The sequence below is a fragment of the Cocleimonas sp. KMM 6892 genome (assembly GCF_035798195.1).
GTDB lineage: Bacteria > Pseudomonadota > Gammaproteobacteria > Thiotrichales > Thiotrichaceae > Cocleimonas > Cocleimonas flava.
On sequence record NZ_JAPFBV010000001.1, the window covers coordinates 173,015 to 403,700 of the forward strand.

Consider the following 230,686-nt stretch of genomic DNA (forward strand, 5'->3'; position numbering starts at 1 on the left):
TATAACAAGCCATATCAGGCTTGATATATTGACAAAAAAGCGAAAAGCGAGCAATATTGCTCGTTTTTCTGCAAAAGGGCAGCTTTAAGCTGCCCTTTTTCATTCCCGTTGTAGCGCGCTTTAATAGAAATATTGAGTGCGTTTTTGGGTAGTAATATAGGAATATTATTGTGTCAGATTCATTAATGTCTACTTACGCACGTCTTCCGGTTTCTTTTGAGAAAGGCGAAGGTGTGTATCTTTATGATACAGAAGGTAATAAATACCTAGACGCGCTTGCGGGTATCGCAGTGTGCAGTCTTGGGCATGCGCATCCACGCGTTGCGGAAGCTATTGCTGATCAGGCACGAACCCTTATTCATACATCCAATGTTTATAATATTCCTCATCAGACTGAGCTAGGGGATAAGCTTTGCGGCTTATCTGGCATGAGTCGCGTGTTCTTTGGCAACTCAGGCGCTGAAGCGAATGAAGCGGCGATTAAAATCGCACGTCTATTTGGTAAGAAGCAAGGCATCGACCGTCCTAAGATTATTGTCGCTAGCGGTAGTTTTCATGGTCGTACTTTAGCAACCCTTTCTGCAACGGGCAGTCGCAAGGTTCAAGCAGGCTTTTCACCATTGGTTGAAGGCTTTGTTCGCGTTGATTACAACGATATCGAAGCGATTCAAAAGATTGCTGAGAACAGTTCGGAAGTTGCTGCAATTTTAGTTGAGCCTGTTCAGGGTGAAGGCGGAATTATAGTTCCTGACGAAGGCTACCTAAGCAGTATTAGAAAAATCTGTGATGACAATAACTGGTTGATGATGCTCGATGAGATTCAAACAGGTATGGGCAGAACAGGAAAGATGTTCGCTTTCCAACACGAAGGTATAACCCCTGATGTGATGACGTTAGCCAAAGCACTTGGTAATGGCGTTCCTATTGGTGCGTGTTTAGCTGCGGGAAAAGCTGAAGAAATCTTCACACCCGGAACGCATGGTTCTACCTTTGGTGGTAATCCATTAGTAACGCGTACTGCCTTGGAAGTACTCAGCATTATGGAAGAGCAGGATATCCCTGCTAAAGCCGCAGAAATGGGTAGCTATATGCTGACTCAATTCAAACAAGCATTAGCCGATGTAGATGGCGTAATTGAAATACGTGGCCACGGCTTGATGATTGGAATCAACCTCAATACTGATTGTGGCGAGTTGGTTTCGCAAGCCCTTGAAAAGAAACTCTTGATCAATGTCACTGCGGGTAAAACGGTTCGATTATTACCACCGTTGATCATTACTAAAGAGCAAGCAGACGAAGTAATTTCAACACTCGTTGCTCTGATCAAAGATTTTCTTTAAACGCTTTCACATATAGCCCTACATAACGCCACAGCAAATGCTCTGGCGTTCCCAATTAAAAGGTATTTACTATGTCTAAACCGAGACATTTTCTTACATTAATGGATTTTAGCCAGGAAGAGCTTCAGCAGTTAATCGCTAGAGCCTTAGAGCTAAAAAACATGCAAAAGAATGGCGAAATCTACGAGCCATTAAAAAACATGACACTGGCGATGATTTTTGAAAAGTCATCGACACGTACACGTGTTTCATTTGAAACAGGCATGGTCCAGTTAGGCGGTCATGGCATGTTTTTATCATCACGCGATACGCAGTTAGGCCGTGGTGAGCCAATCGAAGATAGCGCACGCGTTATTTCGAGCATGGTAGATATCGTCATGATCCGTACCTTTGGACACGATATTGTTGAAAACTTTGCGAAGTATTCTAGCGTACCCGTCATCAATGCATTGACTGATGACTTCCACCCTTGTCAGTTATTGGCTGACATGATGACGTATGTTGAACATCGTGGTTCTATCAAAGGGAAAACAGCAACGTATGTGGGTGATGGCAACAATATGTGTCACTCATGGATGAATGCAGCGAAACAGTTCGGCTTTCATCTAAATATTGCCAGCCCTAAAGGCTATGAGCCAAATGCTGAGCTTTTGGCGAAACTTTCTGATCATGTTACTTTGTTTAATGATATTGATAAGGCTGTGGCGAATAGCGACCTGATCACTACGGACGTTTGGGCCAGCATGGGACAGGAAGAAGAGCAAAAAATTCGCGAGAAATCTTTCAAGTCTTTCATGGTGAATTCTGCCGTTATGGCGAAAGCCAACGACGATGCGATATTTATGCATTGTTTGCCTGCACATCGTGAAGAAGAAGTCAGCACAAACGTTATCGATGGCCCGCAAAGTGTGGTTTGGGATGAAGCAGAAAATCGTCTTCATGCGCAGAAAGCCTTACTTGAAGCGTTAGTTATTGGTTTACCAAACTCAAAAGACCCGTCTTAATGTCTAAACACACAGAAGAAGTTTCTTTACGCCGCACCTTTGCGATTATTTCGCATCCGGATGCGGGTAAAACAACCATCACCGAAAAACTGTTGTTATTCGGGGGTGCGATTCAGCTTGCGGGATCGGTAAAAGGCAGAAAAGCTGCACGCCATGCGACATCTGACTGGATGGCGATGGAAAAGGAACGTGGTATCTCGGTGACTTCATCAGTGATGCAGTTCCCGTACAAATTGAACAAGAAACACCCTTCTGATCCTGATCCGATTATCAATCTATTGGATACACCGGGTCATGAAGATTTCTCGGAAGATACATACCGAACGTTGACTGCTGTTGACTCTGCGTTAATGGTGATTGACGTCGCTAAAGGTGTTGAGGATAGAACCATTAAGTTGATGGAAGTGTGTCGTTTGCGGGATACACCGATAATGACCTTCATCAACAAGCTTGACCGTGAAGGTCGTGACCCGATTGATTTACTCGATGAAGTCGAAAGCGTTCTTAAAATTAAATGCGCGCCTGTTACCTGGCCGATTGGCATGGGTAAACGCTTAAAGGGTGTTTACCATATCCATAATGATGCGGTGCATTTATATGACCCGAATCATGACGGTAAAATCCTGGAAGGCGAAACCATTCAGGGGATTGATAATCCACGCCTCGATGAGCTATTAGGCACACAAGCCGAAGAGCTTCGTGATGAGATTGAATTGGTTCAAGGTGCAAGTAACGCGTTTGATAAAGAGGCTTACCTTGCAGGTAAACTCACTCCTGTATTCTTTGGCTCGGCAGTAAACAACTTTGGTGTGGCTGAACTTTTGGCTGACTTTGTTGAGTATGCTCCGGCGCCGCAACCGCGCGCGACCAATACCCGTGATGTATCGCCAAATGAAGAGAAATTCAGTGGCTTCATTTTTAAAATTCAGGCAAATATGGATCCACAGCATCGCGACCGTATTGCCTTTATGCGTATCTGTTCGGGTAGCTTCAAGAAAGGCATGAAACTCAATCATGTTCGTATCAAGAAAGATGTGAAAATACCTGATGCATTGACGTTTCTGGCGGCTGATCGCGGCCATGTTGATGCGGCATACCCTGGTGATATCATCGGTATTCACAATCACGGTACAATTCGCATTGGTGACACTTTCTCTGAAGGTGAAGAGTTGTTCTTCACAGGCATTCCAAGCTTTGCACCGGAACTTTTCCGTCGAGCTCAGCTGAAAGATCCTCTGAAGATGAAGCAGCTACAAAAAGGCCTGGATCAGTTATGTGAAGAAGGCGCGACACAGTTATTTCGCCCATTCAAAAACAATGATCTTATTCTTGGCGCGGTTGGTGTGCTGCAGTTTGATGTGGTTGCCCAACGACTCAAAGATGAATACAAGGTCGATTGTCAATTTGAAGGGGTTAGCGTTCAAACAGCACGCTGGATTCATTGTGAAGATGAGGTGATGTTGAACCAGTTTAAGATCAAAGCGGAATCTAATCTATCTTTGGATCATTCTGGTGAATTGGTTTATATCGCACCTACGCGAGTGAATTTACAAATGGCGATTGAGAAGTGGCCTGAAATTGAATTCTTATCTACCCGCGAACACGGTACGTATTAACTAAAACTGAGACTCATAAAAAAACTCGCTGTAAGTAGGGGGGTGGCTTTAAGTAAGCCTATACCCCCTACTAATAACGAGTTTTTATAATTTAAATCGACGTAATCTTACCAGCCCCAATAACGGAATCAGCAAGAAGCCAAAGCTACCACCACCGCTTGAACTTGACCCTGTCGCACTACTTGCATCTGTACTAGTCGCGTCATCATCATGAGCTTCTACCGCTTCTACAATAATGGTTCTACTTTCTACTACCGTATTACCTGCTGTATCTACTGCGGTATAAGTAATCACATATTCACCCGCTTTCGATGTATCAACAGCACCAATGCCAGTCACTGTTACTGTCACCGTTCCATCAAGATTATCTATTGCTGATGCACCTGCATCTTCATAGTTAGAGCCTTGCTCAAGGATTATGGTACTTGATCCATTAAGCGTAATAACTGGAGCAGTGATATCTGTGCTACCCACTACTGGATCAGGAGTCTCCTCTGTTGTATCTGGCGTCGTTGTATCTGGTGTCGTTGTGTCAGGAGTAGAGGTATCAGGAGGTGTTGTTTCGTCAGAACCAGCATCACCAGAAGAAGATACCGCCGTGACATTCACTACACGTGTTTTGGACGTTGAATTTCCAGAGCTATCTTCTGCGTTATAGGTAATTGTATAGCTTCCCACAACTGCTGTATTGACAGTGCCCGAAGTGGACACCGTCACAGCGCCATCGATATCATCGATAGCAGTTGCGCCTTCGTCAGTATAAACAGACCCCTGAGGAATACTGACGGGGCTAACACCATTCAAAGTAATTGCTGGCGGGGTCAAATCCCCTGCTCCACCAACACCTTTCTGAATTTCGATATTACCTTTTGATATATTAAAAAATGAATCATCACTACAAGATACCATTATTCTTGCACCTGACATCTCAGGTGTAGCTGCCGGAATGATTAACGCCTGATTGCCGTCGTTATCGGTATCAGACAATAATAAATTCTTCACACCATTGGAACGAATCAGTTGAATATCAACCGTTGCGCAATTGACTGGCGCGACATTAGTACTCGCTGTGTTCCATAATACTTCTATGCTCTCTCCCGTTGAAAAAGTTTCAGCAGATGACTGTGACACCACTGAGAAAGTACTGCGGGTATCCGTTACATTGATTTTCTTATCATCCGTACCAATTCCACCACTGCCGTCGCGAACTACGTAGGTGAAATTTAACTCACGCGTTGTTTGCGGTAATTTTTCACCTAGAGTACTTGTGCCCGCAAATAAGTCGCTCAGGCTTGGGATATAACGATCTTCTTCTGAGCTTGGAAGATAACTACGAATTATCGCATTATTACCCATATCAACATCGACTGCAGATGCGCTACCGGTATCTGTTTGATCCCATGTATAACTTGAACCGCCCGTTGACGAGCCATCCAGGAAGAATGGTGTGTTAGCCGGAATATTAAGATCATTTCCTGCATTGGCTGATGGATTTGTATTACCTGTAGATGTATTTGTGCCACAACTACTACCTAAATCACTTCGGGTGTAATCATTGATTTGAGTGATACTGGCAAAATGGAAATAAGCTTCTGAATTGTATTGCAGGTCATCAGATCCACATAAACCACTGTAAGACATTACGGTACTTCCACTTCCCGGCTCAACTGCTGTTTCCGCGGTTCTATTTCCACCACCACAGCCATTTTGTGTACTGTTAAATGTATGACTAGCACCTAATTGATGACCAACCTCATGCGCAACATATTCGACACTAAAGATTTCACCTTGTGGGTTAATGGTACCTGTCGCGCCTCCGGCTTTTATGCCAGAAGTTAATCCACTGGAGGTATTTGCCGTATCAATACAGGCTACTCCAATATAAGCAAGACCGCCTAATGACCCTTGTGCGAAAACATGTCCTAAATCAAAATTAGAAAGCCCCAGGGTCGAGGACATATTTGCCATATTCTCATCCACGAGTGAGGCTGCATTATCATTTGTATAAGGATCTGTAGCTGCATTGGTGTAGAGCATCTCCTCACCACTGACCAACTGTAAACGGATACCTAAATCACTCTGATAAATTTGATTTACGCGATTAACCGTTGTCACCATAGAGTCATACGCTAATGCCGTAGTTCCACCCTGACTTGCGGTGTATTCTGCTGTGCCTGCCACTGCAAAACGATAGGTTTTAAGGTCTAAAGCTGGCGAACTGGCTAATACTTTCTGCGACAGTTTTTGTGCAGATTCTGATATTTTTGCGAATGAATTTACAGGGTGATGGTCATGAATCTGGCAATTAAATTCTGTTTGAAAAAGACTCGCGTTTTCACGCTTGCTCAGCGTGTTATATACATTGCCAGAACTTTCTGTATCAGGATCGATGTAAACCGTGTCTCCATCTTCCATGACTAACATGCCATGAAAGCCTTTACTGGTGAAATCTATTCGACCTGTAATCGAAGGGTCATCGACACCTACGACTCGCCAGGTTTTAATGTCTGGGTACTTTTCAGAAAGCTCATCGGATAAAATCGAAGATTCAAAAGCATTTACCTTTACAAAACTTCCATCTGGCAATGGCAGGTCTATATCGACAGAGGTTTCGCTGGCACTACCTTCAACTGGTTTGAGCGATAAAGACGTTTGAGAATTTAGTTTATTTTGTAACTGAACTTCATCGAGTAACAACGATTGTTTTTTTACCCAATTGTTTGATGAAATCTTATTTGCGAGTTCTTTTGTACTGGTTACATTATTGCCACTATTAGAGGTAGATAAAGACTGGTTTTGAGATTCTGTAGCAGAATATGGTTGCCAAATTGAAGAGTCTTGAGATTGTGCAAAAGCACCTGCAGTCGTTAATACACCTAGGGCAAAAATGATTTTTTTCATGTGATTATTTTTATAGTTTATTTGCCCTCATTTTAAAAATCACATCCGTATTTTCTACGTTTTAATCAATCAAAAGATGCGCGTAACAACGAGAACTTAATTATCAAAGGGAGTTTGATTATCACACGAGAAAGCTGAACCGCAGCTAAACGAAGCACGCAGTTCATCTGAATTAGCGGTTTTAACTGAACGAAAAGTACACAAAATTGGAGACCATTTAACGATCCCCCTAAAGAAGAATTAACGACAATAAGTCATCATGCTTGCATTGAAAGAACTGGCATATTCTCGAAGAGCAATTCGGTATTTAAGATGATTCTCGCCGTAAATTACGTCACCCATTCCATCCAGCTGTAACACTCTGCAATTTACCGAGACTGGTTGGGGCTCAAGTAATCCGGGAATTTTTCGCTCCCCTCCTCTACCAGAGTTATAAGCAAGCAAATAAATACTGTTATTTTTAACCGCTTTCGCGACTTCTTCTGCAGGATTCATTTTCTTTAAATCAGCATATTTCTTAGCGTATTCTTCTTCTTTTTGTTTTTTGATATTTTCTATAGAAAAGCGTTTGCTAGGGTTTGAAGAAGCACTTTTTGAAGATGAGTCATTAGGAACAGCAACGCATGCCTGCATCAATAAACTGATTCCACTTATTAGTAACATCTTTTTCATTTGATCACCTCATTTCTGAATTTCAACGCTGGCGAGTGTCGCTAACAAACGTCATTAACAGCATACACAATAAACTTAACTGATAGATTGTCTACTTAAGAGTCTACGCGTCAATAATGGCAACAAAAGGAGAGCCATGTATCCGAAAGAACCTCCACCTCCGCTGCTACTTGAACTGCTCAACGTAGAAGTGTCATCTTCACCTGTACCTAGCGTATCAAGAATAGTTAGATTAGCTTGCGACACACTGAAGAACTGACTTGTTGCGCAAGAAACGATAAATCTCGCGTTAGTTAATGCGGGTGCATTTTCCGGTATCGTGATTGTTTCTGACCCATCATTAGCCGTTGTGGTGATATCTATCCCCGTTCCATCAAGGGTGATCAACCCGATATCAACAGACGTACAAGATATAGGTGATGAATTAGTACCCGCCACATCCCAGCTAACGGTTGTCTGGTCTGTCTGGGCATAAGTTCTGGAAGAGGTGTGCGAAGTTACTTCAAAGGTTGAGCCAGTATCATGCACAGTCATCGTTAATGCATCATATTGAACGCCACCGTTTCCATCTCTTACCGTTACTCTTAAATCCATATCTCTATTGGTTACGGGTAAATGCTCACCTACGGCAGCTTCGTTATTGAAGATATCGCTTAGCTGGGGAATAAAACGTAAATTAGAAGTCGTTAATGATCGGCTTCTAAACAAAGCATTGTCACCAGCGTCTACATCAACATCAGTAGCGGTACCAGAGTCTGCTTGCTCCCAAGAATAACTGAGCTGATCTCCATCCGAGTCAAAACCATCTGCGATGAGAACGATTGGGGTTCTTGCTGGTACGGTAAAATCCTCTCCCGCACTAACGATCGGATTTTCATTGGTTACTGCAGTACTACTGCCACAACTATTTCCATCACCATTTCGACTAAAATCTATGATTTCCTCAATGCTTACAACATGAAACTGTGCATCGACTTCATTTTGTATGTTATTGGTACCACACAATCCTGCATAAGACATGATTGTTGACCCACTACCCGGCTCTACCGCTGTGCCTACACCGCGCTCGCCACATTCGCTGTTGAAAGTATGCTGAGCACCCATTTGATGACCGATTTCATGAGCGACGTAATCCAGTGCAAAAGCATCACCAATCGGGTTCGTTGCACCCGTAGCGCCACCCGCTTTAAAAGTAGAGTTACAGGTACTACCAACAAACGCCAAACCACCGACATTGCCGGAACCAAATACATGCCCAATATCGTAATTTGCCGAACCTAGAACATTGGTATCATTCAAATTTGCGATATTTTGTTCAAGCAAGGCACTGATGTCCGTATTCGAATAGGGATCATTTGATGAGTCTGTGTACATCAAATCAAGTTGCTCTGGCACGAGTTGAAAAGTGATACTCGAATCTCGCTCGTAGATTTCATTGACTCTATTGATTGTTGTGATGACAGCACTTAACGCTGATGTTTTGGTGCCACCGTGATACTGCGTGTATTCACCGGTAGTAGCTACCGCTAAACGATAGGTAATTAAATTGAATGCAGGTCTGGCTAAGACCTCTTTTGCGCTCGACTGGAGCACATTGCCCTCTGAAAAGCTTTTCACAACACTATTATGATCAACACCGCATTTAAACTCGGTTTGAAAGTGGTCGTGGTTTTCTTGCTTGCTGAAACTTATGTATTTTGCCGAGCTGGAAGTGACTCTATCTGCATCTTTATTATCATCTGGTTCGATAAAAACCGAATCACCATTTGGCATCACCAACATCGCATGAAAACCCAAAGTAGTGCTGTCTATTCGACCCGATATCTTCTGATTAACACCAGAAACTTTCCATGTTTTCAGCTCAGGAAATTGCGCGGCAAGTTCTGGAGCAAGCACAGAAGTTTCTGTTGCAACGACCTCTACTTCAGTCCCGTCTGGTAAAGGCAAAACTAGCGAAAGTCCTGCTGCTGAGTTGTCTTGTTGATCATCAGCTGGCTTGGATGAGGTGTTTTTTTGTAACAGCGATTTCCAGGCAAACTCATCAAGTTCGAGGCTACGGTATTTAAGCGATTCTAGCGACTGCGATTCTTCGCCTTGTGGTTTTGCTGACTGACTAAGTTGTGCCTGTGTTACAGAATCTGAAATAAAATCTGAATCTTTCCAGGGGGATGAAAATACGGAAGTGCTTAACAGCAATGAAGATAAAACAGTGACGACCAAACCTGGTCTAGAAATACGTTGAGACTTTATCCTCATTATCATTACCCTTTATTATTTTATAAGCTAATTTCACATTTAAACGTTTTCGTAACTATCAAACGATAGCTCTAGCTAACAACAGCACTAGCTAAGAATTGCAATAGCTAAGAATTGCAATAGCTAAGAATTGCAATAGCTAAGAATAGTGTAAGCACTATGCATTCTATAACATTTATTTTTATAAACACATGAATACACTTTTAAATCAGCCAATTGTTTAAACCAACCCCTTAATACAATGCAACTAAGCCATTAAAAAAAAGCCCCTGTAAGTAGGGGGGTGTCATTTTTAATCTGCTTTAATCAGCTCAATTCTACAGAGCTTCTAAACTAATTCGACAGCATTATTGTAATAAGTTCAAACGCCTTTTCATTAACAATACGCAACTTAAGAGTAAAAACCAGTAATTTATTAGTCCACCACCAGATGAACCCTGGCTTGTGCTAGTGCTGTCATTTGAAGATACCGCACTTACTTCATTGTTAGTAACCACTGCATTTAAATCAGTATCTTTCAGATTTGCTTCTGATTGATCTTCGTCAGCGTGTTTAAAGGTAACCTGCGTTGTTTTATCAGTAAGCACAAAGTTTCGCTGGGACACAGCAAAAAAAACGTTATCACTACACTTTAATTTAAATCTGGATTGATTCGTTTTCTGCACGGTTGCTGGAATCACTATCCATGCATCACCCTTATTTGGTAGATTTTTTTCAATAACTGTCGGAAAGGTCTGACCACCATTAGTCGATAAATACAGATCTACATTTTGACAGCTAACGGGGGACTTATCGGTAGCCGCGACATTCCAGAAAATCTGGTAAGACTCGCCAAGCGTGTATTGAGACTTTGGCAGGTTTAAAGCAAATCGACTGCCTGTTCTGGCCACATTGATTTTCATTTCATCACTTTGTGCTACATTCATCCCATCCTGCGCAACAAAACTAAAATTCATCACTCGCTCATGCTCTGGAAGCTTTTCACCTCGGCTGGGGCTGTTGCTTAGAATATCCTGCAATTGAGGGAACACTCTGACGCTACTATTATTCGGAACATTAACTCGAAATAATGCATTGTCACCCTTATCGTCATACTCAAGTGATGTTTCACCGGAATCTATTTGCTCCCAGGCATAGATAAGAGGATCTCCATCAACATCCTGAGCAGTACCTTTCAATTCAAAAGGGGTGCGAGATGGAATGGTAAAATCATTACCCGCATCTGCTATTGGTGGCTTGTTATCAAACGAACGCTGAGTCCCGCACACATTACCTCGACCATTACTGGTGAAATCTGAAATCTGTTCGATGCTTCCGATGTGGTACATCGCATCAGCATTTGATTGTAAATTATCTAAACCACAATACCCTGCGTAGGACATTATTGAAGAGCCGCTACCTGGCTCAAATGCTGTTTGCGCTGATCGCGTATTTCCAGAGCATAAACCTTGCGAACTATTAAACGTATGCGTTGCGCCAAGCTGATGTCCAATTTCATGCGCCACGAAATCCAGATCAAAACTATCGTTTATAGGGTTGCTTGTGCCCGATACTCCCTGAGCTTTTCGATATTGATTACAAATACTGGCAACGGCAGCGATTCCACCACCACTACCCGCGAATAAATGCCCAATATCGTAATTATCTGTGCCAATCACGGAATCAATATATTCCTGATTCTGACTCAGCAGATCTGAGATATCATCTTTCGTAAAGGGGTCTGAATTTGCATCGGTATTAATAAGCAAATCATTATTCTCTACCAGATCAAGATGGATACCCAAATCACGTTCCAGTATTTGGTTGACTCTGCTTAGAGTTGTTGTAATCGCAGACATCACACCTGTCACGGTGCCACCATGCTTTGCTGCATATTCACCGGTAGTGGCAATAGCGATTCGATAATGCAATAAGCTTTCTGTAGTCCTTCCTGCTATTGCACGGGACGCGACACCATGGGAGATGTTTTCTATTCCCGAAAACTTTTGCATCAATCTATTTTGTTGCTCAGTCACGCCACAAGAAAAAGATCGATCAGACGTCTGCTTTTGTGCGCTTTTCTTATAACTAATGTATTTCTCTGCCGCAAAATCTACCGGATCAATAAATATAATTTCACCATCGAGCATTTGTAGCATTGCGTGAAAGCCAGACGAAGTAAGATCAACTTTTCCCGAGAAAACGTTATCGTTTGCGATGACCTTGAAAGTTTGAATTTCAGGATACTTTTCGGCGAGGCTAGTTGTTAATACTTGATCTTCGATTAAATCAAGGTCGATGATTGAACCATCAGGTAAAGGAATGGATATTTGGCTGATATTAGATTCAGTGTTCTCTGCTGAAGGTTTCGCAGATTTCGTGCTATCAAGAATCGATCGCATTTTTTCTGTGTTCAAAACCAGACTTAGACCGTCCTCATAGTGTTTTGAATCCGAATGAGTCGCTGTAATTTTTTCTTCTGATTCATTCTCTGCTGAGTCATTATCTAAAGAAACTACTTTATTCGAAGAGTTTGTAATTTGGTCAACTGACCACAAGCCTAAAACATCCATGCTTTCTGCAGTAGCCGAAGATTGCACCACTAAGAAAGACAGTAAAAAACTCAGTAAAAACCCAAAGTGCATCCTGCTCTTCATACTTCACTTCCATCATTCCTTGATCGATGGTGACAGTGTATCCAGAAGGTTCATTGATTGAATTCTGAATGGAGTCAGTAGTAGTAATTTTAAGACAACAATACTAGATCAGGCGTTAGTCCTGTAATCTCAACCTTTAGTCATTCGTTAAATGGGCTTTATTTGGTTTTAATGTGTGTTGCTTCGTTATAATTAAGGCTGAAAAATCAAAAATAGTAGGTTAAACGTGTGGCATTCACCTTATAAGTTATACCTTTATCCAGAAACCATAAAACAGAGCACAGATGAGAATGAAAAAGCTATCGGAGACTTTTCAAGCATTTCGAAAACACTAAAGGAACTGGATTTTATTGGGATAAAACAAGGAGAGAGAAGATATACAACCGGAAAAAACTTTGTTTCTCTGCTTACCTTTATGGGATGTTCTCCCAATATCGAGTTAGAACCACAAGAGAATAAACCATACTGCTACATCGAAATCATTATCGAAAAAGAAGCGAAATTCTTTTCAGGTATAAATATCAAAGCGGCTACCTGCCCAGAATGCAAGGCTAAAATCACCGATATTGCTAACCCTGCCGTTGAAATTTCGGCTTGTACTCATTGCAAAAAAACGTTTAAAACAAATAGATTAAACTGGCGAAAGACTGCTTTTATCGCGCAATATTGCATAGTCATTGGCAATATTTACGAATCAGAAGCGATTCCAAATGATCAACTCCTGGATGCTTTAAAAGCGACAAGCCAAACCGAGTGGAAATATGCCTACATTAGAGAAGATGTAAATTAATACGCTTGTAAAAAACAGGATTTAAACCTATCCCTTATTTGGTCTTATTTTTAGCCTGATATTGAGAGTTTTTTGGAATCACCCATCGTACTCCGCCTTTTGGATTCTCTACATCCCCGGTATAACGGGGGATAATATGAATATGCAGATGGAAAACACTCTGGCCCGCAGCAAGTTCGTTGTTGCAACCGATATTGTAACCATCGGGCGAACCCGAGTTATCAATGTTTTGTGCTTCGGCGTACTGCTTACCTTTAAGAATTAATTCTCGAAAATCTCTATTTTCTTCTTCAGTGCATTCAAAGTACGTTTTGATATGACGCTTGGGTATAACCAAACAATGACCCACACTTACAGGATAGGTATCTGTAATTAATAAGGCGTGTTCAGTTTCAGCAATAATTTCCTCAGCTTTGGGATGACAAAACAGGCAGGGATTATTGGGGTCAAACGCGTTTTCTTCAGTCATTAGCTTACTCGATCGATCTTATTTATCTTTATCCAACATAGAGACATCCACCACATTCATCAATCCGACATGGCGAATTTCATCGCCTGTCATTACTCTTTCTTGAATCACTCTCCAGACACCATCTTCCTCAAGCTCCAACAGAATTTCGACACCGTGTGTTTTTTTCGAACCATCATTAACGAATATTGTTTCAAGGGTTTTAAACATGATTTGAGTGTCGTTATGTGCCGACATTTTTAAGCCTTCATAACTCACACCTTGCAAGGTACCGTCTTTGAAATCTTTTTCCGCAGCTCGGGCCCAGTCATCATAGCTAATACTTTCAAATCCAGGAACACCGGTCACGCGGACCTTTTTAGAGATAAGATTAAAATGCGCTTCAAAATCATTATTGCTCGCGGTCAATGCAGAAGCATCCATCCATTTTTGCGCAATTTCTTGATGTTTTTTAATAGCTTCCGACATAATTTAACCCGACTAATTTGAAAAATGCATTTGTTTGAACAGAATAAGGGAGCTTATTTTAACGATATAGAATCAAATTCTACAATAGTGATTGGTGGGCATTTAAACAAAGACTTAGGCACCCCCCTACTTTGGGGCACTTTTTTGAAGAGATTATTATTGCACTTGCTCTAGTGTCAATTCTTCTTTGCCTAGCATCGTATCAAGCCTTCTTTGCTGGATCACAACATCAAGCAGGTATTCGCCTTTATCAGATATCGATTCACTCACAACCGCCTCATCCTCATACAACTGAGCACGTAAACGCGCCAGAGCAGGATGTAAACGTAGCTTGCCCCTGAAGGTATTCTTAGCGAATATGGCTGCTATTGTCTCACTTAGTGCTTCCAGTCCTTCGCCCGTCAGTGACGACAACCAGACCCTTGCAGGCAAGCCATTATGACCTTCTTCAACATGGGGTTCTTGTTCAGTCAGATCGATTTTATTCATAACCTCGACCTGTTGCACATCTTCAGCACCAAGTTCCTGAATCACGTTATTCACTTGCTCACGGAAGAAATCACGATTTTCGTCGCTGCTATCGATGACATGCAAAATCAAATCTGCTTCGATTGTTTCTTGAAGAGTCGCCCTGAAGGCTGCAACCAAATCATGCGGAAGATCACGAATAAAACCTACCGTGTCGGCTAAAACAATCGATTGCTGATCGGGTAAATTTACTCTGCGTAAGGTGGGGTCTAAAGTCGCAAACAGCTGATCTGCCGCATAAACTCCAGAACCAGTAATTTTATTGAATAAAGTTGATTTACCCGCATTGGTATAGCCGACTAATGAAACCGTTGGTATTTCGGTTTTCTGCCTGAGTTGTCGACCCTGTTCGCGCTGTTTATTCACTTTATCCAAACGCTTATTGATCTGTTTGATACGAATACTCAGCAAGCGACGGTCAGTTTCTAACTGGGTTTCACCCGGGCCACGCATACCGATACCACCTTTTTGTCTCTCAAGGTGAGTCCAGCCCCGAACTAGTCGCGTCGACATGTGTTTTAACTGCGCCAGTTCAACCTGCAATTTACCTTCGTGGGATTGAGCACGTTGCGCAAATATATCGAGTATCAATGCGGTACGATCAAGCACGCGACATTCGAACAGGCGTTCCAGGTTACGTTCTTGCGCGGGAGAAAGAGAGTGATCAAAAATAACGACATCCGCATCGTGCTGTTTAACGGCGGTTTTAATTTCGTCTGCTTTACCCGTACCCACAAAATAACGTGAATCAGGCGATGCGCGTGATCCAGTGATTAGTGTGGAAGTAATTGCTCCGGCAGAACGAACCAGTTCTTTAAACTCGTGTTCGTCTTGAGTTGAGCTTGCACCTGAAGAATGTTGGGAACGATTATTTGATCCAAAGTTAATCTGTACCAATATGGCACTCTCAATCAGAGCTTCACCCTGACTGAGCTTATCAAATAATTCCAACTTAATGCCCCCCTAAGATACTAGGGAAACAGAATTGTGTAATTTTATTCTTCGTCTTCAACCGTTAACTTAATAGGTCTAGAAGGCACGATTGTAGATACAGCGTGTTTGTACACAAGCTGGCTTACAGTACTGCCTAGTAATATAACAAATTGATCAAACGACTCTACGTGACCTTGTAATTTAATTCCATTTACAAGATAAATCGCAACGGGGATGCGCTCTTTTCTTAAAGCATTTAGGAAGGGTTCTTGTAGCATATGCCCTTTTGACATGGGTAACTCCTGATTTCTTATTAGGTTATGTTATTAATATTTTATTGTTTGCTGCTCAATATATAGCTTTTTATATTTAGCTTTAGAATACTCAAATTGTCGTTCTGTCTCTTTTTAAAGTACCTAAATCCGTTATTTTCAAAGTTTGGGGGTAACAGCACTCTGCATCCTTACAGATTCAAGCATAATAACAGGTTTAGATAAAAAGTAAAAAATCAATACCTATTTTTGATCATTTAACGACAGATGGCTCAAGTTGCTCGCTTGCAAGCCCGTGAAATTCGGAATAATATGAAATAAACCCGCTACCGGAGACACTTTATGAACTCCCTCAAAACGCTTATAGCCCTAGTGTTTATTACTATTTTGCAAATTTCTACGTTTGCTGATGACACTGCACATACCAATCAAACAGAAATAAGAGATTACAGTACTTTTTTTGATGAAAGTCTTGGCGATATGCAGGAAGAAAAAGAAATTGCTACCGAGGAAGGTAAAAAAGGGATTTTATTGATGTTCGAAATGGATGAATGTCCGTTTTGTGCGCGTATGAAAAAAACCGTTTTGAATCGCGGCAAAGTACAAGATTACTACCGTAAGCATTTCCGAATCATAACGGTTGATATCGAGGGAGATTTAGAGCTTACCGATTTTGCTGGCAAAGACACCACACAAAAGGTCTTTTCATTAGAACAGTTTAGGGTAAGAGCCACACCCGTCTTTCAATTTTTAGATTTAGAAGGTAAGCCAATCAAAAATGGCCGTCTAACGGGCGCATCAAAAGACGCTGATGAATTTATGATGCTAGGAAAATACATCGTTGAAGGTGCAAACGAAGAGATGCCTTTTATTCGTTACAAGCGCAAACAAAAGAAAGGATAACGTTGAACCTGAAATTTACCTATTACACGTGTGCTGCTTATATGAGTGTTACGCCATAACTATGTGGAGTCTATTGAATCGAAAAGTGATACAAGTAATCTTGCACTCAGTTTGCCTGATCAGTTTGGTTTTCACTCATTCAGTTCTTAATGCAGATACTAATAAACTTCCATCCATACTGGATTTGAAAACAGCCCTGAGTTTTGCCAGTGACCACCCACGCACACGTTTAACCCCAGAACAACAATCGATAACACCGCTCCAGCAACCGTTGTTTCTTGGTTGTCACAATCTCACATTTAATAACACAACGGTTAGTGATGCAAAACGCAATACCGCCTCAACCTTTCTGGTAGAACCAGTAATCCAGCAAGAATTACTAATTCTAAACGCTTTTTTGGATGTTCTACTATCTGATTCCAGCCTTATCGGGATTAATGAGGATATGGCAGGAACGTTTATTTCGTGGGATAGAGCGAAAATTCGTCAAGAATTAAAACAGAATTCAGAACTCGTAGTGGCCAAGTTAGAAGCGGAATATCAGGAAGTTAGACAAAAATACTTTTCTGCCCAAGCTACTCAACGCCTCACCCGATCAATACTGGCGCAAGCTATCAATCGCCCTGACGAATTATCCAGTGATCTCGCCCCGCCGATATTACTTACCTCACCTAAAAAGCTACCTGAATTTTCAGATTTATATACAGAGGCATTAAATAATAACAGCTGGATAAAAACGCTCGCAGAAAAATACAATGATGATCAAATGTCATTGATCAAGATGGATTTACGCCAGCAAATTCTTGAACTCATTCTGCGTATAACCGTTTTAAAATCAGCTGCTGATCGAGCAGAAACTGAACTCTATAGCCGTGATCTCGATTTAGAAATGAGTAGAACTCTCTATGAGATGGAAGTACGCGCAAGAATCGGTAAATCCATGACGTTACAAAGCATGGCGAGAATGGAAGAAGAGCGCGTTAAATACTGTACTACTCTGGCGTGGGCTCAACTCAATGCATTAACAGGCAAACCCATCATGACTCAAGCAATTGAAACCAAAGAAGCCGAGGAAACGGCACAATGAATATCACTCTGAAATGTATAAACAATAATTTACTCATCAAACTTGCCTTAACTTTTTTTATTGTCATCACGAGTTTAGGGGCAAGCGCACAACAGCTTAGTGGCAGACTTGAATGGGTCGATAAAATTGAAATGAGGGTGCTTGAAGACGGCTTCATAGAAAAGATGAATATAAAAATTGGTCAATATGTAAAGAAAGGTTCGACCTTGCTAGTCATGGATCAACGCAAAGCCAAAGCAGAGTTATTAAAGGCAAAAGCCATGATTGCCCGCTCCAAAGTAGAAATGGATGATGCCGACGATGAACTAAAACGCGCAGAAGAACTTTATGATCGTGGATTAATTGCAGATGAAGAACTCAAAGATGCAAAAATCAAAGTCGCCGCAGTACAAGCTGAAAGCGAGTCTGCCAATGCGGCGTTGGCACTCGCAGAAGTGACACTAGATAGAAATATTTTACGCGCACCTATTAACGGCATCATTATTACCAAAAACAACCACGAAGGTGGCGTCATATATAAAACTCAACAACGTGAACCGTTATTTACAATAGCACCGAGCGGCAAAATGCTCGCCAGAATACTTGTATCATCTCAGGTGTTAAAACGTTACAAGCCTGGACAAAAAGCACGCGTTACAGTGAATGGAAAACACTACAACGGTTTTGTTTATTCTCAAGGTGTCGAAGCCGTAAGAATCGAACCCAAAGGTGCAATTTATGAGCTGGATATTATTTTCAACCATAATCCTCAGGACTTATTAAGGCCTTCTGAGATTGCAAAAGTCACTATTCATTGAGCATTTTTCAACAACTCAAAAACCAATACATAGCATTGCTTTTCAATACAATTTAAAACATAGCAAGCATCTATTTTTCCAATGATTTCAATTGATTAAATAAAGAGATTTATTTGATTTTTCTTTGAACCAAAGCACTTATTAAACACTCTCACCCCAGTCAAAATATTTTAATAAATATTTTAGTCACAACTTTTTTACCTATCTATTAGATAGGTTGTTTTTTGGGGTAAATTTTAAAAATGAATAAATTAAATATACTAGGCAGTGCAATTGCACTTGGCCTAACAGGCTCATTCACAACTGCTCATGCAGAACCATTAATTACAGACTACAAAGAAGCAACATCAGCTTATGAAGATGCTTATGTATCTGGTAACTTTAACTCGAACGATGGTAACCAAGACCAGGCTAGCTATAACCTGGACCTAACACTGGACTACGAGAAAGTATTCAGTTCACCAAACCGTAACACTAAAATCGACTTTTTAGGCACAGGCTCTTCTGCTAAAGGTGGAAATGAAGGTGATAAGAGTTCAAGTACTTACCAGGCACTTGGTTCAGCAACAGTAGATAACTACTTCACACCGAACAGCAATGCAGCATTCTGGTACGGCAAAGGTGAAGTTGGTATTCAGAAAGATCAGGAAGACCCATTCACAAAAGCAACAGCAGGTATCGGTTATGGCCGTGTTGTTAACGTAACACCAATGGCTTATGCAATCAGAATCATGCAAAAGCTTCGTGAAGAAGGCTTTTTGAAAGCTGATCCTAGCAATGATATTTACCAGCAAGTAGCAGTAATTGTAGATAAAGAGTCTGAGTACAAGTCTAAGTACGGACTTGATGACTACAAGCAATACTGGTTACAGGATATTCAGAAAGTTATCGAGACTTCTGGCATGGTACAGGGTGACTTCAACGCTAGAGCGGTTGTTCAAACTTACGACGTATTAGAAAACGAGCGTGTTTCTACACGTAAAAACGGTTGGTTAGTGCGTGCAGGTGTTGGTGCAGTATTAAGCAACTACGACGGTTCAGACGGCAAGCCAGCACTAGAAGTTGGTGCTGAATACCACAGACCAATTAACAACAAGACTCAGTTCTCTAACGAAGCAATTGCAACTGCTACATTAGACGATGATGACAATGGTTATAACTTCAATAACGCGATGAGCTTAACTTACGAATTGTCTGACATGATTGACTGGGAAAACAAGTGGACTCTAGCTTATGCAACGTCTGACGATACAGATGATGTTACAACGAACACATTAAGTTCTGCGTTCTACTACAGCCTAACTAACCAGCTTGATTTTGGTGTTGAAGGCAAGTTAACTAAACTTGATGACAGCATTTCTAACAATGGTAATGACGAAGTTGATAAAAGCTTAACAATGGGCGTTAAATACCGTTTGAAGTAATCGAACCCCGAAAATAGAGCTTATTTTGTTAGATTCTGCTCTATATCTTAATACCAAATCTAACGACTAGAGGGGCTTTTAGCCCCTCTTTTTATTGGTATAAACCTTGTAGGATTTATTAATTAGAATATTTGTTACTGCATATCTTTGCAGATAAATTTCTATTTCTATTCTTCAGCTAAAAAGCTTTCAATATCCGCTTTAACCTTTTCCAGCTTGTAGCCTTTTGCACCATACTCGGTAATGTTTGGCTCAGAGCGTAAATAGGTCATTTGGCGTTTGGCTAATTGACGGGTTGCGATTACCGCACGCTCTTTCATTTCTTCGAAATCCAGCTCACCCTCCAAATATTGCCATGCTTGACGATAACCCACACAGCGCATTGACGGAAAATTCAAATCCAGATCACCACGCTCACGTAACGCTTTCACCTCATCGATAAAACCAGCTTCTAACATTTGATCAAAACGAATAGCCGCTAATTCACGAATCCATTCACGCTCTTCCGGGATTAATGCAATTTTCATTAAACGGTAAGGAACCGGTTCTACAACCTGATCTTGTTGATGTTTCGTCAGCGTCTTTCCTGTTAGTTCAAATACTTCAAGCGCACGCTGAATGCGCTGCTGATCATTAGGATGAATACGCTCACCAGCGACTGGATCAACTTCCAACAAACGTTGATGCAAGACATCCCAGCCAATTTGCTCTGCTTCTTTAGTCAGCTTTTCACGAACATCCTGGTCAGCTTGTGGCATTTCAGCGATACCGTTTTCTAGCGCACGGTAATACAGCATTGTTCCACCAACCAACACCGGAATTTTACCTTTAGCGGTAATTTCGGCCATTTCCCGTAAAGCGTCCGTTCTAAAATCAGCTGCAGAATAGGACTCAGACGGATCTAAAAAGTTAATTAACCGATGTGGAGCAGCTTCCAGTTCCTCTGCCGTTGGTTTTGCCGTACCAATATCCATATCTTTATAAACGAGTGCAGAATCCACACTGATTAACTCGATAGGAAAGTGTTCCATCAGCTTAATCGCAAGGCCTGTTTTACCTGAAGCGGTTGGACCGATGATAAAAATGGCAGGAGGTAAACTCATAGTTGGCTAAGGTGAGAATTGGGAAGTAAATGATACATCAAAGCAATGAATATCTCATTGACGTATTATTATAGAGTATTGAATAAAGGGTAAGGGCACCCCCCTACTTTGAATGATATTACGTTTTTGTTTTTTGAAAACGTAAATAGAATTTATGCAGTGCTGGCACTTTTTTCAAACAGATCTTTCAACAGATGTGGAAAAAGCTAAAGAAACTAATGTCGAGCTAATGATTTGGCTGATGGCTTCACCGGAGAATTGGTAGGCAACTTCCTTTTAACAGCTCCCGCTTTGAAGGACTTATTCTTACGGGGATTATCTTTTAATAAACTAGAATGTGTATTCTTGTATGGGCATATAAGATAGTTTGCTTTTTTTCGCAGTGGTTTTATATTTTGATAATTGCTTAATGCCTTAAACGAAACCTTCGTATCATCGCCTGTTTCAGCTATACGTACAGTATCTCTGCCAGCTGATTTTGATTCGTATAATGCAAGATCTGCTCGGCGAAACCAGCTCTCCGCATCGTCAAAGGGCATAATTTCAGAAACACCCACGGAAACAGTTACTTGATGTTTAGATAACTCCGCGCTTTCTTTTATAAATTTACGAATTGAATCTGCGAGATTCCCAGAATCTTCCAAGGAAGAGTTTTTAGCTAAAACAACAAATTCTTCACCACCAAAACGATAGATAAAATCCGTTGTGCGGATCTTCGATTTGACCAATTTTGCGAAATCAACCAAGACCTGATCGCCCGCATTATGACCCTTAGTGTCATTTATTTTTTTGAATTGATCCAAATCCAGCAACAACATCGACACAGGGGTTCGATAGCGCCTGTAATTTCTGATTATCTCATCGACTTTCTCATCAAAAGATCGTCTGTTTTTGATGCCCGTAAGCGTATCCTCAGAAACCAATTTCTGTAATTTATTATTATTGTACTCGGCACGCATACTTAGAATAAATCCAAATAATCCTACTAGAGCCAAGCTAGGATAAATACTCATAGCCTCGGCATTTGTCAGCTTGCCATGAAATAATAACGTAGTTAAACCAATAAAGATGATGTTGGCAATCAACGCAGGGACTGACTTTAATAGAAAGTAGGTTGCGCCCATTGCAGGGAATGCCCAAAAAACAGTTTCTGCCCCTTTCAGGTACATAACACTTAAAATGCCAAGCATAAACATCAGGACTGAAAATCTATTCAGGTATTTAATTTTCTTTGATTGCCAGGCTTGCGTAAAGATCAAAACCATCAACAACGCCATTACCATGTCTATTGCGGCTAGCGTCAAATCGCCAGTGAAGAACCGGTATATGGAAAAGGGAACGAGAAAAATAAAAGTTAAGCCAGCGCCGTAAAGCACAAACTGCTCTTCTAAACTTCTTGATCCGCACTTGAATGATTTAAACATCGCTTGTTTTTATTATAAATAGTGCTTTAACTTTAAAACATTGAGCCTTAACTTAGTCTTAACATAGTTGTTATCTAGTGCAATCTTAGATAAATATTATGGGAGTTGTTATTGACCACGCATGAATAGCTTATCGAGCTGATCTACCGACATTTGCGTCCACGTTGGACGTCCGTGATTACACTGACCACTGCGTTCGGTGCGCTCCATATCCCTTAACAACGCATTCATCTCTGGAATCGTTAGACGGTGGTTCGCACGAACAGAACCATGACAAGCCATGGTAGAGAGTATTTCATTCATTTCTTGCTGAATACGTTCACTGCTACCATGCTCCAGTAAATCAGACAGTACATCGCGCACTAACTGTTCCACATTCGAATCTTTTAGCAAGCTCGGTACCGCACGAATGGCTAATTTTTCTGGCGCGAGTCTGTTCAACTCAAAACCCAGTTGCTCAAACGTTTCAGCAAATTCTTCGGCGCAATCACCTTCTTTTTTACTCACGGATAATGAGCTAGGAACCAGCATCGGTTGAGAGCGTACATTGTCTTCCGCCATACTTTTCTTTAAGTATTCGTAGGTGATGCGCTCGTGTGCCGCATGCATATCAACCACAACTAAACCTTCGGCATTTTCTGCCAGAATATAAATACCATGCAATTGTGCCACGGCAAAACCTAACGGCGGCACTTCTCCTGTATTTTGATTTTCGCTAACAGGCATTGATGATGTGACATGCGTCGAAAGTTTTTCAGAAAACTTGTCTGAAAGTGGGGGGGTGTAATTAGATGAGCCACTGCGTTGATTTACCGATGGAATAAAGCCCGTATTCAAGCTGCTCGTGACGTTTCCAACATTATTTTCAGAGTTATCGCCGGCACTGTCATGCATGCGCTGATAAGCCGCCATTTGCTCTGCCACTTGCCCAGGCTGAATATTATTAACCGGGATATTCAAGCGCTGCTGTGACCTAATCGCTTCGCGGTTGTACTCCGCCATACTCATTTTTTCTGTCCCATTATTTGGGATAGCAGGGGCAGACTCAGCAGCCTCATTAGGTCGTACATCTGCTAACGCCTGATGCAGTGTTCGATACAGAAAATCATGCACCAAACGTGCATCACGAAAACGCACTTCGTGTTTGGTTGGATGTGCATTTACATCCACTTTTTCTGGTGCAAGCTCAAGAAATAAGGCATACGCAGGGTGTCGGCCGTGGAATAACACATCGCTGTACGCCTGACGTACCGCGTGAGTGACGACGCGGTCTTTAATGATTCTGCCATTTACATAAAAATATTGAAGATCAGCTTGTGATCGTGAAAACGTCGGCAACCCAACCCAGCCCCAAAGCTTTAAACCAGCTGCTTCATAATCCAGATACAGTGACTGCTCCATAAAAGCAGGGCCACAAATTTCTGACACACGTCGATCAGCGCCGACACGCTCTAACGCAGGTTGTAATGTCAGCAAATTACGTTGACCGTGGCGTAAGGTAATCCCGATTTGAAAATTGCTTAGGGATATCTTCTTTACCACTTCCTGCAGGTGTTTGAATTCTGTATTTTCTGTTTTTAAGAACTTGCGTCGCGCAGGTACGTTATAAAATAAATCACGCACTTCAATGGTCGTGCCTTTAGCGTGAGCGGTGGGCTCTGGATCATCAAACGCTTCTGCACCATCATCGCGATGTTGTGGTGAAACCGTCCAGCCCTGTTCGTTATCTTCCGTACGCGAGCTAATCGTCATCCGCGATACAGAAGCGATACTCGGCAACGCCTCACCACGAAAACCCAAGGAAGCGACATGTTCCAAGTCATCCAGTGAAGCAATCTTACTGGTCGCATGACGACTCAACGCCAGAGCCAATTCTTCTTTGGGAATGCCTTTTCCGTCATCACGGATGCGAATGCGCTTTAAACCACCCTGCTCGATATCAATCTCGATTTTCTTCGAACCTGCATCAATGGAGTTTTCTAGCAATTCTTTAACCACAGAGGCTGGGCGCTCAACAACCTCGCCTGCGGCAATCTGGTTAACTAAATGTGGGGGTAGTTGTTTGATGCTCATGGATTTATATTTTTACTTGATAAAGTATTTAGCAGGAAAAACAGAAGATCATATTGTAATGCATATAAGAATGAATCGTAGGGCTGTTTTTGATATTACCTATCAACCGAAGCCCCAATTCTCTATAACCGTTATTTATTAACGAGTACCCCAATAATCAGGTTTTCTATGCAAATGAGAAACTGCCACAACTAAAATTTCTTTCTTATCTTCGGTATATTGATAAATTAAAGAGTAAGGAAAACTTTGGATCAAACACCTTCGTGTGAATTGACCTATTCGGACATAGGATTTTGGAAATTTAATAATTCTAAGTTTTGAATGATTTAATTCATTCAGAAATCGAAAACCTAAGCCTTCTTGAATAGACTCGTAGTACTCAAATGCCTCATCAAGTTCAGCCTGAGCAACTTCAAGAAACCTTACTTTCATTTCTTTATATATTTTGAAAACACCTGCTCATCTGACACTGACTTTAATTCACCTTTCTTATGGGCTTCTACTCGGGAATCAGCTTCCTTTGCCCATAATTCATCTATTCTAGGGTCAGGACTATCGAGGCTAGAAAGTAATTTTTCAGCCACATCTGCACGCTCATTCGCACTCAGTTCGAGTGCTTTATCTAATATAGAACTTGCTGAATTTGACATACATCGCTCTCTTATTAATTTTGAACTATTCAATATTATATCCACATTTTAATGGAATACCGAATAACATCATTTTAGTTCTGAAACTGTCGTAAAAAAACCAGGATAAACCTGGTTCTTTTATTCACATATTAATAAACCTGAACTACTGGCTTAATCGTCTTCCTTCTTTTTAAGCTTTGTTTTCTTTTTCGATTTAACTTTCTGCTCAGCCTTCTTCACGACTTTCTTTTTGGATTTGGCTTTTGCCTTACTTGGAGCAGAGACAACACCCTTAGTTAAAGATAGGCTCGACTTAATCTTTTTATACAGCTTTTCACCAATGCCTTTAACTTCCTTGATTTCTTCTATCTTCTCAAACTTCTTATGTTGTTTTCGGTATTTTACAATATTTAGCGCTTTTTTCTCTCCGACACCCTTTAGATAATGCTGTAACGCACTTGCATCGGCTTTATTCAAGTTAACAATTTCCGCTGATGCAGAAAACGAAACAAAAGAAAGAAATACAGCAAAGAAAAGTGATTTTAATTTCATATTAATTACCTGTTTTTATTGAAGTTATGTAAATGCTTTTTTTCAAAAGCACAACGATATAAACACAAGCTATATCTTGCATGCAATTATTTATTGATAAGCGGCAGTAATAAGGCCTAACAAATTAAATGATGCCAATACCAAACATAAAAATCTATCAACCCCTTCTCATTCATACTTAGCATTAAGGTTGCGTTAAATTATTTGCTGATAAAATAATGTAATAAGAAATTTAAACTCAAATCATTTTTGTTGGTGAAATTTTGATCTGAATGGAGTCCAAAGAATTATCATGGAATGATGGGGCAAACAAAACCGCTATAACCGTCTATTCTTTTTTACTAAGACATACTAAAAAAAATAAACATTTATGACTGATTTTCTCAACAATGCATTCGCCTTCCCTACGCTTTTCTATACAGGCTTGCTGATTTTAACCGTACTTTACTGGCTTGCATCCAGCCTTGGTTTTGCAGACCTTGATCTTTCAGAAGGCGTAGAAATTGAAGTTCCAGATGTTGCCGATACTTCTGGCTGGTTAAGCAAATTCAAACTTGATGGGATTCCACTGACCATCAGTATTTCTTTAGTTATCTTTTTTTCATGGGTAATTTGTTTTATTGCCGTACATTACTATCAGGATCAAATATCAAATAATCTGGCCGAAATATTCGTAGGCATCTGGATCATTATTCTAGCCCCCTTTATCTCAGCACCCATTGTTGGAACATTACTTACACCACTAAAGCCATTCTTTCAAAAGCTAAAAGATAGTGCAGAAGGTCGACATGCAGATTCGCTGATTGGTCACCTCGCTATTGTAAGAACCAATAAAGTAACAATGAATTTCGGGGATGCAGAAATAAATGACGAAGGCGCAAACCTTATTTTAAAAATACGCGCTGAAGAACCAAATGATTTTAAACGCGGTGATAGCGTCATCATCACTGAATATATCGCAGACGAAAATACATACCGGGTTAGAGCAACGGCATAACCCATTAGTACAAAACAGCTTCAATAAAATTAATAAAAATAGATTTAAAAAACTTAAAAATAAACGCTAAAACAAAAAAGGGTACATAAAAATGGGTGGTTCACTGACTGTTTTCACAATGATCGCGATTGCAGTAATCGCACTACTGGTGCTGATTATATTAATCTCTTTCGCGCGCTTTTATATCAAAGTGCCTCAGGGTTGGGCATTAATTATTAATGATATGTCGAGTACACCTAAGGTTAAATTTACCGGTGGCATCGTCTGGCCTGTAATCAACAAAAAAGAATTGATGAAAATTTCATTAATTACCCTGGAAGTCGATAGAAAGAATAAAGACGGATTGATCTGTAAAGACAATATCCGTGCCGATATTGTCGTTGCGTTTTATATGCGCGTTAACGAAACCCAGCAAGACGTGCTAAAAGTTGCCAAATCAATCGGTGTAGAAAGAGCATCTGATAGAGACGCGGTACATGAGCTCTTCAATGCAAAATTCTCAGAAGCATTGAAAACGGTTGGTAAGAATATGGATTTCGTTACCCTATTCGAAAATCGTATTGCATTTCGTGACAGCATCATCGAGGTTATTGGTAACGATCTAAATGGTTATGTTCTTGAAGACGTCGCGATTGATTACCTCGAACAAACACCAATGACGCACCTTGATCCACAAAATATTCTGGATGCTGAAGGTATTCGTAAAATCACTCAATTAACCGCTATTCAAAGCGTCAGCACCAATGAACTATCACGTAACGAAGAACTAGCAATTACCAAAAAGAATGTAGAAACAAAAGAAGCAATGCTGGAGCTAGAACGTCAGGAAGCCGACGCAACTGCCAGACAAAAGCGTGAAGTAGAAACGATTCAGGCACGCGAAGAAGCAGAAACCATCAAAGTTCAGGAGGAGCAGCGCTTACTATCTGAACGCTCTCGTATAAAAACTGAAGAAGAACTTCAGGTGATGGAACAAAACAAAATGCGTGAAGTGGAAGTTTCTGAAAACAACCGTTTACGCGCTGTAGCGATTGAAGAAGAGAAAGTAGGACGCGCACGCGAACTAGAAATCGTCTCTAAAGAACGCGAAGTAGAACTAAAAGTCATCGAGAAAGAAAAAGCACTCGAAGTCGAAAGAAAAGAAATTGCCAATGTTATTCGTGAACGTGTAATCGTTGATAAAAGCGTTGCCGAACAAGAAGAAAAAATCAAAGAAGTCCGTGTAGTTGCCGAAGCAGACAGACTCAAGCAAGCAACAATTATCGCCGCAGAAGCACAAGCGGAAGAAGAGCTAGTGAAGCAAGTAAAACAAGCGCAGGCAGATGAAGTACAAGCGACGCACAAAGCCAAAGAAATCAACATTCTTGCTCAAGCAAATCTAGAAGCAGCGGCCAAAGAAGCGGACTCGAAGAAGCAATTGGCAGAAGGTACACAGGCAGAACAAGCTGCACCAGGTCTTGCTGATGCTCAAGTGAAAGAAGTGATGGCAGAAGCATTGCAAAAAGAAGGACTTGCTGAAGCGAAAGTCATGGAAGAGAAAATGGATGTCGAAGCAACAGGTAATGAGAAAATTGGTCTCGCTGCTGCGCTCGTTCAGAAAGAAAAATTCAAAGCAGAAGCAGAAGGCTTAATCGAGAAATTCAAGGCAATGAATGATATGAGCCCTGATTCGCGCCAGCATGAAGAATTCCGCATGCAACTCGAAAAAGACTTCGAACAAGCACTCGCTGAGATCGAAGCGAATAAAGAGATCTCAGACGATCAAGCCAAGGTACTCGCTACTGCATTAGAAAGTGCGAATATCGACATCGTTGGTGGCGGAGATTATCTGCAATCATTCACAAAAGGATTAGGTTTAGGCAAAACCGTAGAAGGAGTTCTTGAGAAAAGCCCTGCACTTGAATCAGTGCTTGGAACATTACTCGCCTCAAAAGCTACCTCTAAATAAAATCTGCTTTTAAATAATAGATAACCTTATCCTATGTCCGATAATATTAACAAAGGCAATAACAGCAATAACGGCGAAAAATCGGCTGTAGATACTACAGTTGATACAAATAGCGACGCTGTAGATCAAGCTGTATCTGAAAGTAGCGCTTACGAGATCATTCGTAAGCGTCTTGAACAGCAAGCCAATGATCTCGAAACGCACACTAAAACCTTAAACGAAGCGCGTTTAGAGGAATTTGGTAGCTCAGAAATGAGCGTGCTTGGGCGTTTGCGTGTTCGTACAGAAAACAACTGTATCGCCAGAGATATTGCCCAGGTTGGCGATACCTTAATTTTTGGCTACAACGTTTTTATCGGTCTCAAAAAAGAAACACATATTGAAGACGTTTTCATGCTCTACAAGCTTGTCGAAAAAGACGGGCAATATGAGTTTGAAACACTTCCCATAAAAGAAAGTTTTCTCGGTGAAGCATCGTTTGTCGCAGACTTTAACGAGCTTTATACCTATTACAAAAATGCGCGATTAATTCAGCTCCTTGTTAAAGATAATAAGCTCTTAGCCTCTTTCCAGATCGGCGCGCAAATCACCGATATCCGTGTTTTTCGCTGGAGCATAGATAATCAGAACAAACTCACCTACATTGATAATCGTGGTGAATACGATATTGCCCTGCCCTCACCTTATGATTTCGAATGGGTAAACACCACGCGTGAAGATTCAGTAAACGGCAGACATCCACACATCAACATACTTGATACGGTATTTGTCGAAACCATTGGTGGCGACCTCACCGTAAAAGTCGAAAACAATACAGAAACGGGCAAAGGCATTTACGCCGAACCGGTCGATGAAAAAAACCAGTCGATTGACGATGCAGCTATTGCTTATGCCGACTTAGGTAAATTTGTACTATTACAAATCACGCCTTACAAAGAACAAGTCACACGCTACTTGGTGTTTAACAAACAAAACAACCAGGTTAACCGTATTGATGAAATCGGGCAATCCTGCCAACAGCTTCCAGAAGATCACGGCATTATTTTCCCCGGTGGTATTTACCTGCAAAACGGTGAGATAAACACCTTCGCCGAAAAAACCAAAGGCATGCGCTTCAAACGCAGTATCCGCTCGCCGAATGGTGAAGATATTCTGTATGTATTTTATGAAGCAGAAGAAGGCAGAATCGCGCTGTTCTCATACAATATGATCGAGAAAGATCTCGCCAATCCCTTATTCGGACATGGTTACAGTATTTATGATGACGGCAAAATGGTGATCTTCAGCTCAGAAAGCGAAGAGCCAACGCGCATTCATCCGATGCAAGTGTGGCAAACCGCTTTCACCTCAGAAGAATTTGCCACTAACACCAACACTAATGCTTCTTTTTACACCAATATCGGTAATGCCGAATTGGTTCGTGGTATTTCAGAGCTATACAGCATCTCTCGTACCATTGATAAACAATCCGCTTCAGCCAGTGTGTATAACGAACTATCGCAAGCCTCAGAGCGTTTACAGAGCGCTTACTACTGGTTAGATAAACCCGAACTCGCTGATGTTAAAAGCACCTTACAAAAGATCAGTAAAACCTCAGAACTGGTTCTCGATGAATTCGAAAAAGTAGAAAGCATTCGCCAACGCGCTGATCAGGCAATGCAGGAAGCAGAGCAAACTCAGGCGGATATATTTTCAAAATTATTGTCTGATAGCTGGGATAAAGTCGAAGAATTTGTCGATGCTTTAGACAGCATCCGCAAACAACGCGGGCACTTACTCACGATCAAAGAATACCGCTATATCGACCAGGCCCGCATCAAAGATATGGATGTGGCATTGGTTGAAAAGCAAGAAGCGCTAGGTGAAGAGACGCTTAAGTTTTTATCGGAAGAGAAATCATTAATTCCCTATCAGCAAAAGCTCGATAAGCTGGATAAAGAGGCAGAACAAGCCAAAACCCGCGCAGAAATTAAAACCGTCATCGAAAACTATGAAAAGATGGCAGGTGACCTCGACCTAATCTCCGAATTAGTTTCTACCTTACATGTTGAAGATGCCACGATTCGCACACGCATTATCGAAAGCATCTCCAGCATTTATGCCAAATTAAATCAGAGCAAAGCACGCGCACGCCATAAATATAAGGACTTAGGTTCAGCCGAAGCGGTTGCCCAGTTTAGCGTTCAATTCAAGCTGTTTAGCCAAAGCATCGCCAACGCTGTCGGACTAGCAACATCGCCCGACAAAGCAGACGAACAACTCAACCGATTATTGGTACAGCTGGAAGAACTGGAAGGCCAGTTCAGCGAACACGATGAATTCCTCGCAGACATCATCAGCAAACGCGACGAAGTTTATGAAACCTTTGAAACGCACAAACAATCACTGATAGCAGAACGCCAACGTCGTGCACAAAACCTGCTCGACGCGGCAGAACGAATCCTCACCTCATTAAACAGACGCACGCAAAAGCTCAGCGATATTGATGCCTTAAACACCTTATTCGCCTCTGATCCGCTCGTTATTAAAATTCGCGATATTGCTGAAAAGCTACGTGAGATTGACGACAGCGTAAAAGCAGACGACATAGAAAGCCGACTCAAAAATAGCAAAGACCAAGCCTTACGCTCACAGCGTGACAAGTCAGAAATCTATGAAGAAGGCGGCAAGGTCATAAAATTAGGCCCACGCCATCGCTTTAGTGTAACAACGCAGGAACTCGATTTAAGCATTCTGTTTAAAGACGATCGCTTAAACCTGCACTTGAATGGCACCGACTATGTAGAGCCGATTGATAACGCAGAGCTGAATGCGCAAAAAGCCTTCTGGCATGTAGATATCGAATCCGAATCAGCAGTGCTTTATCGTGCAGAATATTTGGCGGGATTAATTTTAGAAAAAGCCACATTGAAACAAGACAATCTCGATTTAGCGATGCTCGAAATTGCGGCGAAGGACGAAGCAGAACTGGTAAAAATCGTTCACGACTTCGCCACGCCACGTTACAAAGAAGCGTATGAGAAAGGCATTCACGATCACGATGCAAGCAAAATTCTACAGCAATTATTGCCGATTCAAACAACCAGTGGTTTATTACGCTTTCCACCATTAGAAAGAGGCTTAGCTGCACTATTCTGGTCAGTCACACAAACGCAAGCACCGCAAAATAGCTGGCAAAAACGTGCCTTAAGCGCCAAGCAACTGGTCGATGTATTTAATCACCACGATGCAAGCACAAGATTACAGGAGGAAATCCAGCAGCAATTTAATCTCTTTCTTGAAAGCTATCCAATCACGATTGATGAAGCGACCGCACAACGCAGTTGCGAATATTTAAGTCAGGAACTGGCACAGGAAAAAATCAACTTTGTCTCCAGCCAATACGCGCAAAAATTACTGGATGAGTTACGTCGTAACCTGCAAGTCGCCAAAGCATGGAAGACCTTTGAAAGCAGTTTAGAACAGCTCAACAACCAACATCACGAACGCTGGGCACTCGCAAGCTCATGGCTAACTGCGATGTTAGCAGCGCAACAAAACAAAGATGAAAACAGCCAAGCAAATCAAACTCTGGCGCATTACGTGCCAGAAGCGGTCGCTTTACTGTTATGTGAATCGATTACGTGGAAAGAAAACAATACCGCTCTGGAAATCACCATCAGCGATTTAATGGGCGACCATCCACGTATTCACAAACAACAATTACACCTGAGTTTAGATGACTTCTTAAGTCGCTATCATCAACATAGAACGCATGTACTCCCCGGTTATCACGACTACTTAAGCATTCGTAGCCGTATCATGAAAGAATCGGCAGAATCTCTACGTCTGGATGAATTTAAACCAAGACCGTTATCCTCGTTTGTTAGAAACCGTCTTATCAATGAACTCTACCTGTCATTAATCGGCGACAACCTGGCAAAACAAATGGGAACCGTCGGCGAAGATAAACGCACCGATTTGATGGGCTTGTTGATGATGATTTCGCCGCCCGGTTACGGTAAAACCACCTTAATGGAATACGTTGCCAGCCGTTTGGGATTGATTTTCATGAAGATCAACTGTCCTTCACTAGGGCACGATGTATTATCGCTCGATCCAGAACAGGCACCGAATGCGACCGCCGCTCAAGAGTTAAACAAACTCAATCTCGCCTTAGAAATGAGCAACAACGTCATGCTATATCTGGATGATATTCAACACACCCATCCAGAATTCTTACAGAAATTCATCTCATTAAGTGACGGCACACGTCGCGTAGATGGCATCTGGAAAGGTAAAACCAAAACCTATGATATGCGCGGTAAACGCTTCTGCATCATCATGGCAGGTAACCCTTACACCGAATCTGGTGATGTATTCCAGATACCCGACATGCTCGCCAACCGTGCCGATATTTACAACCTCGGCGACATGCTCGGCGATCACGAAGAAGCCTTCTCACTCAGTTATATCGAAAACAGCTTAACCGCCAATCCCGTGCTTGCACCATTGGCAACGCGAGAAATGTCAGACACCTATTTACTGATTGATATGGCAAAAGGCAAGCAAGTCGCCTCCACCGATCTCAAACACAATTACAGCGGCGCAGAGCTAAACGAAATCGTCGAAGTGTTAAAGAAAATGTTCGTAATTCAGGAAGTCATCCTGAAAGTAAATCAGCAATACATCGCCTCAGCCGCGCAAAACGATACCTACCGAAAAGAGCCACCGTTCAAGCTGCAAGGCAGTTACCGTAATATGAATAAAATGGCAGAAAAGCTATCAGCGGTAATGAACGAAGAAGAAATGATGCAGATGATCGAAGATCATTACCTGGGTGAAGCGCAACTGCTCACCAACGGCGCAGAAGAAAATCTATTAAAGCTTGCGGAACTACGCGGCAATATGACCAAAGAACAGAAAGCGCGCTGGACAGCAATCAAAAAAGACTTCATGAAAAATAAAATGACCGGCAATGAAGAAGCCACCATCGGCTTAGACATTAGTGAAAAGCTAGGCTTCCTGGTCGACAATATCGAAGCGGTAAATCAATCACTGAAACAAAACGACAGCAGCGAAAAACTCGTCACGCAGTTATCTGATATTTCAACCACTCTGAAAAGCTCGTTACAAGCGATGCAGCAGGCATCAGAAAAAGCCGCTGAAAGCGATACGGCAGACACCGAATCAAAAGCCGACAAAGCCTCGATTCTACTCGCCACCTCACTCAGCAATATGTCTCACAGCATCGAGAATGTGCAGAAGTCGCTGGCAGAACCAAAAGCCACAGACACCTTATTAGCCGAATCACTAAAAGCGCTATCCGATAACATGAGCAATAAAAACAGCTCACAAAAAACCACCAGCGAAGAAATCGTAGTACAACTCTCTAAAATCGTAGAAGGCATGACAGCAATGAATCGCGAACTGGAAGAAGTCTCAGAAGCCTCGCAAGAAAAGGCGAAATGGTTTTCGCGTTTGACTCGAAAAGAGAAAGAGAAGGAAAAAGGGTTGTAAGTTTTTATTTTATATAGATTAAAATAAATTCAGTGGTTTATCGCACATTGTACGTCGACGATTCCTTATTGAATCTACGACGGACTTTCTTGGCTCTTGGTAAGCGTTTAACCGAAGACATTTGTGGCTGAACAGATTTAGTGGTTTATCGACCATTGTACGTCGACGATTCCTTACGGAATCTACGACGGACTTTCTTGGCTCTTGGTGAGCCTAAGAAAGCCACCCCCCTACTTTGGGGCACTTTTTTTAAAAAAAGCACTAGCTCACCTTTGAAGAGATACTAAAACTTAGCGTGTAACGGGCACTTTTTCTTAATTTAAAAATACACAAGAACCTGATAAGTTAACAATAATTGTTGTTAAAGGAAAAGTCTCATGAATGTATCACTGCCACTTGAAGAATACATAAATGAAAAAGAGAACAGAAGAAACGAAAAGCTAGATGCTTTGCTCATAGAAAGGCTTGAAAGCTTAAACAATGGTAAAAAAACCATACCAGCAGAAGAAGTTAATAACAGTATATTAAAGAGCCTCAAACAAAATAGTCAAAAATAATCATGGGCATCTCAATACTATTCACTGAGAGTACTCAAACCACTTGAAGCTCGAAATATAGAATTATAATTGATGCTGACGGCTGATCATTTAGGTTGTTTAAAGAGATTAAATAATAGAGTTTAGAGTCACCCCCCTACTTTGAGGTACTTTTTTTTAAAGGATTCAATTTATGAACTGTACGAATTGCAAAAACGGTTTTCTAAAGCCCAGTAGTATTGATGGACAGTTTCCCGCTCATACATGCACAGATTGTGGTGGAAACTGGATTCTCATAGAAGATTACGCGGCATGGTTAACGCTCAATCCAGACTATCAATTTTCTGAAAATATAAAAATCGAACCAGAAGCCGAAGATACCAAGAAGGCATTAATCTGCCCTGCATCGGGTGCCATCATGAGAAAATTCCGTATCTCAGCATCTAATCAACATCGAGTAGATTACAGCTCAGCTGTCGGTGGAATTTGGTTAGACCGTGGAGAGTGGGAATTACTCAAAGCAGAAGGCTTGGCAGGTTCGTTAAATGCAATCGTAACAAACCAATGGCAAAGCAAAATCAGAGAAAACAGCGCAGAACAAACCTTTAGCAATCTCTATAAAGACAAATTTGGAATTGATAGCTACGAAAAAGTAAAAGAGTTCAGGGCTTGGCTAAATGAACAGCCACAACAAGCAGAATTAAAAGCTTATTTACTTGCTGAAAATCCGTATTCGGCAGAGGTATGAATTAGGTCACCCCCCCTACTTTTGGGCGTTTTTAGTTTGGTATACAGTTGTGGGTAACCAAAATATTCCTGAATGTAGCCTAGATAAACTATAGCGTCATCTGGGTTTTAAGAGATTATTAACTACCAAATGTAGTGGGGATAATTATGTGCCCACAATCATGCGTCAGAAGGCGCAAGCTTATCTAACCTACGTATGCGGGTTACCGCGTTAAAATCGTAGAAGGCATGACAGCAATGAATCGCGAACTGGAAGAAGTCTCAGAAGCCTCGCAAGAAAAAGCGAAATGGTTTTCACGTTTGACTCGAAAAGAGAAAGAGAAGGAAAAGAATTTGTAGGTCACCCCACCACTTTGAATGACAACTCGTTTTTGTTTTATAAAAACGATATGGGAATTTATGCTTTGCGAGGCTGTTTTTCATTTTTTGGTAGGCAAAAAATGAAAGTAAAAATCGCGGGTACAAAAAAGCCCGATAGTATTCGGGCTTTTTATTGATCAAATTATGGGGGCCAAATTATTTTTTATGTAGGTTGGGGGGGGGTAAGGAACGAACCCCAACGAAATTGATTAGGTTTGAGATTTGTTGGGCTTCCTAACGTCAGCCCAACCTACCGTGCTTTTTATAAACGTACCATTTTAAAAACTAGTAAATTGTTTTAGCAAATAAACTAATGAGGGCAAATCTGCTTTAATTCTGCTTGATTCGGCAAATACGCTGTAGCAGGAAGATAATGATAAAAACAAGCTCCTTCCTCATATTGGAACGTAATATAATCCGTTTGTATCCATGTACTATTATCAGAATTGAAGTAAAACTCTTTTGCCGTTTTAACTAATTGACCTTCGTATTGATACTCCGTTTTAGTAAAATAATCTTCATTAATGCCATGCAACTCTCTGATCATTTGATGTGAAGAATTATATTCATAAGTCGTTGTAAAACCCGAACTTCCACCAGGAACTCCAAGAACTACTTTTATTAGTCTACCTAAATCATCAAACGTATTTGTAGAGTCAAGGTCACTAAAAGTAAAAGTATTACAATCAGTTTCAGTTTCACTAACTCCTGTTCCACTACTAGTACTTCCGGTTTGACGAATAGCTTCTCCAGCATCATTAAGCAAGTAGTTAAACTTTATATTAGATTCAATTCTTGCACATTCCTCAGAAACTGCATCAATACTCGTTAAAACAGGTCTCGTTAAAGGCTTAAAATTTATCGTCCCATAATCCAAAGAAAGACTAACAGATCCTGTATCTGGATCCGTAGAATCAGAAAAGATATTAGATAATCTAAATCCTGCATCAGAATATTGAAAAGTTGCTGTTGTTACATACCCATTTTCAACACTAGTCGTAGAACTTATTTTTCCATTTGGGACTGTATGATAATTAATTGTAGAAACTTCGCCTGTAGTTTGATTTATAGTACTTTTTAATCTTACTGCTCCAATTCCTGTACCAGCGTAAGCATTATAAGAACCTACGTCAGTTGTATCTGATGTATCTGATGTATCCGATGTATCCGATGTATCCGATGTATCCGATGTATCCGATGTATCCGATGTATCCGATGTATCCGATGTATCCGATGAGTCTGATGAGTCTGATGAGTCTGATGAATCCGCTGAATCTGTTGTTTCTACAGAATCACTTGTATTAGAGCTACCACCTCCGCCACAAGCTGTAAAAGCTAAACACGTTAAAATTATCCCACTAAATTCAATGACTTTCATAACAACCCTTTATATAAAAATAGATTTTATTATAACCAAAGATAAATTACATTCATAGCAAATCGAATGGAATAATGGCCAAGAGCAAAAGGTTGTTTGAGTATGGAACGAACGATCTCCCTTCAGCCCCATTATTTCTCCACTCAACTTAAAACTACGATGTTGCAAAATCAAACTGACTTTTTTGTACCTCCCTTAGTTATGAAAGATATTACGTTTTAGTCCTTTTAAAACGTAAATAGAATTTATGCTTCGCGAGGCTGTTTTTGGTCACCCCAGTACTTACCATGAGATTGCCATTTCGTTTCTCAGAAATGGACAACTCATGTATGCCAGAGCTTAAGACTAGCTGGCCGATAGGCGATACTAGACTTTAGCGTGTATATAGGCTGTTTTTAGTCACCCCCCTACTTATGAGCAGTTTTTTTGAGAATGGAGATATAGAATGAATTGCACGAGCTGCAACAACGGTTTTCTAATGCCCAGTAGTATTGAAGGACAGTTTCCCGCTCATACCTGCACAGACTGTGGTGGAAACTGGATTCTCATAGAAGATTACGCGGCATGGTTAGCGCGTAACCCAGACTATCAATTTTCTGAAGATATAAAAATCGAACCAGAAGCCGAAGATACCCAAAAGGCATTAATCTGCCCTGCATCGGGTGCCATCATGAGAAAATTCCGTATCTCAGCATCTAATCAACATCGTTTAGATTACAGCTCCGCTGTCGGTGGAATTTGGTTAGATGGAGGAGAGTGGGAAATACTTAAAGCAGAAGGCTTGGCAGGTTCGTTAAATGCAATCGTAACAAACCAATCGCAAAGCCAAATCAGAGAAAACAGCGCAGAACAAACCTTTAGCAATCTCTATAAAGACAAATTTGGAATTGATAGCTATGAAAAAGTAAAAGAGTTCAGGACTTGGTTAAATGAACAACCACAACAGGCAGACTTGAAGGCTTATTTACTTGCTGAAGATCCGTATTCGGCAGAGGTATAATTAAGGTCACCCCCCTGGTTTTGAATGACAACTCGTTTTTGTTTTTTAAAACGACCTTGGAATTTATGCAAAGCTTAGTACTAGCTCGCCTTTAAGGCGATACTAGAACTTAGCGTGTAGTGGCAGTTTTTAATTTGTTAAGGCCCCCCCCCCCACTTATAGGCTGTTTTTGGTCAACCCCGTACTTATAGGCTGTTTTTGGTCACCCCCGTACTTATAGGCTGTTTTTGGTCACCCCCGTACTTATAGGCTGTTTTTGGTCACCCCCGTACTTATAGGCTGTTTTTCATTTTTGGTTAGGCAAAAATGAATGTGGAAATATCAGGTACAAATAAGCCCGGAAATTATCGGGCTTATTTATAAATAAAATTGTGGGCAACCAAAATTTTCCTGGATGTAGCCTAGATAAGCGATAGCGTCATCTGGGTTTTGAGAGATTTATTACCAACAGTAGTGGGGCTAATTATGTGCCCACAATCATGCGTCAGATGGCGCAAGCTTATCTAACCTACGTATATGAGTTACCGCGTTTTTTTATTAAGTTAAGTCACCCCCCCTACTTTTGACTCATTTTATTCGCCCTTCGGGTCGCCGTCACTGTGTTCCGACGTTGTCTCCGCTACGCTACGGCTGGGCACTTTTTATCTAGAATTAAGCGATTGATAAATGAGCCGCTTCACGAACCAAATGTGCTGGCATTGGATAATCCAACTCCCAAATAAAACTAATAGGACGGCTACCTTCATGACTTACATATTTGGCTGATCCAAGAAAATAATACGGTTCTGCTAGCCCTCCCTTTCTTTTGCGTTCTTCACGAACAAATATAAGTGGTGTATATCCTTCAGATTGATGGTTTATGTAACGTTTACCTGTTGGTGATTCTGCTGATGTATTGGACTGGCTCTGCCAATGAAACAGTGACTCATTAATTGCATAGTCCTCATATAAAGTCGTAGGTGAATAATGCTTTTCAGACTTATTTAGTGTTACAAAGAAAACATCAGCTTTAAGATTAGCTAAATGCATCACCCCTTCACGCATAGCAGGTTGCACTTTTAATGTATGTCGTCCTAAACCTACTAAAATTTCTTTGAGTGTATATCGACCATGTAGTTTAAGCGGAGTATCAAACGGTAAAGTAACATCCATTGGCACACTCACAATTGAGTTTTTACACAGTCTCAATAAATCTTTTAGTTCACTTTTCAATGTGGGATTATCATCCAGCTTTCTAAAGCTTTCGCTGACGTTTGTCGCATTGAATGAATCACCCCAGAGCGTGAAATGTAACATTGTAAGTCGTTTAATATCATTATCAGATAAATGATTTTCATCGAAAGAATGATTTAACCAATCTACAACTTTGTTTATAAAACTATGATCATTGATGTGTATTAAACGACGAAAACCCTTTGTGAGTTGTTCTTCATCTGGCTCATTAAAATCAACCATTTCTCCTGCAAGCACACAAAGACGTGTCCATGAGGCTCGTTTATAAATTTCATCAGGATTCATTCGATAGTAACGAAGAAAGTTATCTAAAGTTAATGTAAGACCCGTATCTGCAGTAAAACTCTGAATGTGCTGAATAATTCTTGGTTTATTTCTAAAGAAAGATTCTTTTATATTTTTTAAAATTATCTCACGAGCTTGACGCTCAAGTTGGATGCTACAACCAGCTGGGAGATGGGGAAAATCATCGTTAAGCTCGTCATCTATTCGTCGTTTATTATTACTATTTAACGCATTAAAACGCAGGTCATAACGAAAGTTTTTATGTGATTGCCCTACAAAATCAAGAACCGTTAAACAATCTTTATCATCATTAAGCCTAAGACCACGACCGAGTTGTTGAAGAAATACTGTTAATGACTCAGTTGGACGGAGGAATAGCACTGTATCTATCTCAGGTATATCGACACCTTCGTTATAAAGATCGACCACGAAAATAAAATTTATTTCTTTGTTTACTAAACGTTGCTGTACTTTATTTCGATCTATTTTGTTTGTATCTGAAGTTAAAAAATCACTAGGGATATTTGCTTGGTTAAACTTTTTAGACATAAACTCAGCATGACTTTTAGATACGCAGAATCCTAATCCGCGAGTTTGCAATATATCCAATACTGTCTCTGTTGTTTTTTCTATAACCAACACTGCTCGATTGTCATCTCCAGTGAGTAAGTTACTAATTTCACTGGGAACATACCCACCTCTGCTCCATTTCAAATTTGAAAAATCAGCCGAATCTGAAATACCGTAATAATGGAAAGGACAAAGCAATTTCCTATTGATTGCATCGGGTAAACGAATCTCTGCAGTAATATGATCGTCAAAATATATAGTTATATCTTTTCCATCTCCACGTTCAGGAGTTGCAGTGAGTCCCAATAGGCAATCAGGGTTAACATGATTAAGAAGAGCTTGGTAACTCATTGCAGATGCGTGATGAAATTCATCGATCACTATGTAGTCATAATGTGTAGCATCCAAGAGTTCTGTAAAGTCTCTAGCATTGTAAGTTTGAATTGAAATGAATAACTGATCTGTTTGTTCAGGCTGGATACCGTCAACCATTAAATCACCGAAATTTTGATCGCGTAATACAGTACGAAAAGTTATCAGTGATTGCCTGAGTATCTCCATTCGATGAGCCACGAATAGAAGCTTTGGTTCTTGATTACCATTTTTGGCTTTGAAATCAATACGCCACTGCTTAAAATCAAAAGCAGCAATCATCGTTTTACCTGTGCCTGTTGCTGCGACAATTAGGTGTTTCTGTCTTTGCTGAAGCTGACGCTCTACTTGTATTTGATCTAGTATTTCTTTTTGAAAGCCATAAGGTTTTAAATCAAAATTCGGTAATACAAAAGTTTCATTATCCGTATAAGAGTTACGTTCTGAGCTTAAAGCTTGCTTCAAACGCACCTCATCATCAGCGCGAAATGTTTCAAATTCACTATCATTCCAATAGGTATCGAAAGTACCTATAATTTTTTGCCATTGATAAGGCTGTTCGTACTGACTTATTTTAACTGTCCATTCGAGTCCATCTGTAAATGCTGCTTGTGATAAATTTGCAGAACCTACATAAGCAGTACTAAAACCAGTTTCCCTGTGAAAAGAATATGCTTTGGCGTGTAACCGAGTACGATGTGTGTCATAACTTATTTTGACCTCTGTATTTGGTAATTTTTCTAACCATTGAATCGCCTTTAAATCAGTTGCCCCCATATAGCTAGTAGTGATAATTCGAAGTCTTTTATTTGGATTTTTAGTAAATTCTTTTAACTGCTCATTCATTAACATTACTCCACTCCATTTAATGAATGAAACAAGCATGTCGATTCTGTTTGCTGAAGCGATTTCTTTTTTTACTTGAGAAATAAGTGAAGGGTCACGTTGAGTTCCAGTTAATAAAGAACCTAAAGCTAGAGGTGTATCTGGTCGCGGGGGTGATTTTTTGTCAGTAGCTTTTTCCAAAACAGCCATCAAGCGTTGCGCTTGCTCTGATACTTTGAAATTTTCTATTTCTTCTATATTTCTGGCTTGAAACACTTGAATGATTTCATTACAAATTTCAATTTGTTGATTAAGTCGACTTTGCTGTCTATCTTTATCTTTATCAATCCCTTCCTTTGACTTTACTTGTGATAAGCCTTGCGCCAAAACCCGATACAAGTATTGAGCCAGAAAATTATGGCTATCAACAACCTCTAAAGGCTCAAATATTGGGGAATGATTACCTTCTTCTAATTTACGAGAAAGCACTAAGCTTACAATTTCTTCATACAGACCTATTTTCATCTAGATATTGTATGTAAGGGTATAACTCCATAGCAAATAGAATATATAGAAAAGATAAGAAAATTATATATCTAGACTCACCCCCCTACTTTCAGGCACTTTTTTTACAAAAGAATTATTTCCATCATATCCACAAGTTCAGAGCATGAATCAAACACTCGTTTATCTGAAATATTTTTTACCTTATTAAGAATAAAGTAGTATTGCCTTAATACAACTAATAACAAGAATGACAATGGCTAAGCTGATTCCATCCCTGAATAGCTGCCTTCGTAGAATGCAGGCGGGCGAAAAACGATTCGCAAGGCGTATCGAACAATTACTTGAAGATGACTATTTGTGCTGGTTTGAAATGCCGGTTGGCAAAAGACAGCGCTACACTGATTTTATAATTCTTCATCCATTGAGAGGTCTGCTTTTATTGGAAGTTAAAGATTGGAAAATTGACACCATCCAGTCAATCAATAAAAAAACATTCACAATCAATACTAACTCGGGACAAAAAACTGTCACAAATCCATTGGAGCAAGCTAGACAGTGCTCCTATCAACTCATAAATGAATTAGCCAAAGATCCTCAATTAATCAATAAAGATGGTGAAAATAAAGGTAAGTTAATTACACCTTATGGTTATGGCGTAGTTTTAAGTAATATTACTCGCAAACAATTTAATGACACTAATCTATGTGACGTACTTCCACCTCACCAAGTCATTTGTAAGGATGAAATGACAGAAAACAGTGATCCTGAAGATTTCCAAAAACTTCTTTGGAACATGTTTATCTATCAATTCAAAAAACCATTAACAGTTCCCCAAATAGATAGAATTCGTTGGCATATATTCCCTGAGATCAGAATCAATACTGGAATTCAAGACGACTTATTTGCAAATACAATTTCCAATAAATCTTCTAAAAAAGAAAAAATCATCCCTGAAATAATTAAAGTTATGGATATGCAGCAAGAACAGCTTGCTCGAAGTATTGGAAACGGTCATCGCGTTATCCATGGTGTGGCTGGTTCTGGCAAAACACTTATCCTTGGGTATCGTAGTTTATATTTAGCACAAACAATTGAGAAACCGATTTTAGTGCTGTGTTTTAACATCACTTTAGCTGCACAACTCAGGCAGATAATGGTTTCACATGATATTGCTGATAAAGTAAATGTTTATCATTTTCATGATTGGTGTGGTGAGCAATTAACCAGATATCATATTGATAAACCATCTGCAGGACCTAATTACGTAAATGGCTTAGTAGAAAACGTTATTCAAGCAACAGAAGTAGGTAGTATTCCAAAAGATCAGTATGGCGCGATAATGATTGATGAGGGTCACGACTTTCAGCCAGAGTGGCTAAAGCTGATATCAAGCATGGTAAATCCAGATACTGATTCATTACTACTTTTATATGATGATGCGCAATCAATTTATAAAAAGAAAAATCTAGATTTCAGCCTTTCTAGTGTTGATATTCAAGCCCGTGGTAGAACCACAATTCTTCGGGTTAATTATCGAAATACAGACGAGATCATCAAATTTGCATATCGATTTGCAAGCTACCATTTTAAGGCTGAAGAAAGTGATGAGGATCATGTTCCATTAATTGAGCCAACGTCTGCGGGACGTAAAGGCAAAGAACCTGCAGTCATGGTTCTTGAGGATCACGATCAAGAAATTAGATATATCATCCATGCTTTCAAAATACTTAATAGCAAATATTCAATTCCTTGGATGGATATGTGTGTAACTTGCCATAGTAAATGGATAGGGCAAAAATTGCAGTTAGCTTTTGTTAATGCTGGTATTCCTAGTAAATGGCTGGGAACTAAAAAGATGAAGAAAGCATATAATCCGAATGATGATAGCGTCACAATCATGACAATTTATAGTAGCAAAGGATTAGAATTCCCTGTTGTCGCCGTATCTGGTGTTGGGTTTATGCCAAGAAAGAATCACAATAAAATTTCTGAGGCAAAATTACTGTACGTGGCGCTAACACGCTCTACAGAAAAGCTATTGGTTACAAGTCATGTCGAAAATGAATTTACTAAAGAACTCGGCTATAAATCCAAAGAAGTTGAAAATACAGAAATATAATCAAACACACCCCCCTACTTTGAGGCACTTTTTTATTATTTCTAATAAAGCTTCCCCTGATTCAAAATCAACCCCTATCTCAAGAAACAATGGGCTAGGATGAAGGGTGTTTGAGCAAAGAATGAGCGAGTTTCCTTCAGCCCCATTGTTTCCCCTCTGAATTTAAAACTATGATGTCGTAAAATAAACGGCATTTATTATTCGACTGCGTCTCACCCTTGTATGTTCCAACTACAAGTTACACACTTGTTTTTAATTTAGGGTCGCTCTCTAAATTAAAAGGGTATGGCAGGCTGTCTCACCCTAGGTTCTAGAAACCGTCTTTAGTAAAGCCGCCATACCCATCCCTTAGATTATCTCGAACAGTTGCCAGGATCTGTGAATCCGTATCTACAAGGCAGAGAAACCAAGGAATTTCATTATGAATAAATCAAACCAAACCCGCAAGATCATCGGTGTGGATGTCGCCAAACTCAAACTGGATATCGTCTTTGATGACTTTCATTGGACCATTGAAAACAATGAAGCTGCATTCGAGCAGTTTTTTAGTGCCAATGATTACCTCAAGCACGAAGGCTTGTTTGTAATGGAAGCAACAGGCGGTTATGAAAAACCGTTTGAACAGTATTTACTCTCCCATGATATTCAAACTGCGGTTGTTAATCCCAAACGTATCCGTGATCATGCCCGTTCACTGGGGCAGCTCGCCAAAAATGATCGCATTGATGCCACCGTGATTCGTGACTTTTCCATGACCCACGAGGTCATCCTCTCACAACAGAAGCCCCCGCAAGAACAGCGACTTCAAGCGCTATTAAGACGCAGGCAGCAGTTACGTCGCTACCTCATCACAGAGAAGCAGCAGCTGGAAACCACGACCGACAAGCTAATACGTGCATCTATCAACAGTATGATTACAATACTCGAAAAGCGCCTAAAAACAGTTGATGCAACACTGCAGTCCCTGATTAATCAGGACAGTGACACTGCAGATAAAAAACGGCGCCTAATGGCAGTCACGGGTATCGCTGAACAAACAGCCAATACCCTGCTGTTACGTTTACCGGAGCTTGGGAAACTCACTCACAAAGAAATTGCGGCATTGGTTGGGGTGGCCCCTTTTTGTAACGACAGTGGGCAATATCGGGGCAGGCGCATGATTTGGGGTGGACGAAAGGAAGTGCGTACTGCGCTATATATGCCGATGTTAAGTATCATTCAATATAACCCTCCGATTCGAAGGTTCTACCAGCGTCTGGTAAATAAAGGTAAAGCGCGTAAAGTTGCTCTTGTTGCGTGCATGAGGAAGTTATTGACCATACTCAATGCTATGTTGAAAAATAATACAGACTGGTGCCCAGACTATGAAAAAAACCTTTGACTTTAAACACAGTTACTAAAGGGTCGTCGTCACTGCGTTCCAACGTTGTCTCGGCTATCGCCTCGGCTGGGTTACGTTTTTTTTGCTGTAGACAAAAAGGTAACTCGTAGCTTCGCTACGAAATAATAAAAGCCACCTCCCCACTTTGGGGCACTTTTTTTTAATCCCAATCCCCCCCAAATGCCGTATATCGGATCGATTACGCAAAATTATATTTATGGGTTAATCTGGCTGATAACAGCAAATATCAATTATAAAAATAATTTGCATAATAAATTTTGCCTTAAAGAGGCAAATTGAAAGGTAAATAAATGAATAAAAATAACCTTCTCACCATTTTTATGATGGTCATTATGAGCGTCGGCTTACTACCCACTCAGTCATTTGCTGAATCCAGTTACACCGTTGGCGTGGTTCCGCAGTTTGATGCGCGTCGCACTCAAGAGGTTTGGACACCCATCCTTAAACGCCTTGAAGCTGAAACAGGTAAAACATTTAAGCTGGTGGGTTCGCCGGATATTCCTGAATTTGAGAAGGCTTTTAATGCGGGCGAATACGATTTCGCTTATATGAATCCGTATCATTTGATTGTGGCTAACAAGAGTCAGGGTTATCAGCCAATTGTGCGCGATATTGGGCGTAAATTGTATGGCGTTATAGTGGTAAAGAAGGACAGCCCGATTACTGATGTGAAGCAGCTGGATGGCAAAGTAGTTGCGTTTCCTGCGCCGAATGCATTGGGTGCGGCGCTTATTCCGCGTACTGAATTTGCGACCAAGTTTATGATTAAGCCCGAATACAAATATGTGAAGAGTCATTCTTCTGTGTACCTTAATGTGTTGCTGGGTCAGGCTGAAGCTGGTGGCGGCGTGCAGAAAACGTTTTCTCAACAAAAGCCTGAGGTTAAGGATAATTTACGTATTTTGTATGAGACGACGAAGGTTGCTCCGCATCCTGTTGCGGTCCATCCACGGGTATCTGCTGAGGTGAGTCAACAGGTGCAGGATGCGTTTTTGAAAATGGCGTCATCTGAAAAAGACATGAAGCTTTTACAGAAAATTCCGATGAAGAAGCTTGGTGTTGCTGAACTCAAGGATTATGACGAGTTACTTGAGATGGGGTTGGAGTCCTTTTACGTTAAGTAATCTGCGGATTACTTTTATTTTATGAAATTCCTTAAATACTACTTCCCCTTTTTATTTGTGATGATCGGTTTGGCTGCCATCTTGCATTTTGTGTGGCTGCCTTATTACGTTGATACAGAAATAGAAAGCATTCTGACACATGAGAAAGAGAAGACTCGTCTGTTATCAGATACTGTCATCCCTGCGATGTTGTCGGGCGATTTGGCGGAAATTCATACCACGCTTGATAATGTGGTAGAAAAGAACCCAGCCTGGAGTGCTGTGGTTTTGCAAAAGCTGGATGGCACGCAGTTATATCCATTATCTAAAATAGAATTATCACAATCTGACGCCTCTAATATCGTCAAACATTCTCTGATCTATCAAGAACAGGAGTTGGGCAATATTCAAGTTCAGACGGACCTTGAGTCACTGATTGCCCCCAAAGTGGAGAAGCTGCAACATCTGGAACTGTTGGTGCTGGTTTCGAGTTTCTTAATCGTTATGGTCGGTGTGTTTCTACAAAACAGATTTATCCACCTGCCCTTGAAAAAATTGAGTATTGCTACCTCGCGCATTGCCGAAGGGGATTTTCTGACACCTCTGCCGCAATCATCGAATACGGTGCTTTCAAAGTTTGTTGAAAACTTTAATCACATGCGCAATGACCTGGAAAGCCGTGATGTTCAGCTGATGCGACAACAGACCATTCAAGACGCTGTGCATAATATGCAGTCAAAATTTCTGACGGTACAAGATACTGGCGCGGTTTACTGTGACATGCTAGATACACTGTTAGAGTTGAGCCAGAGTGAGTTTGGTCTTATCGGTGAAGTGAAATACGATGTTGATAATCAACTCTGTATGAAAGTGCTGGTAGTAACGAATATCGCCTGGGATTTACCGAGCCGCAATATGTTTGAAGCGGTGATTAAGGGCGACTTGACGTTTACTGATATTGATAATCTATTTTGTCGGGCGCTGATAACGGGCAAAGTTGAAATTAATAATAATCCTGAGTCTGAATTGTTAAAAATGGACCTGCCTGCAGGTCATCCTGCAATTAGAAATTACGTTGGAATCCCCCAGTACAATGGTAAACAACAACTAACGGGCATGGTGGCGCTGGCTAATTCTAAAAAAGCCTATACAGATACGTGTATTAGCGAGCTGAATATTATCTGGAATGCGATCGGCAATTTGATTGATGCGTTTCACCGCAAAGAATTGTTAAGCGAAAGCGAAGCGCATTTAAGAGCCATTGTGGATAACGCGGTTGATGGCATTATCGTGATAGACAGCAATGGCACGGTGCTGACTTTCAACCCCGCTGCCGAAGATATTTTCGGTTATAACGAAAACGAAGTCATCAATGAAAGCATCAAGATTTTGATGCCGCCAATGTACGCCGAACATTATGGAGAGAATCTTTCGAGTTATTTAAGTACGGTTAAATCTCAACTAATCGGCAGTAGCCGAGAGATGGTTGGACAACGCAAAAATGGCGAAGAGTTCTTTATGGAAGTGTCAGTGGCCGAGGTAAGAACCGGCACTATTCGTCATTTCACAGGAATTGTCAGAGACATTACAGAACGCAAAGAGCAAGAATCACAACTGATTGCAGTACAGCAAATACTGTCTGAGAATAATGAGCAGTTGCTTGGCTTATCGATTAAGGATGGTTTAACTGGAATCGCTAATCGCCGTTGTTTCGATGACACCTTGGATGCTGAGATTAAACGCGCTATTCGTCACCAGTCTTCTATTTCATTAATTCTTTTTGATATTGATCACTTTAAACTCTATAACGACCATTATGGCCACGTGGAAGGTGACGAATGCTTGACCAAACTGGCGAACCTTGTGTCTGAGATTTTTAATCGTGACGGTGATCTGGTTGCGCGATATGGTGGCGAAGAGTTTGCCGTTATTCTGCCATTAACCAATGAAAGCATCGCGATTAAGTTTGCTGAAGTCATCCGGGAAAAAATCGTGGAAGCGGCAATCCCCCACGAGAAATCACCAACAGCGTCTTATGTCTCTGTTAGTCTAGGTGTGGCGACTCTTGACGTCGGCGAGTTTTCAACCGGATCGGAGCTGGTTGATTTAGCGGATAAGGCCTTATACCGAGCGAAATCAGAAGGTCGCAATCAGGTTTATTCGAAAGAAATGTCACTGATGACGGCGAAACTTCATTAGTTAACACAACATCGTTAGCAAAACACATGTGTTACATTGGCATAACTTTGCATAAATCTTTAACGCGTCATATCTAGCTTTTCATCCAAAATAACGTTGATTCAAGCTTATAGTTAAACCTCTAAAATAAGTCGTGCTGGTTAACCGCTTTTATACGTCCCCTCTATCTTTTCAGTCTTTATCGATTACAGACAAATTTACCATTCATTCCAATAAATTAACAAAAAACAATGACCCGTAGTTTATGAACTATTAGACTAAGAACCAGTCCCAACTAGGGATACTGCGACACTTTAATAATCTTTCAAAGCGGAACTCTCTTTTATGTTTAAAAAACTCATTTTAGCCTTTTTTATTCTCATTGCCGTTGTGATTGGCGCGCTGGTTATATTTGTTGCCACGTTCGATGCCAATAACTACAAAGATCAAATTACTGGTTTGGTAAAGAAACAAACAGGACGAGATTTGCAGATAGATGGCGAGTTGAATCTTGCGGTTTATCCTGATCTGGCGATTGAAATGGGCAAGACTTCTCTGACGAATGCAGAAGGGTTTGCTGGCGAACAGTTTGCGACGATTGATTCGGGCAAAGTTTCTGTGAAGTTAATGCCGTTGATTAGCAAAAAAATTGAAGCAGATGCTGTGATGCTGGATGGACTGAAGTTAAATCTTCACCGTAAAGCAGATGGTTCGAGTAACTGGGATAGCCTTGTAAAATCAGACGCCAAAGATGAAAGTACCGAACAGGTAGAAAAAGAGCCGTCAAAAGCGGTTGAAGAGATGTTGCAGAACCTTTCGATTGCAGGCGTTAGCCTTAATGATGCGGTAATCCGCTGGCGTGATGATCTGGCGAAGCAGGATATAACGCTTTCTCCACTTAATCTGAAAACGGGTAAATTCAGTCCGGGCAAAGCCTTACCTGTGGAACTGTCTGTCGTGATGACGCAAAAGAACCCGTCAATGACAGTAACTGCTGATGGCAGTACTACGATTAACCTAACCAATAACAACAAAGACTTCAGCCTGAGCAAGCTTAAATTAAAAACCAAGGTAACGGGTGCGCAAATACCTAATGGCGCCTTAGAAGCGAATATCAGCGGCAGCATTCAGGGCAATCCACAAAAAATCAGCGTATCTGATTTGGTTCTGCAATCGACGTTAACGGGTGATTTGGTTCAGCAAGGTACGGCAAAAGCGGACGTATCTGGCAATGTGAATTTTGATGTTAACGCACAGCAGTTAACAATTGCCGGAATGAAGCTTAATGGTAATGTGAATGGCAAGCCTTTGGCTGGCGGAACTTTGCAGGCATTGATTACGGGCGATACAAAATTCAATCTAAAATCACAGCAGTTATCGATTCCTAATCTTGCGTTAGATGCAAAACTTGCTGACGGCTACGTTAAAGGCGGCGCGGCAAACGCCAAAATTAACGGTAATATGCAGCTTGACCTAGCGAAGCAACTACTCAACATCACTGGTATGAAAGCCGTGACTGATGCCAGTGGCGAAGTTTTGCAGGGCGGTAAAGCGAATGCCAACGTAAATGGCGATTTGCAACTTAACCTTGGTACGCAAAAGCTATCCATACCTAATCTTGCATTAACCACCCAGTTAACGGGCGGTTATGTCAAAGGTGGCGTGGCGAATGCACAGGTAAACGGCAATACACAGTTTGATCTGGCTAAGCAGTTACTATCAATGACTGGATTAAAACTGACTGCGGATGCGAATGGCGAGTTATTAAAAGGCGGCAAGGCAAATACTAACATTGCGGGAGATCTTCAACTTGATCTTAAGAACTCGCAAGTTACCTCACCCAAAATCACGCTTAACAGTCAGGTAGAAGGTGGTTTGGTACCTGGTGGCAAATTGACACAAACAGGTAGCGGCAACCTTGATCTTAACTGGGCAAACAATAAAGGCGCGGTGAATTTATCCAATCTACTGGTTAAACTGGCGGGTCTTGAGGTAAAAGGTTCTGGCGTACAATTACAGCCGCTGGCGGCGAAACCGGGCGTTTCTGGTCAATTCAGCACCAATACCTTTAACCTAAAAACGGTAATGAAAACCTTTGGTATCGAACCACCGGTGACGAAGAACCCGACTGCGCTTTCACAGGTACAGGCTCAGTTTGCACTTAAGGCAAATACCGATAGCGTAGATTTACAAAGCCTAAAGGCAACACTTGATAAGAGTCAGCTTTCGGGCAATCTGGCAATCTCGAATTTCGCATCGCCGAGTATACGTACCAAGTTAACCATTAACACGATCAACCTCGACGATTATTTAGCGCCTGAAGCAAAAGGTGCAACTGCTGCTGCGCCAGCGAGTGCTGGAGGCAATAAAGAATTATTACCGCTGGATACCTTGCGCAAATTAAATATTGATGGTGATTTTAATATCGGCAAGATGCTGGTGAATAAAATCAATATGAGTAACATCAGAGCGAAAGTAAATGCAAAACAGGGGCTAATTGTTATCGACCCAGCGAACGCGCAATTGTACTCGGGTAATTACAAAGGCCGCATCACGCTGGATGCGAAACAGGCAGTGCCAACCATGAAAATGCGCCACGAGCTAACAGGCGTTCGTTCGGAAGGTTTATTGTTTGATCTATTTCAGGATAAGTATGTATCTGGTGGCACCAAGTTGATTACTGACTTGAGTTCACGCGGTAATAGCATCGATGCTTTGTTGAAGAACCTTAATGGTACAACTACTCTGGGGCTTAGCGACGGTACGATTCGTGATTCGAACCTTGCAGAAAAAGTATCTTTAGCGGTTAAAGCGTTTGAGAAAAAAGAAGTAGAAGACGGTAAATCGGTAGTGAAATTCACAGGATTGAGTGGCGACTTCAAAGCTACAAATGGCGAATTCAAGACCGATAATTTGAGTCTGGAATCACCCTATTTCAATATCAAAGGTTCTGGTACGGCGAATGTCGCCAGTCAGGAATTGAATATGAGTTTGCGTATTGGTCCAAACAATCAAGACCCGAAACGACCTTTGTTTGCTCCGTTGAGAGTGACGGGTACTTTTTCTAATCCTAAATTTTCTCTGGATTTAGCAGACTTGCTCAAAGCTGTTGCCGCGCAAGATGTGGAAAAACTCAAACTTCAGGCAAAAGAAAAGCTCGAGGAAGAAAAGAAGGCACTTAAACTCAAATTCGAAAAAGAGAAGGCTGAGCAAGAACAAAAGATCAAACAGAAACTTGAAGATGCCAAAGCCGACGCTGTTCAAAAACTGAAGAAACAAACAGGCGATAAACTGGGTGATGCGATTATCAATCAGTTAGGCGGTAAAAAATCTGAGACTCCTGCTAGTCAAGATCCAAATGCACCCGAGGAGAAACCTAAGAGTGTTGAAGATCAGGTTAAAGATAAGTTAAAGGATAAACTGAAAGGACTGTTCTAAAGCTGTAATTAGAACTTCTGTTACTAGAGATTTAGAAATACTGTGTCTAGGTTGCTGTGACCCAGCTACTGTTGTCACAGTTATCTCTATCACAGATTTAGTCACCCCCCTACTTTGGAGCCATTTTTAAGTACTTAAATAAAGACGTCAAAAAAAGGCTTATAAGTAGGGGGGTGGCTAATCAATTATTCAAAGAGATTACTCAGCCGATAATTTCTTTTCTATTTGAGATAAGGTCACACAGGCCTGATTGACATTGGTTGTCGACTGCTGACCAAACCTTGTCATCAAGGACATATAAGCGCCATTTTCCTGTTTGGTTATTCTTCCCTGTTTAGACAGCGCACTTTGTTTTTTAATGGCTACACCGTAACGATCCCAGATATTTTTTGCGTTACATCCAGAAGCGTTCGATTTCTGACCTTTTGTTGTTAGCATTCCCGCCCGATTTATCGGTGCCTTCTTATAACCAGCTGGCGCATATTTTTTCATTATCCCATCGTATTTGGCACAAATAGCAGGGTTTACTTTCGTCCCGTATTGAATATTTGGATTCTTCTCGCTCTCTTTGCTTAGCAGGATGCCCGCGGCAGCTGATTCTGTTGCCAATCCTTGACGAACACGCTCATCTGCCGGATTTGGCTCTTGTCCTTTCTGGATGGATGCCGCAAATTTCCGGTTATGAATCTGCATCATATTGTTTACTTCCATCATCTTGGTTTGTGCTTGTTTATAATTACAAGCACTCGCTGGGACTGAAATAGCCGAAAGTGCTACTGCTGTGATTAAAAGGAGTTTTTTCATTTAAGATTCCATAGTGATTTTAAAAAGGTGTAATGCGTTGATGCTACTCCGATCTGACACAGCGGATGTGATAACCGTCAGAAGTATATAAAGCGACATCTAGGCTATTGCCGTGATAGAAGTCTACTGTCCAATGTGATTCGGGATCGTCTTCATATTCTGTGGTTGTGTGATAGGTATCTTCGGTGGCGACGACTTTAAATGCGCTTTGAATAGCAGGCTGATTTTTAGCGACTCGAGTTGTATCGACGATACTTAGTAGCTCTACTCTTGTGGGTAGACGCCAGTCTTGCTTGGCCGCTAACGCGAGGCTTGAACAGTATTTATTGGCTTGAATAAAACTACCGGATTTTACTTTACCGTTATTATTTTTATAGGAATCCTGCCATTGCAGTTTTGTCGTTGAGTCAATGATTGTTTCCTGATCATGACTGAATCTTGGGGCAGCGTTTACTGTTTGAATTGAGAAGATAAATAGACTGAGACTTAAACCCAGAGCTATATTTTTACAAGTTAACGCATTGATTTCCAAAATACTTTCCACACCCAATTAATTTAAGTGATAGAAAGTATAAAGCATTTACAGTGAGACAAACTATTTTTATAAAATATATTAATAGTCAGATTAGAATATAAAAAAAGCCCTGTAAGTTGGGGGGTGGCTTTTCTAGGCTTACCAAAAGCCAGAAAAGTCCGTCGTAGATTCCGCAAGGAATCGTCGACGTACAATGATCGATAAACCACTGAACCCATTAAGTCTCAAATTGTTTGAAATTAATCGCTTACCAAAAGCCGGAAAAGTCCGTCATAGATTCCGCAAGGAATCATTGACGTACAATGATCGACAAATCACTGAACCCATTAAGTCTCAAATTGTTTGAAACTAATCGCTTACCAAAAGCCGGAAATGGCAAGCCAAATAATTATTCGGCTGAAGCCTCGCCCTAAAGGGCCAGCTAAAGCTGTTGTCTCGCTTTGCTCGGCTGAATTAGCCGTTTCAACAAAACGAAACGGTAAGTTAGCTAAAGTCCGTCGTAGATTCCGCAAGGAATCGTCGACGTACAATGATCGACAAACCATTGAACCCATTAAGTCTCAAATTGTTTGAAACTAATCGCTTACCAAAAGCTATCTACGACAAGCAAAATAATTATTCAGCTAAGTTATTTTTTTAGAAACTCAATGTTAAAAAACATGAGAGTGTCATAACTTCTGACGGAAGCTACGACATTAAGAAAGGGATTTTAAGTTGTTTAGCTAGATCGTGATGATCTAGCTCAGACAAAAGCAAAGTAGCGTGTTAAGCACATTAAGTACTTAGCAGAGATACATTTCCAAAGCTTTAAGAACATCTGTACGGCCAATCATGCCAATCACGTTGCCATTCTCAACTACTGGGTAACGTCTGTAATGGTCTTTCAGAAACATTTCAGCAACATACAAACAACTGTAATCAGCTTCTACCGTTCTTACGTCAGGTGTCATGAAGTCTTGAACCTGACCTCTGAAAGAGGAGTCGAAATTAGATTTAAGCGCAGCTTTAATACAATCAGTACCAGATATCATACCGACCAGGTTGCCAAGATCATCAACTACAGGTGCGCCGAAAATACGGTGTTTATTGAAAAGCTTAATTGCTTCGCCTATTTCCTGATCAGGTTTGAACTTGATAAAATTAGGATTTAGGTGATAACGCACATGAAGTTCATCAGACTTTGACATATATAAAACTCCTATTTGTAACCTTAAGGTTAAGGTTTAATTAGCGGGGTAGTACTAGCGGGCAAGCCTAGCATACTATTACTTTATGCCTGTTCTCAACTGATCAATGTTAATCTGGGCGTAGTCTTTTGTTATATTTTGTTGTTCGTTGCTGTTTGTATCGCTGTTTTCCGCACTATCTTTTTCTTCTTGAGCCATACGTGCTTTACGTTTTTCACAAGGGTTAGAACAACTACAATCCCCTTTAACACCGGGAATATTTGATAAACCACCGCAGCTGCCTTTAAGCTCACGGTTGTTCAGCAACACACCTGCAGCCATTCCTAAGAATGCTAATAACAATACCATAAATGTGAATAAAAATATTTGCATAAAAATTTCCTGAAATACTAGTAAACGACTTTGTTTACTATGCGTTGCTTACTAGTATTTCTATATTATCAAGTGAGCTAAAAAGCTGCTTAGCCACCAAAGTCATCCAGCATAATGTTCTCTTCTTCAACGCCCATTTCTTCAAGCATATCGATAACAGCTGTATTCATCATTGGTGGACCACACATGTAAAACTCACAGTCTTCAGGAGCCGCATGCTCTTTCAGATAATTATTGTAAAGAATGTCATGGATGTAGCCTGTATAGCCTTCCCAGTTATCTTCTGGCTGTGGTTCTGATAAACCTAGGTGCCATTCAAAATTATCGTGCTCTTTGGCTAGCTTATCAAACTCTTCTACGTAAAAAGCTTCGCGCAGACTTCTTGCTCCATACCAGAAACTGATTTTACGTTTACTTGCTAATCGACCAAGCTGATCGAATATATGAGAGCGCATTGGAGCCATTCCAGCACCACCACCGACAAATACCATTTCAGCATCGGTATCTTTCGCGAAAAATTCTCCGAATGGTCCTGAGATAGTGACTTCATCACCGGGCTTAAGATCAAAAATATACGACGACATAACGCCTGCAGGAATATTATTCTCACCTGGAGGAGGTGTAGCAATACGAACATTCAGCATTATCAACCCTTTTTCTTCAGGGTAGTTTGCCATCGAGTATGCACGAAGCGCTGGTTCTGGCACGTGAGATTCGATATCCCATAGTTTGAAGTGATCCCAATCGGCGCGGTATTCTTCCTGAATATCAAATTCAGAATACTTCAGATCATACGGTGGACATTCGATTTGAATATAACCACCAGCACGGAAGTTAACATCTTCGCCTTCAGGTAATTCAAGCACTAGTTCTTTGATAAAAGTCGCTACGTTTTCATTAGATTTAACTTTACATTGCCACTTTTTAACACCAAATACCTCTTCAGGTACTTCGATTACCATGTCTTGCTTTACGTTTACCTGACAGGCTAAACGATCACCATGCCGAGCTTCGCGCTTATTGATGTGAGATTCTTCAGCAGGGAGTAAACTTCCGCCACCGTCAAAGATTCTTACTTTACATTGAGCGCAAGTTCCACCGCCACCACAAGCCGACGCGATAAATAAACCGCTGTCTGCCAGTGAGTTTAATAGTTTTCCGCCTACGGGTACTTCTATATCACGTTCTTTATTGATATGTAACGTTACATTACCGCTAGCCACTAATTTTGAGCGCGCAAAAAGAATTATGAACACAAGACTGATTACGATGCTTGTGAATAGGAGTATTCCTAATAGAATTTGAATAGTCATATTATTGTATCTTCACCTAAATACTTAAACTGAGAGTTCTAAAGTTGAATGCCAGAGAAGGCCATAAAGCCCATAGACATTAAACCTACGGTGATAAAGGTAATACCTAAACCCTGTAGTCCTTTTGGAACATCGCTATATTTCAACTTCTCACGTACTCCAGCCAAAGCAACTATCGCAAGCGCCCAGCCTAGTCCACTAGAAATACCGTATACCGCACTTTCGGCAAATGAATAATCACGCTCAACCATGAACAATGAACCACCCAGAATTGCGCAGTTAACCGTAATCAATGGCAAGAACACACCCAATGCGTTGTATAGGCTTGGTAAATACTTATCCAATACCATTTCTAGTATCTGTACCATCGCCGCGATAACACCGATATAACTGATTAAGCCTAAAAAGGTAAGATCAACACCTTGTAGTAAGGCGTTTTCTTTAAGCAGATAGTTAAGAATCAAGTTATTAACTGGAACTGTGATTGCCTGTACAACTGCTACTGCAATACCAAGACCTATGGCTGTTTCAATTTTTTTCGAAAGAGCAAGGAAGGTACACATTCCCAGGAAGAATGCGAGCGCCAAGTTTTCAACAAATATCGCCTTTATAGCAAGACTTAGTAGATCTTCCATTAGTGAACCTCCGCCGAGCCGTGCACATGTGACTCATGTATTTTAAAATCAGGCTCTTCATTCTGTTCCGGCTTCCATGTTCTAACTGCCCAGATTAGCAAGCCAATTATGAAGAAAGCACTAGGGGGAAGAAGCATCATGCCATTAGATTGATACCAGCCGCCATCAGTAGTTAATGGGAAAAGCTTGTAACCTAACAATGAACCAGCACCAAGAAGCTCTCTGAAGACTGCAACGATGATAAGAATCAAGCTGTAACCCATACCATTGCCTAAACCATCAATAAAGCTGTCTTTAACGCCGTTTTTCATGGCGTATGCTTCTGCACGTCCCATAACGATACAGTTGGTGATAATCAATCCAACAAATACCGATAGTTGCTTAGACGTATCATAAGCAAATGCTTTCAATAACTGATCTACCACAATTACCAAAGAAGCGATAATCGTCATTTGTACGATGATACGAATACTGCCCGGAATATGATGACGAACCGAACTGATTGAAGCACTTGAAAAAGCGGTTACAACCGTTAAAGCCACAGACATCAATAATGCAGTTTTAACCGAAGTTGTTACCGCAAGTGCCGAACAGATACCTAATATCTGTAACGTAATCGGGTTTTGGTCTACTAACGGTTCGACCAGTGTTTTTTTAGTTTCAGGGTTCATTATTTAGCTCCCTCTTTACGAATGTTTTCCAAGTATTTGTCATAGCCTTGTTTGCCCAGCCAGTAATGCAGCATGTTTTCTACACCACGAGAAGTTAGGGTTGCGCCCGATAAGCCATCAACCTTATATTCCGCATCTGGTGTTCCGCTGTTCACGCTTCCTTTAATGACCTGAATCATGACTTCTCCAGAATCGTTATAAACCTGTTTGCCAATCCACTTTTTACGCCACTCCGGATTATCAACTTCACCACCCAGACCTGGTGTTTCAGCGTGCTCGTAAAAGCCTAAACCAACGACGGTTTTCGCATCATTTTTCAAAGCCAAAAAGCCATATAAGGTAGACCACAAGCCGTAACCATGAACGGGTAAGATAATGGATTTTATGTTCTCTCCATCTTTAACCAGATACACAGACGTATATTTAGCGCGACGTTTGATTCCAGCAATATCGTTTTCTTTCTTTAATTGGATATTCTGCTTGGGATCGTTAGAAGCTTTACGCTGATCGTAAGTTACAGGATCAACATCTGTTACATATTCACCAGTTGTCATATCAATAACGCGAGGTTCGATTTGAGAGAACAACTCATCGATAGACTTGCCTTCTTCCATCAAACCAGCGATTTCAAGAATGTTCTTCTTCTTATCTAGCGCTTTGTTTTGATCTTGCATAGGTTTTAATACAACCGCTGCACCTGATACCAAAACCGAACACACTAAACAAAGTGCTACCGCAACTGCGAGCGTTTTTTTAACGCTATCGTTTGGTAAATCTAGAATTTTTTGAATTGGAGCAAACATGATTATTCTCCTCCTTTTTCATCAAACGAAGAAAAAGCAGCTTCGCGCTTGAGACGACGCTTTACGTTTGCCTGAACTACGAAATGATCTATTAATGGAGCGAAGATATTAGAGAACAGAATAGCTAACATGATGCCTTCCGGGAAAGCCGGGTTTACAACACGTATTAAGACCGTCATAAAACCAATCAACGCACCGTAATACCAACGACCAAGATTAGTCATCGATGCTGATACTGGATCTGTCGCCATGAAGATCATACCGAAAGCAAAACCACCCGTTACCATGTGCCAGTACCAAGGCATAGAGAACATCGGATTGCTGTCACTACCAATAAGGTTGAACAATATACTTGTAGCAACCATGCCGATCATTACACCAGCAACAATGCGCCACGATGCGATCTTGGTGAATAATAAAATTGCACCACCGATAAAGATTGCAAGTGTTGAGGTTTCACCCAGCGACCCAGGAACCATTCCGAGGAATGAGTCGAACCAGGTAATCTGACTTTTAACGATCAGATCAACACCACCTTCTGCTGCCATACCAAGTGCTGTTGCACCAGTATAACCATCAACCGCTGTCCAGACTGCATTACCTGACATCGCTGCCGGATAAGCAAAGTATAGGAACGCACGACCTACCAAAGCAGGATTCAAGAAGTTTTTACCCGTACCACCAAATACTTCCTTACCGACAATGATGCCGAAAAGTATACCTAAACCAACCATCCACAACGGTGTATCAGGCGGTAGTGTTAGTGTGTAAAGGATAGAAGTAACGAAGAAGCCTTCGTTGATTTCATGCCCACGTACGAGTGCAAACGCTGCCTCAGCAATACCACCCACGATAAACGTGGTCATATAGATAGGCAGGAAGTATGTCAGTCCATGTAAGAAATTGGCAAAGAAACTACCAGGATCATACCCAAAAGGATTCAGGAACCAGCCACGAAGACCATCGATAGTTTCCAGACCTAAGCTTGCCATAGCAACATTGGCTTGATAACCCGTGTTGAAACAAGCCATAAACATAACAGGGAAAGTAGCCATCCACACATAACCCATTACGCGTTTTAAATCTAACGCATCGCGGATATGAGGAGCACCAACCGTTGTGTTTGGTGGGCTATAAAACAGCGTATCCACCATTTCATAAAGCACATAAAGTCGTTCTAGTTTGCCACCACGGGTAAAATGCGGTTCAGCATCATCTAGTACTTTTCTTAGTAAACCAGTTTTTTTCTTTTCAGAAGTCATGACTAGCCCTCCCTTTCAATAATTTCAAGACAAGCGCGTAGTGCAGGACCGTATTCGTATTTGCTGTGACAAACAAACGTACACAAGGCGAGATCTTCTTCATCTAGCTCAAGACAACCTAGTTTTTGTGCAGTTTCAGTATCGCGTACCAATAACGCACGTAATAATTGTGTAGGCAAAATATCTAACGGCATTACTCTTTCATAACTTCCGAGAGGCACCATTGCTCTGGCACTACCATTTTGCGAACTACTAAATGAAAATTCCTGTTTATCCTTGTTCAATGCATTGGTAAATACATTCATCACAGAGAATTGTTTTAAGAAAGGATTCACCCAGTGTAGGAATTGTCGTTTTTGCCCTTCAGGCACAACACTTACTTGAAGATTAAAGCGACCCACATAAGATCGATTGCCTACTGCGTGTAAACCACTCAGTACAGAACCAGAAATTACACGCGCATTGCCTTCTTTTAATTGACCAGCAACCAATTCATTAGTTGATGCCCCCATGCGAGAAGAAATTAAACGCGGTTCTTTAACCATTGGGCCAGCAAGAGAGAAGATACGATCTACATTGCGCTTACCAGTGGTTAGCAATTTACCAATCGCAATCACATCCTGATAATGTAAATGCCAGACAGTACGTTTATCGCTCGCCGGTAAAATATTATGTATGTGTGTACCTACCAGACCAGCTGGGTGCTTACCTGAGAACTTTTTAGTAACTACGTTGCTTTCAGGAGACTCAGGCAGCGTTGCATTTTCATGCTGACAGACATAAACCTCGCCTTTTGTGAGTTTTGAAATTGCTTTCAAACCGTCTAGATAGGCTTCCGACTTATAATTAATGATGAGCTCAGGATTCGCGCTTAATGGATCAGTATCTATTGAACGCACAAAAATCCCCGCAGGTACGCTATCTACCTGAGGTGTTTTGCTGTAAGGACGGGTTCGAAACGCAGTCCAGGAACCACTGTCTTGTAGTATTTTGCGAATATCTTCAGCGGAGGCTGTATCTAGCTCTTCAGAAGAAAACTTAGGGAATTCAATGAATTCCTCTTCTTCATCGAGTTTAATGATTACCGATTGTAAAGCACGCTTCGCACCACGCGGAATCGCAGTAATCACACCCGCACCTGGCGATGTATAATTAAACCCTGGATTACGCTTATCGGTGAAGAGTGCTTGACCACCCTTTACGTGATCACCCACTGCGACCAACATAGATGGTCTTAGTAAATGGTAATCGGTACCGATAACTGCGACTGTTGTGATAGTCGGGGAGTTAGTCTCAATATCTTCGCTAATAGCTTGTACTGGCTCACCTGTTATGGAGATGTCCAGACCTTTCAAAATTTTCATTTAGGTTGCAGTTCCGACTCTTAATTAGCTAGAGCCTATCAATAGTTAAAATTAAGATAATATAGCGGTGCAAATTAACATCATCAGCATTAAAATTCATGTACTTAAATGTATAAACACTATTTAAATTTTTATACTTTACATAAAAAGGCTTAAATATCCTTATGGGGCATAGTTTTGATCAATCGAAATTATTTATACCTATATTATTATCTAATTGCGAAATATCAAAAGGCTTACATTTTGTATGAAAATATCCCCAGTTTTAGAGGATTTTTGTACCGATTCATTCCAGTAAACTACGCTATACCCTTTTCAAAAAGACCCGCCTTACTCTGCACACAATACAAAGTAATTCTTTTTGCCACGCTGCAATAACACGAACTTGTCATTAATCAGATCAGCATTGGTGATTTGATAGCCATCTTCCACCTTCTCTTTATTAACAGAGATAGAATTTTCTTTAAGTGCTCGACGCGCTTCACCATTAGATTTCAAAAATCCTGTATCAGTAGCTAATGCAGCGACAATATCCAAACCATCCGCGATCGCAGAAGCAGACACAGAGGCTTGAGGCACACCATCAAACACATCGAGGAAGGTTTGCTCATCAAGCTTTTTCAAATCTTCACTGGTCGACTTACCAAACAAGATACCACTCGCCTGAATTGCTTTTTCCAGCTCTTCTTCAGAATGCACCATTGCTGTTATTTCATTCGCCAGACGCTTTTGCAGCAAACGTAAATGCGGTGCTTCATTATGCTCTGCAATAAGGGCTTCAATCTCATCTTTACCTAAGAACGTAAAAATACGAATAAAGTTTTCGCTATCGACATCTGTTGAATTCAACCAGTACTGGTAAAACTTGTAGGGAGATGTGTATTTAGCTGATAACCAGACATTACCACCTTCACTCTTACCAAATTTGGAGCCATCGGCCTTAGTGATTAATGGCGTAGTAATAGCGTATGCTTTGCCTCGTCCCATTCTGCGAACAAGCTCAGTACCCGTAGTGATATTACCCCACTGGTCGCTGCCACCCATTTGCAAGGTACAGTTTTTTTCTTGAAATAGATGAAAGAAATCATAACCTTGCACAAGCTGGTAAGTGAATTCGGTAAAACTCATTCCTTCAGTACCACCGGCATCTTCGGTTTCTGGCTTGATACGGTTTTTTACTGAATCCTTAGCCATCATATAATTGACGGTTATGTGTTTTCCCACATCACGAATGAAGTCTAAAAACGAAAACTCTTTCATCCAGTCGTAGTTATTGACTAATTCTGCACCATTTTCGGTATCCGAATTAAAATCAAGGAAATGCGCAAGTTGCTTTTTAATTGATTCTTGATTATGACGCAGCGTTTTTTCATCCAGCAAATTGCGTTCTGCAGATTTTCCCGAAGGGTCACCTATCATACCTGTAGCGCCTCCCACCAATGCTATAGGCTTGTGCCCACAACGCTGGAAATGCGCAAGCAGCATGATCGGAACCAAATTTCCTATATGTAAAGAATCTGCTGTAGGATCAAAGCCAACGTAGGCACTGCGAACCGCTTCCATCAAATGTTCTTCAGCTCCAGGCATCACATCATGAATCATGTTGCGCCAGCGTAATTCTTCAATAAAATTTTTCATATTAGATTCTTAATTTTTAGTCTGATATCTCGAGGTGCGTATTATAGGCGAGATTCGAGATAAGAAAAGACACCCCCCTACTTTTATAGCTTTTTCCAGCATATTTAAATTTAAAAGCATCAGCTTCCGCAGATTGAAGTATTCATACATACTAATCATATATAGTAATTTATTGAATTTAATAGATATGACTTATTGATTAATTTAGAATCCTTGCTTCTATTTATTAAGGTTTGAAGATCAAAGAAGCATGATAAGAAAATATACAAAACTATTGAGTGTAATAGCAATCATCACTATCTTTCTGACTAACATATCAGGTTGCTCTTCTCCATTGAAAGAAAAAAGAAACTTCGGAGAAGGAGAAGTCTCTCTTATAGCTCCTGCTGAGTTAATGATAAGAATAATCGATAATAAAAAAATCAAAATGGCTGATTTCAGAGACGGGACTTACACGATCAGGCTCCCTAAAGGACAACATTCGATTGTTTTTGAATACATTGATAACTGGAATAGAAAAACAGATATGGCAAACATCATGCGATCCCCTCCAGTTGTGCTAACTTATAATTATATTTCCTCTCACTCTTATATACTTAATTATAAGAGACCCGAGAGCGCCGAAGAAGCAAGAAAATTAGCAAAACGCCCCAAGTTCTGGCTCGAACAAAAAGGAAAAATTCTCAAAGAAGGCGTTGTAAATAAATCAATCTTTCTGCGCAATCAATATTGAGAATATTTTTAACCGATATCAATAACAAACTACAGGAATTCAAATGGCTAAATTTATGTTGGTGTATTTAGGTGGCAACCAACCTTCTAATCCAGAAGAAGGAAAAAAACATTTCGAGGAATACCGCAACTGGTTAGTTGGCTTAGGCGATGCGATCGTTAGCGCTGCGAACCCTTTAAAAGACACGCACGTGATTCACCCTGACGGACAAACTGAAGCTGGAAGCACAACAGCAATGTCAGGTTTCACTGTGATTGAGGCAGAATCAATCGAAGAAGCTGTGAAAATTTCTCAGACTTGCCCGTTTCAGAAAATTGGCGGAACACTTGAGGTTTCTGAGTTAGTACAGATGAATGGCTAGAAACACGTCTAAAAGGTGGTGGATGTCATATTAAATGGCACCCCCCACCTTTTAGGCCTTTTTTCTATTTTTTTAGACATTAAAGAAGAACTTTTTCAATCCCGCCTTTAGTTACTCTCTCGACAAACTGGTTCTGCCACGTTTCACCGTGCATATGCTTCATCATTTCAACGACAATATAGTCCGTATCCATTCCCGTATCATCTGCATAGCGTGATAAACCTTGTTGACATGCTGGGCAGTTGGTAAGAATTTTCACATTGCCGTTTTTAGCCGTATCTTCACCCGTTTGTTTGACGATACCTTCACGCAGACTTTCTTCTTTTCTAAAGCGCAATTGACTCGCGATATCAGGACGACTTACCGCAAAGGTTCCTGCTTCACCACAACAACGATCAGACAATGCGACTTCTTGCCCCATAAGTTCAGAGGTTAGCTTGGTTGGATCGTAATTCTTAATCGGCGTATGACATGGGTCATGATAAACATACTTGATACCATCGACAGCTTCTAACTTGACGTCTTTTTCCAGCAGATACTCATGGATATCTAGCAAGCGGCAACCTGGGAAAATTCGCTCAAATTCATATTTGAGCAACTGATCCATGCAGGTACCACAAGAAACGATGACTGTATTGATTTCCAGATAAGTTAGCGCCTGCGCAATACGATGAAATAACACGCGATTCTCTGTAGATATCTGCGTACCTTTATCGATATCGCCACTTGAGGTTTGCGGATAACCACAACACAAATACCCTGGAGGTAGCACAGTGGTTGCACCCGTATCATAGAGCATCGCTATTGTAGCCATACCAATCTGTGAGAATAGACGCTCCGACCCACAACCTGGGAAATAGAACACAGAATCCCCACGTTCGGCTTTACTCAAAGCGGGGTTACGGATGATTGGTACCGTTTTATCATCCTCTAAGCCCAACACTGCTCGAGTGGTTCGCATTGGCACATGCGCTGGCATCGGTTTTTTAACGAACTGAATAACATGCTCTGTTAAACCTGCATTACCGGTTGTCCCAGAAGGTCTTTGATTAGACTTTAACAGACCCAAACGCTTGAAAAGCGTATGTCCGAAGCGTTGAGATTTATACCCAAGCTGAACTAAACCGGCACGCATTAACTTAATGGTCGTTGGATCTTTGACGTTAAGGAAAGCCATTGACGCCCAAGTCACAATATTGGTTTTCTTTTGCTTACGTTCGCGCAAGATATGGCGCATACGAACAGTAACATCACCGAAATCGATATTAACCGGGCACGGACTCAAACATTTGTGACAAATCGTACAATGATCAGCCACATCGTTCATTTCCTCAAAGTGGCGCATTGAAATACCACGGCGAGTTTGCTCTTCATACAAGAACGCTTCGAGCATTAAACCTGTAGCCAGAATTTTATTTCGCGGTGAATAAAGCAAATTCGCTCGTGGCACATGAGTCGTACACACTGGCTTACACTTACCGCAACGCAAACAATCCTTGATATCATCATTCAACGCGCCAAGTTCGTTATGCTCAAGCAATAACGCTTCTCTTTCTACCAAACGCAATGAAGGCGTATAAGCATCCTGCAAACCAGAACCCGGCATTAATTTGCCACGGTTAAAGTGACCATTAGGATCTACTTCATTTTTATAAGTAGCAAACTCATTGATGACCGCATCTGGCAGATAATGCATTTTTGTCAGACCGATACCGTGCTCACCAGAAATAACACCGTCCAGAGACAGCGCTAATTCCATTACCTGATCAACGATATGATCTGCTTCTTGCATCATTTCGTAATCATTTGAGTTTACTGGAATGTTACTGTGCACATTACCGTCACCCGCATGCATGTGAAGCGCAACGAATAATCGCTTGGAAAGCACTTGTTCGTGTACTTTATGCACCTCATCACGCAATGGCTTTAAATCCTGACCGACGAAAATATCTTCTAGTGGTCTTTTGATTTCTCGCTTATAAGAAATGCGCAGATCACGCCTTAAAAGCAGATTAATGATCTTATCATCGTCCTTACATTTCTCCTGCGCTTGAACAGAGAGCAACTCAGGGTGCGCCTTAGCACTTTCTTCCGACTTATCTAAAATTGCCTGCCAGCGCTTGCGGACACTCGACAAATGATTGATCGCCAGATCTTTCTTGGCCTGCAAGATAGCCAGATTATCTTCGCTATCGGTCGCCTGGCTTAATTTTTTATCCAGCTCTGGATTTTCGCCAGTAAAAACATCTAATGCAGTATCAATCAACTCAAGCTTATTTGAAATTGATTGATGCACATTGATGCGCTCGATACCTTCGCTGTATTTATCAAGATTATGGAGCGGTATTACCACGTCTTCGTTGATCTTAAAGGCATTCGTATGCGCAGCAATCGCTGCCGTTCGAGAACGATCTGCCCAGAACTTTTTACGTGCTTCAGGACTTATTGCAACAAAACCTTCAGCATTTCGCGCATTAGCTAGTTCTACAACTCGTGAAGCGGCTTTTGCCACTTGCTGTTCATCATCACCAACGATATCGGCAATCAAAACCATTTTAGGAAATGAACCACGCGCTGCTTTTGGCGTATATTTAACGGCTTTTACATAGCGTTCATCAAGATGCTCCAAACCAGCCAATAATACGTGCTCGTTGCCATCCAGATAATCTTTTACTTCTACAATGGCGGGAACGGCTTCTTGTAAATCAGTACCATAAAATTCCATACACACGGTTCGTGTGTGATCAGGCATACGATGCAAGATAAATTCAGCGGAAGTAATTAAACCATCACAGCCTTCTTTTTGTATTCCTGGTAATCCACCCAGAAATTTATTGGTAACATCCTTACCCAAACCCACTTTACGGAAGAACTGACCAGGCAAGGTAAGAATTTCAACATCGCCTTTTTGCGTTTTAGCATCTTGTTCGAATCGAGTAATTTGAAAACTAACTTCTTGCTGATCGTGAATTTTACCCAGATTATGATTAAGTCGAACGACTTCAAGCCATTCCGCATCCGGTGTTACCATTCTCCAGGATAATAAGTTATCCAGCGCAGTTCCCCACATGACAGCTTTTTTACCGCCCGCATTCATGGAAACATTGCCACCAATCGTAGATGCATCTTGCGACGTTGGATCTACCGCAAACACTAAACCAGTACTAGCCGCCAAGTCGGACACACGACGTGTAACAACACCCGCATCCGCTCTGACAACCGCTACTTCCTGATCAACACCCGGTAAATCCGTGCGTTTTCTCACTTCACTTAAGGTTTCAAGCTTTTCCGTGTTGATCACAGCACTCATTGCATCCAGAGGAATTGCACCGCCGGTATACCCTGTTCCACCACCTCTTGGGATTACGGTGAGACCAAGCTTGATGCTTGTTTGAACCAGTTGAGCAATTTCTTCTTCAGTATCTGGCGTCAAAACCACAAAGGGGTATTCAACACGCCAGTCAGTCGCATCAGTTACATGAGAGACACGCGCCAACCCATCAAACTGGATATTGTCTTTGCGGGTAATCGCACGGAATTTACGTTTTGCTCGCTTACGCAGCGCAAAATAATCAGCAAACCAGATTGCAAATTCATCCACTGCTTTATCAGCAATGTCAATTAGCTCTAAAGTCAGTTCATTACCTTCTGCTCTGTCTCTAATTCGCTTTAAACGTGAACGCTTGGTCTCAATTAAAGAAAAACGACGCTTCTCATTCTCTAGTAAATCATCCTGGATATAGGGATTACGCTTTACTATCCACATATCCCCCAGCACTTCCAGCAACATGTGCGCAGAAAGCCCTGTCGTTCTTCTTTCACGAAGTGTTTCCAGAATTTCCCAGGCGCGCTTACCGAGTAAGCGTAAAATAATCTCTTTATCTGAGAAAGACGTATAATTGTAGGGGATTTCCCTATATGGCTTTTTAGTATTCATGTGGGTGCGAATTCTAACGCGTATAACTATGAGTGTGAACAAACCCTAAAAAAATACCGTAAAAAATATCAATATTGACTATAACTAGAGCATTAACCTTAGGTCTCGAAGAAAACCATGAATCACATTTTAGATAAAAACAAGCTTATTGCGCATCGCGGCGATAATACTAACCACCCAGAAAACAGCTACGCAGCAATAGAATCAGCGTTATTAGCTGGCGCGCAATTCATAGAGTTCGATATACAAATGAACGCTGACAAGACCATCATTGTTTTTCATGATGAAGACTTCAAAAGAATGTCGGACAAAGATATATCCGTTTTTGATGTTACTAACGAGACATTGAAAAGTCTGAGCATCCACGAACCCAATCAATTCTCAGATAAACACTACCCGACCTACACATCGTCTCTGGATGAAATTTTAGCTTTGCTGAAAAGCTACCCCAGCGTGACTTATTTAATCGAAGTAAAAGTCAAAAGCCTTAAACACTGGGGCTTAGAAACCGTTATGGAAAAACTTTTAACTCAACTAAAACCTTATAGTCATAATATTACGGTGATTAGTTACAGCGTAGCCGCGCTTGAATACATCAGACAATTTAGCGATATAAAAATTGGCCTCGTTTTTAATAATTACATTGCCAAACACAAAGACATCGCAAATAAACTAAAGCCCGATTACATGCTTTGCCCTTATGAATCATTTCCTGAATCCGGATATTGGCAAGGAACATGGGAATGGATGGTGTATTCCATCAATGACATTGAAACTGCGAAGATATGGCTAGAAAAAGATGGCATAGACTACATCGAAACCGACGACATCACTCTTTTACTCAATAAATAATGACACTATAGATGGCAATCAAGAAGGCAATACATAGATATTACATAAGAGATTAAAGAATCCAGAAGCAGAATAAATATGAAAGTCACCCCCCTACTTTGGGGCGTTTTTTCTCAATTAAAACGACTTCTTTTGCGCATGATATAAACGCATATAGTAGTGATACAAAGGCCAGACCAATAGACTACTAAATACGGTATACCAATAACCCCAACCTTCTGGCGTATTTCCTGTAATCCCCAGAATCCAGAGATTGATCAGCAAATAAGTACCCAACACCAAAAACAATAGGAAGAGTTGCTGAAAAAAACTATCCATCAAAAGACGCGAACGCATTCTCAACGTTAAAAACAAGACAATGGTAAAGCCCAAAGCGTGCTGCCCCATAATAGTGCCGTACAGAGAATCAATCAGCAAACCAACAAACCAGGCAAATACCAGACTAGACTTATTTGGCGAAACCAAGCCCCAATGAATAAAGGTCAGTGCCAACCATTCTGGTCTAAACAAAATCCATTCGTCATTAACAGGCAGAATGGTCAAAGCAAATGCAACAACGACAGACAATAAAATCGCACCCGTAAATCTTGGACTTATCTCTTCCATTAATTTACTTACTTGCCCCGTTTGTTTGCTCTGGCATGTTATTACTAGACTCCAATTCAGAAGAATAGTCAGCACGCCAGATCATTAAAATCTCGCGGGTTTTACTGAAATCAGTGAATGGTGTGGCATGTACTTTCATGAACGAATCACCCGGGTTATAAGCAACACTATCAACTATAGCAACAGGAAAGTCTGGTGGAAACAACTGACCTAAACCAGAGCTAACAAATTTATCTCCTGTCTGGATATCCATACTCGTTTCAACATGCTTTAGTTCTAAACGATTTATCTTACCCGTACCAACAGCCAACGCTCCTTGACCCGTTCTTACATTGCGCACATGAATCGCATGTTTTGCATCAGTAAGCTGCATAATGACAGCCGAATTAGGCGTAACACTCTCGGTCTGACCATAAATATTATTACCTGCCAAGGCTACTTGTCCGACGAAAATCCCATCATCCGTACCTTTATTGATCACCACATTTTTACTAAATGGGTTTGAAGATACAGAGAGGATTTCGGTTAAGGTAAATTTTTCACGAACAGCAGGGGTTGCACTCAATTGACTTCTTAAACGCTGATTTTCTCGAGCGATTGAATGGTACTTTTGGTCTCTAGCGGCATAAACACCCACCAAAGCGCGCAACTCACGATTCGCTTTAGACAGTTCATCATGATCAGAGAAAAACTCTCGAGTAAAACTTGCTAAACGATAAGGCAAATCAACCGTATATTGAACGGGATAGATAAGAAACTTGGTTAATCCGGTACGAACAGGCAAAAGCCTATTTTTTCGGTAATCCAAAGTCATAAAGGCCATAGAGATCAAAGCCAAAATCACGAACTTAATCATGTAGCCTTGCTGCTTACTATCGTCTCTGTCTAGATTATAAATAACAGACTCCCTCGGAATCCCTGATTTTTATAGATATTTATTATTCAGAAGCCCAAAAATCAAAACCATCATCATCAAGCATATCCAGAATGCGCCCACCGCCTCTAGCTACACACGTTAATGGATCATCGGCAACAACGACTGGTATACCGGTTTCTTCCATAAGAAGACGATCTAAATCACGTAATAACGCCCCACCACCAGTTAATACGATACCTCTATCAGCAACATCAGCACCTAATTCTGGTGGTGTTTGTTCCAAAGCAGTCTTTACCGCACTCACGATACCGAATAAAGGCTCTTGCAAGGCTTCCAGAATTTCATTACTGGTTAATGTAAAGCTTCGTGGAACACCTTCAGAAAGGTTACGACCTTTTACTTCAAGCTCCATTAATTCTTTACCCGGGTAGGCAGAACCAATTTTGCATTTGATATTTTCTGCGGTTGCTTCACCAATAAGCATGCCGTAGTTTCTACGAACATAACTGATAATGGCATCATCAAGACGGTCACCACCAATACGCACAGAAGCTGAATACACAATGCCACGTAATGACATGATCGCAACTTCTGAAGTACCACCACCTATATCCAAAACCATTGAACCGACAGCTTCATCGATTGGGATACCTGCGCCAATTGCAGCAGCCATTGGCTCTTCAACCAAATAGACTTTACGAGCACCTGCGCCCATTGCAGAATCTTTGATTGCGCGTCGTTCAACCTGAGTTGCACCACAAGGCACACAGATAACCACACGAGGACGAGGGCCAAATATTCTTCTTGGTGCTACTTTCCCAATAAAATGTTGTAACATTTTCTCGGTATAAGTGAAATCTGCAATCACTCCATCCTTCATCGGACGGATAGCCTGAATATTTTCTGGGGTTCTACCCAGCATCTTTTTTGCTTCAACACCGACAGCTTCAATTTTTTTCGGGCCACCTGGGCCACGCTCTTGTCGAATAGCTACGACCGAAGGTTCATCAAGGACGATACCCTTACCACGCATATAAATCAGTGTATTCGCTGTTCCTAAATCGATAGATATATCGTTAGAGAACATGCTAAAGAATGCTTTAAACATAGAAAATTTTTCCAATTCTTGAGAGTATCAAGACCCCAATATGAAGGACGTGGATCGCCCGTATTTATTTGTGTATAAGCTTATACTATTTTACTTCTAAAAAAGAGCATAAAATACAAACCGCGTAATGTATCAATCACAGCTAAATAGAGCAAGAATTTGCTCAATTAAGTACACTGATTTAGAATGCGCCACCCTATTAGACTATACCTTATTATAATGAATGTACTGATTGTTTTCACCCATCCAAATCCAGCAAGCTTTAATCACGCGTTATTGGATAAAGTTTCTGCCGGCCTAAAAGAAGCCGGACACTCAATTAAAGTAAAGGATTTGTACCAGGAAAACTTCGATCCTATTCTTAGTGCTAGTGATCTTGATCAGCTACATAAAGGAGAAATACCATCCAAAATAGCGAAAGAACAAGAGCAGCTATTATGGGCAGATTCTTTAATATTCATATATCCCCTTTGGTGGTTTGGCCGTCCAGCCATGCTAAAAGGCTGGTTTGATCTGGTTTTAACCAATGGCTTAGCGTTTGAATACTCAAGCGATGGTGTGAAAGGTCTATTAAAGCATAAACGTGCTCTGGTACTGATTACCGCAGGTGGATCAAGAAAGTATTTTGAAGATACTGACGCATTGCAACTAATACACAGACCAACCACTGATGGAACGTTATCATTCTGTGGCATCAAGGATGTTTCACACGAGATCTACTACGATATCGCCAACATCAGTAATGAAGAGCGCCTTGAAATACTCGATAACGTCGAAGAAATGGGAAGAACGTTTTAACTTTTTAGTCAAAACAAATATTAAAAAAGATTATGCAAACTCCAGAAACCGAAATTCTCAATTATAAAATCTATCCAGGAGAAACTACTCAAGCGGAAAAGCAATTCCCTTTGATTATTCTTCATGGCTTATTCGGCTCTATGGACAACTGGCGCTCTCAGGCTCAACGCCTCTCGGCTAAAAGACCTGTGATTATTCTTGATTTGCGTAACCATGGTAATTCCCCTCATATAAAAGGAATGAGTTATCGTGAGATGTATGAAGATGTCATCAAACTCGCAAAACACCTTAATATTCCCAAGTTCGATCTACTCGGGCATTCAATGGGCGGCAAAGTTGCGATGCAAATGGCATTAGCTCAGGATGAATTGGGATTAGACCTGATTAATCGACTCATTGTGGTCGATATCGCACCACGTCCCTACCCCTTATGGCATCAAACAACCTTAAAAGCGGTTTTAGGTGCACCTGTAGAAACGTTTAATTCTCGTCAGGAAATCGACGATCATCTTAAATTATCCATTGATGATGCAGTTGAACGTGCCTTTATGATCAAAAATCTGAGGCGAGCAAAACAGGATATCGATGGATCAAATGACGGTTTCCGCTGGAAAAGTGATGTACAGGAAATCGCTAAAGGCTATCTGAAAATTGCAGGATTCACGACTTCTGGACAAACATTTTCTCATGAAACACTCTTTATAGATGGTGACGATTCACGTTATATGCGCGAACAAGACCACACAATTATCAAAGCATTATTCCCGAAATCTACTATTTCTACTGTAAAAAACAGCGATCATTTACCCCATATTCAGCAAGCTGACGAATTTTTCTCTCTCTGCGACACCTTCTTAACCCCTACACAATAGGCATTTAAACAAGGTTTGAAAATTACTTGTAAAAAAAGTTGCACGACTCTAAAGAAGTATATTAGTATATACTCATATTCGAACTTAGTTGAATACTTAATTACTCACACAAGGAGATCGTCATGAAATTACAAGCTATCACATTAACAACATTATTAGCATTAGCTGGAACTGCATCAGCTGACTGGTTTGATGGATTCAATAACGGCAACGGGGCTGGAAACGGATACGGTAACGCTGCGGGTAACGGCTCGACTGCGGGAAATGCTGCTGGTAACGGCGCTGCAAACGGAAATGGTTGGGGCACAGCTAAAGGCGACGCTGATGGCGAAGTAGATTTCTCTATCACTTTTAAAGGCAAAGGCCGTACAGATATGGACACAGCAGGTAACCTAAGTGGAAATGGCGAGGGTTCTGGAAACACAGCAGCAAACGGCAATGGTTACGGCAACATGGCAGGAAACGGTTACGGCAACGGCTACAACTCATCTAACACTAACGGCTATGGCAACGGTTTTAACAACTATGGTTACGCTCCTGCGGGATCATTCGCACCAGCGGGTTACAACCCTGCTATGACAACAGCACCTGCGCAAACTCAAGACTACACACAGCTTAAAGCAATGTGGGAAGCACAAGCTAAGCAAGCTGAAGAAATGCTTAAGCGCATTGAAGCTGCACAACAAAACGCTGCTAAATCATAATCAACTGATTTAAATAAAACGTTAGAAGGCTCGCATTTGCGAGCCTTTTTTTATGATTTTTTATACCTTAAATTTCTGTATATTTGAATGCGCAACAATCCAATATAAAGTAAAGTGCGTAACTCCTAGATTTAGCAGAAATAAAGATGATCACAAAAAACCCGTATCAAGACAATAGACATACATCGCTAAGAACCTTGGCAATGCCTGCGGACTCTAATCCAAGCGGTGATATTTTTGGTGGCTGGTTAATGTCACAAATGGATATTGCTGGAGGCTTTTACGCACGCCAACTTTCAAAATCCCGTGTTGTGACCGTAGCTGTAGAAGCCATGACTTTCCATTTACCCGTATTTGTCGGCGATGAAGTAAGCTGTTATTGCGAAACCGAAAGACTCGGCAGAACTTCAATTGCAGTGCATGTCGAAACATGGGTAAGACGCGATCAATTATCAGATGACAGCATTAAAGTCACTGAAGCGGTTTACACTTATGTTGCAATCGATGAAGACCGAAAGCCTATCCCTATCAAGAAACCAGAGTCTTAAACAGGGCAGATTCCAATAACTAAATCCATCACATTGGTACCACTTGCTCCCGTTGTTATGAGTCCTTCAGTTTGTTTGAAGTACGAGTGAGAATCTGCTCTGTCGAGATAATCTGCGACATCAAGATTCTTCGACAAGCCTAATTCTGTAGTGTGATTATCGACGATCGCTCCAGTGGCAGTGGTCAAACCGTCAGTTCCATCGGTACCTGCCGCGAGTAGGTAGCATTCATCGGGCCCCGCCATGTACTTTGCAGCTGTCAGTGCAAGGTGCTGATTTCTCCCGCCTAAACCTGGATTGCTGGGTAAATTGACCGTTGTCTCACCGCCCCAAATTAACAACTTACCCGCTTCATTTTTTAAAGCATCTACGCAGTTAATCGCAGCCACTGAAGCATCATCTTCAAGAAATTCAGGAATTACTTGGCACGAATAACCTAGTGACTTTGCTTTTACTGCCGCTGCTTCTTTGGCAATCTCTAAAGAAGCTATTATCTTCCAATTAAAGTCCCCCCCCCACATTGGGGCCTTTATTTTATTCAACTTATCTTTCCACCGCTCAGGAAGATCAGGCAATTCTTTCTCATCTACAAGAAATAGCAAACCAGAACCTATAACTTCAGGGTTATCTTCTGGCACATCAGAAATCATCAGGCAATTTACTGGCCTTCCGTTAAGGTAGCGCCAAAGTCCGCCGCCTTTAATTGCAGATAAACGACGTCGAATCGAATTGATTTGATCGATAGGATAGGCATTAGCCAGCAAGTAATCCGTCAGCTCCTGCAGTTGAGATAAATCCCACCCTTCGTTTAAAACCTCAACTAATGCAGATGCACCACCTGATATTAAAAATAAACAAGGTTCTCCTTCTGGTAATTCACGAAGATAATCCAATAAGACTTCCCCGGCTTTAATACTATTTTCTTTTGGAACGGGGTGATCTGATTCAACGCAAATTACTTTCTCATTCTGTTCGACTTCTGTGCTGATATGCCCATATTTAGAAATAACTAACGCAGATTTAACCCGATCATCAGGCACTCCCTGATACATTGAATCTGCGGCTTTCCCAATAGCGATTACATGAAACTCATCAGGGTATGGATAAGGGTCATTGTCAGCTTCCAGCTCTTTACTCACCACAGCCTTACCTTCAACAGAGGATAAAGCGGCGTGAAATACAGCTAATAGATTTTCTTTGTGGTTATTCATACCAAATGACTTCCTTAAAAAGTGCCTATAAGTAGGGGGGTGTCTTTACGAAGAAAACTAAATCAGACCTCTAGCCAAATCATTCTGTATATCCTGAATATCTTCAAGACCTACAGAGACTCTTATCAAACCATCTGATATTTGCGTTTCATCACGTAATTCTTGAGACAAACGTCCATGTGTCGTCGATGCAGGATGCGTAATAGTACTTTTAGTATCACCCAAATTAGCCGTTATCGACAATAGCTGAGTATTATTAATGACCTTCCACGCATTTTCTTTACCGCCTTTTACAACAAAAGAAACAATACCACCAAAACCAGATTGTTGTTTCTTTGCTAGCTCATGCTGAGGATGATCTTTCAGCCCCGGATAATAAACACGCTCTACGGCATCTTGCTCGTTTAACCACTCAGCCAGCTTCATCGCATTTTCACAATGTGCTTTCATTCGAAGGTTGAGCGTTTCCAAACCTTTGGTAAATACCCAGGCATTGAATGGACTCATCGCCACTCCGCCAGTGCGTAAAACACCCGCAATGTCTTCACCAACAATTTTACTATTTCCGACAACCGCACCACCTAAACATCGCCCTTGGCCATCAAGATATTTAGTCGCCGAATGAATAACAATATCAGCCCCCATCTTTAATGGTTTTTGAAGAGCAGGCGTGCAAAAACAGTTATCAATGACCAATAAACAATTATTACTGTGGGCGATATTCGCCAGCTCAGGAATATCAACTAACTCAGTAATTGGATTGGAAGGCGTTTCAGCAAAAAGAATACGTGTATTAGGCTTTATCGCCTGTTTCCATGCATTTAAATCAGACAGTTCGACAAAATCAAAACCGATACCAAATTTTTCCATGTATTTGGTGAATAAAACCGTGCTGGTACCAAATATAGAACGTGAGCTAACCACATGATCACCTGCTTTAAGCACACCAAGCATAGTCGCTAAAATTGCCGCCATACCCGAAGCGGTAGCTACACAAGCCTCGCCCTCTTCCAACGCTGCTAATCGATCCTGAAAACATTTGATGGTTGGGTTTGAAACGCGCGAATAGAAAAAGCCATCTTCATCACCACCAAAACGCGCTGCGGCTTCTTCTGCACTTTTAAATACAAAACTTGATGTGGTAAAAATCGCCTCAGCGTTTTCCTGATAATCGCTGCGGTGATGACCTGCTCTAATCGCTAAAGTATCAAATTCAAATTCATTATTTTGTTTATCTATTTTCTTGTCCATCTGCTCATCTAATCCATTTATTATTTATCAGCTTTAGCAAAATTCGAATTTACAACAGGCACAAAAAAACCTGCGTAGAAATCACTAAAGCAGGTTCTTAATATTCATTGACCGCGCTTTAGCAAAATTTATTATGCGCCTGCAAGCTGATAATCAAATCGGCGCTTTTAAATACTATAAACCTAATTATTATGAGCGTCAAACACCCTTTTTTTTAGAAATTCAACTGCAGAAGTTTGCGGTATTTTCTCAAACTCATCAGTTTTCAAATCTTTATATTCGTAAACTTTAGCAGAAATACTTCGACTGGAAATAACCACGCGATGGCGTATTTTCAAAAACGCTATTACTTCAAACTTATTCTGCGGTTTTTGCTTTCGATCATCGACAAGAACAGTGAGACCTTCATTGATCAAATCCTGATAAAACTGATCTGTCGCCAACTTTACATTCAGAAAAGTTTCCGATTGCATCGGCACAAGCGCTATTTGAAACCCGCCACCATGTTCTACTTTCTCTCGCAATTCATCGATATTGGATTGGCTAAAGTACACTTTAGAAAGTCTTGATTACTGGCTGCGCCACTTATCCATTTGACGGCGTTCTTTTTTATTCGGCTTCTTATCAGGCCTGGTCACACTGGCATTATTCAAACGACGTATTTCTCGTTCACTTTCTCTGGCTTTGATGCTTGCTTCACCTTCTTCATAAAGAAGTTGCGCTTCTTTCGCAGGACGGCGTTTATCATTGAGCCCTAAAACAGTCACATGATACTTTTCATTGTTGCGGGTAATCTCTAATTTATCGTTGATTTGAACATTTCGAGAGGGTTTAACGCGCGCGCCATTCAGGTGTACTTTTCCGCCACTAATGGCTTCAACTGCATCTTTGCGTGTTTTAAAAAAACGCGATGCCCACAGCCATTTATCTAGTCTTACAGAAGTTAATTCAGCGGCCATTCGACAATATGCCCCTCTAATTCATCCTCATCCACATCCTTTTCAAAAACAACTCGGCCAATGGCAGAGTTGCCCGTTTCATGAATGGTGTTTTTATCGCCAGAAATCAAATGGTGCCAATCTTCCAGACCACGACCTTCTAAAATTCGTCGATAGGCACAACTCGGGGGCAACCATTCAATATCATCAAGATTATCCTGAGTAAGCTTGATACAGGTCGGCACCAGTACTTCACGGTTCCAGTAATCTGTACAGTGACCATCGTTTTTATCGAACAGGTCACACACAACATCTGTGTAATAAACCGATTCCGCTTCATCGTTCTCGTCATCTTCATCTTGAAGTTTTAACAGACAGCACTTACCACAATGATCGCAGAGGCTTTCCCACTCATCGCGATTCATTTCTGTTAACGTCTTTTCTTCCCAGAATGGATTCTGTTGTTTAGTCATTTAGTGCTGCTCAGAGAATTTATTTCGATTAATGGTACTCGCAACTTAGTAACGCTGTACTTGCGCTTCCATAGGTAGTGATTTCTTTAATCTATCGAAGTCTTTATTGGCGACATAATAGAAGATTTCTTTACCATCAGTATCCCACAACAACACCATACCGCGATTTGGATATAACCAGTATTGTGCCGTCTCACTTACCTGAATCTTTTCATCCGGCTCACCAAAGAACTTCATTTGTGCTGGCTCGTAGTCGGTGATGGGTAAGTAGATTAATCGCCAAACACGCAGATCATTAGCCAGCCTGGTATTTTCTACGCTTAAACCATATTTCCAGTGATTACTTGGCGTAGAGTCTTTGCCTATTTGCTCTTTCAGCATTTTCTTCAACAAAGCTTCATCGGCGTCCAATTCAACCACTAAACGTGCTTCTAATACCCCAAATTTCTTCTTTCCAAAGTAAGCTTCGAGCGTTAAGTCGCCATCTGGGCCTTCAAACAGCGCTGGCTCTGCTAAAAGTTTAAGCTTAAACATTAATTCTTTGAATGTTGCATCGCCAATATCGACACCCAGAATGTGCGTTGTGCCATCTGCTTTGGTGCTTACTTGCCACGGCAATGCCGCCTTGTACTTGACTTCAACCCCGCTAAACATGAGTTTCAGAGCACCAAAACCCAAAAGCGCAAAAAACAAGCTTCCTATTATTAACCGTTTCATATCCACATCATTTAACATCCTAATCGTTAATGATAACGTATATATCTTATGATGAGACCACCTACATCAATATTTTCAGCTATAATTCATCCGAAAATTTGATCATTCTATTAACTCAATTAAGGCCAATTTGTAAACACATGGACAAAAAAGAAACAGTTACCGTTACAGATAATTCAACTGGCAAGACAATCGAATTACCGATTCTTAGACCTAGTAATGGCACCCCGACTATTGATGTTAGAGGCCTTTACAGTAATCTAGGCTATTTCACTTATGACCCTGGTTTCCTATCTACTGCCAGCTGTCGTAGCTCTATCACTTTCCTCGATGGAGAGAAAGGCATCCTGCAATACGGCGGATACCCTATTGAAGAGCTTGCTGATAAGAGTACGTTCTTGGAAACGTGTTATCTATTAATGCATGGTGAGCTTCCAAACACTGAAGAGTTAATGGAATTTACCCACGTAATTACTTACCACACGATGTTGAACGAGGCTGTAAAACGCTTCTACAGTGGTTTTAGACGCCGTTCTCATCCTATGGCGATCATGGTAGGCGTGGTTGGTGCTTTATCTTCTTTCTATCATGAAGGAATAGATATCCGTAATGCAAAAAGTCGTATGATTGCGGCACACCAGCTAATCGCTAAAATGCCAACAATTGCAGCCTGGAGTTATCGTTACGCGAGTGGTTTACCATTCACCTACCCTCAAAATCATTTAGGCTATGCAGAAAACTTCTTATACATGATGTTTAGTATGCCAACTGAGGAATATACCCCAGACCCATATTTCGCTAAAGCGCTTGATTTAATTATGATTCTGCATGCAGATCACGAGCAAAACGCATCGACATCTACCGTAAGACTTACAGGTAGTTCTGAAGCGAATCCATTCGCGGCAGTTTGTGCGGGTATTGCTTCACTTTGGGGGCCTGCTCATGGTGGTGCAAACGAAGCTGTAATTAAAATGCTACTTGATATTGTCGAGTCAGATAACGATGTTGCATATTATATTGACCGTGCGAAAGACAAGGATGATCAATTCCGTTTAATGGGATTTGGCCATCGTGTGTACAAAAACCATGATCCTCGTGCAACCATTATCCGTGAAACGTGCCATGAATTAATCGAGCACCTTGGCGAAGGCAATGAATACGAAGAGCTCTTCGAAACAGCCATGGAACTTGAGCGTATAGCTCTTGAGGATGACTACTTTGTATCTCGAAATCTATATCCCAATGTAGACTTCTATTCGGGTATTATATTGCTCGCAATGGGTATTCCTTTAAACATGTTCACTGTTATCTTTGCTATGTCGCGTACAGTTGGCTGGATATCACACTGGAATGAAATGATTCAAGACCCTGAGTCTAGAATTGGACGCCCAAGACAGCTTTATGATGGTGCATTACCGCGTGAATACATTGACGTGGAAAAACGTACTTAATATCGAACAAATTTAGATACTGATCTAATTGGTCCTGTATTTTTAGTAAATCATTTACACCGTATTTACACCATAAAAGCTGTTTAGACACATATATTTAGCGAGACCTTTAACGAAAAAGGTCTCGCTATTGATTTATCATCTAAATAGTTCTGGAGAGATACGATGACTATTAATAATGCAGTAACCGCTTTTGCTGGTGTTATGGTTTTAATCAGCGTTGCATTGACTTATTTTGTTCACCCTAACTTCATTTGGTTTACCGTATTTATTGGTGCCAATATGATCCAGTCAGCATTTACCGGATTTTGTCCTCCCGCAATCGTTTTCAAAAAGCTTGGCATGAAGCAATCTTAAATTCGATGTAATGCAGGGTATTGATACAGGGTTTCGTGGAACAATCTTTCTCTATTTTTTTACTGTATTCATGCGAAAATAGAAACAGGAAAAGTGACTTTTTAAGCCAAAGCCACCCCCCTACTTATAGCCCTTTTTTTAACGTTCTTTAGGTAATCACCTTATTCATGAATACCGATACACGCCTGCAACTACTCACTGACTGGATAAAGAAAGACTGGCCAAATGCCACGATTGAAGTTGCGTCTGCTGATGCCAGCTTCCGTAGATATTTTAGAGTCTCTAACATTGATGCAATGGAGAATGGAACAACCTACATTGCAATGGATGCGCCTCCTGAACAGGAAGATTGCACCCCGTTTATTGATGTTACAACGCGTCTTCGCAATGCCGCAGTTCACGCACCAGAAATTATCAAACAGGATCTAGAACAAGGCTTTTTATTACTCGAAGATTTTGGCAATACCCCTTATCTCGATAAGTTAAATGATGACACGGCCGATCAGCTTTATGGCGATGCGCTCAAGTGTCTGATCAAAATCCAGCAAGCGAATACAGATGGCTTACCCGAGTACGATGACGCGCTATTACTTCAAGAAATGCAGTTAATGCCAGAATGGTTTTTAAGCAGACATTTAGACATTGCGCCGACAGACGAACAACAAAAAATCATCGACAGAACACTCCACTCGATCACCGCTGTCGTGTTACAGCAACCGCAGGTATTCGTACACCGTGATTACCACTCGCGAAATCTGATGATTACCGAAAACGATAATCCTGGCGTTATTGATTATCAGGATGCAGTACTCGGCCCTATCACTTACGACCTCGTTTCACTTTTGCGTGATTGCTACATAAAATGGCCAATAGAGAAAGTCAGCAAATGGGCATTAGCATTCAAGAAAGATGCGATTAACACTGATTTGATCCACGATGTGAGTGATGAGACATTCAGCCAATGGTTCGATTACATGGGCATGCAACGTCATATAAAAGTGTTGGGTATTTTCGCCAGATTGAATCATCGTGATGGTAAAGCTAATTACCTCAATGATTTACCGCTGACGCTTGAGTACTTTATGAATGTCGCGAATAAATACCCTATGACGCGTCCACTCGCTAATCTATTTACGGAATGGCAGATTCCCGAAAAAATTGGGACCGCAAAAAAGTAATGAGAGCGATGATACTAGCGGCTGGCCATGGAACCCGCATGCGCCCTTTGACTGATCACACGCCAAAACCGTTGCTACACGTTGGTGGCAAACCTCTGATTGTTTGGCATATTGAAAATCTGCAACGTGCCGGATTTAAAGATATCGTCATCAATATCGCATGGCTTGGTGACTTAATTCCAAAAGCTCTTGGTGATGGTGCTGAATATGGTGTGTCTTTGCATTATTCAGACGAGCAACAAGAAGGCGCTCTGGAAACCGCTGGCGGTATTCTAAAAGCGTTACCTTTACTCGGTGATGAGGCTTTTCTGGTAGTGAATGGCGATGTCTGGTGTAACTTTCCTTATTCAACTGAAAATCCACTTAAAGATGACACACTTGCGCATCTTGTTTTAGTCAATAATCCTCCACAACATCCCGAAGGAGACTTCTCTCTTAGAGAAAATATCGTTGCGGATGGCGGTGACAATGCTTTTACCTTCAGCGGCATCGGCTATTATCACCCTGATTTATTTAAAGATTTAATGCCCGGCAAACATCCACTTGCGCCTTTGTTGCGCAACGCGATGACAACTCAGCAAGTGACAGGCGAACACTTTGATGGTGATTGGCAAGATATCGGAACGCCTGAAAGGCTCGACCGATTAAACCAACAATTAGTGAAATCAGCTCTTAGTTAACGGCGTTGCCTGATCTTAATTAATCAGTCAGTCATTAAAGCCAAACTAAAGCTTAGCTAGTGATTCACGTAATGTGTTACTCAACTCCGCATCAGCCAACTGCCCTGTCTCACTATCAAACACATCGTAGTAAGAAGCGACTGAAAAACTCGCTTTGATATCTGCGCCAAAAAACGGAGCAGACTCTTTCGCTGTTTTCAAAACACTAGCAGCGCCACCAGGCCCAGGAGATGCAGACATTATTACCATCGGCTTGCCCTGAAAGACTTTAGAATCTATACGCGAAGCCCAATCGAAAATATTTTTATAAGCGGCCGTGTAATTGCCGTTGTGCTCTGCGAATGAAATGATTAATGCATCAGCCTCACCAATTTTAGTAAAAAATTGTTTAGCTAGCTCTGGAATACCTCCCTCATTCTCGCGGTCGATACTGTAGATCGGCATTTCAAAATCATTCAGATCAAGCAATTCACTTTCGATGTTTTCCTTGATCTCCTTGTCTAAAACAGTAACAGCATGAGTCACTAATTGTTTATTGATTGATTGGCGACTGCTTGATGCAGCAAAAGCTAAAACTTTCATTGGACTTTCCTATTCGGTAATAAAATGTATTTTAATGAAAATAACTTTAATATGTTGCACAAATATGCTCAATGAGCAATATTTCTCTCAATCTGCGCATTTTTGCAACTTATTAAATTATCGAAGAGCTTTTACAATAGTGGTGAAATGAATAAATGGAATGAAATAAAAACAGCCTATCAAGTGGCGCGTTTAGGGACCATCAGTGCCGCGGCCGAAGCACTGGGTGTTCACAGAGCAACCGTGCTGCGACATATTGATGCACTTGAAGAAGAGTTAGGTGAAAAGCTTTTTCAAAGACACACACGTGGTTATATTCCAACAGAATCTGGTTTAGATTTAATGCGAGTGGCACAAGCAACTGATGACCAATTCAATCAATTTGTATGTCGGAGTAAAGGACGTTCAACAGAGCTCACCGGAGAATTAATCGTCACCTCGTTAAACATTGTCGCGCCGTTATTGATGCCAGCTATTGGCATTTTTCAGGCACAAAATCCTAAAACAACTGTGCGCTATTTAACCAGTGACAAACTATTCAAACTCGAATATGGCGAAGCCCACATTGCGGTTAGAACAGGCCCTGAGCCCAATCAGCCAGATAATGTTGTTCAACCCTTTGCCACACATCCTGTCGGCATGTATGCGCATGCAGATTATGTCTCGCGAAAAGGTAAACCTAACTCAATCGAGGATATTGCAGGGCACTCCTTTCTTGGTTTTGAAAATATAGACAGCAAAAAAGGTAAACCGCAATTTCAGGTATGGATAGAAAACAATGTTCCAAGTAAGAATATTGTGTTCCGCTGTACTGATACAAATCTACTCGAGCTTGCTCTAGCATCAGGGATTGGAATAGGCTTCATGACAGAACAAAGAGCGAAACTGAACCCAGATCTGGTAGAAATATTTCCTCCCAATGATGAATGGAGTGTCAGGCATTGGCTTGTTACACATGGTGATTTACACCGATCTGCAAAAGTGCAGGCATTTCTAAAGATATTGAAAAGCAAAGACTAATTACAAATACGATTAGTCACCCCCCTACTTATGAGCGTTTTTTTAAACTATAACGCCTGAGAACACAGGCTATACTCAAATTGTATCAACCTACACTACAATCAGGAAAAACCACTACTTATGCAAACTTATGACCTCACCGAAGGTAATGTACCCCGACTTTTATTAGGTCAGGCATTGCCCATGATTTGGGGCATTTTTGCTGTGATCAGCATGAATCTTGCAGATACCTATTTCGTCGGTCAGCTCGGCACCGACGAATTAGCGGCGATGGGTTTTACTTTTCCCATCGTGATGATTATGAGTAGTGTTGCCTTTGGCATCGGTATTGGCGCGTCATCATTGGTTTCACGAGCGATAGGTAGCAAAAAGCTCGACGAAGTTCGCGGATACACCACCTCATCCATTTTGATCGCACTGGGTATAGCGATTATTCTCGCTATCATTGGAATTTCGACGATCGACCCAGTGTTTCGTTTGCTTGGGGCACCTGATTCTGTTTTGCCATTAATTCATGATTATATGAATATCTGGTATCTGGGCAGCTTCCTGATAGTTGTTCCCATGGTAGGCAACTCAGCGATACGCGCAGCTGGTAACACCAAATTACCGAGTTACATTATGATTGGTATCGCAATCGTCAATGTGATCCTAGACCCCATCCTTATCTTTGGCTGGTTTGGATTTCCAGCAATGGCATTGAAAGGTGCAGCGCTAGCAACGATTATCTCGTTTTCCGTGGCGTTTATGGCCAGCATCTATGTATTACGCTTTAAACTGGACTTTCTTGCTTTGGAGCATTGCTACCATCGCATCTGGCCTCGGTGGAAAGCAATTCTGCGCTTAGCCATTCCTGCCGCCGCGAGTAATATTATTTCTCCACTATCGATTGCGGTTACCACCTGGCTGGTTGCAAGCTATAGCAGTGATGCGGTCGCAGGCTATGGTATTGCTGCACGTGTAGAAAGTTTTATGCTGATTATGCTTATGGCGTTATCTGCCGTACTCGCCCCTTTTTCAGGTCAAAACTGGGGCGCAAATAAACTTGATCGTTTACAGGAAGCTATCAAGTTTGGTTATCGTTTTTCCTGGATATGGGGAATTGGCGTGGCCGCTTTACTCTGGCTCACCTCTGATTATTTATTGAGTGCATTTACGGATAACGAAGCTGCGCTTAACTCCGCTAAAAGTTATTTAATGATCGTATCCCTAACCTTCTGCTTTCTGGGAATGGTGATGATGACAAACAGCGTCGCAAATGGCATTGGCAACCCAATTCCTGCCTTGGTATTTACCTTTTCAAGACTGCTGGTGCTTTATTTGCCGCTGGTCTATGTGTTGTCGAACGCCTTTGGTTTGCAGGGTATTTATGTGGCGACAGCTGCGTCTAATATGTTGGTTGGTATTGCCGCCTGGTACTGGTCATCCAAGAAATGTCGTGCAGAGATCATCACGGAAAATGTTTCATGATTCGTTTATAGATAACTTTATTGGTATCTTTATTGGTAGCTATATTGATAACTTAATTAATAGTTTTATGAACACAGCATTCAAACACTGCAATGCCACCCCCTACCTTTGGGGCATTTTTTAATTGGCATTTATACTTACAATGAATTTAACTTATTTACATGATATTACGATTTGATCAATTTAACGATTACAATTGTAAGTTATTATCCGACGCAACAAGCTTTACACCCCTATTAAACCATTGCAGACAATGAACAATGAAAAAAATACTAAAGAACTTCATCTTCCTCCCTCTTATCATTGCTGCTGCAGTTGCCTTTGTGGTAATGCAGGTTAAATCCAAGCAGGCAGTCGAACATCAGGAAGTGCAATTCCCGGTTAAAACCGTTGAAGTACTCACTGTTGAAAAGATCCCATTTAGGACTCGCGCTGTCGGCTACGGCAATGTAGAACCTGCAACCGTTCTACAGGCCAAGTCAGAAGTGAATGGTAAAATTAGTTATATACACCCCGATCTTAAACAAGGCGGTAGTTTGCCCAAAGGCACAACAGTCCTTCGCATAGAAACAACCACGTTTGAAATTTCGCTAGATTCCAGTAAAGCAGGTTTAGCCAGTAGCAAATCTTCTTTGAAACAGATCGAGGCAGAAGAGCAAAGTGCAAAACGCTCATTAGCCATTGCGCAAAAGAATTTGAATCTGGGATTAGCAGAACTCAAAAGAGTTCAGGTGTTGGTAAACAAACGCACACTTGCGCGTAATCAACTGGATATAGAAGAGCAAAAAGTGCTGCAACTTCGTTCTGCGGTGCAGGACTTACAAGGTAATCTGGATACTTATGCCAGCAGAAAAGCATCGATACGCGCTCAAATAAAGCAATCTGAAAGTCAGGTAGACCAAAGCCAAGACACTTTAGTCCGCACAGAAATAGTTTTACCATTTGACGCCAGAATTGGCGAAGTATCAGTCGATACGGGTGAATTCATCTCTGCCGGAGGGCAATTATTTGAAGCCCTCGGGGTAGAAGCGATAGAAATAAATGCGCAACTACCGGTTAATCATCTTCGACCTTTAGCCAGCACCATGAGCGCCGTACCGAACCCTGATAATTTAAAACAGTTAGGAAATCTACAAAAAATAATTACTGACTGGGACCTCGATGCAAAAGTGCGCATTGTCGGCAGCGAATCAAATTCAATATGGGAAGGGAAATTAATTCGCCTGAGTGAATCTGTCGACCCAACCAGAGATACTGTAGGCATGGTGGTATCTGTGGAAAAACCTTATGAAGGTGTAATCCCAGGGCAACGCCCACCGCTGCTTAAAGGCATGTATACCTCGGTGGAATTTCTTTCAAAACCCAAAAATATGCTGGTGATTCCACGCAAGGCATTACACCAAAACCGTGTGTATGTCGTCAGCGAAGAGAACACGCTGTCAATACGCCCGATTAAGATTGATTTTTCACAAGGTCAATTAGTCGTGATAAAAGATGGACTCAAAGAAGGCGATAAAATCATTACCAGTGATCTGGTGCCGGTTATCGAAGGCATTAAACTAGAGCTGATTGAATCTGAAGATATCCAGAACGAGATCAAAGCAATGGCTTTGGGTAACGAATCATGATTCGTTATTTCGCGACTCACCCGACCGCTGCCAATATTTTAATGTTGGCAATTATTGCGATTGGCCTGGTTGCTCTTCCCGGATTAAACAAAGAGACTTTTCCTAAAATAGAACTAAATCAGGTACAAGTGTCTGTGGCTTATCCTGGCGCTTCTCCTTCTGATGTTGAAGAAGGTATCTGTAATCCTCTGGAAGACGCTACAGATGGCATTAGTTTCACCAAAGAGCAACGTTGTGAAGCGCGTGACAATATCGGCATGCTCACTATGGAAATGCAGGAAAGTGGCGAAATCCGCCAGTTCATTGATGACATCAAATCTGCCGTCGATGGTATTACTGACTTCCCTGATAACACCGAAGACCCAGTCATTACCGAGCTTGGCCGTACCGAGCCTGTTGTAACCGTGGCGATTACTGCAGATAAACTGTCTTCACCCGAACTCAAAACATTGGCAGAATATTACCGCGATAAACTGTTATCAATCCCTCAGGTACCGATTGTTACTGTATCGGGGTTTTCTACCCATCAATTGAATGTACTGGTTAAACCAGAGGCGATGCTTAAATACGATCTAAGCATTCAAAACATTGCCGATTTAATTAAATCACAATCATTAGAGTTACCGGCAGGGGTTCTCGAAGCTAAACACACTTCTTATCAGATTCGTTTTGATAATGCGCGCAAGACAGCGGCTGAGCTGGCTTCTCTGGTCATCATAAATACCAGTAAAGGCGGAGAAATACGCTTAGGTGATATTGCCACCATCGAAGACCAATTTGAAAACCAGGAAGAGCGCGTAGAACTGGACGGTAAACAGGCAGCATTGCTCAAGATCAACAAAAACTCCAGCGATGACACCATCACCATTTACGACGCTATTAAAGGTTTTGTTGATGAAGAAAACCAGCGTCTCCCCGAAGGCACCAAACTTACCCTCACACAAGATGCCGCGAGCATTGTAAAAGACCGTTTACAGCTATTATTAAAAAATGGTTGGCAAGGACTGTTGCTGGCGACACTAGCTCTATTCCTATTCTTCAATTTTCGATATACCTTCTGGGTAGCGCTGGGGTTACCCATCTCGTTCCTCGGTGGTTTAGCGGTGATGAGCACCTTGGGCGTGAGCATCAATATGATTTCGATGGTTGCCTTATTAATGGCAATCGGTATTTTGATGGACGATGCCATCGTGCTCTCTGAGAGTATTTCTCACGAATACAATCACGGCAAAAGCCCCAAAGATGCCGCAATCATAGGCACGCAAAAGGTCGCTCGCGGGGTATTTTCATCCTTCATAACATCGGCATTACTATTTGGTAGTTTGTTGTTTATGAAAGGTGATATTGGTCAGGTGATGGGTGTTCTCCCTGTGGTGTTGCTCTCGGTGCTGACCTTTAGCTTGCTCGAAGCCTTTCTCGTGTTGCCGCATCACCTAAAACATTCCCTTGAGCACAGCCATAACAAAGAGAAACCGAAATGGCGTCAGGTTTTTGAGGCAAACTTCTTAAAACTACGTGACCTTTTCACCTCACTTGCGAAAACAGCAATTACTTATCGTTATATTACCGTTGGTATTGCTTTTGCAATGTTGATTTTATCGATTGGCATGCTCGTGACAGGCACCATTAAATTTAAATCTTTTCCGGATTTAGAAGGCAATAGATTAGAAGCCAGAATTTTATATCCGCAAGGAACACCTTTAGCTAAGACCGAAGCGCTGGTTGAAAAAATCATATCTGCTGCACGGAAAACACAGGATCAATTCCAGCAAAATGAGTCTGCGCCATTAATCAAAAACATTCAGGTCGCTTACAGCGAAAACAGCGACTCCAGTGAATCGGGCGCGCATTTAGCCACAGTCAATCTGGACATACTGGATACCGAATCACGCAATACCTCATTAAAAGATTTTGAGCCCGCGTGGCGTGAGAATACTGGTCATATCCCCGGAATCATTAGCCTGCAGTTTAAAGAACCTTCTCTAGGTCCTGCTGGTAGAGCGATTGAAATTCAGTTGAGTGGAAACGATCTTGATGAATTATCCAAAGCCTCTTACGAAATTCAAAACTGGTTAATTGGTTATGACGGCGTATCTAATATTCTTGATGATCTGCGCCCCGGTAAACCACAATACAAAGTAAAACTGTTACCCGGAGCCTTAGCCGCTGGAGTAGATGCACAAACCATTTCCTCGCAGTTACGTGCGGCTTATCAAGGCGCAAAAGTAAATGACATCTACAAGGGGCGAGAAGCCTATGAAATTAACGTCAAACTAGACAGCAGTCTGGATCAGGCATTATCCGATTTTGACGATTTATATATCTTCTCAAAAACGGGCGAAAGCATTCCGCTGGTGAGTGTTGCGACGATTGAAGAGTATCGTGATTATGCGCGTATCGGGCATGTTAATCACAAACGTGTGGTCAATATCTTCGGCACGATCGACTCGGCCAAAGCAAATACCTCTGAAGTGTTGAATGATACCAAAGCGCGTCTATTTCCCGATTTACGAAAACGCTACCCTGATTTAAACATTGCCCTTAAAGGGGAAGTTGAGAGTGGTGCGGAAACGAATAATTCGATCCTTTCCGGGTTCTTCCTTGCACTTACGGGCGTATTCTTACTCCTTAGTTTGCAATTCAAGAATTATCGCGAGCCATTGGTAGTTATGCTGAATATCCCTCTCGCCTTGATTGGTGCGATCTGGGGGCACTACATTATGGGGATCGATTTCACCATGCCGAGCATGATTGGTTTCGTCTCACTTGCCGGTGTCGTGGTGAATGATTCCATCCTACTGGTTGAGTTTGTAAAATATCGCGTCAAAGAGGGTATGGTCTTACACGATGCAGCGAGTCAAGCGGTACACGATCGCTTCAGAGCTATTTTCCTCACGTCGATAACCACCGTTGCTGGAATGGCACCACTGTTGTTAGAAACCAGTCTACAAGCGCAGATATTGATCCCTCTGGTCACCAGTATTGTGTTTGGTATGCTGACCTCGACTTTACTCGTTTTACTGGTATTACCAGCGGCTTACGGCATTATGGAAGACATTGGTTTTATCGAGTTAACCGACGAGGATGATGTTAACGAACGCGATGCTGTTGCACACTTAGGATAAGTAGACCTAAACGGCTATTAGAAATACCCCCTGTAAGTAGGGGGGTGGCTTTTAATATTTTCTGATCAGCTCAATACGCTCTGTAATACCGTTTTCAACCTATCCACAGAATACGGTTTCTCTAATACGCCTTTAAAACCATACTTCAGTGGGTCAGACATTACGGGATCATTAGAATAGCCACTTGATACAATCGCAACAACATCAGGGTCTATTTCTTTTATTTTTTGTACCGTTTCAATGCCATCCATACTGTCAGGAATAGTGAGATCGCTAATCACCACATCAAAAGGCCTGCCTTCTTTGGCACCTCTCAAATAGCTTTCCACGGCTTTATCACCATCGACTACGGTTTCCACTTCGAAATTAATCGTTCTTAACAGCAAGGTAATGGCACGTAGAATTTGTTCATTGTCATCTAAGACCAGTACACGTCCACCACTCACCTTAGGCTCAGGTGACGTTTTCGGTACATCTCTAACTGCCGAACACGAGCCAGGCAGACTAATATTGACGGTAGTGCCTTTGCCTAATTCAGAAACTACGCGCACACGACCTGAGTGCCTTTCAATAATGGAATGCACCAAGGCCAGACCTAAGCCACTTCCACGTTTTTTCGTTGAATAATAGGGGTCGAACAAATGTTCCAGCGTTTCTTCACTCATGCCGATCCCCGAATCGCTAATCTTTATTAGCACTTCACCTTCAGAGGATGACTCAGGTTTTACACGTTTATTCTTATTAAATAGAATCTCTACTTTTACTTCACCGTCTGTGGCCATTGCCTCAACAGCATTCAATACGACATTATGAACCGCTTGTGATATTTGCCCAGCATCAACCTCTATCTGAGGTATGTTTTCTGCCACCTCGAAAAAAGTAGAAACTTCCGTTCCAGAAACACCCAGAGCAACAGCATCTTTTACCGTTTCAATAATATTGGTGAGCTCACAGATAGGCGCTCCACCCTTAGCAAAGGTAAGCAGTTGTTGAGTTAGATCTTTTGCCCGTGCGCCTGCTTTCTGAGCATCCATAACGCAGCCATCCAACTCTCCATCGTTTTGTATGATTGGTTTACTGCCCATATAGGACAAATTGCTTAATACAACAGTGAGCAAATTATTAAAATCATGGGCAATACCAGCTGCCAATAAACCGACAGATTCCAGACGTTGTGTTCTTCTGATTTCATCATCCAGCAGTCGCTTAGTAGTGACATCAGTCAGTGTCCCTGTAATCCCCGTTACTTCGCCTTTTTCATCATAGGTACGACCGGCATACACTTCTATCCAGACAATTTCACCAGACTTTTTTGTATAACGAACTTCATGCGTACACGAATCTTTGTCTTGATTTATGAGAGGGATAAATTTGCTATGGTTATCAGCCCGGTCATTGATATGAACAAAATTCAAATATTTCTTACCCAGGCTTTCCGCAACTGAAAACCCGGTAATAGTCTCCCAGGCTGGGTTTAAAAATGTCCAACGACCCTCGATATCAGCCTGAAAAACAACTTCTTTTAAATTGTTTATTACGCCTTCGTACTGTCGGGCTAAAAGTTCCAACTCATTGCTAGTTTCACTTATAGTTTTGTTTTCTGAAAGATTCTGATCAAGACCACTGATCATGATTACTCCTAGTTAATTGAGTGAGATTTAACGCTTAATAGTAGACTAATTTTTGATTAAATACCGACATATTGCAAAGCATGCAAATATTGCTTGCATAAACTAAAAAACAGATCTTATTTAAGTACCTATTTTCACTCAAATTAACGGCAAGATACCAAACAATGACCATTGGAATATACAGTCAGAAAGTTTGCGCAATCGTACATTTGGGTAATTGTTCGCTTTAGATTATTCAGCTATACAGAACTATTGCGTGAGAGAAGTAACGCTTTCAGGAGAGTCGGAGATGCACGGAATAATAAAATTCCCGGGAAATCCATGGCCCGAAGGTCATCCGTTGAAAGACTTCCGACTGGGTGTTTTACTGCATGGATCTAGAGGCGACATCCCCGCCAAAGCTACCTTAGATTTAAGATTTCGCTCAGAAGATTATTGTCCACCCGATCATTTCGAAAAGATGCTAGCCGTATCAGAGGCACAGCGAGAAGAAACGTCTAATTGGGAATCCATTAGTTCATGGCTCAATTATGGTGCTGCCTACGCAACCTCAATTGCCAGCCACGAGGACATGGTTATCGCCGATGAAGAAACAGGATTTGATATCGAATGTTTAAGTGATTTTGCGCGGGTTATTGATCCAATACCTGAAACCATCTCAGACGACGATAATAACTATGAAATTCCGGCATTTCATTCGCACATCCTTTCTTGGGATGACATGGCAGATCACCACATGCATATTAAACGCAACCCGAAATCCGGATTGTATGATATTTACTGGAAAGGCAAATGTGGCAGAAGCGATATCGGCAATTACAGATATCAACACGAATTTGAGTTAGAAGTTTCAGATGTGCCTTTCGGAGGCTACTCCGGTCATAAACTGAGCTGGCAGAAACAAGCAAAAGTATCACTGGAAGAACGCGATTTAGAATTACGTTCACTGCTTAAATCACTGGTCAACAATCCCGGGAAAATGCAATTTAAGACAGGGCATTTTCCCGGGAGAGATCAATTATTACCAGATTAAAAAATCTGACACCCAGCAAACAAAACAAAGTCACCCCTACTTTAAGCGACTTTTTCATTTTGCTGTTTAAATGACTTAAGGAATTTATGCAAAGCTAAGCCTTTTTTTAAGCTAGTCTTCCTTTTTTTCAAAATCAGCAGGATTGGTTTTTAAATTACGATCCATCAGTAACTTAAAGAAAAAAGGCAAAAAGAATACCGCAAGGAAAGTCGCTGCCAGCATTCCGCCCATTACACCTGTACCTACTGATTGACGCGCTCCCGCACCCGCACCACTAGAGAATGCCAAAGGCACTACGCCTAAAATAAACGCCAACGATGTCATGATAATCGGACGGAACCGCAAACGTGCTGCTTCCATCGCACCAGCCGTGGCACTCATTCCATCTTCAACCTTGTATAAGGCATATTCAACGATCAAAATGGCGTTCTTGGCAGCTAGTCCTAACAATGTCACCAGTCCAATCTGGAAATAAACATCGTTGGTGAAATCACGCAGATAAACTGCCGCTAACGCGCCGAAAGTACCAAATGGTAATGCCAGCAATACAGACAACGGCAATGACCAACGCTCGTAAAGTGCGGCTAGAATCAAGAACACCATGATTACCGCTAAGCCTAATGCCATTGCAGAGCTACCACTGGATTGTTTTTCCTGAAAAGATGAGCCGGTCCAATCGTAGGTAAAATCAGACGATAATGACTTCTTGGCAATATCTTCAACCGCATCCAAGGCCTGCCCCGAACTGACACCCGGAGCACCTTCACCCATCAATTTAACCGCGGGTAAGTTGTTAAAACGATCGATCGTATCAGGGCCCGAACTATATTCCACTTTTGCGAAGGCCGATAAAGGCACCATTTCACCTTTATTGCTGCGAACATACATGCGACCAACATCATCTGGTGTCTTTCGATATTCTGCATCGGCCGACAGCAATACTTGCCATGCGCGCCCAAATTTATTGAAGTCATTCACATAGTAAGAACCTAAACCTGCCGCCAGTGTATTAAACGCACTATCCAGTGAGATACCTAAAGACTTGGCACGCTCACGATCTACATTGATAAAAAGCTGAGGCGTTGCAGGACGCCATAAACTATTTACCCTGCCTAGACGTGGATCTTGTTGTGCCGCGCCTTTGAATTTATCCATGGCAGCGGCAAGCGCTTTCGAACCGCCCTCGCCTTTATTCTGTAAATAAAACTCAAAGCCACCGGTGCTACCTAAACCAAAAATGGCAGGGGGATTAAATGCCAGAACCAAGGCCTCTTTAATATGAGCCGTTTTTGCAAAGAGCTCACCCACCAACGCTTTGGTCGGAACATCTCTATCGTCCCAATGTTTTTGTGTAACAAACATCGTTGCAGCACTGTTTTTATAACCACCACCGAGGAAATCAAAACCGGTAAATGCCACAACATTTTCGTTATTGGGATTGGATTTGATCGCTTTTAATACTTCAGAAACCACCTTGTCAGTACGATCCAGTGAAGCGCCATCAGGCAAGAAAACAGCAGCGATGTAGTACCCCTGATCTTCATCAGGCACTAAGGAATTCGGTGTGATTTTCCACAAACCAACTGTTGCGGCAACCATCACCATGAATAACAGAATAGTGATAAACGAATGACGAATCATAAACCCTACTGTGCCCACATAACGGCGAGTCACCCAGGTAAAAAAGGTGTTAAAACCACGGAAGAAAAAGTTCGTTCCTTTGTGTTCATGTTTAAGAATCAACACACATAAGGCGGGCGTCATCGTCAATGCGACCACTCCAGACAAGGTCACCGATATTGAAATGGTAATCGCAAACTGCCGATATAATTCACCAGAAAGCCCACCCAAAAAGGCAATTGGCACAAATACCGAAACCAGCACCAGCACAATTGCCACTATTGGCCCACTCACTTCCTTCATCGCTTTGAAAGCGGCTTCGCGTGCTTTGAGACCTTCTTCGTGCATGATCCGTTCGACATTTTCCAGCACCACGATGGCATCATCGACCACTATACCTATGGAAAGCACCATGCCAAATAGGGTTAGAGTATTGATTGAGTAGCCAAGCAATTGTAAACCAGCAAATGTACCCAGCAATGAAACAGGAACCGCCAGCGTCGGTATCAAGGTAGCGCGCCAGTTTTGTAGGAATAGATACACAACGAGAAACACCAGCAACATCGCTTCGCCAAGGGTTTTCAGTACCTCTCGAATAGAAACTTCAACAAAGCGCGTGGTGTCGTAGGGTGTTGAATAAACCAAACCATCCGGAAAACTTTCAGCCAGTGTTTTGACTGTGCCTTGTACTTCATCTGCGACACTCAATGCATTGGCACCGGGCTGTAAGAACACACCTATCAAAGTAGAAGGATTACCGTTAATTCGGCCTCTGAATTCATAGTCTTTAGATCCCAATTGGACTCTTGCGACATCTTTTAAGCGCAGCAAACTGCCGTCATCATTGGCTCGCAGAATAATATCTTCAAATTCTTCAACGGTTGAAAGTCGACCTTTGGTAGTAATACTGTAAACCATTTCCTGATTGGTTTTGGTTGGCGACTGACCAATTTTACCCGCAGCAAATTGCGCATTCTGTTCGGTTAGAGCAGCACCCACATCAGTAATGGTTAAACCTAGTTTTGTAAGTTGATCGGGCTTTACCCAGATTCTCATGGCGTAATCTTTCGCACCAAAAATCTGCACATTGGTGGTACCGGGAATACGCTTGAGCTTATCCAGCACATTCAAGGTTATATAGTTGGATATATACAAATCATCATAGCGTTCTTCGGGAGAATAAAACGCCAGTACCTGCAGGAATGCCGATGAGCCTTTGGAAACGGTAACACCATTACGCCTCACTTCCAGCGGTAAGCGTGCATCTACCTGTTTTACGCGGTTATTTACATTAAGTGCGGCCTTATCTACATCAGCACCGATTTGAAAGGTAATAGTGATCGTACTCACACCATTCGATGTTGAGGTTGAAGACATATACAGCATATCTTCAACACCATTGATGGCATTTTCTAACGGTGTGGCAACGGTTTGCGCCGCAATTTCAGCAGAGGCTCCGGGGTATACAGCAACCACCTGAACAGTCGGCGGTGCGATTTCCGGATATTGCGCCACAGGCAAGGTTCGCATCGCGGCAAGACCCGCAATCATGATGAAGATCGAAATTACGAAGGCAAATATCGGTCGATTTATAAAGTATTGAGAAAACATCGATTATTGCTCTGAAGATTTTTTATTATTGTTCATTTGGGCAGTCTCATTACTGATAGATTTCTTGGTGTCGTTATCTACCGAGTTCTGCATTTCATTTTCTAATTCACTCTTTAATTCGGAGCTCATGAGATTTGAAGAATCTGTGGTTTTTTCCTGCTTTTGCACATCAGCTTGTTGCTGATTCGCTTCAGAATTATTCTTAGTCACCCCCCCACTTTGGGGCGTTTTTTCTGTAGCATCTTCGGTTTTTACTGGCGCAGATGGTTTAGATGCCGGCTTCTCCGCTGCCGCAGCAGTCATAATCGGCATACCCGGGAAGAAGATACGCGCACTTCCTTCCGTAACAACTTCATCACCCGCATTAAGCCCTGATTTAATAATCCAGCCGTTTTCCAAATCACCGTCGAGTTGCACCCATTCACCGACTTCAACCGGTCGCTGTTGAGCAACCGTCATTTCGTTACCGTCTTTGCCTTTCATCTTGCCAACGACATACACATACTTGCCTTGTGGGTTATCCAGCACGGCACGTTGTGGCACTACAATCGCTTGTGGGCGAATAGCACCGAGCAGGTTAACTCGAACAAATTGTCCTGGCGATAAAAGTCTTTGTGGATTATCAACCGTTGCTCGCACAGCAAAGTTACCGGTATTTGGGTCGGTTTTATAATCTTCAAAGCTCACCATGCCTGTTTGCGGAAGCTGTTGCCCGTTACTGGAAGTTAACGCCACCTTGAAACCCGACGCAGGGATTTTCAGCAAACCCGAGCTAATCTCTTGTTGCTGACTGATCTGTTTTGGTTCAGGAATACCAAAGTTCACATAAGCGGGATTGGTTTGAGAAATCGTCGTTAATAAACTGTCGCTTCCCGCTTGAACCAAACTGCCTTGTAATTTCATCGCGCGTCCAGCAATACCAGAAATCGATGCTTTTACATTGGTGTAATCAAGACTGATTTGAACGGTCTTTATCGCTGTCTCCGCCTGCAAAATGGTTGCTTCGGTTTGTAAGATTGCAGCCTTTGCAATTTCCAGCGCTGATTCCGCATCGTCTTTATCACTTTGGCTTAATAATTTTTTATTTGCCAAAGGAATCACGCGCGCATAATCACGTTGTGCTTTCTTTAACTGTGCCTGAGCACTACTTTTAGCCGCTTTAGCACTTACTAACGCTGCTTTGGCTTCCGCCATGGCTGCATTCAACGGGGCACGATCAATCGTAAATAACAGATCGCCTTCTTTGACAAAACGACCTTCTTCATACAATCTTTTTTCGATGATTCCAGATGTTCTGGCGCGCACCTCTACCTCATGCGAAGCAGCTACCTGCCCCGTATAAGAAAAGCTCACAGGCACATCCATTGGCTTAACCACGGTGCTAATCACCTGGGCTGGAGGCATTCCACCGGGGGCAGCATTAGCCTCTGGTTTTTCACAAGCAGCTAGCGTAACTGCCAAACATATAATTAATAGTCTATTTAGTGTTTTCATGATTTTTAAGTATTTTGTACCGATCGGTATGATCGCGCATTCTTTAACGTTTGATATAGATAGTCAAGACTTATCTGGAAATAAGCGATGAAGAGGGGACTTTATCGAGCTTAAACAGCCTTTTCTAACAAGACCATGAGTATAGTAATAAACTAATATTAATTTATGATGAAATTAGCAGAAACACAGCGCTATAAATAACGACATTGAATAATGGCTTCATTTTTTCCTTAAGCGGATGAAATTCATTCGGGATTCAAGAATGAATTTCATCCGTTTTCAGCGGTATTGTCTCTATTGAAACGAGCTTAATAAGCGCCTTCGCTGTAAACCAGTTCGTAGCTATGGCTGTAAATTTCCAGAATGTTTCCAAACGGGTCTTCCATGTAAATCATGCGATAAGGCTTTTTACCCGGGTAGTAATAACGAGGCTTTTCCATCCGTTTTTTACCGCCAGCGGCAACAATGCGTTCTGCCAATTCTTCGACATTCGGATCCTGTACGCAGAAATGAAACATGCCTGTTTTCCAGTATTCAAAGTTATCTTCGGGATTTTTCTGGTTTTCAAATTGAAACAACTCAACTCCGATACGATCACCCGTTGAAAGATGGGCTATTCTAAAACTCCCCCAATCTGCACCAAATACATCCGTGCACATTTCACCAATGGGACTATCGTCCTCGACAATATCGGTTGGCTTCATGATTAAATACCAGCCCATCACTTCCGTATAAAATTTAACGGCTTCTTCCAAATTTGGTACTGAAATACCAATGTGAGAAAAGTTTCTCGGATATACGTTTTCCATCTTTTTTTCCTTTGTTTATGTTTAAGATGGCGTGATAGTACAAAGCACAAATGATTATGTATAATTATCATTAATTATAATTTTAAGTATATATCGTAATGATAAATCCAATTTACCTACGTAGTTTTTGTACCCTTGTGGAAGTAGAGCATTTCACGCGTACCGCCGAACGTCTGCACATGACACAGTCGGGCGTCAGCCAGCATATACATAAACTTGAAGAGCAATTAGGTCGAGCACTTCTGATTCGACAAGGTAAACGGTTCACCCTCACCGATGCCGGCGAACTTTTGTATAAAGAGGCTAGGGAAATTATTTTATCGCTCTCCAACCTTGAGCAACGAGTCAAAGAAGACCACGCCTTTGAAGGAGTTGTCAGGATAATGTCGCCGGGAAGCGTGGGGCTCAAGCTGTACCCTCACCTGCTCGATTTACAACAGCAGCACCCTAAACTGGTGATTGATTATCGCTTTGCTCCCAATTCCGATATTGAAAAAGCCATATCCAATAATGACATTGATATCGGTTTTCTGACGAGCCCTTCAAACCTTGCTGACGTCAATATCAATGCGGTTGCTGAAGAAGAATTGTTACTGGTAACACCGGGGAATTTTTTAACGCCAGACTGGGAACAGTTACTCGAACTAGGCTTTATTGATCACCCTGATGGCGCATATCATGCTGGCTTGCTGTTGGGTGCAAACTATCCGGAATTTCAACACAGCAACCAGTTTAAAAAGAAAGGGTTTTCTAATCAGATCAGCCTGATTCTGGAGCCCGTGAGCAGAGGGTTTGGCTTTACCGTATTACCGGCATTTGCGGTAGAAAATTTTCAAAACACATTACAAAATTCATTAAAAAATACGATACAGAAATCACAACTGATTAAAACCCACCGCCTTTCCAATCCAATCAGTGAGACCTTATATCTCGGTACCAAACGCAGTAAGTCCTTGCCTAACAGAGTGAATACGGTTATTGAAGAAGCAAAAAAGTGGCTGTAAGTACGGGGGTGTCAATTTAATGCAGACATTACGTTATAAAAGAGCCATAAAAAAGCCCGAAGACGATGCTTCGGGCTTCGGGCTTTGTACTATCCTAAACGGATAGTGATAAAAATAGCGATAAAATAGTCTACTACCGAACAGTTAAAGCGCTTCTGGCCCAACCTGCATTACTAACTTGCCGAAGTTTTTGCCTTCTAACAAACCAATAAATGACTCTACGGTATTTTCTAAGCCGTCAATTAGATGCTCGCGGTAGTTAATTTTACCTTCTTGCAACCATTTAGACATGGCTTGGCTAAATTCATCATAACGGTCGCCATAATCATCAAATACGATGAAGCCTTGCATCTTGATTCGTTTGGTTAACAAGGTACCCATAAGCATTGATAAACGATCAGGACCTTCTGGCAAGCTAGTCGCATTGTATTGTGAAATCAAACCACATAATGGCACACGTGCTTTAGGGTTTAATAACGGTAGAACTGCATCAAATACTTTGCCACCGACATTTTCATAGTACACATCGATACCAGCATCACAGGCTTTGGCTAATTGCTCAGCAAAATCTGGGGCTTTGTGATCGATACACGCATCAAAACCGAGATCTTCAACCGCAGAGCGACATTTCTTTTCGCCACCAGCAATACCAATGACATTACAGCCTTGTATTTTGGCAATTTGACCAACCATGCTACCAACGGCTCCAGTTGCAGCGGCGACCACCACGGTTTCACCCGCTTTAGGTTGTCCGATATCCAGCAAGCCCATATAAGCAGTCATGCCCGGCATACCCATTACGCCTAAAGCGTAAGAAGGTTTTGTAGGCTCTTTGCCTAATTTCAATAAGCCAGCGCCATTCGAAATCGAATAATCCTGCCAGCCAGAATACGAAAGTATCCATTCACCGACTTCATAATCCGGGTGATTAGATTCTGCTACGCGACATACTGTTCCGCCTACCATCACTTCATCAATTGCTACTGGTTCTGCGTATGATTTCGCATCATTCATACGGCCACGCATATAAGGGTCTAGGGATAAGTACACCGTACGCAGTAGCACTTCGCCTTCTTTTGGCGTTGGTATATCTGTTTCTACAAAATTAAAATCGCTTAATTTTGGCGCCCCTTGTGGGCGAGCTGCCAATAGCCATTGACGGTTATTTTCAGCGTTTTGTTTATTTGAAATTGTCATCATTTTTTCCTCTTTTAAAGACTGCTGTTTACAGTGCAGTCACTAAGATTTTACGGCTAACTTCAGGCGTAATATCGCCGTGTTCACCTAATTTCACCATGCCGTGCTGTGTTAGTTTTTCAATCAAGCCATCAATGTCGGCTTCGCCTAAATCAACATCAGACAAACGCGTTGGCACTTGCATGGTTTTAAAGAATTCTTCAGTCAATTCAATCGCACGACTCACGCGTGAATCTTCATCACCTTCAGTAAGGTTCCAGACACGATCGGCATACTGTAATAGTTTCTCTCGCTTAGCTTCGGTACATACTTTCATTACCGCAGGTAATACGATCGATAAAGTACGCGCGTGGTCAATGCCATAAGCACCGGTTAATTCATGCCCGATCATGTGAGTCGACCAATCTTGTGGAACGCCTGCACCAATGAGGCCATTCAATGCCATGGTTGCCGCCCACATAATGTTGCCGCGAACTTCCAAATCATTCTTAGTTTCAGCGACTAATGCTTTTGGTCCTTCTTCGATAAGTGTTTGCAACAAACCTTCAGCAAAACGATCTTGTACTTTGCCGTTAACGCTGTAAGTCAGGTATTGCTCCATGGTATGTACGAACGCATCGACGACGCCATTGCTGATTTGTCGATCAGATAACGACAGTGTTACTGAAGGATCAAGTACCGCAAATTGAGGCTGCACAAAAGGACTCATGAATGGCAGTTTGTTGCCATCACGAGTAACTACCGAACCACTATTTGACTCAGAACCCGTTGCTGGCAGTGTTAATACACATGCAAGTGGCAACGCTTTGGTTACCACTGCGCCTTTAGCGACGAAGTCCCACGGATCATCTCCTTCAAATAGCGCTGCAGCTGCGATGAACTTCGTGCCATCGATAACTGAACCACCACCAACTGCTAATAAAAAGTCGATATCATGTTCTTTGATTAAATCCTGCGCTTTCATCAAAGTGTCGTATTTCGGGTTTGGCTCGATGCCAGAAAACTCGAACCAGGTATGCTCACTTAATGCAGCTGCAACCTGATCGTAAACACCGTTCCCTTTGATAGAACCGCCACCATAAGTGACTAATACTTTTGATGTCTTTGGAATTGCTTCGCTCAGGACTTTAATCTGGCCTTCGCCAAAATGAATTTGAGTGGTATTTTGAAAACTAAAATTTAACATTATTTTCTCCGTATCTTTTTGTGGTTACACTTAAGAAAGTGCAGCTAATAATTTTTCTGCTGCTAGCTCTGAGCTTGCAGGGTTTTGGCCACTAATCAGTAAACCGTCCTGAATTGCAAAAGCATTCCAGTCAGACACTTTTTGATAATCGCCACCACGTTTCACAAGTTCATCTTCTAATAAGAAAGGCACAACATCAGTCAATTCCACGGCTTCTTCTTCGGTATTTGTGAAACCAGTAACTGCTTTGCCTTTAACAAAAAATTCGCCATCAGCATCTTTAATATTCAGGAAGGCAGCTGGCGCATGACATACCGCAGCGATCGGCTTATTGTCGGCGAGGAAACTTTCGATGAGTGCAATAGAATCCGCATTTTCCGTTAAATCCCATAATGGACCGTGACCGCCCGGGTAGAATACAGCGTCAAAATCTGAAGATTTCATTTCTGCTAGTTTGTGCGTATTTGCCACTAATGCTTGTGCTTCTTTATCTTCATCAAAGCGTTTAGTCGAAGCTGTTTGAAAATCTTCCATTTCACTTTTTGGATCGATTGGAGGTTGTCCACCTGCTGGTGACGCTAGGGTTATCTGAACACCAGCATCTACAAATGTGTAATAAGGTGCAGCAAATTCCTCAACCCAAAAACCTGTCTTTTCTCCGGTGTCTCCTAGCTCTGCATGAGAGGTAAGTACCATTAATATTTTTTTACTTTTTAAATCAGTCATTGTTTTATCTCTTCTTTTATTTGTTAAAACTACTTTCAAAGTTAATAAGGTTCGTCTGTTATTTCGACGTTGAGTGCATTCTATTCCTCACTGATGTATTGAACAATACGGAGAAATTCAACAACACTGTTAGAATTATTGATACAATCCATGCATGGATGTGCAATTTGAACAACTTAAAAGCATGGTGGTGTTTGCTCAGGTGGTGGAGCAAGGCAACCTGACCGCTGCTGCCAAACATATTGGCTTATCCCGAGCCGTTGTGAGTTACCACATAAAAAAGCTGGAATCACAGCTTGGCGTAAAACTGCTGAATCGTTCCACACGATCGATCGCATTAACCGAAGCGGGAATGGAGTATTACCAATCCTGCCGGATCATTTCTGAACAAGCTGCTACAGCGAATCAGCAAATGGAAAACCTTAAAAACGAACCCGTCGGCTTATTAAAAATCACTTGCCCGGTTAACGTCGGTTTACAGATTCTAGTGCCAGCACTCAACGACTTTCGTCGCCTCTATCCAAAAATAGAATTAGACGTGATGCTCACAGACGAAGTGGTGAATATCATGCAGGAAGGTATTGATCTGGCTATTCGTGGGGCGCCGTTAATTGATTCAGGCTTACAGGCGAGCAAGCTATCTACCTTACCTACCTGCTTATGTGGTTCACCGGCCTATTTAAAAAAGCACGGTCGCCCATCGACACCTTCAGAATTATCTCAACATGCATGGGTAATTTATAAGCTCACCTCGGGGGCGATTACCTTAAGCAAAGGCGGACGCTCATACAGTGTTGCCGTCAAAGGTAGCATTAGCACCAATAATGCGGCGGCTCGTACCGCCTTTGTTGAAGGCGGTCATGGTTTAGGGCGAATACCTCTTTACGATGCCTGGCCCAAAATTAAAGCCGGTTTATTAGAAAGGGTATTAGAAGATTATCATCTCGATAATATCGATGTTTACGGTGTGTTTCCGCCGGGCAGTGCCGGATCAAAAAAGCTACGCCTGCTGATCGATTATCTTAAAGATTACTTTATCAAAGCCGACAAGCAATCCTCGCAAAATACACTGTTATCGAGTAACGGATAGGTCTATCTCATAGATAAAAAGACGTTGTTAAAAAAACGCCTATAAGTGGGGGGGTGACTTTTTTATCCCGCTGATTAATTTACCGGGACTTGTTTTAGCCCTGAGTAAACCCACACCTATCATTACCATCAATAAACCGATTGCATGGGTCCAGCCGAACGCTTCGTCCAGCAACCATACCGCCAACAGAATAGTTACCACCGGCCCGATACTGCCAGTAATACTCATGCGGGTGGCACCAATACGGCTGATCGCCTCGCTAGTAAAAAAGCTGGGAATCAGGGTACAAAAAATAGCTAATAAAAAACCTAATAGCCAAAGTTTTGGGGATACATTTAAATCACTCAAGTCGCGGGTGCTGAAGAATTGAATCACAATCCAGATGGTTGCAGTAGACATCGCGATGCTGGTAAAAATAAGACTACCTAGGCGCGTAATAAAGGATTTGCTGAATATCACGTATAGGGAAAAGCTCAACGCAGCGCCACCGACTAAAAGCGTTCCAAGTCCGGTATTGCTGTTCTCCCCTGATGATTCGTTCATAAACAGAAAAGTAACGCCGAGATAACTAATAATCAGCGATGCAAACACCCGACCGGTGATTTTCTCGCCAAAAAATATCCAGCTTAGCAAAGCCACCATCACCGGATAGGTGAACAAGGTTAAACGTTCCAGTTGAGCGGTTATGTATTCAAGCCCGAGAAAATCCAGATAAGATGCGAGGTAATACCCCATAAAACCCAAACCGACGATTAGAAAGAAATCGCTGGTTCTTAATTCGACGGCTTTTTGAGGACGGGTTTTGATCGCATAAGCGAGAACCATCAAATAAAACGGCATAGCGATCATCATTCGGATCATTAAAAGCGTGGTGGCATCGATACCTTCGTTAAAGGCCATTTTTATCAATACCGACTTTAATGAAAATAAGGTGGTGCCCGCGATAGCAAAAGCAAAACCGGTTGCTATATTCCTTTTTTCAATTTGATCTAGAGTATTTTCCTGAACCTGTTCCATGTGACACCTTGTTGCTTTGCATTGATTGCAATGTACTTTCTGGATAGCTGAAATAAGCCTGAGCAAATGGAACTTGTAGGGAGAACCCGAGCATTTACACTCTGATAATTGCTGTTTTATGAAGTCTAGCAGTCACCCCCCTACTTATGAGGGGTTTTTCTAATCCTTATTTTTATATGGCATATAACTAGAAATTAAGTAAAAAAATAATAATCAAATTTAAAAAAAAGTAACTTTGAGTAACTCCAAAAACTTTTACATTGCTTACAAAGCATATATAATTTTTTCACTAATAATAAAAAATACATTACATTTATATTTTTATAAGGGCCCAATATGAAAACAATAAAACTATTACTTCCATCTTCTCTTATCGCAATATTACTTACAGGGTGTGCAACAAGTATTCCTATTTCATCACCTAACGGGAAGATTGGACATGCAATCAATTGCTCAGCAGTTACCATGGCACAATGCTACCAAAAAGCTGGGGAAATGTGCGGAGGCAGGGGCTACAATATTTTAAATCAAAAAAACCAATCTCAAGGCTTTTTTACTCCCGCTGATAAATCATTAGTTGTTGAATGTAATTAGCTTTTATCTTCATCTAACCATCAAAATTTACTCAGACAGCCCACAAAAATGTGGGCTATCTGATATATGCTCAAGATTCGTTTTCATGAGTTGCCATTTTCTGAGTAATCGCTAAAAACTTATCAACATCTTCGATTGAATGACAATGCAAAGGCGAAACTCTGATTGCGCCTTCGAGATCAAATGATTCGAGCATACGTTTTGAATACAGGCTGGTGTTCACTCTTTCAAACACGGTCACGCCTTGTTTATCGTATTGTTTAACGGCTGAAGCTGGGTCTATCTTTTTAAAGTTGATCGCTAGAATCAGATCTCGTTTTGTCAGATCATCATGGTCTAAATAGACGTCGAGATTCTCCATCACGCGCAATCCTGTAACGCCTTCTGCACCGTTCAACATTCTTGATAATAAGGCTCGCTCGTGCAGTGCAATCATCTGCATGCCTGCAGTAAATTGATTACGTCTTGTTGCTTCTTTAAGGTCTTGATCTTCTCTGGTTGCAAGACTGCAAACATAATCAATGACTTCAGTGAACATGCCGTACTGCGCTGGATCAGAACTGCCTAAGTCCCAAATATGGCTTTTCTTGCCGCTGAGTTTGTCATGTGGCAATTCTGCCGCTCGCTCAGATAGCCATGCTAATCCCATGCCGCGACAGCCAAAGAATTTATACGGTGCGATATTGATGCCATCGATTGGAATATTTTTCAAGTCGATGATTTCGTGAGGCGCATGCTGGACAGCATCAACAATGATATATAAATCAGGTTTGATTGCTCTGGCAGCAGCAACAATCGACTCAACATCGAGTTTTGCACCTGAAATATTCGAGGCGTAAATCACACTTAAAAGTGCAGTATTTTCATCGACTAAACTTATAACCTCATCAACATCAACACCACCAGTGACTGGGTTGCTTTTCGCGACACGTAGCTCTCGATTGGTGCGGCTGGCGTTTAACTCCATCGCATCATAAGACGAAGGGTGTTCCAGAATAGTGGTCACGATATTTGTACCAGCAACATTTTCTGTAATGACTCGCACCATATCAAACATCGCTTTGGATGCGGTGAGTGCTGTATAAACCGTGCCGCCTTCGACATTTAGCAACATCCGGAAGTCTTTCTGACCTTTATTCTGTATCCCCTGAAGGTGGACTGCCGTGTCATGCATTCGATCGAGACAATCTGGGCTAGCCGAAATTTCTGCGTATCGTTCTACCGCTTTTTTCAAACGGAAAGAGCCGCCAGCATTATCAAAAAACAAACGGCTACGACCGTTTAAATCGACATCAACATGATAAAAAGAATCTTTTACATATTGCATCGTCTCATCTGAAAACAACTCACCTGAATTTTTATTTGAATTTCCCACCAAAACACCCTCTAAACCGTTACTTTAATCATGAATACATTATTTAACACACCCCCCTACTTTTAGCCGTTTTTTTGAAAAAGGCAAATAATTAAATATTGTGTATAGATGAAGTAATCATTGTTTTGATGGTTGTCTGGATATTTATATTCATTTCGAACAATAAAACAGAGAAATAGACAGGGAATATTTCAGAATAGAATGAGCTATTTCAGCAAGCGTTTAACCAAGGATAATTTCTAGATAGAGCAGACTTCACCTTCGTAGATATCCATCACCGACTTGAGTTCATCGTAGATGTACTGGCGTTCCTGATCATTTAATTCAGCCAGAAACTCTGGGGGTGTTTCTGATGAAAGTTGCATTAGAATCTGATTTATTTCGAGGCAACCACGAAGTGCAATCTCTTCGATTAATTTATCCATTTCAGCTTTGTTAACTTCACTGCCAGACTCGCTGTCTGCATTTTTTTCGTCAGCGATTTCTTTCGTCTTTGCTTCAATATGCGCATCGATACCAAATATCTCATCTGTCGAGCCGAACCAGAATTCCAGTCCTTTCTCTAAAAAGTCATCGAAGGTTAGATAATGCGTGCCATCACAAGAGAAATTCAGTCCGACAAAACCATTAACCAGATTCAAAGAACCAGAGCGCAAATACACCGTATCATCTGCAAATCTCAAGGCGAAAAACTGCTTAAAGGTATTACATACATCGGGCTTGGGAACGATATTGCGTTCAAAATAAGGGCGTTTAGGATAGGCCAGACACACTTCAGAATCGGATAGCTCATCCATGGTCAAAATACGGTAGGTATAGGGGTCATCAACGTGCCAGATTGTTACTCGACTGCTGGAGTAATGAATCTGACAATGGTAAACCCCGTGCTCGGTCATTAACTCTTCGAGTATTGTCATGACTTCCTCGAGGCGTTTATCCATCTGGCTTTCGACACGGGATTGCATGAACAAACCACCGCGAATGGCAGGATCACCCTTGATTTGACGCCATTTACGTGGCTCTTCGTAAATCTTGTCGTTACGCGGCAATTCGCGCAGGTCGTAATCTACGCCAAGAAAACCAAGCCGTTCGCCTTCCTCATTACGAATGATTTGTACCGCGGTCAATGAGGGGCGTTTCTGGTTTTTACTGATATAGGCACTGGAGAGTTCAAAATCGTCGCCGTCTCTGACAGAGAACAGGTTTACCAGATAAGGTCGTTGCGATCTATCGCGCCCTAGGTGCTCTGTAATTTCACCTTCGTGTTTAACAGTGTTACTTATCTGAATCCCATCTTTATCGAGGACATAGATGTATTTGCAATAAGGCAGACTTTTCTTTGCCAAGGTCAAAAAGTCATTCAATCGCTCTGGCTTACCCATGTAAGGCACAAGATCACTCGCAAGATCAGATAGCAATCCCCCGATTAATTTACTCAGGTGTTTACGCTGTTCTTTTACTGATTTCTGAACGATAGAATCCATCTAGTTGAGTCCTATTTTGCTTATTCTTGTTAGTGAGAATAGCACTTCATAGTCACTCCTCATAATTTCCTGTTAAAGATTCCTGCTAAAGATTCCTGTTACAAACTCCCATTAAAAAATTCTGATAAAAATCAGGGAACAATTTGTGAATTCAATGTGTCTTAATTCCACATTATTAATCTATTTGGGAGAAAGTCATGAATCAATCCATGAGTAAAAATATTTCACTCATATTATTAAGTAGCATCAGTATTCTTGCTGGCACGTCATTAACCGCCAAAGGCAATGAAACTGCTCAGGGCAATCAACTTTCATACAATCAGCCAAACACGGTAACGAATCCCGCTCAGATAAAATGGCTGGGCGTTTCATTAGGGCAGTTATCCCCTGCGATGCAAAGCCAGTTAGCAGCACAACTTAAAAATGGCGCGGGTGTCATGATAACCGATGTACAAGCACACTCTCCCGCTGAGAAAGCAGGACTTAGAGCTTTTGATGTTCTGACGCGTTTTAATAAAACACCTGTGGCAAATAGTCAGCAAGTTTATAGTCTGGTACAGCAGAGCAATACTGGAGACGCTATCAACATTGAATATATCCGTACGGGAAAAAAACACACTACCAGTGCAAAAATAGGATCGCGCGAGATTAGTCCACAACAAAACTGGAGCCAACCATTTATGGGCTGGCCGAATGGCAATCAATTTGGTGCCTGGCCTAACTTTGGCAATGATCCATTCTGGAATTCACCACCCCGTTGGAATCATCCATTTTTTCAAAACTTTGACAGAAGCTTTAACAGAGGCTTTGACAGAGATTTCAACTCTGGTTTTGACAGGAATTTTACGGCTCCGTTTTATAACTTCCCTGCTATGCCGAGCTTCCCTGATTTCCCTAAAGATTTCGGGAAACAGTTTACTGACAAAAATGGCAACAACGTCCAGAGCTTTTCTCAGTCAGAATCGTTGAGCATGGAAACACTCAAAGATGGAAAAATTCATATCGAATTAAAGTCTAAAGATACGAATAACGATGAGAAAAAATTCGTGTTTGAGGGCAAACGCGATCAAATCATCAAAGATATTCAACAACAGAAGGACCTGCCTGAAGTGCAAAAACAGAAGTTGATAGGTGCCATTCAGGGAAGTTTCTCAACGTTCTTTAATAGTTCTGATTTTACCTCTAGCCTTGATCCCGACCTGCAAAATAGTACGCAGAACAAGGAAAAGAAAAGGTTGAGCTACTGAAATATGAGCATTTAAGCTACTATATTAACGCAAGTTTATTCGAGTTAGATTTAAGAGAATAAAATCGAAAGAAAATAACCGCCGGAGGAAATAGCTGTTTTATTTCCCCGACGGTTATTCAGTTGAAATGTAAAAGCACGAGTATTTAACGAAAAGGAAATCATGAAAATAAAACAGTTAATCAAAACACTTATCTTGCCCGTATTATTAATTTCAACTGCAGTAGCGCATGCCAATGAAGTCGAGATTGTCGATGTAAAAGTCCATCAGGCAGCAAATAAAACATGGACCTTTGCGGTAACGCTTAAACATGAAGATGCAGGTTGGGATCATTACGCCAACGAATGGCAAGTGATTGCACCTGACGACAAAATTTTAGCAACGCGCACGCTCTATCACCCACATGTGAATGAACAGCCTTTTACACGTAATACTTCTGGCGTAGAAATTCCCGCAGATATAACAACGGTGCGTGTCATTGCCCGCGATACTGTCCATGGGCATTCTAAAACTGCGATGCAGGTGAACCTGAAAACCAAAGAAGTTAAACCAGTGATGCTGGCGCTTAAAAAGACCAAAAAGAAGAGCTGATTACAGCTTTTCTGAAGACGTTTTAATCACAGCTTCTGGCAGCATGACATCTACAAATTTATTTGTTTGATAATCAACATAGACCTTCCTCACCAGCAAATAGAATTGAAACGCAACGACCGCAAGGCTTATCGCAATATAAAAGCTATGTAACAGCCATGGCGAATTCCAGTTTGTTCCAAATGACAAAATGAGTACTGCAACAAACGTATAAGACACGGCACCGTGCAGAAACAACAATAAGCTTGTTAGATTGATGCGATTTATCAAAATCATTATTCCTCCTAGCAAGCCTGATGCACCGCCAGAAAACAGTAGAAACTGAACCACCACCTGACTGAATGTTGTATGTTGAAAACCACTCGTGACCAACGAGCCAAATCCATAAAACAATAAGACCGTTGCGAACAGGCCCAGCGGTAAAATAGGGTAAATAAACACAATAATCATTAGAGTCTTAAAAGACTTAATGTTGATGTTTTTTATCATAATTTTTTCGGGTATCTTTAATTTTTCAGACATTTCTAATTCCTCATTTCTGATCAAAATTTTGTGATTCGGTGACTGCATCATAAAGAACTCAAATGCAGTCAAACTGATACTTATGTGGTGATACTGTGCAGTTGACTTACTTTGTAAACTAAATGTTCAAGCTAAGTGCGTAAGCTGATTACTCATAAAAAAATGCTAACTCGATGCCTGTTGAAAATGACTGAGTAATGGACATTTCTGTGGAAGTTTCATGGCTCCTCTTACCTGGCTTCTATGCTCAATAGGCATTAATTCTTCTCTATAATCTAAATCAGCAGGAAGCTTCACATTCCACACTAATCCTAAATTCATGAGCCTATTCAACACCCACCAACCTGGGTCAGATTGGTTTTGATAAAGACCCAGCATCGCTGACCCGGGAAACGCATGATGATTGTTGTGCCATGACTCACCCATCGTAAGTAAACCAGCGAAGCGAACATTGTGACCTTGAACAGCGGCACCATTGACATGCCAATCTCGTTCGCCTTCGTTGTGCGCGAAATAGCCGACTAGCCAGTGACCTGTTATGGAAACGACAATGCGTGCTGAAATCCCCCACACGACCCAAGACACGCCACCAAAGTAGAATAAGACGATTGCCCAGGGGAGTTGTTGGAGCATCCAGTTGTTTTCCATGAAGCGATAGATACGATCTTGCTTTAAATCATCTTCTGGCAAAAATTCAGGAGCATGGTCCAGTTTCAAATCGCAATGCAATTGCCACCACGCATCTTTGATGATGCCGCTGCCATGACGTAAATAAGCATGACAACGCGGTTTACGTTGCGCCCAATCTCTGAGGTCATGCTGATGAGTCATTCCCAACGGGCCTGCCATACCCACCAATACACCAAGGTGAACAAAGAAATACTCGAGCCATTTCGGGCATTCGTAGCTGCTGTGAATGAGGCGACGATGCATGCCTAATGAATGACCTAGGCAAACTGTGGTAGCCGTGAATACTATAAAAACAGCCAAAGCGGAGAGGGAGAAAAAGTATGCGCCACCCACAACCGCTATGAATAAATGAGAGGTATACCAGAGTGATTTTGCAGGGACCCAAAGTACTTGCCCAAACTCTCCATTCGTCAATGTGTTTTCAGCCATGCGTGGGCTTTCTTTGTGCGTTTTCATTTTTAGTTTTGTTTGATCTTTCATTGGTTTTCCTCGGTTAAATGACAGTTTTGTAATTGATTAAACCCGCGCTATCTAAACGCTCGGAAAGCTGGGGTAAATGACAGGTAGGTATCGCGGGGTAGTTGTGATGCTCAAGATGAAACAACATGTTGTAGGCAAGTGGGCTCAACCAACATGATCGAAGTGTTCTTGAGTCGTAATCAGAAGCGTTATCTTCGCAATCATGGTGCACACTCCATACGGTAAACATCGGTGATATCGCATGCGATAACAGCATCAACACGGTATGAATTTTTAGCGCATCAATGTCCCACCAAAACCACACGGCACTCATCCAGAAAACGTTTAATGCAATTTCAAATTTTATCCAGAAGTTCTGCTTAAGGCTTTTTATAGCGCTTCGGCTTAATGCTTCTTTATGCAATTTAAGGGTAAATAAAGGCGCTTGTAGCAACATGCTCCAAAAGCCTAATTTAGCGATATAGCCTTCTACATCATTTTCTTCCAAACAATGGCGATGGTGTTGCATGTGTGTGACTTGCGTGGCGCGCATTGATGTCATCATGAAAACACTCAGTATTAACATCACGACATCTGTCGCGGTTCTGGAAAGCCCCAGACAATAATGAAACGCATTATGCGAAACGCGTAAACAGGTCAGAAAAAAATAGGCGGCAGCAAATAACATCAACATTGTGTGCTGGTTAGCCGCTGCCCACATTTCTAAAATAAACCAGGGCAATGGCAATGAAATTTCTTTGGCAACTTCCCAAGGCTTGTATTTGACGAGATCTTGCCACTCATTCGTTTTTAATATTCTGTTAGTGCTCATTTGCGCCTCCCAGAAAAAGTCATGCGATGCTTGGCGAGAAATTCATAGAATTTTGCTAACAGTGGGTGCGTCTTGGGCAGCTTACGAATCAATCCAGAAACTGCTCGGTAATACGGTATTTTGTCCCACAGGGTGAGCATCGCTTCCAACCCGACTTGATGCACACCGCTGCCGTCTTTAATGTGGATGAGCCGCATCGCATCGTCATAATTGATGCATTCTTCCTTAAGTGCATCCGCATCATTACTGATATCAACCCAGTCGATCTCTTCGTTTTGCGGAGACATCAGCATTTGATAGCGCTGTACTTCGCGCTGGCATAATGGACATGCGCCATCGTAAAAAACACGAATGGTTGAACTGCTTATTGTCATCTCTATCACCTGTTTTATTTCGCTTAATCGTTGAATGACTCAAACAATAATCAAAAGGTTAAGGCGATACTTCTGTTCGGATAATTCAGGAACACAAAATTATATTTACATTTAAAAATCAGCCAGTTAGAAAATTCCAGAATGATAATATGGGATAAGTAAAACGAGGAGATAAGAGAAAAAAGAAAGGAAAAGACGACGAAGATAACAACAAAATAAGCTATGCAAGGTTCTTAATATTTTATCAGTGCATACAGCCTCTAGTTTTAACCGTCAGCTCAGAAATTTTGGCGAACAACCCAATGGAAAGGTAAACTACTGAAAAATGAAAGCTCTGATCAAAGCATTCGACATTTATAAGGAAAGAAAATGGATAAAAACGAAGAACGCGCCAATCATGCACTCAAGGAATTTATTCGCTATTCATCTAGCCCCTGGCGCATTGTCTGGACCAATTTTGTCGCGGGTGTTTTTAGAGGCTTAGGCGCAATCATTGGCGCGTCGGTATTTATCGCATTTTTAATTTGGTTGCTGACGTTATTTGTCGACGCGCCATTGATTGGTGAATACGCACAGAACGTAAAAGATGCCGTGATGGGTTATGTAAACGATACTAATTACAATGACGAGTTTAGTCGTCTTGGAGATACCCTAGATAGAATAGAGGGCGAACTTAAAGATAAATAAAGGCACCCCCCCTACTTATAGCGAGTTTTTTATAACTTTATTACTGCACTCGTTTAATGGGAAATGACTATGCGTTTCTACGTTATTCTGCTCCAGGTTTTTCTCTAGGCTATTCTGCTGTTTGTTGTGCATATCATGACCTTTCCAGAAAGGTTTATTAGCTTCTTCCTCTGCCTGCTGTTTGCTGATGCCGATATCTCTCAAGCGGTTTTCATCAAGTCTAAGCAATGCTTTCCTACTGCTGTAGCGATGTTTATATAGAGCTAGTTGCTTTAAGTACTGATCCAAACATTCCTTTAAGTACCGCAGGCTTAAACGGTTAAGTAAGCCTAATTGTGACTTCATGCTGTGCTCCTTTACTAATTACGTTATTACTGTCTTCATTTAGACAGTTGCTGCTATCTGTGTATTGCTGCTGTTTAGATACAATAAGCGTAAGTCGAAGAGCATTACAGATTCAAAAATCACAAAATTAATAGAAGACAGATGAAAAAAACCTGATCTGTCATGTTGTTTAAAAAAAAATCTGTACTGCTTAAAATCTTATAATTGTAAATCTGTCATGCTTATGTAATATTTTAGAATCAGCAAAACCAGACCATTTTCCATGAAGCTATACGAACAGTTTTCAACAGAAATTAAAGATCAAATTGAGCATGGCTATTATCAGCCAGGACAAAAGCTGCCATCGATCCGGGACATGAGCACAACCCGTGGCGTGAGCATTTCAACTGTTCAAGAGGCTTATCACTTGCTTGAAGATACGGGTATGGTGATTAGCAAACCGAAATCTGGCTATTATGTTCAGCAGCAACAGAATACCGATTTACTCCCAGATATTAGTCGCCCTGAACAAAAGCCTGTTGATGTTGCCCATTGGGATGAGGTACTCACCCTGACGACCACCGAAAGTCATCATAACTTTGTTGCATTTGGGGGTGGCGCACCTGATATCACCTTAAAAACACTCAAACCCTTGCAACGTATTCATGCTGATCTTTCGCGACAGCACCCCCGTTGTTTATTTGAGAATGCCAAAGGCAATGGGCTCGAAGAATTGAGAGAACAGATAGTTCGGTTGATGCAAAATTCAGGCTGCTTTCTTCACCCTGATGACATTGTTATTACCACTGGTTGCCAGGAAGCGTTGTCGCTGAGTTTAAAAGCGATTAGCAAACCCGGTGACATTATTGCGATTGATTCACCGAGTTTTTATGGCTCGATGCAAGCAATTCAGTCCAACGGTTTAAAAGTCATAGAAATACCGACGCATCCTGAAACAGGTATTAGTATGACGGCCTTAGAGTTGGCGTTAGAGCAATGGCCAATTAAAGCCATTCAACTGATACCCACGTCTAATAACCCGCTGGGTTACATCATGCCGGAAAAGAACAAACGAAAATTATTAGCGTTAGCAGAACGTTATGATTTTGCCATTATCGAAGATGATATTTTTGGCGACCTTGTTTATCAAACGCCGCGACCTAAATCGATAAAGTCTTTCGACACCGAAGGTCGTGTATTGATGTGCTCCTCTTTTTCGAAAACCGTTGCGCCAGGTTTGCGCATTGGCTGGGTGGCTGCTGGGCGTTATGGCGAATTGCTTACCCATTTGAAATTTATAACCTCGCTGGGTTCTACCGCTTTACCTCAGCTTGCACTCGCGAAGTTTATTCAACAAGGTTATTTCGAAAAGCATTTGAGAACAGCCAGAACTCAATACCAGCGTGGTCGAGATTGCATGATCCACTGGGTCCAGCAGTATTTCCCTGAAGGCACTAAAATGACTTACCCTCAAGGCGGTGTGGGCTTATGGGTAGAATTGCCGGGTGATATTGATACCTTGGAACTGAATAAGGAATTATTAAAATATGATACCGCTATCGCTCCCGGCACCTTATTTTCAGCATCGGATAAATACCGAAACTGCTTGCGATTGAATTATGCGAACGTACCTAACGATAGAATAAAAGCGGCAGTTAAAACGATTGGAGAGCAAACAAGCTTAATGCTAAAAAAGTAGAGTCCGTTTTTCCCACGCATAAGCGCATAAGTCGCCTGATTACTAATAAGCTAAGGCACCCCCCTACTTTGGGGGCTTTTTTTTTTGCATTTACCTTAGTGCAATTTATCCAAACTTTATCCAAAATTTAATCGAACGAAAAAAAATATTAAAAAATGTTTTCGATTTATTGAAACTATTTTAAGCTCGCATTGTTATATAAAGGTCAATACATATAATCATTTCAAAGGATTGAATGAATGAATCAAGCTAAAAACCCACTGTTACTTTCACTTCTATTTATAGCGGCATTGCTGATCAGCGCTTGTTCGGATAACGATAAGAAGTCAGATGAAAGCGCGTCGCTAAAAGAAAGCGCAATGCCAAAAGAAGACGCGACGCAAAATGAGAGTGCGACACAAAAAGAAAGCGTAGCCAAAGTAGAAAACGCCACCATTAGCGGCAGTGTCAATTACAGTGAAAGTGCGACACCACCGGCAGAATCTAAACTGTATGTGCGGTTAAATAATGTCTCACTTGCCGATGCTTCTTCAGTCAATATGGAAGAGCTTGTTTTCGATCTTTCGGATCTTAGCATTCCCGTTAACTATGAATTTAGTTTGCCAAAAGACCAATTGAAGGCGAATGAGCAATATGCCGTTCGTGCTGAAATTCGTGGAAAAGATGATGGCTTGCTGTGGACAACCGATACCAATAACCCAGTTGATGCAGCAAAGACCTCACAAACCCTTGATGAAATCATGATGATAGAAGTAAAACCAGTCACTGCAGGAGATAGCATTCTGGACCTCATCAGTGTCGTCTGGGAAGTCAACAACATCAACGGCACAGGCGTCATTGCCAACTCGGAAACTAATCTAACATTTGCTGCGGACGGCAAAATAAGTGGGCTTTCTGGCTGTAATAACTACTCGGGAGATTACAAAATACACAATGGAAAGTTAAGCATAGGCAAGTTAGCGGTAACCAAAAAAGCCTGTCAGCCAGAAGTAAACGGTCAGGAAATACAGTTCTTGAATGCGATCGCTTCAGTGGATGATTTTTCTTTCAACTCAGAAGGCTTTTTAGTCTTGAAAGGCAGCAACGGTAAAACGATAACGGCACAACGCCCTTGATATCGGGTTTATTAATTTGGTATAGCTTAATTGATGTGACTGAATTGATGTAACTGAATTTGATAGAACAAAAAACGAATCGATAGATCAATAAAGAAAAAAGTGCCTCAAAGGTGGGGGGTGTAAATAATTTGACACCCCCCGGCTTTGGGGCACTTTTTTATCCCAATGAAATGCACTGGTCTTTGAGGTTATCTCACCGCGATTAAACTACTGCTACTTCGCGGCTATACCAGAACTATTCGTTAACCACCCGTTGAAACCCACCAAAGATAAGGCGGCTACCATCAAACGGTATTGAGCCTTCCTGCATATCCATACGTGGGTCTTTCATGACTTTTTCCATACCTGCATCCCTGACGTCTTTGGATGGCCAGACAATCCAGGAAAATACCACAGTCTCGTCTTCTTTACATTGAACCGCCATGGGAAACGAGGTGAGTTCACCAGAAGGAACGTCATCACCCCAGCATTCCACGACGTTTAACGCGCCATATTCTCTAAATAGAGCCGCTGCTTCGGTGGCGTGTTGTATATAGGCGTCTTTATTTTTATTCGGGACTGCCACGACAAATCCATCTATATAGTCCATATCACTATCCTCAATACAATATCCTCAAATCAATCAAAGAATTAACTCATCGAATGCAAACCTATGATATTACCTTCGGTATCCACAATCAGTGAAATAAACCCAAATTCTCCAATAGACATTTTCGGCTGTTGGATTTTTCCACCAGCACCAACCACGCGTGACTCTTCGACGTTGCAATCATCACAGGCAAAATACACGATAGTGCTATTGCCACCAGCAGGGAAGCCATCCATTTTCACCAACGCACCCGACGCGCCATAACTTTCCATATCTGCCGGAAAGGCCATCATTTGCATATCGTCTTCAGAATTTGTTGGGTCTTCCAGATTCTCGAGCTTTACCGCGAAGACTGTCTGATAAAACTGTGTTGCTCTGGCGATATCATCGACATAAATCTCAAACCAGCTAATTGGATTCATCGGCATAGTTATTTTCTCCTTCATATAGAATGCATTACGGTGTGTTTTTTAAAAGCCACCCCCCTACTTATAGCAGGTTTTTTAACACTACTTAGGATTGAACAAAGATCAATGATGCTTTTTTTGCGTCTTGCGATAGTTACCAGGCGCCATTCCTGTGATCTCTTTGAAGGCGGTATAGAAGTTTGATTGTGAAGTGAACCCTGTGGATAAGCCGATGGATAACACCGACGCGTTAGGCTCATCAAGGAGTAATCGCTTTGCTTCAGTAATTCGGTATTCCCTCAGCAATTGAGAAAAACTCTTTTTGAATCGTGTGTTAATTAATTCGGACAATTGATGGTTGCTGATACCCATTTTTTCAGCAAGCGAAGCTAGACTCAAACCATCTTCTACGTAGAGCTTTTCCACTTCTAGTAGTTGACGTAATTTAAGCACCAGCGCTTCGCTATCCAGATTATTCAGCGTACTGGTAGCGTATGCCGCTTCCGCTGCTTCGGCGACTTCCTGAGTAATGTCGGGAAAACGTAATAAGGTGAAAATAATCACCACAAAACTCAGGCCAAGCAAACAGGCATAACTCGTGTAGAAAACGTAATCGCTGATAACGGGCATTAACACACCAATGATTAATACCAGAATAGCGAGCAAGCCAATCGCGAATAGCGCCAGTAATTCTAATTTAAAGCGTGAGCGTTGTGCTCTTAAAGAATAAATACTGTAAGCCAGCCACATCACATAACCTGTACCAAATACAAAGGCGAATAGTTGGGCAGTACTTGAAGGTATCAATAGCGAAATGAGCGCGGGCAACAGATGCAATAACTGTATCGGTTGGTAGCTATTTTCTACCCGTAAAACATCACGGATAAAAAAGTAAAAAGCGGGCGAAACGATAAACAGTAAAAAGACATAAAACCGGGAATTCACCATATTTCCCTGATTCGCCAGAAAGTCATAATGAATCAATTGCATCGACGCTAAACCCAATAGCAACACAACGCCTGCAGCTTTGGATAACCACTTACCTTGATAGTGATTGGTGTTGGTATCCAAATGCGTGAATATCAACACCAGCGCGCTGATTACTGAGAAACCGCAAAGTAGAAAGGTCATTGTATTGATCATGGTAAACATGAGGATAGTTTACAATAAAAGCTTCTGCAATCTCAGTGAGTTAGCCTAACGGTTATTAATCGTTTCGCGCCTTAACTCTTCTCATAAACGTATGGATAAAAAAAAGGGGCGTGATTAATAAAAATCACACCCCCCTACTTTTAAGCACTTTTTTTATCTTTATTTAGATCATCAAATAAAGATATCAACTTACTTGGTAATGATCTCAGGCCCCATAAACATCGTTGGCAACCATGTTGAAACAGATGGAACATAAGTTACGATGATCAGGAAGATGAACATAATCAACAACCAAGGTGCTGCCGCTTTAACCACGTTGAGCATCGACATGCCTGCAACTCCGGCGGTTACGAATAGATTAAGCCCCACTGGCGGCGTGATCATACCTATTTCCATATTCACCACCATGATAATTCCGAGGTGAATCGGGTCTATACCCAACTCTATCGCAATCGGGAAAACCAACGGAGCAACAATGATAAGAAGTCCTGATGGCTCCATGAACTGACCACCGATAAGCAATAATATATTTACAATAACCAAAAACATAATCGGACCGAAACCGGCAGATAACATGGCTTCGGTAATCATTTGTGGAACACGTTCTTCGGTAAGTACGTGCTTTAATATCAATGCATTCGCAATGATAAACAGCAACATGATCGTCAATTTGCCCGCTTCTAACAGACTGGTCTTGGTATCTTTATGCCAGAAAACCGAAAGACCACGCCATAACAACATGACTCCGCCTTTACCTTTAGATTTAAAAGGTCCCATGTCTTTATAGACAAAGTTAGCAATCAAGAATGCATAGATCGCCGCAACTGCTGCAGCTTCTGTCGGCGTAAAGATGCCTCCGTAGATACCACCAAGGATTATAACGATCAGCATTAACCCCCAGATTGCATCTTTCGCGGCAGAAACTATTTCACCCCAACCTGCCCATGGCTGTGAAGGTAGGTTTTTCCAGCGAGCGACAATGTAAATACCAATCATCAACATTCCGCCAGCCATCAAGCCGGGAATAACACCAGCGAGGAACATTCTTCCCACCGATACGTCAGTCGCAGCAGCGTATACCACCATCACGATTGAAGGCGGAATAAGAATACCCAAAGTACCCGCATTACAGATAACGCCCGCCGCGAATTCTTTGGTGTAACCCACCTGAACCATACCTGCGATTACAATAGAACCTATTGCCACAACCGTAGCTGGCGATGACCCTGAGAGTGCGGCAAACATCATACAGGCAAAAACAGATGCCATTGCCAAACCACCGCGGAAGTGCCCCACCACAGCAATAGCAAAACGAATAATTCTATGCGCCACACCACCGGTGGACATAAACACCGAGGCTAAGATAAAGAAGGGTATCGCGAGCAACGTATAGTGCCCTTCGAAAGCCGAAAATAAGGTCTGCGCAACCGATCCTAAAGATGCATCGGAATGAATGAGTAAAAATATGATACTGGAGAGACCCAGTGAAATAGCAATCGGTACACCGATTAGCATGAAGCCGATTACCATCAGGAAAAGTATTAAAATATCCATTAGTCTTTTCCTCCAGCTGCTTCGTTCTCAAGTTCTTTTATATCGTCTTCAACTTCGTGAGCGGCTATCAATTTATTGACATCTCCCTGATAAATTTTCCAACCCACCTGCAAATAGCGGAAGGTAATTAAAGCCATGCCCAAAGGCAGAGCCATATAAGGAATAAAGCGAGGTATCTTCTCGTACTTCTCTCCTTCATTAAGCCAATCAGCCAAAAACATAAACATTTCCGGCATCGGAATGTCCTGAGTTTCTAACCAGGCTCGTTCAGTAATAAATGGATACCAATAATCCCAGGAGCCAATTAATAACAAAATGGAAAATGCCATACAAGAAGCCCAAGCCAGTAATGCCAGTACTTTACGAGCACCCGGTGAAACCGCATTGATGACGACATCTACGCCTATATGTATATGTTTTTTAACGGCGTATGAAGCGCCCATAAGGACCAACCAGGCAAATAAGAATACGGTTATTTCCAAGGCCCATAAAATATTGCCATTAAAAATATACCGCGCGATAACATTCGCAAAAGTGATTAGTGTCATCAAACCCAAACATATTGCTATGCTGGTTTCTTCGATACTATCCACTATTTGTCCGATCTTTGAAGTCGGCTCAGGAGTCATAATTGGACCTATGATTTTGAGAGTGAGAGAAACTAACTTTTTATAAATAGTTTTATAAAAAGGTTGATTAAAATTTGATAAAACAACGGCCAGATATACTGACCGTTGAGTAACTACATTTATCTACAAAACAAACCTTACTTTTGGTTTGCTTTTAAAGCAGCGTTCATTAGGTCTTCACCAATGTCGCCTTCAAACTTCTTCCATACTGGCTTCATTGCATCAACCCAAGCCTGACGTTGCTCAGGGGTTAAAGTACGAACTTCACCACCAGCTTTGATCACGTTAGCTTTATTTTCGTTATTCACTTTCGTTGATTCAGCGTTACGTGCTTCTGTTACTTCTTTTATGATAGTTGCCAGTTGAGTACGTACATCATCAGGAAGTCCATCCCACCATTTGCTTGAAGTTACTAATAAATAATCAAGAATACCGTGATTGGTTTCGGTTGTACCATCTTGTACTTCGAAGAATTTCTTACCGTAAATATTCGACCAGGTATTTGATTGTCCATCGATTACTTTGGTTTGTAGTCCACCGTACACTTCTTTAAAAGACATTTTTTGTGGTGATGCGCCTAGCTGCTCAATCTGTGCAACTAATACATCAGAAGCCTGCACACGGAACTTAAGACCTTTCGCATCTTCCGGCTTAATTAAAGGCTTATTAGCAGAAAACTGCTTCATACCGTTATGCCAAAAAGCCAAACCTTTAAGACCACGACGAGTCATTGAATTCTTTAGCTTCTCACCATCTTCAGAGTTTTGAAAACGATCAACTGCATCAACATCTTCAAATACAAACGGTAAATCAAAAATACGGAATTTCTTCGTGAATTTTTCAAATTTTGATAATGACGGCGCTGCTAATTGAACATCACCATTGAGCATCGCTTCTAATACTTTATTATCATCATAAAGCGTTGAGTTTGGGAAAACCTCCATACATGCTTTGCCATTCATTTCTTCATTGACGCGTTTTTCAAGAAGGGTTGCTGCTATGCCTTTAGGGTGCTTATCAGTATTGGTAACGTGACTGAATTTGATTACCATCTCGCCTGGATCACATTTTGCCTGTGCTACTGAAGTTGTAAGCACCATCGCTGATGCAACGGCTAAACCTAATAATGCTTTTTGCATGTTTTTCTCCTATTGAATAAAATTATTTTTCTCTGAACAAAAAAATGAGTTCAGGTTTTATATAGCACAGAGTGTGCCAACTTTCGCTACTGGAAAGTGCTACTTGTGTTTGATAGATAACTGCCTGATTCGTAAGAATTTAGTTTTTACGAAATCTCAATTTATCCCTATGTGGTATAAATTATAGTAGTAAAACTGGCGAATGTTCGCCATCCACAGAAAAAAATAGGCGGAAAACCGCCTATTTCAGTCTGTATATCAGAATGATTATTTTGTGATAGCGCTTTTAGTTAATTTAAATAACTTTTTCGCTCTAAATCGAACTTTACTAATTTATCGGACAAGGTTCTTCTGGGTAGCTGCAGCGCTTCCATGACTTTACCAAGGTTACCTTTATGCTCTATGAGCGTTTGCTCAATCACACTTTTCTCAAACCCGGCAACCTGTTCTGCGAGGCTTAAACCTTCCTCTGAAGCATTCGATTGCATGATCTCCTGAAGCTCAAATCCAACACTCTCACCCAGTAGCACATAGCGCTCGGCAATATTTCTTAATTCTCTGATATTACCCGGCCAGTCATGCTCTAACAGTACTTTCACCGCTTTAGAGTCGAGTATAGGCATTTCCCTTTTGGTTCTCGCCGTTGCCACTAATACAAAGTGTTGAAATAGCATCGGTATATCTTCCCGTCTTTCGCGCAATGGTGGCAGCTCTAGTGTGACGACATTCAAACGGTAATAGAGATCTTGTCGAAATTCATTTTTTTCAGCAGCAGTTTTCAAATCAACTTTTGTGGCTGCTAACACACGAATATCCAGAGGTAAGGATTTGTTTGACCCTAAGCGCTCGATACTTCTTTCTTGCAATACTCTGAGTAAGGGCACCTGAGTTGTAAGCGCCATGCTTTCAATTTCATCCAGAAATAAGGTTCCGCCATTTGAATGCTCAAATTTACCAATGCGTTTCTGTTTTGCGTCGGTAAACGCCCCTGCTTCGTGGCCAAATAATTCACTGTTGAGCAATTGCTCCTGAATCGCACCACAATTGATGGCGACAAAGTGATTATCACGACGCTTACTTTGTTCGTGCAATGAACGGGCCACTAATTCTTTGCCGGTTCCGGTTTCACCCATGATCAATACATCGGTATCTGCATCGGCAATTCTTGTAATCATTTTGCGCAGTTTTAGTATCTTGGGTGCTTTGCCAATAATTCTAGGTCCAAGATGGTTCTGACTGGCTAACTCTTCTTTTAACAAGCGGTTTTCTAAGCTTAATTCGCGTTGATTAAGCGCTCGATTGATCTTATCCACCAATAAAATATTAGAGAAAGGCTTCTCAATTAAATCATAAGCACCTTTACGAATAGCATTTACCGCAGTAGAAACATCGGCATGACCGCTAATGAGGATAACGGGAAGTTTGGGGTCTATCGCCAAACTATGGTCTAAAAACTCCAAACCATCCATTTCGGGCATACGGATATCACTTAAGACCACCCCGTTAAAACTCGTCGAGAGCAACGGCAATACCTCTTTAGCAGAACTAAAGGCTTCCACTTTTATATCAGCAAGCTGTAATGTCTGCGAGATTGACTGCCTGACAGTCTCTTCGTCATCGATAAGTAATACGGTAGGTGAATTCATAGTTAAAAATCGCTTTCAGTCTGCGTATCAACCGCAGGTAAACAAAGTGTAAATAATGCACCACCACCTTTACGATTACGAGCATCAAGTGAACCATTCATATCTTTTACCAGATTAAATGATATAGACAAACCAAGACCCAGCCCCTTGGAGGTGTGCTTTGTGGTGAAAAAGGGTTCGAATATACGAGATAAATTACTTTCCTCAATGCCAGTGCCGTTATCACTAATTTCGATACAATATTCGTGATTACATGCCTCATCGTTGTCTTTCAAAACCTTATCCGCTGAGCCCTTTTCTGTCACATCAATCCATACATTTCTCTCGGATTTCTCGCTGGTGGCAGAAATAGCATTACTGATGAGATTAACCAATATCTGGCTCAACCAAACCTCATCCGCCAATACCATTTTCTTGGGGTCATGAGTGTTAATTTTGTAATTTATATTGGTGCCACTACTGACAATTTTAGAGTTTACGATAGCGATCGCTCTGTCGATTGAGGCATCTATATTCACGGGTTTTAATTGGCCTTTGCTTTTACGCGCAAACGATTTTAGCTGACCTGTAATCGCCGCCATATTCTCAGTAAGTTTGGTGATTTCAGTGAGATTTTGACCCACCATATCCAGTCGATCTTTTTGCAGAAACTGACTGGCATTATCAGCATAAGCCCTGATCGCAGAGAGCGGATTATTGATCTCATGCGTAATGCCTGTAGAAAGCTCTCCTAGTGCAGCCATTTTTGCGGCCTGGATTAAATCTTCCTGAGACTTTTTTAACGCCTGCGTTCTCTCTGCCACTTTGTTTTCTAATTCTTCAGTCGCCCGCTGTTGAAAATCTTTTCGCTGATTTTGTATTTTCATTAGCAGACCGGCAAGTGCTGTTACCAATAAAATCAAAATGGCACTGATCAGCATTTTTCTGGAAATTGCTTTTTCCGCTATCGAATAATCTGACAACACCCTGACATCCCAGCCAGCCATATCCATGTTTTTAGTTAACATTTGGTATTTTTTATCGAGCAGTTTTACGATTTGAAAGCCTTCGTCTTTCAAATCAAAACTCTCTTTATTCAGCGTTTTGATATCTTTTTTATACTGGTAGCGTTTATTTCTTTTAACGACACTCAAGTCAACATCGGATATCGCATTTAAATCCCATTCACTTTTGCTGCTTAAAAATATGATGCCGTTATTGTCTGTCACGACAAAGTCGACATTAGCCGCGGTCCAGTTAAAAGCAAGGTCACTCAGCGGCACTTGCACAACCACAATTCCAATTACTTTTTTATTCACTTGAATAGACCGGGCGAAGAAATAATAACGTTCGTTATTTTCAGTCTGCGAGGTAAAGTAACGCCCTAGAATATTGTGCTTTGCCTGAGCAAAATAAGGCCAATCCGAATAATCTTTATCGATGAGTGAATTTTTATCCGCCCAATTACTTGACGACACCACCTTACCCACAGAATTCATCAAAAATATCGTCGTTGTCCCTGATATATTATTAATATGTTCCAATGAGAGGTTAATGCTTTCCTGACCACGTTTAAATGCTTCAGTCGACTCAGTGGTTTTTAAAAAATCTATTATTTCATTATTATTGGAAAGCAAAGAAGGTAGATAGAGATGCCTTCCAAGCGTAATTTGAAGTTTATTAACGATCAGCAGAAGTTGTCTTTGAAGCGTTGTTTGCAGTTCCGTCTCAGCGCTTTTTTTGGCGTAACTATAGGCTGTCATCAACGCCAAAGAGGCGAGGATAATTCCAAATAATATAAGCAATCGGGGAGATTTAACGGACGATGATTTAATGTTTGATTAATCCTAAAATACTATTAGTCGATATCTGCAATAAAAATCAAGCATACAATAGCATATAAAATGATGCTTATTTAACCGAGTAACAAACCCCAATAATAAAAAAACGCCTCAAAGTGGGGGGGTGTATTTTAGCCTTTAAAAATAGTGTTTATAGATGCTGAAGATTACACGCCTGCTTAAGCAACTTTTCCTAATTAGGCTTTATAGGAATTCAAGCTAACTATTTTTTCATCCTTATTTTCAAGTGACGATTCAAGATTGAAATACTTTGCGTATTCCTGATAGCTATCCGTATGGCTAGTCTCATCGTGTAACGCTAGATATACTTTATTTCTTCCGCGTTTTTTCGACAGATACAGCGCTTCGTCTGCTCTGTCTAACCAGCTCGTTGCGTTTTCATCTTTTGCGGGAATTTCAGTCACACCGATGGATACTGTCAAATCGTATTTTGCCAGAGATGGAAAAGCAGCTACCTTCTCTCGAATAGACTCAGCCAGTTTTGCAGCACTGTCTAAATTTGAGTTATACGCAAGAACAACAAACTCTTCGCCACCATAACGGTAAACAGAATCAGAGCTTCGGATACTCGCTTTAATCAGCTTGGCAAAGACGGCTAATACTTCGTCACCTTCTGCATGGCCAAAGGTATCGTTGATTTTTTTGAAGTGATCAATATCCAGAATCATAATAGAAACCGTTTGATTACTTCTGCTGAGACTGGCACTTAAATCATCTAATTTTTCATTAAATGCCAAGCGGTTTTTAACCCGCGTTAAGCTATCAATAGTTGCCAATTCAAACAATAGACTCTGCTGGTTTTCTGATTTAGACGCACCAAGATATAGCAAGATATTCAACAAGATAAGCGCCGGGTAATAACTAACAAGAAACTCGGTCGTTATCTGGTCTATGACAATCAGCGTAGAAGCTAAAGACAATAAGATACTAGAGGCTAATGCGACGGTTTTATTTATGGTGTAGTAACCTATTCCCACAAACGCAAAAATCCACATAAAACTATTGATGCCTTTTACCGAAACGATAATCAACATAAAAATGGAGCTAATACCAAACACGACATAGTTTACATACTGAACTTTTTTACGGCGCCAAATGCTAATACTTAAAGAAAGCAGTAATAAAGATATAGCGAGGTCAAACATACCTATGACGAAATCATTTGTATAAAACCGATACATCGACATTGGGAATATGATGAAAAAAGCAACCGAAATACCATAGAAATAGTATCGCGAGTCTAGATTTTGTATCTGGTTTTGACCCAGAAACATCTCTAGATTTGTTTTTTTTGTTTCTAATGGCATAGCGTTCAATTATTTTTAAAATAGTTATCTATTAAATACAAAGCAATTTTTGTGCCATGCAATATATTGGCGATAAAAGCACATCTAGCTATGCATTTGAGACACACGTGACAACTTTATGTGGACATTTTTTGACATTGTAGAAAATAAGCAATTTATGTACACATCGTTATATTGGCCAATCTAATGGTACAAATAACTCAAAATCTAAATTAAACGCAATTGTTCTGGCATATCAGGGGGATTAAATTGCAAACCCAACCCGATCAAACGAACGGGTCGTTGACCTCTTAGCCACGCATCTGCACACAACCTCATATAAGCGTGTTTATCGGGCTTATTTCCAACCATCTGAATCGTAGTTGTTTCAAAATCATCAAATCGCAATTTAACAAAAAGTGCTTTGGGGATAAGTCGCTGTTTCTTTTGAGCCCTTTCTAGCCGAACCAACAATTCAGCATAGATTTTAGTAAGCTCTAGCAAACAACTTTCCAGATCAGGTAAATCCTGGGCAAAGGTATCTTCAACACTGAGTGATTTACGTACCCAGTGGGTTTGCACAGGACGAGTATCGATACCCTGACTGTATTTATAAAGTTGTTCGCCAAAACTTCCAAAGTATTGATTAAGCTTATCCAGCCCCATCTTGTTTAAATCTTCGCAGGTTTCGATATTCAATTCCGACATCCGTTTTGCGGTGACTTTACCGACGCCGGAAATGGCTTTTACATGTAGCGCTTTAACAAACTCTTGAACATCATCTGGTGTTATGACTTTTTGACCGTTGGGCTTATTCCAGTCACTCGCAACTTTTGCCAAAAATTTATTAGGAGCAACTCCGGCTGATGCGGTTAAGCGTTGAGTATCGAAAATACGCTCGCGAATCTGTTGCGCAATCAAGGTAGCGCTACCGCCACAATGGCTTGATTCACTGACATCAAGATAAGCTTCATCTAACGATAATGGTTCGATCTGATCAGTGTAATCTTGAAATATCTGATGTATTTCGCCGGAGATCTGTTTATAAAGATCCATGTGCACAGGGGTGGTAATCAAACTCGGGCATTGTTGAAATGCCCGCGACATCGGCATCGCTGAATGTACCCCGAACTTCCGTGCCTCGTAATTACAAGCTGCAACCACCCCCCTACTTTGAGGGCTTCCCCCAACAGCGACCGGTTTTCCCTGTAACTGAGGATTTTCACGGACCTCTACCGCTGCGTAAAAACAATCCATATCAACATGAATGATTTTACGCATCATAGAACGATTTAAACCGTCTTCAGTGGACACTTCCTGTTCCAGAAATATCGGTGACGTCAGCATCCACAAATAAACGCTTAACATCGATGCTATCGAGTGTGTATTGCGTATTACAGAATTCGCAATCAATCGTTATTTGCCCTTGCTCCTCAATGATTGAGTTTGCTTCCTGCTCGCCTATAGAGCGAATTGTATTATCAATTTTTTCATTAGAGCAGGTGCATTCGAAGCGTAAAATCTTATCTTCGTAAATCCGTAGATCTTCCTCGTGATAAAGCCTATGCAGCAAGGTTTGTGAGCTTAAATTTAGCAACTCTTCCTTGGTAATCGTATCTGCTAAAATAGTGGCGTGATTCCAGCCTTCGTCTTGAATTTCTGATGACTCTGAAGGCAAACATTGCAACATTAAACCCGCTGCACGGGTGTCATCGACAGCTAGCCACAAACGGGTTTTAAGCTGTTCCGATTGAGCAAAATACTCACTAAAAGACTCGGCAAGAGATTCACCTTCCAACGCGACCAGACTTTGATAGCGCTCGCCTTGTGACGCATTAGGCTCAACACTAATAACCATCGTCGCCAAGCCCTGATCTTCTGCTACAAATAAATCCTGAAATTTAGCATCATCGGCAATCTCACCATGCCAGTTTGCCATGCCACGGATTGCACCATCGGATGTGGCTTGTACGACAAGCGTGGAAACAGGCATTGCTCCCCGAATTTGTAATATCAGTGAGCCATCAAATTTCAACGACTCTGCCAATAAGCTGATAGCGACAAGTGCCTCGCCTAATACCTGCTTTACAGGTTCGGGGTATTCAGCATTATTTAAGATTTCTCGCCAGGAAGAATCAAGTGATACCCACTCGCCGCGAACGTGTAAATTTTCTAATTGAAAACGATGAAGTGAATCCGACATGAATCCATACCTTTTTTGCAAAGGACAATTCTAACGCAGATAGAAGAAATGGAGAACAATAATGATACAAAAAATAATAAAAACGAAATATAGGTTTCGAAACTCAACGCCCAAAAATCTTAAATAGATTTGATTAAATTAAACTTTTTTACCCGGGAAAACCGCTACTTTATTATCTTTTTGTTGATAACTTGATCCGACAGAAATTGGAGGTCTGCCTTTCTTCGCGGCATACATTCTCTTATCAGCAATATCCAGCAGCACACTGATTTGATTGCCATGAATAGGATATGCCGATAGACCGATACTAGAACCCACTCGCACGCGGATGCCTTCAATATTCATCGGTTGAGCAATAATGGCTGCAAATTTTTCAGTCATATTTTCCGCTTCACCAAGGTGATCTTTATCCATCATCAAACCGATTAGGTATTCATCACCACCTAAACGGGCAATATGATCTCCTCTTCGGATAGCCAACTCTAAGCGCTTTGCTACAACCTTTAAAACCTTATCTCCAGCGGCATGACCATAAATATCATTCACTTGTTTAAAGCCATTAAGGTCCAGGAACATAATCACTAGAACTTTGTCTTTCTCCTCGGCCTCTTTCATTGATGCTTCAAGCAACTCAGTCATATAGCGACGATTGGGTAGGCCCGTCAAAGGGTCATGATTTGCTAGATATTCATTGTCTTTTGCTTCTTCGGCTTTTGCTTTGTAGGCTTCTTTTAAAGATTGTTGTAAGAGATAGTTTTCTCTAATATAACGATCTCTCATTACCTGTGCAATGAACCCAATTATTGCAGCACTTCCAAGTAGAAAAATATTGGTAACTAACGCAGCTTCTCTTGAATTTAATTCCATACCTCTGTCTATCACTTCTATATAGGCATAGCCAAGAATCGATATTAAAGCAAGTGGAACAGATATTCTAAGTTTCAGGTAAGTCCATGAAAATAAAGTTATTAAAATAAGTATGACACCTACAAAATAGGTTTCATATGCCTGATCAATTGGTGAAGATATATATATCATAGCTTCAACACCACCCGCACCTATTACATAGGTAGAGGCTACTATAATGCTATAATGCTTCTCAAAAAAACCTGCAAATGTTGAAATATAAGTTAAGCAAAGACATCCAATTACAAAAGCCCTAATAAGGGTTGCATCTGTGAATGCTGATTTTAAAGCCCAAAAATCGACAGCAACAAATGAGGCATATAGAATCGAGCTCAAAATACACATAAAACGTGTGAGCTTAATCTTCTCATCCTTCAGAAAAGATTGAAATTCAACCTCTTCAGGTTGAGAAAGTTTATTTCTAATTATTTGCATTAATTTGTTTTTATTATTTATATATTATTTTTCAGCCACATTAATTCATGGCATTTACCCAAGAATAGAATAAATTACCGCTTATTGTAATTTTATTATGATGAAAGGTTATATTTGATTAAATATACCTAAATCAAACACTTACTTTTTTAAGTGTAAAAATAGATTTACACCAGTTTCTTCAGACATTACCGAAATCTTCTTCTTATCTACACCAGCAGCCAAAGCAAGCTCAACTAAATCATCCTCACTCCTGTGATGTAAGTACCATTGAAGAATCACTTCCATGAGACCTCTGCTAGGATTATCAACAGAAAAATTCCCAATAACTAGCTCACCACCAACTTCAAGTAGTTGATACATTCTATTGGTAAGCCGTATAAAAAGTTTATCTGAAAAGTAGTCAAATAGTCCTGCTGACCAAATTAAGTCATACCTTGAATCAGTTTTATACCTAAATGCATTTTTATGGATAAAGTTGATTCTGTCAAAATAGTTATCACAAACAACGGAAGCATATTCAATTGCGTTTATATCCATATCGATACAATCAAACTTAACATTTGTATTCGGAGCCTGAATTAAATACTGATACAAATCGCTACACGGACCGCTTCCCAAATCCAATACTAGAGGACTTTTTTTCCCTTGCTCTATTTTAGAAATCAAATTAATAAAATATTCTTTACGGTTTCTAACTGCAATCGTGGCTTCCATATCATGATAAAGCTCATCCCACTTGTGATGTTTTTTATCGCTAGACTTCCACTTGGTGTAGATTCTATCTATTAACTCATGGTCTCCAGCATAACCATGAGGTTTTAAAAATGAAAAACCCACCATGGAATTAAGATCATAAGCGGGAGATAAAGCCTCATACAATTGCATATCAGTTTGCAATGTCTTTGTAGGCATACGGTTTAATTTATTAGTGATTTTTTTTAAGACATCATATTCCGAAGCGGTAGGGCCGCCTCTCTCGTTGACTTCTTTGATTAGATCTACGTACTTCGCAACTTCCATGTTCCAACCTTCTATTTATAAATTTATTATGGTCTGAATGTATCCAAGTCAGACGCTGATTAAATTTACACAACGATAAAGGGTATGCCTGAATCGATGATTAGCAATTAAGCTAGTTAGAAACACCTTGATTTTTTGTGCCATAAAATCCTTTTACGAACAAGGCATTTGCTATCTATATAGTGGCAACAATGCACGAGTTTGTTCAAACCTTTAAAATCATTATTTTTATAGGTCTGATCAAGGATTTTAACCGTTGCTAAGCACTCAACTTATCTTTCAACATTTGATTCACTTGTGCAGGATTTGCTTTGCCTTGTGAAGCCTTCATTACCTGCCCTACAAAGAAGCCAAAGACTTTATCTTTACCGCTCTGGAATTGCTCAACCTGAGCAGGATTATTGGCGATAATCTCATCAATGATAGATTCGATCGCTCCCGAGTCAGTGATCTGCTTAAGACCTTTTGCGTCGATGACTTTATCAGCGGCAGATTCGTCTTTACCGCCTTCATCATTCCACATCGCTTCGAAAACTTGTTTGGCTATTTTCCCAGAGATTGTTTTGTCTTCGATGCGTTTAATTAATCCCGTTAACATTGCTGCGTTCACCGGAGAATCATTAATACTAAGGTCTTCTTTATTTAAATGGCTAGATAGCTCTCCAGTAATCCAGTTAGCCGCGAGTTTGGCATCCGCACTTTTTGCGACAGATTCAAAATAGTCTGCCGTTGCGATATTGGCTGTTAGAACACCCGCGTCATATTCACTGAGGTCGTATTCTTCTACGAAACGCTTGAATTTAACATCGGGTAATTCTGGTAGTGTTTTTCTCACTTCCTCTAAAAACTCATCCGTGATTTCTATTGGCAATAAATCAGGATCAGGGAAGTAGCGATAATCGTTCGCTTCTTCTTTAGAACGCATTGAGCGTGTTTCGTTTTTATCAGGATCGTATAAACGTGTTTCCTGTACGACTTCACCACCCTCTTCGATTAGATCGATTTGGCGCTCTACTTCGATATTAATCGCACGCTCAACAAACTTGAACGAGTTGATATTTTTAAGCTCGGCACGTGTTCCAAATTCTTCCTGACCTTTTGGGCGTACTGATACATTAGCATCGCAACGGAAAGAACCTTCCTGCAAGTTACCGTCGTTAATACCCAGATATTGCACAAGCTCATGAATCTTCTTCATATAGGCTACGGCTTCTTTGGCAGAGCGCATATCCGGCTCGGATACGATTTCCAGCAATGGTGTACCTGAACGGTTTAAATCGATGCCTGTCATGCCTGCAAAATCTTCGTGCAACGATTTACCCGCGTCTTGCTCTAAATGTGCACGTGTTACGCCCACACGCTTGGTTTCACCATTTTCTAAGGTGATATCGATATGGCCGAGTTCAACGATTGGCTTGTCGAACTGGCTGATTTGATAGCCTTGAGGCAAGTCCGGGTAGAAATAGTTTTTACGCGCAAAGACATTGCCTCTACCGATTGGTGCACCAATTGCCAGACCAAACATTGCAGCCATACGCACTGCTTCTGCATTCAACACTGGCAACACACCGGGCATGGCGAGATCGACGACATTCGCCTGTGTGTTTGGCTCTTGTCCGTATTCTATGGATGAACCAGAGAATAATTTGGATTTAGTCGAAAGTTGGGCGTGTATTTCCAGCCCGATTACTGTTTCCCATTCCATGTTATTTCTCCCCTTCACTAACAGCGTATTTTGAAGGCGTTTGCTTGTGCCAATCTGTTGCTTGTTGGTATTGATGTGCGACGTTTAACATTTTTCCTTCAGTGAAAGCATTACCGATAATTTGTAAACCTACCGGCATATTATTAGCAAAACCAGCCGGTACTGACATACCCGGCAAGCCTGCTAGATTAAGCGCAATGGTGTAAATATCAGATAAGTACATGCTAATTGGATCATCCGACTTTTCACCAATTTTAAATGCTGTTTCTGGAGCCACTGGCCCCATAATCACATCAACTTGTTCAAAGACTTTTTGGAAATCTTCGCTGATTAAACGACGGATTTTCTGTGCTTTTAAGTAGTAAGCATCGTAATAACCGGCTGAAAGTGCATAGGTGCCTGTCATAATTCTACGTTTCACTTCGCGGCCAAATGCATCACCACGCGAACGCATATACATATCCGTAAGATCGACTGGATCTTCACAGCGATAGCCATATCGCACGCCATCAAAACGTGAAAGGTTTGATGATGCTTCTGCTGGTGCAATCACGTAGTAAGCAGGAATAGCTAAATGCGTATTCGGCAAGCTAACTTCGACGATTTCAGCGCCAAGTTTCTTGTATTCTTCGATAGCCGCCTCGATCACTTTTGCGACTTCGCTGTTTAAGCCTTCTTCGAAGTATTCTTTAGGTAAACCAATCTTTAAACCCTGCAATGAATCATTCAGCGTCGTTGAGAAATCTGGCACGGGAATATCAACCGAGGTTGAATCTTTCGCATCGAAACCTGACATGGCTTCTAATAGCAAAGCACTATCCGCAGCCGATGAGGCAAATACCCCACCTTGATCAAGACTTGATGCATACGCGATCATGCCGTATCGAGATACACGGCCGTAGGTCGGCTTAATGCCTGTAATACCCGTTAGTGATGCGGGCTGGCGAATAGAGCCGCCTGTGTCTGTACCTGTCGCGATAGGTGCAAGTTTTGCGGCAACCGCAGCGGCACTTCCACCGGATGAGCCACCAGGAACACGATCTAAATCCCACGGATTTTTGACTGCACCGTAATAGGAGTTTTCATTAGATGACCCCATCGCGAATTCATCCATATTGGTTTTACCCAACATTGGCATGCTGATTGATTTAAGCTTTTCAACCACTGTCGCGTTATAAGGTGCGATGAAGTTATCCAGCATTTTAGAACCTGCAGAGGTTTTGACACCATCGGTACAGAAAATATCTTTATGCGCTAGCGGTATACCTGTTAAACCAGACGCAGAGCCGCTGGCAATTTTTTCATCTGCGGTTTTTGCTGTCGCTAGTGCTTGTTCTGCAGTCACTGTGATAAATGCATTAAGTTCGCTATCGTGGCTCGCAATACGATCAAGATAGAATTGCGTTAATTCAACACTTGAGAATTTACCGCTTTGTAAACCGACACTGAGTTCAGCTAGAGATTTATTAATCATTTGATTATCCATACTAATGTGTCCCTCAATCCAGTACTTTCGGTACTAAAAACAAACCGTTTTCAGTCGCTGGTGCATTTTCCATGAGCTTTTCACGTTGATTGATTTCAGTCACTTCATCTTTACGCAAACGCTGCATCGCATCCTGAGGATGAGCCATTGGCTCGATATCTTCGACATTGGCCGCGTCCATCTGATCCACTAGATGGAGGATTCCGGATAGATCTTCAGAGTATTGTTCGATGCTTTCTTCTTTGATGGCGAGTCGCGCCAGAAAGGCTATTTTTTTGACTTCTTCAGGTGTCAGAGACATGTTATTACCGTGTAAATGTTGTAAGGATTCTGCTGGATTGCAGAAGCACTATTTAGTGTGGAGAAATTTAACATATAGATACGCGAATAGAAACGCGCTAAGAAAGGTTTTCTAACTAGTTAACTGTTTAAATCAATTATGTTGATTTCCATACGACTGAAATACAAACCCTTTCCTAAGCTGAAGTTCATAGGCTGTTAATACCTATTAAAAAAACGGCCTGTAAGTAGGGGGGTGCCTTTTTGAATATCAGCAATTAGCTATTTAATTCTTTGGGTCTTAGCATCGCTGTCAGATCGGCATGGTGCATCATCAGATTCTTCCAGCTTACATCGGCATTTATTTTTACCACATTTGCGGTAGTAAATAACTTACCGTTACTTTGTTTGTATTGATGTGTTTCTGCAAAGCCACAAAGGTGTATTAATAAATCCTCCATAGCGGGGTTATGCCCCAGCAACAGCACGCTGTCTATTGTCTCGTCTATATTCGTCAGAACATGCAATAGGGTTACGGTGTAGGCAGAGTAGATTTCAGAATTCCATTGTATCGATTCAATCGGGTAATTCAGCTCACTACAGAGTATTTTACTGGTCTGCTTTGCTCTGATTGCTGGCGATGAAATGACCTTTTGTGGCAACCAATCGCGGTTAAGCATTTCTTCACCGACACGCTTCACATCGGCTTCACCTCGTGAACTCAATGGACGATCGAAGTCCGTTTCGGCATTACTATTCCAGGATGATTTTGCGTGCCTTGCGAGGTAGATTGTTTTCATAGTTAAATTATAGGTGGTTTACTTCTAATCTAAAAAAAAGCCCTATAAGTAGGGGGGTGTGTTTTTGACAAAAAAAATCCAGACACAGAGTCTGGATTTTTCTTTATTTGATTAAGATAGTCAAAAGCTATCGCATAGTCGTTAAGAATATCTTTAGCCAATATTATGAATGCGCTTGTTCTTTATTCGCAGCAGGGCTGTGAGTAATAAGCAAGTGAACTAATGCGACAAAACCAAGGTAGATTGAAGTAGTTTTCAAATAACCCGGTAAGTATTGCGCCACACTTGAAGCATATTGTGCAACACTCATCTCTTCGAACTTACCTGCGAACAGGTAAAAACCAGCATTAGAGATTAAGAAACATACCGCAACGCCTGCTACAGCTGAGGCTACAAAAGTCGCTAGGCCACGTGCATTTTCCTGGTATTTATTCGCAAACCAACGACCTGCGAACCACATTGCTGCATAAGCAGGAATCAAGAATGGATATGCAGGAGTGAAGCAATAATGTACGCCACCTTGCGCATCAATCACGATTAAATCGATCACAAACGCTGCCAGAAAGAATAAAGGAAACGCTAATTTTTTGAGTGAATCACCACGTAGATAAAAACCTACCATGAAGAAAATCGCCCAAGATGCATCAGCCATGTGACTGAATAAATTTCCGCGAGTTGCAATCATCAGCGCGAGTAAAGCACCACCGATGATTAATTGTGTTTTGGTCGTAATGTTATTTTTTACTGTATTCATATTTATTCTCAAATAAACGGACATATTTTTTCGTTTCTATCATTGTAGTATAACTGATTAGCTTCAAACAATGCTAGATACGACCAAAATAGTGTTTTAAAGATCAATCCCGGACTGAGCTTTAAAACCAGCACGATACGCATGTTTTACATCTGCGATTTCCGAAACAGTATCGGCCAAATCAACCAGATATTCGTCTGCGCCTCTACCAGTGACCACAACATGCTGATCAAAGGGTCTATTCTGGATATCATCTAACACGCTATCTTGATCTAAATAGTTATAGTTTAAAAGATAAGTCAGCTCATCCAGCACTACCAAATCATAGCTTGGATCTTGCAACATACTTTGTGCGACCTTCCAGCCATTTTCCGAGGTTTCTATATCCTGTGTTCTGTCTTGCGTATTCCAGGTAAACCCATCTCCCAAAACATGCCAGTCCATTTTTTCATGCGATGAGAAGAACGCCTCTTCGCCGGTATCGGTTCGACTCTTAATAAACTGACACACGCCTACCTTCATACCATGACCCAATGAACGCGCCACCATTCCAAATGCCGAGCTGGATTTTCCTTTGCCATTACCAGTTAAAACAAGCATAAGGCCTTTTGATTTATCAGACTTCTCAATTGCGCTATCGATGATTTTTTTCTTACGCTCCATACGAACTTTATGGCGTTTATTCCTCTCTGCTTCTTTTTGTACAGATTCTTTTGTTACCTTATCTTGTGCCATGCTTGTTCCTTAGATTTTAAATTTTGGGGCAGATTACGGGAGTATAATTCATCTTTGTGTATAACAAAGATAGAAACGAGACATATTCTTTAGCCTTCCTGCCTACAGATCACTTTTACAAATGACTTTTACCGCTATACTACTGACGACTTACTTTTTCTTGCGATAATGTTGTGACTCATAAAATACCCTCCACCCCATCTAGCAGCTTAATACTTGGCGGCGCACGCTCTGGCAAAAGCAGTTTCGCGGAGAATCTTGCCAAAGAATCTGGGCTGGACGTTATTTATCTGGCGACAGCAAATGCGTGGGATGAAGAGACCAAACAACGTGTTGAAAAACACAAATCTGATCGACCAAGTTCATGGAAAACCATTGAAGAGCCGATTCAGTTAGCATCGTGCTTATTGCAAAATTCCAGACCTGAGAAAATCATCATCGTTGACTGCCTGACGATGTGGCTTAACAATTTATTGATGTTAGAAAATCCTGCCCAGTTAAGACAAGAGCTTGATGATTTCCTCGACTGTGTTTCTAAACTTCAAGGTAGGGTCATCCTTGTTAGCAACGAAGTTGGCATGGGCATAATCCCGTTAGGCGAACTGACCAGAAATTTTGTTGATGAGTCTGGTCGCTTACATCAACAACTGGGCAAATTGGTCGACAATGTCACTCTGATTGTGGCGGGCATACCTTTAGTTGTTAAACCTCAACGTCATTAAACCACAACAATAATTAACGATAATTACTAAGATATTCAAATAGAGACACTTATGAACTGGATAACCACTCCCTGCCTTAATCGTGATTCACAATACAAAGAATATGCGATCGAAAGACAGTCGCAACTCACCAAGCCACCAGGATCATTAGGGGAGTTAGAAAGCATTGCAATTCGCTTAGCTGATTTACAGCAAACCAAAACCCCTTCAGCCAGCAATATTAGTATTGCGGTATTTGCCGCGGACCATGGTATAGCCAAGGAGGGAGTTTCTGCTTTCCCACAGGAAGTGACTGCACAAATGGTGATGAACTTCCTCAGTGGCGGCGCTGCAATCAGTGTTTTGGCCAAACAATTAAATGCTAATCTGGAAATTGTTGATGTGGGTATTTTGACGCCACTCCCAGAACAACCAGGTTTGATTATCGAACGCGCTGGTGCTGGCACAGAAAACGCTATCAATGGACCCGCGATGACAGAAGATCAGCTGGAAATAGCACTAACAGCCGGACATCATGTTATCGAAAGAGCCACCGAACGCGGTGCGAAAATATTTATTGGTGGCGAAATGGGTATCGCCAATACCACCAGTGCTTCTGCATTGTATTGTGCGTTATTAGGATTAACGCCCGAGGAAACAACAGGTGCAGGCACAGGGCTGGATGACGCGGGCATCAAACACAAAACCAAAGTCGTGGAGCAAATAATAAAAACCCATCATAAGTGGGGGGGTGACACTAAAGCCTTATTGCAACACATGGGTGGATTTGAGATAGCTGCTCTCACAGGTGCTTATATTTATGCCGCTCAAAATGGTTTAGTAATCATCGTAGATGGATTTATCAGTTCAGTTGCTGCTTTATGCGCAGTGAAAATCAATCCTTCTGTGAATGATTACTTATTCTTCTCGCACCTTTCGGCGGAGCACGGCCATCAAATAGTTTTAGAATCTTTAAAGCAGAAACCTTTACTGGATTTGGGCATGCGTCTTGGTGAAGGCAGTGGCGCTGCGGTTGCTGCTAATTTGCTGATATCAGCCTGCACATTACACAACCAAATGGCGACGTTTGCTGAAGCTGCGGTTGCAACCCAAATATAATGGCTCATTCATCAACGATTACATCAACGACTAAATCAACCGTGACATCGAACATCACAACACTGGATTTGTTACGCCACGGCAAGTTAGAAACGCCCGGCATATTTTGTGCAGAGGCTTCTACGCCTGTAAGCGCTGAAGGCATGCAGGATTTAACCAACACGACCAAGGATGGCAGCTGGGATATCATTATTAGCTCACCCCAGCAACGCTGTGTCGTGTTTGCACAGAAACTTTCAAAAGACAAAAACTGTCCATTAGTGATTGATGATCGCTTCAAAGAGATGAACTTCGGTGACTGGGTGGGTAAAAAGTCGGATGAGTTATGGCAGCAATATCCAGAACAATACCAGCAACTATGGCAAACCCCAGACGACTTTGTCGCGATCAACGGGGAATCAATGCAGCAGTTTGCTGAGCGTATTCACTCCGGTTTACAAGACATTTTAAGCAGCTATCAAAACCAATCGATTCTGGTGATCACTCATGGCGGTGTGATTCGTCAGGTGCTATCTAAAGCCTTAGACCTTGATACCCTGGCGATGTTGAAGTTTTCAATTCATTACGCGCAACTCAATCGCCTTTTTTGTTATGAAGATGGCAATTTCTCTTTAGAGTTTTTAGGCAGAAAAAACTAATGAAACTACAGGATTACAAAACACCCTTTTTGTTGGCTTTATCGTTATTAACACGAATCCCTGCAGGGTTATTTACCGAAATTACGGATAACGACTCTGGAAAATCAGCCCTTTTTTACCCCTTGGTTGGTTTGATTATAGGGGCAATCATCTATTTACCTGTTTTGTTATTCCCCAATGTTCCTGCCTTGGTGCTCGCGGCAATCATTGTCACTATATGGGCGATAATCACAGGCGGTCTTCACTTAGATGGTTTGGCAGACAGCGCTGATGGTTGGCTAGGCGGTTTAGGCGACCAGGAAAGAACCTTAAGAATCATGAAAGATCCTGTGGTAGGTGCGGCAGGTGCTATCGCCCTAGTCTGTTTTCTCCTACTAAAATTTGTATCCGTTACAGCGCTGATTGAAAGTGATTTAGCCTGGTTGATCATGGTTGCCCCTTTACTAGGCAGAACAATGATCTTGCTGACGTTTAAAACGACGCCTTACGCAAACAAGCAAGGCATGGCAAATACTGTTGTGGAAAACCTGCCTAAAAACACAAGCTGGGCGGTTCTGATCGCAGGCGCTGTGATCGGACTTTTCGTTTCATTCTGGGGTGTTTTACTGGTTCTTATTGGCTTCTATTTTCTACGTCGATTAATGCTCAAACGCTTAGGCGGTTGCACGGGAGATACGGTAGGAGCAACCGTTGAAATCAGTGAAATGCTATTTATGCTGGGCGCTGTTTTAATCGTATGATGTATTGCCTTTTTGTTGCTCCTTTAGCGTTATTATTAGATTTTCTATTAGGCGAGCCCTCAAGATTTCACCCATTGGTAGGATTCGGTCACCTTGCCAATTGGCTCGAACAAAAACTGAATCGAAAAAACGCGGGGTCCCAATTGCTCTGGGGAACACTTGCCTGGGGCCTAGCTGTGATACCGCTCGTGCTAATTACAGCGTTTATAAGCAATTCATTAGACTTGATTTTTCAAATACTGTTTGCAGCAATTTGCGGCTGGCTAGCAATAGGCTGGAAAAGTTTGCTGCAACATGGTCAGGCCGTTTTTGATGCCTTATCGCAAAATGATTTAGCGCAGGCACGTATCAAAACCTCTTATATTGTAAGCCGGGATACCAGTGAATCTGACGAAACAGCCTTGAGCAAAGCAAGCATCGAATCACTTCTGGAAAATGGCTCTGATGCGATTTTTGCGCCACTCTTTTGGCTGGTCATTTTAGGCGCACCGGGCGTTATTCTTTATCGATTAAGCAATACGCTAGATGCCATGTGGGGTTACCATAACGAGCGATTTGAATATTTTGGCAAATTCACAGCACGCGTTGATGATGTAATGAATTATATTCCTGCCCGTCTCTGCGCCCTACTCTATAGCGTTTGTGGTGATACGAAACAGGCTCTACATGCGTGGAAAACACAAGCCAGTTCCTGGTATAGCCCAAATGCCGGCGTAGTGATGGCAACAGGTGCGGGAGCATTGAATATCAGCTTGGGAGGTTCGGCAATTTATCACGGACATTACAAAGAACGCCCTACTCTAGGCACGGCTACAGAACCATCATTTACAGATATTCAACGTGCAATGTCACTGATCGATAACGGCGTTTATTTGATCGCTACTGTTTTGGTTTTTATGGGAGTTCTTTACTATGCCTTCTAAAAAAGAGCCTTCTAAAAAAATGCCTTCTGACAACTTTTCTAAAAACTCTACTAGTAACAGACCTGTTAACACTCCCATTTACCAAGCAGCAAAAAACAACCACGGCGGCCAGTTAAAGCAAGCCAGCGAGCAATACAAGATACCCGAAGATCAATGGCTAGACCTATCTACTGGCATTAGCCCCTTTGTATACCCACTGCCCGAAGTGCCGAATGAATGCTGGCAACGCTTACCAGAAATCAACGATGGTTTAGAAGAGGCTGCAAGCAATTATTATGGCAGCCCTTTTTTACTGCCAGTTGCAGGTTCGCAAGAAGCGATCCAAGGTTTACCCAAACTATTTAAACATAAGTTGAGCGTAGGCATTATCAAACCTGCTTACCACAGTCACCAAAAAGCATGGGAAGATGCCGGGCATGAGATTGTGCTAATTGATCACGAGATGATTACATCAAGTCCAGATTCGGCTTCAAACAAAGACGTAATAGCATCAATCGATATATTGATTATCGTTAATCCAACGAATCCAGCAACACACCTCTACACCAAAGAAACACTTTCGAGCTTGCATCAACAGTTAAGCAAAAAAGGGGGCTACCTAATTGTTGATGAAGCCTTCATCGATGCCACACCGGAGTACAGTTTAATAGAACAAACCCCGTGCCAAGGACTGATCGTGTTGCGTTCAATCGGAAAATTCTTTGGCCTTGCAGGAATTAGATTGGGATTTGTCTGGGCTGAGGAGAATATTTTACAAGCGCTTGCAACACAGCAAGACGATTGGTCTGTTAGTCACCCTGCGCGCTGGGCAGGCAAAGTGGCGCTTGCAGATAAAACTTGGCAACAACTACAAAGAGAGCGATTGATACCTGCCGCATTACGTTTAAAGGAATTGCTGTCTAAATCATTTAGCAAAAAAGTCCCTGTAAGTAGGGGGGTGGCTTTAAATACAGCGTTATTTGCTTATTTAGAAATAGAAACCGCCGCAGAGATTTATCAACTCCTTGCAGCACAAGGCGTGCTGGTAAGGTTGTTTACCGAATCAAATTATCAAAACAATGCGCTTCGTTTTGGGTTACCAGCCACTGAATCCGAGTGGACACGTTTGGAACGAGCCCTAGCAACGTTAAACAGCTAATAACTCATAGATTTAAGCACTGAATAAACCAGCGAATATCACTGTTTTTGCGTGATACTGATGATATCGTCCATAGCTAAGCTGTCTTCAATCGCATCTGCCAAACGCTCTAATTGAGATTCTCGCTGAGTATTGATGTCGAACTGTTCGATGGTTGTAGCCCCCGCCCAATCCAGTATTGCTTGCAGACTATCCGGCGTATCGAAAAATCCATGCAAATAGGTACAAAGGATTTGATCATCTGCAGATATCGCGCCGTCAGGCTTAGCATCCTCATGATTGCTATCCAGTAAAACTGCTGGATTTTCCAATGCATTGCCGTGCGTAATACCTGCGTGGATTTCATAGCCTGTAATTGCCGCATCAGTAAAAGCGAGTTTTCCACCGACGTTTGTCAGTTGTTTTTCTGCCTGAAGCGTTGTATGGAAATCCATCAAGGCCAGACCTATGTGGTCAGTGATCTCACCCTCAATACCCAGTGGGTCCGATATTGTTTTGCCTAGCATCTGGAGTCCACCACAAATACCAATAAGCTTGCCGCCATATCGTAGGTGTTTATTAATCGCGTCTTCCCAGCCTTGAGATTTTAGCCATTGCAGGTCAAAACCAACATTCTTACTACCGGGTAAAATAATTAAGTCGGCGGGTGGTATCGCTTCTAGATGAGAAATATATTCAACGTCTAATTCGGGATGTAATCGTAACGGCTCAAAATCGGTGTGGTTGCTAATATGCGGCAATCGCGGAATGATGATTTTAAATTGCTTATTATCGTCAGCTTTTACATTCTCGGGGACGGCATCTTCCGCATCCAAATGTAAACCATGCAAATAAGGCAATACGCCTAAAACAGGTTTACCGGTCTTTTCTTCTAGCCAATCCAGACCGCCTTGTAGCAAAGAAATATCACCACGAAAACGATTGATGACAAAGCCTTTGACCAAGGCTTGCTCTTCTTCACTCAGTAACTCTAATGTGCCTACCAAATGTGCAAACACACCACCTTTATCAATATCCGCAATAATAATGACAGGACAATTAGCTTTCAGAGCAAACCCCATATTAGCAATATCACCTTTACGCAGATTAATTTCTGCTGGGCTTCCTGCGCCTTCTACAAGGATATGTTGGTATTGCTCACTGAGCTTATTGAACGAGTCAAACACAGCTTCCGCTGCTTTAGGCTTATATTCGTGGTAATCCAGCGCTTCCAGATTACCAATCGAGTGACCTTGCAGGATAACCTGCGCCCCCGTATCGGTATTCGGCTTTAATAACACAGGATTCATATGCACGCTAAGCGGCACATTAGCGGCTTGCGCCTGTAATGCTTGGGCACGCCCTATTTCGCCACCATCGGGAGTAACCGCGCTATTTAGTGCCATGTTTTGGGGTTTAAACGGCGCGACAGACATGCCACGCCGATAAAAGACTCGACACAAGCCAGCAACCAGAATGCTCTTTCCAGCATCGGAGGTTGTGCCTTGCACCATTAGTGCACCAGTGAGTTCTTGTTTAGCCATTTTCGGGATAGCTTCTAAAACTCTAATATTGGAATAAGAATATTAAGTACAAAAATGGCTTATGAAGTACGAGCTTCTTGACTAAATTTGCTAGCTTGAACAAATGCCCAGTGAACGACTGCAGCCATTGCCAAGTACATCACGGTTGTCTTCATAAACATCGGTAAGAATCTGGCAATACGACCGGCAAACTCAGCCATGCTTGTTTCTGCAAAGCGACCCGAGAAGAAGTAGAAGCCGCCGCTCGAAATAATATTACAGACCGTTATTCCAACAACTGCAGCACCGATAAAGTAAAGCAATCCACGTAGATTTTCGCTGTAATGATTAGAGAACCATCGCCCAGCCAACCATAAAGAGCCATAAGCTGGCGCTAAGAATGGATATGATATGGTAAAGCAGAAACTTTCTCCGCCCTTTGATTCAATCACAATCAGATCGACAATAAACGCAGCGAGTAAAAAAATCGGTAAACCTATCGCAGCGCGCAGATAAAAACCAAGAATAAAGAAAATTGCCCAGGAAGCATCTTGAATATGGTGAAAGAAATGACTGCGGGTAGTAATCAAAATCAGCATTAACAAACCACCAATCAAGAACGTTTGGTTTTTAGTTAAGGAACTCGCTTTAAATTCAGACATGTTGGACTCCACTTTAGTAGGGTTGTACATACAACACCTCTCTGCTTTCTTTGATGCTTATAAAAGCCCTGATTAAATCAGGCAGAGAGGTTATCAACTAACAAATTTGAGACGCTTATTTAGGTGCGTATTTAACAGTGACCAATCCGTTGATGCCGTCCTGGTTATAACCAGAAGCCAGGGAGTAGTCTTTGTCTAGTGCATTAGCAATCTTTGCACCTACGCTCCAGTCTTTAGAAACTGCGTAGCTAGTACGAAGGTCTAACGTTGTAAAGCCGCCTAGTTTTACTGAATTATCCACATTTGCGTATCGTTCAGACTCGGCATGCACAGTTGCACCAATAGTGAATTTACCAAACTTACGATCCACATCGATATTTAAGATTTGCTCAGAACGATTTCTTAGTATTTTGCCTTTATTGTCCCCAGTGCGATTTTCTGGCTTTTGCAAAGTCACATTAGCAGCCACATCAAAACCCGCAAGTTTTGTTGCAAAAACGGCTTCTATTCCACGAATACGCGCTTCATCAATATTACTAACAGGGAAACCAGCGATTAAATTATCGATATCATTCTGGAACACGTTAACTTCCCAGGAACCGTTGCTGAACTTACCATCAAGACCCAATTCATAGTTTTCACTTTTTTCAGGCAACAAATCAGTGCTTCCAAAACCAGGATAATAAAGCTGATTAAATGTAGGTGCTTTAAAGGCCGTTCCGTAAGATGCTTTTAAGCGCATTGAATCGGTTAGTTCCTGACCAAATGCGATGCCACCTGTGGTTTCTGAACCAAACTGTTCGTTATCGTCGTAACGTAAAGACGTATCGATATGTGTCTTATTCAGTTGTGTTGCATAACTAGCGAATACGCCGGTGTTATCGCGTGAAGTAACATCATATTCCGTATTGCTATCTACCTCTGCATCAACCCAGTCAGTACCCAACAATAGGTTGTTATTATTGTTGATTGCATAATTTGCGATTAATGAAGCTGTATTTTGCTTGGTAGCGAAGTCACCGGTGAATGTGCCGTCTTTAAAGTTATCGTTTTCATCTTTAGATTGGCCGACGGTAAAACGTAAGTTCAGCTTATCTGTTACGTCACCACTGAGGTTTGCACTAATAACTTCTTGTACAAAGTCAGACTCATTCTGAAAACCACCATCAAAATCAGTACTACCTTCCGCTCTTAAAATACTTACTCCACCTTTTACAGCGTCTGAGAATTTATGCCCCACATTCAGAGAAACACTCTCTCTTTCGTAGCCATCTCTATCCGGCTCATCGGCGAAACAGCCTGATGATGTTGAGTTACATGCATCAATACCATCTGTTTCTTCTTTAGAAACATTCAATTGGTATGTGGTTTTGTTGTTACCACCGGAAAGATTTACATTGCCTTTGTAGGTACTGTTGCTGCCTGCTGACAATGAAATCGATGGGCTAAAACCCTTCTGACCTTTTTTAGTGAATATCTGAATAACACCACCAATCGCTTCTGATCCGTAAAGACTAGAACGTGGGCCTCTAACAACTTCTATGCGATCGATTTGATCTACCGGAATATGTTGAAATGATGTTGAACCTAATGTTGCAGAACCTAGTCGAACGCCATCAACCAAAACCAATACATGACCTGAGTTTGTGCCACGTAAGAAAACAGAGGTGTTCTTACCCAAGCCACCCGTGTTTGAAATATTCAAACCTGGTACACGTGTAAGCGCCTGCTCAACGCTTAGATCCTGGTGGCGACTGATATCTTCTTGAGTGATAACAGTAACTGGAGCCAAGGTTTTATTTGCAGTTACAGGACGACGATTTGCCGTAACGGTTAATTCGAGACTGCCATCATCACTAAGTGAAATGTTATCAGACTCATCTGCAAAAACTGGAGATTGAAACGACGCAAGCATAATCGCAAGCACAGAAAAAGGAGCTACTTTTGTAGCTACAGGGGAATATTTCATTGTATGACCTATTGTTTCAGCACCCGCCGTGCTGTTTAAAAAGTGAGCAACGAATCAGCATAACGCTTTCCCGTTGTCGTTTTCGCGAAGGCCGGTCTCCGGGCTTATGAATAGTGGCGAATGCCGATCAGTTCGATTCTCCTTCCCATGCTATAAAAATTGCACAGTGGATATGAAACGACTAATTAGAATCAAAAAACAATCCCTACAAAAAAAGCCTTGTAAGTAGGGGGGTGCCTTTAAGATTCTGTATTCAATTACCGTTGCGGGGGCAGCTCTGGAATTATGTTTAAGTAGCAAAATCACTACCTAAATCATTCACCAGCTTCCCGTTTAATCCATTTGCTAATGCATCTGGACACCTAAAGCAGAGCGAAAGAATAGTGTGTTTAGTGCAGGGTGTCTAGTGAAAGACCTTGAAACAGAAAGATTTAGCTTAAAATTAGAGCTTATATGAATCTTCTACCATCGATTTTGTGATTATTCCGTAGACTCGAGAATTTTTATCCGCCTCTTCCTCATTAAACACGACATACAGCGCTTCAGCGCCCTGCACAAACTTCTCATGCGCCTGCTGCAAGTTAGCCTGCAAGGATATTGGGCTGAGTTGAAGACGGTTTGCGGGGATTTCAAACAGATTGATTTCTAATTCTTCAAGGTTTTCAATATCCGTCGTTTCGAGCGCTTCGTCTCCTACTTTTTCCGATTGCTGGGTTTGAATGTATTTGGCTAATTCAGTGATCGGCAACAAGGTTTTCAATTCGCCATCGCCATTATTAAGGAGTATCCAGTTCACATTGGCATCGGTGGTGATGAGTTTTTTAGCGGTTGCTGCATCAGTCAACGCAGACCTTCTGGAAAATTTATTATCCAGCACACTAGCAACACCGATTCCCCTTAACACTTGCAAAACGGGGTTGATATCGTAATCCAGACCATTGTTTCTCATCATGCTGATAAACAGTGATTGTTTATTAAACACTTCGCTCGCAGTGAGCTGGGCAATAACGATGGTAAGCATGCCCGGCATAATAATTCCGGGGTTATAAGTAAGCTCCATAATCGCGGTGAGTGCAGCCAAAGGCGCTTGCAAGCTAGCGCCAACCATTGCTCCCATTCCTAAAATGGCATAAAAGCCGATATCAGATGCATCATAGCCAAAGAAGTAAGAGGCTAAATATCCCACCATCCCACCGAGTGCTGCCCCAATAAAAAAGGCAGGGCCAATCATGCCGCCAGGCACACCTAAGCCAACACAAAGGCTAGTCGCCAATAACTTGGCAAAGAACAAGCCAAACAATACAGTGACAGTGTAACCACCTAATAATGCGGTGTTGACCGTGTCATAACCAATACCAAACACTTCCGGATACACTAAACCAATCAGCGCAACAAATACTCCTGCGGCAATCACCTTCCACCAGATTTCAATGTGCTTGGTTTTGACGGAGATAACTTCAATCAAATGATTATAAAACGTCGCCCCAGCGCCAACCAGCAGTCCCAATAAAATAATTAATGGTAATTCAGCGAAAGACGAGAAATTAAAATCAGGGATGCTAAATGCGGGTTCGCTACCCAGAATAAAGTTAGAAAGCCCGGTAGCAGTCACCGCTGCAAGCATAATCGGAATAAAACTCACCAAGGTGTATTCCATCATGATCACTTCAAGGGCAAAAATCACCCCTGCCAATGGCGTATTAAACGAAGCCGCTATTGCCGCCGCCGAACCGCTGGCTACCAATGTTCGAATACTATTATTCGGTAGATTTAAACTTTGCCCAAATAAACTACCCGACGCAGCCCCCAGATAAATATGCGGACCTTCACGACCTACCGAATGACCACCGATGATAGCTATAGCTGCACCCACAAATTGCAGGATAAAACCCCTAACGGTCAAATACCCTTGATGATATGCCATGCGTTCCATGACGCGCGCCACACCTAATACCCGAAGGCCATTTGAAGCCTTGTAAAACAACAACGCTAATAACAAACCACTCACTATGGGAAATAACAAGCGCAAGCCAACGCTTAATGCTTCGTAATTTTCTGGTCCATCACCCGGCAATAAATAATCCTGAGTCTCTTCTACCAGCAAGCGAAAAACCACGATCACGGCACCGGTAATTAATCCGGAAATGAGACCAAGTAATGCAAGTTGCAGCAAAGCATCGGGACGCGCCAGCCTAAAATGAAAGGACTCCATCCACTGAGATTTTTTCTTTTTTATAATTTGTAGAAGTGGCGGCATATAAAAACTAGAATAATTATAAAGGCTTAATCTCTAAAGATTTTAACATTAATATCTGTCAAGATATCGCTCATGGAACAGTCAAATCAAACATCGGTAAATATCTCCCAGATTGCCTGTCACGACTGTGATTTATTGCAGAAAGTACCACAATTACGCGTTGGGCAAACGGCTAATTGCCTTCGATGCAATGCATTCTTATTCAAAAACCAGAAAAACTCAGTCGATAGAAGTCTGGCTTTTGCGATCACTGGATTAATTCTCTACATAATATCGAATATGTTTCCGTTATTGTCATTGCGAGCACTCGGCACTACTCAGGATGAAACCTTGATATCGACTTCAATATCGCTGTTTAAAGCTGATATGCCCTTACTCAGTATTGTCGTTCTGTTTACTACCGTCATCTTTCCCGCAACCACCTTACTCGGCACCATTTTTATACTAATACAGGTAAAAAGGGATACGTTTAACGATTATACCGCACCGTTATTTCGTTTTTTAAGAAGTACTGACACCTGGGGCATGCTGGAAATTTTCATGCTGGCATTGCTAGTTGCCATGGTAAAACTCGGTGACGTTGCTGAAGTGATATTTGGCACTTCCCTATATGCGTTTTGTTTGTTGATATTGTCATTAACCATGTTGAGTCATTCGCTTAACCCGCATGATGTCTGGAGTAAATTAAGAAAGGACATAACGCAATGACATCCGCCAAAACCGCGAAAGCTATCACCGCACGCGATGCCGGGTTTATATCCTGTCACTTTTGCAGTACATTGAGCAAAGTGCCTAAAGGCACAAACCTGAAAAAATCAGAACTGGTTTGCCCCTGTTGTAAATCAACCATTCACTCGCGCAAACCCAATAGCATTAATCGAACATGGGCATTATTGATCGCTGCGATCATTTTATACATCCCTGCCAATACACTTCCTATAATGACTTTTACACTGTGGGGTGACGGCCAACCAGACACCATTATCAGTGGCGTTATTCATTTAATGGATGGAGGCATGTGGCCCTTGGCATTATTGATATTTGTTGCAAGTATCTTTATACCCGTTCTAAAGTTAATTATACTCATGTTGCTAATGATCAGCGTCCAGACCAAAGCCCGCTGGAAGCCACAGGACAGAACTGCTTTGTACCGCGTTACCGAGTTTGTCGGCAGGTGGTCGATGGTTGATGTCTTCGTGATTGGGATTTTGGTCTCACTGGTTCAATTTGGAAACAGTGCGAATGTAACGCCGGGCTTGGGCTCGCTCTCATTTGCAGCAGTGGTCATTTTAACCATGTTTGCAGCACGCGCATTTGACCCTCGTTTGATATGGGATGTTTTAGAAACCGAAACAAACGTGGATAATACAGCGAATACTAAAACAACATTAAGCAATGAAGATGATAAGCAGATGGTAAAACCATAACAATGGCTCACACCGAACCGAACCTTGACAACGGAATCAATCCAGACGAACTTCCTTTCGCCCAAGTAAATCCCAAAGCACGTTTTTCTTTAATATGGATCATTCCATTAACTGCAGCCTTAATTGGGGGCTGGTTAATTTACAAATATTACAGCGAACGTGGCACCATAATTAACATCACCTTTGATGAGGCTGCTGGCATTGAAGAGAAAAAGACACCGATACGCTATAAAGATGTAGTTGTTGGCAAAGTGAGAAGACTCCGCTTAACAGAAGACCTTAACAAGGTAAGAGTGACAGCCGAAATTTACCCTGAAATGGCTGAAAATCTTGGCACCAACACACGATTCTGGGTTAAAAAACCCCGCATTACACTTCAGGGTGTAAGCGGCCTCGATACTCTATTATCGGGTGTTTATATCGGGCTTGATCCCGGCGCCAAAAGTGAGCCATTAGATAATTACCTAGGACTTTCAACCGCTCCCTTTATCACGAATGATGCAAGCGGCACACGCATTGCAATGCGTACTGAAAATCTCGGCTCGCTGGATATTGGCTCTCCTGTTTATTACAACAAAATTAATGTCGGTGAAGTCACCAGCTATCGGTTAAATTCAGACACCGAAAGTATTGATGTATTCATCTACGTGCATGAGCCTTATGACAAATTAATCAAGAGTAATACACGCTTCTGGAATGCCAGCGGCATAGAAGTGGATATTACAGCGACTGGCATATCTACCAGAATGGAATCGATGACTTCCCTTCTTATTGGGGGCATCGCTTTCGAAACACCTAAAGACGGTGTCAGCAAAGAGATTAGTGGCGAGAACGCTTTCACGCTGTATGATTCCTATAAAGTCGCTCAGGAAAATACCGAGCTCTATAACAAGCTGTTTTACACGATGTATTTTGATGATTCATTACATGGCCTCACAGAAGATTCAAGCATTGAATACAGCGGCGTCAAAGTCGGCAGAGTCGAAAAAATATCACTCCAGCACGATGCCGCAAATGACAACATCAAGGCGGCAGTAAAAGTCTCTTTACGTATTGATAAATTTTCGAACAAAGCAGACGCAAAAGAAGCTGAAGAAAAACTCCAAAGCCTCGTCGAAGAAGGCCTTCAAGCACAATTAGTAGTCGACAGCTTACTGACAGGCTCACAATATATTTCACTTCATGTTCCACCCAGCAGATTGATAACCGGTGAAAAAGGGAGAAATGAATTTGCCCTGATGCCTACCAGCATTAAAAAAGCGTCAAGATTCCCCACTACCGCAGCACAGTCAACGTTGATGAATTTTGATGCCACGGAAATATCAGAGGCTTTAACCGATACACTATCTAGCGTGAAAGCCTTGATCAATTCGGATGACATCAAAAAGACGCTCAATGGACTTGCCAATACCACTGCGAACCTAGACCGAATTACGAGTCAGTTAGACAAAGAAGGCTTCTCTAAAGAACTGGTGAATACTTTGGCGAGTGCTAAAAAGACCACTGAATCTATCAACCGATTAATGCTCGATGCACAGAAGGCTGTCGTTACGATTACATCGGCAACCGACAAGCTGCAAAAAGACGCAGGGCATACCTTACAAACCTTCAGCAATGTCGGAAATAAGCTTGAGCAAAACGCTGCTAAAACCATGCAAAGCATCAATAGAACCAGCAACACGCTGGATGCCGGCTTAAAATCAACCTTGAGTGAAGATTCAGCATTGCAACATCGCTTACAGGTTTTGATTAATGAATTAACTGAAGCATCCAGGTCTTTTTCTGTTCTGGCTGATACGCTTCAACGCAAACCTGATTCGCTTATCTTTGGTAAATAAGCCAATAACGGCGAGTCGCTTATACTAGTAAAAAAGCAGTAAATATCTTACAAAAAAAGTAAAACAACATGATTAAAATTAAAGCCTTACCTGTTTTTATTCTTATTTTGAGCGCTGTTGCTGGCTGTAGCAGTGGCCCTTCATCATCAAACCTGGGCGGCACTCACTTTTATTCGCTGTCATCCATGAAACCCATTTCAGCAGTAACGGCTAACAAAATCAGCATTGGCATTGGGCCTGTTGAGATACCGCGATTACTTAATCGACCACAAATAGTAAGCCGCAAGAACAAGTCTGAAATCATCATGTCGGAAAAGCATCAATGGGGCGGTTCTTACAAAGAAGAACTTAACAAAGCCATCACCGATAACCTTTCGATATTACTCAAAACTGAGCGCATAGAACAATATCCGTGGAAATCTACCTTTAAACCAGATTATCAGGTGCGTATCAATATCGAGAGCTTTGACGGTGATATAAATAGCCCAACGCAAAGAGATGTTACGCTTAACGCCCGTTGGCGATTAATCAAAAATGATAAAGAATTACTGGTAAAACGTGCGTTAATAACAGTCCCACTTAAGAATTCAGGGTATGCTGCTTATGTAAACGCCCAGAGCGAAGCCATCAATCGCTTTAGTCACGACATTGTGGCGCAGATTCGCAAACAACCCTAGTTCATTGATTATTAATAAATTAGTTTTAAAAAAATGACACAAGGGAGAAGAGCCACCTAAAAGGAATGTATACATCATACAGGGAAAGATTTTAATCAGTGCATGCCTCATCGGTAATCCGGTTCGGTATAATGGCTCAGATTTGCTGTTGGACCACCCTCTAATGACTAAATGGAGAGATGAGGAACGTTTAGTCCCAATTTGTCCAGAAGTTGCTGGCGGATTACCTGTTCCGCGCCTGCCCGCTGAGATTCAATTTGGCGATGCTGAAAAAGTCCTTGATGGGAAAGCACAAGTACTACAAATAGATCAGGCAGATGTTACAAAAGCGTTTATCGATGGCGCCAACAAAGCATTAGAACTTGCTTTAGCGACTCACTGCAAAGTTGCAATACTCACAGAAAGAAGCCCCTCTTGTGGTAGCAGCATGATTTTTGATGGCACCTTCACCAATGAGAAAATTCTCGGCATCGGCGTGACTACCGCCTTATTAGAAAGAAACAATATCCGGGTCTTTAATCAAAACCAGTTAGATGAACTCGACTACTATTTACAAAATAATTAGAATAGTCGAATGGTTTCAAGTTATTACTTATAGTCACCCCCCTACTTACAGGCAGTTTTTTAGAAAATAATTCACGATTAAATCAATAAAGATAATTACCATCAGGACCAGAATATGTACGGAGAAATAAACACCAGCAAAAGCCTTCTGGCTTCATTTAAAATGTCAGAAGTCGCTATGCGATATAACCAGTTTGTTTCCCGAGCTTATAACTTATCCAAATCTCTAGGTTTTACACCTGGCAAAATCATGCCGTCACGCGCTTTTTGTTCGGATGAAAGTCAGGGGTATCCAATTATTCTGATAGCGAAAAATTTTGGTGTTTTTCCGTTTGATCATGGTCAGGTTGGCGCTGTTATTTCTACTGACCGACATGGTCCACACGCCCACCATGGTAAAGATTTAGTCATTATCCATGCTAGCCATGTTGGCTATGATCCAGAATCAGGGACCTTTGGGGTCTATCGTCGCCTTCAAACCGACAACCATGAAGAATCTACGAGCTGCGGAAAAGTATGCGCATCATTAGACTGGTATTCTAAAGAGTTTGAATTTGCCAGCACCAACATCTTATTGTCAAAAGAAGGGGATGAAAACCTCATCACTATCGACAACCGACTTTTGAACAGTGAACGCGAACAAGGCTTGATGTTAAAACTGGATACACTTATCGAAAAATCTGAGTCTGGGCAAATTAATGCCATAAAAAGCCTAAGCACGTCCAAAGTCTTTCCCGCATCTGCACAGCTAATAGAATCTATTGGCAATGACTTTTGCCCAAATAATAAACCGATGGAAATTGGTAAGTTTTTAAGCCCTGACTCATTTAGTTTCAGAAGACAATCGAATGACCATTTGGAAAATAACCTGATTAATGCGATGCCTTATATCGTTACGTCTAAATGGCCTGCATTGAAAGCCGCCCAGGTAAATACCCAAGTCGAATTCGATAATGCCTTTCGTAGCGTAGTGCAGGAGCCAGAGTATCAGGGCAAACGCTTGTTATTTATTTCTGGTTTGAATGTGGATATTTCTCCACAAAAGGGACAGCTGTTTCCGTTAACTAAATTCATACCTTGGGCTGCCTACCATCAAACTACTGATGGCAAACATGAGACATGGGAACAGGCTGAACTGTATGATCGTTTGAAGTCACAATCGACCGAAAACCCCGATGAGGTTGACCTTGAAGAGGCAATCAAGATCATGGGATCTGTTGAAGAAATAAAACTGCCATTTTAAAAAGGTTTTACACCCCCCTACTTTAGGGCAGTTTTTTAACACAGTGCTTTATTAATTGCTCTTTTCTTATTGCTCTTCACTTATTGCTCATTAGTTACTGTTCAATATTTACTGATCACTAGTTACTGTTCTTCTACAGTAAATAACCCTTGGATATTATTACTGGGGTCAGCATCTTCTGATAAGCCAAAAGCACCGAGAATAGCTTCGGCATTGTCACCAATAAAGTCACCAGCAATAAAGCCACTCGCATCTCGCGGAGGGCTCACTGTGTTAGGATCCGAATCTATGACACTGGCGCCATTCATTTGAAGATCCAGATCACCCGAAGTAATCTGTCCTTCGAATACAGCGACCCACGTCTCATTCGGCGTATTGGCAGATAATGCGCCATTGCTTACCGCACCCGACTCGAAATTCACATCCATTTGCACTTGCAGATTATTAGCGGCTCCCGCTGTGGCACTTAATAAACTATTCGAGACATTATCATAGCGATTAAAGGTGCCTGTTCTGGCGCTGACAACATCGGGATCAGTCGCTTCATAGGTCGCCCAAAGGAGGCCTCTATTGCTTGAATCATCGACATTTCTACTTGCCAACGTAGAATTAAACTCCCCCCAATATCCCCAGCTCACCGCATAACCACCGACGGATTGTTCGTAATTTTGTACGGCACTTCCTGCTGCATTATCGAGCACATTCAAACCCACATTAAAAGTTGGTGTTGCCGTGTTTAATTCTGATGCCGAAACATCCAGCTCTGTTGAAGGTCGCGTTTGGTCAATCGCAAAAGCACTTACCTCGTAAGTCACTTCAGGTGGCGGAACAACTGGTGGCGTGGTTGGCGGCGTTACCGGAGGCTCAACGGGTGGTGTTACAGGTGGAGTAACCGGAGGTGTAACAGGCGGTTGACTATTGCTTATCACTTCAATGCCAGGATCCAATAGAACAGGTCTAGCCAACAGCTCCTTACCCGTCACGTAATTCGCATCTAATACATTACTAGCCGCAGGTATTTTAATGTTTGAGCTGTGTCCATCTCTAAATACATCGGGAACTTCATCTAAGCCGGTACATTTACCCAAGCGATCAATAAAGATAAACATGAAAGGCTTGGAACGCCCCAATAATATATTACAACCACTTCGCAAACGAGCACGCAAATGGATTACGCCTTCCCAAACGGCGACATACATACCATTAGAGACAATTTCTACCTCGTAATCCGTGCCGCGAATACCAATGGTCGCCAGAGGCGTTCTGAGTTCATAGGCTTTTTTATTACCTTTACCAATGGCGCCAGTGATGGTTCTTAAACCACCCGACAACAGTTCCAGTAACGCAGAGTTGCTAGTCTCACCTTCAACAAACTGGTATTTTTTAATTTGTAATACTGAGTTTTCCTGGAGAGAAATTAACGCCTGATCAATCATTCTAAATTGGGCGCGACCATCTTTACCCACTCGAATTTCATCTTTCTCATAAATATTTGAACGACGTTTTAACGTAATGTTTTTCCCATCGCGTTGCCCGATGACCTCTCCACGGGTCAAGAGCGTTTTACCCGCTTCTTTTTCTGCCGCCAAGACCTTGGTATTTGCGAATGCCGATAAAACAATCAGGCAGACAGAAAATACAATTGTTTTATTAATCCCAGTCATAGCGAATACCTACTTTTACTTCGTTTCTTTTTGCATCGTATAGATCCAGATTACTTTGATTATTGATGTGTCTTGCCTGCGCAACAAACGCGAGCTCATCATTAAAGCGATGCTCATGACCCACTTTAAAGATGAATCGATCATCGCTGCGTTTATTATCGTAAATCGCATAAGCTTGCTGATGTTTGTAGTGGCGATAATCGAGCCCCAGGTAGGTTCTATCTTTCTTATTCCACTCTTTGACCGCCCAATACCCTATTCCACTAATATTCCGGCTGTATTGTTTACCTTCAGACTTGTCTGGCCACTCCTTACCCAAATAAAGATTCAACTGATGTTGCGTGTCACCAACTTGTTTATCAATCCGGCCGGAAACTATTGCTCTGCTTCTATCGCTGAGCGTAACCTTTTTGTTGTCATACTTTTCGATACTCAGTTTAAGGCTCCCTACCTGAGAGGAGCCTATGGATTTTCGAGCAATAGCATCAACACCAATAGTATTTGAATACAACTCCCCACCTAGCATCACAGGGCGCGTTCTGCCCACTAATTGATATTGTTTTTTCGCATGGTTGAAGGTGATGCCCGTGCGCAAATCCAAATCAGTTACATTGAAATCAGAATTTTTAAAGTATTCTCGGTGTGTTGCATTCGCCGTAAAAAACGTACTTTTCACTTTATTCTTCAAGGTGCGATGTTTGAATTGGAACTTTCCCTCCGCAAAACCACTGCCCTGCTTCACCGAAGAATCATTCAACGTCACCGCCCCAAAATCAGGAAGATCAATCTCAGCATTATCATAGCCAAAATTGATATTATCATCGTAACCAAATGACAATGACGCGAGGCTCTTAGTGACAGAACGCTGTGTGATTCTATCTCCTTTTTTCTCTAATTCTGCCAGATAAGCCTGTACTTTTTTTCTCACAACAGGCGGGGGATTTAAATTCAAAACATCATTGAATTCTTTTTTTGCGGCGAATGAGTTATTAAGGCTTAAGTATGCGCGAGCAAGCTCTAAGCGAGGACGAATAACATTTGGACTATTGACTGTTACACGATCCAAAGCAAAAACAGCTTCGTTATAATTCCCTGATTGCAAGGCGGAGAACCCGTAAAGATAATCAAAACGTGGGTCGCCTTCGTTTTGTGAACGGATTTTTGAAGCATACTGAAACGCAAGTGAATACTTTTTCTCCTTAACGAGTTTTTCTAGTTTTGGATAATCATTAGCACTTGCAAATGTAATTGATGCCATCAGCAAACTTACATAAAGAAGAAGAGTCCATTGTGAAACTAATTTGATCATCAATACTTCCTAATTAATTATCAGTAACGGTAAAGGTCGCAATCTCAGATTCATTCCCATGTTCATCTACAACTATATATCTTAAGGTTCCCGAAGATGTTGCAGATCCACTGGGATTGCTAATATAAATTGACCAACCGGACGAAGTACTTCTTGCAAAACTAAATGTTAATCCACTCAAGGTTTCATCGACTTTCCGTAGCTCATAATAATCATCTTCTGGGTCTGTAATAGTAAAACCATTATCTTCTAAATTGAACGCTTCAAAGGTCCTCAGAGAATTCCAGGAAATTTCGCTATTTTTAATACTAAAAGTCAAAGGATCAATTGAGGGCTTTTCATTTCCGCTTGGTATTGGGGCAGGTTTAAGTACGACTTCAACTGGATCAGATTCTGCACCGTAGTGATCAATAGCGATAAATTTAAATGAATACGTTTCATTTGAAACAGGATATTTAGGGGTATACACCACGTATCCTGATCCTGGCATATAGCTTTCAACATCACTTAAAACCCCTACATCCACATCAACTGGTTTCTCAACAATCCTGTATGTTAACGCTTTAATATCTCCATCAGGATCTTCAGCATAAAAATCTATGGTTTCACTGTATCCTAAACGACTGACTTCAATTTCAAGGTTATTCGTTTTTGCGATTGGTTTTTGATTAGGGATTGTTGTTCCGATGGGCACTATATCAATCTTAACTATGTCAGATTCATTTGCAGTATTGTCATAACCAGAGTCCGTCACCTGAAGTTTAAAGTATAAAGACAACACCCCACTACTAACCTGTGGCGCCACAAAAGAAGGTTGATCAGTGGTTGGGTTGATTAGATTTACTTTATCAGGATTACTTGTACTTACTGGATTCCCTGAAGAGTCCACTTGCTCCCAACTGTATTCTGTATATGGGAAGAACTCTTGGCAATTACCGCCTGGGTCTTCAGAACCATATAATTTTACAGAATCCGTACCTGAGAGTTCTTGCCTATCAACACCAGCATTTGCAATCAAATAACAAGCATGAACAACTGTAAATACCACAGTATCTTCGAGCGAATCATAACCATCGTTGTCTTGAACGATCAATCCAAATTTGAGCTCTTTCTTTTCATCTTTGGCAACTGTTGGAGCATCAAAATTTATACTTCTACCATTTGTGGAAGTAACATTAATTAGTACCGGCTCTCCCTCTAACTGTCTCCAAACATACTTTACAACATCTCCATCAATATCATACCCACTGCCAGATGTGTAGTGGGTTTCCCCACCATTTATCATCGTATCACCTCGAGCATCTGCAACAGGAACCTTTGGATCTGGAAGATTTAATGTCACCGTTGCAATTTCAGAAACAGCCCCATGAATATCTGTAACTCGATATTCAAATTGGTCGATAGCACCTATATCACTCGGTATTGACCAACCATTGGCATAATAATCAGCAAATTTCTCATCAGATTGTGCCCCATACAAGTCTAATTCACCCTTACTTGGCGCTGATACAATCTCATAAATGAGCGAGTCAGTCTCTCCGGTATCTGCATCAAAACCTCTAAGCTCTATATCATTATAATTACTAGGTATTATAATTATTTCGAAAGACTCCGCTGTCGGTTTGGTATTAATAGAGGCTGGCTCAACAGTTACAACCACTGAAGAAACTTTAGAAGCAAATGATTTTTTATCTCTAACGATTAAGTTAAAAGTGAATGTTTCGGTTGTAGAAATTCCTGTTGGAGCGTCAAAAGTGGGATCTTCTGAGCTAGCATCATCCAATACAATGCCCACAGGACTAGTCCAGCTATAAGTCACATCAGCGCCATCTTCAGTATCAGACCCGGTTCCGTTTAATCGTACCTGTGAGCCGGCATTGACTGTTTGAGCGCTTCCTGCATCAGCTACAGGACGATCATTCACGTTAATTGTTACTGTCGCTGGTAGTGAGTTATCTTTGCCATCAAATACTTTATACGTAAAAGTATCCACGCCAAAAAAGTCATCGTCAGATGTATATTCATAAGTAGCGGTACTTCCTACACCTGTAACATCAATAACTCCACCAGCTGGGTTTGTTCGTTCAACAATTGTCAAAGTATCACCCACATCATCATCCGTACCGCCCATTCCATCAAGAAGTATTGTTTCTCCCTGATTGATATCAACGCCAAATGAATTGGCAACGGGTATTTTATTGAGCGCACCAACGTTAATTGAGACAAGTGCTGGATCTGAATATAATAAACCATCATTGACTGTAAAGTTAAATTCATCATATCCTGTAAATGATGAATTTGGTGTATAAATTATATCGGGAGGCGTACCTGATAAAGAGCCATTTTCAGGATCTATTGAGTCATAACTATAGTTTAAAGAAGTATCATCATTATCAACATCACTGCCGGTTAACGTAATATTGATCGGCTCTCCTTCCTGAGTCGAGATTGATTGTGGATCAGCAATCGGAGCATCATTGATTGCTGTTACTTCGATATCTATTGTTGCAACATTAGAGCTTTCAAACCCATCATTAACCAAAAATGTAAAACTATCAGAACCAAAATAATCTTTGGTTGGTGTATACACCACATTAGGCAAGTCAGAACCCAAATCTGGGTCTAGTTCTATTATTCCGTTAGCGGTAGAAAGTGGTGTATTTAAATTAAATACGATTGGATCACCATCCTCATCACTTCCCGTTAATGTGATTTTTAGTGGTGTATCTTCATCTGTTGTTAATTGCTGAGGCTCTGCAAGTGGGGGGATGTTATCTATCGGTGGTTTTTTAACAATAACTTTCACGACGCCTGTATGCGTCAGTTTTGCCTCATCAGTCACGACTAAAGCATAAAGCAATGCGATCTCTTGATTTGGCGCGGCTAAAACTTCTGCCTCGCTTGGTACTGTAATGGTTGGACTTGAGTCAAATCTATCACTGACAGGAACAGGGTATTGCGTTTGCTGATCGACTCGAAACCAGGTGAAATTGATTATGTTACCGCTATCGTGACTACCGCTACCATCAAGAACAATTGTCTCGCCGGGTGATGCAAATAATTCGGCAGGCACATTTGCTACAGGACGCGAAGCCAATGGAAAATCGCGAGGCAAGCTACTAACAGATACAACATCGATTGCCTGCTTTTCCTGTAAACGCTTTGCGTATTTTTTTGCATGGGCGATGGGGTTATCTCTAATTACCGCTTGCATGCGCAAGAACCACTGATCACTTTCAGCAGACAAGTTTCCGTCATCGGAAAAATCATCGCCTATCTCATCAATCATCGATTGTGGATCAACGTCATGTGTACGGGCAACTTCCATTAGTGCACCTGACAATAAAAGCAACATGGCACTATTGCTTTCGTCATCAGAACTAGAAAAATCCAAAGAATGAATTTGCTCTATTCCAAATACCTTCACAAGCTCGTCATTCGCCTGCTTGTGTGATTGGTTAAAACTTTTACCTTCTGCCATTAACTTCTGAGTTCTCTGGGCTTGCCAGTGTGTAAGCATATTGACTGAATTTAAGTTTGATTCATTATCGGTACTTTGAGTGATTGCTGTTAATGAAATCGGAGTTTCTGACTCTGTCCCTGAAGATTCATCAAAGACTTTTCCTTTGGCCTGCAAATAAAGGTTCACAGGCGCAATTGTGCCCCACTCAGCCGGAAGTTCGAAGGTAAACTCACCATTATTAGCGCTTACCTTTGCAGAGATCGTATCACCTGTCGGCTGACCGAAAGAATCCAGTCTGGATATTTCAACTGGCGTATTGATCGAGAATGGACCTTTTTGGGCGACCCCCGTTGCTATCTTTGTCGCCTGTTGAATAGTGTTTGAAGAGGAAGAGGAAGACGTTGAAGAGCCGCCTCCGCAAGATGACAATAGCGATACAACAAACGATAGCATTAGCAGCTTAATCATTTTTGAGCAGCTAATACAGATTCCTTTCACAACTCCCTCTCAATACGTTTGTTATATTCCATCACAATAAACTATAGTCCAAATTATAATTGTTGGTAATTTCAGTGTTTTCCATCACACTGGCAGCATAAAAACGCAACTGCTTTCCACACTGACTTACTGATGCTAACCTGTTGATAATAGAAAAAAGGGTAATTTTTCACATTTTAGGGTTAATTCACTATTATTTAGTTAACTACTTCTTTGTCATATAATTTTCGAGGGTAATAAGCTGTTTAGTAAACATAAACAATCTCTACTACCCATCATTACAGGTATCGTTTTAACCATACTTGCTGCTCTTTTTTATTTGAGCGACGATCCAACAAGTATAGATATACAACAAAGACTCGAAGCGATTCCCTACGACATCCGCCTAAAGCTCAGCACTCCTATTGAAATAACAGAACTTCCGCCGATAATCATTATCGACATTGACGAAGCGAGCATAAAAAAAGACGGGCGTTGGCCCTGGGAAAGAAAAAAAATAGGCACACTGGTCAATAAACTGCATGAGAACAATGTTGCAGTTATCGCAATGGATGTCGTGCAATCAGAGAAAGAACAAAACCCTCTAGAAAAAGTAAAGATTGCATTAAATCAAACAGGTGAAGAACTACCTGACTGGTATTTAAAGATAGAAAACAACCTCAATGGGGATAGCTTTTTTGCCGACAGCATTAAAGATAAGGAAGTCGTTTTAGGCTATCCATTTCACAGAAAACTGGTGACTCAATCGGGAAAATTGGCTAGTTCTGCCATAGTAAGCGACATTGAAAATACGGAAAAACTCACGGCGATTCACATGCTCGGGTATACCGCAAACCTGAATGAGTTTACTAACAATTCTGCCGGAAGTGGTTTTTTCAGCATTGCCCCTGATAGAGATGGAACCATTCGAAGAGCCCCGGTAGTGGCTGTCTACAACAACCAGATTTACCCTTCTTTAGCCTTGGAAACTGCACGCATTTATTTGCTGGAAGATGAAATAAAACTTCATACTGATTTTGTAGGAAGCGCCCAAACGATCACCCATTTAAGCATGGGAAAAATGGTTATCAAAACGGATGCTCAAGGGCAGATTCTCATCCCTTATCTAGGCAAACAAAAACATTTCCCGTATATCCCTGCAAGCGAGATCTTGCATAGCAAGAAACCATTTCCCGAGTTAGAAAATGCAATCGCTTTGGTAGGTACATCTGCTGTTGGTTTGTCAGATCTGCGCCCTACCCCAGTTCAAGCTAGCTTTCCGGGGGTGGAGATTCAAGCAAATATTCTTCATGGTTTATTACATCCGGAAAACATTACTTATGTGCCAGATTGGGCAGCTGGGGCAACGGTCATGACACTTGCTGTATTGAGTTTATTCATGGCGCTGTTTTATCCATTGCTACAACCCATGGGCTTAGTTATTTCAGGCACAGCACTCGTCTTCGTCATGTTTGGGTTTAATTACTGGATGTGGTCTTCTCATCACATCAATTTACCGTTGATTATTCCCCTACTCACCGTAATGGCGGTTTCATCGATTCATGTTATCTACGATTTGATCAAAGAAAACAAAGGTCGGCGACGCATTCACGATATGTTTGGCCAATATGTACCGTTAGAACACATCAATAAGTTGATCGAGTTCCCGCATGCGGTAAATACCGATGGCGAAAAAAGAGAAATGACCGTGCTTTTTTCTGATATCAGAGACTTCACTGCACTGTCAGAACCGTTAACAACACGACAATTGAAAACTTTTCTCAATCAATACCTAACCCCTATTACTGAAATCATCTTTAATAACCAGGGCACAATTGATAAATACGTGGGTGACATGGTGATGGCATTTTGGGGAGCGCCTATTTACCACCCTCAGCATGCTACCAAAGCGGTTATTGCGGCTATGGAAATGCAGCAGAAAATCAAAAAAATGCAGAAAACATTTAAGGACATGGGAATCAATAATATCGCCGCAGGCATTGGTATTCACACGGGCGAGATGAATGTGGGAGACATGGGGTCGGACTATCGAAGAGCTTATACCGTGTTAGGAGATGCGGTTAATTTAGGATCACGCCTCGAAGGATTAACCAAATACTATGGCGTTGGGATTTTAGTCAGCGAAGAGACAAAACTACAATGCCCTGATATTGTTTTCCGCTACATAGATAACGTTAGGGTAAAAGGCAAACAGGATTCTATTAAAATCTACGAACCTCTGAAAACGCTAAACCAGTTAACTGAGTTACAGAAAACCCAACTAGAAACTCATGAGCAAACCTTTGCTGAGTTTTTATCAGGAAAGTGGGAAGCAGCCCATGCAGGCTTTCGCCAATTATATGAAACCTCAAACGATCCGCTGTATCGGGTTTATCTGGAAAGAACCGAAGCCATCCTGAAAGAACAACCTACTGACTGGGACCCTATTCATAATCATACTGAAAAGTAATATAAAAAAAGTGCCTATAAGTAGGGGGGTGCCTAAGATGATTTAGTTAGATTAGTAAGCTTAAGCATTTCAATCAAACACCCTGTACTCTCCACATAGCATTCAATTTATTGAGCGTATGAAACGCGATAAATAGCACCAGCCCTATCATCTGATATCAATAACGAACCATCTTTTAGCACAAGCACATAAGCTGGTCTGCCCCAGGCTTTTTGACCCTGCAGCCAGCCTGTTACAAATGGCTCATATTTGGTGATTATTTCATCTTCATCACTGCCTGTAAGGGTTGCCATCATGACCTTGTAGCCCGATTTTTTACTGCGATTCCATGAACCGTGTTCCGCGACAAACAACCTGTTTTTATAAGCTTTAGGAAATTGCTTGCCAGTATAAAAAGCAATACCCAATGGCGCTACATGTGCACCCAATGCCTGAATAGGTGACGTAAACGCTCGACACGATAAATCATTGAATTCAGGATCTGCAATCGTTCCACCGTGACAATAAGGGAAACCAAAGTGCTCCTGAAATTCATCAACACGGTTGATCTCATCAGGGGGAATATCATCGCCCATCAAGTCTCTGCCGTTATCACTCAACCATAATTTTTTTGATACGGGGTGCCAGGTAAAACCTACGGTATTACGAATACCTCTCGCCTCTACGCGTTCATCCGTACCATCGGCTTTCATACTGCGAATCACGGCGTAATCTTTCTTCAAGCACACATTACACGGCGCACCAATGGCCATATATAAGCGGCCATCCGGACCGAAATCCATATATCGCCAACCGTGGTGAGTTTCAGAGGGTAAATCATCACGGATTAAAGTAGGAATAGGCGGGTTATCTAATCGAGCCTCAATATCATCCATTCGAAATAGTTTATCTACAGCACCTATGTAGAGAGCTTTGTCTCGAAACGCTAAACCGTTCGGCATGTTTAGATCTTCAGCAATAATATAGCGTTTATTATTCTTAATCGCGTACACGACACCTTCGCTTCTTGTGCCCACAAACAAGGTGCCATTAGCACCCAAAACCATGGTTCTCGCATTCGGCACATCACTTTCAAATAACTCTATCTTGAAACCAGCGGGGACTTTTAACAAATCAAGATTGGATTTAGCCGCAGCAAATTGATGGATCAAAAGAGCCATTGCAAACAACACAGATTTAACGATTAAACTATTCATAGTTTTACACCCCCCCACTTATAGGGCTTTTTTTAATTGTTTGATTCGAAAACATCGTTATTAATATTCAAACTGCATAGAACAAAAGCAAAAACAATACAAACACTTAAACACGCCATGGATAATTGCATTATTCAAAAATATCCCCAGTATCTATTTAGCGCCAATTTTAACGTGAAAGTTCAGTTTTATGCGAACAAACCGCTTTAAACGAGCAAGTAGAACAATGAGTATTTAAACTATTTTATAGGGCACCCCCCTACTTTGGGGCCTATTTCTTTCTATTTCTACAGGTTACATCGCGTCACAATATGGTATTATCCGCCACCTAAACAACCGAAAATGATAAACATGACCGAACGTACAGCCACTATCACACGTGATACTTTTGAAACACAGATTACCGTCAATATAAATTTAGACGGCACGGGAAAAGCGCGCTTCAAAACCGAAGTCCCCTTCCTTGAACACATGATGCACCAGATAGCGCTGCACGGCATGATCGATATTGAAATCGAAGCTAATGGTGATCTGCACATAGATGCGCATCACACGGTTGAAGATATCGGCATTTCACTGGGTCAGGCTTTTGCAAAAGCGATTGGTGATAAAAAAGGCATTCGTCGTTACGGTCACGCCTATGTGCCACTCGATGAGTCATTATCTCGCGTAGTGATTGATTTTTCTGGTCGCCCTCATTTGGAAGATACCGTCGATTACAAACGCCCGATGCTAGGAAATTTCGATACCGATCTATTCCACGAGTTTTTCCAGGGCTTTGTGAACCACGCTTTAGTCAGCTTACACCTGGATAATATCCGCGGCCGTAACGCACACCATATTGCTGAAACTATATTCAAAGCATTTGGACGCGCATTACGTATGGCTGTTGAAAGAGATGAGCGTTCTGCGAACGCAATACCATCAACGAAAGGTTCTCTGTAACCTAATAAATTACTTTTGATGCTTTCCAAAAATAAAAATCAGCTGCCCGAATTGTTTTTTAGATTTATTCAAGGACAAGGCGGAGACGCGCAGTTTACAAATGTAAACGAGCATCGACAACGCAGTTATTGGATGAATATAAAAGACAAGGCGGGTAGTTGAGAGATGATTGCAGTAATAGATTACAGCATGGGCAATTTACACTCCGTGCACAAAGCCCTTCAACACGTTACCAATGAAACGGTTGAGATAACATCTTCTCCTGATGTTATCAACAAAGCGGATCACATCGTATTCCCTGGTCAGGGTGCTGCTCGCGATTGCATGAGTGAATTACACAAGCGTGAACTCGTCGATGTGGTTAAACAAGTCGCTATTAGCAAACCTTTTCTAGGTGTTTGCATGGGCATGCAAGTGCTGATGGAGCATAGTTCAGAAGGCGGTGGGGTCGATTGCATTGGTCTTTATGAAGGCAAAGTTTTGTACTTTAAAGACCACATTGGCGCGACTGACGAGAATGGTGAGCGACTAAAAATTCCACAAATGGGCTGGAATAAAGTCTCGCATACTCAACAACATCCACTGTGGAATGGCATCAAAGAAAACTCTCGTTTTTACTTTGTGCATAGCTACTTTATTGCGCCAGAAGATAAATCCATTATCGCTGGTGAGACCGATTACGGTATTACCTATCCATCTGCTATTGCAAAAGACAATGTCTTTGCAATTCAGGCACATCCTGAAAAAAGTGCAGATGATGGCTTACAACTTTTGAAAAACTTTACCCAATGGGATGGAAACGTTTAGATGTTATTACTACCTGCGATTGATCTTAAAGACGGGCAATGCGTACGCCTAAAACAAGGCCGCATGGAAGATACCACCGTATTCTCTGACAGCCCTGTTGATACAGCTACACGCTGGGTTGAAGCTGGCGCAAAACGTTTACACCTGGTTGATCTGAATGGTGCTTTTGATGGCGTACCGGTAAACAATTCTGCTGTCGAAGCAATTGCGAAGAAATTCCCTGATTTGCCGATTCAAATCGGAGGCGGCATTCGTGATGCTAAAACGGTTCAGGCCTATCTTGATGCCGGAGTTACTTACTGCATTATTGGTACTAAAGCGGTTGAAGACCCTGAATTTGTAAAAGACCTTTGCAAGCAATTCCCTGGGCATATTATTGTCGGTATCGATGCTAAAAATGGCATGGTAGCAACAGATGGTTGGGATAAAGTTTCTACTGTTTCAGCGATTGATCTTGCCAAACAGTTCGAAGAAGCCGGAGTAGTGGCAATCGTTTACACTGACATCTCACGCGATGGCATGATGACTGGCGTCAACGTCGAAGCCACGAAAGAACTCGCTGAAAGCATCAATATTCCTGTTATCGCTTCTGGTGGCGTTACCAATATGGACGATATTATCGCACTGTGTAATGTCGAAGCTTCAGGAATCACAGGTACAATTCTTGGTCGTTCGATCTACGAAGGTACGATCGACCTTGCCAAAGCGCATGAGTTTGTCGACACATTTGCTGAGAGAATGGCATAAGATGGGATTAGCAAAACGCATTATCCCTTGTCTCGACGTTGATAATGGACGCGTCGTGAAAGGTGTTAACTTCGTCGATATCCGCGATGCGGGTGATCCGGTTGAAGTTGCCGCACGCTATAATCGCGAAGGCGCAGATGAAATCACTTTTCTGGATATAACTGCAAGCTCTGATGATCGTGAAACCACGGTCCACATGGTTGAAGCGATCGCATCCGAAGTGTTTATACCTCTGACTGTTGGTGGTGGTATTCGCAAACTGGAAGATGTTCGCACAATGCTCAACGCCGGCGCGGATAAAGTAGCAATCAACACCGCTGCCATTCACAACCCAGAATTAGTAAAACAAGCCGCTGAATACTATGGCTCTCAATGCATTGTTGTTGCCATTGATGCCAAAAAAGTCAGCAAAGAAGGCGAACCAGATAAGTGGGATATATTCACCCACGGTGGCCGCAACGACACAGGTATCGATGCCGTTGAATGGGCAAAAAAAATGGCAGACTATGGTGCTGGCGAACTGCTTGTCACCAGCATGGATAAAGATGGCACAAAATCAGGTTTTAACCTACCTTTAACAAAAGCGATCGTAGATGCTGTTAATATCCCTGTTATCGCTTCTGGCGGTGTAGGTAATCTTCAGCATTTAGCCGATGGCGTGACCATCGCTGGCGCTGATGCAGTTTTAGCGGCAAGTATTTTTCACTTTAATGAATACACCGTTGGTGAAGCCAAACAATTTATGCAGGATCAAGGCATTGAAATGCGCATTTAAGGACATATTATGGATAAGAGTATGAGTAATAATACGCTTAGAGACGTTGCAGATGTTCTTGAGGCTCGCAAATCGGCTGAACCTGACAGTTCATACGTAGCAAAATTGTATGACAAAGGATTGGATGCGATTCTTAAAAAGGTAGGCGAAGAAGCGACGGAAGTCGTGATGGCTGCCAAAGATACTGAAAACGGCAAAAGCCCAGATAAAATAGTCTACGAAGTTGCTGACTTATGGTTTCATACCCTAGTATTATTAGCACAACAAAATTTACACCCAGATGACGTGTTAAAAGAATTAGAACGTCGATTTGGAACATCTGGTCTAGTCGAAAAAGCAAGTCGACAGTAAACGCACCAGATAAAAGCATTAAATTAAAAGTCTCTAACTTAGAGATGTTAGCGGTACATTAAAGAATCACAGAAGAGAGGAATAGTATGTTATACGGATTTGGATTAGGCGGAATTAGCCCATGGTCACTATTAATTATCTTAGTAATCGTAGTGGTTATCTTCGGCACAAAGCGCCTACGCAATGCGGGTGGTGATTTAGGCGGAGCGGTTAAAAACTTCAAAGACTCTATGAAAAGTGGCGCAGATAGCGTGAATGCCAAGAAAGAATCGATTGAAGATGCTGCTGACGATGTTATCGACGCGACTTCAAAAGTTAAAGACACCACTAAGTCATAAGTTTTTCACAATTTTAGACTAACCCCTTTCGAGTAGTTTTTAATGTTTGATTCTGGCTTTCTGGAAATGCTTGTCATTGGCGTGATTGCACTGCTAGTGGTAGGCCCTGAACGATTACCCGGCCTTGCTTCAAAGGTAGGTAAATTTGTTGGTAAAATGAAGGCATTTATTGCGAATACACGCGAAGATATCGAAAAAGAAATTCGCGCAGATGAAATGCAATCCATGCTTGCCCAACAGAAAGAAGAAATCAGTGAATTACGAGACATGATGAAAAACACCAGCAACGAAGTTTCTAGTGAAGTTAATGAGGCTGCGGAAATGCTCGGTGATAGCATCAATGAAGCCGAAAAAGCTTCCTCAACAAGTAGTAAATAGACAGTATGAGCGATAGTAAAACTTCGGCCAGTGAACTGCCAGCAACCGCTACGGGTGGTTTTCTTTCTCATCTTATCGAAATGCGAGACCGCCTACTAAGAGCGGTTATCGTTATCTTTGTTGCCTTTGTTTGTCTATTTCCCTTCGCTAAAAATATCTATAACTGGCTAGCAGCTCCACTGGTTGATCAAGGCCAGGAAATGTTAATCATTGGCCCTGTCGCGCCATTTCTTATTCCCATGAAGCTAACCTTAATGGTGGCTTTTTTAATTGCCCTGCCTTACCTGTTTTACCAGCTATGGTCGTTTGTTGCGCCAGGCTTGTATAAGCACGAGAAACGCTTAATTTATCCACTGATTGCTTCGAGTATTTTCCTCTTCTATCTCGGCATAGCTTTTGTATATTACATTCTGCTACCGATGATGTTTAAGATCATTCCGCAATTTGCACCTGAAGTAGCCGTCTTTAGCCCGGATATCGCGCAGTATCTCGATTTTACCATCATGATGTTTATGGCATTTGGCTTTGGTTTTGAAATGCCAATCGCCACGATATTACTGATTAGCACGGGTATGACGACCGCTGAAGATTTAAAGAAAAAGCGCCCGTATGTCATCGTTGGTGCTTTTGTTGTTGGCATGTTGTTAACGCCTCCTGATGTAATCTCGCAAATTATGTTAGCCATTCCAATGTGGTTATTGTTTGAATTGGGCATCATTTTTAGCGGCTTCTTTAAAACACGAATCGAAGAAGCGAGCGAAGCCAAAGATAACATCAATGCTGAAAAAGAGGCTGCCGAGAAAACTGCCGCTTCTGCAGCAGCAGGCACCGCCGCTATTAGTGCGGATAAACTCTGGGAAGATGATGATAATTATTATGAAGAGTTTGATGAAGACGATTCTGACAACACTATTCATAATGATGAAAATAATGAGACAGGGCTTAACGAATACACCGATGATGATGCTTTCGATATGTCCAGCCCATCTGATGCTGTAGACGAGTCTAAAGAGACTGATAATAAAGATAACGAAGATTCTCTGTCTGAAGGTAGTGGCGAAATAAGTGAGTCAGAAGAAGCTGAAAAATTCTATGGCACTGACGTGGTTGAAGATTTTGAAGAGCTTACCGACGACGAAATGGAAGCTGAACTGGATCGTATTGAAGCAGACGAAGATAACATTACTGATCAAAGCAGTGATGAAACTAATGATGACAAGACTGAAGATAATTCAGATACTGACATCGACGATACTGCTAAAGATGATACAAAAGAAAACGCTCCTACTAAAAAGGATGAAGACTCAAAAGATTAAGAATAATCTTTTGAGTGCTAAATAAATCTAATAAAAACAAAGCTTTGATAAATATCAAACCTCATCTTTAGACTGAATTACAATGAACTATTCAGTTTTTTCATGCTACTATTATTATACCTATGAATATTTAATGATAGTTTCATGAGTCGTGGAATAGCGGCCACAGCTTTCATCTATCCTTCTAAATATTTATAGTTTATTGTTTTTAAAGAATCACGAAGGGGAGCATCCTATGGCGTGTTTAATTAAAAACTTATTAGGGCTAACATCATTAAAAAACGATGATAATTGCGAAGTTCTACCGCCAATTGTTAGATCATTAGTTGGCAGTACGCTTTTTATCATTTTAATGGCAATAGCAAGTCACCTAATAAGAGTGTAATTGATAGACCACTAAAAAAGCCTGCAAATACTATGTTGTTTGTGGGCTTTTTTTCTTCCTGAGATAAGACTTTTCTAGGCCCCTCATCACTCTCATTTTTAGATAAGTCACCCCCCTACTTTGAGCGATATTTTTAAGGTGCTTTTTCCTGAAGAGCATCTTTTAAAATAACATTGTTACCCCACTGCACTCGTAAGTTAAACTACAAAGCTGTTTTACATACCTTGCTTAGCTCATCGAAAGATCTGCTCCCAGCCCACAAACACGATTTCAAATATGAGTATATTTTTTACAGGCTTGATCTTAGGTGCCAGCCTGATCATAGCTATAGGCGCCCAAAATGCTTACGTCCTTAAACAAGGGCTGATTAAGCGACACGTATTTATCATCTGCCTAATTTGCGCTTTATCGGATGCCATTTTAATAGTGATCGGTACAAGTGGATTAGGAAAGTTTGTGCATAACCACCCAGACTGGCTGAAGATCATTACCTGGTTGGGCGCGACCTATCTTATTATTTTTGGATTAATGAGCCTTCGCTCTGCGTTTAAAAGTGAAACACTAGAAATTGCGGCAGCAGATGGTAACTCACAAAACTTACGTAAAGTTGTGACTACCGTTTTAGCACTGACATTTTTAAACCCGCACGTCTATCTTGATACTGTGTTGCTCATTGGCAGCATTGCCTCACCTTATTCAAGCGAACAACGACTGTATTTTACCATTGGCGCAGTGTGCGCATCATTCATTTGGTTCTTTTCGTTAGGGTATGGAGCACGCTTACTAGCGCCCGTATTTGCTAAACCGAATGCATGGAAGTTTCTTAATATTCTTATCGGGTTAGTGATGTTCAGTATTGCCTACCAGTTAATCACCACCGACTTCGCCGTTATTTAAAAAAACGGCCCCTAAGTAGGGTGGTGGGTTTTGATATTTACTGTTTTACAAACAAAAAAAGAGCCCGCTAAGCGGGCTCTTTGATGTAACAAATACTACATTTTTGCATTTTAAAAGCTTACATTGATAATGCTTTTAAAGAAGTTGCAGCTGAAGAAAAAGATTTGCGCTCATCATCAGGCATTGGAATCATACCCTTTTCAGCCAAGTAGCCATCTTCACCCCAAGTGTTATCTGAAACGAATTCAGCAACAAACTCTTTGATACCCGGTACTTTACCCACATGGTCATTTTTGATGTACATGTAAAGTGGACGAGATACTGGGTATTCACCCGAAGCAATCGTGTCAAAGTTTAGTTCTTTACCGTCGATGCTTGAGCCTTGTACCTTGTCAGAGTTTTGATCAAGGAAGCTAAATCCAAATACACCCAACATATCAGGGCTAGCAACAAGCTTCTGTACGATTAAGTTATCGTTTTCGCCAGCTTCAACATACACACCATCTTCACGCACTGTGTGACAAATGTTCTTGTATTGTTTTTTGTCTGTCTTCTTAAGCGCTTTGATCCATGGAACAGTCTTACAACCACCTTCCATTGCAAGCTCAGCAAATGCATCGCGAGTTCCTGATGTTGGTGGTGGACCCATTACTTTAATGTCAGTTGCTGGTAATGATGGGAAAATCTGATTCCATTTAGTGTAAGTATTAGGGATCAATTTACCTGTGTAACCACCTTTTCCGTCAGTTTCAGGTACCTGCTTTGCTACTGCGAAGAAGATAGCCTGACGCGTTAACGCATACTTTGGAGAAGCTTTCGAATTAGCGATAGCAATACCATCGTACCCTACTTTAACTTCTGTTAGTTTAATGCCGTTATCTGCACATTTTTTGAATTCTGATTCTTTAATTCTTCTTGAAGCATTAGTGATATCTGGTGTATCGATACCGTTACCCTCACAGAAAAGCTTCATTCCGCCACCTGATCCTGTAGATTCGATTTTAGGTGTCTTGAATTTAGTCTTCTTACCAAACGTCTCTGCAACTACTGTAGAGAAAGGATAAACCGTAGAAGAACCTACGATTTCGATATGGTCGCGAGCCATTGCATTCGAGAATGAAAGGGTTGCTATTGCCGTTGCAACAACCAAGCTTACTTTTTTCATTTATTTTTGCTCCAAAGTTTTTATATAAAATCATTAATACAAGATTGGTAACAACGTGATTCATTGCTCACCAAAGCTGCGCAAATAATAGTTTTGGAATGTGACCGCTTTATTACAGAATTGTTAAGGTTTTATGACAATGCATCCAGCGCTTGTTAATTCTGGCTCATCTCTGGCTTAACTCTGACTAAGTTCTGATTCAGCGCTTATCACAGTGAAAACGATAACCAATGCCACGAACGGTTTGTATGGCGTTGTCATAACCTTCTATCGCCAGGGCTCGGCGTAATCTTAAAATATGGACATCCACAGTGCGCTCTTCAACATAAGGACTGCGACTCCAAACCTGATTCAATAGATTTTCCCGACTAAAAACACGATCTGGGTGTTCGATTAAAAATAACAACAGCCTGTATTCAGTTGGGCCTAAATCTAATGCCTCTCCCACTAACGAGACACGGTGTGACAATCTATCAATTTCTAGCTGGCCGACACGAATCACATCCTGCTCTTCAGCCTCTTGATTACTGCGTCTTAAAACGGCTTGAATTCTTGCTATCAGCTCTTTGGGAGAAAAAGGCTTGGTCACATAGTCATCAGCGCCCGCATTCAAGCCCGAAACTTTGTTCGCTTCCTCTGATTTTGCGGTAAGCATGATAATAGGAATTTGACAGGTTGAAACCTGACCTTTTAACGATCTGACTATATCGACACCTGATGCATCAGGCAGCATCCAGTCCATCAAGATCAGATCTGGATCATTGTTCTTTAACAGTAACCGTGTCTGAGAAGCGTCTTCTGCTTCTAATGTTTGAAAGCCTGCTTTTTTTAAAGCGAAGTCAAGCATCGATCGGATTGGCTTCTCATCTTCGACTAATAGTATTGTATTCATAGCCCTGCTGTTTTTATTCATTGACCTTGCTATTCAAGCACATCAATATTTCAGAACGATGACAAAAAACCTCTTGTGTAGAAATATCTGCAAATAAATGGATAAAAAAAGCCCCATTAATACGATCATTAATGAGGCTTAAATTCGCTGTTATTACAGCTTCAACATTTAGTGCTTGCCACTAATCTATACACCAATCTCGCCATTATCATCTTTCATAATAACGACAGTTGAGGCACGAGGGCGAACGCTAGTTCCTGCAGGCGTTTCCTCTGCCGCGTTTGTGCTATAAGGCCAATTACCCGGATGCTGAATATTCACAAAGAAATTCTTTTGATCAGGCGTCAAAGAAAGCCCTGTGACTTCACAATTATTCGGCCCAACAAAGAAACGTCTCAGCTCTGCTTGATTGCTTGCAGATAATACTTCCTGATTACCGTCCGCATCGACCAGTTTAGAGGGAACAACCGCTAGCATTTGATCGTTGGTATAACTAGTCACTTCGTCAGCACCGTTATCGGTTTGTACCCACATAATTCCGCGTGCATCAAAAGCCATACCATCTGGGCTCGCAAACTGATTGAATTCATCCAGCCCCGAAAGATTTGTTTCAGCATCTGCGTCTTCAGGTGATCCAAAGACAAAGATATCCCAATCAAACTCATTGCTACCCTCGACTTCATCCCAACGAATAATATGTCCGAACGCATTATTCAAACGTGGGTTTGCCGGGTTAGTCGTATCGGTTCGCTGCGTATTGTTGGTGAGTGTCAGGTAAACCGTGCCCGTTACTGGGTCTACTGCTGTCCACTCAGGACGATCCATTGGGGTTGCCCCAACTATATCTGCCGCACCAGCTGTATTAAGAATGATATCAGCCTGGCTGCTAAAGCTATTTGCCAATGTTTCGCTACCGTCGGCAGATGGAGTAGTTAATACCAAAGGTAACCACATTCCTTTTCCATCATCATCAAAACGCGCTACGTATAAAGTGCCAGAATCCATGTACTTAGCACCAACGTCCAAACGATCTGTTCTGTCAGCATCTGCAGGATCCCACATTGCAGTTGATTCAAATTTATACAGATACTCAAAACGTGAATCATGCCCGGAATAAAACACAATCGGCTTGCCAGCTTCTAACTTACCGTAAGCACAGCCTTCATGACGAAAACGTCCTAACGCGGTTCTTTTAACCGCTGTAGAATCTGGGTTATAAGGATCAATTTCTACGATATACCCGTAGCCATTTGCCTCATTTCTATAGTCTTCCAAGGCATTTGCGCCAGTTGGTGTTAGGTTAAATCGACTAAATTCACCTTGAACTTCATCTGCACTACCCGCTTGATCATGCCAGTTGTATCTGCCACTGGTTAAACTTGAAATACCAATTCGCTTCTGGTCTTCAGTCATGGTTGCTTCATCGGCAACAAAATAACCTGGCCAGTTTTCTTCACATGTTAAGTAAGTTCCCCAAGGTGTAGAACCGTTTCCACAGTTATTCAAAGTACCGCGTGTTTTGTTACCCGCCGTTGAAAAAGGTGTGATTAATGCCGCTGTCATCGCTAATGGACCAGAAATATCCATCTCAGTTGCTGCAGTAAAACGACGATTATGAGCGTCATCTTTAACCACTTGCCAGCCGTTATCCGTTAATTGAACACGCACTACCGTAACGCCATGTGCATTTATTTCTTTACGTACAAATTCCGAATCTCTAACCGCCCCGTCGTAGTGCAGCGCATTGCTATCAATATATTCATGATTGATACATAAAAGACCGTCTGTTGAACTGCCATCCAGAGGAAAGAATTGCATACCATCATGATGCATACCGAGTGAATTCGCCTGGTCTAAGGCGGTGTTAGTACCGTCACTCTTCCACTCAGAAGCGATGCTGTTTAGCGGCGTTCCCCATGGTGCTAACACCTGAGCGCTATAACCTAATGGCACCACAACAGCGTCTGTTTTAGATCCTGCGATAGATTTAAAACCTAATGAAAGAGATTCTGATGCTTCATCATCACTACTACTGCTGCTGTTACAACCCGCTAATCCAAAACTACTGAACAGACCTAAAGCAGCAAATGCAGCACCACCTTTAAGTACGTCACGTCTTGATAGCTTTTTTTCTAGCACGGATGAAAATGGCTCATTAGCGCTATGGTTATAACGCGTTGGGTCAAATGTTTCTTTACTCACAATTATTCCTTTTTGGTTTGATTTATAAAATGCCGTAGCAAGCCAGGGAATAGTAAGAAGATAATATGAAGGTTAAATTACAAAATGGTTAAGGTTTTATGAAATGCAGATTTTAATCGGATCTATATAAAACTAGAGAGAGAAATAAACAAGAAAGTCTGATGAATTAAATGAAAGGCAACGCTTATACATTTGCACCTCCCTAAATAGATATTAAAAAAAACGCCTATAAGTAGGGGGGTGCCTAATCAAAAAATTAACAAGGAATTAGTCGTCTACAACTCGACTGGCAGGGAAACACACAGAAAACGTTGAGCCTCTGCCCACTTCACTTTTGATATCCAGCTTGGCGCCATGTCGTTGGGCAATATGTTGAACAATTGCCAGACCTAAACCCGTGCCGCCTTTATCGCGAGAACGCCCTTTATCGACACGATAAAAACGCTCCGTTAAATGCATTAAATGCTCAGCCGGAATGCCTTGACCATCATCGACAACAGAGAGGCAGCCTTCGCCTTTTGCAGATTTCTTCCAAATCACTTTTACTTTGGTGCCATCCTGAGTGTGGCGGACTGAATTGTGGACGAGATTGCTGCATACACTGATAATTTCCGCATCAGAGCCTTTTATCTTCAAGCTCTCATCAATGTCTTTTTCTATAATATGCGTATCACCGGTAATCAATGTCGCTTCATCATGGCAGATTCTATTCAGAACTGAAGGTACGTCGATGATGCTGCTCGAGTTATCGCTCAGCTCGGAATTTTCCAGACGTGACAAAGTGAGTAGATCTTCGATAATGCGCTGCATTCTAATAGATTGATCAGAGGCTGCTAACACTGCAGGTTGCAAGCTATCAGGTAGATTATCATCTTCCTGCATAATCTCGAGATAACCTGCTATTACCGTCAACGGCGTACGTAGTTCGTGTGATGCATTGGCGATGAAGTTTTTACGCATTCTATAGATGGTAGCGCGTTCACTCACATCTCTTGCGACTAATAACTTCAAATCCCCCTGAACCGGGATAATCTGAATCGCCACTTGTCTTTCAAGGCCGTAATCGCCTGTAGGTAGACTTACTTCTATTTCTTTGGTGGATTTTGTTTCCAGCAGTTTATTCACTTGCGGTAAGCGAATAATGTTATCGATACGTTGCCCTCTGTCTTTTTTGATATCGACATTTAAATAGACCTGCGAAATACCGTTTGCCCAATCGATTTCATTATTGCCGTTAAGCACGACTGTTGCATAAGGTAGCGCGGTGATAATACCTTGCAAACGCTTGAGTAAATTCACCATGCGATCTTTGCGTCGATCACTCTTTTTATGCGTATTCTGGATTTGCTGGGTAATGCGTTCCCAAATGCCATTACTGTCAGGTAATAACGAGGGGCTTGCCCCCTTAATTAACCAGATATGTAGTTGTTTGAGTTTGTACAGCAACCAAGCGATATAAGTGACGAGCGAAAGAATCAGGGACAAGGACCAATAGCCCGTGAGCATGCCTCCCACAAAGGCGACAAACAGGACTAACGCGATGCGCCAGCGTTCAGTACTCCAGTCATTACTATCCATCTAATTTTTCAGTAAAGCGATAACCTGCGCCCCTCACCGTCTTTAACATGTCATCAAGCTCATAAGGTTTGAGCACTTTGCGCAAACGCAGAATATGGACATCGACTGTACGCTCATCAATAAACGTGCTTTGTCCCCAGACTTGATCTAACAGTTGCGCTCTGCTGTGTATTCTTTCTGGCTTTCGCATAAAATAATGCAATAAACGAAACTCTGTTTGACCAATATCCACAGTGGCATCATTGATCAAAAGCGAATTATTTTCCAGATTAATCACCAACGAACCTTTATCTGACTTACGCGTAATTGTTTTATCCACACTTAAACCTTGCGATCGTCTGATTAATGCTTTGATTCTGGCGTCTAGCTCTTTTAATGACACGGGTTTCGTCATGTAGTCATCCGCACCAACTTCAAGGCCTTTTACCTTGTCCATTTCTTCGGCGCGCGCAGTAAGCATTAAGATAGGTATATCTCGTTGAATTTTATTTTTTCGTATTTGCTTAATAATCTCGGGACCACTGATATCCGGCAACATCCAATCCAGCAAAATAAGGTCTGGGTTCTTCTCGGCAAGCATATCAAATGCCACCCCCCCACTTTCAGCGGCTTTTACCTTATAGCTCTTGCCCAGCAGAAACCCTTGTAACATTTCTCTTATGGCATGATCGTCTTCAACTAATAAAATTTCAAACATCTAATTTCATCGACCTTATTCTTCGCCGTCTTCAATGTCATACGGAAAGTATTTCGAACGGATATGCTCCAAAGACGTATGTCGTACATCTTTACCCTTCACCAGGTAAATAACATATTCACAGATATTCTGCGCATGATCAGCGATTCGTTCTAATGAACGCGCACACCAGCTTACTCTCAAAGCACTCTTTATATGACGCGGGTCTTCCATCATGAAGGTAATCAATAATCTCGACAAATTATCCAGCTCAACATTCACTTGCTGGTCTTTACCGAGAATTCTTACTGCGCCATCAGCATCAAGTCGTGCAAATGCATCTAATGAGTCATGCAGCATGGTCAAGACTAATTGACTCATGTGTGAAAGCTCGGAGTGCATTCTTGTGATATTTTGTTTTTTCGCAAGCTTTTTAGAATAGCGAGCAATTTTTTCTGCTTCATCGCCTATTCTTTCGAGGTCTGTAATGACTTTTACAACGGCTACAACTAAACGTAAATCAGAAGCGGTAGGTTGTCTTCTCGCGATCACACGAGTGCATTCCTCATCGATATCCACTTCCATCTGGTTAACTGCTTCATCGCCATTCGCAACGGCTTTCGCCAGCTCAAAATCAGACTCTAATAATGCTTTTACCGCTTGCTCTGCCTGGGATTCTACTAAACCACCCATTTTCAGCACTTGGTTTCGAATATCTTCCAGCTCTTCATTATAGCGCTGTGAAATATGCTGCCCTATTTCCATTTTTTTACCTTTTAACGTTACTTTAAGCGTGTACTTTTAACGATGCACATTTCGCTTAGGTTTATTCACCAATGTATTAACCAAAGCGCCCAGTAATATAATTTTCTGTTAATTGATGCTCAGGGTTAGTAAATACCTTATCGGTATCATTCACTTCAACCAGCTTACCCATGTGGAAGTAAGCAGTGCGTTGCGAAACGCGCGCAGCTTGCTGCATTGAGTGAGTCACAATAGCAATGGTATAGTTTGATTTCAGTTCATCCATTAACTCTTCAATGGTTGCTGTAGCGATAGGATCAAGTGCCGAGGTTGGCTCATCCATTAAAATTACTTCAGGGTCTACCGCAATCGCACGAGCAATACATAAACGCTGTTGCTGTCCACCTGATAAACCTGTACCTGGTTTCTGCAAATCATCTTTAACTTCTTTGAATAAGCCTGCTTTAATCAAACTCGCTTCTACCAAGTCATCAAGCTCAGAACGATTAGATGCCAAACCATGCAAACGCGCACCATAAGCCACATTATCGTAAATGGACTTAGGGAAAGGGTTTGGCTTCTGAAACACCATGCCGACTCTGGCACGCAGTAAAACCGGGTCTGTTTTCTTGCCGTAAATATCTTCACCATCCAGAGTGTGCTCACCGGTAACACGACAAATTGAAATAGTGTCATTCATGCGGTTTAACACGCGCAAAAAGGTCGATTTACCACAACCAGAAGGACCGATCATGGCAATAATTTCATTGTTGCCGATATCTAAGTCGACACCAAATATTGCCTGCTTATCGCCATAAAACACATCACAGTTTCGTGAACTCATTTTAGCGTTGTCGACTAATGGCTTACCCACCGTGCCATTGATTTCTACATCAAATTCACTACGGTGCTTTTCACCGGTAATTGCATCAACAGCAGGTTTTGGCGTTTCTGATTCTAACGGAGCCGCTCTTGGCATTCCTGGCATTGTATTGATAACGTCAGTCATAGTTTTTACTCAATTAATAAATTTGGTCAATCTCGTTGCTAGTACTTTATACCTGTTGATCTTATCTCAGGGAATAAAGCTTACCAGCGTCTCTCGAATTTCTTTCTAAGCATTATGGCGATTAGGTTCATCGCTACCAAGAACCCTAATAACACCATAATAGCGGCAGAGGTTCTTTCAGTAAACGCTCTCTCTGGGCTGTCAGACCACAGGTAAATCTGCACTGGCATAACCGTTGAGGGATCTAATACTCCGGTTGGCACTTCCGCCACGAACGCTATCATTCCAATCATTAACAGCGGTGCTGTTTCGCCCAGTGCTTGCGCCATACCGATAATCGTACCAGTTAAAATACCCGGCATTGCTAAAGGCAGTGTGTGCTGAAATAAGGTTTGGACGCGTGATGCTCCCAAACCAATGGCCGCCTCTTTAATAGAAGGTGGCACTGATTTAATTGCCGCACGACTCGCAATAATTATGGTAGGCAATGTCATCAATGTTAATACCAAACCACCTATCAACGGTGTGGAGCGCGGAACACCAAAATAATTGATATAGACCGCCAGCCCCAATAGACCAAATACGATCGAAGGCACAGCCGCCAGGTTGTTGATATTAATTTCGATGATATCAACCCACTTATTATTCTGTGGTGCAAACTCTTCGAGGTAAGCTGCTGCCGCAACCGCTATCGGGAAAGATAACATCAAGGTTACCAGCATGGTGAATAAAGAACCCATAATGGCTCCTTTCATACCAGCCTGCTCTGGCTCTCGCGAATCACCGTTTGAAAACAGTACTGTGTTGAAACGTTTTTCCAGCCTGTCTTCTTCTATCAGCTTATCGATCCACTCAAATTGATAATCTTTAAGACGGCGTTCATCTTCAGGAAGGTTTCGATCTATCTTACCCTTCATAAAAACATCAATATCATCTTTCGCTAAAAACCAGTAAGTCTGCTTGGTGCCGAGTAATTTCGGATCAGCCAACACATCATCACGGATGGTATATGCTGCCGAGTTACTTACTATATTTCTCAAGTCGCGTTTTTTCTTGCGCCCTGAAACACCCGGAAACATTTTGTTCAGACTCGCTCTAACTACTTTTTGGTAGTTTGCCGAATACAAGGCATCTTCATCGGAGTTACTGTTTACTTTTAACACAGACTCATCCAACTCGATATCAAGTTTCACATAGGTTTGCTGAAAAGCAGGCCAGCCCTTACTTACGATGGTGAAAAGCAATACCAATAAAAAGGCAAAACTAATCATCAATGAAGCAATACCAAACAGACGGAAGCGCTTTTCTCTAGCGTAACGCTTCTTTAAACCCGCTCTTATAATTTCAGTGGAATTTGAATTACTCATACTGCTCTCTATACTTTCGAATAATTTGCAACGCAACAAAGTTGAGCAACAAGGTGATAACGAATAAACCAAGACCCAGCGCAAACGCAGCTAAAGTTTTAGGACTATCAAACTCTTGATCGCCTGTTAACAAAGTGACTATTTGCACCGTAACCGTGGTCACTGCTTCTAATGGATTGACGGTTAAATTCGCGGATAAACCAGCCGCCATCACCACAATCATGGTTTCACCAATTGCACGAGATGCCGCAAGTAACACACCACCAACTATACCCGGGAGTGCCGCAGGAATAACAACCTGACGAATAGTTTCTGACTTGGTTGCGCCCATGCCGTACGAACCATCACGCATCGCTTGTGGCACAGCGGAAATAACGTCATCTGACAAGGAAGACACGAATGGGATAATCATAATTCCCATTACCACACCTGCGGCTAACGCACTTTCTGATGCCACAGACAAACCAATGGTTTCGCCTAAGTCTCTAAGAAAAGGAGCCACCGTAAGTGCCGCGAAAAAACCATACACAACCGTTGGAATACCCGCCAGAATTTCTAGCGTTGGCTTGGCAAATGAACGCACTCTTCTGCTTGAGTATTCAGAAAGATAAATCGCTGACATCAACCCTAACGGTACAGCAATTACCAATGCGATCACGGAGATCAATAAAGTACCAACAAATAATGGAATAGCACCGAACGAACCTGAGCTCCCCACCTGATCAGTTCTAATCGAGGTTTGTGGACTCCACTTTGTACCAAAGAGGAAATCACTCGCTGGCACAGATTCAAAGAATCGTATCGATTCGAAAAGCACCGAAAACACGATACCTACCGTTGTTAAAATCGCGATAGAGGCGCAGATGATCATTCCCCAGCGCACTACAGTTTCTACTTTGTTTCTTGCTCTGAGTTCTGGGTTAATTAATCGCCAGGCAAACAACATACCGAGTAAAGCCGCGACAAAAACCACAACCGTTTTCGCCAAAGTACTGATGCTTTGGAGACGTTGGTAATGATAGGCAGCATCGCGTTTTACAGCATCTGTTTCCTCGGCAATCTGACCAGAAACAGCGAGATTTTTTACTTCGTTAATGATTAGACCAAGCGTGTCTTTGGATTCAGCTTGAAGCGTATCTGGCAAACCAGAAACTGTTAATGAAGTAATAATGCTTGAGTTGAAAGCAGACCAAAGCATCAATATCAGTAACGCGGGGATACCTGCCCAAATTGCTACCATATAACCGTAATAGTGCGGTCTTGAATGTAAATTACGTCTACCCTTATCTAAACTAGATACTGCGATAGATCTTTTATGCCCAATAAAATAGCTAAAAATAAGCAATGCTATCAGGGTAATAAGAATGGTCTGTGTAGGCATGTTTATCTCAAAAAAAATTTAATTACAATCTTAAAAGTACAATAAAAAAGAACTTATTCTTTCTGGTCTGAATCGTCGAAGTTAATACGGGTTCGCAGTGTAAGATAAAATCTTTTGCGCTGTATTAACTATGCAGTCATCTATGCATCTAGCATGTATCAACGACTCAGGCCGGAAAAAACAAAATGTTGCCAAACCCCATAACTAGGAGAAGAAGAGGGTTCGGCAACTACTTAATTATTTTTATATTACCTATATTTAACCCGCATCCAGACTGAGTACTTTTAACTCTCTTGCAGCACTACCCACTTCTTCACGCTTTTCTTCGCTGAGTGGAATTAAACCTTTTTCAGTTAAATAACCATCATCACCCCAAGCATCTTCAGATGTAAATTCCGTAAGGAATTCAGCAATCCCTGGTACTTTACCGACGTGATCACCTTTCACATAAAAATATAAAGGACGAGAAACCGCATATTTACCGTCAGCAATATTTTCGAAAGAAATCTCTACACCATCGACAATCGCGCCCTTCACCTTGTCTGAGTTTTGATCCAGAAAGCTGTAACCGAATACACCCAAAGCATCTTTATTACTCACTAATTTTTGAACGATTAAGTTATCGTTCTCGCCAGCTTCGATGAAAGCACCGTCTTCTCGAACGGTATGACAAACTTCTTTGTACTTATTCTTGTCGGTCTTTTTCATTGCCTTGATCCAATCGATCTTCTTACAACCGCCTTCAAGGGCTAGTTCTGCAAATGCGTCACGAGTACCCGACGTTGGTGGAGGACCTAATACTTCAATCTTTGTATCTGGCAAACTTGGGTTAACATCTTTCCATGTTTTGTATGGGTTTGCGATGAGCTCACCTTCTTTCTCGCCTGGTACTTCTTTCGCTAACGCCAAAAACACGTCTTTAAGGCTAAGATCAAACGTTGGACCTTTCTTTGAATTCGCGATCGCGATGCCATCAAAACCAACCTGAACTTCAGTTATATTGCTTACGCCATTTTTCTCACAAAGATCAACCTCGCTCTGTTTGATACGACGCGATGAATTTGTAATATCTGGAGTATCAATGCCATTACCCGAACAAAATAGCTTTAAGCCACCACCTGAACCAGTAGATTCAATTTTTGGCGTTTTGAATTTTGTTTTCTTACCGAAGGTCTCAGCCACAACAGTAGCAAAAGGATATACCGTAGAAGAACCAACAATCTCTATGTAATCTCTACCCGCCGCAAAATTGCTCGTAGATAGAAGTGACAATGTTGCACCCAATAGGATAGGTAGTTTTTTCATGAAGATGACTCCAAATAAATATTGTTTAATATGGTGCGCATCATAATTAGCCAATATGACAGGTTTATGACAATGACAATTTAATTCCATTTAGTTTGTCATAATTAAAGTCACCCCCCCTACTTTGGGACACTTTTTTAGCTTGAATTTGGTATAAACAGCGCTACAGACTTGTAATAGTGAATATTTAACACAATACAGTTATTATAGCCCGCTTATATAAAGCACAACCTTAGGGAAATAAAGTGACTACAAAATCAGCCCCACGTCGTAAAACAATGCTTGTTATCATGGATGGCTTTGGCGTAAACCCAAGTAAGAAAAACAATGCGGTTTATGAAGCGAATACCCCAAATTTAGACGAATATTTTGGTAAATACCCCCACACTACGTTAGAAGCATCCGGAAATGCAGTGGGTTTACCCGATGGACAAATGGGTAACTCTGAAGTTGGGCATTTAACGATTGGCTGTGGAATCATCATCAAACAGAATCTGGTTCGTGTGGATGATGCTATCGAAGATGGCAGCCTTGCGCAGAATCCGACATTACTCGAAACCATTGCTTCTGCCAAAGCCAGAAACAGACCTTTGCACCTTATCGGTTTAGTCTCTGATGGTGGTGTGCACAGTCATGTGAGTCACCTTTGTGCCTTAATCAAAATCTGTAATGACAATCAGGTTAAACCTGTAATACACGCCATTACAGATGGACGCGATACATCTCCCAAATCGGCAAAGAAATACTTACAGCAAATGGTAGATACTCTGGAAGAATTCGGTGGAAGTGTTGCAACCGTTTCCGGACGTTATTACGCGATGGATAGAGACAACCGCTGGGATCGCACGCAAATTGCCTGGGAAGCCATGGTTAATGGTAAAGGCGAAAGTGCCAGCGACGTGTTACAAGCAATCGACGATGCCTACGCCAACGGCGAAAATGATGAATTCGTTATTCCACGCGTTATGCCGAATGCTGAAAAGATTGAAGCAGATGATGCGGTGCTATTTTTCAACTTTCGTAATGATCGCCCGAGACAAATGACCGCAGCTTTAAGTATGACTGATTTTGACGGGTTTGATCGTGGTGATTATTCACCTGTTGTCGTAACAACCATGACGGAGTATGAAAAGAAATTTAATGCGCCGGTAATTTTTCCACCAGAAAGACCTGCAACCAATTTAGCCGACACCATTAGTCAGGCTGGTCTGAAACAACTGCATTGTTCAGAAACAGAGAAATATGCTCACGTCACCTTCTTTTTAAACGGCGGCAAAGAACAACCTTATGAAGGCGAAGATCGTATTTTAATAGAATCTCCAAAAGTGAACACCTACGACGAATGCCCAGAGATGAGCGCTAAAGAAGTGGCTGATGAAATTATTAAAGCAGCCAATGCTGGTGAGCATGATTTCATCGTGGTTAACTTCGCCAATGGCGATATGGTTGGTCACACTGCAATTCCTGAGCCCATTATTCGAGCTGTAGAAGCCTTGGACCGTGAAGTCGGACGCGTACTGGATGCAGCCGTTGCCAATGACTATTCAGTAATAGTGACTGCTGATCATGGCAACTGTGATGAGTATATCGACCCATACTCGGGAGAACCAAATACTCAACATACGGTATACCCAGTACCTTGCTTGGTGATCGACAAGTCTTTCTGGAAATTAAGCACGGGCGCAGGCTTAAGTAATATTGCACCTACGGTGATGCAGTTAATGGGAATCGAACAGCCAAAAGAGATTATGAGTAAATCTATTTTGCTAGAAGAAATGACGGAAGACTCAAAACCAGCAGCGTACTAATTTAATTCGTTTACTCCAGAAATTCTTCCGTTTATTCCTAATACCGTTAATCTGTCGGAGGGTAAAAACCACCAATACCGACGAATGGTGACATCCTGAATAGATACAGTAGGCTTGGCGATATCAAAAATTACCAAGCCTATTTTGTATGAAAATAACACTTCCTTTGTTTGTATTAGCAACCCTAATGTTGCTGAATACTTCCAGCTTTGCATCGGAGCCAGCACAATTTTCAGGAATTCTCTCCTCGCACAACCAGGTGCGCGCGCAATATAACCAACAGCCGCTCAGTTGGTCCAACGAGCTATCAAAATATGCCCAACAATGGGTCGACCATTTAGCACAAACACAGAACTGCGAAATGATTCATCGCCCCAATCAAAATGGCGGACAATTCCAGCAAATACATGGAGAAAACCTGTTTTGGGCAAGCCCTGAAGAATTTAGTGGCGGTGTGAAAAAAATACAGAGATTTCACCCCACAGAGATTGTAAAAGCATGGGCTGAGGAAGCTAACTTTTATGACTATCAGAACAATAGATGTCAACCAGGTCAGGACTGCGGTCACTTCACTCAAATGGTCTGGCACGAATCACAACAAGTAGGGTGTGCCAAAGCGATTTGCCCTGACAAATCTCAGATTTGGGCCTGCAATTATCACCCGCGTGGCAACTACATTGGGGAATGGCCATACTAAATCCAGACAAAACCAGCCCCATACAACTAAAAGTACCGCCAATTCATTCGCTATTAATACTGTTAATGGTAAAGTCCTAGCTGCTCATTAATCAAGCAATGAGTAAATCAAATAGGAAACCACTTACTTTTATTCGGGGAATGATATGAGCAGCAACGTAAATGATGCTTTTGCTACGCCTAAATCAGACGTAGCAGGCACAACAATAGGAAATAACAACAGCGGCAATGCCATTACAACGGGCATTGTTGATCAACTAAAGCGCACTAGACCGTGGGTGTTATTAATATCCATCGTGGGTTTTATCTTTACCGCATTGATGGCTATTGGCACCGTTGGAATATTTTTCGGTGGCGGTGCTGCAATGATGGGTGGGCCTGGTATGCCATCTGGAATAGGCGGTGGTGGCCTGATTATAGGCATGGGCGTCATGTACTTGATCATGACCATTTTGTATTTTGTGATATCGCTTTTCCTACTGAAATACGCAGGGGCAATTAAACGCTTTGTGGCATCTGGCACAGCGCAAGATATGGAAGCGGCTCTAAAGCATCAGGCAAGCTTCTGGAAGCTCATAGGTATCCTGACACTGCTTACCATCGTTATTATGATCGTTATGATGGTTGTTGGAATTGGTGGCGCACTGATGGGTGGAGCGTTCTAAAGTCAGTTATCTTTACCAGCTTTATGTCTCTTAAATTTAAAGCTTGATAACAATAAATACACCTAAGAGCTCGCTTGATATTATTCAGCGAGCTTTTTTATTGCTCTTCGATACCAGTTTCTATCAAACCATTTAGTCAGCTCTGAATAAGTTAAAGCGATTACCTTCTTTTAACCAGTTTGCCTATTGTCATGCCCTGCACCAAAATTGAGAATACGACGATTACATAGGTAACCATTAACAAAGCTTCTCTATATTCACCCGCTGGAAGTGTTAATACTAAAGCAATTGATATACCACCACGCAAACCGCCCCACGTCAGGATTCTGATTATTTTAGGTGTAAAGGTCTGACGCGCCTTCATGATTGATACAGGTACTCCGACAGAGAAAAAGCGAATCGCCAGCACTACAGGTATCATGATTAAACCAGCAATTACAGCGGTAGTATCAAAGGTTAATACCAATACCTCTAAACCAATCAACACAAACAGAACGGCATTGAGTATTTCATCGATCAATTCCCAGAAATTATCCAGATGCTCACGAGTCTTGTCAGACATCGCAAATTTTCGCCCACTATTACCGATCAACAATCCTGCAATAACGATCGCTATTGGGCCGGATAAATGCAATGCGCTCGCTAACGCGTGACCACCGAAAACTAAACCGAGTGTGATTAGAATTTCAACCTGATAATTATCGATTGAAGACAGCATTCTATAAGCAATATAACCAATCACAAAACCAAAGATGGCACCACCAACTGCTTCCTGAGCAAACAAGGCAGCAATACTGGCAGCGTTTATTTCTTCATGATCTCCATGGCCACCAACGCCGGCTATGCCTAACAATACCAGGAACACAACCACAGCTACGCCATCGTTAAACAATGATTCACCCGCAATTTTAGTCTCTAAAGACTTGGGTGCACCGACTGTTTTTAAGATTCCCAGTACTGCAATAGGGTCTGTGGGAGATATTAAAGAACCGAACAATAGACAGTAGATAAAGGGAATATCTAAACCCAGCCAGCCAAAGATATAGTAAGAGGCAAAACCAACCAGAAAGGTAGAAGTCATAACGCCGACACTAGCTAGAATAGCGACTATCCAGCGCTGTTTAATCAACTCTTCAAGATGCACATGTAATGCCCCTGCAAATAACAAGGCACTAAGCATTCCCTGCATAAGCGTCTCATTAAAGTCGATGCCTTTTAGGAGTGCTATTGCCTGATCTTCAATCGGTAGCCCCATTTTCCCGAGTAGTACGATGCCTAATGACATGATCAACGCGATTGCTAATAAGCCGATGGTGGTTGGGATTTTAAGGTATTTATGATTGAGGTAACTGAAGATAGCAGCGAGGCTAATGAGTATCGCTATGGTGTTTATTATGCTCATTGAATACCTATTTATTGTTTAAATTATATATTTAACTTAATTACTTCAAATATCAGCCCCCCCCCTACTTAGATGCACTTTTTTAAAAAAGTGCATCTAAGTAGGGGGGGGGGGGGGGTGGCTTTCTAAATTAATCTATTCTGTTTATCACTACCAAAACGCAACTTTAACAGATACTTACAAACCAAGCGCTTTTCTAATCACTTCATTCTTTACAAGTGGCAATTGGTTAAACATATTCATACCAAAGTTTCGAATCGACTTTACTGAATTTGCAGAGTGTCCAAAGAGCAAACGAAAACCTTCCATGGCTCGCATTGTTATGACGTTATCACCGCGTCTGGCGCGCTCGTAACGTCTTAATGCTTTTATTTTGCCAACATCGGCAACACCATCGAGTTGTTTTGCTAACTCAACCACATCTTTAATACCGAGATTTACACCCTGCCCCGCTAATGGATGAATCGTGTGAGCCGCATCGCCAACCAGAGCAATTCGCTCCATCACATAAGGCTTCGCTTGTGAACCCCGAAGTGGAAATGCTGCACGTTTTCCAACCTTGGTGATATTACCCAACTTATAATCAAACGCTTCTGCCAATGCTTTTTTAAAATCATTCTTGCTCAGCGATAAAAAGTAATCCGCTCTATCGGACGGCAGTGTCCAGACTATCGAACAACTCCCATCGGATAATGGCAAAAAGGCTAACGGACCTGTCTTCTGAAAACGTTGCCATGCCGTATATTGGTGATGAAGTTCAGTATTCACCACAGCGACTAAACCGCTCTGTGCATAGTCATCAAACTCAATATCTATACAGGCAAGTTCACGGACACTAGAATTTGCGCCATCAGCACCCACTAACAGATTGGCTGTTATCACCCCCCCACTTTGGAGGATTATCTCAACAGAACCGTCATTCACAGTAAAACAATCCAACGAATCTGGCTGAAACAAGGTGACCTTATCCAGCTTCTTCAATGCATCAGACACAGCTTTCTGAATTACTTGATTTTCAATGATATGGCCAATATCTGGCTCGCCCAATTCAGCAGCATCAAAGCGCACGCTGCCGTTACCCTCGGCATCCCAGACTTCCATGCTTTCATAAGGAGAAGCGCGCATTTCATGCATCGCATGCCACGCGCCAATTTCTGTAAATGCCTTTTGTGAGGCACGACTGATTGCTGATACACGAAGGTCATAAGGTGAATCAGCTAAAAATTCGACGGCTTTAGCAAATTCAATTACCGCTACTGTGCGCCCTGATTCAGCCAATAAACACGCCAGAGTAGCACCAACCATACCGCCACCATTGATGACAACGTCAAAATGCTTTCTTTCCGTGCTTAATTTATCAGTCATGATGCGACTCTCAGTGCCAAGCCTCTAGCGAGACGCGATTGACGATAGTTGATACCCATGCTTTTTCGCGTTAACCAATTTCTTAGTGGCGGTAATCGATCAAATGCCAATAGCCCACCAGCACGCGCATGACCTAATAAAGCCTGATCGTTCGAGAATAAACGCACCAGGGAATCGGTGTATTGAATTGTGCCTTTCAAATCGCCCTTACGCGCCTCTTCGTAAGCGCTTAACAGTGATGCTATGTTAGTGATTGTAGATTCAGTTTGATTGCTACCCATCAAATCTGCCACCAAGTCCGTTAGCACAGCAACATCACGAAGGGCTAAATTCAACCCCTGACCCGCAACGGGATGCAAGGTGTGTGAAGCATTGCCAATGATTACGGTTCTATTTGCCGTATTCTTATCCGCCGTGACTAGCGATAAAGGAAAAGTAGAACGCTTGCCTACTCTGGTAAAACGCCCCAAGCGATAACCAAATTCTTTGCCGAGTTCGTTTAAAAAGTCCTCGTCACTCATCGCCATCACTGCATCAAGGCTTTCTGTTCCGCCTTTTATTCCGCCTTCTGTGTTATGCGTCCAAACCAGCGAACAACGGTTATCTGACATTGGTAATAACGCAATGGGACCATTGTCAGTGAAACGCTCAAAGGCTTCACCGTTATGAGGTTTTTCAGTAGAGACATTACTGACAATCGCAGATTGCTTGTAATCTGAGCGGGTGATATTAATCCCTGATAATTCTCTTATTTTAGATGTAGTGCCATCTGCCGCTACCAGTAAACGAGCACTTATCTGACTTAACTCATTATTATTATCTAGTTCTAAGGTAACCGCATTATCGCTTTCAGAAAGATTCTTAACACTAGCAGGTTGAATTAAATCAACATCAGTATTTTTCAACACTTCATACAACTGCTGCCCAAGAACCTTACTTTCAACCAGGTATCCCAACGACGGAACCTTTTCTTTTTCTGCCGATAAACGCGCTGCACCAAAATGCCCTCGATCAGACACGTGAATACTTTTTATTCCCGTGGTTTTAGCTTTCAGCTCATCCCACAAGCCCATGCCTTTAAAAATCAAACTAGAACCATAGGACAATGCAATCGCCCTATCATCGTAAGAAGGCTGCGAAGGAGCACCAAATTCAAACTCATCAACCAATGCTACTTTCAGTTTAAGCGGCAGTAATGCCACAGCCAGACTCGCGCCCACCATTCCACCGCCAACTATGATGATGTCGTAAACATCTTTGCTACTTAGCTGCTTATTTATGGATTGCTTAGTGATAGATTGCTCATTCATAGTTTGATTGCTGATCTATTTAGTTAAGACGCCATCAAACTTTCAATGTCATCTATTTCTTTAATCAAAGCACCTGTCAGCACTTCGTTGCCGGTTTCTGTTATTAGCACATCGTCTTCAATACGAATGCCGATATTCCACCATTTCTTATCAATGTCATCGCTAGGTGAAACATAAATACCCGGCTCTACCGTCAGCGTCATTCCCGGCTCTAATTCACGCCATTCTTCGCTGATTTTGTAATCACCCACATCATGAACATCCAAACCTAACCAGTGACCGGTTTTATGCATGTAAAACGGGAAGTATTTGTTTTCTGCAATTAGCTCTTCAAGGTCACCTTTGAGCAAGCCATTTTCTAATAAACCGGCAGTGATCACTCTAACAGCTGCATCATGTGGATCAATCCAACGATTACCGGGCTTTGCCATTTCAATGGCAGCATATTGTGAATCAAGTACGATTTGATAGAGAATACGTTGCTCTTCACTAAACTTACCGCCAACAGGAAAAGTACGCGTAATATCACTGGCGTAGCCCTGGTTTTCGGCACCGGCATCAATCAATAGCAAATCGCCATCATTTAGTTTTTGATTATTATCGATATAGTGGAGAATACAGGCGTTTTCACCACCGCCAACAATGCTGGTGTAGGCTGGTACCATGCCTGACTTTCTAAACTCATGCATATATTCAGCATCGATTTCGTATTCCATCATGCCAGGCTTACAGGTTTTCATCGCTCGTTGGTGAGCATTTACCGAAACCTTGGCAGCATCTCTCATTAATTCTTGTTCTTGAGGCGATTTGAATAAACGCATCTCGTGAAGCAGCACATCCAAGGAAATAAACTCATGTGGAGCTTGCACGCCATTTCTAACCTTGGCACGCAGAGAATTTACCCAGCTAATAACCTGACTATCAAAGTCTTGGTTATGACCAACACTGTAGAAAACCTTATTTCTGTTTTCCATCAAACCCGGAAGGATTTCGTCAATATCTTCAATAGGAAATGCATCATTAGCGCCGTAGTTTTCTACTGCGCCAACCAAACCTGACATACGACCGGTCCACTGCTCTGTCTTTGGATCTTTCTCACGACAAAACAAGATGTACTCGCTTTCTTCCCTACCAGGGACTAAAACGGCAACCGCTTCTGGCTCATTAAAACCAGTCAAATAGAGGAAATCACTATCTTGGCGAAAAACAAACTCAGCATCACGATTACGAATTTGCAACTCTGCAGAAGGGATAATTGCAATTGCATCTTCCCCTATCTGATCCATTAAATCGCTTCGACGTTGAGAGAATTCTTTGATACTAATCTGTTTCATGGCTCGCTCTGTTTTAAAGTTCTATTGCGTTATTTGGCTGTGTTTATAGATGGTTTATTAGTGCTTTTAGTGGATTAAAGAGGATTGTTTTAATGGCTGAAGTTCTTCGTTGATCAACAGAACGCCCATACGAACATATTCACTAATTTCTGCATAAGCTTCTTCAGATTGCTCTTGATCTTCAAGATCAAACTCACCCTCAGTGCCGATTTCGGTGATATCCGCCATTAACTCACGAGAGTCCTGAGGCAGAGACTTATGGTCTTTTACACCCGCCATACCAATACCCAGGATAAATCCCGAACACCATTGCTGTAGCGCTGTCACTCGAGCATAAAGTGATTCATCTTCTTCAGGTAACAGCAGATCAAAACCCATATTAGAATCTTGTAATTGTTGCTTCGTCTCTTCGAATAACTCGCCCGCTAACTTAATCGCTTTATGTTGTTTCGCATTATCAACGTCGACGTCACCAAAGATAAGTTTCACCCAGGCAATCTTGTCAGAACTAATATTCACCACCAACAATCCACAAGCAATAGCCTGTGCTTCAGCAGCATTGTAATCCGCCTCAGCATCTTGCAGAGAGAGATCTAAATCAAAATTTTCCATTTTTGTACTTTCAATAATAATAGAACGTAATTTTAACGCTTATTAATCAATAAAAATACACCCCCCCACTTATAGAGGGTTTTTTAAGAAAATAATTACTTTACCAGAAATACACCGGTTAAATAATTCATCACTTTTCGAGAGAATCGCTTTAAAAATGAAATCTGATTAGATTGTTTGCCCCCCTGTTTTTCTATTTGTTCTTTAAGTTGTTGGACAACAACTTCAGGCGTTGTTAATTGATTGGTTTCCCAATTCATATAACGAGGATAATCGATCAATGTTGCTGCGATGAGTTCGTTTAAAACCAGATTTCGAGAGCGCCGAGACAAATCATGCATATCAGTAGTTAAGCCCCAATTTGAATAAAAGGGTAAGCCATAACAAACTACCTTTAAATCACGAAGCAACGCCTCGAAACCCACTAGAGAGGTCATTGTATGAACCTCATCCACTACTGCCAAACAATCTGTGATACTGGCATCATACAAAACCAAGTCTGTATGTGCATCTAAAACCTGCTTATCAACTTTTCCCTTACGATTACCGCTAACAACATCAGGATGTGGTTTATAAATAAGAAAAGCGTTGTTATTGTTATCTCGCACAGATTCAATCAAGGCAGCGTTAGTGTCGATATCAACACAGCCCTTTTTAATTGAAGCATCATCTTCCACCTGGCCGGGTATCAATATAATTCTTTGATTGGGCTTTAAAGACAAAGACTCTTTAGTAAATGAAACACCTAAATTATATTTACTTAGCTCATTTTCAATTAACGTGTTTTTTAAAGCTTCCGCCCTATCAAGCTCTTCCCGAGTAAAGTTTTTAAATTGAAGAATAGTTTCCAAATCATTTGGTGTACTGGGGTCGTAATAAATACCGGTTTTATCTAACACCAAAGATGCAGGAGCGGTTAAGTCAGTACCTAAACCTGCCGAACGAATAAAGCCATCTTCTATGTACCATGGCGCTATTCCAAATTCCGAAATCAGCTTATCTACTTCGCTATGATCTTTACTTGCCCAAGAGATTAATTGCGAATTTCCATTAAACCCTTTTTCAACAGCATTGGAAGCAGAAGAAACGAAAATAGATTCGCCATCATCTGCCAAAAAAGAGCTAATATAATTGAGCTTCCAGCGAGTAAAGTTAATGCAATAAAGCATTTAAGTCACTCTCCAATAAATACTGACAATGAGGAAGGTAGCAAAAATGATCAACCTATTTTTTTTATAAAACCTAAGTACATAACCACCCTTGTTATAGATGTGTTGTTTACAAGTATACAAATAGAACAATCGAATATGCCGTCCAAATATTGATTTTTTACCCGTAATTTTAGCAAGCTGAAGATGCCCAAGAATTTTCTTTCTTGGATTATGCGAAATGCGATCATCGCCTGTTTTATTGAAAATAAATTTTATGTCAGGCCGACTCACCAATACCTTTGCATGTTTTATTACATCGATATACATTTGCCAGTCTTGGCAAGAGGCGAACGATTTAAACTCGGTTTTATCTAAAACTCGTCGAGAGAATGTCACGCCTCCTAATGGACCCATGCAGTTTCGATAAATTAATCTTGATTTGATTTTATTAGGATGAGATGACTTCAGATTGAAGTATTTTTGTACTTTTATTGTGTCTTCAGCCATTTCATGATCAACGCGAGCCGTCATTAAAATATCTAAATTTGAATCTTGTTTAAGTTGCTGTATTACTTTACCGAGCCATCCCTCAGAGATAGTGTCATCCGAGTCATGAAAATGAATAAATTGACCCCGGGATGATTCAAATCCTATCTTTCGAGAAGCTGGCGCACCTAAATTTTTATCATTACGAATCAAAGTCACATTCAAAATTAAACCAGGAATAGTAATATAAGCTGATGAACAATCATCAACCACAATAATTTCCACTTCAGACTGCAAATTACTCTCTTCGATCGCATTATATAAATCAGCAAGTAACTTATTAAACCCAAACTGCCGATTGAAAGCAGGAATTACAATACTCAGTAGTTTCATCAAAATCTTTAGAAATAACGATCTATTTCTACTTTCCCAGCCAATTGATCCAACAAATAATCTCTTGTATCTTTACTTTTCATCCAAAAAAACACAAAGTCCTCAACAGCAGTAACCTCATCGCGAGCCCTGCAATTAATCATATGAACTCCAGGTAAGACCTTGGAAAAATATTCTATTAAATCTATTCCATAGTGACGATAATGCCCATGAAAATCCTCTTTAGGGTAACCCCAATCATCAGTTACTTTTTTTTGAATGGGAAGAGGCACAGTCATCTGTAAGAAACCATCATCTTTCATTACGCGCAAAATTTCACTGAACGCCAATTTATCATCGGCTACATGTTCAAGTATTTGATTACAAATAACAACATCATAGGTTTTATCCGCACGCTCTATATTTTGCAAGTCTAAAGTATTGGAGTGCCCATAAATAGAAGTTTCATGACCCTCAAACCATTTGGAGTCAACGCTAGGATCTAAACTGAATTGAAGAGCTTTTTTTCGATTAAGAAACTGGAGTGGAAGTTTCTCCCAAACAGTTCTAATTAATCGATGTCTTTCTAATGAACCACATTCGACACAATGGGGCTTTTCACCTAGCTTCGTTAAACGGCCTAAAGGACCTTCCTTAAATTCATTACAGCCACAAATATTACACTCAGTTGTTCTCTCTATAATTTGATTCTTTTTTAGAATAAAATTATCAATAGCCACAGAAAACTGTTTAGCACGGTCCTTAAAAGTATGGTTACTTAATACATACTCCCGACCTTTTGTAACTTTCGATAGCCGCTCTTCAGGGTATTTCAGATAATGAGATATTTTTTCGGTTAACTCTTCTTTGGTTTCATAAGTTTCTACAAAATCACTTAACCTACCCATTTCTTTCACTTTATCAGAAACGATAAAAGCTCCACTGGCTAGACCATCAAATAGTCTATTTGAAACAAATCCTTTGTTTCTCATATCATCCCAATGATCATTCAAAAGAATATCAGCAGAACCATAATATTTATGTAACTCAGTATTGCGAATATATTTACCCTTTAAATATTTTTTTGAGATTAACTTACTCCAGTTTTTACCATAAATACTCAAATCAAAATCTATAGGCATCAAATCTGCAATGACTTTTCTTAGGTGTCCACGGGAATTTCCCACAAATAATATTTGTTGGTGATGTTCCTTTTTCTGCTCTTCAGTCGGTTCTTTGAAACGACTGGCATCTGTACATTGAAGCATTGTTTCAACATCAGTAGATACTGAATTTGAAACTTGTTCTGTCCAATATGACGAGGCTATAAATACTTTATCATAACTCTCATACTCATCGTTACTCACCAGATCAGGATGAGATATATTCCACATAATATTTATTTGGTGTGATTGTGGTTCGTATCTGGATAATCCTCTAAAAACAATCGCAATATCACAAGTGTTTCCTTCATCGTTATACCATTCGGGTAAAATCTGAATTAATACATTATAACCCTCAACTTCAAGTTCCTTTTTGAGTAATACAGCCATATGATAATCACCCCAGTTTTTAGCCCTCCTCCATTTGGTAACTGGGGTTTTAATAACTATAGAAGGAGTTGTTTCAGACAAGACAAATCCACTCCTCCTTTTAAACATACCTTTGATTAATTTTAAGAGAAGCACAATTAATTTTCCCTCTTTGATTTAAAAGGTTTTTTTAGTAACAAAAGTCAACAGCCTTTTAATTTCTGAATGACTATGATTCAGCGCATCAAGTTCTACATTAAAACCAATTTCTTTAAGATGCTGTTCGATATCAGCACCAAAATCTGTATAAACTAGAGATTTTCCGCCAACGCCATTGCCATGATAATGTGGCTCCTCAATATTAATATCTTCAGCGCCTGAAGTATCTACTCTATAGCTTGTCTTATTTCTCATGGGTAAATGAACTGGAATAGAAAAAACATGATAACCACCTGGCTTCAAAACCCGGTAAATATCTTCAAAAGCAATCCAAGGAAGTCTTACATGCTCCATAATATCGGAAGATATAATTAGATCTATTTCATTATCTTCAAAAGTCAAATTTTCTAAAGATTGACACTGAATACCATCTTTATATTCACCAAACTCAACATCATCCCAGTAAAATGAGTTTTTATACCCTTTATAATCAGAGAATAATTTTCTAAAAGGGCCTGTAACGCCTGGCTCATAAATAGTTAACTGAGAAAACACATCATCTTTACTTAAATCTGTGATCGTCTCCTGATCAGGCTTACCATATATTTTTAAAATTGATGCCGCCTGCCCCCTGTATCGAAGTGAGGAATTGCATTCTGGGCACTGATACCCTTCTCTAAAAGAACGATTATTCTTATGAAATTCACCATAGAAACCACAAACAGAACATCTATCCGTATAAGTATCTTTAGCTGAGCGAAGTTTAGATTCCTCACTGGTTTTTTGTTTAGGTTTCTCTTCAGAGTGTTCAATCGCCTCCTTATTGTTATTGAATAGTTTAGATAAAAATTCAAACATAGGAAAAACGGCCTGTAAGTGGGGGGGTGCCTAATATCATTAATAAATCCCTAAGAAATAAGCTGGTCTATTAATTTGATATACTTATCACCGACATCATCATTTGGATTATCATCATGACGATCAGTCTTGTAACTATGGGTTGCCAGCATCGAATCCAATTTACTAATAAAATCATTACTAGATTCAGCGACTATAATCATCGGATCATCCTCCGGCAGACTGGGCAATTTAGTTGTTAAACTTGTTATCCCCAGTTTTTTATACATTTTTAATTTGATTGGGTCCATAAACTTGGAAATACGATCTTCTTTATGGGGCACCACAGCGAAGTTCACGTGCTGTAACAATCTAAGTAAGTTCTTTTCTCCAATCACCCCATGATAGATGCAGTTTTCATTGCGTAGTAACTTCTTCATTTTGTCGGATTGTCTGACTGCCGAACCCGCAATATGTAAATAGCCAGATACGCCAGATAAGGCTTTACAAATTTTAGCCATTAAATCCCAGTCGATTCTGTCATTAAGATTACCAGAATAAATCAGATTGATTTCTCCACTATTCACCGATCGCTGGTATTCAAAATTACTTGGCAAAGAATACCAATTAGCAATAAAGTGCGGTTTCTTACCTTCAAAAAAGTGTAAATCATCAAAGTATTCAAGGTTAGTCGGCGAATTTGCAACAACTTCATCCGCTAATGTAATCAACTCATGGTATTGTTTTAAACCCTGCAATCTAACTTCAGGTTTTTTCATCCATTGAACTTGGTTATCTACAATATCCACAATCACTTTATAAGCGACTAATGACTCAAGTAAAAGACTAAACTGTTGAATTAGAGGAAACAGAACCATAACGGAATTATCCGGATAGATATGCTCTGTCGTTAAAAAGTCATTAAACTTTTTCTCTAATGAGTTTAATCCATCATGATCTTTATACGTCAACAAATGATAATTAATACCATCTACATCATAACGGTAAATCTTTTTAGAAAGCACGTCATTAACAATAACAGTAGAATTATCAAAAACAGCACTAGTGTTTTCAAAATCACTCAAATTCGCCTCATCAAGGATTTCAATAACAGTAACATGAGAATCGGGATGCTTCTGTTTATAGTAACGCGCTAAATGATCAACTCTGCGACCATAAATACCAGAATCATGCTGCTTCCAGACTAATACAATATTCGATTTGTCCGTCTTACTTTTATTATTTTTTGAGTAGAAGGGCTCAAGCTCAAAAATATCCCCCGCTTTCGAATCTGTTTTTGCTAATTTCTCAAGAGCCTCGAAAGTTTCAAATGATTTTTCGATTGTAAACGCGTCAGGCAAGTTTATTTCACCATCATGGTTTATAGCTGCCTTAAGTTGGTCATTGAATGTACTTCTATCAAAGACATACAAACCAGAAACATCATGCAAATCCTCCACTGATGGGGAACTGGGAGTAAGCACAGGCCTGCCAATGGTCAGCCCATCTCCAATTTTAGATGTGATTTGCAATTTGTTGATTTCAGAATTTTCTGATCTTTTATCTGGATATCCCGTGATAACCACATCATACGCTGCCAGGGTTTCAAACAAATCCTCATTAGCTACTTCATCTAAAATGATGGTATCTGGCGTATCTAGCGTTTGCCTTAAAGTTGGCGGATTAAAATCACCACCAATAGCCAGCTTTATCTTTTCATCAGTGTTCTGGTTATAACTATGTATAGCATCGACTAACTGTGTAACATTTTTATGCGCACGAATCGTTCCAATAAACACAGCCGTTTTTGTCGTGTTTTTAGGTTTATCATTACTGGAATTAGAATACTTCTCTCTCGCATGTCTAACAATCTCTCCACCATATTCCTGCTGAATAGATATACTCGCGACCGATCTGCTTTTAACTCTGCCTAAATAGAAATTGGATTTATTTTTACTAAATATTCCATAAGGTTTCTGCTCTGATCCTTTCGAGCTCACAAAGACATCTTCATTATCATCCATATCAAGAATACAGGCAGAATCTTCTTTTGTAATAAAACTCGCCAATTCAAAACTATGCAGCCTATGTTTACAAATCCAAACCGTATCAAAACTAATATTTCGATGTTGAATATAAGCCTGATAATTTTCACGTTCAGCATAGGGAATAAGTACAATATGCATGCCCAAACTTCTCATCGGCATCCAAAGATCTGCACCAAACTCACCAAAAATATATGCGAATAAAACAACCGGACGTTTTGATTTAACAATATCGTAAAGTACTTTTGCTCTCCCGATAGGGTTATGTGCGCCCTCCCACACCGTTATCGCGACCGCTCCTTTCTGTTTTGATATTTCGTATGCTTTATCTAAATCTTGAAATTTATTAGGCTTCAAAAAACTATTTTTGATAGTTTTTTTCTGCACCTGAGTGACCCCATCTTCATTCAGAATAGATAACTCAATTTCTGCTTTTTCTTCTACTGATGAAATAACTCTGCATTTAAAACCACCACCGTGTTGGCTAATACCATTTTCATCAAGCACACCTTGATCTAAAGCTTCGGTTAAAGTTGGAATACCATTAACTTTAATAATTGGAGTGCAACTTTTAGTTTGCGCCAACAGCCATCCAGAAACTACACCATCGCAGAATCCATCGATACTACCTTTTGTAGGGCCATGATATTTTGCATGATTAGATTCAGCAGCAAGCCCTCCAACAACTGGAGAAGCCTGTTGATTCTGGTCGCGGGGAAGCATCGGAAAGCGTCCTTCCTTCCTACCATAACGGATATAGTGAAGTAATGGGTTAACACCCATTTGCGCCACATCTTCATACATTGAGAGATATTCTCTAGTATTAAAATGTGGCCCTGGGTTATGCCCCGCTTTCCAACCATGTTTATTATAAAAATTTAACGGATCAACATTATTTTTCCAAGCCTGCGGATGGTTAGTTAAATAATAAAAACTAGAAAATAAACCAGACTCAATAATTTCAATTTTATCTTGCAGAAAAGTCTTATTCTTATTATTTGCAAAAGGCATCACCGCCTTTTTTATTTTAAAGTACTTACTCTCTTTAAGAATTCTTTTGAACTTATTCTTCCACGCTTTATCGTGATAAATTGATAAAAATAGCTCATTGCCTACGCTAAGCTGCTCTCTTCTTGTTTTATCTAACAACTCTCTTTTTTGTTTTTCACTTTTGAGTGTATTTTTGATCTCTTCTAACGACTCTTCAAGCTTGCGGCAGTTAGAATAACTTTTTTCAATTTCTTGTTCTTTACGCCTTAACTCATCAAGGCTTTGAGACTCAGACCTCTGTTTTTCTTTTTCTGCCCTCTCAAGATCTTTGAGTATTAATTTAATCTCACCCTCTTTTGCAGAGAGATCCGATTCCAATAAACCTATCCTTTGATTTAAATTAACGTCATTATACAAAAACAAACTTTGTGAGTTATAAAACTCAGACTCAATAGCATCTAGCTTATTGAAAAGGTTAATATCTCCCTTAGAGAGTATTTTAATTAATTTAATTAAGTAAGAAGGTACCGCATCACTCAAATTATCTTCTAGTGATTTATGATGCGTTAATTTAGTCGTATACAGTTGTTTCGATCGTTCTAAAACCTCATCTGTAACCTCTACCTGCAAAAACTCACTCAGCCTATTTACAAAAGCCTCCAAATCCTGAAAATCTGCACTGTAGTGCACCAATAAACGTTCGTAAGGACGACTGCTTATTTCTGCCTGAAAAAAGTAATGAGACCACATGAGAAGACTTTTTTCCAAAGCCATTTCATTTCTTACTTTGAGAGAATGCCCCACTTCCATCGGACTGCGGTAAGCGAGAATAACCTTTATTGTGTAACCTGAATCAAGCAACGCCTTTTCCCACAAAGGGAACAGTAAACACATCCTAGGATCTTTAATAAAAATCCTTTTTGCAGGACCAAACTCTTCTTTTAAAATAGTTTTGGCGGAAGCAAGATACTCATGGAAGTCATTAGGCTTGATTTTATCTACCGTAAAAAAATAATCATCCCACGAAGTTTTATAGTCCTCTAAGATAGATTGGTTTAAACGATAGACTTTCATATTCTCGAAGAATCCCTTTGGATTATCTTCTCGAACAGGCATCTCATCGGCACCTAAATAAAACCCCTGAGCTGACACCAGACCAGATAAAACGGAAGTACCTGAACGGTGCATTCCTAAAACAACAATACATTCTTTCATTTAGTAATATTAGCCCTTCTGCCATAAGTTAATGGCCTATTTACCTTTATATAGTGTTAAGACTATATATTCCCTTTACAAGTACTCAGCCTTAACGAATAATTTAATGAGTATATCGCAAAACCTCAGTAGCTGAGAAAGATAATGGATACAATAAAAAACCTGAAAAGCCAGATATCTCCTGTTGCCATTGGTGGTGTGGGTGGCAGTGGCACCCGACTAATTGCCAACTGTTTAGAAGAGTTAAATTATTACATTGGCTCTGACCTAAACAAGGCAAAAGACAATTTGTGGTTCACACTACTCTTTAAACATATAGAAATTCTTGATTACGACGATGACAATTTCAACTATTTGTTAAATATTTTCTTACAGGGAATGCTCACAAAAGAACAACTAACCGAACAACAAAAACACACTGTCGATCAATTGATCCATGAACAGCGACATTTACCAATAGCGTTTTTTAAAGACCGTGCAGAAAGCCTATTATCCAGCCATAAAAATACGCTCGATACACATAAATGGGGCTGGAAAGAACCTAATACACATATCATCCTGGACCGGTTAACCAAATACCTGCCAAAAATGAAATACATTCATGTAATGCGAAATGGTTTAGATATGGCACACAGCAATAACCAGAACCAGCAATTACTCTGGGGTAAAAAATTCATTGGTGATGACTTTAAACAAACCCCTTATTATTCATTAAAATATTGGTGCACAGTTCATAAACGCTTATTAGATATTGCTGAAAACATGGAAAATAACTTTCTATTAATTAATTATGATAATTTCTGCACTAATCCAGAAATAGAAGTACCTAAATTTCTGAATTTTCTCAATGTACCAATAGATGACAGCACACTCACAACAATTCAATCACTTATTAGGGCCCCAGCTTCAATCGGTAGGTACAAAGAATATGGAACAAGCCTATTTGACCAGGCTGATTTAGAGTTTGTTAAGAAACTCGGATTTAACACGTAACGACTCAATGCTGATTTCAATACACTTACCAAAAACTGCTGGCTCTAGCTTTGCGAGTTCATTAAATGAACATTTTGGAAAAGCTCTATTAAAAGACTATAAAGATTTACCATTGCACCATTCTTCTCTGAATCGTAATAAGCATGCAATTATTCAGTCATCATTTAATTATTTTAGAGATTTTGACAACATACAATGCATTCATGGTCACTTTCTCCCCCTAAAATATCGATTTCATAAGGTCGAAAAAGACTTCAAATATGTAACCTGGTTACGAGAACCAGCAGAAAGATTAGCTTCACAGTATTTTTATATGAAACGTCATTACTCTCATGAAAAAGCAATAACCCAACCGTTACTGAAGCGAATCGTTGAGGAGAAATGGAGCTTAGAAAGGTTTTGTCTTGGACCAGAGCTAAGGAATACCTATTCCAAGTTTTTATGGGGATTCCCAACCAAAAAAATTGACTTTATTGGCATCGTCGAAAACTATGACAATGAACTAAATTTTTTCTCAGAGACATTTCTGAAAAATAACGCCCTGTCTCCTTACAAACAAAACATAAATCCAACGACAAATAACCAATCCTATTTTAGCGACAATCCCAAACTAAAAAGCAGAATAACGCAGTATCACGCCAAGGACTACAAACTTTATAAAGCTGCAATTGAGTTAGCCTACAAGCAAGGGCGTTTAACCAATACACCCCCCTACTTATAGGCACTTTTTTATTGTTCTTTTATATCAAGCAAAAAGCTACTTTAAACCACTTATAACTCAAATAGATATTATAACTTTTGAAGCCGATAAAACTTCCATTTACTTAGGCCTTTCAAATTGTTTGATCGTTACCTTAGGGCGAGCTTTAGGTTTTTCCTCTTTCTTTTTATTTTGATAACCCGAAAGTAATTCAGTAATAGCAGCATCATCAACTATTGAATTTTCACTTAGTATTAAATCATTTGTGAAGACCACCTCTGATAAATGCCTATATTCTTTTTCTAGTTGCTCTACTATACCGGGTAACACATATTCTTCAGGCTTATAACTCACAGGTTTAATTTTATCTAACCGTATAATATGGAAACCAAATTGTGTTTCTACTAAATCAGAATAGCCACCTACTTCTTTAATAGAAAAAACACCACCGACAAAATGTGGATCCATTCTTTTCCCTGCTAATCTTATCCAACTATTTAGCTTACCCTTTCTTAATTTTGAACCAGGATCTTCTGAATATTTAGCTACGAGTTCTTCAAAGCTTTCGCCCGACTCAAGCTTATCTAAAATCTGCTGTGCTTCTGGTCTTTTCTCATCTCTATCACACAAACCTGGCTTGCACATTACGAGGATATGAGACGCCATTCTTTCTTCTGGGTTTTTGGTATATTTATCTTTATTAACCAACAACCTCTCCTTTGCAAGCTCGGTCATATCTGGAACGACTAAGTTATCTTTGTAATTTTTTAAGTATAAATTTGCTTGTAAATTTCTTACTGCAAATTTTTGCTGCCAATAAAATACCGGATCTGACTCTTTAGTCATTTTTTCTAATTTATCAGAGACCTTCCGGTTTTGAATAAATCGGCTAAGCAACTGAAACCTCATACCATTATCTGTGAAAGCAGCCAACCGGTCTTTTTCTGGCCAGTATTTCATTGCCTCTTCTAACTCTTCTTTACTGATATGAAGACCATTATCAATAATAATTGACTCTGTCGCGATCTTTTTATCCGCTAAAGCCACATGATTAAAACTTAAAAAAGCAACAAACAAAAAGATAAAATAAATTAAACTATTTTTCATATAACACCAAAACAATAAAACAATAAAACAATAAAACAATAAAACAATAGCTAATATTATTATAGCTGATCATCATTTAACATTTCTTTTACATAAAATTCAAACAAAAAAAAACCGATGCTATGCACCGGTTTTTTTAAATTTATAATTAAATAAATTTATCTAAACACATATTTACTATGGAGTAGGGTTCACACGACTGTGCGCAACAATACGACCGTAGTTTTTAGATGCATCTGTAAAAGTACGCTGCCATGCAGTGAAACCAATTACTGGAACACCTTGGTTAGCCCAACCAGCCTGAGGCTCATTAGCAGCACCAGTTCTATCAGTTTGGTCGTAAATTACACGAGTATCGACTGCAGGAGCTATTGTCTTGGTAGATGCAATTGTTAAGTTAGCCCAACCTGTTGTATTAACCAAACCAGTAGAAACTGCAGTAGGAGCAACTGTATTGAATACTGTCTTTCCACCCCACTCAATTACATTAGTTTCTCTTGTGAAATCAGTAGTTGGGTTTTCAACAAATGGTGATGGAGAGATTACCAAACCACCGTCTTCAGCAACTGCTGTTGCTTCTTCACGATCAAATACTTCAAATGTTGCGCGAACAGGAAGATCACGATGATCTACTAAATCTGCACTACCATCGATAATTACAGAACCATTATCAGCTGGATTGTCCATTGTGTACTGACCAGGAATTGTCACAACCCAATCTGTAGAAACACCATTAGCACTGTTAAATGACCAGTCATTAAGGATCGCATCAGAACCTAGTGACTCACGTATAGAAGCATCGTAACGACCCTTTGCTGGACCAACTATACCAACTCCATTAAGAAGACTACCACCGTTTAGGTCAGGGAAATCAAATCCAGTAACATCACCACTATTGATACCAAATTCTTGGTTAGTCATCATGGCACCAGCAGCAGTAGCATCATCAACGAAGTCTACGATATGAGTGGCATTATCACCCATCTCCATCCCTGTCTGAGAATCACGGATAAAGTACGAAACCTTAAGAACATTATCTGTTCCAGTAAAATCACTATCACCTTGTGCTGCAGCGAGTGTACCAGCATTAGAGCGAGTTAAAGAGTTAGAAAGCACTCCACGTGTAGCAGTAGAAGCAACACCTACAGCACCAGTACCATTAGCAAATCTAAAGTTTGCACGCACCGCATCACAATCAGCAGGCATACCGTTAGCACCATGTAAAGCACCAACAGAGATAGGCTGAGTCTCATCTGCCTGAGCCATGCCGATTACTTCCAAGTAACCTTCATCAGCCGCATTGTTTGCAGCAAAGATAGCAGGAGCTACAAACTTTGGACGACCAAGAGAATCAGTACCGTTAGCAACAGGTGCTGTACAAGTGTTATCTGTTGAAGTGATACCTAGAGCATCATCATCATCATTGATTGTGCCAACCCAAACATCGTATGGTGACATGATTATGTTAAAATCCAATGCATCAGCTGAATCCGAACCACGACGTAAACGCATCTTCACAACTTGCGTCTGGTCAGATGTATTAATGATATGAACACCAGTCACGAAGTTATCGCGAACTGTGTAGTAAGGAACTAGCGCTAAATCGCCTAGTGCGTTTGCATCAACTGCAGCAGTTGCATTTGTATATGCAGACATTCCACCTATTGCCATGGTAGCCGCTACCGCCAACCCCAAAGGCTTCTTTAAAAATTGTTTCATTATTGAACTCTCCATTTTTTTATAAAAAAATTACTATATTTAACGGCATTACTACCTAGATAATAGAAATAACAACAGACTGTATCTGGTATCACCCCTTATTCGCTGGAACTATGCCACCATTGGCCCTTAATGTGAAGCCATTTCTCACGAATCTCAACACTGGCAACACTTGCCTCGGCGCTAAGCCCCTTCGAATTCTTAGGCTTAGTCTCTACCAAAACTATAACCGTGGCCACACTAGTAGCCGGATCATATTTTATGTCCGCTATTTTTGTCAAGTTCCAATCAATACCATGACTGAACTGACTAACATAGAGATCTTTAGTAAAAACCGCCCTATAAGTAGGCGTTGCATACTTGTAAGCATCGCCAAACTTATGATTAACAAATGCCCCCCAACGCTCACTTACGCGAGTTTCCAATTCACTCCTGTCTACCACCGCAGATTCTGCTGCAACAGCTAGTTGAAATTGAAAAAAAACAAAAAACAAACTTAAAATGTACTTCACTAATCTAAACCGACTTAATTCAAAAGCATCCTATTCAATATACGCTTAATGCTTGCTTAATAATTAAGACAAATCCTGTATAAAAGGAATAGCCTTAAATCAAACAGTACCAACAAAGCTTCAATTGGCCAATGTTGCTATTACGCAACATTGCGGTATATTTGAACACATTGTTGTGATTATACAACACTAAGATTAAAAAAAAACCTTTTTTTTTCTTAGTCGGATGAAAGATGCCTTTCATTTCAAGAAACTATCGCTTTATCGTGATTTAAAGCATCCAATAAGGCATCTCTACTGGTAAAACTTGCCACACCCTGGACAGCATTAATATTTTATATTTTTAATACGAATCCATTAAAGACTCTTTTTATGTAAGCTTATACCAAATTAACAACAACAAATGAAACCGACAATCACAACCAAACTTAAAGCCTTTATACTTTTAAAAACAAAGCCCATCTAATCTCTGTAACTGGTTGCATACTTTAAGTGCTAACTATTTACCCTCACTTTAAAAGAAACAACCGATATGCCTTCACAACACCAGGTTTTTTTCAAACAACGAAACGCATTACGGTTTAATCATTAATTAATGTAACATTACTACCTTTAACATATTAACTTTGTTCATCATCAAACTTTCTTTAGATGAGGCACAATCATAACTGGTTCAAAAACGATCAATTTCTTTGGAATATATTTGACATGACACAGGACGTTTATTGGCACGACAACTACATAACCAGGCAACACCGCCAGGAAAGAAACAATCACAAGAGCTTTGTTTTATGGTTTACCGGACTCTCTGGCTCTGGCAAATCTTCTTTAGCTAACGCGGTTGAAAAGCATCTATTTGAAAGCGGACATAATGTCATCGTGCTTGATGGCGACAATGTTCGTCATGGGCTTTGCTCTGATCTTCACTTTTCTGCAGAAGATCGCCATGAAAACATGAGACGTGTGGGCGAAGTGTCAAAACTGTTTGTTGAGGCTGGCACCATCGTATTAGCCGCATTCGTATCGCCTTACAGAGAAGACAGAGAAAGAGTGAGAAGCCGACTACCACACGGCGACTTCCACGAAGTCTATTGCAAATGTGATCTGGAAGTTTGTGAAGAGCGAGACCCCAAAGGCTTATATGCGCGCGCACGGAAAGGCGAGATCGAGAACTTCACCGGAATATCGGCCCCTTATGAAGAACCTATCAAACCCGATATTGTAATCAACACATCCACACTAACAATAGAAGCAGAGGTGAATGTTATTATTGAGCGACTTAAAGCAAAAAGACTGATATCGAACCAATAACAAAATTGCTTAGGCACCTCCCCACTTTGAGGGCTTTTTTTGAGCGACATCATGTGCCGTTAAAATAAAACTACAACCCATTCATGATTAAGTTTAGAATGCGCCGCACAAAAGGAATTACCGAAAAGACTTATCATGAACAAAAAGCGTTTCAAAATTGCTATTGCGGGAACAGGCTATGTAGGACTCTCTAACGGAGTTTTACTGGCACAACACAATGATGTAATTGCGCTCGATATTGACGCTGCAAAAGTCGATCAAATCAACAATGGCATATCACCGATATCAGACGTAGAAATCGAAGATTTCTTAAAAAACAAAACGCTCAGCCTAAATGCTACGCTTGATAAACACGAAGCCTATCAAAACGCTGATTACGTGATCATCGCGACGCCAACCGATTACGACACAGAAACCAACTACTTCGATACCTCGACAGTAGAAACTGTCATCAAAGACGTCAAAGCGATAAACCCAGAAGCCATTATGGTTATAAAGTCCACTGTACCTGTGGGCTATACAAAAAGAATAAAAGAAGAGCTAGGCACAGACAATATTCTATTCTCGCCAGAATTCTTAAGAGAAGGCCAGGCACTTTACGACAATCTATACCCATCTCGTATCATAGTTGGCGAACAATCAGACCGCGCCCAGCAATTTGCAGACCTACTTCTCGAAGGCGCTATAAAAAAAGACACCCCCCTACTTTTAAGCGATTCTACAGAAGCTGAAGCAATAAAGTTATTCTCAAATACCTACTTAGCAATGCGAGTTGCATATTTTAATGAACTAGATACCTACGCACAGATACACAGCCTAGACACGAAACAGATTATAGAAGGTGTAGGCTTGGACCCACGGATAGGAAATCACTACAACAACCCATCATTTGGCTATGGCGGATACTGCCTACCCAAAGACACGAAACAACTAAGAGCAAACTACCAGGATGTTCCGAGCAACCTGATTAATGCCATCGTTGAATCTAATAGCACACGCAAAGACTTTATAGCCGAGCTAGTACTACAAAGAAAGCCAAAAGTAGTAGGCATTTACAGATTAATCATGAAAAGTGGATCTGATAATTTTAGAGCTTCTTCTATTCAAGGGATCATGAAGCGCTTGAAGGCTCAAGGGGTTGAAGTGATAATCTTCGAGCCAGAGCTGCATGAAAATGAATTTTCAGGCTCGGCCGTTATAAAAGATTTGAACTCCTTCAAGGAAAAAGCTGACGTAATCGTTGCAAACCGCTTATCTGACGACATTCAAGACACTGCCGAAAAAGTAGTCACACGTGATCTCTTTGGCAATGACTCTTAACTAGTTATCTAACCAATTACATATTACTAACAGAATTTTATGAAAACAAAAACAGACTTAATTTCTAAATTAAACAACAAAACTGCAACTATCGGCATACTCGGTTTAGGTTATGTTGGCCTCCCATTGTTGATTCGATATGCCGAAGTTGGTTTTAAAGTTATCGGCATAGATATTGACCAAGATAAAGTTAGCGCATTAAACGAAGGAAAAAGCTACATAGAACATATCCCGTCATCAGAAATTCAATCAAGTTTGAAAAAGGGGTTCGAAGCAACCACTGACTTCTCTCGTGCGACTGAAGCAGACACTCTCATTTTATGTGTCCCAACCCCTCTTAATAAATATAGAGAGCCTGACTTAAGCTATGTAACAGATACTGCTGATGCCGTTATTCCTTATCTTAGAAAAGGACATGTTCTTTCGCTTGAAAGTACGACTTACCCAGGCACAACAGAAGAAGAGCTGCTACCAAGAATGGAATCAACTGGATTAAAGGTTGGTAAAGATATTTTCTTGGTCTATTCGCCAGAAAGAGAAGACCCTGGCAACCCTGATTTTACAACTCACACAATCCCAAAGGTTGTTGGTGGACACACAGACGCATGCATGGAAGTTGGGACAGCCATATATCAACCCGCAATAGATCAAATTGTACCTGTTAGCTCAACTAAAGCAGCTGAAATGACCAAATTACTGGAAAACATTCATCGTTCAGTCAATATAGGATTAGTGAATGAAATGAAGATAGTTGCAGATCGCATGGGTATTGATATTCATGAGGTTATTCGTGCTGCAGCTACCAAACCATTTGGTTTTACAGCTTATTATCCTGGCCCTGGTCTTGGTGGACACTGTATCCCGATTGATCCATTTTATTTGACATGGAAAGCAAGGGAATATGGTCTCAACACTCGCTTTATAGAACTTGCGGGTGAAGTTAACACCAACATGCCACGATGGGTAATTGGCAAATTAATGGATGCACTCAATGATCGAGAAAAATCAATAAAAGGATCCAAAATACTAGTACTTGGCATTGCTTACAAAAAGGATGTTGATGATATGCGCGAATCACCCTCTGTTGAATTAATGGAGTTACTTGAAGCCAAAGGAGCAATCGTTGAGTACACTGATCCACACGTACCTGTTTTCCCCAAAATGCGTGAGCATCATTTTGACCTTGAAAGTGTAAACCTTACTCCTGAAAAAATCACTGAATACGATGTGCTTTTACTTGCGACAAACCACGCTAAATTCGACTATGCTATGCTCAAAAATAATGCACAACTTTTAATCGATACTCGTGGCGTATACCTTGAACCTGCAGACAACATAATAAAGGCATAAATTATGTATCCCGTAATTAAAGACAGAAAAATCAGATGCGCAATTGTTGGTTGTGGGCGCATATCAAAAAACCACTTTGGTTCAATAGAAAAGCACAACGAAAATATTGAACTCATCTCTATTTGCGATACAAATTCAGAGGTTCTCAAAAAACACGAAGATCAGTACACCGTCAAAGGCTACCTTAAGCTAGAAGAAATGCTAGAAAAAGAAGATCTTGATATTGTATCAATTTGTACACCCAGTGGAATACACCCTGATCAAGTAGTAATGGCCGCTAAGTATGGCGTTCATGTAATGACAGAAAAACCAATGGCAACCCGATGGCACGATGGCGTAAGAATGGTTAAAGCGTGCGATGATGCAGGTGTACGTTTATTTGTTGTTAAACAAAATCGCAGAAACACAACACTGCAGCTTCTGAAACAAGCTGTTCAAGAAAAACGTTTCGGCAAAATCAACATGGTTCATCTCAACGTATTCTGGACGCGCCCACAAGATTATTACGATCAGGCGGAATGGCGCGGAACATGGGAATTTGATGGTGGAGCATTTATGAATCAAGCAAGTCACTATGTTGACTTGCTTGATTGGCTGATTGGCCCAGTTGATAAAATACAAGCAATGATGAGCACCACACGGGATATTGAAGTAGAAGATACGGGGGTACTTAATATTCGTTGGCGCAACGGTGCCCTAGGATCAATGGCGGTGACAATGCTAACCTATCCAAACAATATGGAAGGCTCCATAACTATACTGGGCGATAAAGGTACAGTCCGTATTGGCGGAATGGCTGTTAATGATATTCAAAAATGGGAATTCGACGAACCAAAAGAATATGATAACCAGGTAAAGGAAGCCAACTATCAAACAACCTCAGTCTATGGGTTTGGTCACCCTCTCTATTTCAAAAACGTAATTGATGTTTTGCGTGGGGACGCAGAACCAGAAACGGATGGAAGGGAAGGCTTAAAGTCACTCGAACTATTAATTGCAGCCTACCTTTCTGCACGTGATGACAAAACAGTATCACTTCCTTTAGAATTTTAATCTATGCCAACAAATATTCAAATTCATGAAACTGCCATTGTAGATAGTGGTGCCAAAATCGGAGATGGATCAAGAATTTGGCACTGGGCACACATTTGCTCTGGCGCCAAAATAGGTAATGACGTTTCACTTGGCCAAAATGTTTTTATAGGAAACAAAGTAGCCATTGGAGACAAATGCAAAATTCAAAACAACGTTTCTGTTTATGACAATGTCACTTTAGAGGAAGGCGTTTTTTGCGGACCGAGCATGGTATTTACTAATGTATTCAACCCCAGATCTCTGGTTGAGCGAAAAAATGAATACAAAGATACTCTTGTAAAAAAAGGAGCAACGTTAGGAGCTAACTGCACCATTGTCTGCGGAGTAACAATTGGTAAATTTGCATTTATTGGCGCAGGTGCAGTTATCAATAAAGATGTAAAACCTTATGCTTTAATGGTTGGAGTTCCCGCAAAACAAATTGGCTGGATGAGCGAATATGGAGAGACTCTAAATTTACCACTTGAAGGCAATGCAATAACGACATGCAAGAACACTAATCAAATATACGAACTTAAAAACGGCCAAATAAAAGTAAACAATTAATATGAAAATCGATTTCGCAAACCTTCAATACCAATATCAACTCTATAAAAAAGATATTGATGCCAGCATACAAGCCGTCTTAAATAAGTCTAACTACATCATGGGTGAAGAGATCCATCAGTTAGAAAAACAACTACAAGAGTTTACTGGCGCAAAACATGCAATCACCTGCTCAAATGGAACCGATGCATTGCTATTAGCTATGATGGCCATGGATATAGAAGCTGACGATGAGATAATCACCACACCTTTTACTTTTATTGCTACTGCTGAAACTATTGCTTTCATAAAAGCTAAGCCAGTCTTCGTAGATATCGAAGAAGACACTTACAACATAGATGCCAGCAAAATAGAGGCTGCTATTACACAGAAAACTAAAGCGATAATGGCTGTGAGTCTCTATGGTCAACCCGCTGATTTGGACTCCATTCAAGCAATAGCTAATAAGTATAATTTAAAAGTTATCATTGATGGGGCTCAAAGCTTTGGCTCAACTTACAAGGGAAAAACTGATAGTAATCTAGGTGATATATCAACTACTAGTTTTTTTCCGGCAAAGCCTTTGGGGTGCTATGGGGACGGTGGGGCAGTTTTCACAAACAATGATAACTATGCAGAAAAAATGAAAATGATGCGAGTTCATGGGCAAAATGAACGATATCACCATAAATATATCGGTATGGGCGGGAGAATGGATACAATACAAGCCGCAATATTACTTGCTAAGTTACCGCACTATCACAAAGAACTTGAAATGCGTCAAAACGTAGCATCTTCTTACTCTAATAAATTAAGCAACTCTATAATTAAGCCAATAACTAAAGCGGAGCGTTCTAGTGCATGGGCTCAATACACTATTCGCGTTTCAAACAGAGACAGTTTACAACAAAACTTAAAAGAGGCCGGCATACCAACCGCTGTGCATTATCCTGTACCACTTCATCTACAGGAATGTTTTCATTATTTAGGTTACACTAAAGGCCATTTTCCTGTTGCGGAGTTAGCAAGCAAAGAAGTGATGAGTATTCCCATGAACCCATTTTTAAGTGATAGCGAGATTTCTCATATTTGCGAGAACATAAAACCTTTAATTTAATAATAAAACCTTCACATACAATATTCAACCACGCCATAATACTTAAAGATAACTTGTTTTTAAAACAGCAGCCATAACACATCCCCCAAATAAATTAATACAAAGAATATTAAATTACATATGGTGTTTCTAGTTATTATTTCCTTTCACTTAACGAACTGTTACTTAGCAAGAAATAAATAAGATTAATGATGATAATTAGGGTATTAGACAGGGCACAAGGATGATTAGAATGCTAAGACCTAAATCCGAATATAGTAAAAATATATTAACCTTAATGACTGGAACAACGATAGCTCAAGCCATACCAATAGCATTGAGTCCTATTTTTACTCGTATTTACTCGCCAGAAGATTTTGGGCTTTTAGCTTTTTATATAGCAATCTCATCTATAATATCGACAGTAGTCTCAGGGCGATATGAACTATCAATCATACTTCCTCAAAAAAATGAAGATGCATTTCAAATAACTTGCTTATGCCTAGCAATTACAATTGCTAGCACAATATTCGTATCAATCAGCTTAATCGTTTTCAAGCCCCAGATAGTCATTTTATTAAATAACCAAGAAATAAATAAATGGTTATACCTTATCCCTTTAAGTATCTTATTAATCGGCATCCATAGAACTCTGAGTTTTTGGTACAACAGAGTCAAAATGTATAAATTAATTGCAAAAAATCGAATACTGTTAAGTGCAGGCACAGGCTTCAGTCAACTTGGATTAGGTAGCCTATCCCACCAAGGTGGGTTAATTTGGGGAACACTTTTTGGGCAACTATTACCATTAATTCAGCTGGGTTACAATTTTATATCTAATGACTTAAAATTATATTCGTTAAACTATTTAAAGATAATAGCACTTTCCAAAAGGTACTCTAAATTTCCCAAATTTGATGTACCAACTGCACTTGCTAATATAACAGCGTCACAAGCACCAAACATATTACTCGCAGCATTGTTCTCACCATCAGCCGCAGGTTTTTTTTATCTAACTCAAAGAGTTTTACAAGCCCCAATCACCCTCATATCAAGTTCTGTTCTAGATGTTTTTAAACAACGTGCAAGCGAAGATTACAAAAAACATGGAAACGCAAAAGACATTTTCAAAAAAACTTTTCTAGCTTTATTTTTTATGGCTTTACCAACAAGTATAATCTTGTTTTTTTGGGTTGAGGATATATTCGTATTAATTTTCGGCGAAGACTGGAGTGAAGCTGGAGAGTATGCAAGAATTCTTATCCCAGCGCTGTTTTTAAGATTTATAACAAATCCACTAAGCTTTATGATTTACATTGCCGAAAAACAAGGAATCAACCTAGTTGGAATGCTTTTACTACTTACAGGCATGTTAGTGATTTTCTTTATAGTAAATGATGCACATACTGCGATTACTGCGATATCTGTTTTATATTGCATAGTTTATGGCATGTATCTTACCTTATCCGCGAAGATAGCTTTTAATGCTTAAAAAATACATTAAAAAAACAAGATTCCATTTGCATTTTGCGCTAATAAAAAAAACAGGAATAGGCACAACTTTTTTAAATTTTACTATTCAGAGAATTTTTAAAAATAATAGCAACTTCAAAGAAGCTCTGCATTTTACATCCACAGTTATAGGACGAAAACTAGATTACAATAAAGACTTAAACACTCTTGTTAGCTTTTCTGCTAGCCACTCCTTATATTTACAATCTCTTAATGGTATAAAATTGGGAGAGAATATATTGATTGCTCCTGGGGTAAAAATCATAAGCAGCAATCACAACTTTGAAGAAAATAGGGGCACAGTACCAGCCCCGCCTATAGAAATTGGAAATAATGTTTGGCTTGGAGCTAATTCAATTATACTACCTGGCGTCAAAATCGCAAACAACTGTGTCATAGGTGCAGGCAGCGTTGTTACTAAATCCATTAAAATACCTGGCTCAGTAGTTGCTGGAAATCCCGCAAAAATCCTTAAATACATCCAAACAGACGATTAAACCATGAAAAGAATATTGTTTTTATCTGGCTTAGATTTCAAAGAAAAATCCATCCAAGTAATTAGAAAAACACCAGAAGCGTATGCAGAGGCTGATTGGGAAGTAGATTATATAGTGGCTAGAGATAACTTAGAGAATGGTAATTATTTTTATGAAGATGAAATCAACATTAAGGGAGTTAATATTCTAAGAATATATTGGCCATTCCCCAAATTACGAACAAAACTACCAAAACATACAAAATTACTTATTGGCAAACTTAGTAGTTTTATTACTATAGTTAAACTTGCATATGCAGCCCAAAAATTACTTAGGAAAAATGAATATGATGTAGTATACGGCTATGAGCTTCATGGCGTCTTGGCGATGCATATTCTGAAAATATTTTTTTCAAAAAATATAAAAACTGTTTCCAGATTCCAAGGAACTTTTTTACATGAAATGTTTTCAAAAAAACAATATTTAAGGCTATTATTTAATCTCGACTTAATCCTAGCAATTCGGCTTAACTCTGACCTCTTAATAATGACAAATGATGGCACTCAAGGAGATAAAGCAGTTCGAAAAATTAAAGGGGCCAAACCATTCAATATGTCTTTTTGGGCAAATGGTGTAGATTTATTTCAGCACATAAATAATCCAATTTGTATTAAAGATAATAAAAAAGTTTTTTTATCTGTCTCTAGATTAGTCGACTGGAAAAAAGTAGAGCGTTGCTTATATCTATTAGATGCACTTAAAAAACTAGGATTTGATAACTTTAAATACTATGTAGTTGGAGACGGAAACCAAAAACATAAATTACAATTGTTAGCTCTAGAGCTCGACCTGGAAGATAACATTGAGTTTATTGGGGCCGTTAATCAAAATCAGGTATTAGCATATATGGCAGGCACAGATTTTTTCTTGTCTATGTATGATTCATCTAATGTTGGGAACCCACTTTTAGAAGCAATTCGTACAAACACAATCATTATAACCCTAGCGAACGGTGATACACCTAGCTGGATTCAACACAAATATAATGGATATATTTACGATCCAGACCATATAGACTTTGATTTCATTGCAAAAGATTTATTAAAATTAATAAACGATAAACCTCTACAATTGCAATTGTTACGAAATCTGAAAGACACTGAAAACAAAAAATTATGGACGTGGTCCGAACGCATGACAAATGAAATCAATCATGTTACTTCCCTGTGAAAATTAGTTTATCAAAAATATTTCTTTTTTTAATAGCCACTACCGTAATGGGTTCTGGTGTTGGTTATTCTAAACTCTATCTTTTTCATATTGTATTAGTTATTTTTTTCTTTAGTTTCTTATATGTTTATGCGAAAAACGGAAAACAAGAAACACTTTTTTCTCCAAGAAATAAATATATATACTTTTTATACTTTTTTTTCTCTTGGTATACCTTAAGCATAATATGGAGTCTTAACCCTTTATATACCCTCCAATATCTATTTTACTTAACTATCGGCATATCCATAGTATTCTTGATTAACTCTTACGCAAATACTATATATAAATATTCTCAGATATTTGTAATTTTAAAACTCTTCTTTTTAATCGCAATTCTCATAGGTATATTAGAAGCTTTTACTCCATTCAGGCTCCCAACCTCACCATTTTCGGAATATGCTAGCCTATTTGGACGAAAGGGAACCGACTTTGTAGATTTCAACATAGACATTATTGCCACTATTAGATCTGCCCCAACTGTTTTTTGGGGAAACCCTAATAACTTAGCAGTCTCAATGATCATTACACTACCTTTCTTTCTACTACAAGACAAGTTTTCGATAAAACTAATAGGACTATCTTCAATATTCTTGATTGTTTCTATGGCAGGCTCAAGAGGATCGCTAATTTCTTTTGCATTTTTATTATTTTTATATCTTTTTATGAAAGGCATTAGATATTGGCTACCTATTATAGTTATATTTTTAACTAGCCTTATGTTTATTCCAAATTATATAGAAGGGTTGAAAGATTCTGACAATGCACGCATTGCGGAAATGGCGGGCACTGGAGATGCATTATTCAAATACCTTTCCAAGCAAGAAAACTCACTGAACAGTATTAGCGCACGTCAACAACTTATTAAAAATGGCTTAGATGCCTTATGGGATAGCAAAGGACTTGGTGTAGGCGGCGGAGCATCCATAGCGGTACAAGAACAAAAAGGAGAGGTGGGCGGACGCCTGAAGTCTATGCATAATTTTTGGATAGAGATTCTAGTAGATGCTGGTATTGTCGTTTTTATTTTATTTATGACTTGGTATTTGTCTATATCAATTAAACTATATCTGATTCACAAACGTTCAAAAGACATTTTTTTTCGTTACAATTCAGGTGCTCTCTTTTTATCTATGATGTCATTCTTAATAAGTGCAATTTCAGCTAGCAGTGTAATTTACTTATTACCGATGTGGTTAATGTTTGGTATGAGTATTGCCCTCATTTCACTACATCGAAAGGAAAACATTAAATGAAAGTAGTTTTACTGGCGGGTGCTAACTCGATACATTCAATTAATTGGGCTAATAGCTTATCATCAAAAAAAATAGAAGTTCACTTGATTTCAATTCATAAACTTAATGGCAAACTAAATGATGCAGTTTATTTACATACACTGAGCAAAATTGCCCCTTGGGGATATATAAGCGCTTATTCTGAAGTAAAAGAATTACTCAAAACCATAAAACCGGATATTGTAAATGCCCACTATGCTACTGGTTACGGTTTATTAGCACGCCTTGTTAATTATAAGCCCACCATATTATCGGTATGGGGGTCTGATGTTTACAGCTTTCCCAAAAAGTCAGTTCTGCATAAGCTTTTTTTGAAAGGAAACCTAAAAAGTGCAACAGCTATTGCATCAACCAGCCATTGCATGGCAAAAACAACTTTGGAAACTTACCCACACGAGCATATTTTTATAACACCTTTTGGCATAAATGAAGAAAAGTTCAAACCTTATCCCATTAAACCATCACGTAAAAATAGTTTCGTCATTGGAACAGTAAAAGCTCTAGAGGATACATATGGGATAGATACATTGCTTAGAGCATTTTCAGAAGTTGTAAAATGCTATTCAGGTCACTTAACGTTAATTTTAGAAATAACAGGAGAGGGATCAGATAGAGAGAAGCTTTCTATTTTATCAAAAACTCTAGAAATTCATGATAAGGTAATTTTTAAAGGATTTATAGAGCATTCAAAGGTACCAGCAACCATAAACAGATTAGATATTTATGTCGCTTTAAGTCGCTTCGAAAGCTATGGCGTTGCAATTCTTGAAGCCTCTTCTTGTGAAAAACCAGTTGTAGTTTCTGATGCCGATGGACCATCAGAAGTAACCATTGATGGGGTTACAGGCTTCATTGTACCAAAAGAAAGCCCAAAAGCTGCTGCAAATGCTATTTTGAAACTCATCTACAACCCCTCTTTAAGAAAAGATATGGGTAAAGCTGGTAGACAACATATTCTGTCAAACTACACATTAGAAAAATCCACAAATATGATGATCGATGCCTACCAAAAAACCATTATTCTAAACAACGAGTGTTAACTTATGAAAATTGTCACAATTCTAGGGGCACGCCCACAATTCATTAAAGCCGGTACTGTGAGTCGAGAAATTCAAAAACAAATATCTAATGGCAAAAACATCCAAGAAATAATTATTCATACTGGGCAACACTATGATGTAAATATGAGTGATATTTTCTTTGATGAAATGCACATCCCCAAGCCAAAATACTTTTTAGGTATAGGAGGAAAAAGTCATGGAGCAATGACTGGGCAAATGATAGAAAATATTGAAGAAATTTTAATAAAAGAAAAACCAAGCTGGGTATTAGTATATGGAGATACTAACTCAACACTTGCTGGTGCTATAGCAGCGTCAAAATTACAAATTAATATAGCGCATGTCGAAGCAGGTCTTCGTAGCTTTAACAATCAGATGCCAGAAGAAATTAATAGAATCTTAACTGATAGATTAAGTAGAGCCCTATTTTGCCCTACAAAAAGTGCAGTAGTAAATTTACAAAATGAAGGCATAATAAACTGGGGAGGCAATTCGCAAGTATTTCATAGTGGCGACGTAATGCAAGATGGCGCTTTATATTATAGCGAAATCTCAAAAAAACCAAAAATCAATAATATATCGAATAACTTTATACTTTGCACAATCCACAGAGCTGAAAACACTGACAATCTTAAGCACTTAAATGAGATTTTTTCTGCTCTTAACGAAATAGCCGACAAACAACAGATAATTTTACCAATGCACCCCCGGACAAAAAAAATAATAGAATCAATTAATATCGACACATCCCGACTTACCATTATAGAACCTGTCAGCTACTTAAATATGATTTGGTTGCTTAAACATTGCTCAATTGTGATGACTGATAGTGGTGGATTACAGAAAGAAGCATTTTTCTTTGAGAAGCACTGCATAACTCTAAGGAATGAAACAGAGTGGGTTGAGTTAGTTGAGAAAAATCTGAATAAACTTGTTGGCACTAATAAGCGAAAGATCCTTGCGACATATGAGAAAATGGATTTTTCTTCTGATTTTTCATTAAACTTATACGGAAAAGGTTTAGCAAGTAAAAAAATTGTTGATGCATTAATTGAAATACATTGATTTCAAAAGCCCAATCTAAAAGAATTCATCAAAGTATCAATATCTGATCTAATTCATACACCAAAATTACAAAACTCTTCTTTATCTATAAAAAAATAATAGAATCCATAAATACTATTATATTTGTTGTTAGAACACTATTTAAAATGAGACGCTTCATCAAAGTTCGTGAAAAACCACTGATACACCCTTAACATTAAACTAATCCTTTTATGAAATTTCACTTAACCAATCAAAGTTCAGATAATTTATGTTAAATAATTTTAAAAATGTTTATGTGCTAGCTCCTCACACAGATGATGGTGAATTGGGAGCAGGCGCAACAATCGCTAAGCTTATTGATTCCGGCGCTAATGTTTATTATTTTGCTTTTTCTACTGCAGAAACATCAATACCTAAAGGTTTCCCCAAAGATGTTTTAAAAACAGAAGTCATTAAAGCCACAGGTAAATTAGGTATAAAAAAAGAAAACGTAATTATTTATAATTACGAAGTTCGTAAGTTAAATTATGCAAGGCAGGAAATATTAGAGGACTTGATAGAAAAAAGGAAAGACTTAAGTCCAGATTTAGTATTAATGCCATCCTTAAATGATATTCACCAAGATCATAGTACGATTGCAAATGAAGGTTTAAGAGCATTTAAAAACACAACAATATTAGGTTACGAACTTATTTGGAATAACCTTACGTTTGATACAACTTCGTTCGTAAAATTAGAAAAAAAATACATACAAATGAAAAGTGATGCTTTAAAAGAATATACTTCACAAGGCTCTAGAGATTATATGAGTGAAGAATTTATTTTTGCACTTGCAAAAACCAGAGGAGTCCAAATAGGTGCCGAATATGCTGAAAGTTTCGAAGTCATTAGATGGGTGATATAAATGAAACTAGAAGATACAAGAGGATATGAGTGAAAGTTATCCTCAAAAAACTACAGACGTAGGTATTAAAACTTATACTAGAATGTCAGGTAATCGTTATCCTCTAAACATTAGTGACGAATATATTGCTATTCTAGACTGCAAATAACTTAAAAACCTTGACATAACAACATAAGCAATCAAAAGTGTTACGTAATTATATTAACTTAAAGCTAGGAGTGGAAAAAATGAGCAATAAAACCGACGTTAACATTTTAGCTTCTTTCTTAAAAACAAAATTTATAGGGCTTAATTATCCTGTTAAATATGCAACTTCTGTTAGTAATCTTAAGAACAATTGCATATCATTTACAAGCACTAGATTTTTAAAGAACACACATGCTAAAGAATTTTTAATTTTAGCCCCCCTAGACTTTACTCTTTTAGAGGACTCCAACTACTCTGTAATAAAAGTTGCTAACCCAAGACTTGCTTTTGCGAAAATATTAACCGAATTTTTTACTGAAAAGCCTATGCGTAGGGTCCACCCATCAACAATTATAGGTATAAATACCTTTATCCATGAGACAGTTACAATTGGTTGCAATTGTCACATCGGTGATAATGTAAAAATTGGGAAAGATACTGTTATAAATCACAATGTAGTCATTAATGATAACACCCAGATAGGCAAAAATTGTTATATAAAATCGGGAACAACCATTGGAGAAGATGGTTTTGGTTTTGCATTTGAAGAAAATGGAACCCCCATTAGAATACCTCATCTAGGAAAAGTGATTATTGGAAACGATGTCGAAATTGGTGCAAAAAACACTATTGCAAGAGGCACATTGGATGATACTGTGATTGACGATCGTGTTAAAACAGACGATCAGGTACACATAGCACATAACTGCTGGATAGGGGAGAATACGATTATTACCGCATGTTCGGAAATAAGTGGCTCAGTAACAATAGGAAAGAATTGCTGGATTGGGCCTAATACAACTTTTATGCAGAAAATAAATATAGGAGACAATTCTACTATTGGAATAGGTGCACTTGTCTTGAAAAATGTAAAATCTGATAAGAAAGTTATGGGACTGGAAGCTATAGAACTTAAAAAACTAATTAAATTCAAGAAAAGAATTCAATATGATAATTACTAGAGAATTTAGCTTTCACCATAAAAATAACCTAACAATCACTATAAAACTCTTGTGCGACCATTATTATTAAATAACAAATGCTTCTCTAAAATCAACTTACTATTTATCAATACAACTCACTCATATGAAAGAAAGCAACAAAGTTGTCTGGCTACTAAATCACTATGCTCAAGAACCAGGAAGTTCTGGAGGCACAAGACATTACGGCCTAGCAAAACATATGGAAACGATGGGCTGGGATATGAAAATAATAGCCGCTAGTGTAGATCACTTCACTGGTGATCAAAGAATTACTAATCGAGAATCCCATGCAACCAATATCATTGATGGTGTGTCTTTTACATGGTTGAAAACGCCAAAATATGAGGGTAGTGGTGTATTTAGAATATTAAATATTTTATGTTATTCATTCAGAGCATATTTTGGCAGATGGAAAAAAAATATTTCACCTCCTGATGTAATTATAGGCTCTAGTGTTCATCCATTTGCTGCTATCGCCGCTGCATTCTTAGCAAAAAAACACTCAGTTCCTTTCATCTTTGAAGTACGTGACCTCTGGCCTGAAACACTAATCGCAATGGGGCGCTGGTCGGAACACAGCATAAAAACTAAGATCTTTCGTATAATCGAAAAATGGCTTTATATGAATGCCGATAAAATAATAACGCTTTTACCTTATGCTAATGAATATATAGAATCGTTAGGTGTTCCTAGAAATAAGATCAGCTGGATATCAAACGGTGCTGAAATTTCTTCTCCCCCTTCTTCACTTAATCAAAAGGATACATTTACATTAATGTATTTTGGTTCTCATGGACCCGCAAACAGCCTTGATACCATTCTAGAAGCGATGAGTATTTTACAGGTAGACAAATCAATGAGTCATGTAAGTCTTCGCCTGATAGGGGATGGGGCTTCAAAAGCATCATTAATTCAAACCTCAATACACTTAAATTTAACAAATGTGTTTTTTGAAAAATCAGTAACAAAAGAAGAAATACCAAAACTTGCAGAAGAAGCTGATGCCTTTGTAATTCCTATAGGAAATAGACCTGAATTATATCGATATGGCATCAGCCCAAATAAAATATTTGATTATCTATCCGCTGCGAGGCCAATAGTGATAGCTTCGAATGCGGCAAACAATCCTATAGAAGACGCTAATGCTGGATTAACTACAGAACCTGATAATCCTGAAAAACTTGCTCAATCTATAAAAAAACTAGTGAACACACCTTTTGAAATTCGTGTACAAATGGGTTCCAATGGCAGAAAACATGTTGAAGATAACTACTCGTATGAAAAATTGGCTCAGAAAATGGTTAGTACACTTGACTCCATTAATTGAATGTTTATGCAGTAATTATGCAAAAATCCAATATAAAAGAACCTATCAGCAGAGATAAACTCAAAGCTGTAGCTCTTATTAATTATAAGTATTCTAATCTCGGTTTTCTTTCTAAGTTTGGCCAATAATGGAAATTAATTTGTTTAGTCTATGGAGTGAAAATTTTAGAACAAGTAATGTGCTACTTTTATCCAGTTCTGTGGTAAACATAGATTGATGAGACTATCGTGGAAAATTACAACAAGAAATATATTAGTAAATATTGGATTTTAAGAAAAGACTGATTTTGTAAAAATCTCAAAACAAGCTAGTTAAAAGGAATAAATATACACATTGAGGGAGCCATTAAAAATTGATCATTTACAGTAAGGATTGCCAGCAATTTGAAGATGATGAATTAAGAGCCATTGCTAATTTACATTATCAGTGTATAAATCTAGGTTTTTTATCTAAGCTAGGTGTTAACTTCCTTTTTTATTTGTATAAATCTATGAGCTTAAGTGATGATGTCGTGGTGGTGATAGCCAAAGATCAAGATAAAATTATTGGCTTTATAACGGGAACTCAAGGAAGATTTTCTGGTGTGTACAAGCACTTAATAAAAAAACATCTAGTTCCTGTTAGCTTAATATTAATTCCACGTCTATTGAGATTTTCAAATTTTAAAAAAATTATTGAAATTCTTTTTTATACAAAAGGAAAAAATGATTTGTCTGACTTACCAAAGGCAGAACTACTAAGTTTGGCTGTTGCCAAAGAGCATCGTGGGTCAGGTGTATCTCAACAATTATTTATTATGCTAGCCGAGCACTTTAAAGAAATAAAAATTCAAAAATTTAAAATAGTTGTGGGAGAAGAATTAATTGGTGCACAGAAGTTTTACGAAAAAATGGGAGCTGCAAGAGAACGAGTATTGGAAGTCCACAGTGGTAATTCATCGGTTATATACTCGGTTGATGTAAAATCATGAGGTTTTCAAAATATACTCAGGCAATTAAGTCTTTTCAGAATATGCCTGATGAAAGTATTCATTTCTTTTGGAAAGCACGAGTTGGTCTCTACACTATATTAAAAGCAATGGGCGTAAAAGAAGGTGATGAAGTTATCCTCCCTGCCTTCACTTGTGTCGTGGTGCCCAATGCTATCCTTTATTTGGGTGCAACACCTATCTATGTTGATGTATCTTCCGATACCTATAATTTTGATATTCCACATATAGAAAAAGCAATAACAAATCGTACCAAGGTGATTATTTGCCAAAATACTTATGGACTTTCTTCTGATCTGGAAGAATTGACTAGTCTCGCTAAGAAACATGGCTTATTTACTGTTGAAGATTGCACCCATGGTTTCGGCGGAACCTATAATGGTACTCCCAATGGCTTGTCTTGCGATGCTGCAATATATTCCACCCAATGGAATAAACCCTTTTCTACAGGTATTGGTGGTTTTTTAGTCACTAATAATAAAAAGCTTGCTGATAAAGTGACTGACTTAAGTTCGAAACTCATGCCACCAACCTGGAAAGAACTTTTAAACCTAAAGCTACTCTTCTTTGTAAAAAGGCATTTAATTAATAATTACACCTACTGGCCTCTAGTTAATTTTTACCGCTGGCTTAGCCACAATACAAATATTGTTGGCTCATCAACCTCTGAAGAAATAACTTCTTTAGAAATACCTGAGGATTACTTTAAAGCATTTAGTAACGTGCAGGCTAAGGAAGGTTTAAGAAACATTTCTAAGCTTGAGGATGATATAAAAAAACGTAAAGAAAATGCCCTGCTCTATACTAAATTTCTGAAGGAGAAAAAGAAAAATCATGTTCCGGAAGATTTATTTTCAAACCATTCATTTTTAAAATACCCTCTTTTGGTAAAGAATAGAGATGAATTTATGAAACTTGCCACAACCGCACGAATTGCATTAGGGGAATGGTTTGTATCACCCTTACATCCAGTAGAAGGCGATTTATCTCTATGGAAATTTAATAGCGATGATTTTCCAATGACAAAATATTTATCAAAGCATGTCGTTAACTTACCAACAACACCATCCAATATTGACCAAGTGTTTAGCTTTCTCGAAAAGCATTCTGATTTTATTATCGACTCCCCATAAGATTAGCTTCTTTGTTTTCAATCAATATTTATATGTCAATATGATTGGCTTCTTTAAATCTTGAAATGAACTATTCTCTTTAGTAATTTACTAATCAAGACGATTTATTCACTTTATTTAAGCCATCTTATACAAAAAGGCTTCTCGTTGTTGAAGATAATGTTGTCTTGTTATTAGATAACTTTGCGCGAGATACATTAATAGATATTACGGTATTTACCCATAACATTTTTCCTTTTGCAAAAAAACAAATGTCTCTTATGAAATCAAATCTGAAAAAACATATCTTAAACAGATCCCGATCTGAAAAGCGCCTTTTTCTCATAGCTTTAGATATCTTTCTTATTCCTCTGATTTTATTTCTTAGCTTTTATAGCACTGAAAAACAGACTTTTCTGCAAAATAGTTATAACTGGCTAGTCTTTCCCTTAGCCATATTGGTCGCTATTCCTATTTACATGAAGATGGGACTTTACCGAGCTATTTTAAAATATTTCCGTAGTCATGCTATTGGTTCGATTTTGATAGCTACTTTAATAGCTGCAGTAGTTTGGGTGGGTGCACTTGTACTGCTGAATTTTCCACACATACCTTCTTCAGTCGCACTTCTCTACTGGCTTGGCACCTTTATGACAATTACAGTGACTAGGCTAAGTGCACAACAATGGCTTTATGGTGAAATTTCAAAAAACTCATCGGCAAAAAAAGTATTAATTTATGGCGCTGGTTCTGCTGGCTCTCAACTAGCGATGGTTCTTAAACCTGATCCATCATATTCACTTATTGGGTTTATTGATGATGATAAAAGTCTTGAAGGCTGGAATGTACTGGGCTTGAAGGTTTTCTCCCCATTACAGTTACCCGCTTCTATTGATAAATATTGTGTAGATGAGGTTATATTAGCACTGCCATCAGCAAGTAGAAGCAACCGCCGGTTAATTCTAGAGCAATTAGAAAAATTACCCGTTCACGTCCGTAGTATCCCGGCTTTTGCAGATTTAGTTAGTGGCAAATTACAAACCGCGGATATCAATGATATCGATATTGATGATTTATTAGGCAGAAACATTGTTGAACCTGATAGCTCGTTATTACCTATCAATATCACTAATAAAGTGGTTATGGTTACCGGGGCAGGCGGCTCTATAGGATCAGAACTTTGCCGTCAGATAATTAGCTTAGCGCCAAAAAAATTAATTTTATTAGAGCAAAGTGAGTTTGCTTTATACAAAATAGAACAGGAACTGGATGCGCTTATTAAAAAAAGTGAAAACCATATTGAATTAAATCGTGTACTTGGTTCCGTCACTAATGAAGTATTATTAAAGCGTTTATTTCAAAACAAGACTATTCAAACTATTTATCATGCGGCTGCTTACAAGCATGTACCTCTCGTTGAAGAAAACCCTGTTGCTGGATTAGCAAATAATGTTTTTGGCACACAATTGCTAGCCGAAACTGCTATGAACGCTAATGCCGAATCATTTATTCTTATTTCCACCGACAAAGCTGTTCGACCAACAAATGTTATGGGTTGCTCTAAACGTATTGCAGAGCTAGTACTTCAAGCGCTTGCTGAAATGCCTGAATGCAAAACAGTCTTTACCATGGTTCGATTTGGAAATGTATTAGGCTCATCTGGGTCAGTTGTACCTAAGTTCAGACAACAGATAAAAGAAGGTGGCCCTATAACGGTCACACATAAAGATATCACGCGCTTCTTTATGTCTATTCCAGAAGCGGTACAACTCGTTATTCAAGCGGGCGCCATGGCAAAAGGCGGAGATGTTTTTGTATTGGATATGGGAGAATCTGTCAAAATAGCCGACCTTGCAGAAAAAATGATTAAACTCTCTGGTTTATCTGTTAAAAATGATAAAAACCCGGATGGAGATATAGCCATTCAGTTTAATGGCTTACGTCCTGGCGAAAAGCTTTATGAAGAGCTATTGATCGGTGAAAATGTGAGTGGTACGAAACATCAGCGTATTATGCGTGCAAATGAAGAGTTTATGACTTGGACTACTCTTGAGCAAAAATTAGATAAACTAAAAAAAATAATGCAGGTTGATAATATCTTAGAAATTAAATCACAATTAACTAATATTGTTGATGGATATAAACCATGGCTCGAAAAACCGATCATGAGTAAAAATAAAAATGTTATACCTATTACTAAAAGTTACTAATTTAACACCCCCCTACTTATAAGCACTTTTTTATTTTTAATACGCAAAAACTTTATACAACAGTTTAATCTAAATACATCGATTAAATGAAATGAGGTTTTTAACGCGATCTTTGTAATTACTGATTATTACCTATAAAATCCCCCATGTTTTGCATCTCCTTCTTTTAATATTCTAGTAATCCTATTTATGAAAAAACTTTGCCGAGCACTTTTAACATTTACTGCTGTCATCTCTCTTGTTGGTTGTTCGTTTAGCCCTGGTGTTCCAGGCTTAAGCTCGAAATCTAGCCGATACGAGAAAGCCCAAAAAGAAGGAGTTGATTATAAGCTGGTTGTTATCGACGGAAAAATGATTCAAAGCCAAAAACCTTTTAATTATGCAAACTATATAACCAATAAGAAAAAACGCTACCAAAGTTATGTTTCTGATGCCGAAAAAAACTCAAGCACAATAAGAAAACCTCATCGTACTAACCACCCCAGACCTACCAAAACAACAGGCGCTGTTAGCTTTGCAGGCGTTTCTGCTGATGATGTGAAATCAAATTATCAATACTTTATCGGTGATCGTGATATTTTGAGCATTACTGTATGGGATCATCCTGAACTCACTATTCCCGCTGGCGATGCTCCTGCCACTCACGACGTAGGTAATGATGGCAAGTTTTACTTTCCTTATGCAGGGAAAATTCAAGCAACTGGCCGAACAGTAGAAGATGTCAGAAAAGATCTTGAGAAAAAATTACAAACATTTATCGCTAAGCCACAGGTAAGTGTAAGAGTAGCGAGCTTCCGCAGCCAAAAAGCCTATATTTCCGGGGCTGTCCAGCAGCCAAACATCCTTGCAATTTCTGATACGCCACTAACGGTTAGAGACCTTATATCTAGAAGCGGAGGGGTTATTTCTAGAAAATATACCGGACAAGCTTCTTTGCGGCGTGGTAACAATACAATATCGATCGACTTGAACCGCATGCTTAAATTTAATGACAATCGACAGAATTTCATTTTACGTAATGGCGATAGACTTCATGTGGTTGAAATTGATGAACTGGACGAGTGGAAAAAAGAGCTTGATCAAGCGATAAATAAGGAGTTAATCCTTAATCCTATTCGACTGCAATTCGAATTAGAAAAAGAAAAAGCCATAGCAAGACAAAAGAAGGACCTTGAAAGAGAACTAAAATCAGAACAGGCAAAAGTTTTTGTTATGGGAGAAATAAACAAGCCGGGGACTGTAAAATATCAAATCGAAGATGGCATGACGCTGGCTGAAGCCATTAACGATGCAGGTAGCTTAAATGAGAACACCGTAAACCCTAAAGGTATTTTTGTTATCCGCCAAGAGTCATCGAAAGATTCTATACCAACAGTTTATCAACTTCCTATAGCATCTGTGCATTCCATGTTATTAGCCGAACAGTTTGATATTAGACCAAGAGACATTGTCTATGTTACCGCTACGCCTTCAATAAGATGGAACAGAGTCCTAGGTTTACTATTACCTTCTCTCACTATTTTGAATACCTTTGAAAACCTTACGAACTAAAATTAATTATGTTTAATAATGTAATGATGGTGTGCATAGGTAATATATGCCGCAGCCCCATGGCAGAAGCTATTTTGCAACATAACAGACCTGAACTAAAAGTATATTCATCAGGCTTAGGGGCTCTGTCTGGAAAGCCTGCAGACCCAAGCACGATGAAAATCCTGTCGGAAATCAATATTGATTTTGATCATGTAGCACAACAAATTAACAGCGTTCTGGTAAAGAACGCTGACATTATTTTGACTATGGAAGACAAACATGTTCAAAGCATCATCTCTCAATTCCCTGAGTCACGAGGCAAAGTACACTTGATTGGCAAGTGGCAGAATAATGAACAAATTCCTGATCCTTATAAAAAAGATTTTGAAGCATTCCAGGAATCTTATCATTTAATAAATA

The 230,686-nt window shown here is 40.7% G+C and carries 193 protein-coding genes and 1 riboswitch (1 of these 194 only partly in view); of the genes, 90 read left to right on the plus strand and 103 right to left on the minus strand.

Annotated features, from left to right (window positions below):
* The first annotated feature begins 170 nt into the window (after positions 1 to 170).
* The 3 genes from OO007_RS00870 to OO007_RS00880 all read left to right on the plus strand — a co-directional run bounded on the left by OO007_RS00870 (position 171) and on the right by OO007_RS00880 (position 3,960).
* Positions 171 to 1,340, plus strand: coding sequence for an aspartate aminotransferase family protein (locus tag OO007_RS00870; RefSeq protein ID WP_325807312.1), 1,170 nt, complete (start codon positions 171 to 173; stop codon positions 1,338 to 1,340).
* 71 nt (positions 1,341 to 1,411) lie between these two features.
* Positions 1,412 to 2,344, plus strand: a complete 933-nt coding sequence (argF, locus tag OO007_RS00875) for an ornithine carbamoyltransferase (RefSeq protein WP_131904152.1) — start codon at positions 1,412 to 1,414, stop codon at positions 2,342 to 2,344.
* Positions 2,344 to 3,960 (plus strand): peptide chain release factor 3, encoded by a 1,617-nt coding sequence (locus OO007_RS00880; RefSeq protein WP_325807314.1) that lies wholly within the window; start codon positions 2,344 to 2,346, stop codon positions 3,958 to 3,960. The genes argF and OO007_RS00880 overlap by 1 nt, the downstream gene beginning before the upstream one ends.
* An 84-nt stretch (positions 3,961 to 4,044) precedes the next feature.
* On the opposite strand, the gene OO007_RS00885 is transcribed toward OO007_RS00880, so the two are convergent.
* The 4 genes from OO007_RS00885 to OO007_RS00900 all read right to left on the minus strand — a co-directional run bounded on the left by OO007_RS00885 (position 4,045) and on the right by OO007_RS00900 (position 12,425).
* Positions 4,045 to 6,861, minus strand: coding sequence for an immunoglobulin-like domain-containing protein (locus OO007_RS00885; RefSeq protein ID WP_325807315.1), 2,817 nt, complete (start codon positions 6,859 to 6,861; stop codon positions 4,045 to 4,047).
* 240 nt (positions 6,862 to 7,101) lie between these two features.
* Positions 7,102 to 7,533, minus strand: a complete 432-nt coding sequence (locus OO007_RS00890) for a hypothetical protein (RefSeq protein WP_325807317.1) — start codon at positions 7,531 to 7,533, stop codon at positions 7,102 to 7,104.
* 75 nt (positions 7,534 to 7,608) lie between these two features.
* Positions 7,609 to 9,789, minus strand: a complete 2,181-nt coding sequence (locus OO007_RS00895; RefSeq protein ID WP_325807318.1) for a reprolysin-like metallopeptidase — start codon at positions 9,787 to 9,789, stop codon at positions 7,609 to 7,611.
* A 347-nt stretch (positions 9,790 to 10,136) separates the two neighbouring features.
* Entirely contained in the window at positions 10,137 to 12,425 is a 2,289-nt protein-coding gene (locus tag OO007_RS00900) for a reprolysin-like metallopeptidase (protein ID WP_325807319.1), read from the minus strand.
* A gap of 226 nt (positions 12,426 to 12,651) precedes the next feature.
* Between OO007_RS00900 and OO007_RS00905 the strand changes: the two genes are divergently transcribed.
* The gene (locus OO007_RS00905; RefSeq protein ID WP_325807320.1) at positions 12,652 to 13,215 is read left to right on the plus strand and encodes a hypothetical protein; all 564 of its coding nucleotides are present in this window, start codon (positions 12,652 to 12,654) and stop codon (positions 13,213 to 13,215) included.
* A 34-nt stretch (positions 13,216 to 13,249) separates the two neighbouring features.
* On the opposite strand, the gene OO007_RS00910 is transcribed toward OO007_RS00905, so the two are convergent.
* The 4 genes from OO007_RS00910 to hfq form a co-directional block, all read right to left on the minus strand.
* Positions 13,250 to 13,684: an HIT family protein gene (locus OO007_RS00910; RefSeq protein WP_325807321.1), complete on the minus strand. Its 435-nt coding sequence runs from the start codon at positions 13,682 to 13,684 to the stop codon at positions 13,250 to 13,252.
* Positions 13,685 to 13,702: 18 nt separating this feature from the next.
* Positions 13,703 to 14,152, minus strand: coding sequence for a nuclear transport factor 2 family protein (locus tag OO007_RS00915; RefSeq protein ID WP_325807322.1), 450 nt, complete (start codon positions 14,150 to 14,152; stop codon positions 13,703 to 13,705).
* A 156-nt stretch (positions 14,153 to 14,308) separates the two neighbouring features.
* Complete coding sequence (hflX, locus tag OO007_RS00920) at positions 14,309 to 15,631, minus strand: ribosome rescue GTPase HflX (RefSeq protein WP_325807323.1); 1,323 nt, start codon at positions 15,629 to 15,631, stop codon at positions 14,309 to 14,311.
* A gap of 44 nt (positions 15,632 to 15,675) precedes the next feature.
* Positions 15,676 to 15,906: an RNA chaperone Hfq gene (gene hfq, locus OO007_RS00925; protein ID WP_131904162.1), complete on the minus strand. Its 231-nt coding sequence runs from the start codon at positions 15,904 to 15,906 to the stop codon at positions 15,676 to 15,678.
* A 321-nt stretch (positions 15,907 to 16,227) separates the two neighbouring features.
* Here hfq and OO007_RS00930 point away from each other — a divergent pair, with 321 nt between their 5' ends.
* The 4 genes from OO007_RS00930 to OO007_RS00945 all read left to right on the plus strand — a co-directional run bounded on the left by OO007_RS00930 (position 16,228) and on the right by OO007_RS00945 (position 20,096).
* Positions 16,228 to 16,788, plus strand: a complete 561-nt coding sequence (locus OO007_RS00930; protein ID WP_325807326.1) for a thioredoxin family protein — start codon at positions 16,228 to 16,230, stop codon at positions 16,786 to 16,788.
* 73 nt (positions 16,789 to 16,861) lie between these two features.
* Entirely contained in the window at positions 16,862 to 17,875 is a 1,014-nt protein-coding gene (locus tag OO007_RS00935) for a hypothetical protein (protein ID WP_325807328.1), read from the plus strand.
* Entirely contained in the window at positions 17,872 to 18,672 is an 801-nt protein-coding gene (locus OO007_RS00940) for an efflux RND transporter periplasmic adaptor subunit (RefSeq protein WP_325807330.1), read from the plus strand. Before OO007_RS00935 ends, OO007_RS00940 begins: the two co-directional genes overlap by 4 nt.
* A gap of 242 nt (positions 18,673 to 18,914) precedes the next feature.
* On the plus strand, positions 18,915 to 20,096 hold the full coding sequence (locus tag OO007_RS00945) for a DUF481 domain-containing protein (protein WP_325807332.1): 1,182 nt from the start codon (positions 18,915 to 18,917) through the stop codon (positions 20,094 to 20,096).
* Between the two features lie 167 nt (positions 20,097 to 20,263).
* Here the strand turns inward: OO007_RS00945 and miaA are convergent, their stop codons facing one another.
* From miaA to OO007_RS00975, 6 genes are all read right to left on the minus strand, one after another.
* Positions 20,264 to 21,199: a tRNA (adenosine(37)-N6)-dimethylallyltransferase MiaA gene (gene miaA, locus OO007_RS00950; RefSeq protein ID WP_325807334.1), complete on the minus strand. Its 936-nt coding sequence runs from the start codon at positions 21,197 to 21,199 to the stop codon at positions 20,264 to 20,266.
* A gap of 215 nt (positions 21,200 to 21,414) precedes the next feature.
* On the minus strand, positions 21,415 to 22,623 hold the full coding sequence (locus OO007_RS00955; RefSeq protein ID WP_131904168.1) for a GGDEF domain-containing protein: 1,209 nt from the start codon (positions 22,621 to 22,623) through the stop codon (positions 21,415 to 21,417).
* Positions 22,624 to 22,731: 108 nt separating this feature from the next.
* Positions 22,732 to 24,696 carry a DNA mismatch repair endonuclease MutL gene (mutL, locus tag OO007_RS00960; RefSeq protein ID WP_325807336.1) on the minus strand — a complete coding sequence of 655 codons (1,965 nt, stop codon included), beginning with the start codon at positions 24,694 to 24,696 and terminating at the stop codon, positions 22,732 to 22,734.
* A 138-nt stretch (positions 24,697 to 24,834) separates the two neighbouring features.
* The gene (locus OO007_RS00965) at positions 24,835 to 25,128 is read right to left on the minus strand and encodes a type II toxin-antitoxin system RelE/ParE family toxin (protein ID WP_325807338.1); all 294 of its coding nucleotides are present in this window, start codon (positions 25,126 to 25,128) and stop codon (positions 24,835 to 24,837) included.
* Positions 25,125 to 25,346 carry an addiction module protein gene (locus tag OO007_RS00970; protein WP_325807339.1) on the minus strand — a complete coding sequence of 74 codons (222 nt, stop codon included), beginning with the start codon at positions 25,344 to 25,346 and terminating at the stop codon, positions 25,125 to 25,127. Before OO007_RS00970 ends, OO007_RS00965 begins: the two co-directional genes overlap by 4 nt.
* Positions 25,347 to 25,499: 153 nt before the next feature.
* Positions 25,500 to 25,880, minus strand: a complete 381-nt coding sequence (locus OO007_RS00975; RefSeq protein WP_131904172.1) for a ComEA family DNA-binding protein — start codon at positions 25,878 to 25,880, stop codon at positions 25,500 to 25,502.
* A 370-nt stretch (positions 25,881 to 26,250) separates the two neighbouring features.
* Here OO007_RS00975 and OO007_RS00980 point away from each other — a divergent pair, with 370 nt between their 5' ends.
* The 5 genes from OO007_RS00980 (at position 26,251) to OO007_RS01000 (ending at position 35,608) form a co-directional block, all read left to right on the plus strand.
* Positions 26,251 to 26,877, plus strand: a complete 627-nt coding sequence (locus OO007_RS00980) for a hypothetical protein (RefSeq protein ID WP_325807342.1) — start codon at positions 26,251 to 26,253, stop codon at positions 26,875 to 26,877.
* Positions 26,878 to 26,968: 91 nt separating this feature from the next.
* Positions 26,969 to 28,825 (plus strand): flotillin family protein, encoded by a 1,857-nt coding sequence (locus OO007_RS00985; RefSeq protein WP_325807343.1) that lies wholly within the window; start codon positions 26,969 to 26,971, stop codon positions 28,823 to 28,825.
* A 33-nt stretch (positions 28,826 to 28,858) separates the two neighbouring features.
* Complete coding sequence (locus tag OO007_RS00990; protein ID WP_325807344.1) at positions 28,859 to 34,324, plus strand: DNA repair ATPase; 5,466 nt, start codon at positions 28,859 to 28,861, stop codon at positions 34,322 to 34,324.
* Between the two features lie 377 nt (positions 34,325 to 34,701).
* Positions 34,702 to 34,881: a hypothetical protein gene (locus OO007_RS00995; protein ID WP_325807345.1), complete on the plus strand. Its 180-nt coding sequence runs from the start codon at positions 34,702 to 34,704 to the stop codon at positions 34,879 to 34,881.
* 172 nt (positions 34,882 to 35,053) lie between these two features.
* Complete coding sequence (locus OO007_RS01000; RefSeq protein WP_325807348.1) at positions 35,054 to 35,608, plus strand: zf-TFIIB domain-containing protein; 555 nt, start codon at positions 35,054 to 35,056, stop codon at positions 35,606 to 35,608.
* 669 nt (positions 35,609 to 36,277) lie between these two features.
* Here the strand turns inward: OO007_RS01000 and OO007_RS01005 are convergent.
* Positions 36,278 to 37,345 (minus strand): hypothetical protein, encoded by a 1,068-nt coding sequence (locus tag OO007_RS01005; protein WP_325807350.1) that lies wholly within the window; start codon positions 37,343 to 37,345, stop codon positions 36,278 to 36,280.
* Positions 37,346 to 37,790: 445 nt separating this feature from the next.
* Between OO007_RS01005 and OO007_RS01010 the strand changes: the two genes are divergently transcribed.
* The gene (locus tag OO007_RS01010) at positions 37,791 to 38,345 is read left to right on the plus strand and encodes a zf-TFIIB domain-containing protein (protein ID WP_325807352.1); all 555 of its coding nucleotides are present in this window, start codon (positions 37,791 to 37,793) and stop codon (positions 38,343 to 38,345) included.
* Positions 38,346 to 38,996: 651 nt separating this feature from the next.
* Here OO007_RS01010 and OO007_RS01015 read toward each other — a convergent pair.
* Positions 38,997 to 42,155 (minus strand): DEAD/DEAH box helicase, encoded by a 3,159-nt coding sequence (locus OO007_RS01015; protein WP_325807354.1) that lies wholly within the window; start codon positions 42,153 to 42,155, stop codon positions 38,997 to 38,999.
* A 235-nt stretch (positions 42,156 to 42,390) separates the two neighbouring features.
* Here OO007_RS01015 and OO007_RS01020 point away from each other — a divergent pair, with 235 nt between their 5' ends.
* The 5 genes from OO007_RS01020 (at position 42,391) to OO007_RS01040 (ending at position 52,377) form a co-directional block, all read left to right on the plus strand.
* The gene (locus OO007_RS01020) at positions 42,391 to 44,256 is read left to right on the plus strand and encodes a DEAD/DEAH box helicase (RefSeq protein WP_325807355.1); all 1,866 of its coding nucleotides are present in this window, start codon (positions 42,391 to 42,393) and stop codon (positions 44,254 to 44,256) included.
* Between the two features lie 421 nt (positions 44,257 to 44,677).
* The gene (locus tag OO007_RS01025) at positions 44,678 to 45,637 is read left to right on the plus strand and encodes an IS110 family transposase (protein WP_325807356.1); all 960 of its coding nucleotides are present in this window, start codon (positions 44,678 to 44,680) and stop codon (positions 45,635 to 45,637) included.
* Positions 45,638 to 45,948: 311 nt separating this feature from the next.
* The gene (locus OO007_RS01030; RefSeq protein WP_325807357.1) at positions 45,949 to 46,782 is read left to right on the plus strand and encodes a phosphate/phosphite/phosphonate ABC transporter substrate-binding protein; all 834 of its coding nucleotides are present in this window, start codon (positions 45,949 to 45,951) and stop codon (positions 46,780 to 46,782) included.
* Between the two features lie 21 nt (positions 46,783 to 46,803).
* Positions 46,804 to 48,960 carry a diguanylate cyclase gene (locus tag OO007_RS01035; protein WP_325807359.1) on the plus strand — a complete coding sequence of 719 codons (2,157 nt, stop codon included), beginning with the start codon at positions 46,804 to 46,806 and terminating at the stop codon, positions 48,958 to 48,960.
* A gap of 324 nt (positions 48,961 to 49,284) precedes the next feature.
* Positions 49,285 to 52,377: an AsmA family protein gene (locus OO007_RS01040; protein ID WP_325807361.1), complete on the plus strand. Its 3,093-nt coding sequence runs from the start codon at positions 49,285 to 49,287 to the stop codon at positions 52,375 to 52,377.
* Between the two features lie 198 nt (positions 52,378 to 52,575).
* Here the strand turns inward: OO007_RS01040 and OO007_RS01045 are convergent, their stop codons facing one another.
* From OO007_RS01045 to tyrS, 11 genes are all read right to left on the minus strand, one after another.
* A complete protein-coding gene (locus OO007_RS01045; protein WP_325807362.1) occupies positions 52,576 to 53,181 on the minus strand; it encodes a hypothetical protein in 606 nt (201 codons plus the stop codon).
* Positions 53,182 to 53,224: 43 nt separating this feature from the next.
* Positions 53,225 to 53,713, minus strand: a complete 489-nt coding sequence (locus OO007_RS01050; RefSeq protein WP_325807363.1) for an Lcl C-terminal domain-containing protein — start codon at positions 53,711 to 53,713, stop codon at positions 53,225 to 53,227.
* Positions 53,714 to 54,498: 785 nt separating this feature from the next.
* Positions 54,499 to 54,903 carry a CBS domain-containing protein gene (locus tag OO007_RS01055; RefSeq protein ID WP_131904186.1) on the minus strand — a complete coding sequence of 135 codons (405 nt, stop codon included), beginning with the start codon at positions 54,901 to 54,903 and terminating at the stop codon, positions 54,499 to 54,501.
* 78 nt (positions 54,904 to 54,981) lie between these two features.
* The gene (gene nqrM, locus OO007_RS01060) at positions 54,982 to 55,275 is read right to left on the minus strand and encodes a (Na+)-NQR maturation NqrM (protein WP_325807364.1); all 294 of its coding nucleotides are present in this window, start codon (positions 55,273 to 55,275) and stop codon (positions 54,982 to 54,984) included.
* Between the two features lie 89 nt (positions 55,276 to 55,364).
* On the minus strand, positions 55,365 to 56,588 hold the full coding sequence (nqrF, locus tag OO007_RS01065; RefSeq protein WP_131904188.1) for an NADH:ubiquinone reductase (Na(+)-transporting) subunit F: 1,224 nt from the start codon (positions 56,586 to 56,588) through the stop codon (positions 55,365 to 55,367).
* A gap of 38 nt (positions 56,589 to 56,626) precedes the next feature.
* Positions 56,627 to 57,223 carry an NADH:ubiquinone reductase (Na(+)-transporting) subunit E gene (gene nqrE, locus OO007_RS01070; protein ID WP_131904189.1) on the minus strand — a complete coding sequence of 199 codons (597 nt, stop codon included), beginning with the start codon at positions 57,221 to 57,223 and terminating at the stop codon, positions 56,627 to 56,629.
* Entirely contained in the window at positions 57,223 to 57,894 is a 672-nt protein-coding gene (locus tag OO007_RS01075) for an NADH:ubiquinone reductase (Na(+)-transporting) subunit D (protein ID WP_325807366.1), read from the minus strand. Before OO007_RS01075 ends, nqrE begins: the two co-directional genes overlap by 1 nt.
* Positions 57,894 to 58,697: a Na(+)-translocating NADH-quinone reductase subunit C gene (locus OO007_RS01080; RefSeq protein ID WP_325807368.1), complete on the minus strand. Its 804-nt coding sequence runs from the start codon at positions 58,695 to 58,697 to the stop codon at positions 57,894 to 57,896. The genes OO007_RS01075 and OO007_RS01080 overlap by 1 nt, the downstream gene beginning before the upstream one ends.
* A gap of 2 nt (positions 58,698 to 58,699) precedes the next feature.
* Positions 58,700 to 59,959: an NADH:ubiquinone reductase (Na(+)-transporting) subunit B gene (locus OO007_RS01085; RefSeq protein WP_131904192.1), complete on the minus strand. Its 1,260-nt coding sequence runs from the start codon at positions 59,957 to 59,959 to the stop codon at positions 58,700 to 58,702.
* Between the two features lie 2 nt (positions 59,960 to 59,961).
* Positions 59,962 to 61,323, minus strand: coding sequence for a Na(+)-translocating NADH-quinone reductase subunit A (locus tag OO007_RS01090; RefSeq protein WP_325807369.1), 1,362 nt, complete (start codon positions 61,321 to 61,323; stop codon positions 59,962 to 59,964).
* Between the two features lie 330 nt (positions 61,324 to 61,653).
* The gene (tyrS, locus tag OO007_RS01095; RefSeq protein WP_325807370.1) at positions 61,654 to 62,961 is read right to left on the minus strand and encodes a tyrosine--tRNA ligase; all 1,308 of its coding nucleotides are present in this window, start codon (positions 62,959 to 62,961) and stop codon (positions 61,654 to 61,656) included.
* Positions 62,962 to 63,295: 334 nt separating this feature from the next.
* Between tyrS and OO007_RS01100 the strand changes: the two genes are divergently transcribed.
* Complete coding sequence (locus OO007_RS01100) at positions 63,296 to 63,694, plus strand: DUF2057 family protein (protein WP_325807372.1); 399 nt, start codon at positions 63,296 to 63,298, stop codon at positions 63,692 to 63,694.
* A 43-nt stretch (positions 63,695 to 63,737) separates the two neighbouring features.
* Entirely contained in the window at positions 63,738 to 64,055 is a 318-nt protein-coding gene (locus OO007_RS01105; protein ID WP_131904196.1) for a YciI family protein, read from the plus strand.
* 79 nt (positions 64,056 to 64,134) lie between these two features.
* Here the strand turns inward: OO007_RS01105 and OO007_RS01110 are convergent, their stop codons facing one another.
* The gene (locus OO007_RS01110) at positions 64,135 to 67,992 is read right to left on the minus strand and encodes a DUF3683 domain-containing protein (RefSeq protein ID WP_325807374.1); all 3,858 of its coding nucleotides are present in this window, start codon (positions 67,990 to 67,992) and stop codon (positions 64,135 to 64,137) included.
* Between the two features lie 117 nt (positions 67,993 to 68,109).
* Here OO007_RS01110 and OO007_RS01115 point away from each other — a divergent pair, with 117 nt between their 5' ends.
* Entirely contained in the window at positions 68,110 to 68,844 is a 735-nt protein-coding gene (locus tag OO007_RS01115) for a glycerophosphodiester phosphodiesterase family protein (RefSeq protein WP_325807376.1), read from the plus strand.
* A 117-nt stretch (positions 68,845 to 68,961) separates the two neighbouring features.
* Here the strand turns inward: OO007_RS01115 and mreD are convergent, their stop codons facing one another.
* From mreD to OO007_RS01130, 3 genes are all read right to left on the minus strand, one after another.
* Positions 68,962 to 69,450 carry a rod shape-determining protein MreD gene (mreD, locus tag OO007_RS01120; protein WP_325807378.1) on the minus strand — a complete coding sequence of 163 codons (489 nt, stop codon included), beginning with the start codon at positions 69,448 to 69,450 and terminating at the stop codon, positions 68,962 to 68,964.
* A 4-nt stretch (positions 69,451 to 69,454) separates the two neighbouring features.
* Positions 69,455 to 70,306: a rod shape-determining protein MreC gene (gene mreC / locus OO007_RS01125; protein ID WP_325807379.1), complete on the minus strand. Its 852-nt coding sequence runs from the start codon at positions 70,304 to 70,306 to the stop codon at positions 69,455 to 69,457.
* Positions 70,307 to 70,388: 82 nt separating this feature from the next.
* Positions 70,389 to 71,435, minus strand: coding sequence for a rod shape-determining protein (locus OO007_RS01130; RefSeq protein ID WP_131904201.1), 1,047 nt, complete (start codon positions 71,433 to 71,435; stop codon positions 70,389 to 70,391).
* A 219-nt stretch (positions 71,436 to 71,654) separates the two neighbouring features.
* On the opposite strand from OO007_RS01130, the gene OO007_RS01135 reads away from it, so the two are divergent.
* The 4 genes from OO007_RS01135 to OO007_RS01150 all read left to right on the plus strand — a co-directional run bounded on the left by OO007_RS01135 (position 71,655) and on the right by OO007_RS01150 (position 74,357).
* Positions 71,655 to 72,233: an NAD(P)H-dependent oxidoreductase gene (locus OO007_RS01135; RefSeq protein WP_131904202.1), complete on the plus strand. Its 579-nt coding sequence runs from the start codon at positions 71,655 to 71,657 to the stop codon at positions 72,231 to 72,233.
* Between the two features lie 32 nt (positions 72,234 to 72,265).
* Positions 72,266 to 73,105, plus strand: a complete 840-nt coding sequence (locus OO007_RS01140) for an alpha/beta fold hydrolase (RefSeq protein ID WP_325807380.1) — start codon at positions 72,266 to 72,268, stop codon at positions 73,103 to 73,105.
* Positions 73,106 to 73,227: 122 nt separating this feature from the next.
* The gene (locus tag OO007_RS01145) at positions 73,228 to 73,809 is read left to right on the plus strand and encodes a hypothetical protein (protein ID WP_325807381.1); all 582 of its coding nucleotides are present in this window, start codon (positions 73,228 to 73,230) and stop codon (positions 73,807 to 73,809) included.
* A 146-nt stretch (positions 73,810 to 73,955) separates the two neighbouring features.
* Positions 73,956 to 74,357 carry an acyl-CoA thioesterase gene (locus OO007_RS01150; RefSeq protein WP_131904204.1) on the plus strand — a complete coding sequence of 134 codons (402 nt, stop codon included), beginning with the start codon at positions 73,956 to 73,958 and terminating at the stop codon, positions 74,355 to 74,357.
* Here the strand turns inward: OO007_RS01150 and OO007_RS01155 are convergent.
* From OO007_RS01155 to OO007_RS01180, 6 genes are all read right to left on the minus strand, one after another.
* The gene (locus OO007_RS01155) at positions 74,354 to 75,568 is read right to left on the minus strand and encodes a glycerate kinase type-2 family protein (RefSeq protein ID WP_325807383.1); all 1,215 of its coding nucleotides are present in this window, start codon (positions 75,566 to 75,568) and stop codon (positions 74,354 to 74,356) included. The two genes, OO007_RS01150 and OO007_RS01155, sit on opposite strands and share 4 nt — an antisense overlap.
* Before the next feature lie 57 nt (positions 75,569 to 75,625).
* Entirely contained in the window at positions 75,626 to 76,819 is a 1,194-nt protein-coding gene (locus OO007_RS01160; RefSeq protein ID WP_325807385.1) for an O-succinylhomoserine sulfhydrylase, read from the minus strand.
* 182 nt (positions 76,820 to 77,001) lie between these two features.
* Complete coding sequence (locus OO007_RS01165) at positions 77,002 to 77,373, minus strand: His/Gly/Thr/Pro-type tRNA ligase C-terminal domain-containing protein (RefSeq protein WP_325807387.1); 372 nt, start codon at positions 77,371 to 77,373, stop codon at positions 77,002 to 77,004.
* Positions 77,374 to 77,388: 15 nt separating this feature from the next.
* Positions 77,389 to 77,778: an RNA-binding S4 domain-containing protein gene (locus OO007_RS01170; protein ID WP_325807389.1), complete on the minus strand. Its 390-nt coding sequence runs from the start codon at positions 77,776 to 77,778 to the stop codon at positions 77,389 to 77,391.
* Entirely contained in the window at positions 77,763 to 78,230 is a 468-nt protein-coding gene (locus OO007_RS01175; RefSeq protein ID WP_325807391.1) for a YcgN family cysteine cluster protein, read from the minus strand. The genes OO007_RS01170 and OO007_RS01175 overlap by 16 nt, the downstream gene beginning before the upstream one ends.
* Before the next feature lie 45 nt (positions 78,231 to 78,275).
* Positions 78,276 to 78,947, minus strand: a complete 672-nt coding sequence (locus OO007_RS01180; RefSeq protein ID WP_325807393.1) for a hypothetical protein — start codon at positions 78,945 to 78,947, stop codon at positions 78,276 to 78,278.
* A 140-nt stretch (positions 78,948 to 79,087) separates the two neighbouring features.
* Between OO007_RS01180 and OO007_RS01185 the strand changes: the two genes are divergently transcribed.
* The 4 genes from OO007_RS01185 to murU all read left to right on the plus strand — a co-directional run bounded on the left by OO007_RS01185 (position 79,088) and on the right by murU (position 82,613).
* Positions 79,088 to 80,398, plus strand: a complete 1,311-nt coding sequence (locus tag OO007_RS01185; protein ID WP_131904211.1) for a citrate synthase — start codon at positions 79,088 to 79,090, stop codon at positions 80,396 to 80,398.
* 165 nt (positions 80,399 to 80,563) lie between these two features.
* Positions 80,564 to 80,755: a YgaP family membrane protein gene (locus tag OO007_RS01190; RefSeq protein WP_131904212.1), complete on the plus strand. Its 192-nt coding sequence runs from the start codon at positions 80,564 to 80,566 to the stop codon at positions 80,753 to 80,755.
* 167 nt (positions 80,756 to 80,922) lie between these two features.
* Entirely contained in the window at positions 80,923 to 81,933 is a 1,011-nt protein-coding gene (locus OO007_RS01195; RefSeq protein ID WP_325807395.1) for an aminoglycoside phosphotransferase family protein, read from the plus strand.
* Positions 81,933 to 82,613, plus strand: coding sequence for an N-acetylmuramate alpha-1-phosphate uridylyltransferase MurU (gene murU / locus OO007_RS01200; RefSeq protein ID WP_325807396.1), 681 nt, complete (start codon positions 81,933 to 81,935; stop codon positions 82,611 to 82,613). Before OO007_RS01195 ends, murU begins: the two co-directional genes overlap by 1 nt.
* A 45-nt stretch (positions 82,614 to 82,658) precedes the next feature.
* Here the strand turns inward: murU and OO007_RS01205 are convergent, their stop codons facing one another.
* Positions 82,659 to 83,195 carry an NADPH-dependent FMN reductase gene (locus OO007_RS01205; RefSeq protein ID WP_325807398.1) on the minus strand — a complete coding sequence of 179 codons (537 nt, stop codon included), beginning with the start codon at positions 83,193 to 83,195 and terminating at the stop codon, positions 82,659 to 82,661.
* 147 nt (positions 83,196 to 83,342) lie between these two features.
* Between OO007_RS01205 and OO007_RS01210 the strand changes: the two genes are divergently transcribed.
* From OO007_RS01210 to OO007_RS01225, 4 genes are all read left to right on the plus strand, one after another.
* Positions 83,343 to 84,215, plus strand: coding sequence for a LysR family transcriptional regulator (locus OO007_RS01210; protein WP_325807399.1), 873 nt, complete (start codon positions 83,343 to 83,345; stop codon positions 84,213 to 84,215).
* A 120-nt stretch (positions 84,216 to 84,335) separates the two neighbouring features.
* A complete protein-coding gene (locus tag OO007_RS01215; protein WP_325807400.1) occupies positions 84,336 to 85,685 on the plus strand; it encodes an MATE family efflux transporter in 1,350 nt (449 codons plus the stop codon).
* 260 nt (positions 85,686 to 85,945) lie between these two features.
* Positions 85,946 to 87,313 carry an efflux RND transporter periplasmic adaptor subunit gene (locus OO007_RS01220; RefSeq protein WP_325807402.1) on the plus strand — a complete coding sequence of 456 codons (1,368 nt, stop codon included), beginning with the start codon at positions 85,946 to 85,948 and terminating at the stop codon, positions 87,311 to 87,313.
* Positions 87,310 to 90,438, plus strand: a complete 3,129-nt coding sequence (locus OO007_RS01225) for an efflux RND transporter permease subunit (RefSeq protein ID WP_325807404.1) — start codon at positions 87,310 to 87,312, stop codon at positions 90,436 to 90,438. Before OO007_RS01220 ends, OO007_RS01225 begins: the two co-directional genes overlap by 4 nt.
* Positions 90,439 to 90,503: 65 nt before the next feature.
* Here OO007_RS01225 and OO007_RS01230 read toward each other — a convergent pair whose 3' ends face one another.
* Positions 90,504 to 92,069: a hybrid sensor histidine kinase/response regulator gene (locus OO007_RS01230; protein WP_325807405.1), complete on the minus strand. Its 1,566-nt coding sequence runs from the start codon at positions 92,067 to 92,069 to the stop codon at positions 90,504 to 90,506.
* A gap of 289 nt (positions 92,070 to 92,358) precedes the next feature.
* Here OO007_RS01230 and OO007_RS01235 point away from each other — a divergent pair, with 289 nt between their 5' ends.
* Positions 92,359 to 93,102, plus strand: coding sequence for a hypothetical protein (locus tag OO007_RS01235; protein ID WP_325807406.1), 744 nt, complete (start codon positions 92,359 to 92,361; stop codon positions 93,100 to 93,102).
* A gap of 111 nt (positions 93,103 to 93,213) precedes the next feature.
* On the opposite strand, the gene OO007_RS01240 is transcribed toward OO007_RS01235, so the two are convergent.
* The 3 genes from OO007_RS01240 to OO007_RS01250 all read right to left on the minus strand — a co-directional run bounded on the left by OO007_RS01240 (position 93,214) and on the right by OO007_RS01250 (position 98,636).
* On the minus strand, positions 93,214 to 96,333 hold the full coding sequence (locus OO007_RS01240; RefSeq protein ID WP_325807407.1) for an efflux RND transporter permease subunit: 3,120 nt from the start codon (positions 96,331 to 96,333) through the stop codon (positions 93,214 to 93,216).
* A 3-nt stretch (positions 96,334 to 96,336) separates the two neighbouring features.
* A complete protein-coding gene (locus OO007_RS01245; RefSeq protein WP_325807409.1) occupies positions 96,337 to 97,827 on the minus strand; it encodes an efflux RND transporter periplasmic adaptor subunit in 1,491 nt (496 codons plus the stop codon).
* 308 nt (positions 97,828 to 98,135) lie between these two features.
* A complete protein-coding gene (locus OO007_RS01250) occupies positions 98,136 to 98,636 on the minus strand; it encodes a lactoylglutathione lyase family protein (protein ID WP_325807410.1) in 501 nt (166 codons plus the stop codon).
* 98 nt (positions 98,637 to 98,734) lie between these two features.
* Here OO007_RS01250 and OO007_RS01255 point away from each other — a divergent pair, with 98 nt between their 5' ends.
* Entirely contained in the window at positions 98,735 to 99,640 is a 906-nt protein-coding gene (locus tag OO007_RS01255) for a LysR family transcriptional regulator (protein WP_325807411.1), read from the plus strand.
* Between the two features lie 144 nt (positions 99,641 to 99,784).
* Here the strand turns inward: OO007_RS01255 and OO007_RS01260 are convergent, their stop codons facing one another.
* From OO007_RS01260 to OO007_RS01270, 3 genes are read right to left on the minus strand one after another with little or no spacing between them, the layout of a single operon-like run.
* Positions 99,785 to 100,840: an NADP-dependent oxidoreductase gene (locus OO007_RS01260; RefSeq protein ID WP_325807413.1), complete on the minus strand. Its 1,056-nt coding sequence runs from the start codon at positions 100,838 to 100,840 to the stop codon at positions 99,785 to 99,787.
* 25 nt (positions 100,841 to 100,865) lie between these two features.
* Positions 100,866 to 102,023, minus strand: a complete 1,158-nt coding sequence (locus OO007_RS01265; RefSeq protein WP_325807415.1) for an iron-containing alcohol dehydrogenase — start codon at positions 102,021 to 102,023, stop codon at positions 100,866 to 100,868.
* Positions 102,024 to 102,053: 30 nt separating this feature from the next.
* Complete coding sequence (locus OO007_RS01270) at positions 102,054 to 102,749, minus strand: type 1 glutamine amidotransferase domain-containing protein (protein WP_131904227.1); 696 nt, start codon at positions 102,747 to 102,749, stop codon at positions 102,054 to 102,056.
* Positions 102,750 to 102,903: 154 nt separating this feature from the next.
* On the opposite strand from OO007_RS01270, the gene OO007_RS01275 reads away from it, so the two are divergent.
* Positions 102,904 to 103,839, plus strand: coding sequence for a LysR family transcriptional regulator (locus OO007_RS01275; RefSeq protein WP_325807417.1), 936 nt, complete (start codon positions 102,904 to 102,906; stop codon positions 103,837 to 103,839).
* Between the two features lie 39 nt (positions 103,840 to 103,878).
* Here OO007_RS01275 and OO007_RS01280 read toward each other — a convergent pair whose 3' ends face one another.
* Entirely contained in the window at positions 103,879 to 104,856 is a 978-nt protein-coding gene (locus OO007_RS01280) for a DMT family transporter (protein ID WP_325807419.1), read from the minus strand.
* A 336-nt stretch (positions 104,857 to 105,192) separates the two neighbouring features.
* Here OO007_RS01280 and OO007_RS01285 point away from each other — a divergent pair, with 336 nt between their 5' ends.
* The gene (locus OO007_RS01285; protein WP_325807421.1) at positions 105,193 to 105,450 is read left to right on the plus strand and encodes a hypothetical protein; all 258 of its coding nucleotides are present in this window, start codon (positions 105,193 to 105,195) and stop codon (positions 105,448 to 105,450) included.
* 70 nt (positions 105,451 to 105,520) lie between these two features.
* Here the strand turns inward: OO007_RS01285 and OO007_RS01290 are convergent, their stop codons facing one another.
* The gene (locus tag OO007_RS01290; protein ID WP_325807422.1) at positions 105,521 to 106,825 is read right to left on the minus strand and encodes an aminotransferase class V-fold PLP-dependent enzyme; all 1,305 of its coding nucleotides are present in this window, start codon (positions 106,823 to 106,825) and stop codon (positions 105,521 to 105,523) included.
* 239 nt (positions 106,826 to 107,064) lie between these two features.
* Positions 107,065 to 108,309 (minus strand): PDC sensor domain-containing protein, encoded by a 1,245-nt coding sequence (locus OO007_RS01295; RefSeq protein WP_325807424.1) that lies wholly within the window; start codon positions 108,307 to 108,309, stop codon positions 107,065 to 107,067.
* Positions 108,310 to 108,506: 197 nt separating this feature from the next.
* Here OO007_RS01295 and OO007_RS01300 point away from each other — a divergent pair, with 197 nt between their 5' ends.
* Entirely contained in the window at positions 108,507 to 109,556 is a 1,050-nt protein-coding gene (locus tag OO007_RS01300; protein ID WP_325807425.1) for a S1C family serine protease, read from the plus strand.
* Positions 109,557 to 109,718: 162 nt separating this feature from the next.
* Entirely contained in the window at positions 109,719 to 110,147 is a 429-nt protein-coding gene (locus OO007_RS01305) for a hypothetical protein (protein ID WP_325807426.1), read from the plus strand.
* Here the strand turns inward: OO007_RS01305 and OO007_RS01310 are convergent, their stop codons facing one another.
* The 4 genes from OO007_RS01310 to OO007_RS01325 form a co-directional block, all read right to left on the minus strand.
* Entirely contained in the window at positions 110,148 to 110,597 is a 450-nt protein-coding gene (locus OO007_RS01310) for a hypothetical protein (RefSeq protein ID WP_325807427.1), read from the minus strand.
* A gap of 237 nt (positions 110,598 to 110,834) precedes the next feature.
* Entirely contained in the window at positions 110,835 to 111,839 is a 1,005-nt protein-coding gene (locus OO007_RS01315; RefSeq protein ID WP_325807428.1) for an acyl-CoA desaturase, read from the minus strand.
* 13 nt (positions 111,840 to 111,852) lie between these two features.
* Entirely contained in the window at positions 111,853 to 112,650 is a 798-nt protein-coding gene (locus tag OO007_RS01320; protein ID WP_325807429.1) for a fatty acid desaturase, read from the minus strand.
* The gene (locus tag OO007_RS01325) at positions 112,647 to 113,024 is read right to left on the minus strand and encodes a thiol-disulfide oxidoreductase DCC family protein (protein WP_325807430.1); all 378 of its coding nucleotides are present in this window, start codon (positions 113,022 to 113,024) and stop codon (positions 112,647 to 112,649) included. Before OO007_RS01325 ends, OO007_RS01320 begins: the two co-directional genes overlap by 4 nt.
* Positions 113,025 to 113,393: 369 nt before the next feature.
* On the opposite strand from OO007_RS01325, the gene OO007_RS01330 reads away from it, so the two are divergent.
* On the plus strand, positions 113,394 to 113,711 hold the full coding sequence (locus tag OO007_RS01330; RefSeq protein ID WP_131904235.1) for a DUF5665 domain-containing protein: 318 nt from the start codon (positions 113,394 to 113,396) through the stop codon (positions 113,709 to 113,711).
* Between the two features lie 15 nt (positions 113,712 to 113,726).
* Here the strand turns inward: OO007_RS01330 and OO007_RS01335 are convergent, their stop codons facing one another.
* Positions 113,727 to 114,056, minus strand: coding sequence for a DUF1127 domain-containing protein (locus OO007_RS01335; protein WP_325807431.1), 330 nt, complete (start codon positions 114,054 to 114,056; stop codon positions 113,727 to 113,729).
* A 262-nt stretch (positions 114,057 to 114,318) separates the two neighbouring features.
* Between OO007_RS01335 and OO007_RS01340 the strand changes: the two genes are divergently transcribed.
* Both OO007_RS01340 and OO007_RS01345 read left to right on the plus strand, forming a co-directional pair.
* Positions 114,319 to 115,734, plus strand: coding sequence for an aminotransferase-like domain-containing protein (locus OO007_RS01340; protein ID WP_325807433.1), 1,416 nt, complete (start codon positions 114,319 to 114,321; stop codon positions 115,732 to 115,734).
* A gap of 239 nt (positions 115,735 to 115,973) precedes the next feature.
* Positions 115,974 to 116,849, plus strand: coding sequence for an META domain-containing protein (locus OO007_RS01345; protein ID WP_325807435.1), 876 nt, complete (start codon positions 115,974 to 115,976; stop codon positions 116,847 to 116,849).
* Positions 116,850 to 117,087: 238 nt separating this feature from the next.
* On the opposite strand, the gene OO007_RS01350 is transcribed toward OO007_RS01345, so the two are convergent.
* The 19 genes from OO007_RS01350 to cobO all read right to left on the minus strand — a co-directional run bounded on the left by OO007_RS01350 (position 117,088) and on the right by cobO (position 137,421).
* Positions 117,088 to 117,441 carry a DUF1428 domain-containing protein gene (locus OO007_RS01350; protein WP_325807438.1) on the minus strand — a complete coding sequence of 118 codons (354 nt, stop codon included), beginning with the start codon at positions 117,439 to 117,441 and terminating at the stop codon, positions 117,088 to 117,090.
* Positions 117,442 to 117,482: 41 nt separating this feature from the next.
* On the minus strand, positions 117,483 to 117,869 hold the full coding sequence (locus tag OO007_RS01355) for a VOC family protein (protein WP_325807440.1): 387 nt from the start codon (positions 117,867 to 117,869) through the stop codon (positions 117,483 to 117,485).
* Positions 117,870 to 117,971: 102 nt separating this feature from the next.
* Positions 117,972 to 118,979 (minus strand): helix-turn-helix domain-containing protein, encoded by a 1,008-nt coding sequence (locus OO007_RS01360; protein WP_325807441.1) that lies wholly within the window; start codon positions 118,977 to 118,979, stop codon positions 117,972 to 117,974.
* Positions 118,980 to 119,189: 210 nt separating this feature from the next.
* On the minus strand, positions 119,190 to 120,554 hold the full coding sequence (locus OO007_RS01365; RefSeq protein ID WP_131904242.1) for a TRAP transporter large permease: 1,365 nt from the start codon (positions 120,552 to 120,554) through the stop codon (positions 119,190 to 119,192).
* Positions 120,554 to 121,183 (minus strand): TRAP transporter small permease, encoded by a 630-nt coding sequence (locus tag OO007_RS01370; protein ID WP_131904243.1) that lies wholly within the window; start codon positions 121,181 to 121,183, stop codon positions 120,554 to 120,556. The genes OO007_RS01365 and OO007_RS01370 overlap by 1 nt, the downstream gene beginning before the upstream one ends.
* Positions 121,184 to 121,320: 137 nt before the next feature.
* On the minus strand, positions 121,321 to 122,322 hold the full coding sequence (locus tag OO007_RS01375; protein ID WP_131904244.1) for a TRAP transporter substrate-binding protein: 1,002 nt from the start codon (positions 122,320 to 122,322) through the stop codon (positions 121,321 to 121,323).
* Between the two features lie 290 nt (positions 122,323 to 122,612).
* Positions 122,613 to 123,968: a sigma-54-dependent transcriptional regulator gene (locus OO007_RS01380; protein ID WP_325807445.1), complete on the minus strand. Its 1,356-nt coding sequence runs from the start codon at positions 123,966 to 123,968 to the stop codon at positions 122,613 to 122,615.
* Between the two features lie 2 nt (positions 123,969 to 123,970).
* Entirely contained in the window at positions 123,971 to 125,752 is a 1,782-nt protein-coding gene (locus OO007_RS01385) for a sensor histidine kinase (RefSeq protein WP_325807446.1), read from the minus strand.
* Positions 125,753 to 125,985: 233 nt separating this feature from the next.
* Positions 125,986 to 127,116 carry a GGDEF domain-containing protein gene (locus tag OO007_RS01390; RefSeq protein ID WP_131904247.1) on the minus strand — a complete coding sequence of 377 codons (1,131 nt, stop codon included), beginning with the start codon at positions 127,114 to 127,116 and terminating at the stop codon, positions 125,986 to 125,988.
* A gap of 207 nt (positions 127,117 to 127,323) precedes the next feature.
* Positions 127,324 to 128,409 (minus strand): DNA polymerase IV, encoded by a 1,086-nt coding sequence (dinB, locus tag OO007_RS01395; protein ID WP_325807447.1) that lies wholly within the window; start codon positions 128,407 to 128,409, stop codon positions 127,324 to 127,326.
* Positions 128,399 to 129,298: an Hsp33 family molecular chaperone HslO gene (gene hslO, locus OO007_RS01400; protein WP_131904248.1), complete on the minus strand. Its 900-nt coding sequence runs from the start codon at positions 129,296 to 129,298 to the stop codon at positions 128,399 to 128,401. Before hslO ends, dinB begins: the two co-directional genes overlap by 11 nt.
* A gap of 138 nt (positions 129,299 to 129,436) precedes the next feature.
* Positions 129,437 to 130,639, minus strand: a complete 1,203-nt coding sequence (locus OO007_RS01405) for a GGDEF domain-containing protein (RefSeq protein ID WP_325807449.1) — start codon at positions 130,637 to 130,639, stop codon at positions 129,437 to 129,439.
* Positions 130,640 to 130,780: 141 nt separating this feature from the next.
* Positions 130,781 to 131,662 carry a class I SAM-dependent methyltransferase gene (locus OO007_RS01410; protein WP_325807450.1) on the minus strand — a complete coding sequence of 294 codons (882 nt, stop codon included), beginning with the start codon at positions 131,660 to 131,662 and terminating at the stop codon, positions 130,781 to 130,783.
* 259 nt (positions 131,663 to 131,921) lie between these two features.
* Positions 131,922 to 133,367 (minus strand): Asp-tRNA(Asn)/Glu-tRNA(Gln) amidotransferase subunit GatB, encoded by a 1,446-nt coding sequence (gene gatB / locus OO007_RS01415; protein WP_325807452.1) that lies wholly within the window; start codon positions 133,365 to 133,367, stop codon positions 131,922 to 131,924.
* 1 nt (position 133,368) lies between these two features.
* Positions 133,369 to 134,841 (minus strand): Asp-tRNA(Asn)/Glu-tRNA(Gln) amidotransferase subunit GatA, encoded by a 1,473-nt coding sequence (gatA, locus tag OO007_RS01420; protein ID WP_325808042.1) that lies wholly within the window; start codon positions 134,839 to 134,841, stop codon positions 133,369 to 133,371.
* Positions 134,842 to 134,866: 25 nt separating this feature from the next.
* Entirely contained in the window at positions 134,867 to 135,154 is a 288-nt protein-coding gene (gene gatC / locus OO007_RS01425; protein WP_131904253.1) for an Asp-tRNA(Asn)/Glu-tRNA(Gln) amidotransferase subunit GatC, read from the minus strand.
* 256 nt (positions 135,155 to 135,410) lie between these two features.
* Positions 135,411 to 135,932: a SixA phosphatase family protein gene (locus tag OO007_RS01430; RefSeq protein WP_325807454.1), complete on the minus strand. Its 522-nt coding sequence runs from the start codon at positions 135,930 to 135,932 to the stop codon at positions 135,411 to 135,413.
* 163 nt (positions 135,933 to 136,095) lie between these two features.
* Entirely contained in the window at positions 136,096 to 136,686 is a 591-nt protein-coding gene (locus OO007_RS01435; protein WP_325807455.1) for a hypothetical protein, read from the minus strand.
* A gap of 96 nt (positions 136,687 to 136,782) precedes the next feature.
* On the minus strand, positions 136,783 to 137,421 hold the full coding sequence (cobO, locus tag OO007_RS01440) for a cob(I)yrinic acid a,c-diamide adenosyltransferase (protein WP_131904256.1): 639 nt from the start codon (positions 137,419 to 137,421) through the stop codon (positions 136,783 to 136,785).
* A gap of 173 nt (positions 137,422 to 137,594) precedes the next feature.
* Here cobO and cobU point away from each other — a divergent pair, with 173 nt between their 5' ends.
* From cobU to cobD, 6 genes are read left to right on the plus strand one after another with little or no spacing between them, the layout of a single operon-like run.
* Positions 137,595 to 138,143: a bifunctional adenosylcobinamide kinase/adenosylcobinamide-phosphate guanylyltransferase gene (gene cobU, locus OO007_RS01445; RefSeq protein WP_325807457.1), complete on the plus strand. Its 549-nt coding sequence runs from the start codon at positions 137,595 to 137,597 to the stop codon at positions 138,141 to 138,143.
* Positions 138,144 to 138,194: 51 nt separating this feature from the next.
* Positions 138,195 to 139,241 carry a nicotinate-nucleotide--dimethylbenzimidazole phosphoribosyltransferase gene (gene cobT, locus OO007_RS01450; RefSeq protein ID WP_325807458.1) on the plus strand — a complete coding sequence of 349 codons (1,047 nt, stop codon included), beginning with the start codon at positions 138,195 to 138,197 and terminating at the stop codon, positions 139,239 to 139,241.
* Positions 139,241 to 139,879 (plus strand): histidine phosphatase family protein, encoded by a 639-nt coding sequence (locus tag OO007_RS01455; protein WP_325807459.1) that lies wholly within the window; start codon positions 139,241 to 139,243, stop codon positions 139,877 to 139,879. The genes cobT and OO007_RS01455 overlap by 1 nt, the downstream gene beginning before the upstream one ends.
* Positions 139,879 to 140,619: an adenosylcobinamide-GDP ribazoletransferase gene (gene cobS / locus OO007_RS01460; RefSeq protein WP_325807460.1), complete on the plus strand. Its 741-nt coding sequence runs from the start codon at positions 139,879 to 139,881 to the stop codon at positions 140,617 to 140,619. Before OO007_RS01455 ends, cobS begins: the two co-directional genes overlap by 1 nt.
* Entirely contained in the window at positions 140,616 to 141,542 is a 927-nt protein-coding gene (gene cbiB, locus OO007_RS01465) for an adenosylcobinamide-phosphate synthase CbiB (protein WP_325807461.1), read from the plus strand. The genes cobS and cbiB overlap by 4 nt, the downstream gene beginning before the upstream one ends.
* Positions 141,532 to 142,680 carry a threonine-phosphate decarboxylase CobD gene (cobD, locus tag OO007_RS01470; RefSeq protein WP_325807462.1) on the plus strand — a complete coding sequence of 383 codons (1,149 nt, stop codon included), beginning with the start codon at positions 141,532 to 141,534 and terminating at the stop codon, positions 142,678 to 142,680. The genes cbiB and cobD overlap by 11 nt, the downstream gene beginning before the upstream one ends.
* A 38-nt stretch (positions 142,681 to 142,718) precedes the next feature.
* On the opposite strand, the gene OO007_RS01475 is transcribed toward cobD, so the two are convergent.
* The 4 genes from OO007_RS01475 to OO007_RS01490 all read right to left on the minus strand — a co-directional run bounded on the left by OO007_RS01475 (position 142,719) and on the right by OO007_RS01490 (position 149,025).
* Complete coding sequence (locus OO007_RS01475; protein WP_325807463.1) at positions 142,719 to 144,203, minus strand: cobyric acid synthase; 1,485 nt, start codon at positions 144,201 to 144,203, stop codon at positions 142,719 to 142,721.
* Positions 144,204 to 144,262: 59 nt separating this feature from the next.
* Positions 144,263 to 144,844 (minus strand): hypothetical protein, encoded by a 582-nt coding sequence (locus OO007_RS01480; protein ID WP_325807464.1) that lies wholly within the window; start codon positions 144,842 to 144,844, stop codon positions 144,263 to 144,265.
* 115 nt (positions 144,845 to 144,959) lie between these two features.
* Positions 144,960 to 146,813 carry a TonB-dependent receptor domain-containing protein gene (locus tag OO007_RS01485; protein ID WP_325807465.1) on the minus strand — a complete coding sequence of 618 codons (1,854 nt, stop codon included), beginning with the start codon at positions 146,811 to 146,813 and terminating at the stop codon, positions 144,960 to 144,962.
* Between the two features lie 72 nt (positions 146,814 to 146,885).
* A riboswitch (cobalamin riboswitch) is annotated at positions 146,886 to 147,194 on the minus strand.
* A 61-nt stretch (positions 147,195 to 147,255) separates the two neighbouring features.
* Positions 147,256 to 149,025: a chloride channel protein gene (locus OO007_RS01490; RefSeq protein WP_207906926.1), complete on the minus strand. Its 1,770-nt coding sequence runs from the start codon at positions 149,023 to 149,025 to the stop codon at positions 147,256 to 147,258.
* A gap of 117 nt (positions 149,026 to 149,142) precedes the next feature.
* Between OO007_RS01490 and OO007_RS01495 the strand changes: the two genes are divergently transcribed.
* The 6 genes from OO007_RS01495 (at position 149,143) to OO007_RS01520 (ending at position 154,819) form a co-directional block, all read left to right on the plus strand.
* Entirely contained in the window at positions 149,143 to 149,778 is a 636-nt protein-coding gene (locus OO007_RS01495) for a paraquat-inducible protein A (protein ID WP_325807466.1), read from the plus strand.
* A complete protein-coding gene (locus tag OO007_RS01500) occupies positions 149,775 to 150,497 on the plus strand; it encodes a paraquat-inducible protein A (protein WP_442784324.1) in 723 nt (240 codons plus the stop codon). The genes OO007_RS01495 and OO007_RS01500 overlap by 4 nt, the downstream gene beginning before the upstream one ends.
* A gap of 2 nt (positions 150,498 to 150,499) precedes the next feature.
* Positions 150,500 to 152,335, plus strand: a complete 1,836-nt coding sequence (locus OO007_RS01505) for a PqiB family protein (protein ID WP_131904266.1) — start codon at positions 150,500 to 150,502, stop codon at positions 152,333 to 152,335.
* A gap of 68 nt (positions 152,336 to 152,403) precedes the next feature.
* Entirely contained in the window at positions 152,404 to 153,012 is a 609-nt protein-coding gene (locus tag OO007_RS01510; protein WP_325807467.1) for a PqiC family protein, read from the plus strand.
* A gap of 94 nt (positions 153,013 to 153,106) precedes the next feature.
* Positions 153,107 to 153,577, plus strand: a complete 471-nt coding sequence (locus OO007_RS01515; RefSeq protein ID WP_325808044.1) for a DUF523 domain-containing protein — start codon at positions 153,107 to 153,109, stop codon at positions 153,575 to 153,577.
* Between the two features lie 114 nt (positions 153,578 to 153,691).
* On the plus strand, positions 153,692 to 154,819 hold the full coding sequence (locus tag OO007_RS01520; protein WP_325807468.1) for a hypothetical protein: 1,128 nt from the start codon (positions 153,692 to 153,694) through the stop codon (positions 154,817 to 154,819).
* 122 nt (positions 154,820 to 154,941) lie between these two features.
* Here OO007_RS01520 and OO007_RS01525 read toward each other — a convergent pair whose 3' ends face one another.
* The 3 genes from OO007_RS01525 to OO007_RS01535 are packed head-to-tail and all read right to left on the minus strand — an operon-like array spanning position 154,942 to position 161,723.
* Positions 154,942 to 156,483 carry a FecR family protein gene (locus OO007_RS01525; RefSeq protein ID WP_325807469.1) on the minus strand — a complete coding sequence of 514 codons (1,542 nt, stop codon included), beginning with the start codon at positions 156,481 to 156,483 and terminating at the stop codon, positions 154,942 to 154,944.
* Positions 156,470 to 157,792, minus strand: a complete 1,323-nt coding sequence (locus OO007_RS01530) for a tetratricopeptide repeat protein (RefSeq protein ID WP_325807470.1) — start codon at positions 157,790 to 157,792, stop codon at positions 156,470 to 156,472. Before OO007_RS01530 ends, OO007_RS01525 begins: the two co-directional genes overlap by 14 nt.
* A gap of 13 nt (positions 157,793 to 157,805) precedes the next feature.
* A complete protein-coding gene (locus tag OO007_RS01535) occupies positions 157,806 to 161,723 on the minus strand; it encodes an Ig-like domain-containing protein (RefSeq protein ID WP_325807471.1) in 3,918 nt (1,305 codons plus the stop codon).
* 328 nt (positions 161,724 to 162,051) lie between these two features.
* Between OO007_RS01535 and OO007_RS01540 the strand changes: the two genes are divergently transcribed.
* Positions 162,052 to 164,202: a CHASE2 domain-containing protein gene (locus OO007_RS01540; RefSeq protein WP_325808045.1), complete on the plus strand. Its 2,151-nt coding sequence runs from the start codon at positions 162,052 to 162,054 to the stop codon at positions 164,200 to 164,202.
* 107 nt (positions 164,203 to 164,309) lie between these two features.
* Here OO007_RS01540 and OO007_RS01545 read toward each other — a convergent pair whose 3' ends face one another.
* The gene (locus tag OO007_RS01545; RefSeq protein WP_325807472.1) at positions 164,310 to 165,398 is read right to left on the minus strand and encodes a PQQ-dependent sugar dehydrogenase; all 1,089 of its coding nucleotides are present in this window, start codon (positions 165,396 to 165,398) and stop codon (positions 164,310 to 164,312) included.
* Positions 165,399 to 165,749: 351 nt separating this feature from the next.
* Between OO007_RS01545 and hisB the strand changes: the two genes are divergently transcribed.
* The 9 genes from hisB to OO007_RS01590 all read left to right on the plus strand — a co-directional run bounded on the left by hisB (position 165,750) and on the right by OO007_RS01590 (position 172,337).
* Positions 165,750 to 166,343: an imidazoleglycerol-phosphate dehydratase HisB gene (hisB, locus tag OO007_RS01550; RefSeq protein ID WP_131904275.1), complete on the plus strand. Its 594-nt coding sequence runs from the start codon at positions 165,750 to 165,752 to the stop codon at positions 166,341 to 166,343.
* Between the two features lie 165 nt (positions 166,344 to 166,508).
* Complete coding sequence (gene hisH, locus OO007_RS01555; RefSeq protein WP_325807473.1) at positions 166,509 to 167,150, plus strand: imidazole glycerol phosphate synthase subunit HisH; 642 nt, start codon at positions 166,509 to 166,511, stop codon at positions 167,148 to 167,150.
* Positions 167,151 to 167,897 (plus strand): 1-(5-phosphoribosyl)-5-[(5-phosphoribosylamino)methylideneamino]imidazole-4-carboxamide isomerase, encoded by a 747-nt coding sequence (hisA, locus tag OO007_RS01560; RefSeq protein WP_131904277.1) that lies wholly within the window; start codon positions 167,151 to 167,153, stop codon positions 167,895 to 167,897.
* A gap of 1 nt (position 167,898) precedes the next feature.
* Complete coding sequence (gene hisF / locus OO007_RS01565; RefSeq protein WP_325808046.1) at positions 167,899 to 168,672, plus strand: imidazole glycerol phosphate synthase subunit HisF; 774 nt, start codon at positions 167,899 to 167,901, stop codon at positions 168,670 to 168,672.
* Between the two features lie 9 nt (positions 168,673 to 168,681).
* On the plus strand, positions 168,682 to 169,023 hold the full coding sequence (locus OO007_RS01570) for a phosphoribosyl-ATP diphosphatase (protein WP_325807474.1): 342 nt from the start codon (positions 168,682 to 168,684) through the stop codon (positions 169,021 to 169,023).
* An 86-nt stretch (positions 169,024 to 169,109) separates the two neighbouring features.
* Positions 169,110 to 169,361 (plus strand): Sec-independent protein translocase subunit TatA, encoded by a 252-nt coding sequence (gene tatA / locus OO007_RS01575; RefSeq protein WP_131904279.1) that lies wholly within the window; start codon positions 169,110 to 169,112, stop codon positions 169,359 to 169,361.
* A gap of 42 nt (positions 169,362 to 169,403) precedes the next feature.
* Entirely contained in the window at positions 169,404 to 169,739 is a 336-nt protein-coding gene (gene tatB, locus OO007_RS01580) for a Sec-independent protein translocase protein TatB (protein WP_325807475.1), read from the plus strand.
* A 5-nt stretch (positions 169,740 to 169,744) separates the two neighbouring features.
* Entirely contained in the window at positions 169,745 to 171,055 is a 1,311-nt protein-coding gene (gene tatC / locus OO007_RS01585; protein ID WP_325807476.1) for a twin-arginine translocase subunit TatC, read from the plus strand.
* A gap of 661 nt (positions 171,056 to 171,716) precedes the next feature.
* The gene (locus OO007_RS01590; protein ID WP_325807477.1) at positions 171,717 to 172,337 is read left to right on the plus strand and encodes a LysE/ArgO family amino acid transporter; all 621 of its coding nucleotides are present in this window, start codon (positions 171,717 to 171,719) and stop codon (positions 172,335 to 172,337) included.
* 118 nt (positions 172,338 to 172,455) lie between these two features.
* Here the strand turns inward: OO007_RS01590 and OO007_RS01595 are convergent, their stop codons facing one another.
* The 10 genes from OO007_RS01595 to OO007_RS01640 form a co-directional block, all read right to left on the minus strand.
* Positions 172,456 to 173,502 (minus strand): substrate-binding domain-containing protein, encoded by a 1,047-nt coding sequence (locus OO007_RS01595; protein WP_131904283.1) that lies wholly within the window; start codon positions 173,500 to 173,502, stop codon positions 172,456 to 172,458.
* A 199-nt stretch (positions 173,503 to 173,701) separates the two neighbouring features.
* The gene (phoB, locus tag OO007_RS01600) at positions 173,702 to 174,394 is read right to left on the minus strand and encodes a phosphate regulon transcriptional regulator PhoB (protein WP_131904284.1); all 693 of its coding nucleotides are present in this window, start codon (positions 174,392 to 174,394) and stop codon (positions 173,702 to 173,704) included.
* A 186-nt stretch (positions 174,395 to 174,580) separates the two neighbouring features.
* On the minus strand, positions 174,581 to 176,596 hold the full coding sequence (locus OO007_RS01605) for a PhoX family protein (protein WP_325807478.1): 2,016 nt from the start codon (positions 176,594 to 176,596) through the stop codon (positions 174,581 to 174,583).
* Positions 176,597 to 176,863: 267 nt separating this feature from the next.
* Positions 176,864 to 178,174: a phosphate regulon sensor histidine kinase PhoR gene (gene phoR / locus OO007_RS01610; RefSeq protein WP_131904286.1), complete on the minus strand. Its 1,311-nt coding sequence runs from the start codon at positions 178,172 to 178,174 to the stop codon at positions 176,864 to 176,866.
* On the minus strand, positions 178,167 to 178,871 hold the full coding sequence (locus OO007_RS01615) for a response regulator (protein WP_325807479.1): 705 nt from the start codon (positions 178,869 to 178,871) through the stop codon (positions 178,167 to 178,169). Before OO007_RS01615 ends, phoR begins: the two co-directional genes overlap by 8 nt.
* A 15-nt stretch (positions 178,872 to 178,886) precedes the next feature.
* Positions 178,887 to 179,615 carry a phosphate signaling complex protein PhoU gene (gene phoU, locus OO007_RS01620; RefSeq protein WP_131904288.1) on the minus strand — a complete coding sequence of 243 codons (729 nt, stop codon included), beginning with the start codon at positions 179,613 to 179,615 and terminating at the stop codon, positions 178,887 to 178,889.
* 76 nt (positions 179,616 to 179,691) lie between these two features.
* A complete protein-coding gene (gene pstB / locus OO007_RS01625; protein WP_442784325.1) occupies positions 179,692 to 180,603 on the minus strand; it encodes a phosphate ABC transporter ATP-binding protein PstB in 912 nt (303 codons plus the stop codon).
* Between the two features lie 80 nt (positions 180,604 to 180,683).
* Entirely contained in the window at positions 180,684 to 181,970 is a 1,287-nt protein-coding gene (gene pstA / locus OO007_RS01630; RefSeq protein ID WP_325807480.1) for a phosphate ABC transporter permease PstA, read from the minus strand.
* Entirely contained in the window at positions 181,963 to 183,351 is a 1,389-nt protein-coding gene (pstC, locus tag OO007_RS01635; RefSeq protein WP_325807481.1) for a phosphate ABC transporter permease subunit PstC, read from the minus strand. The genes pstA and pstC overlap by 8 nt, the downstream gene beginning before the upstream one ends.
* Positions 183,352 to 183,609: 258 nt before the next feature.
* Positions 183,610 to 184,656, minus strand: a complete 1,047-nt coding sequence (locus OO007_RS01640) for a PstS family phosphate ABC transporter substrate-binding protein (RefSeq protein WP_325807482.1) — start codon at positions 184,654 to 184,656, stop codon at positions 183,610 to 183,612.
* A gap of 245 nt (positions 184,657 to 184,901) precedes the next feature.
* Here OO007_RS01640 and gpmI point away from each other — a divergent pair, with 245 nt between their 5' ends.
* From gpmI to OO007_RS01655, 3 genes are all read left to right on the plus strand, one after another.
* Positions 184,902 to 186,464, plus strand: a complete 1,563-nt coding sequence (gene gpmI, locus OO007_RS01645) for a 2,3-bisphosphoglycerate-independent phosphoglycerate mutase (RefSeq protein WP_243651432.1) — start codon at positions 184,902 to 184,904, stop codon at positions 186,462 to 186,464.
* Positions 186,465 to 186,612: 148 nt separating this feature from the next.
* The gene (locus tag OO007_RS01650) at positions 186,613 to 187,161 is read left to right on the plus strand and encodes a CAP domain-containing protein (RefSeq protein WP_325807483.1); all 549 of its coding nucleotides are present in this window, start codon (positions 186,613 to 186,615) and stop codon (positions 187,159 to 187,161) included.
* Positions 187,162 to 187,306: 145 nt separating this feature from the next.
* Positions 187,307 to 187,825 (plus strand): DUF5362 family protein, encoded by a 519-nt coding sequence (locus tag OO007_RS01655; protein WP_325807484.1) that lies wholly within the window; start codon positions 187,307 to 187,309, stop codon positions 187,823 to 187,825.
* A gap of 160 nt (positions 187,826 to 187,985) precedes the next feature.
* On the opposite strand, the gene OO007_RS01660 is transcribed toward OO007_RS01655, so the two are convergent.
* The 10 genes from OO007_RS01660 to OO007_RS01705 form a co-directional block, all read right to left on the minus strand.
* Positions 187,986 to 189,227 carry a cation:proton antiporter gene (locus OO007_RS01660; RefSeq protein WP_325807485.1) on the minus strand — a complete coding sequence of 414 codons (1,242 nt, stop codon included), beginning with the start codon at positions 189,225 to 189,227 and terminating at the stop codon, positions 187,986 to 187,988.
* Positions 189,228 to 189,404: 177 nt separating this feature from the next.
* Positions 189,405 to 190,592, minus strand: a complete 1,188-nt coding sequence (locus OO007_RS01665; RefSeq protein ID WP_325807486.1) for a UbiH/UbiF/VisC/COQ6 family ubiquinone biosynthesis hydroxylase — start codon at positions 190,590 to 190,592, stop codon at positions 189,405 to 189,407.
* Positions 190,589 to 191,902 (minus strand): 2-octaprenyl-6-methoxyphenyl hydroxylase, encoded by a 1,314-nt coding sequence (ubiH, locus tag OO007_RS01670; RefSeq protein ID WP_325807487.1) that lies wholly within the window; start codon positions 191,900 to 191,902, stop codon positions 190,589 to 190,591. The genes OO007_RS01665 and ubiH overlap by 4 nt, the downstream gene beginning before the upstream one ends.
* 23 nt (positions 191,903 to 191,925) lie before the next feature.
* Positions 191,926 to 193,236: a Xaa-Pro aminopeptidase gene (gene pepP, locus OO007_RS01675; RefSeq protein WP_325807488.1), complete on the minus strand. Its 1,311-nt coding sequence runs from the start codon at positions 193,234 to 193,236 to the stop codon at positions 191,926 to 191,928.
* Positions 193,237 to 193,302: 66 nt separating this feature from the next.
* Positions 193,303 to 193,848, minus strand: coding sequence for a YecA family protein (locus tag OO007_RS01680; protein WP_325807489.1), 546 nt, complete (start codon positions 193,846 to 193,848; stop codon positions 193,303 to 193,305).
* A 95-nt stretch (positions 193,849 to 193,943) separates the two neighbouring features.
* The gene (locus OO007_RS01685; protein WP_325807490.1) at positions 193,944 to 195,017 is read right to left on the minus strand and encodes a capsular polysaccharide export protein, LipB/KpsS family; all 1,074 of its coding nucleotides are present in this window, start codon (positions 195,015 to 195,017) and stop codon (positions 193,944 to 193,946) included.
* Complete coding sequence (locus tag OO007_RS01690; protein ID WP_325807491.1) at positions 195,018 to 195,878, minus strand: glycosyltransferase family 2 protein; 861 nt, start codon at positions 195,876 to 195,878, stop codon at positions 195,018 to 195,020.
* An 8-nt stretch (positions 195,879 to 195,886) separates the two neighbouring features.
* Positions 195,887 to 197,491 carry a glycosyltransferase family protein gene (locus tag OO007_RS01695; RefSeq protein ID WP_325807492.1) on the minus strand — a complete coding sequence of 535 codons (1,605 nt, stop codon included), beginning with the start codon at positions 197,489 to 197,491 and terminating at the stop codon, positions 195,887 to 195,889.
* Positions 197,492 to 197,566: 75 nt separating this feature from the next.
* Positions 197,567 to 198,406 (minus strand): class I SAM-dependent methyltransferase, encoded by an 840-nt coding sequence (locus OO007_RS01700; protein ID WP_325807493.1) that lies wholly within the window; start codon positions 198,404 to 198,406, stop codon positions 197,567 to 197,569.
* A gap of 50 nt (positions 198,407 to 198,456) precedes the next feature.
* Positions 198,457 to 202,635 (minus strand): hypothetical protein, encoded by a 4,179-nt coding sequence (locus OO007_RS01705; RefSeq protein ID WP_325807494.1) that lies wholly within the window; start codon positions 202,633 to 202,635, stop codon positions 198,457 to 198,459.
* Between the two features lie 144 nt (positions 202,636 to 202,779).
* Here OO007_RS01705 and OO007_RS01710 point away from each other — a divergent pair, with 144 nt between their 5' ends.
* A complete protein-coding gene (locus OO007_RS01710; protein ID WP_325807495.1) occupies positions 202,780 to 203,628 on the plus strand; it encodes a sulfotransferase in 849 nt (282 codons plus the stop codon).
* 7 nt (positions 203,629 to 203,635) lie between these two features.
* On the plus strand, positions 203,636 to 204,349 hold the full coding sequence (locus tag OO007_RS01715) for a hypothetical protein (RefSeq protein WP_325807496.1): 714 nt from the start codon (positions 203,636 to 203,638) through the stop codon (positions 204,347 to 204,349).
* Positions 204,350 to 204,448: 99 nt separating this feature from the next.
* Here OO007_RS01715 and OO007_RS01720 read toward each other — a convergent pair whose 3' ends face one another.
* The 3 genes from OO007_RS01720 to OO007_RS01730 form a co-directional block, all read right to left on the minus strand.
* Entirely contained in the window at positions 204,449 to 205,435 is a 987-nt protein-coding gene (locus tag OO007_RS01720) for a foldase protein PrsA (protein WP_325807497.1), read from the minus strand.
* A 177-nt stretch (positions 205,436 to 205,612) separates the two neighbouring features.
* On the minus strand, positions 205,613 to 207,154 hold the full coding sequence (locus tag OO007_RS01725) for a hypothetical protein (protein WP_325807498.1): 1,542 nt from the start codon (positions 207,152 to 207,154) through the stop codon (positions 205,613 to 205,615).
* A gap of 98 nt (positions 207,155 to 207,252) precedes the next feature.
* Entirely contained in the window at positions 207,253 to 207,666 is a 414-nt protein-coding gene (locus tag OO007_RS01730) for a hypothetical protein (RefSeq protein WP_325807499.1), read from the minus strand.
* A gap of 708 nt (positions 207,667 to 208,374) precedes the next feature.
* On the opposite strand from OO007_RS01730, the gene cysC reads away from it, so the two are divergent.
* The 20 genes from cysC to OO007_RS01830 all read left to right on the plus strand — a co-directional run.
* On the plus strand, positions 208,375 to 208,977 hold the full coding sequence (gene cysC, locus OO007_RS01735; protein ID WP_325807500.1) for an adenylyl-sulfate kinase: 603 nt from the start codon (positions 208,375 to 208,377) through the stop codon (positions 208,975 to 208,977).
* A gap of 135 nt (positions 208,978 to 209,112) precedes the next feature.
* Positions 209,113 to 210,297: a nucleotide sugar dehydrogenase gene (locus tag OO007_RS01740; RefSeq protein ID WP_325807501.1), complete on the plus strand. Its 1,185-nt coding sequence runs from the start codon at positions 209,113 to 209,115 to the stop codon at positions 210,295 to 210,297.
* Positions 210,298 to 210,336: 39 nt separating this feature from the next.
* Positions 210,337 to 211,647: a nucleotide sugar dehydrogenase gene (locus OO007_RS01745; RefSeq protein WP_325807502.1), complete on the plus strand. Its 1,311-nt coding sequence runs from the start codon at positions 210,337 to 210,339 to the stop codon at positions 211,645 to 211,647.
* A 3-nt stretch (positions 211,648 to 211,650) separates the two neighbouring features.
* Complete coding sequence (locus OO007_RS01750) at positions 211,651 to 212,700, plus strand: Gfo/Idh/MocA family protein (protein ID WP_325807503.1); 1,050 nt, start codon at positions 211,651 to 211,653, stop codon at positions 212,698 to 212,700.
* Positions 212,701 to 212,703: 3 nt separating this feature from the next.
* Positions 212,704 to 213,288, plus strand: a complete 585-nt coding sequence (locus OO007_RS01755) for an acyltransferase (protein WP_325807504.1) — start codon at positions 212,704 to 212,706, stop codon at positions 213,286 to 213,288.
* A gap of 1 nt (position 213,289) precedes the next feature.
* Positions 213,290 to 214,384, plus strand: a complete 1,095-nt coding sequence (locus tag OO007_RS01760) for a DegT/DnrJ/EryC1/StrS family aminotransferase (RefSeq protein ID WP_325807505.1) — start codon at positions 213,290 to 213,292, stop codon at positions 214,382 to 214,384.
* A 232-nt stretch (positions 214,385 to 214,616) separates the two neighbouring features.
* Complete coding sequence (locus tag OO007_RS01765) at positions 214,617 to 215,855, plus strand: lipopolysaccharide biosynthesis protein (RefSeq protein WP_325807506.1); 1,239 nt, start codon at positions 214,617 to 214,619, stop codon at positions 215,853 to 215,855.
* The gene (locus tag OO007_RS01770; protein ID WP_325807507.1) at positions 215,848 to 216,372 is read left to right on the plus strand and encodes an acyltransferase; all 525 of its coding nucleotides are present in this window, start codon (positions 215,848 to 215,850) and stop codon (positions 216,370 to 216,372) included. Before OO007_RS01765 ends, OO007_RS01770 begins: the two co-directional genes overlap by 8 nt.
* Before the next feature lie 3 nt (positions 216,373 to 216,375).
* Entirely contained in the window at positions 216,376 to 217,581 is a 1,206-nt protein-coding gene (locus OO007_RS01775) for a glycosyltransferase family 4 protein (protein ID WP_325807508.1), read from the plus strand.
* Positions 217,582 to 217,628: 47 nt separating this feature from the next.
* Positions 217,629 to 218,876: an O-antigen ligase family protein gene (locus tag OO007_RS01780; RefSeq protein ID WP_325807509.1), complete on the plus strand. Its 1,248-nt coding sequence runs from the start codon at positions 217,629 to 217,631 to the stop codon at positions 218,874 to 218,876.
* Positions 218,873 to 219,955, plus strand: coding sequence for a glycosyltransferase (locus OO007_RS01785; RefSeq protein WP_325807510.1), 1,083 nt, complete (start codon positions 218,873 to 218,875; stop codon positions 219,953 to 219,955). The genes OO007_RS01780 and OO007_RS01785 overlap by 4 nt, the downstream gene beginning before the upstream one ends.
* A gap of 3 nt (positions 219,956 to 219,958) precedes the next feature.
* Positions 219,959 to 221,041, plus strand: coding sequence for a non-hydrolyzing UDP-N-acetylglucosamine 2-epimerase (gene wecB, locus OO007_RS01790; RefSeq protein ID WP_325807511.1), 1,083 nt, complete (start codon positions 219,959 to 219,961; stop codon positions 221,039 to 221,041).
* A gap of 250 nt (positions 221,042 to 221,291) precedes the next feature.
* Complete coding sequence (locus OO007_RS01795; protein WP_325807512.1) at positions 221,292 to 221,927, plus strand: PIG-L deacetylase family protein; 636 nt, start codon at positions 221,292 to 221,294, stop codon at positions 221,925 to 221,927.
* A gap of 227 nt (positions 221,928 to 222,154) precedes the next feature.
* Positions 222,155 to 223,075 carry a UDP-3-O-(3-hydroxymyristoyl)glucosamine N-acyltransferase gene (locus tag OO007_RS01800; RefSeq protein WP_325807513.1) on the plus strand — a complete coding sequence of 307 codons (921 nt, stop codon included), beginning with the start codon at positions 222,155 to 222,157 and terminating at the stop codon, positions 223,073 to 223,075.
* Positions 223,076 to 223,199: 124 nt separating this feature from the next.
* Positions 223,200 to 224,423, plus strand: coding sequence for a glycosyltransferase family 4 protein (locus tag OO007_RS01805; RefSeq protein ID WP_325807514.1), 1,224 nt, complete (start codon positions 223,200 to 223,202; stop codon positions 224,421 to 224,423).
* A 352-nt stretch (positions 224,424 to 224,775) separates the two neighbouring features.
* Positions 224,776 to 225,393 (plus strand): GNAT family N-acetyltransferase, encoded by a 618-nt coding sequence (locus OO007_RS01810; RefSeq protein ID WP_325807515.1) that lies wholly within the window; start codon positions 224,776 to 224,778, stop codon positions 225,391 to 225,393.
* A 41-nt stretch (positions 225,394 to 225,434) separates the two neighbouring features.
* Entirely contained in the window at positions 225,435 to 226,544 is a 1,110-nt protein-coding gene (locus OO007_RS01815) for a DegT/DnrJ/EryC1/StrS family aminotransferase (protein ID WP_325807516.1), read from the plus strand.
* Positions 226,545 to 226,711: 167 nt separating this feature from the next.
* On the plus strand, positions 226,712 to 228,733 hold the full coding sequence (locus tag OO007_RS01820) for a polysaccharide biosynthesis protein (RefSeq protein WP_325807517.1): 2,022 nt from the start codon (positions 226,712 to 226,714) through the stop codon (positions 228,731 to 228,733).
* A 189-nt stretch (positions 228,734 to 228,922) separates the two neighbouring features.
* A complete protein-coding gene (locus OO007_RS01825) occupies positions 228,923 to 230,284 on the plus strand; it encodes a polysaccharide biosynthesis/export family protein (protein WP_325807518.1) in 1,362 nt (453 codons plus the stop codon).
* Between the two features lie 26 nt (positions 230,285 to 230,310).
* Positions 230,311 to 230,686: the 5' portion of a low molecular weight protein-tyrosine-phosphatase gene (locus OO007_RS01830; RefSeq protein WP_325808047.1), read on the plus strand. Its footprint extends 38 nt past the window's final position; the window shows 376 of its 414 coding nt (coding positions 1–376); it begins with the start codon at positions 230,311 to 230,313; its stop codon lies beyond the right edge, outside the window.

Bases quoted from the DNA above. Each gene is read 5' to 3' on its own strand.
- argF (WP_131904152.1), top strand. From the start codon at position 1,412: ATGTCTAAACCGAGACATTTTCTTACATTAATGGATTTTAGCCAGGAA.
- OO007_RS00880 (WP_325807314.1), top strand. From the start codon at position 2,344: ATGTCTAAACACACAGAAGAAGTTTCTTTACGCCGCACCTTTGCGATT.
- OO007_RS00885 (WP_325807315.1), bottom strand. From the start codon at position 6,861: ATGAAAAAAATCATTTTTGCCCTAGGTGTATTAACGACTGCAGGTGCT.
- OO007_RS00890 (WP_325807317.1), bottom strand. From the start codon at position 7,533: ATGAAAAAGATGTTACTAATAAGTGGAATCAGTTTATTGATGCAGGCA.
- OO007_RS00895 (WP_325807318.1), bottom strand. From the start codon at position 9,789: ATGAGGATAAAGTCTCAACGTATTTCTAGACCAGGTTTGGTCGTCACT.
- OO007_RS00900 (WP_325807319.1), bottom strand. From the start codon at position 12,425: ATGAAGAGCAGGATGCACTTTGGGTTTTTACTGAGTTTTTTACTGTCT.
- OO007_RS00910 (WP_325807321.1), bottom strand. From the start codon at position 13,684: ATGACTGAAGAAAACGCGTTTGACCCCAATAATCCCTGCCTGTTTTGT.
- OO007_RS00915 (WP_325807322.1), bottom strand. From the start codon at position 14,152: ATGTCGGAAGCTATTAAAAAACATCAAGAAATTGCGCAAAAATGGATG.
- hfq (WP_131904162.1), bottom strand. From the start codon at position 15,906: ATGTCAAAAGGGCATATGCTACAAGAACCCTTCCTAAATGCTTTAAGA.
- OO007_RS00930 (WP_325807326.1), top strand. From the start codon at position 16,228: ATGAACTCCCTCAAAACGCTTATAGCCCTAGTGTTTATTACTATTTTG.
- OO007_RS00940 (WP_325807330.1), top strand. From the start codon at position 17,872: ATGAATATCACTCTGAAATGTATAAACAATAATTTACTCATCAAACTT.
- OO007_RS00945 (WP_325807332.1), top strand. From the start codon at position 18,915: ATGAATAAATTAAATATACTAGGCAGTGCAATTGCACTTGGCCTAACA.
- miaA (WP_325807334.1), bottom strand. From the start codon at position 21,199: ATGAGTTTACCTCCTGCCATTTTTATCATCGGTCCAACCGCTTCAGGT.
- OO007_RS00955 (WP_131904168.1), bottom strand. From the start codon at position 22,623: ATGTTTAAATCATTCAAGTGCGGATCAAGAAGTTTAGAAGAGCAGTTT.
- mutL (WP_325807336.1), bottom strand. From the start codon at position 24,696: ATGAGCATCAAACAACTACCCCCACATTTAGTTAACCAGATTGCCGCA.
- OO007_RS00965 (WP_325807338.1), bottom strand. From the start codon at position 25,128: ATGAAAGTAAGGTTTCTTGAAGTTGCTCAGGCTGAACTTGATGAGGCA.
- OO007_RS00970 (WP_325807339.1), bottom strand. From the start codon at position 25,346: ATGTCAAATTCAGCAAGTTCTATATTAGATAAAGCACTCGAACTGAGT.
- OO007_RS00975 (WP_131904172.1), bottom strand. From the start codon at position 25,880: ATGAAATTAAAATCACTTTTCTTTGCTGTATTTCTTTCTTTTGTTTCG.
- OO007_RS00980 (WP_325807342.1), top strand. From the start codon at position 26,251: ATGACTGATTTTCTCAACAATGCATTCGCCTTCCCTACGCTTTTCTAT.
- OO007_RS00985 (WP_325807343.1), top strand. From the start codon at position 26,969: ATGGGTGGTTCACTGACTGTTTTCACAATGATCGCGATTGCAGTAATC.
- OO007_RS00990 (WP_325807344.1), top strand. From the start codon at position 28,859: ATGTCCGATAATATTAACAAAGGCAATAACAGCAATAACGGCGAAAAA.
- OO007_RS00995 (WP_325807345.1), top strand. From the start codon at position 34,702: ATGAATGTATCACTGCCACTTGAAGAATACATAAATGAAAAAGAGAAC.
- OO007_RS01000 (WP_325807348.1), top strand. From the start codon at position 35,054: ATGAACTGTACGAATTGCAAAAACGGTTTTCTAAAGCCCAGTAGTATT.
- OO007_RS01005 (WP_325807350.1), bottom strand. From the start codon at position 37,345: ATGAAAGTCATTGAATTTAGTGGGATAATTTTAACGTGTTTAGCTTTT.
- OO007_RS01010 (WP_325807352.1), top strand. From the start codon at position 37,791: ATGAATTGCACGAGCTGCAACAACGGTTTTCTAATGCCCAGTAGTATT.
- OO007_RS01015 (WP_325807354.1), bottom strand. From the start codon at position 42,155: ATGAAAATAGGTCTGTATGAAGAAATTGTAAGCTTAGTGCTTTCTCGT.
- OO007_RS01020 (WP_325807355.1), top strand. From the start codon at position 42,391: ATGGCTAAGCTGATTCCATCCCTGAATAGCTGCCTTCGTAGAATGCAG.
- OO007_RS01025 (WP_325807356.1), top strand. From the start codon at position 44,678: ATGAATAAATCAAACCAAACCCGCAAGATCATCGGTGTGGATGTCGCC.
- OO007_RS01030 (WP_325807357.1), top strand. From the start codon at position 45,949: ATGAATAAAAATAACCTTCTCACCATTTTTATGATGGTCATTATGAGC.
- OO007_RS01035 (WP_325807359.1), top strand. From the start codon at position 46,804: ATGAAATTCCTTAAATACTACTTCCCCTTTTTATTTGTGATGATCGGT.
- OO007_RS01040 (WP_325807361.1), top strand. From the start codon at position 49,285: ATGTTTAAAAAACTCATTTTAGCCTTTTTTATTCTCATTGCCGTTGTG.
- OO007_RS01045 (WP_325807362.1), bottom strand. From the start codon at position 53,181: ATGAAAAAACTCCTTTTAATCACAGCAGTAGCACTTTCGGCTATTTCA.
- OO007_RS01055 (WP_131904186.1), bottom strand. From the start codon at position 54,903: ATGTCAAAGTCTGATGAACTTCATGTGCGTTATCACCTAAATCCTAAT.
- nqrM (WP_325807364.1), bottom strand. From the start codon at position 55,275: ATGCAAATATTTTTATTCACATTTATGGTATTGTTATTAGCATTCTTA.
- nqrF (WP_131904188.1), bottom strand. From the start codon at position 56,588: ATGACTATTCAAATTCTATTAGGAATACTCCTATTCACAAGCATCGTA.
- nqrE (WP_131904189.1), bottom strand. From the start codon at position 57,223: ATGGAAGATCTACTAAGTCTTGCTATAAAGGCGATATTTGTTGAAAAC.
- OO007_RS01075 (WP_325807366.1), bottom strand. From the start codon at position 57,894: ATGAACCCTGAAACTAAAAAAACACTGGTCGAACCGTTAGTAGACCAA.
- OO007_RS01080 (WP_325807368.1), bottom strand. From the start codon at position 58,697: ATGTTTGCTCCAATTCAAAAAATTCTAGATTTACCAAACGATAGCGTT.
- OO007_RS01085 (WP_131904192.1), bottom strand. From the start codon at position 59,959: ATGACTTCTGAAAAGAAAAAAACTGGTTTACTAAGAAAAGTACTAGAT.
- OO007_RS01090 (WP_325807369.1), bottom strand. From the start codon at position 61,323: ATGAAAATTTTGAAAGGTCTGGACATCTCCATAACAGGTGAGCCAGTA.
- tyrS (WP_325807370.1), bottom strand. From the start codon at position 62,961: ATGAAAAATTTTATTGAAGAATTACGCTGGCGCAACATGATTCATGAT.
- OO007_RS01105 (WP_131904196.1), top strand. From the start codon at position 63,738: ATGGCTAAATTTATGTTGGTGTATTTAGGTGGCAACCAACCTTCTAAT.
- OO007_RS01110 (WP_325807374.1), bottom strand. From the start codon at position 67,992: ATGAATACTAAAAAGCCATATAGGGAAATCCCCTACAATTATACGTCT.
- OO007_RS01115 (WP_325807376.1), top strand. From the start codon at position 68,110: ATGAATCACATTTTAGATAAAAACAAGCTTATTGCGCATCGCGGCGAT.
- mreD (WP_325807378.1), bottom strand. From the start codon at position 69,450: ATGGAAGAGATAAGTCCAAGATTTACGGGTGCGATTTTATTGTCTGTC.
- mreC (WP_325807379.1), bottom strand. From the start codon at position 70,306: ATGATTAAGTTCGTGATTTTGGCTTTGATCTCTATGGCCTTTATGACT.
- OO007_RS01130 (WP_131904201.1), bottom strand. From the start codon at position 71,435: ATGTTTAAAGCATTCTTTAGCATGTTCTCTAACGATATATCTATCGAT.
- OO007_RS01135 (WP_131904202.1), top strand. From the start codon at position 71,655: ATGAATGTACTGATTGTTTTCACCCATCCAAATCCAGCAAGCTTTAAT.
- OO007_RS01140 (WP_325807380.1), top strand. From the start codon at position 72,266: ATGCAAACTCCAGAAACCGAAATTCTCAATTATAAAATCTATCCAGGA.
- OO007_RS01145 (WP_325807381.1), top strand. From the start codon at position 73,228: ATGAAATTACAAGCTATCACATTAACAACATTATTAGCATTAGCTGGA.
- OO007_RS01150 (WP_131904204.1), top strand. From the start codon at position 73,956: ATGATCACAAAAAACCCGTATCAAGACAATAGACATACATCGCTAAGA.
- OO007_RS01155 (WP_325807383.1), bottom strand. From the start codon at position 75,568: ATGAATAACCACAAAGAAAATCTATTAGCTGTATTTCACGCCGCTTTA.
- OO007_RS01160 (WP_325807385.1), bottom strand. From the start codon at position 76,819: ATGGACAAGAAAATAGATAAACAAAATAATGAATTTGAATTTGATACT.
- OO007_RS01170 (WP_325807389.1), bottom strand. From the start codon at position 77,778: ATGGCCGCTGAATTAACTTCTGTAAGACTAGATAAATGGCTGTGGGCA.
- OO007_RS01175 (WP_325807391.1), bottom strand. From the start codon at position 78,230: ATGACTAAACAACAGAATCCATTCTGGGAAGAAAAGACGTTAACAGAA.
- OO007_RS01180 (WP_325807393.1), bottom strand. From the start codon at position 78,947: ATGAAACGGTTAATAATAGGAAGCTTGTTTTTTGCGCTTTTGGGTTTT.
- OO007_RS01185 (WP_131904211.1), top strand. From the start codon at position 79,088: ATGGACAAAAAAGAAACAGTTACCGTTACAGATAATTCAACTGGCAAG.
- OO007_RS01190 (WP_131904212.1), top strand. From the start codon at position 80,564: ATGACTATTAATAATGCAGTAACCGCTTTTGCTGGTGTTATGGTTTTA.
- OO007_RS01195 (WP_325807395.1), top strand. From the start codon at position 80,923: ATGAATACCGATACACGCCTGCAACTACTCACTGACTGGATAAAGAAA.
- murU (WP_325807396.1), top strand. From the start codon at position 81,933: ATGAGAGCGATGATACTAGCGGCTGGCCATGGAACCCGCATGCGCCCT.
- OO007_RS01205 (WP_325807398.1), bottom strand. From the start codon at position 83,195: ATGAAAGTTTTAGCTTTTGCTGCATCAAGCAGTCGCCAATCAATCAAT.
- OO007_RS01210 (WP_325807399.1), top strand. From the start codon at position 83,343: ATGAATAAATGGAATGAAATAAAAACAGCCTATCAAGTGGCGCGTTTA.
- OO007_RS01215 (WP_325807400.1), top strand. From the start codon at position 84,336: ATGCAAACTTATGACCTCACCGAAGGTAATGTACCCCGACTTTTATTA.
- OO007_RS01220 (WP_325807402.1), top strand. From the start codon at position 85,946: ATGAAAAAAATACTAAAGAACTTCATCTTCCTCCCTCTTATCATTGCT.
- OO007_RS01225 (WP_325807404.1), top strand. From the start codon at position 87,310: ATGATTCGTTATTTCGCGACTCACCCGACCGCTGCCAATATTTTAATG.
- OO007_RS01230 (WP_325807405.1), bottom strand. From the start codon at position 92,069: ATGATCAGTGGTCTTGATCAGAATCTTTCAGAAAACAAAACTATAAGT.
- OO007_RS01235 (WP_325807406.1), top strand. From the start codon at position 92,359: ATGCACGGAATAATAAAATTCCCGGGAAATCCATGGCCCGAAGGTCAT.
- OO007_RS01240 (WP_325807407.1), bottom strand. From the start codon at position 96,333: ATGTTTTCTCAATACTTTATAAATCGACCGATATTTGCCTTCGTAATT.
- OO007_RS01245 (WP_325807409.1), bottom strand. From the start codon at position 97,827: ATGAAAACACTAAATAGACTATTAATTATATGTTTGGCAGTTACGCTA.
- OO007_RS01250 (WP_325807410.1), bottom strand. From the start codon at position 98,636: ATGGAAAACGTATATCCGAGAAACTTTTCTCACATTGGTATTTCAGTA.
- OO007_RS01255 (WP_325807411.1), top strand. From the start codon at position 98,735: ATGATAAATCCAATTTACCTACGTAGTTTTTGTACCCTTGTGGAAGTA.
- OO007_RS01260 (WP_325807413.1), bottom strand. From the start codon at position 100,840: ATGATGACAATTTCAAATAAACAAAACGCTGAAAATAACCGTCAATGG.
- OO007_RS01265 (WP_325807415.1), bottom strand. From the start codon at position 102,023: ATGTTAAATTTTAGTTTTCAAAATACCACTCAAATTCATTTTGGCGAA.
- OO007_RS01270 (WP_131904227.1), bottom strand. From the start codon at position 102,749: ATGACTGATTTAAAAAGTAAAAAAATATTAATGGTACTTACCTCTCAT.
- OO007_RS01275 (WP_325807417.1), top strand. From the start codon at position 102,904: ATGGATGTGCAATTTGAACAACTTAAAAGCATGGTGGTGTTTGCTCAG.
- OO007_RS01280 (WP_325807419.1), bottom strand. From the start codon at position 104,856: ATGGAACAGGTTCAGGAAAATACTCTAGATCAAATTGAAAAAAGGAAT.
- OO007_RS01285 (WP_325807421.1), top strand. From the start codon at position 105,193: ATGAAAACAATAAAACTATTACTTCCATCTTCTCTTATCGCAATATTA.
- OO007_RS01295 (WP_325807424.1), bottom strand. From the start codon at position 108,309: ATGGATTCTATCGTTCAGAAATCAGTAAAAGAACAGCGTAAACACCTG.
- OO007_RS01300 (WP_325807425.1), top strand. From the start codon at position 108,507: ATGAATCAATCCATGAGTAAAAATATTTCACTCATATTATTAAGTAGC.
- OO007_RS01305 (WP_325807426.1), top strand. From the start codon at position 109,719: ATGAAAATAAAACAGTTAATCAAAACACTTATCTTGCCCGTATTATTA.
- OO007_RS01310 (WP_325807427.1), bottom strand. From the start codon at position 110,597: ATGATTATTGTGTTTATTTACCCTATTTTACCGCTGGGCCTGTTCGCA.
- OO007_RS01315 (WP_325807428.1), bottom strand. From the start codon at position 111,839: ATGAAAGATCAAACAAAACTAAAAATGAAAACGCACAAAGAAAGCCCA.
- OO007_RS01320 (WP_325807429.1), bottom strand. From the start codon at position 112,650: ATGAGCACTAACAGAATATTAAAAACGAATGAGTGGCAAGATCTCGTC.
- OO007_RS01325 (WP_325807430.1), bottom strand. From the start codon at position 113,024: ATGACAATAAGCAGTTCAACCATTCGTGTTTTTTACGATGGCGCATGT.
- OO007_RS01330 (WP_131904235.1), top strand. From the start codon at position 113,394: ATGGATAAAAACGAAGAACGCGCCAATCATGCACTCAAGGAATTTATT.
- OO007_RS01335 (WP_325807431.1), bottom strand. From the start codon at position 114,056: ATGAAGTCACAATTAGGCTTACTTAACCGTTTAAGCCTGCGGTACTTA.
- OO007_RS01340 (WP_325807433.1), top strand. From the start codon at position 114,319: ATGAAGCTATACGAACAGTTTTCAACAGAAATTAAAGATCAAATTGAG.
- OO007_RS01345 (WP_325807435.1), top strand. From the start codon at position 115,974: ATGAATCAAGCTAAAAACCCACTGTTACTTTCACTTCTATTTATAGCG.
- OO007_RS01350 (WP_325807438.1), bottom strand. From the start codon at position 117,441: ATGGACTATATAGATGGATTTGTCGTGGCAGTCCCGAATAAAAATAAA.
- OO007_RS01355 (WP_325807440.1), bottom strand. From the start codon at position 117,869: ATGCCGATGAATCCAATTAGCTGGTTTGAGATTTATGTCGATGATATC.
- OO007_RS01360 (WP_325807441.1), bottom strand. From the start codon at position 118,979: ATGACCTTTCTACTTTGCGGTTTCTCAGTAATCAGCGCGCTGGTGTTG.
- OO007_RS01365 (WP_131904242.1), bottom strand. From the start codon at position 120,554: ATGGATATTTTAATACTTTTCCTGATGGTAATCGGCTTCATGCTAATC.
- OO007_RS01370 (WP_131904243.1), bottom strand. From the start codon at position 121,183: ATGACTCCTGAGCCGACTTCAAAGATCGGACAAATAGTGGATAGTATC.
- OO007_RS01375 (WP_131904244.1), bottom strand. From the start codon at position 122,322: ATGCAAAAAGCATTATTAGGTTTAGCCGTTGCATCAGCGATGGTGCTT.
- OO007_RS01380 (WP_325807445.1), bottom strand. From the start codon at position 123,968: ATGAATTCACCTACCGTATTACTTATCGATGACGAAGAGACTGTCAGG.
- OO007_RS01390 (WP_131904247.1), bottom strand. From the start codon at position 127,116: ATGCCATTAGAAACAAAAAAAACAAATCTAGAGATGTTTCTGGGTCAA.
- hslO (WP_131904248.1), bottom strand. From the start codon at position 129,298: ATGTCGGATTCACTTCATCGTTTTCAATTAGAAAATTTACACGTTCGC.
- OO007_RS01405 (WP_325807449.1), bottom strand. From the start codon at position 130,639: ATGCAAATAATTAGAAATAAACTTTCTCAACCTGAAGAGGTTGAATTT.
- OO007_RS01410 (WP_325807450.1), bottom strand. From the start codon at position 131,662: ATGGAAGTTGCGAAGTACGTAGATCTAATCAAAGAAGTCAACGAGAGA.
- gatB (WP_325807452.1), bottom strand. From the start codon at position 133,367: ATGGAATGGGAAACAGTAATCGGGCTGGAAATACACGCCCAACTTTCG.
- gatA (WP_325808042.1), bottom strand. From the start codon at position 134,841: ATGATTAATAAATCTCTAGCTGAACTCAGTGTCGGTTTACAAAGCGGT.
- gatC (WP_131904253.1), bottom strand. From the start codon at position 135,154: ATGTCTCTGACACCTGAAGAAGTCAAAAAAATAGCCTTTCTGGCGCGA.
- OO007_RS01430 (WP_325807454.1), bottom strand. From the start codon at position 135,932: ATGAAAACAATCTACCTCGCAAGGCACGCAAAATCATCCTGGAATAGT.
- OO007_RS01435 (WP_325807455.1), bottom strand. From the start codon at position 136,686: ATGAATACAGTAAAAAATAACATTACGACCAAAACACAATTAATCATC.
- cobO (WP_131904256.1), bottom strand. From the start codon at position 137,421: ATGGCACAAGATAAGGTAACAAAAGAATCTGTACAAAAAGAAGCAGAG.
- cobT (WP_325807458.1), top strand. From the start codon at position 138,195: ATGAACTGGATAACCACTCCCTGCCTTAATCGTGATTCACAATACAAA.
- OO007_RS01455 (WP_325807459.1), top strand. From the start codon at position 139,241: ATGGCTCATTCATCAACGATTACATCAACGACTAAATCAACCGTGACA.
- cobS (WP_325807460.1), top strand. From the start codon at position 139,879: ATGAAACTACAGGATTACAAAACACCCTTTTTGTTGGCTTTATCGTTA.
- cbiB (WP_325807461.1), top strand. From the start codon at position 140,616: ATGATGTATTGCCTTTTTGTTGCTCCTTTAGCGTTATTATTAGATTTT.
- cobD (WP_325807462.1), top strand. From the start codon at position 141,532: ATGCCTTCTAAAAAAGAGCCTTCTAAAAAAATGCCTTCTGACAACTTT.
- OO007_RS01475 (WP_325807463.1), bottom strand. From the start codon at position 144,203: ATGGCTAAACAAGAACTCACTGGTGCACTAATGGTGCAAGGCACAACC.
- OO007_RS01480 (WP_325807464.1), bottom strand. From the start codon at position 144,844: ATGTCTGAATTTAAAGCGAGTTCCTTAACTAAAAACCAAACGTTCTTG.
- OO007_RS01485 (WP_325807465.1), bottom strand. From the start codon at position 146,813: ATGAAATATTCCCCTGTAGCTACAAAAGTAGCTCCTTTTTCTGTGCTT.
- OO007_RS01490 (WP_207906926.1), bottom strand. From the start codon at position 149,025: ATGGAGTCCTTTCATTTTAGGCTGGCGCGTCCCGATGCTTTGCTGCAA.
- OO007_RS01495 (WP_325807466.1), top strand. From the start codon at position 149,143: ATGGAACAGTCAAATCAAACATCGGTAAATATCTCCCAGATTGCCTGT.
- OO007_RS01500 (WP_442784324.1), top strand. From the start codon at position 149,775: ATGACATCCGCCAAAACCGCGAAAGCTATCACCGCACGCGATGCCGGG.
- OO007_RS01505 (WP_131904266.1), top strand. From the start codon at position 150,500: ATGGCTCACACCGAACCGAACCTTGACAACGGAATCAATCCAGACGAA.
- OO007_RS01510 (WP_325807467.1), top strand. From the start codon at position 152,404: ATGATTAAAATTAAAGCCTTACCTGTTTTTATTCTTATTTTGAGCGCT.
- OO007_RS01520 (WP_325807468.1), top strand. From the start codon at position 153,692: ATGTACGGAGAAATAAACACCAGCAAAAGCCTTCTGGCTTCATTTAAA.
- OO007_RS01525 (WP_325807469.1), bottom strand. From the start codon at position 156,483: ATGACTGGGATTAATAAAACAATTGTATTTTCTGTCTGCCTGATTGTT.
- OO007_RS01530 (WP_325807470.1), bottom strand. From the start codon at position 157,792: ATGATCAAATTAGTTTCACAATGGACTCTTCTTCTTTATGTAAGTTTG.
- OO007_RS01535 (WP_325807471.1), bottom strand. From the start codon at position 161,723: ATGATTAAGCTGCTAATGCTATCGTTTGTTGTATCGCTATTGTCATCT.
- OO007_RS01545 (WP_325807472.1), bottom strand. From the start codon at position 165,398: ATGAATAGTTTAATCGTTAAATCTGTGTTGTTTGCAATGGCTCTTTTG.
- hisB (WP_131904275.1), top strand. From the start codon at position 165,750: ATGACCGAACGTACAGCCACTATCACACGTGATACTTTTGAAACACAG.
- hisH (WP_325807473.1), top strand. From the start codon at position 166,509: ATGATTGCAGTAATAGATTACAGCATGGGCAATTTACACTCCGTGCAC.
- hisA (WP_131904277.1), top strand. From the start codon at position 167,151: ATGTTATTACTACCTGCGATTGATCTTAAAGACGGGCAATGCGTACGC.
- hisF (WP_325808046.1), top strand. From the start codon at position 167,899: ATGGGATTAGCAAAACGCATTATCCCTTGTCTCGACGTTGATAATGGA.
- OO007_RS01570 (WP_325807474.1), top strand. From the start codon at position 168,682: ATGGATAAGAGTATGAGTAATAATACGCTTAGAGACGTTGCAGATGTT.
- tatA (WP_131904279.1), top strand. From the start codon at position 169,110: ATGTTATACGGATTTGGATTAGGCGGAATTAGCCCATGGTCACTATTA.
- tatB (WP_325807475.1), top strand. From the start codon at position 169,404: ATGTTTGATTCTGGCTTTCTGGAAATGCTTGTCATTGGCGTGATTGCA.
- tatC (WP_325807476.1), top strand. From the start codon at position 169,745: ATGAGCGATAGTAAAACTTCGGCCAGTGAACTGCCAGCAACCGCTACG.
- OO007_RS01590 (WP_325807477.1), top strand. From the start codon at position 171,717: ATGAGTATATTTTTTACAGGCTTGATCTTAGGTGCCAGCCTGATCATA.
- OO007_RS01595 (WP_131904283.1), bottom strand. From the start codon at position 173,502: ATGAAAAAAGTAAGCTTGGTTGTTGCAACGGCAATAGCAACCCTTTCA.
- phoB (WP_131904284.1), bottom strand. From the start codon at position 174,394: ATGAATACAATACTATTAGTCGAAGATGAGAAGCCAATCCGATCGATG.
- phoR (WP_131904286.1), bottom strand. From the start codon at position 178,174: ATGGATAGTAATGACTGGAGTACTGAACGCTGGCGCATCGCGTTAGTC.
- OO007_RS01615 (WP_325807479.1), bottom strand. From the start codon at position 178,871: ATGTTTGAAATTTTATTAGTTGAAGACGATCATGCCATAAGAGAAATG.
- phoU (WP_131904288.1), bottom strand. From the start codon at position 179,615: ATGGAAATAGGGCAGCATATTTCACAGCGCTATAATGAAGAGCTGGAA.
- pstB (WP_442784325.1), bottom strand. From the start codon at position 180,603: ATGACTGACGTTATCAATACAATGCCAGGAATGCCAAGAGCGGCTCCG.
- pstA (WP_325807480.1), bottom strand. From the start codon at position 181,970: ATGAGTAATTCAAATTCCACTGAAATTATAAGAGCGGGTTTAAAGAAG.
- pstC (WP_325807481.1), bottom strand. From the start codon at position 183,351: ATGCCTACACAGACCATTCTTATTACCCTGATAGCATTGCTTATTTTT.
- OO007_RS01640 (WP_325807482.1), bottom strand. From the start codon at position 184,656: ATGAAAAAACTACCTATCCTATTGGGTGCAACATTGTCACTTCTATCT.
- OO007_RS01650 (WP_325807483.1), top strand. From the start codon at position 186,613: ATGAAAATAACACTTCCTTTGTTTGTATTAGCAACCCTAATGTTGCTG.
- OO007_RS01655 (WP_325807484.1), top strand. From the start codon at position 187,307: ATGAGCAGCAACGTAAATGATGCTTTTGCTACGCCTAAATCAGACGTA.
- OO007_RS01660 (WP_325807485.1), bottom strand. From the start codon at position 189,227: ATGAGCATAATAAACACCATAGCGATACTCATTAGCCTCGCTGCTATC.
- OO007_RS01665 (WP_325807486.1), bottom strand. From the start codon at position 190,592: ATGACTGATAAATTAAGCACGGAAAGAAAGCATTTTGACGTTGTCATC.
- ubiH (WP_325807487.1), bottom strand. From the start codon at position 191,902: ATGAATGAGCAATCTATCACTAAGCAATCCATAAATAAGCAGCTAAGT.
- pepP (WP_325807488.1), bottom strand. From the start codon at position 193,236: ATGAAACAGATTAGTATCAAAGAATTCTCTCAACGTCGAAGCGATTTA.
- OO007_RS01680 (WP_325807489.1), bottom strand. From the start codon at position 193,848: ATGGAAAATTTTGATTTAGATCTCTCTCTGCAAGATGCTGAGGCGGAT.
- OO007_RS01685 (WP_325807490.1), bottom strand. From the start codon at position 195,017: ATGCTTTATTGCATTAACTTTACTCGCTGGAAGCTCAATTATATTAGC.
- OO007_RS01690 (WP_325807491.1), bottom strand. From the start codon at position 195,878: ATGAAACTACTGAGTATTGTAATTCCTGCTTTCAATCGGCAGTTTGGG.
- OO007_RS01700 (WP_325807493.1), bottom strand. From the start codon at position 198,406: ATGTTTGAATTTTTATCTAAACTATTCAATAACAATAAGGAGGCGATT.
- OO007_RS01705 (WP_325807494.1), bottom strand. From the start codon at position 202,635: ATGAAAGAATGTATTGTTGTTTTAGGAATGCACCGTTCAGGTACTTCC.
- OO007_RS01710 (WP_325807495.1), top strand. From the start codon at position 202,780: ATGGATACAATAAAAAACCTGAAAAGCCAGATATCTCCTGTTGCCATT.
- OO007_RS01715 (WP_325807496.1), top strand. From the start codon at position 203,636: ATGCTGATTTCAATACACTTACCAAAAACTGCTGGCTCTAGCTTTGCG.
- OO007_RS01720 (WP_325807497.1), bottom strand. From the start codon at position 205,435: ATGAAAAATAGTTTAATTTATTTTATCTTTTTGTTTGTTGCTTTTTTA.
- OO007_RS01725 (WP_325807498.1), bottom strand. From the start codon at position 207,154: ATGAAACAATTTTTAAAGAAGCCTTTGGGGTTGGCGGTAGCGGCTACC.
- cysC (WP_325807500.1), top strand. From the start codon at position 208,375: ATGACACAGGACGTTTATTGGCACGACAACTACATAACCAGGCAACAC.
- OO007_RS01740 (WP_325807501.1), top strand. From the start codon at position 209,113: ATGAACAAAAAGCGTTTCAAAATTGCTATTGCGGGAACAGGCTATGTA.
- OO007_RS01745 (WP_325807502.1), top strand. From the start codon at position 210,337: ATGAAAACAAAAACAGACTTAATTTCTAAATTAAACAACAAAACTGCA.
- OO007_RS01750 (WP_325807503.1), top strand. From the start codon at position 211,651: ATGTATCCCGTAATTAAAGACAGAAAAATCAGATGCGCAATTGTTGGT.
- OO007_RS01755 (WP_325807504.1), top strand. From the start codon at position 212,704: ATGCCAACAAATATTCAAATTCATGAAACTGCCATTGTAGATAGTGGT.
- OO007_RS01760 (WP_325807505.1), top strand. From the start codon at position 213,290: ATGAAAATCGATTTCGCAAACCTTCAATACCAATATCAACTCTATAAA.
- OO007_RS01765 (WP_325807506.1), top strand. From the start codon at position 214,617: ATGCTAAGACCTAAATCCGAATATAGTAAAAATATATTAACCTTAATG.
- OO007_RS01770 (WP_325807507.1), top strand. From the start codon at position 215,848: ATGCTTAAAAAATACATTAAAAAAACAAGATTCCATTTGCATTTTGCG.
- OO007_RS01775 (WP_325807508.1), top strand. From the start codon at position 216,376: ATGAAAAGAATATTGTTTTTATCTGGCTTAGATTTCAAAGAAAAATCC.
- OO007_RS01780 (WP_325807509.1), top strand. From the start codon at position 217,629: ATGGGTTCTGGTGTTGGTTATTCTAAACTCTATCTTTTTCATATTGTA.
- OO007_RS01785 (WP_325807510.1), top strand. From the start codon at position 218,873: ATGAAAGTAGTTTTACTGGCGGGTGCTAACTCGATACATTCAATTAAT.
- wecB (WP_325807511.1), top strand. From the start codon at position 219,959: ATGAAAATTGTCACAATTCTAGGGGCACGCCCACAATTCATTAAAGCC.
- OO007_RS01795 (WP_325807512.1), top strand. From the start codon at position 221,292: ATGTTAAATAATTTTAAAAATGTTTATGTGCTAGCTCCTCACACAGAT.
- OO007_RS01800 (WP_325807513.1), top strand. From the start codon at position 222,155: ATGAGCAATAAAACCGACGTTAACATTTTAGCTTCTTTCTTAAAAACA.
- OO007_RS01805 (WP_325807514.1), top strand. From the start codon at position 223,200: ATGAAAGAAAGCAACAAAGTTGTCTGGCTACTAAATCACTATGCTCAA.
- OO007_RS01815 (WP_325807516.1), top strand. From the start codon at position 225,435: ATGCCTGATGAAAGTATTCATTTCTTTTGGAAAGCACGAGTTGGTCTC.
- OO007_RS01825 (WP_325807518.1), top strand. From the start codon at position 228,923: ATGAAAAAACTTTGCCGAGCACTTTTAACATTTACTGCTGTCATCTCT.